This is a genomic window from Burkholderia sp. AU31652 (genome assembly GCF_002223155.1).
Lineage (GTDB): Bacteria > Pseudomonadota > Gammaproteobacteria > Burkholderiales > Burkholderiaceae > Burkholderia.
Window position 1 is genome coordinate 1 of the sequence record NZ_NKFG01000003.1, and the last position, 227018, is coordinate 227018.

The 227018-nt window shown below is 67.4% G+C and carries 203 protein-coding genes, 1 tRNA gene and 1 other RNA gene (1 of these 205 running past the window's edge); 119 read left to right on the forward strand and 86 right to left on the reverse strand.

Going from position 1 to position 227018, the window contains the following annotated elements:
• Positions 1–374: 374 nt before the first annotated feature.
• The gene (locus CFB40_RS02600) at positions 375–1526 is read right to left on the reverse strand and encodes a porin (RefSeq protein WP_089424415.1); all 1152 of its coding nucleotides are present in this window, start codon (positions 1524–1526) and stop codon (positions 375–377) included.
• 276 nt (positions 1527–1802) lie between these two features.
• Here CFB40_RS02600 and coq7 point away from each other — a divergent pair, with 276 nt between their 5' ends.
• The 18 genes from coq7 (at position 1803) to lpxC (ending at position 22181) form a co-directional block, all read left to right on the forward strand.
• Entirely contained in the window at positions 1803–2429 is a 627-nt protein-coding gene (gene coq7, locus CFB40_RS02605) for a 2-polyprenyl-3-methyl-6-methoxy-1,4-benzoquinone monooxygenase (protein ID WP_089424416.1), read from the forward strand.
• 386 nt (positions 2430–2815) lie between these two features.
• The gene (mraZ, locus tag CFB40_RS02610; RefSeq protein WP_006487094.1) at positions 2816–3244 is read left to right on the forward strand and encodes a division/cell wall cluster transcriptional repressor MraZ; all 429 of its coding nucleotides are present in this window, start codon (positions 2816–2818) and stop codon (positions 3242–3244) included.
• Between the two features lie 23 nt (positions 3245–3267).
• Positions 3268–4209, forward strand: a complete 942-nt coding sequence (gene rsmH, locus CFB40_RS02615) for a 16S rRNA (cytosine(1402)-N(4))-methyltransferase RsmH (RefSeq protein WP_011350832.1) — start codon at positions 3268–3270, stop codon at positions 4207–4209.
• Complete coding sequence (gene ftsL, locus CFB40_RS02620; protein WP_009694564.1) at positions 4206–4547, forward strand: cell division protein FtsL; 342 nt, start codon at positions 4206–4208, stop codon at positions 4545–4547. Before rsmH ends, ftsL begins: the two co-directional genes overlap by 4 nt.
• Entirely contained in the window at positions 4544–6391 is a 1848-nt protein-coding gene (locus tag CFB40_RS02625) for a peptidoglycan D,D-transpeptidase FtsI family protein (RefSeq protein WP_089430569.1), read from the forward strand. Before ftsL ends, CFB40_RS02625 begins: the two co-directional genes overlap by 4 nt.
• Positions 6388–7926 (forward strand): UDP-N-acetylmuramoyl-L-alanyl-D-glutamate--2,6-diaminopimelate ligase, encoded by a 1539-nt coding sequence (locus CFB40_RS02630; RefSeq protein WP_089430570.1) that lies wholly within the window; start codon positions 6388–6390, stop codon positions 7924–7926. The genes CFB40_RS02625 and CFB40_RS02630 overlap by 4 nt, the downstream gene beginning before the upstream one ends.
• The gene (locus tag CFB40_RS02635) at positions 7923–9329 is read left to right on the forward strand and encodes a UDP-N-acetylmuramoyl-tripeptide--D-alanyl-D-alanine ligase (protein WP_089430571.1); all 1407 of its coding nucleotides are present in this window, start codon (positions 7923–7925) and stop codon (positions 9327–9329) included. The genes CFB40_RS02630 and CFB40_RS02635 overlap by 4 nt, the downstream gene beginning before the upstream one ends.
• A gap of 16 nt (positions 9330–9345) precedes the next feature.
• Positions 9346–10515, forward strand: coding sequence for a phospho-N-acetylmuramoyl-pentapeptide-transferase (gene mraY / locus CFB40_RS02640; protein ID WP_006477019.1), 1170 nt, complete (start codon positions 9346–9348; stop codon positions 10513–10515).
• Positions 10516–10543: 28 nt separating this feature from the next.
• Positions 10544–12058 carry a UDP-N-acetylmuramoyl-L-alanine--D-glutamate ligase gene (gene murD / locus CFB40_RS02645; RefSeq protein WP_089424421.1) on the forward strand — a complete coding sequence of 505 codons (1515 nt, stop codon included), beginning with the start codon at positions 10544–10546 and terminating at the stop codon, positions 12056–12058.
• The gene (gene ftsW / locus CFB40_RS02650; RefSeq protein ID WP_069247050.1) at positions 12055–13338 is read left to right on the forward strand and encodes a putative lipid II flippase FtsW; all 1284 of its coding nucleotides are present in this window, start codon (positions 12055–12057) and stop codon (positions 13336–13338) included. The genes murD and ftsW overlap by 4 nt, the downstream gene beginning before the upstream one ends.
• 121 nt (positions 13339–13459) lie before the next feature.
• A complete protein-coding gene (gene murG / locus CFB40_RS02655; RefSeq protein WP_089424422.1) occupies positions 13460–14563 on the forward strand; it encodes an undecaprenyldiphospho-muramoylpentapeptide beta-N-acetylglucosaminyltransferase in 1104 nt (367 codons plus the stop codon).
• 79 nt (positions 14564–14642) lie between these two features.
• Positions 14643–16040, forward strand: a complete 1398-nt coding sequence (gene murC / locus CFB40_RS02660; RefSeq protein WP_089424423.1) for a UDP-N-acetylmuramate--L-alanine ligase — start codon at positions 14643–14645, stop codon at positions 16038–16040.
• A gap of 1 nt (position 16041) precedes the next feature.
• On the forward strand, positions 16042–16983 hold the full coding sequence (locus tag CFB40_RS02665; protein WP_089424424.1) for a D-alanine--D-alanine ligase: 942 nt from the start codon (positions 16042–16044) through the stop codon (positions 16981–16983).
• A gap of 19 nt (positions 16984–17002) precedes the next feature.
• On the forward strand, positions 17003–17755 hold the full coding sequence (locus CFB40_RS02670) for a cell division protein FtsQ/DivIB (protein ID WP_011350842.1): 753 nt from the start codon (positions 17003–17005) through the stop codon (positions 17753–17755).
• A gap of 26 nt (positions 17756–17781) precedes the next feature.
• Positions 17782–19014 (forward strand): cell division protein FtsA, encoded by a 1233-nt coding sequence (gene ftsA, locus CFB40_RS02675; protein WP_006487138.1) that lies wholly within the window; start codon positions 17782–17784, stop codon positions 19012–19014.
• A gap of 117 nt (positions 19015–19131) precedes the next feature.
• Positions 19132–20328: a cell division protein FtsZ gene (gene ftsZ, locus CFB40_RS02680; RefSeq protein WP_011350843.1), complete on the forward strand. Its 1197-nt coding sequence runs from the start codon at positions 19132–19134 to the stop codon at positions 20326–20328.
• Between the two features lie 188 nt (positions 20329–20516).
• Positions 20517–21023 (forward strand): peroxiredoxin, encoded by a 507-nt coding sequence (locus tag CFB40_RS02685; protein WP_011350844.1) that lies wholly within the window; start codon positions 20517–20519, stop codon positions 21021–21023.
• 240 nt (positions 21024–21263) lie between these two features.
• Entirely contained in the window at positions 21264–22181 is a 918-nt protein-coding gene (lpxC, locus tag CFB40_RS02690; protein WP_011350845.1) for a UDP-3-O-acyl-N-acetylglucosamine deacetylase, read from the forward strand.
• A 73-nt stretch (positions 22182–22254) separates the two neighbouring features.
• On the opposite strand, the gene CFB40_RS02695 is transcribed toward lpxC, so the two are convergent.
• Positions 22255–22731 carry a DUF721 domain-containing protein gene (locus CFB40_RS02695; protein WP_039353137.1) on the reverse strand — a complete coding sequence of 159 codons (477 nt, stop codon included), beginning with the start codon at positions 22729–22731 and terminating at the stop codon, positions 22255–22257.
• 256 nt (positions 22732–22987) lie between these two features.
• Here CFB40_RS02695 and secA point away from each other — a divergent pair, with 256 nt between their 5' ends.
• From secA to CFB40_RS02720, 4 genes are all read left to right on the forward strand, one after another.
• A complete protein-coding gene (gene secA, locus CFB40_RS02700) occupies positions 22988–25786 on the forward strand; it encodes a preprotein translocase subunit SecA (protein ID WP_089424426.1) in 2799 nt (932 codons plus the stop codon).
• A gap of 144 nt (positions 25787–25930) precedes the next feature.
• Entirely contained in the window at positions 25931–27172 is a 1242-nt protein-coding gene (gene argJ / locus CFB40_RS02710) for a bifunctional glutamate N-acetyltransferase/amino-acid acetyltransferase ArgJ (RefSeq protein ID WP_089424427.1), read from the forward strand.
• 19 nt (positions 27173–27191) lie between these two features.
• Positions 27192–28061, forward strand: a complete 870-nt coding sequence (locus tag CFB40_RS02715) for an ATP-binding protein (protein WP_089430572.1) — start codon at positions 27192–27194, stop codon at positions 28059–28061.
• Positions 28058–28501, forward strand: coding sequence for an NUDIX domain-containing protein (locus tag CFB40_RS02720; protein WP_039353126.1), 444 nt, complete (start codon positions 28058–28060; stop codon positions 28499–28501). Before CFB40_RS02715 ends, CFB40_RS02720 begins: the two co-directional genes overlap by 4 nt.
• A gap of 60 nt (positions 28502–28561) precedes the next feature.
• On the opposite strand, the gene CFB40_RS02725 is transcribed toward CFB40_RS02720, so the two are convergent.
• The 9 genes from CFB40_RS02725 to CFB40_RS02765 all read right to left on the reverse strand — a co-directional run bounded on the left by CFB40_RS02725 (position 28562) and on the right by CFB40_RS02765 (position 36442).
• Positions 28562–28762, reverse strand: a complete 201-nt coding sequence (locus CFB40_RS02725; protein ID WP_027788444.1) for a DNA gyrase inhibitor YacG — start codon at positions 28760–28762, stop codon at positions 28562–28564.
• A gap of 25 nt (positions 28763–28787) precedes the next feature.
• Positions 28788–29543 carry a cell division protein ZapD gene (gene zapD, locus CFB40_RS02730; RefSeq protein ID WP_039353119.1) on the reverse strand — a complete coding sequence of 252 codons (756 nt, stop codon included), beginning with the start codon at positions 29541–29543 and terminating at the stop codon, positions 28788–28790.
• Positions 29544–29652: 109 nt separating this feature from the next.
• Positions 29653–30261 carry a dephospho-CoA kinase gene (gene coaE, locus CFB40_RS02735; RefSeq protein ID WP_089430573.1) on the reverse strand — a complete coding sequence of 203 codons (609 nt, stop codon included), beginning with the start codon at positions 30259–30261 and terminating at the stop codon, positions 29653–29655.
• Position 30262: 1 nt separating this feature from the next.
• Positions 30263–31174 carry a prepilin peptidase gene (locus tag CFB40_RS02740; protein ID WP_089424431.1) on the reverse strand — a complete coding sequence of 304 codons (912 nt, stop codon included), beginning with the start codon at positions 31172–31174 and terminating at the stop codon, positions 30263–30265.
• A gap of 45 nt (positions 31175–31219) precedes the next feature.
• Positions 31220–32431, reverse strand: a complete 1212-nt coding sequence (locus tag CFB40_RS02745; RefSeq protein WP_089430574.1) for a type II secretion system F family protein — start codon at positions 32429–32431, stop codon at positions 31220–31222.
• A complete protein-coding gene (locus CFB40_RS02750; protein ID WP_089430575.1) occupies positions 32428–33702 on the reverse strand; it encodes a GspE/PulE family protein in 1275 nt (424 codons plus the stop codon). The genes CFB40_RS02745 and CFB40_RS02750 overlap by 4 nt, the downstream gene beginning before the upstream one ends.
• An 83-nt stretch (positions 33703–33785) precedes the next feature.
• On the reverse strand, positions 33786–35078 hold the full coding sequence (locus CFB40_RS02755) for an HlyC/CorC family transporter (RefSeq protein ID WP_174976218.1): 1293 nt from the start codon (positions 35076–35078) through the stop codon (positions 33786–33788).
• 142 nt (positions 35079–35220) lie between these two features.
• Positions 35221–35297, reverse strand: a tRNA-Pro gene (locus CFB40_RS02760).
• Positions 35298–35446: 149 nt separating this feature from the next.
• Entirely contained in the window at positions 35447–36442 is a 996-nt protein-coding gene (locus CFB40_RS02765; protein WP_089424435.1) for a polyprenyl synthetase family protein, read from the reverse strand.
• Between the two features lie 210 nt (positions 36443–36652).
• Here CFB40_RS02765 and rplU point away from each other — a divergent pair, with 210 nt between their 5' ends.
• The 4 genes from rplU (at position 36653) to proB (ending at position 39762) form a co-directional block, all read left to right on the forward strand.
• Positions 36653–36964, forward strand: coding sequence for a 50S ribosomal protein L21 (gene rplU / locus CFB40_RS02770; protein WP_006025184.1), 312 nt, complete (start codon positions 36653–36655; stop codon positions 36962–36964).
• Positions 36965–36988: 24 nt separating this feature from the next.
• Positions 36989–37252 (forward strand): 50S ribosomal protein L27, encoded by a 264-nt coding sequence (gene rpmA, locus CFB40_RS02775; protein WP_006476999.1) that lies wholly within the window; start codon positions 36989–36991, stop codon positions 37250–37252.
• A gap of 188 nt (positions 37253–37440) precedes the next feature.
• Positions 37441–38553, forward strand: a complete 1113-nt coding sequence (gene obgE, locus CFB40_RS02780) for a GTPase ObgE (RefSeq protein ID WP_089424436.1) — start codon at positions 37441–37443, stop codon at positions 38551–38553.
• A 90-nt stretch (positions 38554–38643) separates the two neighbouring features.
• Complete coding sequence (gene proB, locus CFB40_RS02785) at positions 38644–39762, forward strand: glutamate 5-kinase (RefSeq protein ID WP_039353092.1); 1119 nt, start codon at positions 38644–38646, stop codon at positions 39760–39762.
• A 95-nt stretch (positions 39763–39857) separates the two neighbouring features.
• Here proB and CFB40_RS02790 read toward each other — a convergent pair whose 3' ends face one another.
• Positions 39858–40466: a CNP1-like family protein gene (locus tag CFB40_RS02790; protein WP_089424437.1), complete on the reverse strand. Its 609-nt coding sequence runs from the start codon at positions 40464–40466 to the stop codon at positions 39858–39860.
• A gap of 13 nt (positions 40467–40479) precedes the next feature.
• Positions 40480–41127, reverse strand: coding sequence for an RNA pyrophosphohydrolase (locus CFB40_RS02795; protein WP_039353086.1), 648 nt, complete (start codon positions 41125–41127; stop codon positions 40480–40482).
• Between the two features lie 218 nt (positions 41128–41345).
• Here CFB40_RS02795 and CFB40_RS02805 point away from each other — a divergent pair, with 218 nt between their 5' ends.
• Both CFB40_RS02805 and CFB40_RS02810 read left to right on the forward strand, forming a co-directional pair.
• On the forward strand, positions 41346–43082 hold the full coding sequence (locus CFB40_RS02805) for a proline--tRNA ligase (RefSeq protein ID WP_089430576.1): 1737 nt from the start codon (positions 41346–41348) through the stop codon (positions 43080–43082).
• 21 nt (positions 43083–43103) lie between these two features.
• Complete coding sequence (locus CFB40_RS02810; protein WP_011350864.1) at positions 43104–43706, forward strand: MarC family protein; 603 nt, start codon at positions 43104–43106, stop codon at positions 43704–43706.
• 92 nt (positions 43707–43798) lie between these two features.
• Here the strand turns inward: CFB40_RS02810 and CFB40_RS02815 are convergent, their stop codons facing one another.
• Together CFB40_RS02815 and ffh are read right to left on the reverse strand one after the other, a co-directional pair.
• Positions 43799–44350, reverse strand: coding sequence for a hypoxanthine-guanine phosphoribosyltransferase (locus CFB40_RS02815; RefSeq protein ID WP_089424439.1), 552 nt, complete (start codon positions 44348–44350; stop codon positions 43799–43801).
• A gap of 94 nt (positions 44351–44444) precedes the next feature.
• On the reverse strand, positions 44445–45812 hold the full coding sequence (gene ffh, locus CFB40_RS02820; RefSeq protein WP_089424440.1) for a signal recognition particle protein: 1368 nt from the start codon (positions 45810–45812) through the stop codon (positions 44445–44447).
• A gap of 89 nt (positions 45813–45901) precedes the next feature.
• Between ffh and CFB40_RS02825 the strand changes: the two genes are divergently transcribed.
• The 7 genes from CFB40_RS02825 to CFB40_RS02865 all read left to right on the forward strand — a co-directional run bounded on the left by CFB40_RS02825 (position 45902) and on the right by CFB40_RS02865 (position 53876).
• Entirely contained in the window at positions 45902–46795 is an 894-nt protein-coding gene (locus CFB40_RS02825; protein WP_085042265.1) for a cytochrome C assembly family protein, read from the forward strand.
• Between the two features lie 13 nt (positions 46796–46808).
• A complete protein-coding gene (locus CFB40_RS02830) occupies positions 46809–47126 on the forward strand; it encodes a PP0621 family protein (protein WP_089430577.1) in 318 nt (105 codons plus the stop codon).
• Positions 47123–47713 carry a 1,6-anhydro-N-acetylmuramyl-L-alanine amidase AmpD gene (ampD, locus tag CFB40_RS02835; RefSeq protein ID WP_089430578.1) on the forward strand — a complete coding sequence of 197 codons (591 nt, stop codon included), beginning with the start codon at positions 47123–47125 and terminating at the stop codon, positions 47711–47713. The genes CFB40_RS02830 and ampD overlap by 4 nt, the downstream gene beginning before the upstream one ends.
• Positions 47714–48175: 462 nt before the next feature.
• Positions 48176–51169, forward strand: a complete 2994-nt coding sequence (locus CFB40_RS02845; RefSeq protein WP_089424443.1) for a ribonucleoside-diphosphate reductase subunit alpha — start codon at positions 48176–48178, stop codon at positions 51167–51169.
• Between the two features lie 365 nt (positions 51170–51534).
• Positions 51535–52746, forward strand: a complete 1212-nt coding sequence (locus tag CFB40_RS02855; RefSeq protein WP_039353057.1) for a ribonucleotide-diphosphate reductase subunit beta — start codon at positions 51535–51537, stop codon at positions 52744–52746.
• 82 nt (positions 52747–52828) lie between these two features.
• Positions 52829–53155: a hypothetical protein gene (locus CFB40_RS02860; RefSeq protein WP_076841698.1), complete on the forward strand. Its 327-nt coding sequence runs from the start codon at positions 52829–52831 to the stop codon at positions 53153–53155.
• A 28-nt stretch (positions 53156–53183) separates the two neighbouring features.
• Entirely contained in the window at positions 53184–53876 is a 693-nt protein-coding gene (locus tag CFB40_RS02865; protein ID WP_089424445.1) for a histone H1-like DNA-binding protein, read from the forward strand.
• Between the two features lie 239 nt (positions 53877–54115).
• Here the strand turns inward: CFB40_RS02865 and CFB40_RS02870 are convergent, their stop codons facing one another.
• From CFB40_RS02870 to CFB40_RS02915, 10 genes are all read right to left on the reverse strand, one after another.
• Positions 54116–54589, reverse strand: coding sequence for a glycine zipper 2TM domain-containing protein (locus CFB40_RS02870; RefSeq protein WP_021161893.1), 474 nt, complete (start codon positions 54587–54589; stop codon positions 54116–54118).
• Positions 54590–54608: 19 nt separating this feature from the next.
• On the reverse strand, positions 54609–55547 hold the full coding sequence (locus CFB40_RS02875; RefSeq protein WP_069247079.1) for a carbohydrate kinase family protein: 939 nt from the start codon (positions 55545–55547) through the stop codon (positions 54609–54611).
• An 85-nt stretch (positions 55548–55632) separates the two neighbouring features.
• Complete coding sequence (tpx, locus tag CFB40_RS02880; protein ID WP_027783488.1) at positions 55633–56136, reverse strand: thiol peroxidase; 504 nt, start codon at positions 56134–56136, stop codon at positions 55633–55635.
• 73 nt (positions 56137–56209) lie between these two features.
• A complete protein-coding gene (locus tag CFB40_RS02885) occupies positions 56210–57547 on the reverse strand; it encodes a zinc-ribbon and DUF3426 domain-containing protein (protein ID WP_089430579.1) in 1338 nt (445 codons plus the stop codon).
• A 45-nt stretch (positions 57548–57592) separates the two neighbouring features.
• Entirely contained in the window at positions 57593–58495 is a 903-nt protein-coding gene (gene prmA / locus CFB40_RS02890; protein WP_089424447.1) for a 50S ribosomal protein L11 methyltransferase, read from the reverse strand.
• A 2-nt stretch (positions 58496–58497) separates the two neighbouring features.
• Positions 58498–59865, reverse strand: a complete 1368-nt coding sequence (gene accC, locus CFB40_RS02895; protein WP_021161890.1) for an acetyl-CoA carboxylase biotin carboxylase subunit — start codon at positions 59863–59865, stop codon at positions 58498–58500.
• Between the two features lie 84 nt (positions 59866–59949).
• Positions 59950–60423, reverse strand: a complete 474-nt coding sequence (gene accB, locus CFB40_RS02900; protein ID WP_046544894.1) for an acetyl-CoA carboxylase biotin carboxyl carrier protein — start codon at positions 60421–60423, stop codon at positions 59950–59952.
• A 66-nt stretch (positions 60424–60489) separates the two neighbouring features.
• A complete protein-coding gene (aroQ, locus tag CFB40_RS02905; protein ID WP_089430580.1) occupies positions 60490–60942 on the reverse strand; it encodes a type II 3-dehydroquinate dehydratase in 453 nt (150 codons plus the stop codon).
• Between the two features lie 194 nt (positions 60943–61136).
• Positions 61137–61688, reverse strand: coding sequence for a TlpA family protein disulfide reductase (locus CFB40_RS02910; RefSeq protein ID WP_089430581.1), 552 nt, complete (start codon positions 61686–61688; stop codon positions 61137–61139).
• Between the two features lie 7 nt (positions 61689–61695).
• Positions 61696–62340, reverse strand: a complete 645-nt coding sequence (locus CFB40_RS02915) for a hypothetical protein (RefSeq protein WP_039353186.1) — start codon at positions 62338–62340, stop codon at positions 61696–61698.
• A 246-nt stretch (positions 62341–62586) separates the two neighbouring features.
• Here CFB40_RS02915 and mpl point away from each other — a divergent pair, with 246 nt between their 5' ends.
• The 18 genes from mpl to CFB40_RS03010 all read left to right on the forward strand — a co-directional run bounded on the left by mpl (position 62587) and on the right by CFB40_RS03010 (position 82469).
• Positions 62587–63972, forward strand: coding sequence for a UDP-N-acetylmuramate:L-alanyl-gamma-D-glutamyl-meso-diaminopimelate ligase (gene mpl, locus CFB40_RS02920; protein ID WP_089430582.1), 1386 nt, complete (start codon positions 62587–62589; stop codon positions 63970–63972).
• Entirely contained in the window at positions 63969–64538 is a 570-nt protein-coding gene (locus tag CFB40_RS02925; RefSeq protein WP_089424450.1) for a YqiA/YcfP family alpha/beta fold hydrolase, read from the forward strand. Before mpl ends, CFB40_RS02925 begins: the two co-directional genes overlap by 4 nt.
• A gap of 80 nt (positions 64539–64618) precedes the next feature.
• Complete coding sequence (locus CFB40_RS02930) at positions 64619–66706, forward strand: ribonuclease catalytic domain-containing protein (RefSeq protein WP_089430583.1); 2088 nt, start codon at positions 64619–64621, stop codon at positions 66704–66706.
• Positions 66703–67569 carry a shikimate dehydrogenase gene (aroE, locus tag CFB40_RS02935; protein WP_089430584.1) on the forward strand — a complete coding sequence of 289 codons (867 nt, stop codon included), beginning with the start codon at positions 66703–66705 and terminating at the stop codon, positions 67567–67569. The genes CFB40_RS02930 and aroE overlap by 4 nt, the downstream gene beginning before the upstream one ends.
• 14 nt (positions 67570–67583) lie before the next feature.
• Complete coding sequence (gene mtgA / locus CFB40_RS02940) at positions 67584–68321, forward strand: monofunctional biosynthetic peptidoglycan transglycosylase (protein ID WP_089430585.1); 738 nt, start codon at positions 67584–67586, stop codon at positions 68319–68321.
• 438 nt (positions 68322–68759) lie between these two features.
• Complete coding sequence (locus CFB40_RS02945) at positions 68760–70370, forward strand: S10 family peptidase (RefSeq protein ID WP_179255247.1); 1611 nt, start codon at positions 68760–68762, stop codon at positions 70368–70370.
• Positions 70371–70450: 80 nt separating this feature from the next.
• Positions 70451–70852 carry an EF-hand domain-containing protein gene (locus tag CFB40_RS02950; protein WP_089424454.1) on the forward strand — a complete coding sequence of 134 codons (402 nt, stop codon included), beginning with the start codon at positions 70451–70453 and terminating at the stop codon, positions 70850–70852.
• Positions 70853–71199: 347 nt separating this feature from the next.
• Complete coding sequence (locus CFB40_RS02960; RefSeq protein ID WP_089424455.1) at positions 71200–72099, forward strand: IclR family transcriptional regulator; 900 nt, start codon at positions 71200–71202, stop codon at positions 72097–72099.
• Entirely contained in the window at positions 72096–73121 is a 1026-nt protein-coding gene (locus tag CFB40_RS02965; RefSeq protein WP_089430586.1) for a 2-dehydro-3-deoxygalactonokinase, read from the forward strand. The genes CFB40_RS02960 and CFB40_RS02965 overlap by 4 nt, the downstream gene beginning before the upstream one ends.
• Positions 73122–73143: 22 nt before the next feature.
• Positions 73144–73821: a 2-dehydro-3-deoxy-6-phosphogalactonate aldolase gene (locus CFB40_RS02970; protein ID WP_089431336.1), complete on the forward strand. Its 678-nt coding sequence runs from the start codon at positions 73144–73146 to the stop codon at positions 73819–73821.
• Positions 73821–74600 carry an SDR family oxidoreductase gene (locus CFB40_RS02975; RefSeq protein WP_089431334.1) on the forward strand — a complete coding sequence of 260 codons (780 nt, stop codon included), beginning with the start codon at positions 73821–73823 and terminating at the stop codon, positions 74598–74600. Before CFB40_RS02970 ends, CFB40_RS02975 begins: the two co-directional genes overlap by 1 nt.
• Before the next feature lie 111 nt (positions 74601–74711).
• Positions 74712–75707, forward strand: a complete 996-nt coding sequence (locus CFB40_RS02980; protein ID WP_069247093.1) for an arabinose ABC transporter substrate-binding protein — start codon at positions 74712–74714, stop codon at positions 75705–75707.
• Between the two features lie 69 nt (positions 75708–75776).
• A complete protein-coding gene (gene araG, locus CFB40_RS02985) occupies positions 75777–77288 on the forward strand; it encodes an L-arabinose ABC transporter ATP-binding protein AraG (RefSeq protein WP_089430587.1) in 1512 nt (503 codons plus the stop codon).
• 70 nt (positions 77289–77358) lie between these two features.
• Positions 77359–78375: an L-arabinose ABC transporter permease AraH gene (araH, locus tag CFB40_RS02990; RefSeq protein ID WP_011350896.1), complete on the forward strand. Its 1017-nt coding sequence runs from the start codon at positions 77359–77361 to the stop codon at positions 78373–78375.
• Between the two features lie 29 nt (positions 78376–78404).
• Entirely contained in the window at positions 78405–79211 is an 807-nt protein-coding gene (locus tag CFB40_RS02995; RefSeq protein WP_089430588.1) for an SDR family NAD(P)-dependent oxidoreductase, read from the forward strand.
• Positions 79212–79260: 49 nt separating this feature from the next.
• Entirely contained in the window at positions 79261–80322 is a 1062-nt protein-coding gene (locus CFB40_RS03000; protein ID WP_089424459.1) for an aldose 1-epimerase, read from the forward strand.
• Between the two features lie 39 nt (positions 80323–80361).
• A complete protein-coding gene (pyrF, locus tag CFB40_RS03005; RefSeq protein ID WP_050013849.1) occupies positions 80362–81189 on the forward strand; it encodes an orotidine-5'-phosphate decarboxylase in 828 nt (275 codons plus the stop codon).
• 221 nt (positions 81190–81410) lie between these two features.
• Entirely contained in the window at positions 81411–82469 is a 1059-nt protein-coding gene (locus CFB40_RS03010; protein WP_089424460.1) for a phosphorylcholine phosphatase, read from the forward strand.
• Between the two features lie 37 nt (positions 82470–82506).
• Here the strand turns inward: CFB40_RS03010 and CFB40_RS03015 are convergent, their stop codons facing one another.
• From CFB40_RS03015 to thiL, 3 genes are read right to left on the reverse strand one after another with little or no spacing between them, the layout of a single operon-like run.
• Entirely contained in the window at positions 82507–83007 is a 501-nt protein-coding gene (locus tag CFB40_RS03015; RefSeq protein WP_034186407.1) for a CinA family protein, read from the reverse strand.
• A 31-nt stretch (positions 83008–83038) separates the two neighbouring features.
• Complete coding sequence (locus CFB40_RS03020) at positions 83039–83590, reverse strand: phosphatidylglycerophosphatase A family protein (protein ID WP_089430589.1); 552 nt, start codon at positions 83588–83590, stop codon at positions 83039–83041.
• Positions 83580–84578 carry a thiamine-phosphate kinase gene (thiL, locus tag CFB40_RS03025; RefSeq protein ID WP_089430590.1) on the reverse strand — a complete coding sequence of 333 codons (999 nt, stop codon included), beginning with the start codon at positions 84576–84578 and terminating at the stop codon, positions 83580–83582. Before thiL ends, CFB40_RS03020 begins: the two co-directional genes overlap by 11 nt.
• 135 nt (positions 84579–84713) lie before the next feature.
• Here thiL and CFB40_RS03030 point away from each other — a divergent pair, with 135 nt between their 5' ends.
• From CFB40_RS03030 to CFB40_RS03050, 5 genes are all read left to right on the forward strand, one after another.
• On the forward strand, positions 84714–87056 hold the full coding sequence (locus CFB40_RS03030; RefSeq protein ID WP_306427335.1) for an NADP-dependent malic enzyme: 2343 nt from the start codon (positions 84714–84716) through the stop codon (positions 87054–87056).
• A 378-nt stretch (positions 87057–87434) separates the two neighbouring features.
• The gene (locus CFB40_RS03035; protein WP_031398890.1) at positions 87435–87866 is read left to right on the forward strand and encodes a ribonuclease domain-containing protein; all 432 of its coding nucleotides are present in this window, start codon (positions 87435–87437) and stop codon (positions 87864–87866) included.
• Positions 87867–87882: 16 nt separating this feature from the next.
• Positions 87883–88446: a barstar family protein gene (locus tag CFB40_RS03040; protein ID WP_089424464.1), complete on the forward strand. Its 564-nt coding sequence runs from the start codon at positions 87883–87885 to the stop codon at positions 88444–88446.
• A gap of 214 nt (positions 88447–88660) precedes the next feature.
• Positions 88661–89404 (forward strand): hypothetical protein, encoded by a 744-nt coding sequence (locus CFB40_RS03045; protein WP_089424465.1) that lies wholly within the window; start codon positions 88661–88663, stop codon positions 89402–89404.
• A 66-nt stretch (positions 89405–89470) separates the two neighbouring features.
• A complete protein-coding gene (locus CFB40_RS03050) occupies positions 89471–90292 on the forward strand; it encodes a hypothetical protein (protein ID WP_089430592.1) in 822 nt (273 codons plus the stop codon).
• Positions 90293–90298: 6 nt separating this feature from the next.
• Here CFB40_RS03050 and CFB40_RS03055 read toward each other — a convergent pair whose 3' ends face one another.
• From CFB40_RS03055 to speE, 3 genes are all read right to left on the reverse strand, one after another.
• Positions 90299–91066 (reverse strand): 16S rRNA (uracil(1498)-N(3))-methyltransferase, encoded by a 768-nt coding sequence (locus CFB40_RS03055; RefSeq protein ID WP_089430593.1) that lies wholly within the window; start codon positions 91064–91066, stop codon positions 90299–90301.
• A gap of 17 nt (positions 91067–91083) precedes the next feature.
• Positions 91084–91500: a VOC family protein gene (locus CFB40_RS03060; RefSeq protein ID WP_089424468.1), complete on the reverse strand. Its 417-nt coding sequence runs from the start codon at positions 91498–91500 to the stop codon at positions 91084–91086.
• Positions 91501–91662: 162 nt separating this feature from the next.
• The gene (gene speE / locus CFB40_RS03065) at positions 91663–92520 is read right to left on the reverse strand and encodes a polyamine aminopropyltransferase (RefSeq protein ID WP_089424469.1); all 858 of its coding nucleotides are present in this window, start codon (positions 92518–92520) and stop codon (positions 91663–91665) included.
• A gap of 216 nt (positions 92521–92736) precedes the next feature.
• Between speE and tkt the strand changes: the two genes are divergently transcribed.
• Together tkt and gap are read left to right on the forward strand one after the other, a co-directional pair.
• The gene (tkt, locus tag CFB40_RS03070; protein WP_089424470.1) at positions 92737–94809 is read left to right on the forward strand and encodes a transketolase; all 2073 of its coding nucleotides are present in this window, start codon (positions 92737–92739) and stop codon (positions 94807–94809) included.
• An 89-nt stretch (positions 94810–94898) separates the two neighbouring features.
• Positions 94899–95909 (forward strand): type I glyceraldehyde-3-phosphate dehydrogenase, encoded by a 1011-nt coding sequence (gap, locus tag CFB40_RS03075; protein ID WP_059500962.1) that lies wholly within the window; start codon positions 94899–94901, stop codon positions 95907–95909.
• 75 nt (positions 95910–95984) lie between these two features.
• Here the strand turns inward: gap and CFB40_RS03080 are convergent, their stop codons facing one another.
• Positions 95985–96887 carry a LysR substrate-binding domain-containing protein gene (locus CFB40_RS03080; RefSeq protein ID WP_089430594.1) on the reverse strand — a complete coding sequence of 301 codons (903 nt, stop codon included), beginning with the start codon at positions 96885–96887 and terminating at the stop codon, positions 95985–95987.
• Between the two features lie 151 nt (positions 96888–97038).
• On the opposite strand from CFB40_RS03080, the gene CFB40_RS03085 reads away from it, so the two are divergent.
• The 4 genes from CFB40_RS03085 (at position 97039) to CFB40_RS03100 (ending at position 101501) form a co-directional block, all read left to right on the forward strand.
• The gene (locus tag CFB40_RS03085) at positions 97039–97812 is read left to right on the forward strand and encodes an SDR family NAD(P)-dependent oxidoreductase (protein WP_089431337.1); all 774 of its coding nucleotides are present in this window, start codon (positions 97039–97041) and stop codon (positions 97810–97812) included.
• 145 nt (positions 97813–97957) lie between these two features.
• Positions 97958–99406 (forward strand): MFS transporter, encoded by a 1449-nt coding sequence (locus CFB40_RS03090; protein ID WP_089430595.1) that lies wholly within the window; start codon positions 97958–97960, stop codon positions 99404–99406.
• A gap of 69 nt (positions 99407–99475) precedes the next feature.
• A complete protein-coding gene (locus tag CFB40_RS03095) occupies positions 99476–100432 on the forward strand; it encodes a 2-hydroxyacid dehydrogenase (RefSeq protein WP_089430596.1) in 957 nt (318 codons plus the stop codon).
• Positions 100433–100442: 10 nt separating this feature from the next.
• On the forward strand, positions 100443–101501 hold the full coding sequence (locus CFB40_RS03100) for an L-idonate 5-dehydrogenase (RefSeq protein ID WP_089424474.1): 1059 nt from the start codon (positions 100443–100445) through the stop codon (positions 101499–101501).
• A 110-nt stretch (positions 101502–101611) separates the two neighbouring features.
• On the opposite strand, the gene CFB40_RS03105 is transcribed toward CFB40_RS03100, so the two are convergent.
• On the reverse strand, positions 101612–102811 hold the full coding sequence (locus CFB40_RS03105; RefSeq protein WP_089430597.1) for an MFS transporter: 1200 nt from the start codon (positions 102809–102811) through the stop codon (positions 101612–101614).
• A 312-nt stretch (positions 102812–103123) separates the two neighbouring features.
• Between CFB40_RS03105 and cynR the strand changes: the two genes are divergently transcribed.
• Entirely contained in the window at positions 103124–104014 is an 891-nt protein-coding gene (gene cynR, locus CFB40_RS03110) for a transcriptional regulator CynR (protein ID WP_089431338.1), read from the forward strand.
• A gap of 45 nt (positions 104015–104059) precedes the next feature.
• Here the strand turns inward: cynR and CFB40_RS03115 are convergent, their stop codons facing one another.
• Positions 104060–104782, reverse strand: a complete 723-nt coding sequence (locus CFB40_RS03115; RefSeq protein WP_089424476.1) for a FadR/GntR family transcriptional regulator — start codon at positions 104780–104782, stop codon at positions 104060–104062.
• A gap of 212 nt (positions 104783–104994) precedes the next feature.
• On the opposite strand from CFB40_RS03115, the gene CFB40_RS03120 reads away from it, so the two are divergent.
• The 3 genes from CFB40_RS03120 to CFB40_RS03130 all read left to right on the forward strand — a co-directional run bounded on the left by CFB40_RS03120 (position 104995) and on the right by CFB40_RS03130 (position 107962).
• Positions 104995–106317, forward strand: a complete 1323-nt coding sequence (locus CFB40_RS03120; RefSeq protein ID WP_046546282.1) for a C4-dicarboxylate transporter DctA — start codon at positions 104995–104997, stop codon at positions 106315–106317.
• A gap of 104 nt (positions 106318–106421) precedes the next feature.
• Positions 106422–107429 (forward strand): allantoicase, encoded by a 1008-nt coding sequence (gene alc / locus CFB40_RS03125; RefSeq protein WP_089430598.1) that lies wholly within the window; start codon positions 106422–106424, stop codon positions 107427–107429.
• 14 nt (positions 107430–107443) lie between these two features.
• Positions 107444–107962 carry an ureidoglycolate lyase gene (locus CFB40_RS03130; protein ID WP_069247118.1) on the forward strand — a complete coding sequence of 173 codons (519 nt, stop codon included), beginning with the start codon at positions 107444–107446 and terminating at the stop codon, positions 107960–107962.
• 178 nt (positions 107963–108140) lie between these two features.
• On the opposite strand, the gene fur is transcribed toward CFB40_RS03130, so the two are convergent.
• On the reverse strand, positions 108141–108569 hold the full coding sequence (fur, locus tag CFB40_RS03135; protein ID WP_011350926.1) for a ferric iron uptake transcriptional regulator: 429 nt from the start codon (positions 108567–108569) through the stop codon (positions 108141–108143).
• 141 nt (positions 108570–108710) lie between these two features.
• Between fur and bamE the strand changes: the two genes are divergently transcribed.
• The 9 genes from bamE to CFB40_RS03180 all read left to right on the forward strand — a co-directional run bounded on the left by bamE (position 108711) and on the right by CFB40_RS03180 (position 118010).
• A complete protein-coding gene (gene bamE / locus CFB40_RS03140; protein ID WP_089424478.1) occupies positions 108711–109529 on the forward strand; it encodes an outer membrane protein assembly factor BamE in 819 nt (272 codons plus the stop codon).
• Positions 109530–109594: 65 nt separating this feature from the next.
• Positions 109595–110392, forward strand: coding sequence for a 4-hydroxy-tetrahydrodipicolinate reductase (gene dapB / locus CFB40_RS03145; protein WP_089424479.1), 798 nt, complete (start codon positions 109595–109597; stop codon positions 110390–110392).
• An 18-nt stretch (positions 110393–110410) separates the two neighbouring features.
• Positions 110411–111079 (forward strand): MotA/TolQ/ExbB proton channel family protein, encoded by a 669-nt coding sequence (locus CFB40_RS03150; RefSeq protein WP_089424480.1) that lies wholly within the window; start codon positions 110411–110413, stop codon positions 111077–111079.
• A gap of 24 nt (positions 111080–111103) precedes the next feature.
• Complete coding sequence (locus tag CFB40_RS03155; RefSeq protein ID WP_069247121.1) at positions 111104–111565, forward strand: ExbD/TolR family protein; 462 nt, start codon at positions 111104–111106, stop codon at positions 111563–111565.
• A 292-nt stretch (positions 111566–111857) separates the two neighbouring features.
• Complete coding sequence (leuS, locus tag CFB40_RS03160) at positions 111858–114452, forward strand: leucine--tRNA ligase (protein ID WP_089430599.1); 2595 nt, start codon at positions 111858–111860, stop codon at positions 114450–114452.
• A gap of 38 nt (positions 114453–114490) precedes the next feature.
• Complete coding sequence (locus CFB40_RS03165) at positions 114491–115045, forward strand: LPS-assembly lipoprotein LptE (protein ID WP_069247123.1); 555 nt, start codon at positions 114491–114493, stop codon at positions 115043–115045.
• 18 nt (positions 115046–115063) lie between these two features.
• A complete protein-coding gene (holA, locus tag CFB40_RS03170) occupies positions 115064–116158 on the forward strand; it encodes a DNA polymerase III subunit delta (RefSeq protein WP_089430600.1) in 1095 nt (364 codons plus the stop codon).
• A 138-nt stretch (positions 116159–116296) separates the two neighbouring features.
• A complete protein-coding gene (locus tag CFB40_RS03175) occupies positions 116297–117568 on the forward strand; it encodes a glutamate-5-semialdehyde dehydrogenase (RefSeq protein WP_089430601.1) in 1272 nt (423 codons plus the stop codon).
• Positions 117569–117587: 19 nt separating this feature from the next.
• Positions 117588–118010, forward strand: a complete 423-nt coding sequence (locus tag CFB40_RS03180) for a CopD family protein (protein ID WP_089424484.1) — start codon at positions 117588–117590, stop codon at positions 118008–118010.
• A gap of 106 nt (positions 118011–118116) precedes the next feature.
• Here CFB40_RS03180 and CFB40_RS03185 read toward each other — a convergent pair whose 3' ends face one another.
• Positions 118117–118965: a MurR/RpiR family transcriptional regulator gene (locus tag CFB40_RS03185; RefSeq protein ID WP_089424485.1), complete on the reverse strand. Its 849-nt coding sequence runs from the start codon at positions 118963–118965 to the stop codon at positions 118117–118119.
• Positions 118966–119247: 282 nt separating this feature from the next.
• On the opposite strand from CFB40_RS03185, the gene edd reads away from it, so the two are divergent.
• From edd to CFB40_RS03210, 4 genes are all read left to right on the forward strand, one after another.
• Positions 119248–121104: a phosphogluconate dehydratase gene (gene edd, locus CFB40_RS03190; RefSeq protein ID WP_089424486.1), complete on the forward strand. Its 1857-nt coding sequence runs from the start codon at positions 119248–119250 to the stop codon at positions 121102–121104.
• A gap of 19 nt (positions 121105–121123) precedes the next feature.
• Positions 121124–121750 (forward strand): bifunctional 4-hydroxy-2-oxoglutarate aldolase/2-dehydro-3-deoxy-phosphogluconate aldolase, encoded by a 627-nt coding sequence (gene eda, locus CFB40_RS03195; protein WP_011350938.1) that lies wholly within the window; start codon positions 121124–121126, stop codon positions 121748–121750.
• Between the two features lie 219 nt (positions 121751–121969).
• Positions 121970–123331, forward strand: a complete 1362-nt coding sequence (locus tag CFB40_RS03205) for a GntP family permease (protein ID WP_089424488.1) — start codon at positions 121970–121972, stop codon at positions 123329–123331.
• Between the two features lie 13 nt (positions 123332–123344).
• Complete coding sequence (locus tag CFB40_RS03210) at positions 123345–123848, forward strand: gluconokinase (protein ID WP_089424489.1); 504 nt, start codon at positions 123345–123347, stop codon at positions 123846–123848.
• Between the two features lie 77 nt (positions 123849–123925).
• Here the strand turns inward: CFB40_RS03210 and CFB40_RS03215 are convergent, their stop codons facing one another.
• Positions 123926–124573 (reverse strand): TetR/AcrR family transcriptional regulator, encoded by a 648-nt coding sequence (locus CFB40_RS03215; protein ID WP_089430602.1) that lies wholly within the window; start codon positions 124571–124573, stop codon positions 123926–123928.
• A gap of 275 nt (positions 124574–124848) precedes the next feature.
• On the opposite strand from CFB40_RS03215, the gene CFB40_RS03220 reads away from it, so the two are divergent.
• The gene (locus CFB40_RS03220) at positions 124849–126270 is read left to right on the forward strand and encodes an NAD(P)/FAD-dependent oxidoreductase (RefSeq protein ID WP_089430603.1); all 1422 of its coding nucleotides are present in this window, start codon (positions 124849–124851) and stop codon (positions 126268–126270) included.
• Positions 126271–126348: 78 nt separating this feature from the next.
• Here the strand turns inward: CFB40_RS03220 and purB are convergent, their stop codons facing one another.
• Positions 126349–127737, reverse strand: a complete 1389-nt coding sequence (gene purB / locus CFB40_RS03225) for an adenylosuccinate lyase (RefSeq protein ID WP_043191242.1) — start codon at positions 127735–127737, stop codon at positions 126349–126351.
• A 231-nt stretch (positions 127738–127968) separates the two neighbouring features.
• Between purB and CFB40_RS03230 the strand changes: the two genes are divergently transcribed.
• From CFB40_RS03230 to CFB40_RS03255, 6 genes are all read left to right on the forward strand, one after another.
• Positions 127969–128922: a LysR substrate-binding domain-containing protein gene (locus CFB40_RS03230; protein WP_089424492.1), complete on the forward strand. Its 954-nt coding sequence runs from the start codon at positions 127969–127971 to the stop codon at positions 128920–128922.
• 264 nt (positions 128923–129186) lie between these two features.
• Complete coding sequence (locus CFB40_RS03235; RefSeq protein WP_011350945.1) at positions 129187–130473, forward strand: Glu/Leu/Phe/Val family dehydrogenase; 1287 nt, start codon at positions 129187–129189, stop codon at positions 130471–130473.
• Between the two features lie 252 nt (positions 130474–130725).
• The gene (locus CFB40_RS03240) at positions 130726–131619 is read left to right on the forward strand and encodes a glutamate/aspartate ABC transporter substrate-binding protein (RefSeq protein ID WP_174973240.1); all 894 of its coding nucleotides are present in this window, start codon (positions 130726–130728) and stop codon (positions 131617–131619) included.
• A gap of 84 nt (positions 131620–131703) precedes the next feature.
• Positions 131704–132444: an amino acid ABC transporter permease gene (locus tag CFB40_RS03245; RefSeq protein WP_089424494.1), complete on the forward strand. Its 741-nt coding sequence runs from the start codon at positions 131704–131706 to the stop codon at positions 132442–132444.
• Positions 132444–133121: a glutamate/aspartate ABC transporter permease GltK gene (gene gltK / locus CFB40_RS03250; RefSeq protein WP_089424495.1), complete on the forward strand. Its 678-nt coding sequence runs from the start codon at positions 132444–132446 to the stop codon at positions 133119–133121. The genes CFB40_RS03245 and gltK overlap by 1 nt, the downstream gene beginning before the upstream one ends.
• Positions 133118–133843, forward strand: coding sequence for an amino acid ABC transporter ATP-binding protein (locus CFB40_RS03255; protein ID WP_046544940.1), 726 nt, complete (start codon positions 133118–133120; stop codon positions 133841–133843). Before gltK ends, CFB40_RS03255 begins: the two co-directional genes overlap by 4 nt.
• A gap of 100 nt (positions 133844–133943) precedes the next feature.
• Here the strand turns inward: CFB40_RS03255 and CFB40_RS03260 are convergent, their stop codons facing one another.
• Together CFB40_RS03260 and CFB40_RS03265 are read right to left on the reverse strand one after the other, a co-directional pair.
• Positions 133944–139202, reverse strand: coding sequence for an autotransporter outer membrane beta-barrel domain-containing protein (locus CFB40_RS03260; RefSeq protein ID WP_089430604.1), 5259 nt, complete (start codon positions 139200–139202; stop codon positions 133944–133946).
• A gap of 635 nt (positions 139203–139837) precedes the next feature.
• Positions 139838–140749 carry a class II glutamine amidotransferase gene (locus tag CFB40_RS03265; RefSeq protein ID WP_089424497.1) on the reverse strand — a complete coding sequence of 304 codons (912 nt, stop codon included), beginning with the start codon at positions 140747–140749 and terminating at the stop codon, positions 139838–139840.
• Between the two features lie 205 nt (positions 140750–140954).
• Here CFB40_RS03265 and pyrC point away from each other — a divergent pair, with 205 nt between their 5' ends.
• Together pyrC and rnpB are read left to right on the forward strand one after the other, a co-directional pair.
• On the forward strand, positions 140955–142019 hold the full coding sequence (pyrC, locus tag CFB40_RS03270) for a dihydroorotase (protein ID WP_011350953.1): 1065 nt from the start codon (positions 140955–140957) through the stop codon (positions 142017–142019).
• A 68-nt stretch (positions 142020–142087) separates the two neighbouring features.
• Positions 142088–142499: RNase P RNA component class A (gene rnpB / locus CFB40_RS03275), an RNA gene on the forward strand.
• A 70-nt stretch (positions 142500–142569) separates the two neighbouring features.
• Here rnpB and CFB40_RS03280 read toward each other — a convergent pair.
• Both CFB40_RS03280 and CFB40_RS03285 read right to left on the reverse strand, forming a co-directional pair.
• Positions 142570–143034, reverse strand: coding sequence for an OsmC family protein (locus CFB40_RS03280; RefSeq protein ID WP_172625585.1), 465 nt, complete (start codon positions 143032–143034; stop codon positions 142570–142572).
• A gap of 417 nt (positions 143035–143451) precedes the next feature.
• Positions 143452–143760, reverse strand: a complete 309-nt coding sequence (locus tag CFB40_RS03285; RefSeq protein ID WP_089424498.1) for a DUF1090 family protein — start codon at positions 143758–143760, stop codon at positions 143452–143454.
• 311 nt (positions 143761–144071) lie between these two features.
• Between CFB40_RS03285 and rplM the strand changes: the two genes are divergently transcribed.
• The 3 genes from rplM to erpA all read left to right on the forward strand — a co-directional run bounded on the left by rplM (position 144072) and on the right by erpA (position 145494).
• Positions 144072–144500, forward strand: a complete 429-nt coding sequence (rplM, locus tag CFB40_RS03290) for a 50S ribosomal protein L13 (protein ID WP_009687896.1) — start codon at positions 144072–144074, stop codon at positions 144498–144500.
• Between the two features lie 11 nt (positions 144501–144511).
• Positions 144512–144904 (forward strand): 30S ribosomal protein S9, encoded by a 393-nt coding sequence (gene rpsI, locus CFB40_RS03295; protein ID WP_011883283.1) that lies wholly within the window; start codon positions 144512–144514, stop codon positions 144902–144904.
• 218 nt (positions 144905–145122) lie between these two features.
• Positions 145123–145494 (forward strand): iron-sulfur cluster insertion protein ErpA, encoded by a 372-nt coding sequence (gene erpA, locus CFB40_RS03300; protein WP_011350956.1) that lies wholly within the window; start codon positions 145123–145125, stop codon positions 145492–145494.
• 113 nt (positions 145495–145607) lie between these two features.
• Here erpA and CFB40_RS03305 read toward each other — a convergent pair whose 3' ends face one another.
• Positions 145608–146756 carry an anhydro-N-acetylmuramic acid kinase gene (locus CFB40_RS03305; protein ID WP_089430605.1) on the reverse strand — a complete coding sequence of 383 codons (1149 nt, stop codon included), beginning with the start codon at positions 146754–146756 and terminating at the stop codon, positions 145608–145610.
• A 142-nt stretch (positions 146757–146898) separates the two neighbouring features.
• On the opposite strand from CFB40_RS03305, the gene tyrS reads away from it, so the two are divergent.
• Genes tyrS through CFB40_RS03320 form a run of 3 tightly spaced genes read left to right on the forward strand, consistent with a single transcriptional unit; the run spans position 146899 to position 149281 of the window.
• Positions 146899–148140 (forward strand): tyrosine--tRNA ligase, encoded by a 1242-nt coding sequence (tyrS, locus tag CFB40_RS03310; protein ID WP_089424500.1) that lies wholly within the window; start codon positions 146899–146901, stop codon positions 148138–148140.
• The gene (gene dtd / locus CFB40_RS03315; protein WP_011350959.1) at positions 148137–148595 is read left to right on the forward strand and encodes a D-aminoacyl-tRNA deacylase; all 459 of its coding nucleotides are present in this window, start codon (positions 148137–148139) and stop codon (positions 148593–148595) included. Before tyrS ends, dtd begins: the two co-directional genes overlap by 4 nt.
• Positions 148596–148618: 23 nt before the next feature.
• Positions 148619–149281, forward strand: coding sequence for a histidine phosphatase family protein (locus CFB40_RS03320; RefSeq protein WP_089424501.1), 663 nt, complete (start codon positions 148619–148621; stop codon positions 149279–149281).
• Between the two features lie 59 nt (positions 149282–149340).
• Here CFB40_RS03320 and CFB40_RS03325 read toward each other — a convergent pair whose 3' ends face one another.
• From CFB40_RS03325 to CFB40_RS03370, 10 genes are all read right to left on the reverse strand, one after another.
• Positions 149341–150477, reverse strand: a complete 1137-nt coding sequence (locus CFB40_RS03325; RefSeq protein ID WP_373452669.1) for a ParB/Srx family N-terminal domain-containing protein — start codon at positions 150475–150477, stop codon at positions 149341–149343.
• A gap of 143 nt (positions 150478–150620) precedes the next feature.
• A complete protein-coding gene (locus CFB40_RS03330) occupies positions 150621–151574 on the reverse strand; it encodes an oxygenase MpaB family protein (RefSeq protein ID WP_089430606.1) in 954 nt (317 codons plus the stop codon).
• 24 nt (positions 151575–151598) lie between these two features.
• A complete protein-coding gene (ruvB, locus tag CFB40_RS03335; protein WP_089430607.1) occupies positions 151599–152669 on the reverse strand; it encodes a Holliday junction branch migration DNA helicase RuvB in 1071 nt (356 codons plus the stop codon).
• Positions 152670–152788: 119 nt separating this feature from the next.
• Positions 152789–153370, reverse strand: a complete 582-nt coding sequence (gene ruvA / locus CFB40_RS03340) for a Holliday junction branch migration protein RuvA (protein WP_014898064.1) — start codon at positions 153368–153370, stop codon at positions 152789–152791.
• Positions 153371–153562: 192 nt separating this feature from the next.
• Positions 153563–154105 (reverse strand): crossover junction endodeoxyribonuclease RuvC, encoded by a 543-nt coding sequence (gene ruvC / locus CFB40_RS03345; protein WP_089424505.1) that lies wholly within the window; start codon positions 154103–154105, stop codon positions 153563–153565.
• 151 nt (positions 154106–154256) lie between these two features.
• Complete coding sequence (purH, locus tag CFB40_RS03350; protein WP_089430608.1) at positions 154257–155822, reverse strand: bifunctional phosphoribosylaminoimidazolecarboxamide formyltransferase/IMP cyclohydrolase; 1566 nt, start codon at positions 155820–155822, stop codon at positions 154257–154259.
• 44 nt (positions 155823–155866) lie between these two features.
• Complete coding sequence (locus tag CFB40_RS03355) at positions 155867–156100, reverse strand: Fis family transcriptional regulator (RefSeq protein ID WP_006476892.1); 234 nt, start codon at positions 156098–156100, stop codon at positions 155867–155869.
• Positions 156097–157164 carry a tRNA dihydrouridine synthase DusB gene (gene dusB, locus CFB40_RS03360; RefSeq protein WP_006497523.1) on the reverse strand — a complete coding sequence of 356 codons (1068 nt, stop codon included), beginning with the start codon at positions 157162–157164 and terminating at the stop codon, positions 156097–156099. Before dusB ends, CFB40_RS03355 begins: the two co-directional genes overlap by 4 nt.
• Positions 157165–157288: 124 nt before the next feature.
• Entirely contained in the window at positions 157289–158476 is a 1188-nt protein-coding gene (locus CFB40_RS03365) for a UbiH/UbiF/VisC/COQ6 family ubiquinone biosynthesis hydroxylase (protein ID WP_089430609.1), read from the reverse strand.
• Between the two features lie 40 nt (positions 158477–158516).
• On the reverse strand, positions 158517–159902 hold the full coding sequence (locus CFB40_RS03370) for an aminopeptidase P N-terminal domain-containing protein (RefSeq protein WP_089430610.1): 1386 nt from the start codon (positions 159900–159902) through the stop codon (positions 158517–158519).
• 184 nt (positions 159903–160086) lie between these two features.
• On the opposite strand from CFB40_RS03370, the gene CFB40_RS03375 reads away from it, so the two are divergent.
• Positions 160087–160701: a glutathione S-transferase family protein gene (locus CFB40_RS03375; protein WP_089430611.1), complete on the forward strand. Its 615-nt coding sequence runs from the start codon at positions 160087–160089 to the stop codon at positions 160699–160701.
• A gap of 122 nt (positions 160702–160823) precedes the next feature.
• On the opposite strand, the gene CFB40_RS03380 is transcribed toward CFB40_RS03375, so the two are convergent.
• Both CFB40_RS03380 and CFB40_RS03385 read right to left on the reverse strand, forming a co-directional pair.
• A complete protein-coding gene (locus CFB40_RS03380; protein ID WP_089424509.1) occupies positions 160824–162443 on the reverse strand; it encodes an FMN-binding glutamate synthase family protein in 1620 nt (539 codons plus the stop codon).
• A gap of 190 nt (positions 162444–162633) precedes the next feature.
• The gene (locus tag CFB40_RS03385; RefSeq protein ID WP_089430612.1) at positions 162634–163404 is read right to left on the reverse strand and encodes an NAD(P)H-dependent oxidoreductase; all 771 of its coding nucleotides are present in this window, start codon (positions 163402–163404) and stop codon (positions 162634–162636) included.
• Between the two features lie 74 nt (positions 163405–163478).
• On the opposite strand from CFB40_RS03385, the gene CFB40_RS03390 reads away from it, so the two are divergent.
• The gene (locus CFB40_RS03390) at positions 163479–163853 is read left to right on the forward strand and encodes a winged helix-turn-helix transcriptional regulator (RefSeq protein WP_089424511.1); all 375 of its coding nucleotides are present in this window, start codon (positions 163479–163481) and stop codon (positions 163851–163853) included.
• Positions 163854–163904: 51 nt separating this feature from the next.
• On the opposite strand, the gene mnmA is transcribed toward CFB40_RS03390, so the two are convergent.
• Both mnmA and CFB40_RS03400 read right to left on the reverse strand, forming a co-directional pair.
• Positions 163905–165053, reverse strand: a complete 1149-nt coding sequence (gene mnmA / locus CFB40_RS03395; RefSeq protein ID WP_089430613.1) for a tRNA 2-thiouridine(34) synthase MnmA — start codon at positions 165051–165053, stop codon at positions 163905–163907.
• A complete protein-coding gene (locus CFB40_RS03400; protein WP_089424513.1) occupies positions 165050–165559 on the reverse strand; it encodes an NUDIX hydrolase in 510 nt (169 codons plus the stop codon). The genes mnmA and CFB40_RS03400 overlap by 4 nt, the downstream gene beginning before the upstream one ends.
• Before the next feature lie 274 nt (positions 165560–165833).
• On the opposite strand from CFB40_RS03400, the gene CFB40_RS03405 reads away from it, so the two are divergent.
• Genes CFB40_RS03405 through CFB40_RS03415 form a run of 3 tightly spaced genes read left to right on the forward strand, consistent with a single transcriptional unit; the run spans position 165834 to position 168768 of the window.
• The gene (locus CFB40_RS03405) at positions 165834–166973 is read left to right on the forward strand and encodes a Re/Si-specific NAD(P)(+) transhydrogenase subunit alpha (RefSeq protein WP_089431340.1); all 1140 of its coding nucleotides are present in this window, start codon (positions 165834–165836) and stop codon (positions 166971–166973) included.
• Positions 166974–166990: 17 nt separating this feature from the next.
• Positions 166991–167317 carry an NAD(P) transhydrogenase subunit alpha gene (locus tag CFB40_RS03410; RefSeq protein ID WP_089424514.1) on the forward strand — a complete coding sequence of 109 codons (327 nt, stop codon included), beginning with the start codon at positions 166991–166993 and terminating at the stop codon, positions 167315–167317.
• Positions 167314–168768 carry an NAD(P)(+) transhydrogenase (Re/Si-specific) subunit beta gene (locus CFB40_RS03415; RefSeq protein ID WP_089430614.1) on the forward strand — a complete coding sequence of 485 codons (1455 nt, stop codon included), beginning with the start codon at positions 167314–167316 and terminating at the stop codon, positions 168766–168768. Before CFB40_RS03410 ends, CFB40_RS03415 begins: the two co-directional genes overlap by 4 nt.
• 88 nt (positions 168769–168856) lie before the next feature.
• Here the strand turns inward: CFB40_RS03415 and CFB40_RS03420 are convergent, their stop codons facing one another.
• Positions 168857–169777: a LysR family transcriptional regulator gene (locus CFB40_RS03420; RefSeq protein WP_089430615.1), complete on the reverse strand. Its 921-nt coding sequence runs from the start codon at positions 169775–169777 to the stop codon at positions 168857–168859.
• Between the two features lie 80 nt (positions 169778–169857).
• On the opposite strand from CFB40_RS03420, the gene CFB40_RS03425 reads away from it, so the two are divergent.
• Positions 169858–170781, forward strand: coding sequence for a carbon-nitrogen hydrolase family protein (locus CFB40_RS03425; protein ID WP_046544957.1), 924 nt, complete (start codon positions 169858–169860; stop codon positions 170779–170781).
• 78 nt (positions 170782–170859) lie between these two features.
• Here the strand turns inward: CFB40_RS03425 and CFB40_RS03430 are convergent, their stop codons facing one another.
• Together CFB40_RS03430 and CFB40_RS03435 are read right to left on the reverse strand one after the other, a co-directional pair.
• The gene (locus tag CFB40_RS03430; RefSeq protein WP_069746174.1) at positions 170860–171546 is read right to left on the reverse strand and encodes a helix-turn-helix transcriptional regulator; all 687 of its coding nucleotides are present in this window, start codon (positions 171544–171546) and stop codon (positions 170860–170862) included.
• A gap of 73 nt (positions 171547–171619) precedes the next feature.
• A complete protein-coding gene (locus CFB40_RS03435) occupies positions 171620–172024 on the reverse strand; it encodes a VOC family protein (protein ID WP_089424518.1) in 405 nt (134 codons plus the stop codon).
• Between the two features lie 173 nt (positions 172025–172197).
• Here CFB40_RS03435 and CFB40_RS03440 point away from each other — a divergent pair, with 173 nt between their 5' ends.
• Positions 172198–172530 (forward strand): ArsR/SmtB family transcription factor, encoded by a 333-nt coding sequence (locus CFB40_RS03440; protein ID WP_089430616.1) that lies wholly within the window; start codon positions 172198–172200, stop codon positions 172528–172530.
• Entirely contained in the window at positions 172523–172987 is a 465-nt protein-coding gene (locus CFB40_RS03445; RefSeq protein ID WP_089430617.1) for an SRPBCC family protein, read from the forward strand. Before CFB40_RS03440 ends, CFB40_RS03445 begins: the two co-directional genes overlap by 8 nt.
• Before the next feature lie 96 nt (positions 172988–173083).
• Here the strand turns inward: CFB40_RS03445 and CFB40_RS03450 are convergent, their stop codons facing one another.
• From CFB40_RS03450 to CFB40_RS03475, 6 genes are all read right to left on the reverse strand, one after another.
• A complete protein-coding gene (locus CFB40_RS03450; RefSeq protein ID WP_039361417.1) occupies positions 173084–174385 on the reverse strand; it encodes a THUMP domain-containing class I SAM-dependent RNA methyltransferase in 1302 nt (433 codons plus the stop codon).
• A 165-nt stretch (positions 174386–174550) separates the two neighbouring features.
• The gene (locus CFB40_RS03455; RefSeq protein WP_089430618.1) at positions 174551–176674 is read right to left on the reverse strand and encodes a site-specific recombinase; all 2124 of its coding nucleotides are present in this window, start codon (positions 176672–176674) and stop codon (positions 174551–174553) included.
• Between the two features lie 473 nt (positions 176675–177147).
• Positions 177148–177876 (reverse strand): PqiC family protein, encoded by a 729-nt coding sequence (locus CFB40_RS03460; protein ID WP_089424524.1) that lies wholly within the window; start codon positions 177874–177876, stop codon positions 177148–177150.
• Positions 177873–179492 carry a PqiB family protein gene (locus CFB40_RS03465; protein WP_089424525.1) on the reverse strand — a complete coding sequence of 540 codons (1620 nt, stop codon included), beginning with the start codon at positions 179490–179492 and terminating at the stop codon, positions 177873–177875. Before CFB40_RS03465 ends, CFB40_RS03460 begins: the two co-directional genes overlap by 4 nt.
• Positions 179485–180114, reverse strand: a complete 630-nt coding sequence (locus tag CFB40_RS03470) for a paraquat-inducible protein A (RefSeq protein ID WP_089424526.1) — start codon at positions 180112–180114, stop codon at positions 179485–179487. Before CFB40_RS03470 ends, CFB40_RS03465 begins: the two co-directional genes overlap by 8 nt.
• Entirely contained in the window at positions 180111–180776 is a 666-nt protein-coding gene (locus CFB40_RS03475; protein ID WP_089424527.1) for a paraquat-inducible protein A, read from the reverse strand. The genes CFB40_RS03470 and CFB40_RS03475 overlap by 4 nt, the downstream gene beginning before the upstream one ends.
• Positions 180777–181034: 258 nt before the next feature.
• Between CFB40_RS03475 and CFB40_RS03480 the strand changes: the two genes are divergently transcribed.
• The 4 genes from CFB40_RS03480 to CFB40_RS03500 all read left to right on the forward strand — a co-directional run bounded on the left by CFB40_RS03480 (position 181035) and on the right by CFB40_RS03500 (position 184274).
• The gene (locus CFB40_RS03480; RefSeq protein ID WP_089424528.1) at positions 181035–181595 is read left to right on the forward strand and encodes a cytochrome b; all 561 of its coding nucleotides are present in this window, start codon (positions 181035–181037) and stop codon (positions 181593–181595) included.
• An 8-nt stretch (positions 181596–181603) separates the two neighbouring features.
• Complete coding sequence (locus CFB40_RS03485; RefSeq protein ID WP_089425844.1) at positions 181604–182164, forward strand: YceI family protein; 561 nt, start codon at positions 181604–181606, stop codon at positions 182162–182164.
• A 65-nt stretch (positions 182165–182229) separates the two neighbouring features.
• A complete protein-coding gene (locus CFB40_RS03490; protein ID WP_089424529.1) occupies positions 182230–182811 on the forward strand; it encodes a YceI family protein in 582 nt (193 codons plus the stop codon).
• A 185-nt stretch (positions 182812–182996) separates the two neighbouring features.
• A complete protein-coding gene (locus tag CFB40_RS03500; protein WP_089424530.1) occupies positions 182997–184274 on the forward strand; it encodes an MFS transporter in 1278 nt (425 codons plus the stop codon).
• Between the two features lie 18 nt (positions 184275–184292).
• Here the strand turns inward: CFB40_RS03500 and CFB40_RS03505 are convergent, their stop codons facing one another.
• The 6 genes from CFB40_RS03505 to queA form a co-directional block, all read right to left on the reverse strand.
• Positions 184293–185849, reverse strand: a complete 1557-nt coding sequence (locus CFB40_RS03505) for a S41 family peptidase (protein ID WP_179255248.1) — start codon at positions 185847–185849, stop codon at positions 184293–184295.
• A 204-nt stretch (positions 185850–186053) separates the two neighbouring features.
• The gene (gene secF, locus CFB40_RS03510; protein WP_089424532.1) at positions 186054–187004 is read right to left on the reverse strand and encodes a protein translocase subunit SecF; all 951 of its coding nucleotides are present in this window, start codon (positions 187002–187004) and stop codon (positions 186054–186056) included.
• 16 nt (positions 187005–187020) lie between these two features.
• Positions 187021–189042 (reverse strand): protein translocase subunit SecD, encoded by a 2022-nt coding sequence (gene secD, locus CFB40_RS03515; RefSeq protein ID WP_089424533.1) that lies wholly within the window; start codon positions 189040–189042, stop codon positions 187021–187023.
• A 106-nt stretch (positions 189043–189148) separates the two neighbouring features.
• Positions 189149–189472 (reverse strand): preprotein translocase subunit YajC, encoded by a 324-nt coding sequence (yajC, locus tag CFB40_RS03520; protein WP_006476868.1) that lies wholly within the window; start codon positions 189470–189472, stop codon positions 189149–189151.
• Positions 189473–189728: 256 nt separating this feature from the next.
• Positions 189729–190928, reverse strand: coding sequence for a tRNA guanosine(34) transglycosylase Tgt (gene tgt, locus CFB40_RS03525; RefSeq protein ID WP_089424534.1), 1200 nt, complete (start codon positions 190926–190928; stop codon positions 189729–189731).
• A 163-nt stretch (positions 190929–191091) separates the two neighbouring features.
• The gene (queA, locus tag CFB40_RS03530; protein WP_089424535.1) at positions 191092–192159 is read right to left on the reverse strand and encodes a tRNA preQ1(34) S-adenosylmethionine ribosyltransferase-isomerase QueA; all 1068 of its coding nucleotides are present in this window, start codon (positions 192157–192159) and stop codon (positions 191092–191094) included.
• Between the two features lie 167 nt (positions 192160–192326).
• Here queA and recG point away from each other — a divergent pair, with 167 nt between their 5' ends.
• The 7 genes from recG to ubiA all read left to right on the forward strand — a co-directional run bounded on the left by recG (position 192327) and on the right by ubiA (position 200526).
• Complete coding sequence (recG, locus tag CFB40_RS03535; protein ID WP_089430619.1) at positions 192327–194657, forward strand: ATP-dependent DNA helicase RecG; 2331 nt, start codon at positions 192327–192329, stop codon at positions 194655–194657.
• Positions 194658–194782: 125 nt separating this feature from the next.
• Positions 194783–195742, forward strand: coding sequence for a hydrogen peroxide-inducible genes activator (locus CFB40_RS03540; protein WP_043189592.1), 960 nt, complete (start codon positions 194783–194785; stop codon positions 195740–195742).
• A gap of 393 nt (positions 195743–196135) precedes the next feature.
• A complete protein-coding gene (locus CFB40_RS38955) occupies positions 196136–196264 on the forward strand; it encodes a hypothetical protein (RefSeq protein WP_256976531.1) in 129 nt (42 codons plus the stop codon).
• Positions 196265–196364: 100 nt separating this feature from the next.
• Complete coding sequence (gene katG, locus CFB40_RS03550; protein WP_089424537.1) at positions 196365–198551, forward strand: catalase/peroxidase HPI; 2187 nt, start codon at positions 196365–196367, stop codon at positions 198549–198551.
• A gap of 102 nt (positions 198552–198653) precedes the next feature.
• Entirely contained in the window at positions 198654–198794 is a 141-nt protein-coding gene (locus CFB40_RS38530; RefSeq protein ID WP_179255249.1) for a hypothetical protein, read from the forward strand.
• Positions 198795–198898: 104 nt separating this feature from the next.
• Positions 198899–199387, forward strand: coding sequence for a non-specific DNA-binding protein DpsA (dpsA, locus tag CFB40_RS03555; RefSeq protein ID WP_089430621.1), 489 nt, complete (start codon positions 198899–198901; stop codon positions 199385–199387).
• 275 nt (positions 199388–199662) lie between these two features.
• Positions 199663–200526, forward strand: a complete 864-nt coding sequence (ubiA, locus tag CFB40_RS03560) for a 4-hydroxybenzoate octaprenyltransferase (protein WP_089424539.1) — start codon at positions 199663–199665, stop codon at positions 200524–200526.
• A 155-nt stretch (positions 200527–200681) separates the two neighbouring features.
• Here the strand turns inward: ubiA and proC are convergent, their stop codons facing one another.
• From proC to CFB40_RS03590, 6 genes are all read right to left on the reverse strand, one after another.
• Positions 200682–201494 (reverse strand): pyrroline-5-carboxylate reductase, encoded by an 813-nt coding sequence (gene proC / locus CFB40_RS03565; RefSeq protein ID WP_089430622.1) that lies wholly within the window; start codon positions 201492–201494, stop codon positions 200682–200684.
• A 51-nt stretch (positions 201495–201545) separates the two neighbouring features.
• A complete protein-coding gene (locus CFB40_RS03570) occupies positions 201546–202244 on the reverse strand; it encodes a YggS family pyridoxal phosphate-dependent enzyme (RefSeq protein WP_089425846.1) in 699 nt (232 codons plus the stop codon).
• A gap of 131 nt (positions 202245–202375) precedes the next feature.
• The gene (gene glcF, locus CFB40_RS03575; RefSeq protein ID WP_089424541.1) at positions 202376–203602 is read right to left on the reverse strand and encodes a glycolate oxidase subunit GlcF; all 1227 of its coding nucleotides are present in this window, start codon (positions 203600–203602) and stop codon (positions 202376–202378) included.
• Between the two features lie 317 nt (positions 203603–203919).
• Positions 203920–205008, reverse strand: coding sequence for a glycolate oxidase subunit GlcE (glcE, locus tag CFB40_RS03580; protein ID WP_089424542.1), 1089 nt, complete (start codon positions 205006–205008; stop codon positions 203920–203922).
• Between the two features lie 172 nt (positions 205009–205180).
• Positions 205181–206674: an FAD-linked oxidase C-terminal domain-containing protein gene (locus CFB40_RS03585; RefSeq protein WP_089424543.1), complete on the reverse strand. Its 1494-nt coding sequence runs from the start codon at positions 206672–206674 to the stop codon at positions 205181–205183.
• Positions 206675–206714: 40 nt separating this feature from the next.
• Positions 206715–208124, reverse strand: a complete 1410-nt coding sequence (locus CFB40_RS03590; RefSeq protein WP_089431344.1) for an FAD-binding oxidoreductase — start codon at positions 208122–208124, stop codon at positions 206715–206717.
• A 173-nt stretch (positions 208125–208297) separates the two neighbouring features.
• Here CFB40_RS03590 and CFB40_RS03595 point away from each other — a divergent pair, with 173 nt between their 5' ends.
• Together CFB40_RS03595 and hmpA are read left to right on the forward strand one after the other, a co-directional pair.
• Entirely contained in the window at positions 208298–208849 is a 552-nt protein-coding gene (locus CFB40_RS03595) for a cob(I)yrinic acid a,c-diamide adenosyltransferase (RefSeq protein ID WP_039361370.1), read from the forward strand.
• A 92-nt stretch (positions 208850–208941) separates the two neighbouring features.
• The gene (gene hmpA, locus CFB40_RS03600; RefSeq protein ID WP_089430623.1) at positions 208942–210150 is read left to right on the forward strand and encodes an NO-inducible flavohemoprotein; all 1209 of its coding nucleotides are present in this window, start codon (positions 208942–208944) and stop codon (positions 210148–210150) included.
• A 74-nt stretch (positions 210151–210224) separates the two neighbouring features.
• On the opposite strand, the gene CFB40_RS03605 is transcribed toward hmpA, so the two are convergent.
• The 6 genes from CFB40_RS03605 to CFB40_RS03635 form a co-directional block, all read right to left on the reverse strand.
• Complete coding sequence (locus tag CFB40_RS03605; RefSeq protein ID WP_089430624.1) at positions 210225–210614, reverse strand: type II toxin-antitoxin system VapC family toxin; 390 nt, start codon at positions 210612–210614, stop codon at positions 210225–210227.
• A complete protein-coding gene (locus CFB40_RS03610) occupies positions 210611–210880 on the reverse strand; it encodes a type II toxin-antitoxin system Phd/YefM family antitoxin (RefSeq protein WP_089430625.1) in 270 nt (89 codons plus the stop codon). The genes CFB40_RS03605 and CFB40_RS03610 overlap by 4 nt, the downstream gene beginning before the upstream one ends.
• A 124-nt stretch (positions 210881–211004) precedes the next feature.
• A complete protein-coding gene (aroG, locus tag CFB40_RS03615; RefSeq protein WP_089424547.1) occupies positions 211005–212078 on the reverse strand; it encodes a 3-deoxy-7-phosphoheptulonate synthase AroG in 1074 nt (357 codons plus the stop codon).
• Positions 212079–212481: 403 nt separating this feature from the next.
• A complete protein-coding gene (tldD, locus tag CFB40_RS03625) occupies positions 212482–213948 on the reverse strand; it encodes a metalloprotease TldD (RefSeq protein WP_039361365.1) in 1467 nt (488 codons plus the stop codon).
• Between the two features lie 85 nt (positions 213949–214033).
• On the reverse strand, positions 214034–214861 hold the full coding sequence (locus tag CFB40_RS03630) for a carbon-nitrogen hydrolase family protein (protein ID WP_089424548.1): 828 nt from the start codon (positions 214859–214861) through the stop codon (positions 214034–214036).
• A 63-nt stretch (positions 214862–214924) separates the two neighbouring features.
• A complete protein-coding gene (locus CFB40_RS03635; RefSeq protein WP_089430626.1) occupies positions 214925–219124 on the reverse strand; it encodes a YhdP family protein in 4200 nt (1399 codons plus the stop codon).
• Between the two features lie 226 nt (positions 219125–219350).
• Here CFB40_RS03635 and glnE point away from each other — a divergent pair, with 226 nt between their 5' ends.
• On the forward strand, positions 219351–222140 hold the full coding sequence (glnE, locus tag CFB40_RS03640) for a bifunctional [glutamate--ammonia ligase]-adenylyl-L-tyrosine phosphorylase/[glutamate--ammonia-ligase] adenylyltransferase (RefSeq protein ID WP_089425847.1): 2790 nt from the start codon (positions 219351–219353) through the stop codon (positions 222138–222140).
• A 137-nt stretch (positions 222141–222277) separates the two neighbouring features.
• Positions 222278–224521 (forward strand): carbohydrate-binding protein, encoded by a 2244-nt coding sequence (locus CFB40_RS03645; protein ID WP_256976534.1) that lies wholly within the window; start codon positions 222278–222280, stop codon positions 224519–224521.
• Positions 224522–224720: 199 nt separating this feature from the next.
• Here the strand turns inward: CFB40_RS03645 and recN are convergent, their stop codons facing one another.
• Together recN and CFB40_RS03655 are read right to left on the reverse strand one after the other, a co-directional pair.
• On the reverse strand, positions 224721–226370 hold the full coding sequence (recN, locus tag CFB40_RS03650) for a DNA repair protein RecN (RefSeq protein ID WP_089424550.1): 1650 nt from the start codon (positions 226368–226370) through the stop codon (positions 224721–224723).
• Positions 226371–226389: 19 nt separating this feature from the next.
• On the reverse strand, positions 226390–227018 hold the 3' portion of the coding sequence (locus tag CFB40_RS03655; protein WP_089424551.1) for an NAD kinase. 274 nt of this gene lie beyond the right edge of the window; 629 of the gene's 903 nt are visible here — the last part of the coding sequence; its start codon lies beyond the right edge, outside the window — the gene reads right to left on this strand; the stop codon is at positions 226390–226392.

Here is a 227018-nt window from a genome sequence, read left to right on the forward strand (position 1 = left end):
AAGCAGTGCTTGCCGAGATCGATTCCGATCAGCGATACCGTGTCCATGATGGCCCTCCAGAAGGACAAAATCCTCACTCAGCGTAGTCCACTGAGTGAGGATCGGGCTGACCATCCTATTAAGCCCGGCTTGTGCCGGGCTTTTTCGTTTGCGGCTTGACCCGGATGAGGCTGTTTCCGCGCGAGGCGGCTTCTGGAGTGGCTCGATGCGGCAGCAATGCGTTACGACGCAGCAAGGACAGGACGGTGCCTTCTCGATGAGCGCATCGGAGTCGATACGGTTCGCCACGCTCCGGCTTCGCGGCTGCACCGACCGGAAAAGAAAAAGGCGCCCGAAGGCGCCTTCAATATGCTGCGGCTTGCCAGGCAAGCTGATTAGAACTTGTGACGGATGCCGACGCGTGCTGCGACCTGGTTGGCCGAGCTCGAACCTGCGAGACCGTTGATCGCTGCCGTCGCCTTCAGGACGTTGCCGTTCGAGTCGAGCACGTTGCCCGATGCGTGCTGGTACACGCCGATTGCGTACACGTCGGTACGCTTCGACAGGAAGTAGTCGACGCCCAGCGAGCCTTGGTGGTACTTGGCTGCCGAGTTGCCGTCGATCTTGCTGCCTTGCGTGTAGTCGTACGCAGCGCCGAGAATCAGCGCCGGGGTCAGCTGATACTTGAAGTTGATTTCGCCGTTGTTGAACGTCGCGGTCTGGTTCACGAACGGGCCTGCCGAGAAGCCCTTGAACTTCGTGTTCGAGTACGTCGCGCCGATCGTCGCTGCGCCGAACGTGTAGGCGCCGCCTGCACCGATGACCTGGTACGTGTTCGCGTTGTTCGCGTACCCGCCGTAGATCGGCGACGAGACCGACGAAGACGCCGAGCCGTTGTTGAACATGCCGCCGAACTGGTTCGGCGTACGTGCGTTCAAGTAGCCGACGCCCAAGACCAGCGGGCCGTTGTTGTAGCCTGCGCCGAGCGACCAGACCTGGTTCTTCGAGAACTGGCCTGCCTGACCGCCGAAGCTGTACAGGCCGCCGAACGAGAAGCCGCCGTAGGTCGGGCTCGTGAACTTGACTGCGTTGTTCACGCGATACGCGTTGTTGAAGTTGTCGAGGTCGCCCGGGTGAGCGGCGATGTAGCCGCCCCACTGGTCGCCTGCCTCGAGCGGGCCGACGAAGTCGACGACGGAGTCGTATTGACGACCCAGCGTGACCGTACCGTACTGGCTCGACAGGCCGACGTAAGCCTGACGACCGAACATCAGGCCGCCCTGACCGAGCTTGCCGCTGTTCACGTCGAAACCGTTTTCGAGGGTGAAGATCGCCTTCAGGCCGCCACCGAGGTCTTCGGTGCCGCGCAGGCCGAAGCGGCTGCCTTGCATCACGCCGCTGGCCATGCTGTACAGATGCTTGCCGCCCGCGTTGTTGTTGAAGAGCAGGCCTTCATCGATGATGCCGTAAAGCGTCACGCTGCTTTGCGCATGGGCAGCGCCAGCGAACGCGCCCAGCGCGACGAGCGCGAGAAGCGACTTTTTCATTAACGGATCTCCAAAATTCACTGAATTTTTCTGGCGGGGCGGATAGTTATGTTCTGTTGACGGGCCCCATCAACTTCGCAAGAAGTCGCACGTAATGTAGCAAAACCGTTTTTTGCCACAAAGCGAAATGCCGAAGCTCAAGGTCGCCATGTTTCCTTTATGCAACAATGGTTAAAATCACGGGTTAACCGCAATTTCCGCTGAATAATCAAGTCGGTTACGCAGCGGACTCGTGCCCTTGCCGCTCGCGGCAGCACCTGCAGCCAGGAGAACAGGATGGTGTTGGATGAACTGATCAGCGAATTCGATCGCGGCCTGCGATCGCTGACCGGCATTAGCCGGATGAGCCGGCCGGTGCCCGCGCCGGCGGAGGCGCCGGCCGTCGAGCTGACGCCTGCGGAGCGTACGCATGCCGCCGGGCTGATGCGCGTGAACCACGTCGGCGAGGTCTGCGCGCAGGCGCTGTACCAGGCGCAGAAACTCACCGCGCGCACGGCGTCGGCGAAGGCGATGTTCGAGGAGGCCGCACGCGAGGAGGAGGATCACCTCGCGTGGACCGCGCATCGCCTGAAAGAGCTCGACTCGCGCCCGAGCCTGCTGAACCCGCTCTGGTATGCGGGTTCGCTCGCAATCGGCGTGGCGGCCGGCGCGCTCGGCGACAAGGTCAGCCTCGGCTTCATGGCCGAGACCGAGCGGCAGGTCGAGAGCCATCTCGAAGGCCACATGTCCGAGTTGCCGGCGGCCGATACCGCGTCGCGCGCGATCGTCGACCAGATGCGGATCGACGAGGTGAAGCACGGCAAGGCCGCGGCCGACGCAGGCGGGATCGAGCTGCCGCTGCCCGCGCGGATGCTGATGCGCGCCGCGTCGAAAGTCATGACGAGCACTGCGTACTATCTGTGAGATTCCCACCGGGGCGATGCGTGACGTCGCCCCGGTTCCCCACCGCTGATACCGCCCGTTTATTCCTCGTTTTCCCGCCCCCGAAAGCCCCGTCCGCACACCCGTCTGGCCCGCCTTTCTCACGTATCACCTTCACAAGTTGCACTAGCTCATTCATTTATAACGGTTTTTAGAATGAGGGGCCGCATGAGCATGTGCGCGTAAGTCCTTGTTCTAACTAACAAAATTCGTCAAAAAAGCGGGCCGCTCCCTTGACCGTGCCACACCCTTCCTCTAAAGTGGGAGACAGTGTGAGAAAGTGTATTTTTGTGTGATTTGGCGGGCTATTCCGGCTAAATTCTCAGCATTGAGCGGGTGCTTCGGTGCCCTGAACGGGAGAGCGGAAAGTGTTCCAAGGGGCGTCGGCGCTGACGCTCGATGCGAAAGGGCGGATGTCGGTGCCGGCTCGCTATCGCGAAGCGCTGCAAGGACAGGCAGAAGGACGGGTGACTGTGACCAAGCACCCGGACGGCTGCCTGTTGCTGTTTCCGCGCCCGGAATGGGAGGTATTCCGCGCCAAGATCGCCGCGCTGCCGATGGACGCGCACTGGTGGCGGCGCATTTTTCTCGGCAATGCGATGGATGTCGATCTCGACAGCGCGGGCCGGATTCTCGTATCGCCCGAGCTGCGCATGGCAGCCGGACTGGAAAAGGAAGTCATGTTGTTGGGAATGGGTAGTCACTTCGAGCTGTGGGATTCGCAGACCTACAACGCGAAGGAGCAGGCAGCGATGGCGCAGGGCATGCCCGACGCGCTGAAGAATTTCACGTTCTGATTGCGGTGACGGAGACGCCCGCGATGGGAAACGAATTGCAGCATCGGACCGTGTTGTTGGACGAAGCGGTCGAATCGCTCGTGACGCGACCGGACGGCATTTATGTCGACGGTACGTTCGGGCGCGGCGGCCATAGCCGTGCGGTGCTCGCGCGGCTGGCGCCGGGCGGGCGGCTGATCGCGTTCGACAAGGATCCGAGGGCGATCGAGACGGCGCAGGGCATCGAGGATGCGCGCTTCTCGATCGTGCATGACAGCTTTGCATCGATGCGCGACGCGCTTGCGGCGCGCGGCGTCGAGAAGGTGTCGGGGGTGTTGCTCGACCTGGGCGTGTCCTCGCCGCAGGTGGACGATCCGGCGCGCGGCTTCAGCTTCCGCGCCGATGGTCCGCTGGACATGCGGATGGATCCGACGCGCGGCGAGTCGGCGGCGGAATGGCTCGCACGGGCTTCGGTGCAGGAATTGACGGAGGTGATACGGGATTATGGGGAAGAACGGTTTGCTTTTCAGATTGCAAAGGCGCTTGTTGCTCGCCGGGCAGAGTCCGACCGTCTTGGGCCTCTCGACACCACGGGCGAGCTTGCCCAAATCGTGGGTCACGTCGTCAAAACCCGTGAGAAGGGCAAGGATCCGGCAACCCGCACCTTTCAGGCTATACGGATTCACGTCAATCAAGAGCTTGCGGACCTGCAAGTCGTACTAGACGCGGCACTGTCGTTGCTGGAGCAAGGGGGGCGGCTGGTGGTCATCAGCTTTCATTCACTCGAGGACCGGATCGTCAAGCGATTCATGCAGGCGCACGCGAGTGCGCCTGCGGTCGATCGTCGCCTGCCGATCCGCGCCGTCGACCTCCCGAGCCCGCCGCTCAAGATCATCAGCCGCCAGTTTCCGAGTGAAGCGGAAGTCGCTGCGAATCCGCGCGCCCGCTCCGCCGTGATGCGCATTGCGGAGCGCGTCACGCCATGAGCCGCTTCAACATCTTCCTGCTGATCATCGTGATGGGTTGCGCGCTGTCGGTCGTCAATTCGACGAACCAGCAGCGTCAGATCTTCATCCAGCTGCAGCGTGCGCAGTCGCAGGAGCGTCAGCTCCAGCAGGACTACGCGCAGCTTCAATATCAGCAGAGCGCGCTGTCGAAGACGTCGCGCATCGAGCAGCTCGCGAACGATTCACTGAAGATGCAGCCGATCACGACCGGCCGCACGCAATACCTGACGCTGCCGCCGGGCGCCGCGAAGGCGATCGATGCGCCGATCCCGGCTTCCGCGGACACGGCCGGCAAGGGCAAGGGAGGCGCGCGATGAAGCCGTCCCACAAGCGCCAGAACGTGAAGTTCTCGTCGAGCCCCGTGCTGGGCGTGCATCTGCCGATGTGGCGCTCGAAGCTCGTCGTGTTCCTGCTGTTCATGGCGTTCGTCGCGCTGGCCGCGCGCGCGTTCTGGATCCAGGGGCCCGGCAACGCGTTCTATCGGAAGCAGGGCGAAAGCCGCTACCAGCGCACGATCGATCTGCCGGCGACGCGCGGCAAGATTCTCGACCGTAACGGGCTCGTGCTCGCGACGAGCCTGCCCGTGCGCGCGATCTGGGCGATTCCCGACGCGGTGCCGGACGATCTCGATGCCGACAAGGTCAACCAGCTCGGCAAGCTCCTCGGCATGACGTCGAAGGAACTGCGCGTGAAGCTGTCGGAAGACAAGGGTTTCGTCTACGTCAAGCGCCAGGTGCCGATCGACGTCGCGGACAAGGTCGCCGCGCTCGACATTCCCGGCATCTATCAGCGCAACGAATACAAGCGCTTCTATCCGGAAGGCGAGATCACCGCTCACCTGATCGGCTTCACGAACGTCGAGGACGAAGGGCAGGAAGGCGTCGAGCTGGGCGACCAGAAGATGCTGTCCGGCACGTCGGGCATGCGTCGCGTGATCAAGGACCGGATGGGGCACATCGTCGAGGACGTCGCCGAGCAGATCCCGCCGCACAACGGCACCGACGTCGACCTGTCGATCGACAGCAAGATCCAGTACATCGCGTACGCGAACCTGAAGGCCGCCGTCGAGAAGTTCAAGGCGAAGGCCGGCGCGGCGATGGTCGTCGACGTGCGCACCGGCGAGGTGCTCGCACTCGTCAACTACCCGACGTACAACCCGAACGACCGCTCGCGCATGACGGGCGAGCAGTTGCGCAACCGGATCATGACCGACGTGTTCGAGCCGGGCTCGATCATGAAGCCGTTTACGGTGTCGCTCGCGCTCGACCTGCACCGCGTGACGCCGAACACGCTCGTCGAGACGGGCAACGGGCATTTCGTGCTCGACGGCGCGCCGATCACCGACGACGCGGGGTTCGGCACGCTGACGGTCGGCGGCGTGATCCAGAAGTCGAGCAACATCGGCGCGACCAAGATCGCGATGACGATGCGGCCCGAGGAAATGTGGAATATGTATACGAGCATCGGCCTCGGCCAGGCGCCGAAGGTCGGGTTCCCGGGCGCGGTGGCCGGCCGCCTGCGTCCGTGGAAGAGCTGGCGCCGCATCGAGCAGGCGACGATGTCGTACGGCTACGGCCTGTCGGTGTCGCTGTTCCAGCTCGCGCGCGCCTACACGGCGATCGCGCATGACGGCGAGCTGATGCCTGTGACCATTTTCAAGACCGACCCCAACCAGCCGGTCGCGGGCACGCAGGTGTTCAACCCGACCACCGCGCGCGAAGTGCGCGCGATGCTCGAGACGGTGGTGGCACCGGGCGGCACGTCGCCGGATGCGGCCGTGCCGGGCTATCGCGTCGGCGGCAAGAGCGGTACCGCGTACAAGCATGAAGGGCACGGCTACACGCGCAAGTACCGCGCGTCGTTCGTCGGGATGGCGCCGATGCCGAATCCGCGCATCGTCGTCGCGGTGTCGGTCGACGAGCCGACCGCCGGCAGCCACTTTGGCGGCCAGGTGTCCGGCCCCGTATTCTCGGCGATCGCCGGCGACACGATGCGTGCGCTGAACGTGCCGCCGAACATGCCGATCAAGCAGCTCGTCGTGTCTGACGATTCGCCGGCAGCACCTTCCGCGACGGGGCCGCAAAAGCTGCCCGCGGGTGGCGGTGCGAAGCATATGATCGTGTCCAGCACGACGCGTAATTCACCAGGAGTTGTTCGATGAGCGCCGCTCGCAGTTCCCATCCGGCGCATCAGCAGATTGCAGCCGCGCTTGCGTGGCTGCGTCAGCATGTGGCCCCCGCAGCGCAACTGCATGCCGACACGCGCAGCCTCGAGGCGGGCGACGTGTTCTTTGCGTATGCGGTCGACGGGGCCGACAACCGCGCATTCATTGCCGAAGCCGTCGCGCGCGGTGCGGCCGCCGTGCTGTATCAGCCGGAAGGGCTGGCGGCTGCGCCGGCCGTTCCTGTCGCGCTTGCCGTGCCGGCGCTCGACCAGCTCGCCGGCGAGATCGCCAGCGGCTGGTATGGCGATCCGAGCGACAGCCTGCTCGCGGTGGGGGTGACCGGAACGAACGGCAAGACCTCGTGCACGCAGTGGATCGCCACCGCGCTGACGGCGCTGCACCAGCCGTGCGCGGTGATCGGCACGCTTGGCACCGGGATGCCCGGCCAGCTCGTGCCGACCGGTTTCACGACCCCCGATGCACCGCAACTGCAGCGCAGCCTCGCGCAATTGCGCGACGCGGGCGCGAAGGCCGTGGCGATGGAGGTGTCGTCACACGCGCTGCACCAGGGGCGCGTAAACGGTACGGCTTTCGACATCGCGGTGTTTACGAACCTCACGCAGGATCACCTCGACTATCACGGCACGTTCGACGCGTACGAAGCCGCGAAGGCGAAGCTGTTCGCATGGCGCGGCCTGCGCGCGGCGGTCGTCAACCGCGACGACGCAGCGGGTCGGCGCCTGCTCGAGAAGCTGGCCGGTCGCGTGCGTACGATCGCGTACGGGATCGGTGATGCACCGGTGCCGGACGCCGATCGCGAACTGGTCGCGCTCGACGTGCGCGCCACCGCGACCGGCACGGCGTTCCGTCTGCGTTCGCCGTGGGGCGACGCGGACGTCGAGGTCGGCACGCTCGGCACGTTCAACGTCAGCAACCTGCTCGCGGTGCTCGGTTCGCTGCTCGCGGCCGACGTGCCGTTCGACGCGGCGCTCGCCGAGATCGCACGGCTCGAGTCCGTCAACGGCCGGATGCAGCGGCTCGGCGGCCGGCTGCAGAACGACGAACCGCTCGTCGTGATCGACTACGCACACACGCCCGACGCGCTCGAAAAGACGCTCGACGCGCTGCGCCCGATCGCTACGGCACGCGGCGGGCGGCTCGTCTGCATGTTCGGCTGCGGCGGCGACCGCGATACGACGAAGCGCCCGCTGATGGGCGCGATCGCGGAGCGGCTCGCCGATGAAACCGTCGTCACGAGCGACAACCCGCGCAGCGAGGATCCGCAGCGCATCATCGACCAGATCGTCGCAGGCATGACCGCGCCCGATCACGCACGCCGTATCGAGGATCGCGCGAGCGCGATCCTGCAGGCCGTGCGCGGCGCGGCACGCGAGGATGTCGTCGTGCTGGCCGGCAAGGGCCACGAGGCCACGCAGGAAATCATGGGCAAGAAGCGCACGTTCTCCGACCAGGATCACGCGCGGCTCGCGCTGGCAGCGCGCGCGACGCACGGCAAGGGAGGCGCCGAATGACGATGCTCAGTCTCGGCGAAGCCGCTCGCCTGATCCCCGGCGCAACTGTTCACGGCGACGCGGGCGTCACGTTCGACCGCGTGTCGACGGATAGCCGCACGGCCGGCCCCGGCGACCTGTTCGTTGCATTGAAAGGCGAGCGCTTCGATGCGCACGACTTCCTCGGCGATGTCGCCGCGCGCGGTGCTGCCGCGGCGCTGGTCGCGCACGTGCCGGCGGGCGTCACGATGCCGGTGATCGAAGGCGGTGAAACGCGTGCCGCGCTCGGCGCGCTTGCGCATGGCTGGCGCCGACGATTCGCGCTGCCGCTCGTCGCGGTGACGGGGAGCAACGGCAAGACGACCGTCAAGGAAATGATCGCGTCGATCTTCGCGGCGGCGGTCGGCGCCGACGCGCGGCTCGCGACGGCCGGCAACCTGAACAACGATGTCGGCCTGCCGCTGACGCTGCTGCGCCTGTCGGCCGCGCATCGTCTCGCGGTGATCGAGATCGGGATGAATCACCCGGGCGAGACGGAAGTCCTTGCGCGCCTCACGGCGCCGACGGTCGCGCTCGTTAACAACGCGCAGCGCGAGCACCAGGAGTTCATGGCGACGGTCGAAGCCGTCGCGCTCGAACACGCGGCCGTGATTCACGCGCTGCCGCCGGACGGCGTCGCGGTGTTCCCGGCCGACGACGCATACGCGGGCATCTGGCGCGTCGCGGCGACCGGCAACCGGATTCTCGATTTCGCGCTGCACGATGCCGAACGGCAACACGACGCGCAGGTCACGGGCCGCCTGCACGGCGGCGAACTCGCGATCGACACGCCCGCGGGCGCCGTCACGGTGCGGCTGCGCGCGCTCGGCGAGCACAACGCGCGCAACGCGCTGGCCGCCACGGCGGCGGCGCTGGGCGCCGGCGTCGCGCTGTCGGCGATCAAGCAGGGTCTCGAATCGTTCGAACCGGTCAAGGGCCGGCTGCAGGTGAAACAGGCGATCGCAGGCAGCCTCGCGGGGGCAACGGTCGTCGACGATACGTACAACGCGAATCCCGATTCGATGCGTGCCGCGATCGACGTGCTCGCCGCGCAACCGGCGCCGCGCGTGCTGGTGATCGGCGACATGGGCGAGGTCGGCGACGAAGGCCCGGCCTTCCATCGCGAGGTCGGTGCCTACGCGCGCGAGCGCGGAATCGACGCGCTGTTCGCGCTCGGCGACGCGTCGCGCGATGCCTGCACCGCGTACGGCGACACGGCCCGCCATTTCGGCGACGTCGGCGCGCTGGTCGGCGCATTGCTCGCGGCGGGTTACGGCGCGCAGGCGACGCTGCTCGTGAAGGGCTCGCGGTACATGAAGATGGAGCGCGTGGTCGACGCGCTGACGAACCAACCCGCGGCGGGCACGACGCCCGCTGCACACTGAGTAGAAGGAAGGAAGCATGCTGCTGGCGCTGGCGCAATGGCTGCAAGGAGACGCAAGCTTTTTGCGCTTGTTCACGTACCTCACGTTCCGTGCGGTGATGGCCACCATCACCGCGCTCGGGATCGGGCTCGTGTGCGGACCGTGGGTGATCCGCAAGCTGACGCAAATGAAGGTCGGTCAGGCCGTGCGCAAGGACGGTCCGCAGACGCACCTGGTCAAGTCCGGCACGCCGACGATGGGCGGCGTGCTGATCCTGATCGGCATCGCGGTCGCGACGCTGCTGTGGGGCGACCTGACGAACCGTTTCATCTGGATCGTGATGCTCGTCACGTTCGGTTTCGGCGTGATCGGCTGGGTCGACGATTACCGCAAGGTCGTCCACAAGGACCCGCGCGGGATGTCGTCGCGCGAGAAGTATTTCTGGCAATCGGTGATCGGGCTGTTCGCGGCCGTCTACCTCGCCTTCAGCGTGTCCGAGGCGAACAACGTGCGCGTGTTCGACCTGTTCATGGCATGGGTGAGGAGCGGCCTGTCGATGGGGCTGCCGGCACGCGCCGACCTGATGCTGCCGTTCCTGAAGTCGATCAGCTACCCGCTCGGCGTATGGGGCTTCATCGTGCTGACGTACTTCGTGATCGTCGGTGCGAGCAACGCGGTGAACCTGACCGACGGCCTCGACGGCCTCGTGATCATGCCGGTCGTGCTGGTCGGTGCGTCGCTGGGTGTGTTCGCGTACGTGATGGGCAGCGCGGTCTATTCAAAATACCTGCTGTTCCCGCACATTCCGGGCGCGGGCGAATTGCTGATCTTCTGTTCCGCGATGGGTGGGGCAGGGCTCGCGTTCCTCTGGTACAACACGCACCCCGCGCAGGTGTTCATGGGTGACGTCGGCGCGCTGGCGCTCGGCGGCGCGCTCGGCACGGTCGCGGTGATCGTGCGCCAGGAAATCGTGCTGTTCATCATGGGCGGCATCTTCGTCGCGGAAACGCTGTCGGTGATGCTGCAGGTTTCGTGGTTTAAGTACACGAAGAAGCGTTACGGCGAAGGGCGGCGCCTGCTGAAGATGGCGCCGCTGCATCACCATTTCGAATTGTCCGGCTGGAAGGAAACGCAGGTGGTCGTGCGTTTCTGGATCATCACGCTGATGCTGTGCCTGTTCGGTCTGACCACCCTCAAGCTGCGGTAAAGGAAAGGTAACAAGGATGTCTGGCGAGATGTTTGGAGATCGGCAACGGCCGATGGTGCTCGTACTGGGGCTCGGGGAATCGGGTCTCGCGATCGCGCGATGGTGCGCGAGGCACGGGTGCCGGCTGCGTATTGCCGATACCCGCGAGGCGCCGCCGAACCTTGCCGCGCTGCAGGCCGAAGGCATCGATGCGGAATTCGTCGGCGGGGCGTTCACGCCTGCATTGCTCGACGGCGGTATCGAGCTCGTCGGGCTGAGCCCGGGGCTGTCGCCGCTCGAACCGGCACTCGCGGCGCTGGTCGCGGCCGCCAACGAGCAGGGCGTCGCGGTGTGGGGCGAGCTGGAATTCTTTGCGCAGGCGCTGCGCGCGCTCGGCACGAGCGGCTACCAGCCGAAGGTGCTCGCGATCACCGGCACCAACGGCAAGACCACGACGACGAGCCTCACCGGCCTGCTGTGCCAGCGCTCGGGGAAGAAGGTCGCGGTCGCGGGCAATATCAGCCCTGCGATGCTCGACCGGCTCGCCAGTGCGATCGACGAAACCGCGCTGCCCGACGTGTGGGTGCTCGAACTGTCGAGCTTCCAGCTCGAGACCGCGCGCACGTTCGCGCCCGATGCGGCCGCGATCCTCAACATCACGCAGGACCACCTCGACTGGCACGGCAGCTTCGACGCGTATGCGCAGGCAAAGGGCCGGATCTTTGGCGCGACGACCACGCGCGTGCTGAACCGCGACGATGCGGCGGTGATGAAGTTCGCCCCGGCAGCCGGCGCGGCCGACGCGCCGCGCACGGTCACGTTCGGCCTGAACGAACCGGTGCAGGACGGCGACTACGGCCTGTCGCGCGATAACGGTATCGCGTGGCTGGTCGAAGCGGTCGATCGCGACGCCCCGGATGAAACCGCGACGACGACCCGTCGGCGCAAGCGCGATGCCGCGCATACGCCCGACATCGCGCAGAAGCGCCTGATGCCGGCCGACGCGCTGCGCATCCGCGGGCTGCACAACGCGGCGAACGCGCTGGCCGCATTCGCGCTCGCACGCGCGATCGACCTGCCTGCCGCGCCGCTGCTGCACGCGCTGCGCGAGTACCGCGGCGAAGCGCATCGCGTCGAAGTGATCGCGACGATCGACGACGTGGACTACGTCGACGACAGCAAGGGCACGAACGTCGGCGCGACGGTTGCCGCGCTCGACGGGCTGGCGCAGAAGATCGTGCTGATCGCGGGCGGCGACGGCAAGGGGCAGGATTTCGCACCGCTGGTCGCGCCGGTCGCGCGCTGGTGCCGCGCGGTGATGCTGATCGGCCGCGACGCACCGGCGATCCGCGACACGCTCGCCGAAACGGGCGTGCCGCTCGCCGACCACACGACGCTCGAAGGGGCCGTGCACGCGGCGGCCGACCTCGCGGAGCCGGGCGACGCGGTGCTGCTGTCGCCTGCATGCGCGAGCCTCGACATGTTCAGGAACTACGCCCATCGCGCGGATGTGTTCCGCGCGGCGGTCGACGAAATCGCCATCGACAAAGGAGCGACGCCATGAGCTGGTCCGATCGCCTCGTCTCCCGTTTCAACGATCGTCGCGACACCGGCGGCAATGCCGCGGGCGGCCGCGTCGCGTCGGCCACGCGCGCCGCGACGGGCGGCCTCGCGAGCGTCGTCAACGGCGTGCGCCCGAGCCGTTCGCGGATGCTCGACTTCGACTACTCGCTGCTGTGGGTCGCGATCGCGCTGCTCGGGCTCGGCGTCGTGATGGTGTATTCGGCGTCGATCGCGATGCCCGATTCGCCGAAATACGCGTCGTATCACGATTACGCGTTCCTGATGCGCCACTGCATCTCGCTCGCCGTCGCGTTCATCGCGGCGGTGATCGCGTTCCGCGTGCCGGTGTCGACGTGGGACAAATACGCGCCGCAACTCTTCCTGATCGCGCTCGTCGGCCTCGTGATCGTGCTGATCCCGCACGTCGGCAAGGGCGTGAACGGTGCGCGCCGCTGGATTCCGCTCGGCATCACGAACATGCAGCCGTCGGAAATCATGAAGCTCGCGGTGACGATCTACGCGGCGAACTACACGGTGCGCAAGCAGGAATACATGCAGAGCTTCGCCAAGGGCTTCCTGCCGATGGCGTTCGCGGTCGGCCTAGTCGGTGCGCTGCTGCTGCTCGAGCCGGACATGGGCGCGTTCATGGTGGTCGCAGCGATCGCGATGGGCGTGCTGTTCCTCGGCGGCGTGAACGGCAAGCTGTTCGGCGGCCTCGTCGCGACCGCGATCGGCACCTTCACGATGCTGGTGTGGCTGTCGCCGTGGCGTCGCGAGCGGATCTTCGCGTATCTCGATCCGTGGGACGAGCGTTACGCGCAGGGCAAGGCGTACCAGCTCACGCACTCGCTGATCGCGTTCGGCCGCGGCGAGTGGTTCGGTGTCGGCCTCGGCGGCAGCGTCGAGAAGCTGAACTACCTGCCGGAAGCGCATACCGACTTCATCCTCGCGGTGATCGGCGAGGAGCTCGGTTTCGTCGGCGTGCTGGTCGTGATCCTGCTGTTCTACTGGATCGTGCGCCGCGCGTTCGAGATCGGCCGCCAGGCGCTCGCACTCGATCGCACGTTCGCGGGCCTGATGGCGAAGGGTATCGGCATCTGGTTCGGCGCGCAGACCTTCATCAACATGGGCGTGAACCTCGGGCTGCTGCCGACCAAGGGCCTGACGCTGCCGCTCGTGAGCTACGGCGGCTCGGGCATTCTGCTGAACTGCGTCGCGCTCGCGGTGCTGCTGCGGGTCGACTACGAAAATCGCGTACTGATGCGGGGAGGGAAGGTATGACCTCCCCGCGTCAGTACGCGATTTCGGTGAAGGCTAACTTCGTGCGCGAAGCGCGCGAAGTTAAGCGAAGCGGCCGTAGCCAAAACATTCGTTCAGTCTTGCCGATGCGGGGAGGGAAGGTATGACCGCGTCGCAACGCACGCTGATGGTGATGGCAGGCGGCACCGGGGGCCACGTGTTCCCGGGGCTCGCGGTCGCGCACCGGATGGAAGCGGCGGGCTGGCGCGTCGTGTGGCTCGGCAATCCGGCCGGGATGGAAGCGACGCTCGTGCCGAAGCACGGCATTCCGATGGAATACGTGCGGTTCGGCGGGCTGCGCGGCAAGGGTTTGAAGACGAAGCTGACGCTGCCGTTCAACCTGCTGCGCGCATGCGGGCAGAGCCTCGCCGCGCTGCGCCGCGTGCGGCCCGACGTCGTGCTCGGGATGGGCGGCTACATCACGTTCCCGGCGGGCGTGATGACCGCGCTGTCGGGCCGTCCGCTCGTGCTGCATGAACAGAATTCGATCGCGGGCCTGACGAACAAGGTGCTCGCGAAATTCGCGAAACGCGTGCTCGTCGCGTTCCCCGGCGCGCTGCCGCACGCGGAATGGACAGGTAACCCGATTCGCGCGGAACTTGCCGGCACGCAAGCGCCCAAAGCACGCTATGCATCGCGCAGCGGCCCGCTGAACGTGCTGGTCGTCGGCGGCAGCCTCGGGGCGGCCGCGCTGAATGAAGTCGTGCCGCGCGCGCTGGCGATGCTGGCGCCGGGCGAACGCCCGCGCATCGTGCACCAGGCCGGCGCGAAGCACATCGAAGCATTGAAGGCGAATTACGAAGCGGCCGGTTTCGCGGCCGGCGAAGACGTGCGGCTCGTGCCGTTCATCGACGACATGGCGGCCGCGTATGCGGCGGCGGATCTCGTGATCTGCCGGTCGGGGGCGATGACGGTGTCGGAGATCGCGGCGGTGGGCGTGGCGGCGCTGTTCGTGCCGTTCCCGTACGCGGTCGACGATCACCAGACGAGCAACGCCGCGTTCCTCGCCGATGCGGGCGCGGCCGTGCTGGTGCAACAACGCGACCTGTCGGCGGAACTGCTTGCCGACTGGCTGCGCGGCCAGTCGCGGGCATCGCTCGCGGACATGGCGGAACGTTCGCGCTCGCTGGCGAAGCCCGAGGCCACCGACGAAGTCGCGCGCGTGTGCGCGAAGGCGGCCGGCGCGAACCTGGAACAACTTAAATGAAACAACCCCCACGCTCACTTCGTTCGCTGCCCCCTGAGGGGGCGGTCAGCCTCCTTGGGGCGGCCCGGCGGAGGCTGACATGAAACACATCGTCAAACACATTCATTTCGTCGGGATCGGCGGCGCGGGCATGAGCGGCATCGCCGAAGTGCTTGTCAACCTCGGTTACGAGGTCAGCGGCTCGGACCTGTCGCGCAACGCGGTGACCGATCGCCTCCAGGCGCTCGGCGCACGGATCGCGATCGGCCACGACGCGGCGAACATCGAGGGCGCGAACGCGGTCGTCGTGTCGACGGCCGTGCGCTCGGACAACCCGGAAGTGCTGGCCGCGCGCGCGCAGCGCGTGCCGATCGTGCAGCGTGCGGTGATGCTGGCGGAGCTGATGCGCCTGAAGCAGGGCATCGCGATCGCCGGCACCCACGGCAAGACCACGACGACGAGCCTCGTCGCGAGCGTGCTCGCGGCGGGCGGGCTCGATCCGACCTTCGTGATCGGCGGGCGCCTGATCAGCGCCGGCGCGAACGCGCGGCTCGGCACGGGCGACTTCATCGTCGCCGAGGCCGACGAGTCGGACGCATCGTTCCTGAACCTGTATCCGGTGATCGAAGTCATCACGAACATCGACGCCGACCACATGGACACCTACGGCCACGATTTCGCGCGGCTCAAGCAGGCGTTTATCGAATTCACGCAGCGCCTGCCGTTCTACGGCAGCGCGGTCGTGTGCGTCGACGATCCGAACGTGCGGCAGATCATCCCGTTCATTTCGAAGCCCGTCGTGCGCTACGGGCTGTCGCCGGACGCGCAGGTGCGCGCCGAAGACATCGATGCACGCGACGGCCGCATGCATTTCACGGTGATCCGCGAAGGGCGCGCGCCGCTCGCGGTCGTGCTGAACATGCCGGGCCTGCACAACGTGCAGAACGCGCTCGCGGCGATCGCGATCGCGACCGATCTCGGCGTGTCGGACGACGCGATCCAGCTGGCGCTCGCGGAATTCAACGGTGTCGGCCGGCGCTTCCAGCGCTACGGCGACGTGCCGACCGCGGACGGCGGCCAGTACACGCTGATCGACGACTACGGCCATCACCCGGTCGAGATGGCCGCGACGATCGCGGCCGCGCGCGGCGCGTTCCCGGGCCGCCGCCTCGTGCTGGCGTTCCAGCCGCACCGCTACACGCGTACCCGCGACTGCTTCGACGATTTCGTCAACGTGCTGTCGACGGTCGACGCGCTGGTGCTGACCGAAGTCTATGCGGCGGGTGAGGCGGCGATCTCGACCGCCAACGGCGACGCGCTGTCGCGTGCGTTGCGCGCGGTGGGGAAGGTTGACCCGGTGTTCGTCGCGACGGTCGACGACGTGCCGGACGCATTGGCGAAGGTCGCGCAGAACGGCGACGTGGTGATCACGATGGGCGCGGGTTCGATCGGCGGCGTGCCGGCGAAGGTTGCGCAGCACACTCAACAGAAGGCATGACATGAGCGGGATTGATCCGAAACGTTTCGGCAAGGTGGCGGTGTTGTTCGGCGGCGAGTCCTCGGAGCGCGAGGTGTCGCTCACGTCGGGCAAGCTCGTGCTGCAGGGCCTGCGCGACGCGGGCATCGACGCGCACCCGTTCGACCCGGCCGAGCGCCCGCTGGCGGCGCTGAAGGATGAAGGGTTCGTGCGCGCGTTCAACGCACTGCACGGCGGTTACGGCGAGAACGGCCAGATCCAGGGCGCGCTCGATTTCTACGGCATTCGCTACACGGGCAGCGGCGTGCTCGGGTCGGCGCTCGGCCTCGACAAGTTCCGCACGAAGCTCGTGTGGCAGCAGACGGGCGTGCCGACGCCGCCGTTCGAGACGGTGCTGCGCGGCGACGACCTCGCGGCGCGCGCGACGGACATCGTCGCGAAGCTCGGCCTGCCGCTGTTCGTGAAGCCGGCGAGCGAGGGCTCGAGCGTGGCGGTGCTGAAGGTGAAGACGGCCGACGCGCTGCCGGCCGCGCTCGCGGAAGCCGCCAAGCATGACCCGATCGTGATCGTCGAGAAGAGCATCGAAGGCGGCGGCGAGTACACCGCCTGCATCGCCGGCGATCTCGACCTGCCGGTGATCAAGATCGTGCCGGCCGGCGAGTTCTACGACTATCACGCGAAGTACGTCGCCGACGACACGCAATACCTGATTCCGTGCGGGCTGCCCGCCGACAAGGAAGCGGAGCTCAAGCGCGTCGCGCGCCGGGCGTTCGACGTGCTCGGCTGCACCGACTGGGGCCGCGCGGACTTCATGCTCGACGCCGACGGGAACGCGTACTTCCTGGAAGTGAACACCGCGCCGGGCATGACCGACCACTCGCTGCCGCCGAAGGCCGCGCGCGCGGTCGGCATCAGCTATTCGGAGCTGGTCGTGAAGGTGCTGTCGCTCACGCTCAACGACTGACGCAGGAACGGAACGACGTATGTGGAACAACGTTCGCCAACTCAACCTTGCCGCCAGCGCGCTGTACGCGCTGCTGCTGCTCGTGTTGGCGGCGGCCGGCTGCTACTGGCTGATCCAGCGCCCGACGTTCGCGCTGCGGGAAATCCGGATCGACGGCGACACCGAGCACATCAATTCACCGACGGTGCGCGCGGGCGTGGTCGGCCGGCTGAAGGGCAATTTCTTCACGGTCGATCTCGACGCCGCGCGCGCCGCGTTCGAGCAGATGCCCTGGGTGCGCCATGCGAGCGTGCGCCGGGTGTGGCCGAATGCGCTGGCTGTCACGCTCGAGGAGTACAAACCGCTCGGGACCTGGGGCAGTGACCAGCTCGTGAGCGTCGATGGCGAGCTGTTCACCGCGAACCAGGGCGAGCTGGAGCAGGAGCTGCCGGCGTTCGACGGCCCGGAGGGCAGTGCGAAGGAAGTCGTCACGCGGTATCGCGACTTCGGGAAATGGTTTGCGCCGCTGAAGGCGGCGCCGGAAGAAGTGACGCTGTCGGCGCGGTACGCGTGGACGGTGAAGCTGTCGAACGGCATGCAGGTCGAGCTGGGCAAGGAACGCAACAGCGAGTCGCTGCATGACCGGAGCCAGCGTCTGGTCGCTGCATGGCCGGCCGTCACGGAACGCTGGGGCAACGACATCGAGTACGCGGACCTGCGCTATCCGAACGGATTCGCGATTCGCGCGGCAGGCATGCGGTTCCTGACCGATACCGACAAGCGCAAGAAGTAACGAGAGATCACACGCAAGAGCACTTTATGAGCAAAGACTACAAGGATCTGCTGGTTTCCCTCGACATCGGCACGTCGAAGGTGGTGGCCATCGTCGCCGAGCTGAAGGGCGAAGGCCACTACGAGGTGATCGGTCTCGGCCAGAGCGAGTCGAAGGGTCTGAAGAAAGGTGTGGTGGTCAACATCGAGGCCACCGTGCAGTCGATCCAGCGCGCGCTCGAGGAAGCCGAGCTGATGGCCGACTGCAAGATCACCAACGTGTTCACGGGGATCGCGGGCAGCCACATCCGCAGCTTCAACTCGAGCGGGATGGTCGCAATCAAGGACAAGGAAGTCACGCAGACCGACGTCGCGCGCGTGATCGAGACCGCGAAGGCGATCAACATCCCGACCGACCAGCAGGTGCTGCACATCCTCACGCAGGAATTCATCATCGACGGCCAGGAAGACGTGCGCGAGCCGATCGGCATGAGCGGCATCCGGCTGGAAGTGAAGGTGCACATCGTGACGGGCGCGGTGAGCGCCGCGCAGAACATCGTCAAGTGCGTGCGCCGCTGCGGGCTCGAAGTGAACGACCTGATCCTGCAGCCGCTCGCGTCGTCGCTGGCCGTGCTGACGGAAGACGAGAAGGATCTCGGCGTGGTGCTGGTCGACATCGGCGGCGGCACGACGGACATCGCGATCTTCGCCGAAGGCGCGATCCGCCACACCGCGGTGATTCCGATCGCCGGCGACCAGATCACGAGCGACATCGCGATGGCGCTGCGCACGCCGACGCCGGACGCGGAAGACATCAAGGTCGGCTACGGGATCGCGAAGCAGGCGCTCGCCGATCCGGACGAAATGGTCGAAGTGCCGGGCCTCGGCGAACGCGGCCCGCGCACGCTGTCGCGCCAGGCGCTGGCAGCGGTGATCGAGCCGCGCGTCGAGGAGCTGTTCTCGCTCGTGCAGCAGGTCGTGCGCGAATCCGGTTACGAAGAACTGCTGAGCTCCGGCGTGGTCATTACCGGCGGGGCATCGATGATGCCCGGCATGGTCGAGCTCGGCGAAGACATTTTCCTGAAACCGGTGCGCATCGGCGCGCCGGAATATGCAGGCGGCCTCTCCGACGTCGTGCGCAATCCGCGCTACTCGACGGCGATGGGGCTGCTCGTCGAAGGCAGTGCCCAGCGCATGCGCGGCCGCAAGGTCGCCGTGCAGTCCGGCAACGCGGGACAGGTGTTCTCGCGGATGAAGGAATGGTTCCTGAGCAACTTCTGACGAATCGAACCGAATCGAAATTCGCGCTGGTGCCGGCGGCTGGCGCGCGACAGGGGGTTGCCCGATCTCCTGCCGAATAACGGCCGAGTAGCAGTCATTCTCTTGACGGAGGCAACAATGGAATTCGAAATGCTGGAAACCGAGACCAACGGCACCATCATCAAGGTGGTCGGCGTTGGCGGCGCTGGCGGCAATGCCGTCCAGCACATGATCAACCGCGGCGTGCAGGGCGTCGACTTCATCGTGATGAACACGGATGCGCAGGCGCTGTCGCGTTCGCGCGCATCGTCGGTGATCCAGCTCGGCAACACGGGCCTGGGCGCTGGCGCGAAGCCGGAAATGGGCCGTGCGGCAGCGGAAGAAGCGCGTGAGCGCATCGCCGACGCACTGCGCGGCGCGCACATGGTGTTCATCACGGCCGGCATGGGTGGTGGCACGGGCACGGGCGCGGCGCCGGTGGTCGCGCAGATCGCGAAGGAGATGGGCATCCTGACGGTGGGTGTCGTCAGCAAGCCGTTCGAGTTCGAAGGCGGCAAGCGCATGCGCGTCGCTGAAGCCGGTTCGCAGCAACTGGAGGATCACGTCGACTCGCTGATCGTCGTGCTGAACGACAAGCTGTTCGACGTGATGGGCGACGACGCCGAGATGGACAAGTGCTTCCAGTGCGCCGACGACGTGTTGAACAACGCGGTCGCAGGCATCGCTGAAATCATCAATGTCGATGGCCTCGTGAACGTCGACTTCGAAGACGTGAAGACGGTGATGGGCGAGCAAGGCAAGGCGATGATGGGCACGGCGACGGTCGCCGGCGTCGATCGCGCACGCCTCGCGGCGGAACAGGCCGTGGCGAGCCCGCTGCTCGAAGGCGTCGATCTGTCGGGCGCGCGCGGCGTGCTGGTCAACATCACGTCGAGCCGTTCGCTGCGTCTGTCGGAAACGCGCGAAGTGATGAACACGATCAAGAGCTACGCGGCGGAAGATGCGACGGTGATCTTCGGTGCGGTGTACGACGACGCAATGGGCGATGCGCTGCGCGTGACGGTCGTGGCGACGGGTCTGGGCCGTGCGGCGAAGAAGCAGCAATCGGCACCGATGACGCTGCTGCGCACGGGTACGGACAACCAGCCGGTCAGCGCGGTGTCGCACGGCTATGCACCGACGCATCACGTCAGCACGGCAGACTACGGCGCGCTCGACACGCCGGCGGTGTGGCGCAATTCGCGCGAAACCGCGGCATCGCACGTGCAGGCGCTGCAGGAGAAGGGTGTCGACACGTACGACATCCCGGCTTTCCTGCGCAAGCAGGCTGACTGACGCAAACACAGGCGAAGCCGCGGCGAATCTGCCGCGGTATCGCCGGCGTGACGGATGCTACGGACCACGACAGGCCGCGTCGGCTGCGACGCCGGGCCGGGAAACGTGCCCTCTCCGCTCAAGCGGGGCGGGATGGACCGTGCTGTCCGCGACACGCTGAAAAACCGTATCGCTATGAGGGACCAGCCATGATTCAAGTGGGCGACGCGCTGCCCGACGCGCAATTGTTCGAGTACATCGACGACGCGCGCGAAGGGTGCACGCTGGGGCCGAACGCCTACAGCGTGCGCGACCAGGTTGCGGGAAAGCGGGTGGTGATCTTCGGATTGCCGGGCGCTTTCACGCCGACCTGCTCGGCGCAGCATGTGCCGGGCTATGTCGAACACGCCGAGCAATTGCGCGCGGCGGGCATCGACGAGATCTGGTGCGTGTCCGTCAACGACGCATTCGTGATGGGCGCATGGGGACGTGATCTGCACACCGCGGGCAAGGTGCGCATGATGGCGGACGGCAGCGCGGCTTTCACTCATGCGCTGGGGCTGACGCAGGATTTGTCCGCGCGTGGCATGGGAATTCGTTCCCTGCGCTACGCGATGGTGATTGACGGCGGTGTGGTCAAGACGCTGGCCGTCGAGGCGCCGGGCAAATTCGAAGTGAGCGATGCGGCGAGTGTTCTCGCGACGTTGACGTCCTGATCGTGCGGTGCGCCGTTGCCTTCCGGCAACGCTGCTCACCGGCCTCAGGGCAGTTGTAACACGGGCCGATGACCGGAAACGCCTCCGTTCCGGGCATCGGCCCGTCCCGTATCGGCGCGGGTAAACAGTCGAAACAGATTGATACGCAGTTTCAAACTACGCTGAATAGGGAATTACGCTATAATCTCCCCTATCGAATATAACTCCTGATTGATATCTTCAATCACGACGAAGAACATCATGCTGAAGCAGCGCACCATCAAATCCATCGTGAAGACCGTGGGTATCGGTGTCCACTCGGGCCGCAAGATCGAGCTGACGCTCCGTCCTGCCGCACCCGGCACGGGCATCGTCTTCTCGCGCGTCGACCTTCCCACGCCCGTCGACATTCCCGCCGCGGCGACGTCGATCGGCGATACGCGGCTCGCGTCGGTGTTGCAGAAGGATGGCGTGCGCGTGTCGACCGTCGAGCACCTGATGTCGGCATGTGCCGGCCTCGGTATCGACAACCTCTATGTCGACGTGACGGCCGAGGAAATCCCGATCATGGACGGCAGCGCGGCGACCTTCGTGTTCCTGATCCAGTCCGCCGGCATCGAGGAGCAGAACGCGCCGAAGCGCTTCGTCAAGGTGAAGAAGACGGTCGAAATCCGTGATGGCGACAAGTTCGCGCGTCTCGATCCGTACTTCGGTTTCAAGCTGAAATTCTCGATCGACTTCCGTCACCCGGCCGTCGACAAGACCGGCCAGGAGCTCGAGGTCGATTTCGCCAATACGTCGTACGTGCGCGAGATTGCCCGTGCACGCACGTTCGGCTTCGCACATGAAGCCGAGATGCTGCGCGAGATGGGTCTCGCCCGTGGCGGCAGCATGGAAAACGCGATCGTGCTCGACGAGTACCGCATCCTGAACAACGACGGGTTGCGCTACGACGACGAGTTCGTGAAGCACAAGATGCTCGACGCGATCGGCGACCTGTACGTGATCGGCCATCCGCTGCTGGCGTCGTACACGGCGTACAAGTCGGGCCACGGGCTGAACAACGCGCTGCTGCGCGAACTGCTCGCGAACGAGGATGCGTACGAGATCGTCACGTTCGACGATCCGCAGGCAGCGCCGAAGGGCTTCGCGTTCGACATGCAGACGGCCTTCGCCTGATCTGCGTTCCGTGCAAGCAATAAAAAAGCAGCCTTCGGGCTGCTTTTTTATTGGCCGGCTGCGGGGCGTGCCGTCAGCGTGGTTTAGCGCCATGCCGGGCCGCCATCCGCGCGAGCGCGTCCTGCAGCGGTGACGGTTCGAGATGATCTGCCAGGTCGCGCAACGCGGCCGCGCCGACCGACGTCATCCGTGCCTGCTTCACGTGGGGCGGCTCCGGCGCATCTTTCGGGCGCACGCGTACGCGTAGCGTCGAGACCGGCCAGCCGCGTTTTTGCAGATCGCCGAGCAACCGCGGTTCGACCTGTCGCAGACGAGCGGCCAACGCGTTGTGTGCAGCAAAGAGGGTCAGGGTGCCGTCCTTGATGAAGCCCGGTTCGACATGATTCGCCAGGTAGTCGGGCAGGAGCGCGGCAAGATCGCGCTGCAGCGACGCGATCTGTTCGACGCCGGCGCGCAACGCCGCGAACGCGTCGGTGCGGCCCAGCACTTCGGACACGGGTTGCGGGCGATACGGGGCGAGCGGGCCGAAACGCTTGGAAAATCGGTTCATCGAGACATTCTTCGGGCGCGCACGCGCGCGGACGTTGACGCCGATTGTACCCGTGCGGGCCCGTGCGCGGGCGGCTTTCGCCCCGATGGCCCGGCGGTCGGCGCGCAGTGTCCGTCCGGCCGAGACACGGGCGCACGCTTCCCCGCGTGCTAAAATTCATCGTTTGAGTCCACTAATTCGCTAAGCCGCCGAGGCTCGGGCGCCGGGGCGCGCAACACGCGCCGGGCGCCGGTGCTGCGACGCAGGATCCGATCCGATGACAACCGGTTTTCTCCAGAAAATTTTTGGCAGCCGCAACCAGCGGCTCGTCAAGCAATACCAAAAGACCGTCACGACGATCAATGCGCTCGAAACGCAGATCGAGAAGCTGACGGACGACCAGTTGCGCGGCAAGACGGACGAATTCCGCCAGCGGGTCGCGGCCGGCGAGTCGCTCGACAAGCTGCTGCCCGAGGCCTTCGCGGTCTGCCGAGAGGCCAGCCGTCGCGTGCTGAAGATGCGGCACTTCGACGTGCAGATGATCGGCGGCATGGTGCTCCACTACGGCAAGATCGCGGAAATGCGCACCGGCGAGGGCAAGACGCTCGTCGCGACGCTGCCCGTGTACCTGAACGCGCTGGCAGGCCGCGGCGTGCACGTGGTGACCGTCAACGATTACCTCGCGCAGCGCGACGCCGAATGGATGGCGCGCCTCTACAACTTCCTCGGTCTGTCGGTCGGCATCAACCTGTCCGGCATGGAGCACGACCAGAAGCAGCAGGCTTACGCGGCGGACATCACGTACGGCACGAACAACGAGTTCGGCTTCGACTACCTGCGCGACAACATGGTCTACGAGACCGACGCGCGCGTTCAGCGGGCACTGAACTTCGCGGTCGTCGACGAAGTGGACTCGATCCTGATCGACGAGGCGCGTACGCCGCTGATCATTTCGGGCCAGGCAGAGGATCACACCGAGCTGTACGTGCGGATGAACGCACTGCCGCCGCTGCTCGAGCGCCAGATCGGCGAAGAGAAGGCCGACGGCACGGGCGTCGAGAAGCCGGGCGACTACACGCTCGACGAGAAGGCGCGCCAGGTGTTCCTGACGGAATCGGGCCACGAGAAGGCCGAGCGCCTGCTCGCCGAATGGGGCCTGATCGGCGAGGGCGAAAGCCTGTACGCACCGCAGAACATCACGCTGATGCACCACGTGTACGCGGCGCTGCGCGCGCACACGCTGTTCCACAAGGATCAGCACTACGTCGTGCAGAACGGCGAAGTGGTCATCGTCGACGAATTCACGGGCCGCCTGATGGCCGGCCGCCGCTGGTCCGACGGCCTGCACCAGGCGGTCGAGGCGAAGGAACACGTGAAGATCCAGAGCGAGAACCAGACGCTCGCGTCGATCACGTTCCAGAACTACTTCCGGATGTACGCGAAGCTGGCCGGCATGACCGGTACCGCCGACACCGAAGCGTACGAATTCAACGAGATCTACGGCCTCGAGACGGTCGTGATCCCGACCAACCGTCCGCCGAAGCGGATCGACAAGCAGGACCAGATCTACAAGACGGCCAAGGAGCGCTATGACGCGGTGATCCGCGACATCCGCGACTGCTACGAACGCGGCCAGCCGGTGCTGGTCGGCACGACGTCGATCGAGAACTCGGAGCTGCTGTCGCACCTGCTGAAGCAGGCCGGGCTGCCGCACGAAGTGCTGAACGCGAAGCAGCACGAGCGTGAAGCCGCGATCGTCGCGGAAGCCGGCCGGCCGAAGCGCATCACGATCGCGACCAACATGGCCGGCCGCGGTACCGACATCGTGCTCGGCGGCAATGCCGAGAAGCAGGCGGCGTTCATCGAGGCCGACGAAGCGATCCCGGCCGACGAAAAGGCGCGCCGCATCCAGAAGCTGCACGACGAGTGGGAAACGCTGCACGAGGAGGTGAAGGCCGCGGGCGGCCTGCACATCATCGGCACCGAGCGCCACGAATCGCGCCGGATCGACAACCAGCTGCGCGGCCGTGCGGGCCGTCAGGGCGATCCGGGTTCGTCGCGCTTCTACCTGTCGCTCGACGATCCGCTGCTGCGCATCTTCGCGGGCGACCGCGTGCGTTCGATCATGGACCGCCTGAAGATGCCGGAAGGCGAGGCGATCGAGGCCGGCATCGTCACGCGCTCGATCGAGTCCGCGCAGCGCAAGGTCGAAGCGCGCAACTTCGACATCCGCAAGCAGCTGCTCGAATACGACGACGTGTCGAACGACCAGCGCAAGGTGATCTACCAGCAGCGTAACGAGCTGCTCGAAGCGCACGACATCACCGAGACGATCACCGCGATGCGTCACGGCGTGATTACCGAAGTCGTCCGCCAGTTCGTGCCGGAAGGCAGCATCGAAGAACAGTGGGACGTGCCCGAACTCGAGGAAGCGCTGCGCAACGACTGGCAGCTCGACCTCGCGATCCAGGAAATGGTGAACGAGTCCTCGTCGATCACGGCCGAGGAAATCCTCGACGCGGTGACGACGGCCGCCGACGAGCAGTACGAGGCGAAGGTCGCGATGGTCGGCCGCGAATCGTTCAGCGCGTTCGAGCGCTCGGTGATGCTGCAGACGGTCGACCGCCTGTGGCGCGAGCACCTCGCGGCGCTCGACCACCTGCGCCAGGGCATCCACCTGCGCGGCTATGCGCAGAAGAATCCGAAGCAGGAATACAAGCGCGAAGCGTTCGAGCTGTTCGCCGCGATGCTCGAGGCGATCAAGCAGGAAGTCACGCGCGTCGTGATGAACGTGCAGATCCAGTCGCCGGAACAGCTCGAGCAGGCCGCCGAGCAGATCGAGGAGCGTGGCGGTCATCTCGAGAACGTCGAGTACCAGCACGCCGATTACGCGGAAGCCGGTGCGCCGGTGGCCAACGTCACGGCTGCCGCGGCGGCTACGGCGACTGCCGACATGGTCGGCAGCGCGATGACGCACAGCGGCCCCGGCGGCGAAATGCCGAAGGTCGGCCGCAACGACCCGTGCCCGTGCGGCAGCGGCAAGAAGTACAAGCAATGTCACGGGAAGCTGTCATGATCGACGGCGGCGCGCATCACGCGTGCCGCTTCGTTCGCAGTTTCGAGTGAGTGAGGTGAGTTGCGGCGGCCCGCGCGTGCGGCCGCTGGTTCTTCCAATCGATGCCGGCGCATGCCGGCATTTTCCATCCGGCAGGTGTGCCCCATGGCTGTCAATTTTCCGTCGATCGATCCCGCCCAACTGCATCCCGTCGCCGGCGTCACGCTCGGCTGGGCGGAAGCGAACATCCGCAAGCCGAATCGCAAGGACGTGCTGGTCATCTCCGTCGACGAAGGCGCGACGGTCGCGGGCGTGTTCACCGAAAACCGTTTCTGCGCAGCGCCGGTCACCGTCTGCCGCGAGCACCTGGCGAAGGTGCGCGCGGGCGGCGCGGGCATTCGCGCGCTCGTCGTGAATACGGGCAATGCGAACGCGGGCACCGGCGAGCCGGGCCTCGTGAACGCACGCGAAACCTGCACGGAACTTGCGCGCCTCGCGGGCATCGAGCCGGCACAGGTGCTGCCGTTCTCGACCGGCGTGATCCTCGAGCCGCTGCCGATCGAGCGCCTGAAGGCCGGCTTGCCGGCCGCGCTCGCGAACCGCAAGGCCGCGAACTGGTTCGACGCCGCGCAAGCGATCATGACGACGGACACGCTGCCGAAGGCCACGTCGCGCCAGGTGACGATCGACGGCCATACGGTCACGCTGACGGGCATCAGCAAGGGCGCGGGCATGATCAAGCCGAACATGGCGACGATGCTCGGCTTCCTTGCGTTCGACGCGAACGTCGCGCAGCCGGTGCTCGACACGCTCGTGAAGGAAGTCGCGGATCGCTCGTTCAACTGCATCACGATCGACGGCGACACGTCGACGAATGACTCGTTCATCCTGATCGCGTCGGGCAAGAGCACGCTGCCGGCGATCACGTCGACCGATTCGCCGGCCTATGCGGCGCTGCGCGATGCGGTGACGGAAGTCGCTCAAGTGCTGTCGCAACTGATCGTGCGCGATGGCGAAGGCGCGACGAAATTCATGACGGTGCAGGTCGAAGGTGGCAAGAATGTCGCGGAATGCCGCCAGATCGCTTACGCGATCGGCCATTCGCCGCTCGTGAAGACGGCGTTCTACGCATCCGACCCCAACCTCGGCCGGATTCTCGCGGCAATCGGCTATGCGGGCGTCGCGGATCTGGACGTCGACAAGATCGACCTCTATCTCGACGACGTGCTCGTCGCGAAGGCGGGCGGCCGCAACCCGGCTTACCAGGAAGAAGACGGCCAGCGCGTGATGAAGCAGAGCGAAATCACGATCCGCGTGCTGCTCGGCCGCGGCGACGCGCAGGCCACCATCTGGACGTGCGACCTGTCGCACGACTACGTGAGCATCAACGCGGATTACCGTTCCTGATCGGGAGCGTTCGAACGACATGGACAAGCTTGAACAGTTTCTGATGCGCGCCGAAGCGCTGCTCGGCCGTCTCGAGGGGATGCTGCCGCCCGCGCCGGCCGCGGTCGACTGGAATGCCGCGCACGCGTTCCGCTGGCGCAAGCGCCAGGGGCGCGGCTATCTGCAGCCGGTGCCGGCCGTGTCGTCGATCACGCTCGACGATCTGCACAACATCGATCGCCAGAAAGGGCTGATCGAACAGAACACGCGGCAGTTCGTGCAGCAGAAGCCGGCCAACAACGTGCTGCTGACCGGCGCGCGTGGTACCGGCAAATCGTCGCTGATCAAGGCGTGCCTGAACGCGTATGCGAACGAGGGCCTGCGCCTGATCGAAGTCGACAAGGACGACCTGCACGATCTCGGCGACATCGTCGACCTGATCTCGCAGCGTCCCGAGCGCTTCATCGTGTTCTGCGACGACCTGTCGTTCGAGGAAGGCGAGTCGGGCTACAAGGCGCTGAAGGTCGCGCTCGACGGCTCGATCGCCGCGCAGTCGGACAACGTGCTGATTTACGCGACGTCGAACCGCCGCCATCTGCTGCCCGAGTACATGAGCGACAACGAGTCGTACAAGCATCTTCCGGATGGCGAGATTCACCCCGGCGAAGTCGTCGAGGAAAAGATCTCGCTGTCGGAGCGCTTCGGCCTGTGGGTCAGCTTCTATCCGTTCAAGCAGGACGACTACCTCGACATCGTCGGGCACTGGCTGCGTCATTTCGGCTGCCCGGATGCGGAGATCGAATCCGCACGCGGCGACGCGCTCGTGTGGGCGCTCGAGCGCGGTTCGCGCTCGGGGCGCGTCGCGTGGCAGTTTGCGCGTGACTGGTCGGGCCGCAAGGAGCGGGCATGAGCGCGGATCTCGCACAAGGCGCGGTGCGCGCGCCCGATGGCCGCAAGGTGACGGAAGTCGCGGTCGGCGTGATGGTGCAGCCGGACGGAAGCTACCTGCTCGCGCAGCGGCTGCAAGGCAAGCCGTATGAAGGCTACTGGGAGTTTCCTGGCGGCAAGCTGGAGGCCGGTGAAAGCGTCGAGGACGCGCTTGCGCGCGAACTGCACGAGGAGCTCGGCATCGAAGTCACGGCCAGCCACCGCTGGCACACGCTCGAGCACGATTATCCGCATGCGTACGTGCGGCTGTATTTCTGCAAGGTGACGGGCTGGACGGGTGAGCCGCACAGCAAGGAAGGGCAGGCGTTCGTGTGGCAGCAACTGCCGGTCGCCGTCGCGCCGCTGTTGCCGGCCGCGCTGCCGGTGCTCGAACTGCTCGAGAAGGAAGCCGCGTCGAACTGACGCCATGATGGCCTGCCGGAAAGGCGGGCCATATCACTAGCAGGCGGTGCTGCGCGCCGCTCAGCTGTCGCGGCGGCCGTCCGTGCCGTCTTCTTCCGACGAGGGGCCCTCGTCGGAGGATCCTCCGATCCGGTACTTTTCCGCGGCCCATGCGCCGAGGTCGAGCTGCTTGCAGCGGGCCGAGCAGAACGGGCGGAACTGATTTTCGGGCGTCCAGCGCACTTCGGCGCCGCACGACGGGCATTTCACAACGGTAGTCATACGAAAGCGATCCGGCCCGCGGCCGTTACAGATTGCACAGTGTCAGATGGAACGGCACGTCGATATCCACCGCGCGCGGACGCACATCGCCGTCCTGCATGGTGAACCGTACCCACAGCATGTATTTGTTCGCGCTCGCTTCGGGAATGACGCGCAACTCCGGCGGCACGCGCACCTGCATCAACTGGTAGGTGCGGCCGGACAGCATCTGCTGGTAGCTGCCCTGCATCGCCATGACCTTCGACGCCTGGCCCGATTCGCGCGCGAGCCGCAGCACGATCGTCACCGCGTCGCGCAGCGGCAGCATCGGCAGGATCCACTTCGCGATGTCCTGGCGCCGCTGCTCGGCGGGCCACTGCTGCCATGCGTAGTACGACGGCAGGTCGAACTTGCACGTACCGCCGGGAATCACCGCGCGGCTGCGGATGCTGGCGAGCCACTCGTTGTCGACGAGGTGCTGCCCGGTCTTGCCCTGCATCTGCGCGAGGTTCGCGAGCGTCTGCTCGATTTCGCCGAGCACGGCTTCGAGCGCGTTCTGCTCGATGCCCGGATTGCCGCGAAAGGGGGCGAGCGTCTGGCGCTGACGTTCGAGCTCCTTCATCAGATCCGATTTCAGGTCCGCGCGGCCCGTTACCTCGGCGATTTCGAACAGCGTCGTCAGCGCGACGTGGTGTTCACGCGGGTCCTCCTGAGCCAAAAAGAACGCGAAGCGCTCGAAGAGATCTTCGAGGCGCAACAACGTGCGAATTCGCTCGTTGAACGGATACTCGTAAAGAATCAAGCGCGCTCGCCTCTTGGGTAGGGATTGAAACAATGCAGGACATTCTAATGCTCACTCTCTACCCTAGCAACGCGCCAATTTCGTACACCATCACGATTGGGCACGCGGTTCAGCGCGCGGCGGCCGCAAACGCGAGATAGCGTTGGTGCAGTGCATCGACCTGTGCGGCGAGCGTGTCGGGTGTCGTCGCGTCGTTGACGATCACGTCGTCGGCCGCCGCGAGACGGGCTTCGCGCGTCGCCTGTTTCGCGATGATCGCTTCGACCTGCTCGCGCGTGAAGCCGTTGCGCCGCATCACGCGTGCGATCTGCGTTTCGACCGCGCAATCGACGACGAGCACGCGATCGCTGCGCGCCTTCCAGTTGCCTGACTCGACGAGCAGCGGCACGACGAACATCACGTACGGGCCCTGCGCTTCGCGGGCCTCGCGATCGGTTTCCGCGCGGATCAGCGGATGCGTGATCGCTTCAAGGCGCCGGAGCGCGGCGTCGTCGCTGAAGATCAGTGCGCGCATCTTCGCACGATCGAGCGAGCCGTCGGCGGCAACGAAGCCGGGGCCGAATGCCTGTTCGATCGCCGGCATCGCGAGACCGCCCGGTGCGGTGATGCGATGGGCGATCAGATCGGTATCGACCAGTGACGCGCCGCGGGCGCCGAACAGGTCGGCGACGGTCGTCTTGCCGCTGCCGATGCCGCCGGTGAGTCCAATTGCGAACATGTCAGCCTCCGAGCGCCGAATAGAACGGGGTGCCGAAAAACAGCGTCGCGGCGCCGCCTGCCGCGAGGAACGGGCCGAACGGAATCGGCTCCTCGAAGCGCATGCGGCCGCGCCAGGTCGCGATGAGCCCGACGATCGCGCCCGTCACGGCGGCGAACAGCACGACCTGCGGCAATGCGGCCCAGCCCATCCATGCGCCGAGCGCGGCGAGCAGCTTCAGGTCACCAAAACCGATGCCCTCGATGCCGCGCAGCCATTTGAACAGCCAGTAGATCGCCCACAGGAACAGGTAGCCGGCCATGGCCCCGATCACCGCCGAGCGCAGCGACGTGAACGTGCCGCCGAGGTTCAGCGCGAGCCCGGCCCAGAGGAGCGGCAGCGTCATCGAGTCGGGCAGGTAGCCCGTCCGGATATCGATCGCGCTCATCGCGAGCAGCGCGGCGCACAGCGCGAATGCGGCAAGGGCGGCGACGGTCGGGCCGAATACCGCGAGCGAGCCGGCGGCGAGCAGCGCGCACGCGAGCTCGACGAGCGGATATACGATGCCGATCGAATGGCCGCAGCGCCGGCAGCGCCCGCGCAGCATCAGAAAGCTGACGAGCGGGATGTTTTCCCATGCGCGCAGCACGTGGCCGCAATGCGGGCAGGCGCTGCGCGGTCGCCACAAATCGTAGCGCGGCGGGTAGCCGTCGTCGGGTGGGGCACTCGCGTTGCCGGTCGCTTCATCGATCTCGGCCTGCCACGCACGCTGCATCATCACGGGCAGCCGGTGGACGACCACGTTCAGGAAGCTGCCGACGCAAAGGCCGACGACGACCGCGAATGCATACTGCAGCGCGGGCGGCAGCATCGCCAGCGCGAGCAGCGTGCTCTCGGGCGAATCGGTAACGGAGTACAGGGGCGCTGGCGTCATGAGGCTCAAGGTTCGGACTAAAAGGCGACAGAATCGGTTGCGATGCTACACCACGTTGCCGAGCTGAAGGATGGGCAGGTACATCGCGATCACGAGGCCGCCGACGAGTGCACCCAGTACGATCACGATCAGCGGTTCGCCGAGCGCGGCGAGTGCATCGAGACGCGCGTCGAGCTGGCGTTCGCACAGCGCCGCGATGTCGGCGAGCATCGCGTCGAGCGCACCCGTCTCCTCGGCGACGGCGATCGGCTGCACGACGTCGTCCGGAAAGCAGCCGGCCGACTGCATGGCGTCCGCGAGGCGTGCGCCGCGCAGCACGCGGGCTGCGATGTGCGCAGTGGCGTGCTCGAACACCGGATGGCCGGCGGTGCGCTCGAGCGTGGCGAAGGCGTCGGCGAGCGGCACACCGGCGCCGAGCAGCGTCGCCAGCGAGCGGCACCAGCGTGCGGCCGCGTACCGGCTGAGCGCGCTACCCGCGAGCGGCGCGTGCAGCAGTTGCCGCGCGACAGCGTGGCGCAGCGGTGCCGACCGCCGCAGCGCGTGATGTGCGGCCAGCCCGGCTGCCGCGGCAATGGCAAGGAGCCCACCGCCCCATGCCGACAGCGCGGAGGACAGCGCGAGCAGCGCGCGGGTTGGCGCCGGCAGTGCGGCGCCGAACCCGTCGAAGATCTGGCGGAACGTCGGTACCACCCACACCATCAACGCGGCCGAGATCGCGAGCCCGAACAGGATGACGGCCGCCGGGTACGCGAGCGCGGCCCGCAGCTTGCGCCACTGCGCTTCGGTGCGCTCGCGGTGTTCCGCGACCCGCGTCAGTACGATCCCAAGCGAGCCGGACGCTTCGCCGACCTCGATCAGTTGGCGATACAGCGTGCCGAACTGGGATGGATAGCGTGCGAGCGCGTCGGCGAAGCGTCGGCCGCCGACGATCTCGCGGGCGAGACCTGCGGCGATGCGCGGCAGGCCGTCGTGTGGCCGCGTACGCGCGAGCATCTCGAGCGACGGCGCGAGCGGCAACCCGGCCTGCAGCAGGCTCGCGAGCTGGCGCGTGAAGCGTGTGACGTCCCGCGCGCTGGCCGTGGGCGGCCGGGCCGGCCCGCGGACATCGAGCGACAGCACGGCGACGGCGTCGCGTGCGAGCGTGGCACGTGCGCTCGCGGCGTCGAATGCAATGACGGTCCCGCGGCGCGATGTGCCGTCGCGACGGCGGCCACGCCATGCGAAGCGGGTTTCGCGCGGCGGCGTGTGCATGCTCATGCGGCAGGTGTCGCGGCGAGGGCTTCCGCGATGCTCGTCGTGCCGTCACGGACGCGCGCGAGCGCTGCGTCGCGCAGACTGCGCACGCCTTCGGTCGCCGCGCATCGCGCGAGTTCGCCAACACTCGCCCGTGCGACGATGCGTTCCGCCAGCCCGGACGACACCGGCATCGTCTGATGCAGGCCGACGCGGCCGCGATAGCCGATGCCGTGACAGGCCGGACAGCCTCGCGCGACGAACGGCCGCCATCCGGTTGCGAGGGCGGCCGGGTCGCAGCCGGCTTCGCGCAGGACGGGCACCGGTGCGTCCGAGTGCACGCGGCAGGCGGTGCACAGCCGCCTGACGAGGCGTTGCGCGGTGACGAGGTGCAGCGCGGCCGCGAGGTTGTACGGCGCGACACCGATGTCGAGCAGCCGCGCGACGGCGGCCGGTGCGTCGTTCGTGTGCAGCGTCGACAGTACGAGATGGCCGGTCTGCGCGGCCTTGATCGCGACGTCGGCCGTCTCCGCATCGCGAATCTCGCCGACCATGATGATGTCCGGATCCTGCCGCAACAGCGCGCGCAGGGCTGTCGCGAACGTGAGCCCGGCCTTTTCGGCGACGCCGACCTGGCTGATGCCGTCGAGCTGGATCTCGGCGGGATCCTCGACCGTGCAGACGTTGTGCGCGTCGCGATCGAGCATCTGCAGCGCGCAATAGAGCGACAGCGTCTTGCCGCTGCCGGTCGGACCCGTGACGAGTACGAGGCCATGCGGGGCGCGTATCGCGGCCTCCATCGCGGCCGCCTGCTGCGCGTCGAAGCCGAGGCGGGCGAGTGTGAGGTCGGTCGGCATGGTTTCGAGCCGCCGCAGCACCAGCTTTTCACCGAACAACGTGGGCAGCGAGCTGACCCGGTAGTCGCCGCGCGTACCGCCGTCGATCACGATGCGCAGCCTGCCGTCCTGCGGGAGCCGCCGCTCGGCGATGTCCATGCGCGCGAGCACCTTGATCCGTGTGACGAGCGCGTCGCGCAGATGAAGGGGCGGCCGTGCATGTTCGTGCAGCACGCCGTCGATGCGCAGGCGGATGCGCCAGCCGGCTTCGAATGGTTCGACGTGGATGTCGGATGCGTCGCGCACGCGCGCCGCATGAAGCGTGTCCGTCAGCAGCCGCACAGCCGGCGCATCGTCGAGCTGGGCCGCGTCGAGCGCGCGCGGTGCGGTGGCGGGCGACGCATCGGCGTGGGCGGGTGGCTGCGTGCGCAGCGGCGCCCCGGGAGGAGGGAAGTGCATGTGAGCCGGCACGCTGGCCGCCTGTTGACCGTGACCAGCAGATGGTCGCGCGTCGCGGGCGGCGCCGGCAGTCAGCCGTTCGGCTAGCGCGTGGTGGCGCGTGCGGTGCGCGAGCCGCGCGGCTTGAAGAGCTTGACGGTGCGCACGGCCTGATCGTCGCTGCGCATCACCTCGAGCATGACGTCGCCGATTTTCAGGCACACGTCGTCTTCCGGAATTTCCTCGAGGATTTCGAGCACCAGGCCGTTCAGCGTCTTCGGCCCGTCAGTCGGCAGCTTCAGGTGCAGCCAGCGATTCAGTTCGCGCAGCGGCATGCTCGCCGAGACGATGCATTCGCCGTTCTCGTCCCAGCCGCCCTTGCGTTCGCTGCGCGGCATCGACGTCGTGAATTCGCCGATCAGCTCCTCGATGATGTCTTCGGGCGTGACGAGCCCTTCGAGCTCGCCGTACTCGTTGACGACGAGCGCGGTCCGCTGCCGGGTTTCCTGGAAAAACTGGAGCTGCTGGACCACCGGTGTGCCGGACGGCACGTAGTACGGCTCGGCGAGCAGCGCGCGCAGCGTCTCGCGGTCGAATTCCTGGTTGTGCAGCGCGGTCAGCGTCTTGCGGACGTGCAACACGCCGAGCACCTTGTCGATGTCGCCTTCGTAGACGACGAGCCGGTTGTGATAGCAGGTTTCGAGCTGGTGCAGGACGTCGTCGAGCGGTGCGTAGAAATTGAGCGACTCGATCTGGCGGCGCGGCACCATCACGTCGTCGACCGTGATGTTCTCGAGGTCGAACAGGTTGAGCAGGATGCTGCGGTGCTTGGTCGGCATGAAACTGCTCGACTCGAGCACGATGGCCCGCAGCTCGTCGGCCGACATTCTCTGGTCGCGACCTTTCTTCGTGTTGATGCGCAGCACCCACAGCACGCCGTTCGCGAGGGCGTTGACGAACCAGACGACGGGCTTGAACACGCGCATCAGCGGCGCGATCACGAGGCTCGCGGGCAGCGCGATGCGTTCGGGGAACGTCGCACCGACGATCTTCGGCGCGATTTCGGCGAACACGATGATCAGGAACGCGACGATGCCGGTCGCGATCGACAGCGCAAGGTTGTTGCGGCCGAACGTATGCAGCGCGAGCGACGTCGTCAGGACTGGGATGATCGTGTTGAACAGGTTGTTGCCGATCAGGATCACGCTGAGCAGCAGGTCAGTGCGCGTGAGCAGGCCTTGCGTGGTTTTCGCGCCGAGTGCGCCCTGGCTGGCGAGATGCTTCAGCCGATGGCGGTTGAGCGCCATCATCGCGGTCTCGGAAATCGAAAAGAAGCTGGAACAGAGGAGAAGCAGGAAGACGGCGCCGATTTGCGCCCATAAGGGAATTTGGTCCACGCGTTGGAAGGGCAGTGAAGGACTGGGATGGAAGGAATATAGCAGAGGCCGGCGACCGCGATGTGTCGTGCGCGACACAAGGGGCCTGCGGCGGCCGGGTAAAAAAAAAACCGTGCACGAGGTGCACGGTTTTTTACAAATCTGGTCGGGGTGAGAGGATTCGAACCTCCGGCCTCTACGTCCCGAACGTAGCGCTCTACCAGGCTAAGCTACACCCCGATTTTTGCTCTTCCGACTTCGCCCTCTTCGTTAAGAAGAGCTGCGTCGTCACAAGCAAGAACGTAACTATAACGATGTTTTTTCTAAAAGGGAATACTTTGATGAAGAAAATTTTCGAGACAAGGCATCGCTTTGCGTTCGCGGCGTGTTTACGATTGCCGCGACGTCGAGTATGAGCACAACCCGAGCAGGCTTTCCTTATAGATCGAGTCCGGGAACGCGGCGATCGCTGCTGCTGCCGCCTGCGCTTCCTGGCGTGCGCATTCGAGCGTGTGATCCAGTGCGCCCGAGCGCGTGATTGCTTCGAAGATCGTGTCGAAGCGATCGGTGCCGCCCTGTTCGATCGCCTCGCGTGCGAGCGCCGACTGTTCGGGCGTGCCGCGTTCGATCAGATAGATGAGCGGCAGCGTCGGCTTGCCTTCGCGCAGGTCGTCGCCGGCATTCTTGCCCATCGCCTCGGCCGTGCCCGCATAGTCGAGCCAGTCGTCCATGATCTGGAACGCGGTGCCGATCCGGCGGCCGTATTCGGCGGCGGCGGCCTCGGTCGGCGCATCGGCGCCGGCGAGCACCGCGCCCAGACGCGCTGAGGCCTCGAACAGCTTGGCCGTCTTGTAACGGATCACCTGCATGTAGCGCGTTTCGTCGACGTCCGCGTCGTGCATGTTGAGGAGCTGCAGCACCTCGCCTTCGGAAATGATCGTCGTCGCTTCCGACAGGATCTCCATCACGCGCATCTTGCCGACGCCGACCATCATCTCGAACGAGCGCGAATAGAGGTAGTCGCCTACCAGCACGCTCGCCGCGTTGCCGAACAGCGCATTGGCGGTCTGGCGGCCGCGGCGCAGCTCGGATTCGTCGACGACGTCGTCATGCAGCAGCGTGGCCGTGTGGATGAACTCGACGACGGCGGCCAGCACGTGCCGCTGGTGCGACGTCTCGCCGAGCGCGCCGGCGACGAGCAGCAGCAATGCCGGGCGCAGCCGCTTGCCGCCCGCGCCGATGATGTACTCGGCGATCTGGTTGATCAGCAGCACATCGGACGCGAGGCTTTGCCGGATAACGCGATTCACCTGCTCCATGTCAGTGGTGATCGGAGCGAGCAGATGGGCGGCGCTGAGGGTGGGGGAGGCGGTGGACGACGACATGATGATGGAATTGGGTGATGCCGCGGATTATAAGTCGAATCCGCGATATGCCGGTCTGTCAGACGTACCAGCGGCGTGATTTTGGCCGTCCGGTAGAGGCCCGCGCGCGGCAATCGTCAATCGGCTTTGACTTGGGTGCTAACCCCATGTATAATCACGTGTTTTCCGCGCGTGGTGTGCGGAAAAATTGGATCCAGAGTGAGGTTCTCAATGTACGCGGTCATAAAAACCGGCGGCAAGCAGTACAAGGTTGCCGTTGGCGAAAAACTCAAAGTAGAACAGATACCGGCTGACATTGACGCTGAAATCACGCTCGACCAGGTTCTCGCAGTGGGCGAAGGCGAATCGATTAAGTTCGGTACGCCGCTGGTCAGTGGGGCTTCCGTCAAGGCCACCGTTGTGTCGCACGGTCGTCATGCCAAGGTCACCATCTTCAAGATGCGTCGCCGGAAGCACTACCAAAAGCACGGCGGCCACCGCCAGAACTACACTGAGCTGCGCATCGACGCGATCAACGCGTAAGCGCCTCGGTAAAGGAGCAATCAGATGGCACACAAAAAGGCAGGCGGCTCTTCCCGGAACGGCCGCGACTCCGAGTCGAAACGTCTCGGCGTGAAAGTGTACGGCGGCCAGGCAATCAATGCCGGCGGCATCATCGTGCGTCAGCGCGGTACGCGCATGCACGCAGGCGAGAACGTCGGCATGGGCAAGGATCACACCCTGTTCGCGCTGGTCGACGGTCACGTCAAGTTCGCGACGAAGGGCGCGGACAAGAAGCATCTGGTCATCGTTGTCCCGGCGGCTGCCTAAGTTCAGGCACCCACGGGCTTCGTAGCCGAAAGGCCCCGCAGTCTTCGCGGGGCCTTTTTTTATTTGGCCGCCGGGCGCGTGTGCGTTCGGGCGGCCATCGCGCAACCGGCGTACGATCGGCCGAACGGCAGATTGTTCAAGCGCGCCGGCGCGCGGCACAATAGCGGAAATACTGGGCGGAGTGACGAATGAAGTTCATTGACGAAGCACGAATCGAAGTCATCGCCGGAGACGGAGGCGATGGCAGTGCGTCGATGCGCCGCGAGAAATTCGTCCCGTTCGGCGGGCCGGACGGCGGCGACGGCGGCCGGGGCGGTAGCGTATACGCGATCGCCGACCGCAACATCAACACGCTGATCGACTACCGTTACGCGAAGAAGCACCTGGCGCGCAACGGCGAAAACGGGCGCGGATCGGATTGCTACGGCAAGGGCGGCGACGATGTCACGCTGCGCATGCCGGTCGGCACGATCATCAGCGACATGGATACCGGCGAGCTGATCGCCGACCTGACCGAGCACGACCAGCAGGTCATGCTTGCGCAGGGCGGCGCCGGCGGCCTCGGCAACCTGCATTTCAAGTCGAGCACGAACCGCGCGCCGCGCCAGAAGACGGACGGCAAGCCCGGCGAGCGTCGCATGCTGAAGCTCGAGCTGAAGGTGCTCGCCGATGTCGGCCTGCTCGGCATGCCGAACGCAGGCAAGTCGACGTTCATCTCGTCGGTGTCGAACGCGCGGCCGAAGATTGCCGACTACCCGTTCACGACGCTTGCGCCGAATCTCGGCGTGGTGCGCGTCGGCCCGAGCAAGAGCTTCGTGATCGCCGACATCCCGGGGCTGATCGAGGGCGCCGCCGAAGGCGCGGGCCTCGGCCATCAGTTCCTGCGCCACCTGCAGCGCACAGGCGTGCTGCTGCATCTGGTCGATCTCGCGCCGTTCGACGAAAGCGTCGATCCGGTGGCGGAAGCGACGGCGATCGTCGGCGAGCTGCGCAAGTACGATGAGGCGCTCTACGAGAAGCCGCGCTGGCTCGTGCTCAACAAGCTCGACATGGTGCCGGAAGACGAGCGCAAGGCACGGGTCGCGGATTTCCTCGAGCGCTTCGAGTGGGACGGCCCCGTGTTCGAGATCTCGGCACTGACCGGTCAGGGTTGTGAAGCGCTGTGCTACGCGATCTACGACTACCTCTCCGAACATTCGGACGCGCATCGCGCCGCGGAGGCGGAAGATCTCGCGGCAGACGTGCGTTTCCGCGACGCACCGCCTGCCAAGGGCGATGCAGCGCCGGGCGACGACGCCTGAGCGATTCCGGAACGCGCCGGGCGTGCCGCCCGGCGCCGGCGTTCAATTGCGCCCGGTCGGAAAGGCAGCAGATACAGGAGACAGTGCAGGATGCGTTCGATCATCGCGGATTCGAAGCGATTGGTGGTGAAGGTGGGCTCCAGCCTCGTGACCAACGACGGCAAGGGGCTCGATCATGCGGCAATCGGCCGTTGGGCGGCCCAGATCGCCGCACTGCGCGCGCAGGGCAAGGAAGTCGTGCTCGTCAGTTCGGGCGCGATTGCCGAAGGGATGCAGCGGCTCGGCTGGAGCAAGCGACCGCGGGAAATCGACGAGTTGCAGGCTGCCGCCGCCGTCGGCCAGATGGGGCTCGCGCAGGTCTATGAAAGCCGCTTCACCGAGCACGACATCCGCACCGCGCAGATCCTGCTGACGCATGCCGACCTGGCGGATCGCGAGCGTTACCTGAATGCGCGTTCGACGATGCTGACGCTGCTGCGGCTTGGCGTCGTGCCGATCATCAACGAGAACGACACGGTCGTCACCGACGAAATCAAGTTCGGCGACAACGATACGCTCGGCGCGCTCGTTGCAAACCTGATCGAAGGCGATGCGCTGATCATCCTGACCGACCAGTCGGGGCTGTTCACGGCCGATCCGCGCAAGGACCCGAACGCGACGCTCGTTGCGGAAGCCAATGCAGGCGCGCCGGAACTCGAGGCGATGGCCGGCGGCGCGGGCTCCAGCCTTGGCCGCGGCGGGATGCTGACGAAGATCCTCGCGGCGAAGCGCGCGGCGCACAGCGGCGCGAACACCGTGATCGCGAGCGGCCGGGAGGCCGACGTGCTCGTGCGTCTGGCGGCCGGTGAGGCGATCGGCACGCAACTGATCGCACGTACCGCGCGGATGGCGGCGCGCAAGCAGTGGATGGCCGACCATCTTCAGGTGCGCGGCCATGTCGTGATCGACGCAGGCGCGGTCGAGAAGCTGACGGCCGGCGGCAAGAGCCTGCTGCCGATCGGCGTGATCGACGTGCAGGGCGCGTTCGCGCGCGGTGAAGTCATCGCGTGTGTCGGCCCCGACGGGCGCGAGGTGGCGCGTGGGCTCACGAACTACAGCAGTGCGGAGACGAAACTGATTCACCGCAAGCCGAGCGGCGAGATCGAATCCGTGCTCGGCTACATGCTGGAGCCCGAATTGATCCATCGCGACAACCTGGTGCTGGTGTGACCATTCGAGCAGGTTCCGGCCGCCAAACGAAAAAGCCCGCGTGATGCGGGCTTTTTTCTTGCGGCGAACAGGGGCGCGGCGGGCGCCGCACGCCGTCAGCGCAACTGGCTCATCGCGGTGCGGTGAAACCGGATGTTCTCCAGGATCTGCTGGGTCGAGCCCTGCGGCATCTTGTTCGCGCAGAAGTAGTCCTGATAGAGCGCCGAATGGTAGGCATTCAGTTCGCCGTTCTCGATGCGCCGCCAGTCGTTTTCGACGGTGCGATCCCAGCCGTCGTGTTCCGAATTCAGGCCGGCATACTGGCGCCATTCGTAGGTGTCGCAGCGGATGCCTTCGTAGTTCACGTTGCGCGCGCCGGCCGGGCTCGTGATGACGACCGCGTAGCGCACGACGCCATCGGTGCCGACCGCCAGCGACTTCGCATCGACGAAGAACTTGAGCGGCGTGTTCTGCGATACGTTGAACGGCAGCAGGTCGCCCGTCTGCGGCAGCGGCGGCAGCGAGTCGACCGTGTTTTCCTTCCACGTGCCCTGGCGGTCCAGCAGATACACGAACTCGCTGTCATCCTTGTTGGTGGGCGTCTTCGAATTCGCGCAACCTGCCAGCGTGGCCACCGCGGCAATCGATGCGAGCGCGAGAGCAATCGCTTTCAATATGCATTCCTCGTAAAAAAAGGGCGCGACACCAAGGTCGCGCCCGGTCATGCAGTTCGATTCGTCATTTGCCGACGATCACGTGGGGCGGCATCTCGTCGAGCGTGCCCGCTTCCACTTCGATCTCCGAACAGACTACCGATGTGTCGACAATCGTCAGCGTCTGCTGGGCCTCTACGCCAATGACGCGCGGATAGCGCGACAGACGCGGCCCACGCGGCTTCTCGGCTCGCTGCGCCGGGCGGCGCAGGAAGCGCGACAGTTCCGTCAGCGCCAACTGATAGACATCCCGCTTGAACTCGATCACCGCATCGAGCGGCACCCAGTACTCGTTCCAGCGCCACGCATCGAACTCCGGGTGGTCGGTCGCGCGCAAGCAAATGTCGCAATCGCGTCCAACCATCCGCAGCAGGAACCAGATCTGCTTCTGGCCGCGGTAATGACCGCGTACTTCGCGTTTAATGAACTTGTCAGGCACCTCATAACGCAACCAGTCGCGTGTGCGGCCGATTATCTTGACGTGTTCCGGGTGCAGGCCCGTTTCCTCGTGCAGTTCCCGGTACATCGCCTGCATGGGGGTCTCGCCGTACTTGATCCCACCTTGAGGAAACTGCCAGGAATGCTCGCGGAGCCGCTTGCCCCAAAACACCTCGTTGCGCGCGTTCAAGAGGATGATGCCGACGTTCGGGCGAAAGCCTTCACGATCCAGCATACAACCACCTTCGAATCCTTTAAAATTGCTTTGATTATAAACAGATAACGGGCGCTGCGCACCGTGACGGAGCGAATCCGCGCGGGGCACACCGGCTGAATTGTCCCTGATTAGTCTGCTACGTCATCTGCGCCATCGCCGTTCGTCGCGCGCAGCTTTTTCACCTTGAAACTTTTTCGGGCGCCCCGCCTGGGGGCGCCGTTTTTGGAACCGTCCGCATGAAAGCTTCCCGTTTCTTTATCGGCACCCTGAAAGAAGCACCCGCCGACGCAGAGATCGTCAGCCACAAGCTGATGGTGCGCGCCGGCATGATCCGTCGCGTCGCCGGCGGCATCTATAACTACCTGCCGGTCGGCTTGCGTTCGATTCGCAAGGTCGAGGCAATCGTGCGCGAGGAAATGAACCGGGCGGGCGCCATCGAGCTGCTGATGCCGGCCGTGCAACCCGCCGAACTGTGGCAGGAATCGGGCCGCTGGGAGCAGTACGGTCCCGAGCTGCTGCGCTTCAAGGACCGCAAGGACAACGACTTCGTGATCGGGCCGACGCACGAGGAAGTCATCACCGACATCGCGCGCAACCAGATCAAGAGCTACCGGCAGATGCCGGTGAACTTCTACCAGATCCAGACGAAGTTCCGCGACGAGATCCGTCCGCGCTTCGGCGTGATGCGCGGCCGCGAATTCATCATGAAGGACGCATACTCGTTCGACAAGGACGCGGCCGGCCTGAACGAGTCGTATCGCAAGATGTACGACGCGTACGTGCGCATCTTCACGCGTCTCGGCCTCGAGTTCCGTGCGGTCGCGGCCGACAGCGGCTCGATCGGCGGTAACTTCTCGCACGAATTCCACGTGATTGCCGACACCGGTGAAGACGCGATCGCGTACTGCCCGACGTCCGAGTTCGCGGCGAACATCGAGGCGGCCGAAGCGTTGCCGCTGATCGCCGAACGCGCGGCGCCGGCCGAAGCGATGGAGAAGGTCGCGACGCCCGGCAAGGCGAAGTGCGAAGCCGTCGCCGAGCTGCTGGCCATCCCGCTCGAGCGCACGATCAAGTCGATCGTGCTCGCGACCGACAACGAAGGCGCCGAGCCGACCATCTGGCTCGTGATGCTGCGCGGCGATCACGACCTGAACGAGATCAAGGTGTCGAAGCTGTCGGGCCTGAAGAACCACCGCTTCGCGACCGAGCAGGAAATCGTCGAGTGGTTCGGCACGCCGCCGGGCTATCTCGGCCCGGTCGGCACGAAGAAACCCGTGAAGGTGATCGCGGACCGCACGGTCGCGAACATGAGCGACTTCGTCGTCGGCGCGAACGAGGTCGACTACCACATCGCTGGCGTGAACTGGGGCCGCGACCTGCCCGAGCCGGACGTCGCCGACGTGCGTAACGTGAAGAAGGGCGACCCGTCGCCGGACGGCAAGGGTGTGATCGACATCTGCCGCGGCATCGAGGTCGGCCACGTGTTCCAGCTCGGCACCAAGTATTCGGAAGCGATGGGTGCGACGTTCCTCGACGAGTCGGGCAAGCCGCAGCCGATGCTGATGGGCTGCTACGGCGTCGGCGTCACGCGCATTCTCGGCGCGGCGATCGAACAGAACTTCGACGACCGCGGCATCATCTGGCCCGAGTCGATTGCACCGTTCGAAGTCGTGCTGTGCCCGATGGGCTATGACCGCAGCGACATGGTGCGCGAGACCGCCGACAAGCTGTACGCGGAACTCGTCGCAGCCGGCATCGACGTGATCCTCGACGATCGCGGCGAGCGCCCGGGCGTGATGTTCGCCGACTGGGAGCTGGTCGGCGTGCCGCATCGCCTCGTGATTGGCGAGCGCGGCCTGAAGGAAGGCAAGATCGAGTATCAGGGCCGCCGCGACGCCGAAGCGACGCTGCTGCCGGCCGACACGGCTGCGGCGACGGTCGCGGAGAAGATCCGCGCCGCGCTCGCGCGCTAAGCGCACCGACCGGGGAACGCGGTGGAATACACCTTCCTGTCGGCCACCGTGCTCCTGGTGCTGATCACCGATCCGCTCGGCAACATCCCGCTGTTCATTTCGGCGATGCGGGATGTGCCGCGCGAGCGGCGCGTGAAGCTGATCCTGCGTGAAGTGGGGATCGCGTTCGTGATCCTGCTGTTCTTCATGCTGGTCGGTGATCGTTTCCTGCGGATGATGAGCCTCACCGACCTGTCGCTGCGGCTCGGCGGCGGGATCGTGCTGTTCCTGATCGCGCTGCGGATGATCTTCCCGCATCCGGACGGCGCGCTCGGCAACGATCCGCGTGCGGGCGGCGAGCCGTTCATCGTGCCGCTCGCGATTCCGGCGCTCGCCGGGCCGTCCGCGCTCGCGACGGTGATGCTGCTGACGTCGCAGGGACCCGGCAAGATGCTCGAGTGGGTCGGCGCGCTGACGGTCACGATGATCGTCTGCGCGGTGACGCTGGTGCTGGCCGAGCGGATCCAGCAATGGATCGGCGAGCGGACCGTCGCGGCGTTCGAGCGCCTGATGGGCCTCGTGCTCGTCGCGATTTCGGTCGAGATGATGCTGGGCGGCGTCCGCGCGTTCGTGCACCAGCTGTAGGGCGGGGCGGGGCACACCCAAGACGCCAAAAAAAGCGGCGCGCCGGGAAACCGGAGCGCCGCTTTCTATTTATATAGTGCGGAGCGGGGCGCTCAGACGTTCGTGGTCAGCGCACGGATCGTCGGCAGGTTGCGCCAGTAGCCCTTCGCATCCATCCCGCAGCCGAACACGTAGCGGTCCGGTACCGCGAAGCCGCAGAAGTCGGGGTGCAGCGGCTTCGCCTTCGCGAGCGTCTTCTCGCACAGCACGGCCGACATGAAGCGCTTGGCGCCCATGTCGAGAATGCGGTCGCGGATCGCGGCCATCGTCTCGCCTTCGTCGAGGATGTCATCGAGCACGAGCACGATCCGGTCTTTCACCGATTCGCGCGGCGCGACGCGCCAGTGCATTTCCGGGCTGCCCTGCGTCGTGTTGCGGTAGCGGGTCAGGTGGATGTAGTCGAATTCCAGCGGGAAATCGAGATGCGGCAGCAGCATCCCGGTAAACACCGCGGCGCCGCCCATCACCGAGAGAACGAGCGGGAACGCGTCGCCGATCTCGGCGCGGATCGCGTCGGCCATCTTGGAGATCGACGCGTTGACGGCGTCCGCCGAGACGATCTCTTCGGAGTGGTTGAAAATGTGGAGGGCTTCTTCGCGGTTCATGTGTTCTGGCGGGCAGTCGGTATACAAATAAGAATGAAGCAGAACGGCCGCCGCGCGCTACAGCAAAAACCCGCGCGCCGGCCGATGGGCGGAATCAGCGCATGCCGGGCATCATGCCCTTCAGGCCGCGCATCATCTTCTGCATGTTGCCGCCCTTCAGCTTCTTCATCATCGTACGCATCTGGTCGTACTGGTTCAGCATCCGGTTGACTTCCTGCACCGGCACGCCCGCGCCGGCAGCAATGCGGCGCTTGCGCGTCGCCTTGATGATCTCGGGTTTCGCGCGCTCGGCCGGCGTCATCGAGCTGATGATGCCTTCCATCCGGCGGATCGACTTCTCGGCCTGGCCCATGTCGGCGCCGGCGGCCGCCTGCTGGAACTGCGCAGGGAGTTTATCCATCAGCGACGACAGGCCGCCCATGTTCTTCATCTGCGAGATCTGCGCGCGGAAATCGTTCAGGTCGAAGTCGCCGCCTTTCTTGACCTTGTCGGCGAGCTTCTGCGCGGCCTGCACGTCGACGCCGCGCTGCGCCTCCTCGACGAGCGCGAGGATGTCGCCCATGCCGAGGATCCGGTTCGCCATCCGGTCGGGGTGGAACACCTCGAGGCCGTCGAGCTTCTCCGCGACACCGACGAACTTGATCGGCTTGCCCGTGACGTGACGCACCGACAGCGCGGCGCCGCCGCGCGAGTCGCCGTCGAGCTTGGTCAGCACGACGCCGGTGAGCGGCAGCGTGTCGTTGAACGCCTTCGCGGTGTTGACCGCGTCCTGGCCGAGCATCGCGTCGACGACGAACAGTGTTTCGGCCGGCTTCAGCGTGCCGTGCAGCGCGGCGATTTCCTGCATCATCGCCTCGTCGATGCCGAGGCGGCCGGCCGTGTCGACGATCAGCACGTCATGGTAGTGGCGCTTTGCCCAATCGACGGCCGCAATCGCGATGTCGACGGGCTTCTGGTCCGGCGTGGACGGGAAGAAGTCGGCGCCGACCTGTTCGCTCACCGTTTTCAGCTGCATGATTGCGGCCGGGCGATACACGTCGCACGACACGGTCAGCACCTTCTTCTTGTACTTCTCGCGCAGCAGCTTCGCGAGCTTGCCGGCGGTCGTGGTCTTGCCCGCGCCTTGCAGGCCGGCCATCAGGATCACGGCGGGCGGCGTGACCGCGAGGTTCAGCTCGGCGGCCTTGCCTTCGTAGTCGCCGCCGATCACGGCGGTCAGTTCCTTCTGGACCACGCCGACCAGCGCCTGACCCGGCGACAGGCTGCTGATCACTTCTTCGCCGAGCGCCTTTTCCTTGACCTTGGCGATGAATTCGCGGACGACCGGCAGCGAAACGTCGGCCTCCAGCAGGGCGAGACGCACCTCGCGGAGCATCTCCTGCGTGTTCGCCTCGGTAAGCCGGGCCTCGCCGCGCAGCGTCTTGACGACGCGCGCCATCCGTTGAGTGAGATTGTCGAGCATGGGGAGCGATGGACAGTGGGGCCCGAAGGCGCGGCGGAACCGAACAAAGGGAGCCGTCGCGGGAAGGGGGCCTAGTGTAAACTTCGAACATGGATATTGTACTGTATGCCCTCACCGCATTCCTGTACGGCGGCCTCGCCGTCGCAGGCTGGCGCACGCACCGCCAGGGCGCGACGCCGCTCGTCGCGAGCGTGCCGGCCGTGCCGGTTCCCGCGTCCGCTGCGTCCGGGATGAGCGGGGCCGGCCGCGCGCTGCTGTTCGCCGCGCTGGTCGCGCACGGCGTGCTGCTCCATATGACGATCTTTCCGAACGACGCAATGGTGTTCGGCTTCGCGTTCGCGCTGTCCGCGATGTTCTGGCTCGGCGCCGGCATCTACTGGATCGAGAGCTTCTTCTTCCCGCTCGACAGCCTGCGCCTGCTGGTACTGCCGCTCGCGTGTGGCGCGTCGCTGCTGCCGCTCGTGTTCGGTGGCGTGCGGGTGCTTCCTTATGCCGCAGCGCCGTTGTTCAAGCTGCATTTCCTGATCGCGAACATCGCATACGGCCTGTTCGCGATCGCGGCGCTGCACGCGATCCTGATGCTGATGGTCGAGCGGCGCCTGCAGTCGCTGCGGAGTGGCGGGCGCGACGGCTCGACGGGCTGGATCGCGAGCTGGCTCGAGACGCTGCCGCCGCTGCTCACGCTCGAGAAGCTGCTGTTCCGCCTGATCGGCGCCGGCTTCGTGCTGCTCACGCTGACGCTCGCGTCGGGCATCCTGTTCAGCGAGCAGGTCGACGCGCGCGCGCTGCGGCTCGACCACAAGACGGTATTCGCGATCCTGTCGTGGCTGATGTTCGGCGGCCTGCTGGTCGCCCGCAAGACGTCGGGCTGGCGTGGCCGTGGTGCCGCGCGCTGGGTGCTCGTGTCGTTCGCCGCGCTGCTGCTCGCGTATGTCGGCAGCCGGTTCGTTTTCGAGGTGCTGCTGCACCGTTCCGTGGTTTGAACGCAGGTTTCCGATGCGACAGATTCTTCTCCTGATTCTTCTCTTCTTCGCGGGTTCGTGGATCGCGCGCAAGCTGCGCCAGGCCCAGGAGCACGCGCAGGCGCGCACCGGCCGCGGCGCCGGTTACGACGGCATGCCCGGCGCCGGCGGCGCGGGTTCGGGGCGCCCGAACGGCGATGCGCGGGCGCTGCCCGAGCCGATGGTGCGCTGCGCCGAATGCGGCGTGCATGCGCCGAAGGGCGACGCCGTCGCCGCGGGCGGTGAATACTTCTGCAGCGCCGAGCACGCGCAGCGCCACGCCGCGCGGTCGAGCGGTCGCGACGCACGATGAGCGACGCGCGGTTGCTGTCGGTCGACGCGCACGGCTGGGTGCGCGAAGCGCGCCATGCGCCGTCGCCGAACTTCGAGGTGCGGCCCGCGGGCGCGGTGCCGACGCTCGTGGTCGTCCACAACATCAGCCTGCCGCCCGGCGAATTCGGCGGTGACGCGATCGAGGCGCTGTTCCTGAATCGTCTCGACTGCGATGCGCACCCCTATTACCAGAGCCACCTGCGCGACGTGCGCGTGTCCGCGCACTTCCTGATCCGCCGCAACGGCGAACTCGTGCAGTTCGTGTCGTGCGACGAGCGTGCGTGGCATGCGGGCTCGTCCGAGTTCTTCGGCCGGGCGCGCTGCAATGACTTCTCGATCGGCATCGAGCTCGAGGGCGCGGACGACGTGCCGTTCGACGACGCGCAGTATGCGATGCTCGCCGCGCTCTCCCGCGCGCTCGCGGCACGCTACCCGGTCGACGCATTCGCGGGGCACTCGGACGTCGCGCCGGGCCGCAAGACCGACCCGGGCCCACATTTCGATTGGCAACGCTTTGCGAGCGATGCCGGTTTTTCCGCCGAATACTTTCCTTTCCGTCAGCACTGATCGCAGGGTTTTTGAGGGCGCGAAATTTTTTTTTCCGACCAATGCCTTGTCGCGTCTGAGCCTGCGCGGGGTGGGGGTGATGTCAATACCTCCATCGCAAATTATCCATTTTGACGTCCTCCGAATGTCCACTATACTTGGTGCCAGTTGAGCAGTTCTGCACTAGATATAGTGTGTGTCGCAGGGGAAACCCGAGCGGCACCGGCCGGCGGGCAACGCCGGCGGACAGGGTTCTCAGGGCGGCGCGTCAGGCCGGGCGGTCCGGGCGTCGCGATCAGCGCAGCGAACATCGACGGGGCAGGGTACACATGACGAAGCACACGACCGGATCGGTTGTCGCGCATCGACCGAACCGGCTTCCCCGGCGCATCGCTCGCCTCTTACCGCTCGCGCACCGCGTTGCGCAGCGTTCGTTTTAATCCGCGGTTCTCTCCGCACCATCCAACACCAGGAGCTTTGCACATGCAAACCACCGACAACGCGACGTCCCAGTACGAGAGCGCCTCGAGCCGTCCGCTCGGCGGGACCGAACAGGGCGCGAAGGCGCTCGCGCCGCAGGCCACGTTCGCCGACTACAAGGTGATCCGCCGCAACGGCAGCGTCGTCTCGTTCGAACCTTCGAAGATCGCGATTGCGGTGACCAAGGCTTTCCTGGCCGTCAATGGCGGGCAGGGTGCGGCATCGGCGCGCGTACGCGAGCAGGTCGAGCAACTGACGCACAACGTCGTGCGCGCGCTCGTGCGCAGCCGCCCGAACGGCGGGACGTTCCATATCGAAGACATCCAGGACCAGGTCGAACTCGCGCTGATGCGCGGCGGCGAGCACAACGTCGCGCGTGCGTACGTGCTGTATCGCGAGAAGCGTCACCTCGAGCGCCAGCATGCGGGCGAGGAAGCAGCGGCCGCCGGCGGCGAGGCGAGCACCGGCATCAACGTCGTCGACAACGGCGTCACGCGCCCGCTCGACCTGAACGCGCTGCGCGCGCTGATCGTGTCGGCATGCGACGGCCTCGGCGCTGCGGTTAACCCTGACCCGATCGTCGCCGAGACGGTGAAGAACCTGTACGACGGCGTGCCGATGAGCCAGGTCTACGACTCGGCGATCCTGGCTGCGCGCACGATGATCGAGAAGGATCCGGCATACAGCCAGGTTACGTCGCGCATCCTGCTGCACACGATCCGCCGCGAGATCCTCGGTGAGGAAGTGGTGCAGGCCGAGATGTCGACCCGTTACGCGGAATACTTCCCGCAGTTCCTGAAGCGCGGCGTCGACGCCGGCCTGCTCGACGACAAGCTGCTGCAGTTCGACCTGAAGCGCCTCGGCGAAGCACTCGACGCGAACCGCGACCTGCAGTTCGGCTACCTCGGCCTGCAGACGCTGTACGACCGCTACTTCCTGCACGTCGAAGGCACCCGCATCGAAATGCCGCAGGCATTCTTCATGCGCGTCGCGATGGGCCTGTCGCTGAACGAGATCGACCGCGAAACGCGCGCGATCGAGTTCTACAACGTGCTGTCCAGCTTCGACTTCATGAGCTCGACGCCGACGCTGTTCAACTCGGGCACGCACCGCTCGCAGCTGTCGTCGTGCTACCTGACGACCGTCGCGGACGATCTCGACGGCATCTATGAAGCGCTGAAGGAAAACGCGCTGCTGTCGAAGTTCGCCGGCGGCCTGGGCAACGACTGGACGCGCGTGCGCGCACTCGGCTCGCATATCAAGGGCACGAACGGCAAGTCGCAAGGCGTGGTCCCGTTCCTGAAGGTCGTCAACGACACGGCCGTCGCGGTCAACCAGGGCGGCAAGCGCAAGGGCGCGGTCTGCGCGTACCTCGAATCGTGGCACCTCGACATCGAGGAGTTCCTCGAGCTGCGCAAGAACACGGGCGACGATCGCCGCCGGACGCACGACATGAACACGGCGAACTGGATTCCCGACCTGTTCATGAAGCGCGTGATGGAAGGTGCGGACTGGACGCTGTTCTCGCCGTCGACCTGCCCGGACCTGCACGACAAGTTCGGCGCGGAATTCGAGAAGGCTTACACGGCTTACGAAGACAAGGTCGCGCGCGGCGAGATCAAGCTGTTCAAGAAGATCCCGGCGCAGCAACTCTGGCGCAAGATGCTCGGCATGCTGTTCGAGACGGGCCACCCGTGGATCACGTTCAAGGATCCGTGCAATGTGCGCTCGCCGCAGCAGCACGTCGGCGTCGTCCACTCGTCGAACCTGTGCACGGAAATCACGCTGAACACGAGCGACACCGAAATCGCGGTGTGCAACCTCGGCTCGGTGAACCTCGTCGCCCACCTGGTGAAGCAGGCCGACGGCAGCTACGCGCTCGACCACGACAAGCTGAAGCGCACGATCAGCGTCGCGATGCGCATGCTCGACAACGTGATCGACATCAACTACTACGCGGTGCCGAAGGCGCGTAACTCGAACCTGAAGCACCGTCCGGTCGGCATGGGCATCATGGGCTTCCAGGACTGCCTGCACCTGCTGCGCACGCCGTACGCGTCGGAAGCGGCGGTCGAGTTCGCCGATCGTTCGATGGAAGCGGTCTGCTACTACGCGTACTACGCGTCGACCGAGCTGGCCGAAGAGCGCGGCCGCTACTCGAGCTACCGCGGCTCGCTGTGGGATCGCGGCATCCTCCCGCAGGACACGCTGAAGCTGCTGACGGAAGCACGCGGCGGCTACGTCGAAGTCGATACCTCCGAATCGCTCGACTGGACGTCGCTGCGTTCGCGGATCGCCTCGCACGGCATGCGCAACTCGAACTGCGTCGCGATCGCGCCGACGGCGACGATCTCGAACATCATCGGCGTGTCGGCCTGTATCGAGCCGACCTTCCAGAACCTGTACGTGAAGTCGAACCTGTCGGGCGAATTCACGGTGGTGAACGAGTACCTGGTGCGCGACCTGAAGGAACGCGGCCTGTGGGACGAAGTGATGGTCGCCGACCTGAAGTACTTCGACGGCATGCTGTCGCGCATCGACCGCATCCCGGCCGACCTCCGCGCGATCTACGCGACCGCCTTCGAAGTCGACCCGACGTGGCTGGTCGAAGCGGCATCGCGTCGCCAGAAGTGGATCGACCAGGCGCAGTCGCTGAACATCTACATGGGCGGCGCGTCGGGCAAGAAGCTCGACGAGGTCTACAAGCTCGCATGGCTGCGTGGCCTGAAGACGACCTACTACCTCCGCACGATGGCGGCGACGCACGTCGAGAAGTCGACGGTCGCACACGGCGCGCTGAACGCCGTGCCGACGGGCGGCGGTTCGAGCAGCGGCGGCGCGCAAGGCGCGGCTGGCGGCTTCGGTGCGGCAGGCGGCGATGCGTCGTCGGGCGCGGTCAACGCGGCACCGGCACTCGCACCGGTCGAGGCAGATGGTCCGGTGTGCACGATGCGTCCGGGCGATCCTGGCTTCGACGAATGCGAAGCGTGCCAGTAACGCAGTGCGCCTGACCTGAGAAGCAGGTCAGCGCGGCGCACACGACGACCGATCGAGGTTGAAGTGTGCGCCGCTCTCAACTAAAAAAATGATAAGGAATCTGTAACGCGGCACCTGCGTTGCAGGCAGTGACAAGCGATCGAAACATCCCCGACGACGTCGCGTTTCGATCAGCGTTCGATGCGTCGAGCGCACCTCGCGATACACGCGCGACGCACATCGCGCGCTGCATGAACGACGATGCGTTGCTCAAAGTGTTGTATCGAGGTCGCAACGCGAATCGAAAAAAGGATTTTTCGTGAGCGAACCCTTTTATCGCTCAGGAAAAGATGGTACAAACCGTTCTAAATTGATGGTGAGAATTTATGCTCAACTGGGATGAAGAGAAGACTGCCGTAACTCCCGCGAGCGGAGCGCAGCAAAACGCGATGCGCACCTCCGCAGGAACGGCTGTCGGACTGCAGGCTGCAACGCCTGCCGCCCATCAGGTTCGCGACATTTTCGAAGGCGATCTTGCGGTGCCCCCGCAAGCATCGGCTGTTCCCGCCGGCGGTTCGGAAGCGCGGGTCAATGTCGCCGACAAGCGCATCATCAACGGCCAGACTGACGTCAATCAGCTGGTGCCGTTCAAGTACAAGTGGGCGTGGGAAAAGTATCTGGCCGGTTGCGCGAACCACTGGATGCCGCAGGAAATCAACATGTCCCGCGACATCGCTCTGTGGAAGGACCCGAACGGTCTGACCGAGGACGAGCGCCGTATCGTGAAGCGCAACCTCGGCTTCTTCGTGACGGCCGATTCGCTCGCGGCGAACAACATCGTGCTCGGCACGTACCGCCACATCACGGCGCCCGAGTGCCGGCAGTTCCTGCTGCGCCAGGCGTTCGAAGAGGCGATCCACACGCACGCGTACCAATACATTGTCGAATCGCTCGGTCTCGACGAAGGCGAGATCTTCAACGCGTACCACGAGGTCACGTCGATCCGCGCGAAGGACGAATTCCTGATCCCGTTCATCCACACGCTGACGGATCCGGCCTTCAAGACCGGCACGCTCGAAGCGGATCAGAAGCTGCTGAAGTCGCTGATCGTGTTCGCCTGCATCATGGAAGGCCTGTTCTTCTATGTCGGGTTTACGCAGATCCTCGCGCTCGGCCGCCAGAACAAGATGACGGGTGCTGCAGAGCAATATCAGTACATCCTGCGCGACGAGTCGATGCACTGCAACTTCGGCATCGACCTGATCAACCAGATCAAGCTCGAGAATCCGCATCTCTGGACCGCCGAATTCCGCGCCGAGATCCGCGAGCTGTTCAAGCAGGCTGTCGAACTCGAATACCGCTACGCCGAGGACACGATGCCGCGCGGCGTGCTGGGTTTGAACGCGTCGATGTTCAAGAGCTATCTGCGCTTCATCAGCAACCGTCGTTGCCAGCAGATCGGCCTCGATCCGCTGTACCCGAACGAGGAAAATCCGTTCCCGTGGATGAGCGAGATGATCGACCTGAAGAAGGAACGCAACTTCTTCGAGACGCGTGTGATCGAGTATCAGACGGGCGGCGCGCTGTCCTGGGAATAACCCGCAGCAGCGAACCCGTCACATGATGGAACAGCCGGCGGCCTCTCGGCCCCGGCTCAAGGTTTAGGAGCAAGAACGCCTGATGCAAAGCATGCCCGGTGCCTTAACGGCACGACGACACGACAGGCACTTTGCGAACCCTTCAGTGGGATGGGCAAACTTCCCTCCGGAAAAAGCGGACGGCCGTGTGGCGGTCCGCTTGATCAAGCGATTAGGGGTAGCGGCGCGAGGTGCGCCGGCTACCGACTTGATTTGGCGCGCGAGGCCGGGTGGTCACGCGCGCCATACCGTATTCATTAGCGTAAGCGCGTGGTATCCGCGTACGCCGATGAATAGCCCGCTTCGAAGCGCACGTCCTGAACAGCGTCCGCGGGAAGCGGGTTTTGACGAAGGGTGTAGTTTGAACTGACTCTCATCTGAACCTGAAGGAGAACAACATGGCACTTGCCAAGAAGAAACCGGCTGCAAAGAAGGCCGCAGTGAAGAAGGTCGCTGCGAAGAAGGCTGCTGCTCCGGCGAAGAAGGCCGTTGCAGTGAAGAAGGTTGCTGCGAAGAAGGTCGCGGTGAAGAAGGTTGCCGCGAAGAAGGCAGCACCGGCGAAGAAGGCAGCAGTGAAGAAGGTTGCTGCGAAGAAGGTCGCAACGAAGAAGGTTGCCGCCAAGAAGGTCGCAGTGAAGAAGGTTGCCGCCAAGAAGGCAGCACCGGCGAAGAAGGCCGCAGCGAAGAAGGTTGCCGCCAAGAAAGTCGCAGTGAAGAAGGTTGCTGCGAAGAAGGCCGCACCGGCTAAGAAGGCTGCTGCGAAGAAGGCCGCGCCGGCGAAGAAGGCTGCTGCGAAGAAGGCTGCGCCTGCGAAGAAGGCTGCCGCGAAGAAGGCTGCGCCTGCCAAGAAGGCTGCCCCTGCGAAGAAGGCCGCTGCTCCGGCGAAGAAGGCTGCCGCTGCTGCCCCGGCTGCGGCTCCGGCGAAGAAGGCTGCCGCTCCGAAGAAGGCTGCTGCTCCGAAGAAGGCCGTCGTGAAGAAGGCTGCGCCGGCAACGACCGCGTCGACCGCATCGGTTGCGCCGGCATCGGGCGTGAAGACCGCGCTCAACCCGGCAGCGGCATGGCCGTTCCCGACCGGCAGCCGTCCGTAATCGAGGCTGACCTGCACCACCCGGACACTCACGTGGTGTCCGTGGGTTGAGTAGCGCTACTCAATCAGTCCCGCCATCTGGCTCAGGTGGCGGGATTTTTTTCGTCCGTCCTTGCCGATGGATGTGCCCGCATACCGGACGCCCGTACGCCGGCTGCGGCGAGTACGGACGAAAAAAAACGCATGTGCAGCTTCGCACATGCGTTCGACCGCGGCTTGCGCCGCGTGCTGAGGTACCTGTTAGTGCGTGACGCGCGTGACGCCGCCGCTCGACAGCAGTCGCACGCGTTCGCCGGCGCGGAACGCTTCGCCGCTTGCAGCCTGCGTGATCGAGCGCAGATCGCCGTTGTCGAGGCGCACGGTGATTTCGACACCGTTCGCCGTGCTGAGGTTTTCGCCGACCGCGTTGCCCGCGACCGCGCCGACGAGGCCGCCGGCGATCGCGGTCAGGATCGACCCCTTGCCGCCGCCGATCGCGCTGCCTGCCACCGCGCCGAGCGCGCCGCCGCCGAGCGTGCCGATCGCGCTGCCGCCGCCGTCGGACTGGATGCGCACCGCGCGGACGCTTTCGACCGTGCCCATGCGGACCGTCTGTTCGCGCTGCGCCTGGCCGACGCTATAGACATCCGCCGAACCGGGTGCGGTGAAGCAGCCGGTGAGCGTCAGCGAGGCCGTCAGCATGGCCGCGAGCGTGAGGGTCTTTTTCGTCAACATCTTTGCTCTCCCACAAAATTCATTTGAGACTGTAACCGAATGCAGTCTCGAAGCGCGCGTCGATTTCGGCGCGCGTCAGTACGTAAGTCTGGGGCCCTTGGTGGGCGATCTTGATCGAGCCCATCAGGCTCGCGAGGCGGCCCGTGGTTGCCCAGTCGAGGCCATGCTCGATGCCGTACAGCAAGCCACCCCGGAAGGCATCGCCGCAGCCGGTCGGATCGGAGATCCGCTCGGCCGGCACGACAGGAATCTGCTCCGTGCCCTGCTTGTGGCGGATGGTCGCGCCGTGCTCGCCACGCGTGATGACGAGGGCGTCGACCCGGCTGGCGATTTCATCTTCGGACCATCCCGTCTTGTCGCTCACCAGCTTGGCCTCGTAGTCGTTGACCGCTACATAGGTCGCAAGTTCAATGCTGCGGCGCAGCGTCGCACCGTCGAACAGCGGCAGGCCCTGGCCAGGATCGAACACGAACGGCACGCCGGCCTTGGCGAGCTCTTCCACGTGCTGCACCATCCCGTCGAAGCCGTCGGGGCCGACGATCGCGAGCTTGATGCCCGGCGCGTCGCCCGCATGGTTCAGGTGCGACTGCATCATCGCGCCCGGGTGGAACGCCGTGATCTGGTTGTTGTCGAGATCGGTCGTGATCATCGCCTGCGCGGTATACGTGTCGGGCAGCACGCGAACGTGGTCGCGGCGCAGGCCGAGCTGGTCGAGCCGGTCGAGATACGGCTGCGCGTCGAGTGCGCCGATCGTCCCCATGATGCGCGCATCGCCGCCGAGCAGGTGCAGCGCGTACGCGATGTTGCCCGCGCAGCCGCCGAATTCGCGGCGCATCGTCGGCACCAGGAAGCTCAGGTTGATGAGGTGCACCTGGTCGGGCAGGATGTGCTCGCGGAACCGCCCTTCGAAGGTCATGATGGAATCGTAGGCGATCGAACCGCAAATCAACGTAGCCAAGGTGTGCGTTCCTGTAGAAATGAGGGACCCTGCGCGACAACGCCGCGCGAAAGGCGCGGCGCGGCAGGGGAAAGCGAAAGAAAGCTTACTTCAGCGCGGCGAGCGCTGCATCGTAGTTCGGCTCGTCCTTGATTTCGCCGACGAGTTCCGCGTGGATCACCTTGTCCTGCGCGTCGAGCACGACGACCGCACGCGCGGTCAGGCCGTTCAGCGGGCCGCTCGTCACGTCGACACCGTACGCGTTCGCGAATGCGCGGCCGGTGCGGAACGTCGAAGCCGTCACGACATTCTCGAGGCCTTCGGTCGTGCAAAAGCGCGTCGCAGCGAACGGCAGGTCGGCGGACACGACGACGACAACCGTGTTGTCGAGCGACGATGCGGCTTCGTTGAACTTGCGGGTCGACGTCGCGCAGGTCGGCGTGTCGAGGCTCGGGACGATGTTCAGCACCTTGCGCTTGCCGGCGAAGCTGGCGAGCGACAGGTCGGCGAGGTCCTTGCCGACCAGCTTGAAATCGGCGGCTTGTGCGCCGACGGCCGGGAACGTGCCGGCGAGATCGATCGGGTTGCCACCCAGCGTAACTTTGCTCATGTTCGTGCTCCGAAATAGCGCGCCGCTCGGGCGCGCGGGTTGAGACGGGCGCGCAGGCGCGCGCCGCGGCGCGTCACGGATAGAAAATCTGGACGCGGAAATTCGAGGCGGGCGCACCGTTCGTGTCGACGCGGACGACCATCGTCTGCGTCGTGCCGGGCGGCAGCCCGGCGTCGATCGGCGTGCCCGGGCGCACGTAGTCGCGCGGCGCGAGTACGCGGCGCACGGTCACGTGGTTGGTGTCGTCGAGCAGCGTCAGCTCGAGCGACGGGTAGGCGAGTGCGACGCGGTAGCGGTTCGTCAGCGGCACCTTCAGCTCGAGCTCGCGCGGGCCGTCGAGCTGGCGCAGGTCGGTCGCGTCGAGCCGCAGGCCGTCGATCGCGCGCGGCGGCGCAACCGTGCAGCCGAGCGGCGCGCAGGCCTGCCGGAACCAGCCCTGCGTGACGGGCCAGTAGATCATCAGCGTTTCGCGCTGCCACCATGCGAGTTGCCCGACGAGCAGCACGGCGAGCACGGCAGCGACGAGGCCGCCGAAAAAGCCGCCGAGCATGCCGCGCCGCTGCGGCGCGCGCGTTTCGCGCGTGACGGTGAAATGCGGACGATCGTCGTCGGTCAGCGCAGCGGGGAAGGGGGCGGCCGGCGCGTGGGTCGTTGCGGCGGGCGTCTCGTCGTGCCGGGTGGTGCCGGAGTCAGGCTCGGGCCCGGCTTCGGTGACGGCTGGCGCCGGCGTGAACGCAAAGCGCGGTTCGCGCGGCGCGCGTTCGTCGTCCGGCACGGCGAAGTGCGCGGTACCGACGGGTTCGGCGGCGTCGCGAGCGGTCTCTGCGTCCGACGGACGGTGCGCGACGAAGCGGGGCTCACGCAGGTCGTGTTCGACGGGCGCGGCCGATGGTTCGGTATCCTGCGGCGTTTGCGTCTGCAGCGATTCGGCCGGCTGTTCGACGGCAGCGGACGGGGGCAGCTCGGCCGGCGAGGGCGCGAACGGTGCGGGCGTACCCGACAGGTGAACGACGCCGGCTTCGATGGACGGAAGGGCAAGCGGGATCAGCGGCTCGGTGCGCAAGGTCTGCACGCTGTGCTGCAGCGACGGGTCGACGCCGGCATCGAGCCACGGCGCCCACATGTCCCAGCCTTCGGGCTTGTAATCGGTGTCGGAAGGTGACCCGGCCGGCGCTTCGGCAGCGAACAGCCGAGGCGGGGCCGGATGATGCGCATCACCGTCATCCTGCGCGGCAGCCGGTTCGGTCAGGACCGGCCCGGTCTGCTGCGCGTGCTCGGGAACGAGCGACTCGGATGCGTTGAAAACTTCGTGGCAATGCCCGCAGCGCACGAGCCCTTGATGCAGCGAGAGCTGTTCCTGCTGCAGCCGGAAGACGGTTTCGCAATGAGGGCAGCGCGTCGCAAGAAGCATGTCGAGCCGGGCGGCCTGCTGGCCAGAGTGAAGGACAGCGCTATTCTAATGGCTTTCGCGTCGGGTTCCGGCGAGGCATACCCAACCTTCGTGCTCACGCCAGACCGAGATGTCGACGTAGCGTGCGTAGACGGCCGCCACTTCGTCCGCCTGGCGCGCGAGCACGCCCGACAGCGCGATGCGCCCGCCCGGCTTGACCTTCGAGGCGAGCATCGACGCCATCAGCTTCAGCGGATTCGACAGGATGTTCGCGACGACGATGTCGAATTCACCGTCCGGGCATGCATCGGGCAGCCCGTACGTGACTTCCGCACGGTTGCGTTCGCTGTTCTGCCGCGCCGATTCGACTGCCTGCGGATCGATGTCGATGCCGATGACGGGGTTCGCCCCGCATTTCTTCGCGAGGATCGCGAGAATGCCCGAGCCGCAGCCGTAGTCGAGCACCGACTGGCCGGGCGTCACCGACTGCTCGAGCCATTCCATGCACAGGCGCGTGGTCGGGTGGCTGCCGGTGCCGAAGGCGAGGCCCGGATCGAGTTCGAGGATGAGCGCGTCGGGGTCGGGCGCATCGTGCCACGACGGCACGACCCAGATCCGCTCGCCGATCGGGATCGGCTCGAACTGCGATTGCGTGAGACGCACCCAGTCCTGCTCTTCGACTTCGCGGACGGTGAACGCCGGCGTCTCGGCGACGCCGATCTCGTTCGCGGCCGCCGCGAGCAGCACGGCCGGCTCATGGTCGGCCGCGAGCAGCGCGACCACGCGCGAGTGCTGCCACGCGGTGCGGTCGGGCACGAGGCCCGGCTCGCCGAAGAGCGGCTGTTCGTCGGGCGTGTCGGCGTCGGCATCCTCGACGGACACCGACAGCGCGCCGAGTTCGAGCAGCGCGTCGGACAGCGCCTCCGCATGCTCACGGGCCAGTTCGACGACGAGTTCGCGATAGCTCATGCTTACGCTTCTTCCGGTGCGACCTGCTGCTTCTGGGCGAGCCGGTTTTCGAGGTAGTGGATGCTGGTGCCGCCTTCGACGAACTTCGAATCGATCATCAGCTCGCGGTGCAGCGGGATGTTGGTCTGGATGCCTTCGACGACCATTTCCGACAGCGCGATGCGCATCCGGCTGATCGCCTGCTCGCGCGTCGCGCCGTAGGTGATCAGCTTGCCGATCATCGAATCATAGTTCGGCGGCACGAAATAGCCATTGTAGGCGTGCGAATCGACGCGCACGCCGGGGCCGCCCGGCGTATGCCACGACGTGATCCGGCCCGGCGACGGCGTGAACTTGAACGGATCTTCCGCGTTGATCCGGCATTCGATCGCATGTCCGCGGAACTGGATGTCGCGCTGGCGCAGCGTGAGCTTCTCGCCGGCCGCGATGCGGATCTGTTCCTGCACGATGTCGACGCCCGTGATCAGCTCCGATACCGGGTGCTCGACCTGCACGCGCGTGTTCATCTCGATGAAGTAGAACTCGCCGTTTTCGTACAGGAATTCGAACGTGCCCGCACCGAGGTAGCCCATCTTCTTGCAGGCGTCCGCGCAGCGGTCGCCGATGCGGTCGATCAGGCGGCGCGGAATGCCGGGTGCCGGCGCTTCCTCGATCACCTTCTGGTGGCGGCGCTGCATCGAGCAATCGCGCTCGCCGAGCCAGATCGCGTTCTTGTACGCGTCGGACAGCACCTGGATTTCGATGTGGCGCGGGTTCTCGAGGAACTTCTCCATGTACACCTGCGGGTTGCCGAACGCACGGCCGGCTTCCTCGCGGGTCATGTTGACCGCGTTGACGAGCGCGGCCTCGGTGTGCACGACGCGCATCCCGCGTCCGCCACCGCCGCCTGCCGCCTTGATGATGACCGGATAGCCGATCGCGCGCGCAATCTTGACGATCTCCTTCGGATCGTCCGGCAACGCGCCTTCCGAGCCCGGCACGCACGGCACGCCGGTCTTGATCATCGTCTGCTTCGCGGTGACCTTGTCACCCATCATGCGGATCGTTTCCGGGCGCGGGCCGATGAACGTGAAGCCCGACTGCTCGACGCGTTCCGCGAAATCGGCGTTCTCCGACAGGAAGCCGTAGCCGGGGTGGATCGCCTCGGCATCGGTGACTTCCGCGGCGCTGATCAGCGCCGGCATGTTCAGGTAGCTCAGGTTCGACGGGGCCGGGCCGATACAGACGGCTTCGTCCGCGAGGCGCACGTACTTGGCTTCCTTGTCGGCTTCCGAGTAGACGACCACCGTCTTGACGCCGAGCTCACGGCACGCACGCTGGATGCGCAGCGCGATTTCACCGCGGTTGGCAATGAGGATTTTTTCAAACATAGCGAGTATTCGTCTCTTCGAGGGGCGCGCGAACGGCGCCTGGCGGGCATCGGCGGCGCGCGGCCCGCAGGCCGCGCGGCGGACTTAGCCGATCACGAAAAGCGGCTGGCCGTATTCGACGGCCTGGCCGTTCTCGACGAGGATTTCCTTGATCACGCCGGCCTTGTCCGACTCGATCTCGTTGAGCAGCTTCATCGCTTCGATGATGCAGATGGTCTGGCCTTCCTTGACCGTATCGCCCACCTGGACGAACGGGTCCGCGCCCGGCGACGGTGCGCGATAGAACGTGCCGACCATCGGCGACGTCACGACGTGGCCCTGCGGGACCGCCGGAGCGGCTGCGCCGCCTGCGGCCGGCGCGGCAGCGCCTTCGGTCGGCAGCGCGGCCGACGGGGCCGGCGCGCTGACTTGCGGGGCATACCCAGCCGTCGGCTGCACGTAGACCGGCGGCGCGTTCTTGACGATGCGCACCTTGCCTTCGCCTTCCGTCACTTCCAGCTCGGAGATGCCGGATTCGGAAACGAGGTCGATCAGAGTTTTCAGCTTACGAAGATCCATCGGGAATTCCCCTTTCAATACGTGAAAGCGCCGGTTAGGGGCCGGCGCTGAATCTAGATCGCGAAATCAGCCGCGCGACGTGCCTTGCAGCTTGTCCAGCGCGTACTCGAGCGCGTACAGATAACCTTTCCAGCCGAGCCCGCAGATCACGCCTTCGGCCTGGTCGGAAAAGTAGGAGTGGTGCCTGAACACTTCGCGGCGATGCACGTTCGACAAGTGAACCTCGACGAACGGGATGCCAACGCCGGCGATCGCGTCCCGGATCGCGACACTCGTGTGCGTGTACGCGGCCGGATTGATCAGGATGAAATCGGTCTGTTCCTCCCGCGCGGCCTGGATGCGGTCGACCAGCGCACCCTCATGGTTGCTCTGGAACGACGACAGTTCGGCGCCGGCTTCCCGGGCACGCGCGGCAAGCGCCTGATCGATCTGGGCGAGCGTGACGCGGCCGTACACCTCCGGTTCCCGGGTGCCGAGAAGGTTCAGGTTGGGGCCGTGCAGCACCAGCAATCGTGTCATGGTCGCTTCTATTTCTGCGGAATTGCGCGAACTTTAGCGCTATTTAGAGAAATTTGTCTAGTTTTGCCGAACGGCCGGGCGCACGCGATCTGCAAAAATTACCGGTGCGCATCCAAAGTGTCGGCGAATTCACGCGAAATTGCGGTGATCGACGGGCAAATTGCCGCCAACGTGCGGGCCGCCGTTCGGGCAGGTTACAGCGCGTCGAGCGTCTTTTTCAGCTCGGCCGGCTGGATTTGCCCCAATTTTGTCTCGCGGATCTTGCCGGTTTCGTCGATGACGACCGTAAACGGCAGCGCGCCGGCCGTATTTCCGAAATTACGGGCCAGATCGGCGCCCGCATACCCGCTGACGAATACCGGGTAATCGACCTTCACCTTCTGCAGAAAGTTCTTCACGTTCTGTTCGGAATCGACGCCGATCCCGATGAAACGGATGCCCTTCTGCTTGTATTGGTGCGATAGCGCGACGAGCTCCGGCATCTCCTCGACGCAGGGGCCGCACCATGACGCCCAGAAATTGACGACGACCTTCTGGCCCTTGAACGCGGACAACGTGGCCGGCTTGCCGTCGGTGCCCGTCAGCGACGCCGCCCATAACTGTTCGACCGGGCTGCCCTGCGCAGCGGGCGCGGCGACGGCGACACCGTCGTCGGCCGGCCCGCGGAACCAATGGCCGGCGGTGAGTCCGCCGGCAACGGCGGCGGCCGCGACCACCGCGAGCGCCAACATGCGTTTCATCATCATCGTTGAATCATTCCGGTTCGGAAGGGGTCTTGCCTGCTTCGACGAGCGCGCGCAGCGCGGCGGCATCCGCACGGGCGACCCGGCCGCGCGCGTCGGCCTTGACCGCGCCGCGCAGGTCGTCGCTCGCATAGAGCGCGAGGTGGATGCCGATTGCGTCGACGTCGCGTCGCGGGCGCCACAGGAAACTGAGCGTCTCGACGTCGGCGCGGCCCGCGAAGTGCCGCGTCTCGGACACGTCGTACTGGACGTTCTGGTTCAGCAGGTAGATCGCGACGTCCTTCGGGTTGTCGGTGAATGCCTGCAAATGAATATCCGAATGCGCGTTCGCGGTGCCGTTCAGCACGGCGCCCGTCACATAAGGATGGAACTCGGCGAGCCGGCGCATCCAGTCGAGCGCGATTTCGCGCAGGCGGCGTAGTTCGTCCGGCTGCGTGTCGCTCTGGAACAGGGCGAGGTACTCGCGCAGTTCTTCCTCGATCTGGTCATTATCCGGCAGCCATTCGCCGGCAACGCGCGTATCACCCAGCAACTGGCGCGCGGCCTTGCGCTTTGCGCCGGCATAGTCCAGGCCGTCTTCCGCGATCAGGCGCGCGGCGGACTGGGCAATTTCCTCGCGGACGCGCCGCGGGTCGAGAAGGGTTTTACGAGACATGATCCGGCAATCATACTCGATCGCCGCAGGGCCCGAGCGCGGGTGCGGCGGCCTGCCGCCCGGCGTGCCGGCGCCGTTCGCGCGCAGCGTTCGGGCCGCCGGGCACGGCAGGCCGTCAGTTACAATACTGTTCTTTGTGTCGCGGCAACAGCCGTTGGCCGGGCGTCGACCGCACGGCCTGTCCGCCGCGCCGCACACGCATCCTTTCCGAATCGACGGCGCCCGGCGGCGCGAAAGCATTCATCTATGCACATCCACATTCTTGGCATCTGCGGCACCTTCATGGGCGGTCTCGCCGTACTCGCGCGCGAGGCGGGCCACACGGTGACGGGTTGCGACGCGGGCGTCTATCCGCCGATGAGCACGCAGCTCGAGGCGCAGGGCATCACGCTGATCGAGGGCTACGGCGCCGAGCAGATCGACCTGAAACCGGACCTGTTCGTGATCGGCAACGTCGTCACGCGCGGCAATCCGCTGATGGAGGCGATCCTGGATCGCGGCCTGCCGTACGTGTCGGGCCCGCAGTGGCTCGGCGAGCACGTGCTGGCCGGCAAATGGGTGCTCGCGGTAGCGGGCACGCACGGCAAGACGACCACGTCGTCGATGCTCGCGTGGCTGCTGGAAGACGCGGGCCTGAATCCGGGCTTCCTGATCGGCGGCGTGCCGCTGAACTTCGGCGTGTCGGCGCGGCTCACCGATTCGAGCTTCTTCGTGATCGAGGCCGACGAATACGACACGGCGTTCTTCGACAAGCGCTCGAAGTTCGTCCACTACCGGCCGCGCACCGCGGTGCTGAACAACCTCGAATTCGATCATGCCGACATCTTCCCGGATCTCGCCGCGATCGAGACGCAATTCCACCATCTCGTGCGGACCGTGCCCGGTGTCGGCCGGATCGTCACGAACGGCCGCTCGGACGCGCTCGAGCGCGTGCTGGCGCGCGGCTGCTGGAGCGAGGTCGAGCGCTTCGGCGTCGACGGCGGATGGCAGGCGCTGCCGGCCGAGGACGGCGTGCCGGTCGACGAGCGCTTCGCGGTGTATTCGCACGCGGAACGCGTCGGCGAAGTCGCGTGGCAGGTGCAGGGCGATCACAACCGGATGAACGCGCTCGCGGCGATCGCGGCCGCGCGCCACGTCGGCGTGCCGCCCGCGCAGGCGGCCGAATCCCTCGCGTCGTTCCGCAACGTGAAGCGCCGGATGGAAGTGCGCGGCAGCGTGGACGGCGTGACCGTCTACGACGACTTCGCGCACCATCCGACCGCGATCGACACCACGATCGCCGGCCTTCGTGCCCGCATCGGCCGTCAGAATGCCCGCATCCTCGCGGTGCTCGAGCCGCGCTCGAACACGATGAAGCTCGGCGTGATGAAGTCGCAATTGCCGGCGAGCCTGGCCGACGCCGATCTCGTGTTCGGTTACGGCGCGCCGACCGGGCGGGACGCGCTCGGCTGGAATCTGGCCGAAGCGCTGGCGCCGCTCGGCGAGAAGGCCCACGCATTCGACGATCTGCACCTGCTGGTGAAGTCCGTCGTCGCCGCGGCCCGTCCGGGCGATCACGTGCTCGTGATGAGCAACGGCGGCTTCGGCGGCGTGCACCAGAAGCTGCTCGATGCGCTCGGGAGCCGCACGTGATCCTGTACCTGCACGGCTTCCGGTCGTCGCCGGAATCGCAGAAGTCACGGCAACTCGCCGCGCGCATGGCCGAACTCGGCCGGATTGACGAGTGGCGGTGCCCGTCGCTGTCGGTGTCGCCGCTCGAAGCGATCGCCGTCGCGGAAGCCGAGGTGGCCGGTGCGCGCGACGTGACCGTCATCGGCAGCTCGCTCGGCGGCTATTACGCGACGTGGCTCGCCGAAAAGCACGGCTGGAAGGCCGTGCTGCTGAATCCGGCCATCGTGCCGCAGCGCGATCTCGAGCAGCATCTCGGCGAGCAGCCGCTGTATCACGGCGGCGGCACGATCGTCGTCGAGCGCCGTCACCTGCATGAGCTCGATGCGCTGCGCGTGCCGGCGATCACGCGTGCCGAACGCTACTATCTGTTCGCGGCGACCGGCGACGAAGTGCTCGATTACCGCGAGATGCTCGCGCATTACCCGGGCGCGAAGACGCGCGTGATCGAAGGCAGCGATCACGGGATCAGCGAATTTGCCGACTACGTCGACGACGTTCTCGCCTTTTGCGACGGAAAGACGTCTTAAACCGGCCATGTGCCGATCGAATTCCCATCATCATGCGGCGCCGCCGACGCGGCGCCCGGCAGTCTGAACGAGAGTACTGAGTGAACGTTTTCTTCGAGGAATCGGGCAGTTTCAAGGCGGGCAGCGTGCTGTCGCGCCAGGGCGACGCGTTTCAGGTCGAGTTGCCCGGCGGGCGGCGGGCGAAGGTGCGCGCGAAAGACGTGCTGATCGAATTCGACAAGCCGGCCGCAAGCGAACTGATGCAGGAAGCCGACACGGCCGCGCAGCAGATCGATCTGGATTTCCTGTGGGAATGCGCGCCGGCCGACGAGTTTGCCTATACGGCGCTGGCCGCGGAATACTTCGGCGCGTCGTACGGCCCGGTCGAGCGCGCGGCGCTCGTGTTGCGCCTGCACGGCTCGCCCGTCTACTTCCGCCGCAAGGGGCGCGGCCAGTACCAGCGCGCGCCGGAAGAGCAGCTCAAGATGGCGCTCGCGTCGCTCGAGCGCAAGCGCCAGCAAGCGCTCGTCCAGGTGCAGTATGAAGAGGAACTCAAGGCCGGCAAGCTGCCGGAGGCGTTCGCGGGCAAGGTGCTCGGGCTGCTGACGCGGCCGGACAAGAACTCGATCGAATACAAGGCGATGGAAGCGGCGGCCGGTGCGCGCGGCGTGTCGCCGGCGCGGCTGATGCTCGACTGCGGCGGCATCGCGTCGCCGCGTGCACTGCACGAGGCGCGCTTCCTCGCGGAATTCTTCCCGCACGGCACGGGCTTCCCGGCCGTCACGGTCGGCCCGCTGCCGGACGACCTGCCGCGTGCGGACGTCCAGGCGTTCTCGATCGACGACATCACGACGACCGAAATCGACGATGCGTTCTCGGTCGAGCACCTGGCCGACGGCCGCGTGCGGATCGGCGTGCACATCGCGGCGCCAGCGCTCGGCATCGTGCGCGGCGACCCGGTCGACGCGATCGCGCGCACGCGCCTGTCGACCGTCTACATGCCGGGCGACAAGATCACGATGCTGCCGGACGACGTCGTCGACGTGTTCACGCTGAAGGAAGGCGATTACCGTCCGGCACTGTCGCTGTACATCATCGTCAATCGCGAAACCCAGGAGATCGTCGCGAACGAGACGCGCGCCGAGCTCGTGTTCGTGAAGAGCAACCTGCGGCACAACCACCTCGACGAGCTCGTCAACGAAGAGACGCTCGCGGCCGGCACCGGCGAGTATCCGCACAAGGACGACATCGCCGTGCTGTGGCCGCTCGCGCAGGCGCTGTTCGAGAAGCGCCAGGTCGCGCGCGCGGGCTACGGCCTGAAGCGCGAGGTGCAGCGCAACACCGATTACAACTTCTACGTCGACGGCGAGCACGTGTCGATCACGCCGCGCCGCCGCGGGTCGCCGCTCGACCTGATCGTGTCGGAGCTTGCGATCCTCGCGAACTCGACCTGGGGCGCCTTCCTGCACGACCACACGGTGCCGGGCATCTACCGCTCGCAGCGCGGCTTCGGCGCGCCGGGCCCGAAGCGCACGCGGATGCAGACGACGGCCGCGCCGCACGAAGGCCTCGGCGTCGCGCAGTACGCGTGGAGCACGTCGCCGCTGCGCCGCTACGTCGACCTCGTGAACCAGTGGCAGCTGCTCGCGTGCGTGCAGCATGGCGTCACCGCGAAGCTCGCCGCGCCGTTCAAGCCGAAGGACGCCGATCTGTACGCGGTCGTGCAGGGCTTCGACGACACCTACACGGCCTACGCCGACTACCAGCGCCGGATGGAGTATTTCTGGTGCCTGCGCTGGCTCGCGCAGGAGCAGAAGAAGCAGGTCGTCGCGAGCGTCGTGAAGGGCGACCTCGTGCGCCTCGAGGAAATTCCGCTGCTGCTGCACGTGCCGGGGCTCGGCGTGCATGCGCGCGGTACGCGCGTGTTGCTCGACGTGATGGCGCTCGACGAGCTGACGATCGAGGCGTCGGTGCGGTTGCTGAACGTGCTCGACGCGCCGACCGTGACGAGCGGCGACGCGGCCGAGGAAGAGGATGACGCCGAAGGCGGCGACGACACGCTGATCGACACCGAAGACGCAACAGCCGAAACCGAAGCCGAAGCACTGGCGGAAGCGGATGGCGCGGCGGCCGGTGAAGGCGGCGAAGCCGCGAACGGCAACGCCGGCGAAGAGGGGCGCGCATCATGACCGCGATTGCGTCGATGCGCGGCGCCGACCGCTATGTCGTATTCGGCAACCCGGTGGCGCACAGCAAGTCGCCGTTCATCCACGCGCAATTCGCCGCGCAAACGGGCGAACCGGTCGAATACACGCACCGGCTCGCGCCGGTCGACGGGTTCGACGCGGCCGTGCGCGCGTTCGTCGCCGAAGGCGGTCGCGGTGCGAACGTGACGGTGCCGTTCAAGCTCGAAGCGCATGCGCTCGCCGACACGTTGTCGCCGCGCGCGGCGGCGGCGGGTGCCGTGAACACGCTGCGCATCGACGCCGACGGCCGCATCCATGGCGACAACACCGACGGTGTCGGCCTCGTGCGCGATATCGAAGCGAATCTCGGCGTGTCGCTGACGGGCGCACGCATCCTGCTGCTCGGCGCGGGCGGCGCGGCGCGCGGGGTCGTGTTGCCGCTGCTCGACCGCGCGCCGCTGTCGATCGGAATCGTGAACCGCACCGCGAGCAAGGCCGAAGCGCTCGTCGGCCAGTTCATGCAGGCCGCGCACGATGCGGGCTGCACGCTCGCGGGCGGTGGCCCCGACGTCGTGCGCGCGGAGCCGTACGACGTGGTGATCAACGCGACGGCCGGCAGCCTCGATGCCGCGCTGCCGGAGTGTGATGCGGCCGCGTTCGGCGCGGGCACGCTTGCGTACGACATGATGTACGGCGCACAGCCGACGGTGTTCATGCAGCATGCGGCGTCGCTCGGCGCGCGCACGGCCGACGGGCTCGGCATGCTCGTCGAGCAGGCGGCCGAATCGTTCTTCATCTGGCGCGGTGTGCGGCCGGACGGCGCACCGGTGCTGGCCGCGCTGCGCCAGGCGCTCGCGGCGAGCTGAGCGGAGCGCGGCACGTGGTGGCGGTGAGCGGCACGCAGCCCACGCGGACGGTGAGCCCGACCCGCTGGATCGTCTATGCGGGATCGGTGTTCGCGGGTGCGTGGCTCGCGACGCAACTGTTCTATCTCGCGCAGATCGCACTGTGGTCGTTCGTGAACCCGGGCTCGACCGCGTTCATGCGCACCGACGCGTGGTGGCTGTCGCGCGACAAGCCGCCCGCGCAGATCCAGCATCAATGGGTGCCGTACGACCAGATCTCGCGCAACCTGAAGCGCGCGCTGATCGCGTCGGAAGATTCGACTTTCGCGACCAACAACGGCTACGACGTCGACGCGATCCTGCAGGCGTGGGAGAAGAACAAGGCGCGCGGCAAGATCGTCGCGGGCGGCTCGACGATCACGCAGCAGCTCGCGCGCAACCTGTTCCTGTCGCGCGAGAAGAGCTACATCCGCAAGGGGCAGGAGCTCATCATCACGTGGATGCTCGAAACGGTGCTCGACAAGGAGCGGATCTTCGAGATCTACCTGAATTCCGTCGAGTGGGGGCGCGGCGTGTACGGCGCCGAAGCGGCCGCCCGCTATTACTACAGGATTCCCGCGAGCCGGCTCGGCGCGTGGCAATCGGCGCGTCTCGCGGTGATGCTGCCGAAGCCGCGCTGGTTCGACGCGCATCGCGGCTCGGCGTACCAGGCGCAGCGCGCGGCGGTCATTGCTCGCCGGATGGGTGCGGCCGCACTGCCGCAATCGGAGTGAACGGCGCGCTCGCGCCGTCGCATTGACCGTTTCGTCGCCCGTGCGCCCGTCACGGGCCGTTTGTGCGCTGCAGCGCATTCATGTCGCGATCATTTCGGGCCACATCCTTTAGACGAATCCGTCTATTTCGTTTTGCTGAGCAATACCGGGCGCCGTGTGCTTTTGTTGGCCGATATGGCACGAAATTCGGGGATTTTTTAGTCTCCCCGGATAAACACGAAAGTCCGTGAAAGGTATGTGAAATGCAATGTTTCGCAAACCGAAGCATTCCTGAAAGGTGTGCGCCGCACCGGCCGCCAGCCAAATATTTCAAAATTTTTCAAAGCTGACGGCCTCGCGTATATTGGCCAGCGCCTCGGCTTATCGGCCGCAATCGAGGCGGGGGGTGGCTTATCCGGCTGCTCGACACAAAAAACATCCGAGAGAAGGAAAGCAACGATGCCAGCAAGCAAAGCGAAGCTGTTGTTGGGAGTGGTGTTTTCTTCGCTGATCCTGACGGGCTGCAACGACGACGTGACATCGTCTTCTGCTGCCAGCGCCGACAATTCAGCCGATCCCGCCAGTCAGGTGGACAGGGCGTACAACGATCCGAACAGTTATTCGTCGAGCGCGAACGCGTCGCTCGACGCCTCCGCCGCGGTCGAAAAGGCCGCCGTCACGCATCACCAGATCACCCTCAACGGCAAGACGATCCGCTACACGGCCACGGCCGGCCACCTCGTCGCGCGCAATCCGCAGACCGGCGCGCCCGAAGCATCGTTCTTCTATGTCGCGTATACGGCCGACAACCAGCCCGCGGCAAAGCGGCCCGTCACGTTCCTGTACAACGGCGGCCCCGGCTCGGCATCGGTGTGGCTGCACCTCGGCTCGTTCGGCCCGCGCCGGATCCAGACGGGCGACCCGAACGCGAACACGTCGACGTTCCCGTTCGTCGACAACCAGGAAAGCCTGCTCGACACGACCGACCTCGTGTTCGTCGACGCAATCGGCACCGGCTTCTCCGAAGCGGTCGCGCCGAACACGAACCAGACGTTCTGGGGCGTCGACCAGGATGGCGGCGCGTTCCGCGATTTCGTGACGCGCTACCTCACCGTGAACCAGCGCAACGATTCGCCGAAATACCTGTTCGGCGAGTCGTACGGCACGCCGCGCACCGACGTGCTCGCGAACCTGCTCGAGACGGCCGGCGTGAAGCTCGACGGCATCGTGCTGCAGTCGTCGATCCTGAACTACAACGTGAACTGCGACATGGCGAGCGACTACATCGGCAACTCGAACAACGGGTCGAGCCCGGTGAGTTGCGCGGGTTTCGTGCCGTCGTACGGCACGGTCGGCGCGTACTACCAGCTCGACAACCCGAACCCGTCGAGCCTGCCGCAGTATGCGGACCAGATGCGCCTGCTGACGGCCGGCAGCTACGCGCCGGCCGTGAACGCGTACCTGGCGAGCCATACGCCGCCGCCGCCGACCCTCGTCACGACGATGGTGAATTCGACCGGCGTGAAGCAGTCGCTGTGGAATGCGAACTTCAACGTGGTCCCGACTTTCTTCGACAACAGCTTCCAGCTGTCGCTGATCCCGGGCACGCTGATCGGCCGCTACGACGCGCGCGTGAACGTGCCGGTGTCGAGCCCGCTGGCGGCCGACGGCGATCCGTCGAGCTCGTTCATCACGAAGCCGTTCACCGACACGATCGGCAAGTACCTGCCGAACGAGCTGAAATACACCGCGCAGTCGGCCTACTCGGTGAGCAGCAATGCGATCAACACGTGGGACTGGACGCACGACGGCCTCGCGATGCCGGACACGATTCCCGATCTCGCCGCGGCGCTGTCGCTGAATCCGCAGCTGAAGGTGCTGTCGCTGAACGGGTATCACGACATCGCGACGCCGTTCTACCAGACCGAGCTCGACCTCGCGCGGCTCGGGACGCAACCGAACCTGACGATCAAGGACTATCAGGGCGGACACATGGTCTATCTCGACGATACGTCGCGTCCGCAGGAGAAAGCCGACCTCGTGACCTTCTACAACGCGGCCGCGCACTGATGCTGCGCCAGGCAGGCGACGCGCGCCCGCGGTGGCGCCACGCCTGCCGTCGACGACCTCATTCCAGACTGGAGCCTGATATGAAGAATCGTTTCATCGTCGTTGCCGCGGCGCTCGCCTGTGTCGGCGCCGCAGCATCCGTATCCGCGTTCGCGCAGGCGAGCGACGCCGCCGCCCCGGTGCGTGCGCGCCAGGCGCAGCTCGGCGATCCGTATGTACCGCCGGCCGCGCGCAAGCCGACCGCCGGCACGCAGACGACGGGCGCCGCGCTGCATGCGCAGGTGGTGCGCAAGCTCGCGCGGCAGTTCAGCGCGGCCGACGCGCAGAACACGGGTTCGATCACCGAGTCGCAGGCACGCGCGGCCGGCCTCGGCTATGTCGCGAACCACTTCCGGCAGATCGACTCGTCCGGCAACGGCCGCGTGTCGTTCGCGGACGTCCAGCGCTACATGCAGGCACGCAGCACGAGCAGCCAGCAGTAAGCGCGGCGCGCGGTGAACAAACGGGGGCGGAACCTGCTGCAAGGCGGGTTCCGCCCCCGTGCACATGAAGCCGCCGTTACGTCGAAGACGACCGGATTCACGTCGAATTCTCATTATCTGGGCAACGCACTCAAATATTGGAGACGGGTGCGTGCGCTCCTACAATCCGAAGCACATCACAGCTTCGGACCCACGCATCGCGCGGCGCCCGACGCACACGGAGACACCTTCCATGAAGTTCGCCGGGCGCTTTATTCGGTGCATCGACCGCCGCTTCGTCGCGACGCCGGACGCCATGCCGGCATCGTGCGAACGGCTTCACCGGTTCCGTTGAAGAAGCCCGCCCCATGAACAAGATGCCCGACACCCTTGCCCTCGACGCCCGGCGTGCGACGCCGGACGATGCGTCGCTGACCGACAGCATCGGCGCGACCAGCACGCCGCTCGATCTCGCCGCGCAGCAGGCCGGTACGCAGACGCTGCTGCGCGGCCTTGCGATCCTCGAGGCGATCGCGAACGGCGCGCGCGACATGCGCGCGATCGGCGCGGCGCTCGGCACGACGCGCAGCACCACGCATCGCCTCGTCAGCAGCCTCGTGCAGGCGCGCTACCTGCGCCAGGTGCAGGGCGGCTACCTGCTCGGCCCGAAGCTGATCGAGCTCGGCACGATCGCGCTCGAGCAGATGCCGCTCACCGCGGTGGCGCGCCCGCACCTCGAAGCGCTCGCGGAAGCGACGCTCGACACGATCCATCTCGGCGTGCGCGACGGCGACGACGTGCTGTACATCGACAAGATTCCCGGCACGCGCGGCCTCGAGATGCGCTCGCGCGTCGGCCACCGGATGCCGCTCGCGTCGACCGGCATCGGCAAGGCGATGATGCTCGACACCGATCCCGACACGTGGCGCTCGCTGTTCGAGGCCGCCCGGCGGGCGCTTGCCGGCGTCAATTTCAAGCCGGACAACCGGCCCGAGACGAGCGCGTTCCTGCAGCGCATGGCGCATTACGCGGCCGGCGGCTATACGTTCGATCTCGAGGAGAACGAGGCGTCGATCCGCTGCGTGGCCGCGCCGATCCGCGACGCATCGGGCGCGATCGTCGCGGCCGTGTCGGTCGCGAGCACGATTCCGTACATGCCGCACGACCGGATGGACGAACTGATTCCGCTCGTGCAGCGCGAAGCGCGAGCCATTTCCGCGGAACTGGGCTGGAGCCCGCCGCAGGGTACCCGCAGGATCAAACGATGACGACTTCGACCCGGCCCGTTCCGGATGCCAGCTCCGCCACCCCGTCGCTGATCGCGCTCGACTGGGGCACGACGTCGCTGCGCGCTTACCTGTACGACGCGCACGGCGCGCTCATCGACACGCGCAGCCGTGCGGCGGGCGTGATGCATGTGCCGGGCGGCGGCGCGCGCGCGTTCGACGCGGTGTTCGAGGACGCGTGCGGCGACTGGCTCGACCGCACGCCGGGCCTGCCGGTGCTCGCCGCCGGGATGGTCGGCAGCGCGCAGGGCTGGCGCGAGGCGCCGTACGTCGCGGTGCCGGCCGGGGCCGACGCGCTCGTCGCGGGCCTGATCACGGTGACGACCGCGCGCGGCACGATGATCTCGATCGTGCCGGGCGTGATCGCCACGGGCGAACTGCCCGACGTGATGCGCGGTGAAGAAACGCAGATATTCGGTGCACTCGCGAGCGATCCCACGCTTGGCACCGATCGTTCAGGGGTACTGATCGGCCTGCCGGGCACCCATGCGAAATGGGCGTGGGTGAGGGACGGGCTGATCGAGCGCTTCCAGACCTTCATGACGGGCGAGCTGTTCGCGGTGCTGCGCGACCACACGATCCTCGGCCGCACGATGCGCGCGGGCGCGTCGCCCGATCGCGCGGCGTTCGTGCGCGGCGTCTCGGTCGCGCGCGGCGCGCAGCGCACGGGGCTGCTCGCGACGATCTTCAGCACGCGCACGCTCGGCCTGACCGACCGGCTCGCGCCCGATGCGCAGGGCGACTACCTGTCCGGGCTGCTGATCGGCCATGAGCTCAATGCGCTCGACGCGATGCTCGCGGAGCGCGGCATCGCGCTTGCGGACCAGCCGCTGCTGCTGATTGGTGATGACGGCCTGTGTGCGCGCTACGTCGACGCGCTCCAGGAATTCGGCCACCCGCACGCTCGCGTCGTCGCGCATGCGACCGACCGCGGCCTGTGGCGGATCGCGTCGCGCGCCGGGCTCGTGCGTGCGGATGGCGAGCCCGTCTGCGCCGACCAATGAACTGTTTGCCGAGGATTTTTCGATGCCGTCCGACCTGACCTTGCCCGCACCCTACGCGCCCCACGCCGCGCTGATGCGTGCGTTCGACGCGTGCCCGCTGATCGCGATCATGCGCGGGATCACGCCTGCCGAAGCGGCCGACCACGGCCGTGCGCTCCATGAAGCCGGCTTCCGGATCATCGAGGTGCCGCTCAATTCGCCCGATCCGTTCGACAGCATCGCCGCGCTGCGGCGTGCGCTGCCCGACGACGCGATCGTCGGCGCGGGGACCGTGCTGCGCGCCGAGTATGTCGACCGCGTGCAGGACGCGGGCGGCGCGCTGATCGTGATGCCGCACAGCGACGCGGCCGTGATCCGCCGCGCGCGCGAGCGCGGCCTCGCGAGCGCACCGGGCGTGGCGACGCCGACCGAAGCCTTTGCGGCACTCGCGAACGGCGCCGACGTGCTGAAGATGTTCCCGGCCGAGCAGCTCGGCGTGCCGGTCGTGAAGGCGTGGCGCGCGGTGATCGACCGCGCGGTGCCGCTGATCCCGGTCGGCGGCATCTCGCCCGACAACATGGCGCCGTTCCTCAGCGCCGGCGCGAACGGTTTCGGGCTCGGCTCGGCGCTGTACCGCCCCGGCCAGTCGGCCGACGCGACCGCGGCGAATGCGCACGCGTTCCAGGCCGGCTTGCGCGCGGCGCGCGGCGGAGTCGCATGATGGGCCGCCTCGCGGACAAGGTCGCGATGGTGACGGGCGCGGGCCGGGGCATCGGCGCCGCGATCGCCCGCGCGTTCGTTCGCGAGGGCGCGGCGGTCGCGCTCGTCGATCTCGACTTCCCGCAGGCGCAGCGCACGGCCGCCGCGATTGCGCACGAGATCGCCGATGCGCGCGTGTTGCCGCTGCAGGCGGATGTCGCGCGGCAGGACGCGGTGCGTGCTGCAGTGACGCAGACCGAGGCGGCGTTCGGCCCGCTCGACGTGCTCGTGAACAACGCGGGCATCAACGTGTTCGCCGATCCGCTGACGATGACCGAAGACGACTGGCGCCGCTGCTTCGCGGTCGACCTCGACGGCGTGTGGCACGGCTGCCGAGCGGCGCTGGAGGGGATGGTCGAACGCGGCCGCGGCAGCATCGTGAACATCGCGTCGACGCACGCGTTCAGGATCATCCCGGGCTGCTTTCCGTACCCGGTCGCGAAGCATGGCGTGCTGGGCCTCACACGCGCGCTCGGCATCGAATACGCGGCGCGCAACGTGCGCGTGAACGCGATCGCGCCGGGCTACATCGAGACGCAGCTCACGCGCGACTGGTGGGACGCGCAACCCGACCCTGCTGCCGCGCGCGCCGAAACGCTCGCGCTGCAGCCGATGAAGCGGATCGGCCGGCCGGAGGAGGTCGCGATGACGGCCGTGTTCCTCGCGTCCGACGAGGCGCCGTTCATCAATGCCGCGTGCATCACCGTCGATGGCGGGCGCGCGGCGCTGTATCACGACTGACACGATTGACGTAACGATTCGAAAGACCGCACGTGCGACGGCCGCGCGCACGCTGCGTCGAAACCAACAAGCGGCTGCATCCTGTTCGATGAAGACAAGGAGACACTGGAGATGAAACGCAGAACGTTCGTAACGCTGGCGGCCGCGGCCGCGGTGGTGATCGGGAGCCCCGTCGTGCACGCGGCCGATCCGGTCAAGATCGGCTTCCTCGTGAAGCAGCCGGAAGAGCCGTGGTTCCAGGACGAGTGGAAGTTCGCCGAAATCGCGGCGAAGCAGAAGGGCTTCACGCTCGTGAAGATCGGCGCGCCGTCCGGTGAAAAGGTGATGAGCGCGATCGACAACCTGTCCGCGCAGAAGGCGCAGGGCTTCATCATCTGCACGCCCGACGTGAAGCTCGGGCCGGGCATCGTCGCGAAGGCGAAGTCGCACAACCTGAAGATGATGACGGTGGACGACCGCCTCGTCGACGGCGCGGGCAAGCCGATCGAGGCGGTCCCGCACATGGGGATCTCCGCGTACAACATCGGCAAGCAGGTCGGCGACGGCATCGCGGCCGAGATCAAGAAGCGCGGCTGGGACATGAAGGACGTCGGCGCGATCGACATCACCTACGAGCAGCTGCCGACCGCGCATGACCGCACCAGCGGCGCGACCGACGCACTGGTGGCCGCCGGCTTCCCGAAGGCGAACGTGATCGCGGCGCCGCAGGCGAAGACCGACACCGAGAACGCCTTCAACGCGGCGAACATCGCACTCACGAAGAATCCGCAGTTCAAGCACTGGGTGGCGTACGGCCTGAACGACGAAGCGGTGCTCGGTGCGGTGCGCGCGGCGGAAGGGCGCGGCTTCAAGGCGGACAACATGATCGGCATCGGCATCGGCGGCTCCGATTCGGCGCTGAACGAGTTCAAGAAGCCGCAGCCGACGGGCTTCTACGGCACCGTGATCATCAGCCCGAAGCGCCACGGCGAGGAAACCTCGGACCTGATGTACACGTGGATCACGCAGGGCAAGGCACCGCCGGCGCTGACGCTGACGACCGGCATGCTCGCGACGCGCGACAACGTGTCGAAGGTGCGCGACGAGATGGGGCTCGCGTCGAAGTAAGCGGCTTGCCGGCTGCGGCGGCCACGCGGCAGCCGGCGATCGATGGATCTGCAAGAGTAGGGGGACGACGTGTCAGCGGCACTGCGTTTTGACAATATCGGCAAGGTCTTTCCCGGCGTGCGCGCACTCGACGGCATCTCGTTCGACGTGCATGCGGGCGAGGTGCATGGCCTGATGGGCGAGAACGGCGCGGGCAAGTCGACGCTGCTGAAGATTCTCGGCGGCGAATATCAGCCCGATGCGGGCAGCGTGCTGGTCGACGGCCAGCCCGTGCAGTTCGCGAGTGCGGCCGCGTCGATCGCGGCCGGCATCGCGGTGATTCACCAGGAGCTACAGTACGTGCCCGACCTGACGGTCGCGGAAAACCTGCTGCTCGGCCGCCTGCCGAATGCGTTCGGCTGGGTGAGGAAGCGCGAGGCGAAGCGCTACGTGCGCGAGCGGCTCGCCGCGATGGGCGTCGATCTCGATCCCGATGCGCGGCTCGGGCGGCTGTCGATCGCGCAGCGGCAGATGGTCGAGATCTGCAAGGCGCTGATGCGCAATGCGCGCGTGATCGCGCTCGACGAACCGACCAGCTCGCTGTCGCATCGCGAGACCGAAGTGCTGTTCAAGCTCGTCGCCGACCTGCGTGCGCAGGGCCGCGCGCTGATCTACATCTCGCACCGGATGGACGAGATCTACCGCCTGTGCGACGCCTGCACGATCTTCCGCGACGGGCGCAAGATCGCGTCGCACGAATCGCTAGGCGACGTGCCGCGCGAACGGCTCGTCGCCGAGATGGTCGGGCGCGAGATTTCGGATATCTATCATTACGCGCCGCGTGCGCTCGGCGACGTGCGCTTCGCGGCCGAAGGCATCGACGGCCCGGCACTGCGCGAACCCGCGAGCTTCTCGGTGCGCGCGGGCGAGATCGTCGGTTTCTTCGGGCTCGTCGGCGCGGGCCGCAGCGAGCTGATGCGGCTCGTGTACGGCGCGGATCACCGGCGCGCGGGCGTGCTGACGCTCGACGGCGCGCGCATCGACGTGAAGCGCACCGGCGATGCGATCCGCCACGGCATCGTGCTGTGCCCCGAGGACCGCAAGGAAGAGGGGATCATCGCGATCGCGTCGGTCGCGGAGAACATCAACATCAGCTGCCGCCGCCATTCGCTGCGCGCGGGGCTCTTCATCAACCGCAAGGCCGAAAGCGAAACGGCCGACCGTTTCATCCAGCGGCTCAAGATCAAGACGCCGAACCGGCGGCAGAAGATCCGCTTCCTGTCCGGCGGCAACCAGCAGAAGGCGATCCTGTCGCGCTGGCTCGCGGAGCCCGACCTGAAGGTCGTGATCCTCGACGAACCGACGCGCGGGATCGACGTCGGCGCGAAGCACGAGATCTACGACGTGATCTACCGGCTCGCGGAACGCGGCTGCGCGATCGTGATGGTGTCGTCGGAGCTGCCGGAAGTGCTCGGCGTGTCCGACCGCATCGTCGTGATGCGCGAGGGCCGGATCGCGGGCGAGCTGCCGCGCGAACAGGCGAACGAGCACGCGGTGCTGAGCCTGGCGCTGCCGCAGACGAGCGCCGTCGAGGCGGCCTGACGCAGCACACGACAATCGAATCGGACATGCGCGGCGCGGGCCGTGCGATGCAGGAGCAGGAGACTCAATCATGCAAGTCAACGAAAACCTTGGCAGCGCCGCCGTGAAGCCGTCGGCCGACGCGCTGGTGCCGCAGCAGAGCGACCGCCAGAAGTGGTGGCAGCATCTGACCGAATACAGCCTGATCGCGATCTTCGCGGTGATGTTCATCACGATGTCGCTGACCGTCGATCACTTCTTCTCGATCGACAACATGCTCGGCCTCGCGCTGTCGATCTCGCAGATCGGCATGGTCGCGTGCACGATGATGTTCTGCCTCGCGTCGCGCGACTTCGACCTGTCGATCGGCTCGACCGTCGCGTTCTCCGGCGTGCTGTGCGCGATGGTGCTGAACGCGACCGACAACACGTTCGTCGCGATCATCGCGGCGGTCGCGGCCGGCGCCGCGATCGGCTTCGTGAACGGCGCGGTGATCGCGTACCTGCGCATCAACGCGTTGATCACGACGCTCGCGACGATGGAGATCGTGCGCGGGCTCGGCTTCATCGTGTCGAAGGGGCAGGCGGTCGGTGTGTCGTCGGATACGTTCATCGCGCTCGGCGGGCTGTCGCTCTTCGGCGTGTCGCTGCCGATCTGGGTCACGCTGCTGTGCTTCATCGCGTTCGGCGTGCTGCTGAACCAGACGGTCTACGGCCGCAACACGCTCGCGATCGGCGGCAACCCGGAAGCCTCGCGGCTCGCGGGGATCAACGTCGAACGCACGCGCGTGTACATCTTCCTGATCCAGGGTGCGGTGACGGCGCTCGCGGGCGTGATCCTCGCATCGCGCATCACGTCGGGCCAGCCGAACGCCGCGCAGGGCTTCGAGCTGAACGTGATCTCCGCGTGCGTGCTCGGCGGCGTGTCGCTGATGGGCGGCCGCGCGACGATCTCGGGCGTCGTGATCGGCGTGCTGATCATGGGCACCGTCGAGAACGTGATGAACCTGCTGAACATCGATGCGTTCTACCAGTACCTCGTGCGCGGCGCGATCCTGCTCGCGGCCGTGCTGCTCGACCAGCTGAAGAACCGCGGCGTCCGCGACTGACCCGATCCGCTTTTACGGAGACGAACCGCATGACCATCGACACTTCCGCGCACGACCCGCACACCGCGAGCCACGCGCGCTATGCACGCTACCCGAGCCTCGAGGATCGCGCGGTGCTGATCACGGGCGGCGCGACCGGCATCGGCGCGGCGTTCGTCGAACACTTCGCCGAGCAGGGCGCGCGCGTCGCGTTCGTCGACCTCGACGCGGCGGCCGGTGCCGCGCTCGCGGAACGCCTCGCGCACGTACGCCATGCGCCGCTGTTCCTCCAGTGCGACCTGACCGACATCGACGCGCTGCGCCATGCGATCGACGCGATCCGCGCGCGTATCGGTGCGATCGCGGTGCTCGTGAACAACGCGGCGAACGACACGCGCCACGCGATCGGCGACGTGACGCCCGAATCGTTCGACGCGGGCATCGCGGTGAACCTGCGTCACCAGTTCTTCGCCGCGCAGGCGGTGATCGACGACATGAAGCGGCAGGGCGGCGGCGCGATCGTCAATCTCGGCTCGATCAGCTGGATGCTGAAGAACGGCGGCTATCCCGTCTACGTGATGGCGAAGGCGGCCGTGCAGGGGCTGACGCGCGGCCTCGCGCGCGACCTCGGCCCGTTCGGCATCCGCGTGAATTCGCTGGTGCCCGGCTGGGTGATGACCAACAAGCAGCGCCGGCTGTGGCTCGACGACGCGGGCCGCGCGGCGATCAAGGCCGGCCAGTGCCTCGATGCCGAACTGCTGCCCGCCGATCTCGCGCGGATGGCGCTGTTCCTCGCGGCCGACGACAGCCGGATGATCACCGCGCAGGACGTGATCGTCGACGGCGGCTGGGCCTGACCGTTCGCACGACCCGCATCGATTCTTCGACGAAGGAAAGGAGTTCACCATGACCGCCACGTCCTCGAGCGCATCGTCGTCCACCAGCCAGTCGCGCCGCGCGCGCCTGGCCGCCGCCGCGCAGCCGGTCAGCCCCGGCCCGCAGACAGCAGCCTTCGCGCAGGGCGTCGGCGCCGCGCATGCGGCGGCCGTCACGCTGTCGAATGCGTTGCTGCGGCTCGACGTGCTGCCGCATCTCGGCGGCGGCATCGCGCGCTTCGACTGGCGTGGCGACAACGGCGCGCTGATGCCGGTGTTCCGCCGCTGCGAGCACCCGGAGACGGCGACGGACCCGAACGAGCTCGCGTGCTATCCGCTGCTGCCTTACTCGAACCGGATCGGCGACGGGCGGTTCGAGTGCGACGGGCGCAAGGTCGCGGTGCCGCGCAATCGCCGCGACGAGCCGCTGCCGATCCACGGCGACGGCTGGCTCGCGCGGTGGCAGGTGGACGATGCGACCGGCACGTCGCTGCAACTGTCGCTCGATCGCACCGCCGGCGCGCCGTATGCGTTCCGCGCGATCCAGTCGTTCGAGCTCGATGACGCGACGCTGTCGATCGCGCTGACGATCGAGAACGCGGGGCGTGCGCGGCTGCCGTTCGGGCTCGGCGTGCATCCGTTCCTCGTGCGCGATACCGCGACCGAACTGGCCGCGGCTGCCGGCGGGCTGTGGCTGTCGGGCGCGGATTTCCTGCCGGTGCGGCACGTGAGCGTGCCGCCGGCCTGGCAGTTCGGCGTCGCGTATCCGCTGCCGGCCGCGCTCGTCAATCATGCGTTCACCGGCTGGGGCGGCCACGCGACGGTGAGCTGGCCGCGCCGCGGGCTGTCGCTGACGGTGGCGGCCGACGCCGACGCGTACGTGCTCTATACGCCGCCCGGCGAGGATTTCTTCTGCTTCGAGCCGGTCGATCATCCGATCAATGCGGTGAACCTGCCGGGCGGCGCGACCGCGCACGGGATGACGCTGCTCGCGCCCGGCGAGCGGCTCACGCGGCGTTTCGCGTTCACCGTCGAGCGCGCCGATGCGCGCGGCAATGCGGCTTCGCGCGAGGCGCGCCGGCGACGCGGGTAAAATACGCGGTCTACCAACGGTTTGCCGCGAGTACCCGCCATGTCTTCCCCGCTTACTTTCATCGAATCGCTGCGCGCCGCGTGGCAGCGCACCAATTCGCTGCTGTGCGTCGGCCTCGATCCCGAGCCGTCGCGCTTTCCCGTGCAGTTCGACGGCCAGCCCGATGCGATCTTCGAATTCTGCCGGCAGATCGTCGACGCAACCGCGCAATACGCGAGCGCGTTCAAGCCGCAGATCGCCTACTTCGCCGCGCATCGCGCGGAAGACCAGCTCGAGCGGCTGATCGCGCACATCCACCTCCAGCATCCGGGCCTGCCGGTGATCCTCGACGCGAAGCGCGGCGACATCGGCAGCACGGCCGAGCAGTACGCGCGCGAAGCGTTCGAGCGCTACCGCGCGGATGCCGTCACAGTGAACCCGTACATGGGCTACGACTCGGTCGAGCCGTACTTCGAGCACGAAGGCAAGGGCGTGATCGTGCTGTGCCGCACGTCGAACCCGGGCGGCTCCGACCTGCAGTTCCTCGACACCAACGGCCGGCCGCTGTACCAGGTCGTCGCCGACCTCGCGGCGAACAAGTGGAACGCGAGGAACGGCCAGCTCGGCCTCGTGGTCGGCGCGACGTTCCCGAAGGAAATCGAGATCGTGCGCGGGATCGTCGGCGACATGCCGCTGCTGATTCCCGGCATCGGCGCGCAGGGCGGCGACGTGCAGGCGACCGTCAACGCGGGCCGCACGGCCGACGGCACCGGCATGATGATCAACTCGTCGCGCGCGATCCTGTACGCGAGCAAGGGCGAGGATTTCGCCGAAGCCGCGGCGCTCGCCGCGCAGAAGACGCGCGACACGATCAACGCGCATCGTTGATCGGTTGCACCGGTTGCCTGTCCGGGCAGCCGGTTCCGGCGGGCTCCCACGCGCGAGCCCGGCGCTCTTCTCCCGTTTTTCCGCTCCTCCGCCCGTCCGGCCCGCACTGGCGCACGCGGACAACTTCCCGTCGCTTCCGCACCGCATCCCCGCGCGCCAATCGCGCGATGCTCCCGCTTGTCATCGATCCGTCACGAAAATGTCAAGAAAGGAGCGACGCCATGCCCAAGCTGTCCCGACGTCTTCTGAGCGCGCTTGCCGCGTCGTTGTGCATGAGCTTCGCCCATGCGGCGGATCTCTCGCACTGGCCGGCCGATAGCGCGAAGGCGCTGAACGCGATGATCGCCGCGCACGCGCACCGCGGCGACTACGCGGTGTTCGACGCCGACAACACGACCTACCGCTACGACCTCGAGGAGTCGCTGCTGCCGTACCTCGAGAACCGCGGCGTGCTGACGCGCGACACGCTCGACCCGTCGCTGAAGCTGATCCCGTTCAAGGATTCCGCCGACTACCGGGAATCGCTGACGAGCTATTACTACCGGCTGTGCGAGATCGACGACCTGGTCTGCTACCCGTGGATCGCGCAGGCGTTCGCCGGGCTGTCGCTGGCCGACCTGAAGCGCCACGTCGACGCGATGCTCGCCGACGGCAAGCCGATCCCGATCCGCTACTGGCAGGGCGACAAGGTGGTCGACGGCACGGTGAACCCGCCGCGTTTCTTCCGCGGGATGCAGGAGCTGTACAACGCGCTGCGCGAGAACGGGATCGAGGTCTACGTGATGACGGCCGCCCATGAGGAGCTCGCGCGGCTCGTGCTGTCCGACCCGAAGTACGGCTACAACGTGAAGCCGCAGAACGTGATCGGCGTGACGACGCTGCTGCGCAACCCGGCGACCGGCGCGCTGACCACCTCGCGACTGCAGATCAAGGCCGGCAAGTATGACGAGGCCGCGAACCGCAGCCTGGTGATCACGCCGTTCCTGATGAACCCGATGACGTGGTACGAAGGCAAGCTCGGCTCGATCGTCGGCTGGATCGACCAGTGGAAGAAGCCGGTGCTCGTCGCGGGCGACACGCCGACGTCCGACGGCTACATGCTGCTGAACGCGACCGACGTCGCGCGCGGCGGCGTGCGCGTGTGGGTGAACAAGAAGGACAAGCAGATGGCGCAGATCCGCGCGTGGTCGGACGAATCGGCCGCGCGGCAGAAGTCGCTCGGCCTGCCGGTGACGGCGGACAAGAACTGGATCGTCGTGAAGCCCGACGCGATCCAGTAAGCGGGCAGTCGGGGGCGCGGCGCGCGCCCCCCGGCGATCAGCCCTCGCGCTCGTCGAGCAGCTTCAGCAGCCCGCGCAGCGCATGCGCGGCCGCCTGCGTGCGGATCTGTTCGCGGTCGCCCTTGAACACGAGCGTCTCGACGTCGGTATGCAGCCGGTTGCTCCAGCCGAACGACACGGTGCCGACCGGCTTCTTCTCGCTGCCGCCGGCGGGGCCCGCGATGCCGGTGACGGACAGCGCGACCTGCGCGCGGCTGTTGCGCAGCGCGCCTTCGGCCATCGCGCGCGCGACGGGCTCGCTGACGGCGCCGTGCTTGTCGATCAGGTCGGGCGGCACGCCGATCATCTCGATCTTGGCCTGGTTCGAGTACGTGACGAAGCCGCGCTCGAACCACTGGCTGCTGCCGGAGATATCGGTGATCGCCGCGGCGATCATGCCGCCGGTGCAGGATTCGGCGGTGGCGAGCGTCAGGTGCTCGTCACGCAGCTTGTTGCCTGCGCGGATCGCAAGCTGATGGACGACGGAATCGGTTGGCATGCGCGTCGGGAAACGGGAGTCGGAAAGTCGGTCAGCCGACGACGGAGCGCCACAGGGCGATCACGAGCAGCGTCATGAACGCGGCGACCAGATCGTCGACCATGATGCCGAGCCCGCCTTTCAGGCGGCGCTCGACATAGCGGATCGGCGGCGGCTTGAGCATGTCGAAGAAGCGGAACGCGACGAACGCCCACAGCTGGCCGACGAAGGTCGCGGGCGTGACGAACAGCATCACGAGCCAGATCGCGACGATCTCGTCCCAGACGACGGCGCCCGGATCGGCCGAACCCATCTTCGTCGCGGTGAAACCGGTGAGCCATGTGCCGGCCACGAAGCCGGCCGCGATCAGCGCCCACCATTCGGGCACCGTCAGGTAGCGGTTGAGCACGACGAACGTCAGCCAGCCGAACAGCGAGCCGAACGTGCCGGGCATGATCGGCGCGAGCCCGCTGCCGAAGCCGAGCGACACGATGTGCGCCGGGTGCGACAGCATGAAGCGCGCGGTCGCGCGCCGCGGCGCGTTGCCGCCGGATGCGGCGCCGGGCTCGGCCGCGGTGTGCGCGGGCGTCGGGTCAGTCTGCATGGAAGTGGTCGAAGCCGTGCAACGTGAGAGCGAGAGGCGCGCCGGCGGCGTCGCGCCACGCGATCGCGGGCTGCTCCGACGGCGCGGACAACGCGCGTATTGTACCGATTCGGGTGACCGCCACGCCGGCCGTTACGCCGGCCGCCTCGACCGCCGCGCGGGCTGCCGCCGGCGCGGTGAAGCACAGTTCGTAGTCGTCGCCGCCGGCCAGCGTGCAGCGGCGCTGCACGTCGGGCGGCAGCGTCGCGAGCGCGGCCGAGCGCGGCACCGCGTCGGCATCGATCTCGGCGCGCACGTTCGAGCGGGCCAGGATGTGCTGCAGGTCGCCGGCGAGGCCGTCCGAGAGATCGAGCGCCGCGTGCGCGACGCCCGCGAGCGCGAGGCCGAGCGCGATGCGCGGTTCGGGGTACTCAAGCGCGCGCCGGAACGCGGCCGCTTCGTTCGCGCCGGCCGTCCATTCGCCGCGCGCGACGCCGAGGCCGGCGCGCGCATCGCCTAGCGTGCCGGACACCCAGACATCGTCGCCGTCGCGCGCGGCGTCACGCCGCAGCGCCGCGTCGGGCGCGACTTCGCCGAACACGGTCACGCACAGGTTCAGCGGGCCGCTCGTCGTGTCGCCGCCGATCAGCTCGCAGCGGTAGCGCTCGGCGAGCGCGAACAGCCCGTTGCTGAACGCTTCCAGCCACGCGGCGTCGGCACGCGGCAGCGCGCACGCGAGCGTGAACGCGCGCGGCTCGGCGCCCATCGCCGCGAGGTCGGACAGGTTGACCGCGAGCGTCTTGTGGCCGAGCGCGTCGGGCGCGACGTCGGGGAAGAAGTGGCGGCCTTCCACCAGCATGTCCGTCGAAATGGCCAGCAATTTCCCGGATCGGGGCGTGATCAACGCGCAGTCGTCGCCGATGCCGAGCGTCGACGCACGGGCGCCCTGCGCGGCGCGGCGCGTGAAGAAGCGTTCGATCAGCGAAAACTCGGAGAGGGCGGCTAGCACGGCGGATGGATCCGAAACGATGGAAGGAACGGCATTGTACGAGGCGAGCGGCGGCGTTCCTGCACCGTTCAGTACAATTTTGTCGCGGCTGTTGCACCCGAATCGCCGGTCTGGCGGCCGATGATTGGCGCTACAATGCCGTCGAAGAGTCATTCTAATCCGCCCGCCAAGAGACACATGTCTACCCAAGCCTCCTCCAAAGCCAAACTCCGCGAAGCCGCGCTCGACTATCACGAATTCCCGACCCCCGGGAAAATCGCGATCGCCCCGACCAAGCAGATGATCAACCAGCGCGATCTCGCGCTCGCGTACTCGCCGGGTGTGGCGTACGCGTGCGAGGAGATCGTCGAGAATCCGCTCAACGCGGCGCGCTTCACCGCGCGCAGCAACCTGGTGGGCGTCGTCACGAACGGTACGGCGGTGCTCGGTCTCGGCAACATCGGCCCGCTCGCGTCGAAGCCGGTGATGGAAGGCAAGGCGGTGCTGTTCAAGAAGTTCGCGGGCATCGACGTGTTCGACATCGAGCTGAACGAGTCGGACCCGCACAAGCTGGTGGACGTGATCGCCGCGCTGGAGCCGACCTTCGGCGGGATCAACCTGGAAGACATCAAGGCGCCGGACTGCTTCATCGTCGAGCGCGAAGCGCGCAAGCGGATGAAGATCCCGGTGTTCCACGACGACCAGCACGGCACCGCGATCGTGGTGGCCGCGGCCGTCACGAACGGGCTGAAGGTCGTCAACAAGGACATCAAGAAGGTCAAGCTCGTCGCGTCCGGCGCGGGTGCGGCCGCGCTCGCGTGTCTCGACCTGCTGGTCGACATCGGCCTGCCGCTCGAGAACATCATCGTGACCGACCTGGCGGGCGTGGTCTACAAGGGCCGTACCGAGCTGATGGATCCGGACAAGGAGCGTTTCGCCCGCGAAACGGAAGCCCGGACGCTGGCCGAAGTGATCGAGGGCGCGGACATCTTCCTCGGCCTGTCGGCTGCCGGCGTGCTGAAGCAGGAGATGGTGAAGGGCATGGCCGAGCGCCCGCTGATCCTCGCGCTCGCGAACCCGACGCCGGAAATCCTGCCGGAACTCGCACTCGAAGTGCGGCCGGACGCGGTGCTGGCCACGGGCCGCACCGATTACCCGAACCAGGTCAACAACGTCCTGTGCTTCCCGTTCATCTTCCGCGGCGCGCTCGACGTCGGCGCGACGACGATCACGCGTGAAATGGAGATCGCGGCCGTCAACGCGATCGCCGAGCTTGCGCAGCACGAGCAGAGCGACATCGTCGCGACCGCGTACGGCATCCAGGACCTGTCGTTCGGGCCCGAATACCTGATTCCGAAGCCGTTCGATCCGCGCCTGATCGTGAAGATCGCGCCGGCCGTCGCGCAGGCCGCGATGGACGGCGGCGTCGCGACGCGCCCGATCGAGGACATGGACGCGTACAAGCAGCACCTGCAACAGTTCGTGTATCACAGCGGCACGACGATGAAGCCGATCTTCCAGATCGCGCGCGCCGCGCCGGAAGAGAAGAAGCGCGTCGTGTTCGCGGAAGGCGAGGAAGAGCGCGTGTTGCGCGCCGTTCAGATCATCGTCGACGAAAAACTCGCGAAGCCGATCCTGATCGGCCGCCCGTCGGTGATCGAGCACCGTATCCAGCGCTACGGCCTGCGCCTGACGCCGGGCACCGACTTCACGGTCGTCAACACCGAGCACGACGAGCGCTACCGCGATTTCTGGCAGACGTACTACAAGATGATGGCGCGCAAGGGCATCAGCGAGCAGCTCGCGCGCGTCGAGATGCGCCGCCGCACGACACTGATCGGCTCGATGCTGGTGAAGAAGGGCGAAGCGGACGGGATGATCTGCGGCACGATCAGCACCACGCACCGCCACCTGCACTTCATCGACCAGGTGATCGGCAAGCGCCCGGGCTGCAGCGTGTACGCGGCAATGAACGGCCTCGTGCTGCCGGGCCGCCAGATTTTCCTCGTCGACACGCACGTGAACGTCGATCCGACCCCGGAAGAGCTGGCCGAGATCACGATCATGGCGGCGGAAGAAGTGCGCCGCTTCGGCATCGAGCCGAAGGTCGCGCTGCTGTCGCACTCGAATTTCGGCACGAGCAATGCCCCTTCTGCGAAGAAGATGCGCGATACGCTCGCGATCCTGCAGGAACGTGCGTCGGAGCTGAAGGTGGACGGCGAGATGCACGGCGACGTCGCGCTCGACGCGGCGCTGCGCAAGGAAATCCTGCCGGAATCGACGCTGGAAGGCGAAGCGAACCTGCTGATCCTGCCGAACATCGACTCCGCGAACATCGCGTACAACCTGCTGAAGACGGCCGCGGGCAACAACATCGCGATCGGGCCGATCCTGCTGGGCGCCGCGCAGCCGGTGCACGTGCTGACCGAATCGGCGACCGTTCGCCGCATCGTCAACATGGCGGCGCTGCTGGTCGCCGACGTGAACGCCACGCGCTGAGCCAAAACGAACGCGCCAGGCCGGTCGAACCGGCGTGGCGCGTCGGGCGAAATTGTAAACAAAAGCAAAAAGAGGCGTGCCCGCAATGGGCACGCCGCGGGCAGGGCGCAAACGCGCTTCCCTCAAGCAACATCAGCATCTCTCTCCACTCAGCGTAGCCGGCGTGGCAAGGAGGCAGAGTCTTGCCATGCCAGAGATGCTGCCCGCATTTTATCCTATGTAAGATAAATGTAGTGTGATTTAGGTAAAAAATGCGCAATTCCGGGTATCACTGGCCTTTCGATTCCCAAACGGACATTGATTCGCGCGGCCAATAACGCTACGCTAACGCCTTTGTTGGTCGTCAACTACTTGATTTAACAGCGGGAACCCTGGTTCATGGCACGCAAGTGGCTCCGCAACGGCGCGCTCGCGTCCGTCTTCGCGATGTTCGCGATGGGTATCGTCGGCACGCCGACGGGCAGTCTGGTTTCCGCCGCTTACGCACGGGAGGCCGTTCCGGCCGACGTGGCGGCGAGCGGGCTCGATACGATTCCGACCGCCCGTCTTCCGCGCGAGGCCGTGACCACGCTGGGCCTGATCGGCGCCGGCGGTCCGTATCCGTACGAGAAAGACGGCGTCGTGTTTGGCAACCGCGAGCGGATCCTGCCAAAAGCGAAGCGCGGCTACTACCATGAATACACGGTGCCGACGCCGCGTGCCCGCAATCGCGGGGCGCGCCGGATCGTCTGCGGCGGGCCATTGCGCCGGATCGACAACTGTTATTACACGGGCGACCACTACAACAGTTTTAAACGTATTGTTGAATGACTTCGGGACGAATGGCATGAGCGACTCCATCTACGCGCACGAAACGGCGGCGGCGGAACTGTTCGCGGCCGGCGACGGCAATCTGTTTCAGCGCGTGATTCAACTGCACGCGGCGGCGCAGGCTGGCAGCACGCCGGAGCAACAGGAAGCCGAGCCCGGGCTTTCATCGAACGAGGAGCCTATGAGCCTTTTCACGACCGTGCGACCCAATCTCGTGCAGTCGATCCGCGCGTTCCGCGTGCAGGATCTTGCCGACGAAGCCGGCCGGCTCGGCCAGCATTTCCTGTATGCGTTTTGCGGCGCCGCGCAGTCGAAGCAGGAAGTGATGGAAACGATCGCGACGTCGTTCCTGTTCCCGAAGCATTTCGGGAAGAACTACGACGCGCTGTACGACTCCCTGACCGACCTCGTCGCGAAGGCCGGCGCGCAGCCCGGTTTCGTGATCGTCCTCGAAGGGCTGCCGATCGCGCAGAAGTTCGACAAGGAAGGGCGCGAGACGCTGCTCGACGTGTTCCGCGAGGCGGCCGAATTCTGGGCCGAGCGCAAGGTCGCGTTCCGCGTGTTCTACTCGTTCGCGTAAGCGCACGTCGGCCAGCGGCCGATTCGGCGAATCACCCTTCGGAAGCCCGCTTCGAGCGGGCTTTTTTGCGCCTGCGCAGGTTGCATGCGCTTGGCCCGATCCGACACGGACCTTTCATCGCCCACTTTTTTTCGCGACAATCGCTCAGCCCGGGCGCCGCCGCCGCGCCGGGCGCATCACACCAGACCAACATTCGAGAGAGGGCCGTTTCCCCATGACCGCTACCCGATCAGCGGCGCGCACCCGTGCGTGCCATCCGCTCGTGTGCGCGCTGACCGCGTGTGCACTGTCGCTTGGCCTCCCGCCAGCCGCCCAGGCCGCGGTGCTGACCCCGGAGCAGACGACCGATCTGTATCTCGGCGCGTTCGTCAATGGCGACGCGTCGAAGGCCGAGCAGTTCAACGACGCAACGCGCACGCACTTCGACGGCGAGGGTGTGCTCGACGTGGCGGCCGTTGCGAAGCTCGCGGACAAATTGAGCGGGACGATCGTCGCCTCCATCCTGAACAAGGTGCCGGCGACGGTACGCACAACGGTGAACGGGCCGGTCACTGCGGCGATCGGGTCATTTCAGCATGCGCTCGCGCGTTCCGAGTGCAAGGCCACCGGTTCGACCCGGAAGCCGAACGAATCCGTGAAAGGCGAATCGATCGCGACGGTCGAATTCGCGTGCCGCGTCGCCGAGGTGGAACCTGGCTTGAGGGCGCTGCGGGAGACGGTCGACGAGCCGCGCTCGGAAGACGACAACGCGCGCGCGGCATATCTCGCGGCGTTCCTGAACGGCGTGGTACCCGTGTTCGACCACGCGCCGACGAGCCGGCCGATCACGGGCCGGATCGACCTGCATGGCACGGACGACAAGGGCTGGATCGCGGATTCCCCCGCCCAGGTGCTGCGGCCCGTCGTCAACGCGCTGATGAGCCAGATGCGTGACGCGAACGGCGACGCCGCCAATTAACCGGCAGCATTCGGGCCGCCGTGCATGTTGCCGGCGTGCCGGACATTCGAACGAGGGGAGTCGGCAATGAACCTTTTCACACGGGGGCTGCTGGTGGCCGCAGCCGTCGCTTCGATCGGGGGCGCGTCGGCAGCGGATGCCGCCGCGGTCGAACCGGCACTGACGCCGGCGGCGCAGGCCGCGTATCCGGCGGTCGAGCGGCTGCTTGGCGAGTTGCGCACGCGCTCGACACCGGACCAGTATGCGGCGGTGGCCCGTGCGATTCACGCGTCGCCGGCACTGGCCGGCCAACTGAACGAACTGGTCGATGCAGGGTTGCTGACGCGCATCGCGGTCGACAGCGGCGAACCCGCGCTCGGCCGGACGTCCGGTGCGTTGCGCACCGGCAGCGTCTGGATCCTGACGCCCGCCTTCGTCGAGAGCCAGGCGCTGCGACGCCTGTCCCACGTCGTGCATGACGGCGACATCCTGCCGGACAACATGGTCTTCGCGCTGGGCTACATGGCGTGGCGTGCGAAGCACGATGCCGACGTGAGCCGCGAGGCCGCCGCGTTGCGCGCATCGGACGACAGCGCGGACGAGAAAAAGCGGCGCTGGATCGAGCTGAACACGCGGATCGATGCCGGCGGCTTCATCCAGGGCTGGAATGACACGGTCGATGCCGCCGCAGTGCAGCACGACGGCCGGCCGGTGGGAATCACGCAGATCGTGCCGATGCTGATGAACCTGCGCTATCGCGGTCCGTTGATCAAGGCGATCCAGGCGACGCCGCCGTTGCGCGTCACCGCGACGACCTTCCCGTTCGATGATGCGAGCCTCGACGCGCTGGCATTGGCGCTCAAGGGTTCCAGCGTCATCGACATCGAGCCGTTGAGCGCCGCGCGCTGATGCGCGTCACCACCCGCCCCAGCGCGCCGCGAGCGCCGCGAGCACGGCCGCGCCGGCCGTCTCGGTACGCAGCACGCGGGGCCCGAGCGACAGCGCGGTGAACCCGCGTGCGCGGGCCGCATTTTCCTCGTCGGGCGACAGCCCGCCTTCCGGCCCGATCAGCAGCGTGACGGTTGCAGCGGGCGGCGTGTCGGGCAGCGACGCGAACGGGATGCTCGCGCGCGGCGACAGCAGCAGCCGCAGTTCGCCGTCGACCGGTGCCGCCGGCAGCGTATCGAGCCAGGTGTTGAAGCCGGCGACCGGCGCGACGTCGGGCACGCGGTTGCGCCCGCATTGCTCGCACGACGCGCGCACGACGCCACGCCAATGCGCGACGCGCTTGTCCGCGCGCTCGCCGGCGAGCTTCACGACGCCGCGCACGGTCGACAGCGGCACGACTGCCGTTACGCCGAGTTCGACGGCCTTCTCGATCACCCAGTCCATCTTGTCGCCGCCGGCGATGCCTTGCGCGAGCGTCACGCGATAGGGCGGCTCGGCCTCGGCCGGTTCGAACGTGTCGATCTGCGCGAGCGCGCTGCGCTTGTCGATCTCGACGAGCCGCGCGCGGTACTGGCCGCCGGTGCCGTCGAACAGCGCGAGCACGTCGCCGGGCTGCAGGCGCAGCACCTGTGCGTGGCGCGCGACCTCGGCCGGCAATGCGAGCGTGGCGTCGGCGCGCAGGGACGCGTCGACGAAAAAACGCGGCACGGCCGCGGTGGTGGTGGCTTCGTTCATGCGTGTAACGGGTGGGGTCATGCGTCGAGACGGCGCCCGAGCGCCCATCGGTAGCCGTCGAGATCCTCGATCTGCGCGAACCGGTCGCCCCAGAACTGATCCTGCGGCGCGCTCAGCGATTTCGCGCCCGCGTCGAGCGCGCGCTGCCAGGTGGCGTCGACGTCGTCGACATACAGGTAGAACGATTGCGGCGCGGTGGCGTTCGCACTTTTCGGCGTGCGCGCGGGCGAGCCGAACGCGCCTTCGGGCGCGAACATCACGATCAGCTGGCCGCGATAGGCCATCTCGACGTGCATGATCGCGCCGTCTTCGTCGTGCACGTCGCGTACCGTGAAGCCGAATGCGGCCTTGAAGAACTCGATGGCCGCGCGCGCGTTGCGTACGACCAGGTAGGGTGTCAACCAAGGCACGTTGGCCGGACGTGGATCGGTCATGAAAATCTCCTGTGGGGGCGCCTGGGCACGTGTTCTGATTCCATGCCCGGGCGTTCGTTCAGGGGGCGGCACGGCGTCCAGGACGTTCCGCCCCGGTGCCATGCATCGCGAATCCTGCAGGGACGCGATGGAAAAACGGAAGCGAGGCGGCCGCGCGGACGCTCAGCGGCGAACGCCCAGTGTATCGCGCAGCGCGCGTGGCAGGGCAAAGAGGGACGCATGCAGCCGCGCGTCGTAGTAGCGCAAGCCCTGGACGCGGCGGGCCGCGAGCCGTTCGTCGACGTCGTGTGCGAACAGCGCGGCCGCGTCGAGCGTGTCGCTCGCGATCGCCATCAGCCACTGCGAGCCGTACAGCGGCACGTGCGCGGACAGCGGGTCGACGACCGCGAAGCTCGCGCGCAGGTCGTCGAGCAGCGCGGCGATGCGCGCCGCGTGGAACACCGGCGAGCCGAGGTGCATCGAGATCGCGCCGCACGGCGTCAGGATCCGCTTGAGCCGCGCATAGAACGCGCGGGTATAGAGGCCGGCCGCCGGCGAATCGGGCGGCGTGAGGTCGAACACGACGAGATCGAAATGCTCGACGGTCGACTCGACGAAATGCGCGGCGTCGCCGATCACGACCTCGACGCGCGGGTCGTCGAGCGCACCCTGGTGCACGTCGTCGAGATACCGGCGCGCCATCCCGACCACCTCGTCGTCGAGTTCCGCGATCACGATCCGCGCGATGCATGCATGCTTGAGCAGCTGGCGCGCCGCACCGCCGTCGCCGCCGCCGAGCACGAGCGCCTTGCGCGGCGACGGATGCGCGAGCGCGGCCGGGTGCGTCATGCACTCGTGATAGACGTACTCGTCGCCGACCGACGTCATCGGTCGGCCGTCCAGCGTGAACAGGCGGCCGAGCTGCGGGGTTTCCCAGACCTCGATCTGCTGGTGCGGCGACGCGACGTGCGCGAGCCGCCGGGCGTTCGGGAAGCCGTAGGCGGAGTCGGGCGTAGGGTGGAAAAGTAGAGTCGTGCTCACGGGCGGGCCACTCGGGGCTGGCAGTTCCGACGTCTGAATTATAGGAGGCGGGCGGTTTGACGGAAAACCGTGCCGGAACACTACTCGCCGACAAGGGAAATGTCAGCCCATCTGTTAAAATGACGAGCTTTGCAGCCCCGTCCGTAGGCTCCGTCCGCTTCGCGTCCGTCAGGCGCCGCACCGCGCGCCGGGAACGATTGACGCTCGAGCTTCCGGATGCCGCCGTGCCCCCGTTTCCTCGACTCGTTCTCCGGACTCGACATGACGACTTCGTCTCCCGCCTCCACCACCCTGATGGCCAACGCGATCCGTGCGCTCGCAATGGACGCCGTCCAGCAAGCGAACTCCGGCCACCCCGGCATGCCGATGGGCATGGCCGAAATCGGCGTCGCGCTCTGGTCGCGCCATCTGAAGCACAACCCGACGAACCCGCACTGGGCAGACCGCGACCGCTTCGTGCTGTCGAACGGCCATGGCTCGATGCTGCTGTACTCGCTGCTGCACCTGACCGGCTACGACCTGCCGATCGAAGAGCTGAAGAACTTCCGCCAGCTGCACTCGAAGACGCCGGGCCACCCGGAATACGGCATCACGCCGGGCGTCGAGACGACCACCGGCCCGCTCGGCCAGGGTCTCGCGAACGCGGTCGGCATGGCGCTCGGCGAAGCGCTGATGGCCGACGAGTTCAACCGTGACGGCGCGAAGATCGTCGATCACCACACGTACGTGTTCCTCGGCGACGGCTGCCTGATGGAAGGCATCTCGCACGAAGCCTGCTCGCTCGCCGGCACGCTGAAGCTGAACAAGCTGATCGCGCTGTACGACGACAACGGCATCTCGATCGACGGCGACGTCGTGAACTGGTTCCACGACGACACCCCGAAGCGTTTCGAAGCCTACGGCTGGAACGTGATCCCGAACGTGAACGGCCATGACGTCGACGCGGTCGACGCAGCCATCGCGAAGGCAAAGCTGTCGGACAAGCCGACGCTGATCTGCTGCAAGACGGTGATCGGCCAGGGCGCGGCGACCAAGGCCGGTGGCCACGACGTGCACGGCGCGGCGCTCGGCGCGGAGGAAATCGCGAAGACGCGCGCGGCACTCGGCTGGACCTGGGAGCCGTTCGTGATTCCGCAGGAAGTCTATGCGGCATGGGACGCGAAGGAAGCCGGCAAGCGCGCCGAGTCCGAATGGGACGCGACGTTCGCGGCCTATCGCGCGAAATTCCCGGCAGAAGCCGCCGAATTCGAGCGCCGGATGGCCAACCAGCTGCCGGCCGACTGGGCCGAAAAGGCTGCGGCGATCATCGCCGGCGCGAACGAGCGCGGCGAGACGGTGGCGACCCGCAAGGCGTCGCAGCAGGCGATCGAAGGCCTGGCTGCCGCCCTGCCCGAACTGCTCGGCGGCTCGGCCGACCTGACCGGCTCGAACCTGACCAACTGGAAGGCATCGAAGGCCGTCCGTGCGAATCCGGAAGGCCCGGGCGTCAAGCTGGGCAACCACATCAACTACGGCGTGCGCGAATTCGGCATGAGCGCCGCGATCAACGGCCTCGCGCTGCACGGCGGCCACAAGCCGTTCGGCGGCACGTTCCTGACGTTCTCCGACTACAGCCGCAACGCGCTGCGCGTGGCCGCGCTGATGAAGGTGCCGTCGATCTTCGTGTTCACGCACGACTCGATCGGCCTCGGCGAAGACGGCCCGACGCACCAGTCGATCGAGCACGTGTCGAGCCTGCGCCTGATCCCGAACCACGACGTATGGCGTCCGGCCGACACGGTCGAGACGGCCGTCGCATGGACCCACGCGGTCGCCGCCGACCGTCCGTCGAGCCTGATCTTCAGCCGCCAGAACCTGGCGTTCAACCCGCGTACCGATGCGCAGATCGCGAACATCGAGAAGGGCGGCTACGTGCTGAAGGACTGGGACGAAGAGATCGTCGCGCGCAAGATCATCCTGATCGCGACGGGCTCGGAAGTCGAACTCGCGATGAAGGCCGTCGAGCCGCTCGCGCAGCAAGGCATCGCGGCACGCGTCGTGTCGATGCCGTCGACCAACGTGTTCGACCGCCAGGACGCCGAATACCGTGAGCGCGTGCTGCCGCACGGCGTGCGCCGCGTCGCGATCGAAGCGGGCGTGACGAGCTTCTGGCACAAGTACGTCGGCCTCGAAGGCGGCGTCGTCGGGATCGACACGTTCGGCGAATCGGCGCCGGCCGGCGTGCTGTTCAAGTACTTCGGCTTCACCGTCGAGCACGTCGTCGAGACCGCCAAGGCCGTGCTGGCCTAAAGAGACAGACGCGACGCGCGCCACCCCTCGCGCGCGTCGCACCGTGAAGCTGCACGAAACGAATTTTTTCAGCCATCAGGAGATAGACCATGACGATTCGCGTCGCAATCAACGGCTACGGCCGCATCGGCCGCAACACGCTGCGCGCGTTCTACGAGAACGGCAAGAAGCACGACATCGAGATCGTCGCGATCAACGATCTGGGCGATGCGAAGACCAACGCGCACCTGACCCAGTACGACACCGCGCACGGCAAGTTCCCGGGTGAAGTGTCGGTCGACGGCGACTACCTCGTCGTGAACGGCGACAAGATCCGCGTGCTGGCGAACCGCAACCCGGCCGAACTGCCGTGGGGCGAGCTGGGCGTCGACGTCGTGATGGAATGCACGGGCTTCTTCACGACGAAGGAAAAGGCGAGCGCGCACCTGAAGGGCGGCGCGAAGAAGGTGATCATCTCGGCACCGGGCGGCAAGGATGTCGACGCAACGATCGTCTACGGCGTGAACCATGACGTGCTGAAGGCCGAGCACACCGTCATCTCGAACGCATCGTGCACGACGAACTGCCTCGCGCCGCTCGTCAAGCCGCTGAACGACAAGATCGGCCTCGAAACCGGCCTGATGACGACGATCCACGCGTACACGAACGACCAGGTGTTGACGGACGTCTATCACGAAGACCTGCGCCGCGCGCGTTCGGCCACGCACAGCCAGATCCCGACGAAGACGGGCGCTGCTTCGGCCGTCGGCCTCGTGCTGCCGGAACTGAACGGCAAGCTCGACGGTTACGCGATCCGCGTCCCGACGATCAACGTGTCGATCGTCGACCTGTCGTTCATCGCGAAGCGCGACACGACGGTCGAGGAAGTCAACGCGATCATGAAGGAAGCTTCGGAAGGCGCGCTGAAGGGCATCCTCGGCTACAACGACGCACCGCTGGTGTCGATCGACTTCAACCACAACCCGGCTTCGTCGACGTTCGACGCGACGCTGACCAAGGTGTCGGGCCGCCTCGTGAAGGTGTCGAGCTGGTACGACAACGAGTGGGGTTTCTCGAACCGCATGCTGGATACGGCTGTCGCGTTTGCGAACGCGAAGTAATCCCGCACGTTGCGCGGCCGCTGCGAGGCGGCCTGCGTAGCGAACGAGCCCGGCCCGGTTTTCCGGCCGGGCTTTTTATTGCCCGCCGCTATGGCTCGATATTGCCGTCACCTGCTCGAGCGCCGCGACGAACGCGCGCTTCAGCGGGCTGTCGAGGTCGGTCCACGCAAGGCCGATGCCGGTGCGATGCCCGGCCAGGTCGAGCGGCCGCGCGAGCACGTTCGGCGGCAACGCGCTGGCGGCCTCCGCCGGAATCAGCCCGATCCCCATCCCCGCCGCGACGAGCGCGAGCATCGTCGTGAATTCCCCGAACTCCTGCGCGATCTCGAGCGTCGTGCCCGCGCGGCTCAGCGCGAGCAGCATGTCGTCGTGAAAGCCCGGCGCGTAGCGGCGCGCGAGCACGAACGCGGGCTGGCCGCGCAGCGCGGCCGGCGCGATCGCATCGTGCGCGGCGAGCGGATGGTCGAGCGGCAGCGCGACGACGAAACCTTCCTCCAGCACCACGCGCGTGTCGATGCCCGCATACGCGGCCGGCAGCCGGATCATCCCGAAATCGATCCGCCGGTCGCGCAGCGCGGCGATCTGGTCGGGGGTCGGCAGGTCCTTCAGTTCGAGCGTGATCAGCGGATAGCGCTCGCGCATCGTGCGCAGCACGGCCGGCAGCAGCGCGGGCAGCACCGACGACACGAACGCGATCCGCAGCGTGCCGATCTCGCCGCGGCTCGACAGCCGCGCCATCTGTTCCGCGCGCGCGGCCTGCTGCAGCGTGGCGCGCGCCTCGGGCAGGAACACGCGCCCCGTATCGCTCAGTTCGACCTTGTGCCGGTCGCGCTCGAACAGGCGCGCGCCGAGTTCTTCCTCGAGCGCCTTGATCTGCATGCTCAGCGCGGGCTGCACGATGAACAGGCGCTGCGCGGCGCGCCCGAAATGCAGCTCTTCCGCGAGCGTGACGAAGGCGCGCAATTGCTTGAGTTCCATGGGCGGCGGGCAGGCGAGGGCGGTGATCAAGTTTCATGATAACCGGATCAAAAAAGACCATTGGCGCGGCGCCCGGCCGACAGCCGAAGATACCGTCAACGCGAGACCGGCCGCGATGGGCCGCCGGCTCGACTGGCACGAGGAGACACGCATGACCCGAGCGCTTGAACGGTTCCGCCTCGACGGCCGCCGCGCACTGATTACCGGTTCCGGACGCGGAATCGGGCTGACGCTCGCCCGCGGGCTGGCCGAAGCGGGGGCGGCGATCGTCATCAACGATCGCAATGAGGAGAAGGCCGCGACGCTCGTGCGGCATCTGCGCGAGGAAGGCTTCACGGCCGACTACGCGGTATTCGACGTCGCCGAGCACGCGCAGGTGCGCGCGGCGATCGACGATTTCGAGGCGCGCGTCGGCGCGATCGACATCCTCGTGAACAACGCGGGCATCCAGCGCCGCGCACCGCTCGACGCGTTCGAACCCGACGACTGGCATGCGCTGATGCGCGTGAACCTCGACGGCGTGTTCAACGTCGCGCAGGCCGTCGCGCGGCACATGATCGCGCGCGGCCGCGGCAAGATCATCAACATCTGCTCGGTGCAGAGCGAGCTCGCACGGCCGACGATCGCGCCGTACGCGGCGACCAAGGGCGCGGTGCGGATGCTGACGAAGGGGATGTGCGCCGACTGGGCGCGCCACGGCATCCAGGCGAACGGCCTCGCGCCCGGCTATTTCGAAACCGAACTCAACCGCGCGCTGGTCGACGACGCAGCGTTCTCGGACTGGCTGTGCAAGCGCACGCCGGCCGGCCGCTGGGGGCGCGTCGACGAGCTGTGCGGCGCGGCGATCTTCCTCGCGTCGGCCGCATCCGATTTCGTGAACGGCCAGACGCTGTTCGTCGACGGCGGCTTGACCAGCGCCGTCTGAGCGGCGGCGCGCCCGCGGCGTGCCGTTGCGCCGGCTGCGCCGGCATCCGAATTCCCAGAAGAGCCCGCCGCACGAGCGGGCCGATGTCCGGCCGCGCGATACGCGGCCGGGTTCCGGAACGGAAGGCAGGAGACAGGAGACAACGATGGATCGCATTTCCCCGCCGCCCGCGCGGCACGATGCAGGGTCCGCTGCGCCGGGCGAGACCGTCGAGCGCCGCGGCGTCGACACGAAGCAGCTCAACCGCGCGGCATGGACCTGCTCGCTCGGCAGCGCGCTCGAATACTACGATTTCGCGTTGTACACGCTCGCATCGGCCCTCGTGTTCGGGCCGTTGTTCTTCCCCGCGCAGACCGCCGAGATGCGGCTGATCGCGAGCTTCGGCACCTACTTCGTCGGCTTCGCGGTGCGCCCGCTCGGCGGCGTCGTGTTCGGTGTGCTCGGCGACCGGATCGGCCGCAAGTTCGTGCTGACCGCGACGGTGCTGCTGATGGGTGTCGCGAGCACGCTGATCGGCGTGCTGCCGACTTTCGCGACGGCCGGTTACTGGGCGCCCGCGCTGCTGATCCTGCTGCGCATCCTGCAGGGCCTCGGTGCCGGCGCGGAGCAGGCCGGCGCCGCGGTGCTGATGACCGAGTATGCGCCGCCGGGCAAGCGCGGCTTCTATGCGTCGCTGCCGTTTCTCGGCATCCAGCTCGGCACGGTGCTGGCGGCGGCCGTCTATTTCCTGCTGCTCGCGAACCTCGACCGCGTGACCGACGGCTGGGGCTGGCGCGTGCCGTTCCTGTTCAGCGCGGTGATCGTCGCAGTCGGGATCTACATGCGTGTGCGGCTGCACGAGTCGCCGACCTTCGTGCGGCTCGAGAAGCGTGCGCAGGTCCTGGCGAATCCGCTGAAGAGCGCCGTGCAGCATTCGAAGCGCTCGCTGCTGATCGGCATCGGCCTGCGGATGGCCGAGAACGGCGGCTCGTCGATCTACCAGGCGCTCGCGGTCAGCTATCTCGCCGGCGTGATCGGGATGAAGGGGCCGATCGGTGCGCTCGCGCTGGTGTGCGCGGCGACCGTCGGCGCATGCACGGTGCCGCTGGCCGGCTGGCTCAGCGACCGTTTCGGCCGCGTGCGCGTGTATCGCACGTTCGCGTGGCTGCAGCTCGCGCTCGCATTCCCGGTGTGGTGGATCTTCAGCCACGGCAACGTGGTCGCGAGCGTGATCGCAATCTCGGTCGCGCAGGGCTTCGCGAACTGGGGGATGCTCGGCGCGCAGGCCGCGCTGCTGCCCGAACTGTTCGGCGCGCGCCATCGCTACATGGGCGTGTCGTTCTCGCGTGAAGTGTCGGCGGTGCTCGCGGGCGGGATCGCGCCGCTCGTCGGCGCGACGATCATCGCGACCGTGATCGCGCTGCACGGCGGCGACCATGCGGCCGGCGTGCGCGCGTGGATGCCGATCGCCGCGTACCTGGCGCTGCTGACGCTGATCACGCTGTTCACGACGTCGCGGATGCCGGAAACCTTGAACCGCGATCTCGACGATCCGCTCGACGCGGCGCAGGCGGCGCCGGCACCGGACGCCGATCCGCTCGCGCGGCACGCATGAACGGGCCGGGCGGCTGACGCGGCCCGGCACGCTTTCGCATTCCACTTATCTCGACAGGAGCAAGCGCAGATGGCGCACGAATCGACCCAGCGGCCCGAGCTGCTGATGACGGGCCCTTACCAGCCGTGGGACGACGCATGGCTGTCGGCAGGCTATGACGTCCACCGGCTGTGGGAGGCCGCCGATCGCACGGCGTTTCTCGCCGAACACGGCGCCGGCGTGCGCGCGATCGCGACGCGCGGCGATCTCGGTGCGAATGCCGCACTGATCGCCGCGTTGCCGAAGCTCGAGATCATCTCCTGCTACGGCGTCGGCACCGATGCGATCGATCTCGCCGCCGCGCGTGAGCGCGGCATTCGCGTGACCAACACGCCCGACGTGCTGACCGGCGACGTGGCCGATCTCGGCGTCGGGCTCGCGCTCGCGATGATGCGCCGCATCGGCGCGGGCGACGCGTATGTGCGTTCCGGCGCGTGGCGCGACGGCGACATGCCGCTCGTCACGCGGCTGTATGGCAAGCGCGTCGGCGTGGTCGGCTTCGGCCGGATCGGCACGACGATTGCGCGCCGGCTGTCGGGCTTCGACGTCGAGCTCGGCTACTTCGACGTCGCGCCGCGCGCGGACAGTCCGCACCGCTTCTTCGGCGACCTCGCCGAGCTGGCCGGCTGGTGCGACCTGCTGATCGTCACGCTCGCGGGCGGACCGACGACGCGCCACCTCGTCGATGCGGCCGTGCTCGACGCGCTCGGGCCGCACGGCTATCTGGTGAACGTGTCGCGCGGCACGACCGTCGACGAACCGGCGCTGCTCGACGCGCTCGAGCGCAACGCGATCGCCGGCGCGGCGCTCGACGTGTTCTGGAACGAGCCGCGCATCGACCCGCGTTTCCTCGCGTTGCCGAACGTGCTGCTGCAGCCGCACCATGCGAGCGGCACGATCGAGACGCGCCAGGCGATGGGCTGGCTCGTGCGCGACAACCTTGCCGCGCACTTCGCCGGCGAGCCGCTGGTCACGCCGGTCGTCTGAGGAGGCTGTCATGCGTATGCGTTGCATGTGTGTCGTGATCCACGGGCCGAACGACCTGCGGGTCGAAGAGCAGGACGCGGGCGAGATCGGCCCGGGCCAGGTGCGCGTCGATGTCGCGATGGGCGGCATCTGCGGCTCCGATCTCCATTACTTCCGGCACGGCGGCTTCGGCGCGATTCGGCTGCAGCAGCCGATGGTGCTTGGCCACGAGGTGGCCGGCACGGTCGCGGAAGTCGCGCCGGACGTGACGTCGGTGAAGGTCGGCGATCGCGTCGCGGTCAATCCGAGCCGGCCGTGCGGCGCGTGCCGCTATTGCCTCGAAGGGCTGCCGAACCAGTGTCTCGACATGCGCTTCTACGGCAGCGCGATGCGGATGCCGCACGTGCAGGGCGCGTTCCGCAATGCGCTCGTGTGCGACGCGGTGCAGTGCGTGAAGGTCGCCGATCACGTGCCGCTGTCGCTCGCGGCGCTCGCCGAACCGTTCGCGGTCGGGCTGCATGCGGTGTCGCGTGCGGGCCCGCTGATCGGCAAGCGCGTGCTGGTGTCGGGCTGCGGGCCGATCGGCGTGCTGGCGGTGGCGGCGGCGCGCGTGCACGGCGCGGCGGAGATCGTCGCGACCGACGTCGTCGAGGCGCCGCTGGCCGTGGCGAGCGCGCTCGGCGCCGACCGCACGATCAATGCGGTGGTCGATGCCGGCTGGGTCGAGCGCTACGGCGCCGACAAGGGCACGTTCGACGTGATGATCGAGTGTTCGGGCAATGCACGCGCGCTGCGTGACGGGCTGGACGTGATGCGTCCACGTGGGGTCGTCGTGCAGCTCGGGCTCGGCGGCGATGTCAGCCTGCCGCAGAACGTCGTGGTCGCGAAGGAGCTGTCGATCTGCGGGTCGTTCCGTTTTCATGCGGAATTCGCGCTCGCGGTGCAGTTGATCAACGCGGGGCGCGTCGACCTGCGGCCGGCCGTCACGCGCGTGTTCCCGATGCGCGACGCGAACCTCGCGTTCGAACTGGCCGGCGACCGGCAGCGCGCGATGAAGGTGCTGATCGACTTCGCGGACGAGGCCGCGTGACGATCACGCGCTAGTGCGCGACGGACGCTATCGACGTCGTCAAAAGAAGGCACGCCCGCGATTTGCGCGGCGTGCCTTTTTTCGTCGTGCTGCGGAAACGCGCTACTGCATTACTGCGTGACCTGCCGCACGCCGACGCGCTGCGATGCGAGCCACAGCGCGATCAGCACGCCGGCAAGCGCCGCGCCCGCGATGCACACGCCGCGCCAGCCGTCGATGCCGTACGCGACGCTCGCCGCGAACGACCCGAATGCGCCGCCGATGAAGTAGCTCGTCAGGTAGATCGTCGTCACGCGGCTGCGCGCGTTGCCGGCCAGCGCATAGATCACGCTCTGGTTCGAGATGTGCATGCCCTGCACGCCGACGTCGAGCAGCAGGATGCCTGCGATCAGCGCCGCGAGCGAGTGCGCGCCGGCAGCGATCAGTGCGAACGACGCGAGCACGGCCGCCGCGAACAGCCCCGTTGCCGCGTTGCCGTGCCCGCGATCGACGAGCCGGCCGGCTGACGTCGCCGCGAGCGCACCGACTGCGCCGACGATGCCGAACAGGCCGATCTGCCCTTCGGAATAGCTGTACGGCGGCTGGCTGAGCAGGAACGTGAGGCCTGTCCACAGCAGGCTGAAGCACGCGAACACGAGCGCGCCGTAGGTCGAGCGCAGCGCGATCAGCGGTTGTGCGCGCACCAGCGCGACGAGCGACTTCATCAGCGCCGCATAGTCGAGGCGCGCATTGCGGCGATCCTTCGGCAGCTTCACGGCGAGCACGACGGTCAGCGCCGCCACCATCACCGCCGCGATGCCGTACACCGCACGCCAGCCGAACCCGTCGGCGATCGCTCCGGCCGCGACGCGCGCGAGCAGGATGCCGAGCAGCAGCCCGCTCATCACGGTGCCGACCGCGCGGCCGCGCGAGCGCGCATCGGCAAGCGATGCGGCGAACGGCACGAGCAGCTGCGTCGAACAGGTGACGAAGCCGACCGCGACGTTCGCGACGACGAACATCGTGAAGTTCGTGCTGAACGTGACCGCGACCAGCGCGACGACGTTGAGCATCAGCAGCCGCACGATCAGCGTATGACGGTTGACTGCGTCGCCGAGCGGGACGATCAGCAGCAGGCTCGCCGCATAGCCGAGCTGGGTCAGCGTGACGAGATAGCCGAGCTCGGTCGGCGCGCGCCCGAAGCTGCGCGCGATCGCGGCGAGCAGCGGCTGCGCGTAATAGATGTTGCCGATGACGATGCCGCACGCGCAGGCGAACAGCAGCGTCATGGCGCGGGTCAGGGGAGGATGGGTGTCGTGATGCGGTTCCATGGTCGCGAAAAACAGCGGCGCCGGCCGGCGGCACGGAGCCGTCGGATGCGCGGGGTGACGGAAATCGGGGCCGGCGTCGACGGATCGGCGGTGAGCCGATGCGCGCCGGGCGGATCGCGGCCGGGCCCGGATCGGGCGGGCGGCGGTTCGTCGTGCGGCGGGCGGAGGCAGGGCGGGCCCGGGCGAGCCGTTCCGGTGCGCTGGCAGCGGTCATGCACGGGAACGGATGTGCGTATGATGCGGGAATCGAGCCATAGCGTCCAAGACTGGATCGTTATGCGCATCATTGGCAAAACCAATACCTCGGCCGCCATGCTCCTCCGCCACATCCGCTATTTCCTGGCCGTCGCCGAGCAGCGCAGTTTCACGCGCGCGGCCGACGCGCTGCACGTGTCGCAGCCGACGCTGTCGCAGCAGGTGCGCCAGCTCGAGGACACGCTCGGCGTGCCGTTGTTCGACCGCTCGGGCCGCACGGTGCAGCTCACCGAGTTCGGCGAAGTCTATGCGCGCCATGCGCGCGCCGCGCTGCACGAGCTCGATGCGGGTCAGCGCGCGCTGCACGACGTCGCCGATCTCGGCAGCGGGTCGCTGCGGCTCGCGATGATGCCGACCTTCGCGGCCTACCTGAGCGGCTCGCTGATCGACGCGTTCCATGCCGACTATCCGAACGTCGCGCTGACGATCGATGCGATGCCGCAGGCGCGCATCGAGGCGCTGCTCGCCGACGACCGGCTCGACGCGGGCTTCGCGTTCATGCCGCCGAGTGCGCCGGACATCGACGCGCTGCCGCTGTGGGACGAGCCGCTCGCGCTCGTGACGGGCCGCACGCATCGTCTCGCGCGGCGCCGTCGCGCGCTGACGCCGGCCGAGCTCGGCGGCGAGCCGCTGGTGCTGCTGAGCCGCGCGTTCGCGACGCGCGAGCGCATCGACCGGTATTTCATCGAACACGGCGCGCAGCCGAAGATCGCGATCGAGACGAATACGGTCAGCGCGGTGCTGGAGCTCGTGCGGTGCGGCCGGCTCGCGACGGTGCTGCCCGACGCGGTCGCGCGCGAGAGCGCCGACCTGTGCGCGCTGGAGATCGATCCGCCGCTGCCCGCGCGCACGGCCGCGCTGCTCACGCGCAAGGGCGCGTACCGCAGCGTTGCGGCGCGTGCGTTCATCGAGCGTGCGCTCGCGTATCGGGATCCGTCGGGAGGTTGACCGGCAAGACCGGGCGGCGCGCGCGACGGGCGGCCGCCCGGGCCGTCACGTGCGGGGTGTCGGGAAGAAGATGCCCGCGCGCTGCGCGGCGTTCGCGATGTGCGTTTCGATCGCAATGCCGGCGGTGCCCGCATCGCGCGCGATCAGCGCGTCGACGATCGCGCGGTGCTCCTGCCACGTCGACAGCAGCAGCTCGCGCCGGTAGAACGGCATGCGCTGGCTTTCCTTCATGATGTCCGCGCTGCTGCGCAGCACCGATTCGATCGCCGCGTTGCCGGCGAGATGGATGATCCGCATGTGGAAATCGAAGTCGAGTTGCGACGCGTCGTCGAGCGCGTTTTCGGTGAGCGCGACGTGCAGGTCGGCGAGGTTGTCCTCGAACCACGCGATGTCGTCGTCACTGACGACGTGCGCGGCCATCCGCGCGGCGAACCCTTCGAGCGCATAGCGCATCTGGTACGTGTCGGGCGGCGACGACTGCTCGGCGAAGCGCCATGCATGCGCGGCCGTGGCCTGCGCGCTTTCGACGTACACGCCCTTGCCGGCGCGAATGCGCAGCATCCCGAGCGCCTCGAGCGTCGACAGCGCCTCGCGCAGCGACGCGCGGCTGATCTCCAGCTCCTCGGAGAGCTGGCGCTGGGCCGGCAGCAGGCTGCCGACCGGATAAACGCCTGCCTCGATCCGGTCGCGGATCGTCGCGATGGCGGCGTCGGTCACGGTATGCGGAACGTTTTTCATGATGTGAACTTGGGCCGGTCTGACCGGCATTGTAATCCGCACGCAGGCGGTGCATGGCCGGCCTACGGGAAAGCCACGATCCGCCCCTCACGGTGCATCGAAACCAGGGCAGGCAGGGGCGGGAAATCCCTATTTTGTCCGTCCTTGACGCGACTATATCGGCTTCCTACTATCCACCATAACATCACTGGTCTTACCAGTATGAACAGACGAAACTGCAACCGTTGGATCGGGAGAGCGCCGTGTCGAAATTCCTCAATTCGCTGTTTGGCCGAGTAGTCGTCGCATTGATTCTAGGGATCGCGCTCGGCGCGTTCTTCCCGCATTTCGCCGAGTCGCTGCGACCGCTCGGCGACGGCTTCCTGAAGCTCATCAAGATGGTGATCGGGCCGATCGTGTTCTGCGTCGTGGTCAGCGGGATGGCCAATGCGGGCGACCTGAAGAAGGTCGGCCGGGTCGGCCTGAAGGCCGTCATCTACTTCGAGATCATGACGACGCTCGCGCTCGGCATCGGCCTCGTGCTCGCGTGGCTCACGCGCCCGGGTGTCGGGATGAACATCGACCTGCGCTCGCTCGACGCGTCGTCGCTCGCGTCGTACGCGAAGAACGCCGAAAGCCTGAAGGACACGGCCGGCTACCTGATGAAGATCATCCCCGAGACCGCGATCGACGCGTTCGCGAAGGGCGACATCCTGCAGATTCTCGTGTTCGCGGTGCTGTTCGGCTCCGCGCTGTCGCTGCTCGGCGACAAGGCGCAGCGCGTCAACTCGCTGATCGAGGAACTGTCGCACGTGTTCTTCCGGATCATCGGCTTCATCATCAAGCTCGCGCCGCTCGGCGTGCTCGGCGCGATCGCGTTCACGACCGGCAAGTACGGCGTCGCGTCGCTCAAGCAGCTCGGCTACCTGGTCGCGGTGTTCTACCTGAGCTGCTTCGTGTTCGTCACGGTCGTGCTCGGCGCGGTGATGCGGCTCGCGGGCTTCTCGGTGTTCAAGCTGATCCGCTACCTGCGCGAGGAACTGTCGATCGTGCTCGGCACGGCGTCGTCGGACGCGGTGCTGCCGCAGGTGATGCGCAAGCTCGAATACATGGGCGTGAAGGATTCGACGGTCGGCCTCGTGATCCCGACCGGCTATTCGTTCAACCTCGACGGCTTCTCGATCTACCTGACGCTCGCGGTGCTGTTCATCGCGCAGGCCACCAACACGCCGCTGTCGACGCATGACCTGATCGTCGTGCTGCTCGTGTCGCTCGTCACGTCGAAGGGCGCGCACGGGATCCCGGGCTCGGCGATCGTGATCCTCGCGGCGACGCTGTCGGCGATCCCGGCGATTCCGGTGCTCGGCCTCGTGCTGATCCTGCCGGTCGACTGGTTCGTCGGCATCGCCCGCGCGCTGACCAACCTGATCGGCAACTGCGTCGCGACGGTGGTCGTCGCGGTGTGGGAGAACGACATCGATCGTGCCCGCGCGACCCGCGTGCTGAATCGCGAGCTGCGCTACGTGCCGGCCGAAGAGGAAGGCCGCGCGGCGCCGGTCGCCGGCGACCAGGCTCACGCGCTCTGAGCGCACCCCCGCGCGGGGCGGCTTCCCCTGGTCGTCCCGCGCACCCGAATTCATGCGGCCGGCGCCTCGATGCGCCGGCACGCCATCCAACATCAGGAGACGACATGGCAGCCCCCATCCTCGATCCGAATGCGCCGGCCTTCACGCGGCGTTACATGAACCTCGCCGACCCGCGTCTCGGGGCGCAGGCGCTCTTTGCCAGCGACGAATTCTTCGCGCCGAAGGAGCGCATGCTGAATCCCGAGCCTGCCGTGTTCATCCCCGGCAAGTACGACGACCACGGCAAGTGGATGGACGGCTGGGAAACGCGCCGCAAGCGCACGACCGGCCACGACTTCTGCGTGGTGCGGCTCGCGCGGCCGGGCGTGATCCACGGCGTCGACCTCGATACGAGCCACTTCACCGGCAACTTCCCGCCGGCCGCGTCGATCGACGCGTGCGTCGCCGAAGGCGACACGCCGCCTGATGACGCCGAATGGCACCCGATCGTCCCGGCGACGACGCTGCAGGGCAATTCGCATCACTACGTGAGTGTCGACGATGCGCAGCCCTATACGCACCTGCGCGTGAACCTGTACCCGGACGGCGGCCTCGCGCGGCTGCGCGTGTACGGCCAGCCGCAGCGCGACTGGCGCCAGGTGCCGGCCGGCGAGCTCGTCGATCTCGCGGCGATCGAGAACGGCGGCTACCTGGTGGCCGCGAACAACCAGCACTTCGGCCCGGCGTCGCAGATGCTGATGCCGGGGCGCGGCGTGAACATGGGCGACGGCTGGGAAACGCGGCGGCGCCGCGAGCCCGGCAACGACTGGGCGATCGTCGCGCTCGCGCGGCCGGGCATCATCCGGCGCGTCGAGGTCGATACCGCGTTCTTCAAGGGCAATTTCCCCGACCGCTGCTCGCTGCAGGCCGCGCGGGTCGCGGGCGGCACCGACGATTCGCTCGTCACGCAGGCGATGTTCTGGGCCGAACTGCTCGTCGAGCAGAAGCTGCAGATGGACCACGTCCACACGTTCGACCAGCTTGCCGCGCTCGGCCCCGTCACGCACGTGCGTTTCAACATCTTCCCGGACGGCGGCGTGTCGCGCCTGCGTCTGTGGGGCGAGCCGGCTTGAAGGAGGGCAACGGCATGAGCGAATCCCGGATCCTGCGCGTCGAGCGCCTGACGCGCGAAGCGTTCGCGCCGTTCGGCGACGTGATCGCGCTCGAAGGCGCGCGGCATTTTCCGATCAACGGCGGCACGACCGAGCGCTTCCACGATCTCGCGACGATCGACGTGTGCGCGGACGGCGGCCGCCCGCTCGTCAGCGTGTTCCGCGCGCAGCCGCGCGCGCTGCCGGTCGCGGTCACGCTGATGGAGCGCCATCCGCACGGCAGCCAGGCATTCATCCCGCTCGCGGCCGTGTCGCGCTACGCGATCGTCGTCGCGCCCGCGGGCGAATTCCGGCCGGACGCGATGCGCGCGTTCCTCGCGGAAGGGTGGCAGGGCGTGAATTATGCGAAGGGCGTCTGGCACCATCCGCTGCTCGCGCTCGACGCGGTCAGCGATTTCGTGATCGTCGATCGCGGCGGGCCGCAGCCGAACTGCGACGAAATCCCGCTCGAGCGTGCGTGGGCGCTCGAGTTCGAGCCGGCCTGCGCAGCCTGACGCAAGGGCAACGCCCGGCTCCGGCTGCCTGACGGCCGCCCGGGCGGGCGTGTCGAAGGGTTGCCGAAAGCCTGGGGCACACGACCCACGCGGCGGCGCGTCGCCGTTATCCCGAAAAGAACACGGCCCGGGCGGCAAGATGCCGGCCGGGCCGTGCTGCGTGCGGGAGGCGCGCGAATCAGTGCTTGCGGTGCGGGCAGTTCTCGGTCGTGCACGAACCGTACATCGCGAGCGAGTGCTCCTGGAGCCGGAAGCCGCGCTCCTTCGCGATCGCCTGCTGGCGGCCTTCGATCTCGGCGTCGAAGAATTCCTCGACACGGCCGCAATCGAGGCACACGAGGTGATCGTGGTGCGAGCCTTCGTTCAGTTCGAACACGGCCTTGCCGGATTCGAAGTTGCTGCGCGTGAGCAGGCCGGCCTGCTCGAACTGCGTCAGCACGCGATAGACGGTGGCCAGCCCGATGTCGAGCTGCTCGTTGAGCAGGTTCCGGTAGACGTCTTCTGCCGTCAGGTGGCGCACCGGGCTTTGCTGGAAGATCTCGAGAATCTTGAGGCGCGGTAGGGTGGCCTTTAGCCCGATATTCTTGAGATCCGTCGGATTGGTCATGGCTAGGCATCCCTAGAGTACAATGCAGGGCTTCAATGTTACCGGCTTTTCGCCGTTCCAGAAACACGCGCGGCCTGCACACGGGCCTGCACGGTGAGGGAAATGATTCCAGAATCTCTTTCGCACTTTCAGAGGAGCCGCATGCGGAGTGTCATCATCGCTGCCGCCGCCGTTGCCGCGCTGGCTGGTTGTTCGTCGTACGACAGCGTGACGCAGCGCATCGCGCAGAGCATCACCCCCTACCGGATCACCGTCGTGCAAGGCAACTTCGTGTCGCAGGAGAAGGCCGCGCAGCTGCAGGTCGGCATGTCGCGCGAGCAGGTGCGCGCGTTGCTCGGCACCCCGTTGCTGGCCGACATGTTCCACGCCGACCGTTGGGACTACCTCTTTTACTTCAAGCGCGGCTCGACGGCAGTCGTCCAGCAGCGCGATCTCGTCGTGACGTTCTCGGGCGATCGCCTGGCGAGCTGGACGGGGGCGGACAACCTGCCTTCGGAACTCGACCTGCTGGCCGATATCGACGGCGACCGCGGTGGCAAGAAGGCGAAGGCGGCCGCAGCGGCGAAGAAGGCCGCCGAGGCTGCCGCCGCCGCGAGCGCCGCGCAAGCGGCCGCGAGCGCGCCGGCGCCGGACGCTGTCGCCAGCCCGTCCACCGTGCCGGCGTCCGCTGCGGTGGTCGACCAGGATGCGAACGCGCAGGCCGCCCGCGCGGCGAACCGCGCGACCAACCAGGTGTCGGGGCAGGGTTCGGGTTCGCGCCGGTTCACGCCGGCCGCGAAAGCCTCGGCCGGCGCGCCGGTGCCGGGCGGCCAGCCGCCGGGCGCCGCGCCGGCGATCCAGCCGCAGTTCCAGTTCCATCGGCCGCCGCAGCCGAACGCGTCGAACGAGGCTGCACCGCCGGTCGGCCCGCAAGGCTCGGACAACCTGCAGAACCAGCCGCTCACCGCGCCGGCGCAGTAAGCAGCCGGCGTGCGGAAACAGGGCGGCATGCGCCGCCCGCTTTTATACCTGTCGTGTAGAAAGCCATGAAGATTGCGATTGCCGGGGCATCGGGCCGAATGGGCCGGATGCTGATCGAAGCCGTTCTCAACGATGCCGACGCGCAGCTCGTCGGCGCGCTCGACCGCGCCGATTCGCCGTTCCTCGGCCAGGACGCCGGCGCGTTCCTCGGCAAGGAAACCGGGGTCAAGCTCACCGCCGACCTCGACGCCGTGTTCGCGCAGGCCGACACCCTGATCGATTTCACGCGTCCGGAAGGCACGATGGCCCATATCGAGGCCGCGCTGCGCCACGACGTGAAGCTCGTGATCGGCACGACCGGCTTCACCGCCGAGCAGAAGGCCGAGTTGCAAGCGGCGGCGGGCAAGATCGGCATCGTGTTCGCGGCGAACATGAGCGTCGGCGTGAACGTCACGCTGAAGCTGCTCGAATTCGCGGCGAAGCATTTCTCGCATGGCTACGACATCGAGATCATCGAGGCGCATCACCGCCACAAGGTCGACGCGCCGTCGGGCACCGCGCTGATGATGGGCGAAGCCGTCGCCGGCGCGCTCGGGCGCTCGCTCGATGATTGCGCGGTGTACGGCCGCCACGGCGTGACGGGCGAGCGCGATCCGTCGTCGATCGGCTTTGCCGCGGTGCGCGGCGGCGACATCGTCGGCGATCACACCGTGCTGTTCGCCGGGATCGGCGAGCGCATCGAGATCACGCACAAGTCGTCGAGCCGCGTGTCGTACGCGCAGGGCGCGCTGCGCGCGGTCCACTTCCTGTCGGCGCGCGGCGCCGGCCTGTTCGACATGCAGGACGTGCTCGGCCTGCGCTGACACCACGGGGAAACTCCGATGGCGATACCCACCGGCGTTGTCCACTACCTCGAAAGCGGCGATGCGATCACGCATGCCGTCGCCTATGTGCTGCTGGCGATGTCCGTCGCCAGCTGGTGCTTCCTCCTCATGAAAGCCTGGCTCCTGGTTCGCGCGAAGCGGCAGGGGCCGCGCGCGCTCGCCGCGTTCTGGCGCGCGCCGTCGCTCGACGCGGGCATCGCCGCGCTCGCCGGCGCCGATCGCGAGCGCGTGTTCGTGCCGCTCGCCGAAGCCGCGCGCGATGCGGCTGACGACCACGACCCGGCTGCCCTGGCCGCGCGCGTCGAGCGCGGCGAACGCGTGCTGCGCGCGTTGCGGCACGCGATGCTGCGCTCGCAGCGGCGCCTCGAATTCGGCCAGGTGCTGCTCGCGTCGATCGGCAGCACCGCACCGTTCGTCGGGCTGCTCGGCACCGTGTGGGGCATCTATCACGCGCTCGGCAGCATCGCCGCGAGCGGGCAGGCGCAGATCGAGAACGTCGCAGGGCCGGTCGGCGAGGCGCTGATCATGACCGCGTTCGGGCTCGTCGTCGCGATTCCCGCGGTGCTGGCCTACAACATCCTCGGGCGGCTCGTGCGGCAGCTCGCCGAGGAACTCGACGGCTTCGCGCGCGACCTGCACGTGTTCGTGTGCGCGCAGGAAGCCTGACGCGCCCATTCCGGAGGAGCGACCATGGCATTCGGCGGACTCGAGCACCACAAGACGTCCGCGCCGATGGCGGAGATCAACATGACTCCGCTGATCGACGTGATGCTGGTGCTGCTCGTCATCTTCATCATCACCGCGCCGCTGATGACGCACGCGATCCGGCTCGACTTGCCGAAAGTCGCGGCCAGCGTCGCACGCGACACGCCGCAATCCGTCACCTTGTCGATCGACGACGCGGGCAAGCTGTACTGGGACGACTCACCGGTCGCGCTCGATGCGCTGCCCGCGCGCTTCCGGGCCGCCGCCGCGGGCGGCGCGCCGCCCGAGTTGCGGCTGCGCGCGTCGCGTGCGACCCGCTACGACGTGATCGCGCAGGTGATGGGCGCCGCGCAGGCCGCCGGCCTCACGCGGATCGGCTTCGTGACCGACGTGCCGCCGCAGGCGGGCGGTTCCGCGGCGGCGCCCGCCGTGCCGGCCAACCGCTGAGCGGAGCCGGCGGGCCTGTCCCGGCCACGGGATCGGGCCGCACGCCGCAAGACCGGTCGAATGGGCCGGCGCGGACGGTATAATCAACGTTTTTCCCGGTTGGCAGGCTTTTTTCAGGTAACCCGGAATTTTCCAGGCTACCCGGGCATGCTGCGGGTTACCCGGAAAATGCCCGGCAACCGCGAACAGGTCCGGCTACAGCGAACCTGCAGGTCCGCCGGGCAAGCACGATTTTCGATCCACTCCTGCGCGCGCGCCGTCGCGTCGCTTAAAGCCTAGTCCGAACCACACCATGCACGAGAGATACGTACCCGCCGACGTCGAAGCCGCCGCCCAGGGCGACTGGCGCGCAGCCGACGCCTACAAGACGAAGGAAGATTCGCAGAAGCCGAAGTTCTACTGCGTGTCGATGCTGCCGTACCCGTCTGGCAAGCTGCACATGGGTCACGTGCGCAACTACACGATCAACGACGTGATGTACCGCTATCTGCGGATGAACGGCTACAACACGCTGATGCCGATGGGCTGGGACGCGTTCGGGATGCCGGCCGAGAACGCCGCGATGGCGAACGGCGTGCCGCCCGCGAAGTGGACCTACGACAACATCGACTACATGAAGGGCCAGATGCAGTCGATGGGCCTCGCGATCGACTGGTCGCGCGAAATCGCGACGTGCAAGCCCGACTACTACAAGTGGAACCAGTGGCTGTTCCTGAAGATGCTCGAAAAGGGCATCGCGTACAAGAAGACGGGCACCGTGAACTGGGACCCGGTCGACCAGACCGTGCTCGCGAACGAGCAGGTGATCGACGGCCGCGGCTGGCGGTCGGGCGCGCTCGTCGAGAAGCGCGAGATCCCGATGTACTACCTGCGCATCACGCAGTACGCGGATGAGCTGCTGAACGACCTCGACGGCCTCGGCTGGCCCGAGCGCGTGAAGATCATGCAGCAGAACTGGATCGGCAAGAGCTTCGGCGTGAACTTCGGCTTCCCGTACGAACTCGACGGCGAGAAGAAGCTGCTGCGCGTGTTCACGACGCGTGCCGACACGATCATGGGCGTCACGTTCTGCGCGATCGCGGCCGAGCATCCGCTCGCCACGCGCCTCGCGCAGGACAAGCCCGAGCTGCTCGCGTTCATCGACGAATGCAAGCGCGGCGGCGTCGCCGAGGCTGACGTCGCGACGATGGAGAAGAAGGGCGTCGCGACGGGCTTCTCGGTCACGCATCCGCTGACCGGCGAGCCGGTCGAGGTGTGGATCGGCAACTACGTGCTGATGAGCTATGGCGAAGGCGCGGTGATGGGCGTGCCGGGCCACGACGAGCGCGATTTCGCGTTCGCGAAGAAATACGACCTGCCGATCAAGCAGGTGATCTCGGCCGAAGGCCAGCAGTACTCGCTCGACGCCTGGCAGGAGTGGTACGGCGACAAGGAAACCGCGGTCTGCGTGAACAGCGGCAAGTACGACGGCCTGCACTATGCGGAAGCCGTCGACGCGGTCGCGGCCGACCTGAACGCCGGCGGCTTCGGCGACAAGCAGGTCACGTGGCGCCTGCGAGACTGGGGCGTATCGCGCCAGCGCTACTGGGGCACGCCGATCCCGATCATCCACTGCCCGTCGTGCGGCGACGTGCCGGTGCCCGAGCAGGATCTCCCCGTCGTGCTGCCGGAAGACCTCGTGCCGGACGGCTCGGGCAACCCGCTCGCGAAGTCGGAAGCGTTCCTGAACTGCACGTGCCCGAAGTGCGGCGCGGCGGCCAAGCGCGAAACCGACACGATGGACACCTTCGTCGATTCGTCGTGGTACTTCTCGCGCTACACGGCGCCGGACGCCGAGACGATGGTCGACGCGCGCACCGACTACTGGATGCCGATGGACCAGTACATCGGCGGCATCGAGCACGCGATCCTGCACCTGTTGTATTCGCGCTTCTGGACCAAGGTGATGCGCGACCTCGGCCTCGTGAAGTTCGGCGAGCCGGCGAAGAACCTGCTCACGCAGGGCATGGTGCTGAACGAGACGTACTACCGCGAGGACGCATCGGGCAAGAAGACCTGGTACAACCCGCTCGACGTGACGGTCACGCACGACGACAAGGGCCGCCCGGTCGGCGCGACGCTGAACGCGGACGGCCAGCCGGTCGTGCTCGGCGGCATCGAGAAGATGTCGAAGTCGAAGAACAACGGTGTCGATCCGCAGCTGTTGATCGACCAGTACGGCGCGGATACCGCGCGCCTGTTCACGATGTTCGCCGCGCCGCCCGAGCAGCAGCTCGAGTGGTCGGGTGCGGGCGTCGAGGGCGCGAGCCGCTTCCTGCGCCGCGTATGGAGCTTCGGCGCGACGAACCGCGAAGCGCTCGCCGCGCGCGCGGGCTTCGATGCGGCCGCGCTCGGCGAAGCCGACAAGGCGCTGCGCCGCGAGATCTACAGCGTGCTGAAGCAGGCCGATTTCGACTACCAGCGCCTGCAGTACAACACGGTCGTGTCGGCCGCGATGAAGATGCTGAACGCGATCGACGGTGCGAAGGGCGCGACGCCCGGCGTGCTGCGTGAAACGTACGGCGTGCTGCTGCGCGTGCTGTACCCGGTCGTGCCGCACGTCACGTTCGAGCTGTGGAAGGCGCTCGGCTACGCGGACGAATTCGGCCCGCTGCTCGACGCACCGTGGCCGAAGGTCGACGAGGCCGCGCTCGAGCAGGCCGAGATCGAACTCGTGCTGCAGGTGAACGGCAAGGTGCGCGGCGCGCTGAAGGTGGCGAAGGACGCGAGCCGCGAGGCGATCGAAGCCGCGGCAGTGGCCGACGACGCGTTCGCGAAGTTCAGCGACGGCAAGCCGGCGAAGAAGATCGTCGTCGTGCCGGGCCGCCTCGTGAACATCGTCGTCTGACGGCCGCTGGCCATCGGACGTACCCAGAAGGAGCGAAGGTGATCCGCAGATCGTTTTTGATGCTCGCTGTCGGCAGCGCGGTTGCGCTGTCGGCATGCGGCTTCCAGTTGCGCGGCCAGCAGGACTACGCGTTCAAGCACCTGCTGATCGCCGGCGCGCCGGCGCCGGTCGAGGCGCGTCTCGTGCGCCTCGTCGAGGCCGGCAGCGACACGAAGATCGTCAAGTCGGCGGACGACGCCGACGCCGTGCTGACCATGTGGGAATCGCGTGGCCAGAACACGCTGACGCTCAACAAGTACGGTTCGGCGCAGGAATACGCGCTCTTCTATACGTTGCGTTATCAGTTGACGAGCAAGGACGGCACCGTGCTGATCCCGCCGAGCGCGATCGCGCTGAACCGCGCGATGACGTACAGCGATCAGTACACGAACGCGAAGGCGCAGGAAGCGGACCTCCTGTACGCCGACATGCAGAGCGACGCGGTCGACCAGCTGATGCGGCGTCTCGCGATCGTCCATTCGCTGACGCCGGCGCCGGAAGACGTGGTGCCGGGCGTCGCACCGCGCGCGCCGCTGCCGCCGCCGCCGCTCTGATCGACGGCGCACGTATCGATGCAACTGCGACTTGATGCGCTGGAGCCGCACCTCGCGAAGGGGTTGGCCGGGCTCTATACCGTCTACGGCGACGAGCCGCTGCTCGCGCAGGAAGCGTGCGACCGCATTCGTGCGGCCGCGCGCGCGGGCGGCTTCACCGAGCGTTCGGTGCATACGGTCGAGCGCGGCTTCGACTGGAGCGTGCTGCTCGGCGCGACCCAGGCGATGTCGCTGTTCGGCGAGCGCCAGCTGATCGAGCTGCGCATTCCGTCGGGCAAGCCCGGCAAGGAAGGCGCCGATGCGCTGAAGACGCTCGCGGCCACGCCGAACCCCGACGCGCTGATGCTCGTCACGCTGCCGCGTCTCGACGCGGCCACGCAGAAATCCGCGTGGTTCACCGCGCTGCAGAACGGCGGCGTCGCGCTGAAGATCGATCCGGTCGACCGCGCGCAGCTGCCGAACTGGATCGGCCAGCGCCTCGCGCTGCAGGGCCAGCGCGCCGCGCCCGGCGAGGACGGGCGGCGCGCGCTGCAGTTCATCGCCGAGCGCGTCGAAGGCAACCTGCTCGCCGCACACCAGGAAATCCAGAAGCTCGGGCTGCTGTATCCGCAGGGTGCGCTGTCGTTCGAGCAGGTGCACGACGCGGTGCTGAACGTCGCGCGTTACGACGTCTTCAAGCTGAACGAAGCCATGCTCGCCGGCGACGCCGCGCGGCTCGCGCGGATGATCGACGGGCTGAAGGGCGAGGGCGAGGCGATCGTGCTCGTGATGTGGGCCGTCGTCGAGGAATTGCGCACGCTGCTGCGGATCAAGCGCGGCACGACGGCCGGCAAGCCGCTGGCAACGCTGCTGCGCGAGAACCGCGTGTGGGGGCCGCGCGAGCGGCTGATCGGTCCCGCGCTGAATCGCGTGTCCGAAGCCGTGCTCGAGAAGGCGCTCGCATTTGCCGCGAAGCTCGACCGTCAGGTCAAGGGGCTCACGGCCGTCCCGCCGGGCCGCCGCACGCAGGACGAACCGCCGCCCGATCCGTGGGACGGGCTGTTCCAGCTCGCGATGACGGTGGCCGGTGCCCGCGGCGAGCGACCGCCGACCGCGGGGCGCGTGCGACGCTAAGTCCCGTTCGGGCCTTCAGCGCGCGCTGCGCAACCCGCTTACAATGTTTCGATGGCTGGCGCGGCCTTCCGGCCGCCGCCGCTCACGCTTCCCCACGAATTCATGCCGCCCCGCGCGGCGCGCTTCTCGAGTCACACGATGGATATCGATCAGTACATGACCGACCTGGGCCGTCGCGCCCGGCACGCTTCCCGCGCGATGGCGCGCGCCAGCACGGCGGCGAAGAACGCGGCGCTCGACGCCGTGGCGCGCGCGATCGAACGCGACGCACAGGTGCTGAAGGACGCGAATGCGCGCGATGTCGCCCGTGCCCGTGAAAAGGGGATGGATGCCGCGTTCGTCGATCGCCTGACGCTGTCGGACAAGGCGCTGAAGACGATGGTCGAGGGCTTGCGCCAGGTGGCGTCGCTGGCCGATCCGATCGGCGAGATCAGCAACCTCAAGTACCGCCCGAGCGGCATCCAGGTCGGCCAGATGCGCGTGCCGCTCGGCGTGATCGGCATCATCTACGAATCGCGCCCGAACGTGACGATCGACGCGGCGGCGCTGTGCCTGAAGTCGGGCAACGCGACGATCCTGCGCGGCGGCTCCGAGGCGCTCGAATCGAACGCGGCGCTCGCGAAGCTGATCGGCGAAGGGCTCGAGGCAGCCGGCCTGCCGCAGGACGCGGTGCAGGTCGTCGCGACGGCCGATCGCGCGGCGGTCGGCAAGCTGATCACGATGACCGAGTACGTCGACGTGATCGTGCCGCGCGGCGGCAAGAGCCTGATCGAGCGCCTGATCAACGAGGCGCGCGTGCCGATGATCAAGCACCTCGACGGCATCTGCCACGTGTACGTCGACGATCGCGCCGATCTCGCCAAGGCGCTGACCGTCTGCGACAACGCGAAGACGCACCGCTACGGCACCTGCAACACGATGGAGACGCTGCTCGTCGCGAGCGGCGTCGCGGCGACGCTGCTGCCGCCGCTCGGCAAGCTGTATCGCGACAAGCAGGTCGAACTGCGCGTCGACGCGGCCGCGCGCGCGGTGCTCGCCGATGCGGGCGTCGGCCCGCTCGTCGATGCCACCGAGGAAGACTGGCACACCGAGTATCTCGCGCCGGTGCTCGCGATCAAGGTCGTCGACGGCCTCGACGCCGCGATCGAGCACATCAATCACTACGGCTCGCACCACACGGACGCGATCGTCACCGAGGATCACGACCGCGCGATGCGGTTCCTGCGCGAGGTCGACTCGGCGAGCGTGATGGTCAACGCATCGACGCGCTTCGCGGACGGCTTCGAATTCGGCCTCGGCGCGGAAATCGGCATCTCGAACGACAAGCTGCACGCGCGCGGCCCCGTCGGCCTGGAAGGCTTGACGTCGCTGAAGTACGTCGTGCTCGGACACGGCGAAGGCCGCCAATAAACAGCGAGGCGCACAATCGATGGCGATGCTCTGGGTCAAGACGTTCCATATCGTTCTGATCGCCGCGTGGTTTGCAGGGTTGTTCTACCTGCCGCGCATCTACGTGAACCTGGCCATGGAAACCGATCCGGCCGCCGTGCGTCGCCTGCTGCTGATGGCGCGCAAGCTGTTCCGCTTCATGACGATGATCGCGGTGCCGGCGCTGGCCTGCGGGCTGTGGCTCTGGCTGTCGATCGGCATCGGGCAGGGGCAGGGCTGGATTCACGCGAAGGTGACGGTCGTGCTGCTGCTGATCGTCTATCACGCGTATTGCGGGTATCTGCTGCGGGTGTTCGAGCGCGGCGAGAACCGCCGCACCGACAAGTGGTATCGCGTGTTCAACGAGCTGCCGGTGCTCGGCATGCTCGCGGCGGTCGCGCTGGTCGTGATCAAGCCGTTCTGAGCGGCATCGCCGGCGCAGTTGCCGGCGCGGCCTGATAGGCAAACGGCGCCCTGCGGGGCGCCGTTTGTCGTTTACGGTTTCTGCGCGCAGTCGGCGCAGCGTCTGCTCAATCCTTCGTGCCGTCGTCGATCCGGCGGCGCGTGATCGCCTCCTTCGCACGGCCGACCCGCTCCATCAGTGCGGGGCCGCGCGACAGCGCGACGCCGACTGCGAGGATGTCGCCGATTGCGAGATGCGACATCCGCGACGTCATCGGCGAGAACACGTCCGTTTCCTCCGCCACGTTCGACGCGAGACTCACCGTCGCGAGCTTCGCGAGCGGCGAATGGCTCTGCGTGATCGCGACGACCTTCGCGCCGCACGCGAGTGCGGAGCGCGCGGCGTCGACGATGTCGCGCGTGCGGCCGGTGTTCGAGATCGCGACGACGACATCGTGCGGGCCGAGCAGCGCCGACGACATCGAGAACGTGTGCGGATCCGAATACGCGACGCTCGGCACGCCGAGCCGGAAGAACTTGTGCTGGATGTCCTGCGCGGCGATGCCCGAGCCGCCGGCGCCGTAGAACTCGATCCGCGACGCGTTCGACAGCAGCCCGATCGCCTCGGCGACGCTGCCGGCGGACAGGCTGTTGCGCACCTCGATCAGTGCACCGATCGTGCGGTCGAACACCTTGCCGATGATGCCGGGCGCCGGTTCGTCGGGCTCGACGTCGCGATAGACCGACGACACGCCCGGCGCGACGCTCTGCGCGAGCCGGATCTTGAATTCGCGAAAGCCGCTACAGCCGAGCGCCTGGCAGAAGCGGGCGATCGTCGGCTGGCTGACGCCCGCGCGCGTCGACAGCTCGGTCATCGCGAGGTCGAGCACCTCGCGCGGCGCGGCGAGGATGTAGTCGGCGAGCTTGCGCTCGGACGGGCGCAACTCGGCGCGGATCGCTTCAATGCGGGGCAGCATGGGACGGCAGGCAGAAATCGGGTTCGGATGAGCGAGTGTATCGCAATCGAATTGTAGAAAATCTACAAGAAAATACTAGCGTGGGCGCAGTACTTTCAGTGAGGTGGGTTAGGGTTTTCACTAGGTTGCGCCTTACTGGTAGCGGGAATGGGGGTTGCGGGTCGACGAATCCGCATTGCATGCTTGTAGTTTTTCTACTAGACTGGCTTCGTTCTGTCGACGCATTCGACCGTCCCCACGATTCCAACCGCCGGTGTCGGCCGGCATACAGGAGCGCCCAGCATGACGTCGCTGCACCCCACTCTGGCGAAGGTCACCGAACGCGTGATCGCCCGCAGCCAATCGACCCGTTCCGCCTATCTGCAGCGCATCGACGGCGCGCAGGGCAAGTTCCCGGCACGCGGCGCGCTATCGTGCGCGAACCTCGCGCACGGCTTCGCCGGCCTCGAGGGTAACGACAAGTTCTCGATCAAGGCGATCCGCGAGCCGAACATCGGCATCGTGTCCTCGTACAACGAGATGCTGTCCGCGCATGCGCCGTACAAGGAGTTCCCCGAGATCATCAAGGCGGCCGCGCGCGAGAACGGCGGGGTCGCGCAGTTCGCGGGCGGCGTGCCGGCGATGTGCGACGGCGTCACGCAGGGCAACCCGGGGATGGAGCTGTCGCTGTTCTCGCGCGAGGCGATCGCGATGGGCACGGCGATCGCGCTCACGCACAACATGTTCGACGCGGCGCTCTGCCTCGGCATCTGCGACAAGATCGTGCCGGGTTTGCTGATCGGCGCGCTGCAGTTCGGCCACCTGCCGACGATCTTCGTGCCGGCCGGCCCGATGACGAGCGGCCTGTCGAACGACGACAAGGCGAAGATCCGCCAGCAGTTCGCGACCGGCCAGGTCGGCCGCGACGCGCTGCTCGAAGCCGAATCCGCCGCCTATCACGGCCACGGCACCTGCACGTTCTACGGCACCGCGAACAGCAACCAGATGCTGATGGAGCTGATGGGGCTGCACCTGCCGGGCTCGGCATTCGTCCACCCGCACACGCCGCTGCGCACCGCGCTCACCGCCGAGGCTGCGCGCCGCGTGCTCGACCTGACCGTCGAGCGCGGCCACTACACGCCGATCGGCCACGTGATCGACGAGAAGGCGATCGTCAACGGGATCGTCGCGCTGCTCGCGACGGGCGGCTCGACCAACCACACGCTGCACCTCGTCGCGATCGCGCGCGCGGCCGGCATCCTGATCGACTGGAACGATTTCGACGAACTGTCGGCCGTCGTGCCGCTGCTCGCGAAGATCTACCCGAACGGCAAGGCCGACGTGAACCATTTCCACGCGGCGGGCGGCGTGGCCTTCCTGGTACGCAACCTGCTCGAAGGCGGGCTGCTGCACGAGGACGTGACGACGGTCGCCGGCAAGGGTCTCGCGCACTACACGAAGGAGCCGAAGCTGATCGACGGCAAGCTGACGTGGGTCGACGGCGCGGCCGAGAGCCACGACACGAAGGTGCTGCGCGGCATCCGCGACCCGTTCCAGCCGGACGGTGGCCTGCGCCTGATGCAGGGCCGGCTCGGCCGCGGCGTGATCAAGATTTCGGCGGTCGCGCCCGAGCACCGCAAGGTGACGGCGCCTGCGATCGTGTTCGATTCGCAGGAAGCCGTGCAGGAAGCATTCGATCGCGGCGAGCTGAAGCGCGATTTCGTCGCGGTGGTGCGCTTCCAGGGCGCGCGTGCGAACGGGATGCCCGAACTGCACCGTTTGACGCCGCTGCTCGGCGTGCTGCAGGATCAGGGCTTCCACGTCGCGCTGGTCACCGACGGCCGCATGTCGGGCGCGTCGGGCAAGGTGCCGGCCGTGATCCACGTATCGCCGGAAGCGCTGCTGGCCGGCCCGCTCGGCAAGGTGAAGACGGGCGATACGCTCGTGATCGACGCGGAAGCCGGCGTGCTCGACATCGAGGTCGACGCCGCCGAGTGGCAGGCACGCCCGGTCGCGCAGCCGCTGCACCAGGCCGAGAACGAGGTCGGTTTCGGGCGTGAACTGTTCGGCGTGTTCCGCGCGGCCGCCGCGCCGGCCGAGCAGGGCGCATCGGTTTTCGGCGCGCTGGTCGGCGAAACGGCCGCCCACGTCGCCGCATGAATTTCAAGGAGCCAATTCAATGAAGACGATTGCTGAAATCGTGAAGCTGGGCCCGGTCATCCCGGTGCTCGCATTCGACTCGGTCGAGCAGGGCGAACACGTGTCGCGTGCGCTGCACGCAGGCGGCGTGAAGGTGCTCGAGATCACGCTGCGCACGCCGGCCGGCCTGGAAGCGATCCAGCGCGCCAGCCAGCTCGCGGACGACATCGTCGTCGGCGTCGGCACGATCACGAAGCCCGAGCATTGCGAGCAGGCCAAGCGCGCGGGCGCGAAGTTCGGCGTGTCGCCGGGCCTGACGAAGGAGCTGCACCTCGCGTCGCTCGACGCGGGCCTGCCGCTGCTGCCGGGCGTGATGACGCCGAGCGACATCATCCAGGCGCTCGAATTCGGCTACGAGATCGTGAAGTTCTTCCCCGCGCAGCAAGCGGGCGGCGTGCCGATGCTGCAGGCGTTCCACGGCCCGTTCCCGGCGCTGAAGTTCTGCCCGACCGGCGGCATCACCGTCGAAACCGCGCCGAATTTCCTGAAACTGCCGAACGTCGTGTGCGTCGGCGGTTCGTGGCTCACGCCGAAAGCCGCGCTCGCCGCGCAGGACTGGGCCGAAGTCACGCGCCTCGCGCAAGCCGCGAGCCAGCTTCCCCGATAAGACTTGTACGAGATGACGGTTTGACCCTCGGAAAGCGAGCCTTAGTGCTTGTTTTACCGAGGGTTTTTGCTGATGGAACCGGTTCTATCCGTGGACCGTAAAGATAAGTAAAATTCAGCGTCCTGACGGGGTGGGTACCCCCCGTGTTTCGGAGACCTGCATAGCCGGGCATACTCGCAACAACTCGCCCGGTTCGAACAATTCTAGGAGGAGTGCCACATGGGGGCTGTCCAAGGCAGCATGCTGCTCGTATTCACGCTGATCGCGATTGCCGCGCTGATCCTGATGATCGCGCGCTACAAGATCTACCCGTTCCTGGTGCTGATCATCGTGTCGCTCGGCTTGGGCCTGGCCGTCGGCATGCCGATGGACAAGATCGTCAAGTCGTTCGAGACGGGCACCGGCGGTACGCTCGGCCACATCGCGATCGTCGTCGGCCTCGGCACGATGCTCGGCAAGATGATGGCCGAATCGGGCGGCGCCGAACGGATCGCGACCACGCTGATCGACTGGTTCGGTGAAAAGAACATCCACTGGGCGATGATGTTCGTCGCGATCATCGTCGGCCTGCCGGTGTTCTTCGAAGTCGGCTTCGTGCTGCTGATCCCGATCGCGTTCAACGTCGCGAAGCGCACCGGCAAGTCGCTGCTCGTCGTCGGCCTGCCGATGGTGGCCGGCCTGTCCGTCGTGCACGGCCTGATCCCGCCGCACCCGGCCGCGCTGCTGGCCGTTCAGCAATACGGCGCCGATATCGGCAAGACGATCGCGTTCGGCCTGATCGTCGGCGTGCCGACCGCGATCATCGCGGGCCCGCTGTTCGCGCTGACGATCTCGAAGTTCGTGAAGCTGCCTGAGAACAACCCGCTCGCCGCGCAGTTCGTCGACTCGCGCGCGAACGGTGAAAAGCGCGAACTGCCGAGCTTCGGCATCACGCTGTTCACGATCCTGCTGCCCGTCGTGCTGATGCTCGTCGGCAGCTGGGCCGACCTGGTGTTCACGCCGAAGTCGCTGCCGAACAACCTGCTGCGCTTTGCCGGCAACTCGGACGTCGCGCTGCTGATCGCCGTGCTCGTGAGCTTCTTCACGTTCGGCAAGCTGCAGGGCTTCAACCGCGACCAGATCCAGAAGTTCTGCGGCGAATGCCTGGCACCGATCGCGGGCATCACGCTGATCGTCGGCGCGGGCGGCGGCTTCGGCGGCGTCCTGCGCGACAGCGGGATTTCGCAGCAGATCGTCGAGACGGCGAAGCACGCGCACCTGTCGCCGCTGCTGCTCGGCTGGTTCGTCGCCGCGCTGATGCGTCTCGCGACGGGTTCGGCGACGGTCGCGATGACGACGGCCTGCGGCATCGTCGCGCCGATCGCGGCGGCGTCCGGCGCGGCGGTCAGCCCGGAACTGCTGGTGCTCGCCACCGGCTCGGGCTCGCTGATCTTCTCGCACGTGAACGACGGCGGCTTCTGGCTGATCAAGGAATACTTCGGGATGACGGTCGGTCAGACGTTCAAGACCTGGTCGTTGCTCGAAACGATCATCTCGGTGCTCGGCCTCGGCTTTACACTGCTGCTGAGCATGGTTCTGTAACAAGGGGTAGTCAATGATTCTGATCGCAATGGGCGTGTCGGGCGCCGGCAAGTCGCTGATCGGCGAAATGCTGGCGGAACGCCTGTCGTGCAGCTATACCGATGGCGACGCGTTTCACAGCGCGGCGAACAAGGAAAAGATGCACCACGGCATTCCGCTGACCGACGACGACCGCTGGCCGTGGCTGCGCACGATCCGCGCGGCCATCGAGGAAAAGCAGCGTGCCGGTGAGACGGCCGTGTTCACGTGCTCGTCGCTGAAGCGGTCGTACCGCGACGTGCTGCGCGGCACCGACACCGACGTGCGGTTCGTGTATCTGAAGGGTTCGTTCGAGGTGTTGCACGAGCGCCTGAAGAGCCGCACCGGCCATTTCTTCGATCCGTCGCTGCTGAAGAGCCAGCTGGACACGCTCGAGGAGCCGGGCCCGGACGAAGCGATCGAGGTCAGCATCGAGCTGACGCCCGAGCAGATCGTCGATCAGGTCATGCTGAAGATCGGCATCGCGCAGCAGCACTGAGCGCGGTTCGCGGCAATCGTCATGGAAAAGGCGCCTTCGGGCGCCTTTTTCGTTGGCGGCTCGTCTTCGCGGGCCGGTCAGGCCGCGTGCGCCTGCTTCGCGATGCCGTCGAGCAGCACGTCGAGCATCGTGTCGTGCACGGCGGCCGGATCGAGCTGCGCATAGAGCGGGGCGCCCGCCTTGACGAGCGGATGCGCGGCGTCGGACAGCGCTGCCATTTCCGCGAGCTCGACGTCGTTCGCGGCGCGCGTGAGACCGCCGGCTTCGGCCGCGGCCAGCCCGATCACGCTCGCATACCAGCCGACGCACACCGACGGCAGCGCCGCGCGCGGGATGCCGGCGTCGGCCAGCGCGCGATGCACGGCCTCGATGTGCGCGAGATCGGCCGGCCCGGTGCTCATGTGCCGCTGCAGCAGCGCGAACGCCGCCGGGTAGCGCAGCGCGAGCGCGCGGTACTGGCGAGCGAGGTCGCGCAGCCGTTCGCGCCACGGCAGTGCGGCGTCGACCGGCACGAGCGAGCGCGACAGCGCGTTCGCGATCGCACGGCTCAGGCCTTCCTTCGACTTGAAGTGGTACAGCACGCTCATCGGGTCGCAGCCGACCGACTGCGCGAGCTTGCGCACGCTGAACGCGGCTTCGCCGACGTCTTCGAGCAGCGCGAGCGCGGCCGCGACGATCGCATCCTTGTCGAGGCCGCGCGGGCCCTGGGCGGGTTTGTCTTTCATCGATGCGGGCTGGCGAGCCGGTGCGGCACCGGCTGTAAACTTGACGAAAGCTTATTCTACACTGTAGAATTATTTCTGCGGTGTAGAAATTGGGTGTCCCGGCACCTTTCAATACGTGCTTTCGCACAGTCCGGGATCCAGGCGGCACGAGCGTGCCGCCGTCAACACGGGCCATCACGCCCCTTTTCTCGTTGACACCCATGTGGAACCGGCTGCCCCACCCGCGAAGCCAGAAGGCTCTTCGACAGGCGGTCCAAGACCATGCAAGTGCAATCATGACTTTCAACCATCCACCCCTGATCCAGGGCGAATCGCGTTTCGAGCAAACGCAACTGAACATCGAAAAAGACAACTGGAACTGGTGCGACCCGGCCCGCTACGACGGCGAGCGCCCGGCCAACTGGTACGAAGCGTCGCTGTCGCGCCACGCGAACAGCGCGCCGCTCGCGCACGACGTGGTGTGCGACGTGCTCGTGATCGGCGCGGGCCTGCTCGGCGCATCGGCCGCGCTGCATCTCGCTGAGGCGGGCGTCGATACCATCCTCGTCGACAAGCACCACGTCGGCTCGGCCGCATCGGGCCGCAACGGCGGGCAGCTCACGCCCGGCCTCGCGCGCTGGGAAGCCGCCGACATGATCGACCACCTGTCGCACGACGACGCGAAGCGCCTGTGGCGCTTTGCTTCGGCCGAATCGATGGACCTGATCGATGCGATCGGCGCACGCTACGCGCTCGAGCTCGACCGCAAGCGCGGCCACGTGACGGCCGCGGTCCACCCGGGTCACATGAGCGCGCTGCTCGACGGCGCGGATGCGCGCCGCCATCTCGGCGACGCAGGCGTGACGCTGGTCGGCCGCCATCAGCTGCATGACGAATACGTGCGTTCGGGGCTGTACCACGGCGCGGCGATCGACGCGATCGGCGGACAGATCCATCCGCTCGCGCTGGTGCGCGGCCTCGTGCACGGCTTCCGGCTGAACGGCGGCGCGCTGTTCGAGGGCACCGAGGTGCTCGAACTCGACGAGACGCCGGAGGGCGTCGTCGCGACGACGCCGGGCGGCACGATCACCGCGCGCAAGGGCGTCGTGCTCGCGCTGCACAACACGACGTTCCGGCTGCTCGACGACGGCGCCGCGACGACCGTGCCGTTCTTTACCTACGTGAGCGTGACGGCGCCGCTCGACGTCGACGTCGCGACCTTGATGCCGGCCGGCATCCCCGTGTACGACACGCAGTTCCAGATCGACTATTACCGGCCGGTCCGCGGCAACCGCCTGCTGTTCGGCGGGCAGGGCACCGGCACGTGCTGGGCGCAGCCCGACGTGAACGCGTACCTGCTGACGCGGCTGAACACGGTGTTCCCGCAGCACGACGGCCGTTTCGCGCTCGACTACTGCTGGAGCGGCGTCAGCGACTTCACGCTGAACGGCGCGACCGACAGCCGCAAGACCGACGGCCGTGTGCCGATGTACATGGTGCAAGGCTGGAGCGGCCACGGCGTCGCGCAGACGGTGCGGATCGGCAAGGCGATCTGCGACGATTTCGTCGGCCGTAACGACGATTTCTCGATGCTGACCGGCATCGACCATCGCGCGATTCCGCTCGGCCGCCAGTTGTCGCCGATCGCGATTCCCGCCGCGAAGGCCGCGATGAGCGTGATGAGCGCGCTCAACCCGGGGCGGATGATCTCGTTCTGATGCTGCCGCGGCAGGCAACGAAAAAAGCCCGATGCGATTGCTCGCATCGGGCTTTTTTACGTGCGCAGACGGCGGCGCTTACGCGATCCGCTTCGCGAGTTCGACGGCCTTGCCGATGTACGACGCCGGCGTCATCGCGAGCAGGAGATCCTTCGCGTCTTGCGGGATCGCGAGCGTGCCGACGAATTCCTGCAGCGCTTCGCGCGTGATGCCCTTGCCGCGCGTCAGTTCCTTCAGCTGCTCGTACGGGTTCTCGATGCCGTAGCGGCGCATCACCGTCTGCACCGGCTCGGCGAGCACTTCCCAGCAGTTGTCGAGGTCTTCGTTCAGGCGCTGCGGATTCACTTCGAGCTTGTCGAGGCCGCGGATCAGCGAGTCGTACGCGAGCAGCGAGTAGCCGAGCGCGACGCCCATGTTGCGCAGCACCGTCGAGTCGGTCAGGTCGCGCTGCCAGCGCGACACCGGCAGCTTGTCGGCGAGGTGGCGCAGCGTCGCGTTCGCGAGGCCGAGGTTGCCTTCCGAGTTCTCGAAGTCGATCGGGTTGACCTTGTGCGGCATCGTCGACGAGCCGATTTCACCGGCCTTCGTCTTCTGCTTGAAGTAGCCGACCGAGATGTAGCCCCACACGTCGCGGTCGAGGTCGAGCAGGATCGTGTTCGCGCGCGCCACGGCGTCGAACAGCTCGGCCATGTAGTCGTGCGGCTCGATCTGGATCGTGTACGGGTTGAACGTGAGCTTCAAGCGGTTCTCGATCACGTCGCGCGAGAACGCTTCCCAGTCGAATTCCGGATACGCCGACAGATGCGCGTTGAAGTTGCCGACCGCGCCGTTCATCTTGCCGAGGATCTCGACCTTCTCGATGCGCGTGATCGCACGGGCGAGGCGGGCCGCGACGTTCGCGAGTTCCTTGCCGAGCGTCGTCGGGCTGGCCGGCTGGCCGTGCGTGCGCGACAGCATCGGCTGCTCGGCGTGCGCGTGCGCGAGTGCGACGAGGCGCTGGTAGACCGTGCGCAGGGCCGGCAGGATCACGTGCTCGCGCGCACCGGCGAGCATCATGCCGTGCGACGTGTTGTTGATGTCTTCCGACGTGCACGCGAAGTGGATGAATTCGCTGGCCTTTTCGAGTTCTTCCTGGCCCTTCACCGATTCCTTCAGCCAGTATTCGACGGCCTTCACGTCGTGGTTCGTCACGCGCTCGATGTCCTTGATGCGGGCGGCGTCGTGCGCGGTGAAGCGCTCGGCGAGCTGCAGCAGGAACTGTTCGGACGCATCGGAGAAGCGCGGGACTTCCGCGAAGCCGGCGCGCGACAGCGCGATCAGCCAGTGCACCTCGACGGTGACGCGGTGGCGCATGAAGGCGGCTTCGGAGAGCCAGTCGCGCAGCGCTTCGGTCTTGCTGGCGTAGCGGCCGTCGATGGGCGAAAGCGCGGTGAGGGCGAAAAGCGTATCGGGACGAGTGTCGGACATGATCGGGCGGGCCTTGGGGCCGGGTCGAGCGAGGGGAGGGAGAATCCGGCATTTTACCATTGGCGCGGGACGATCCCGGCCGCGCGCGGCCGGCGGGCGCCGCCGCGCGCGGATACCGCGCCGGCGCGCGTGCGCGGCAGGGCGCCGGGCCGCTCGCCGCGCCGCCGGCGGGGCCCGCCCGCCGGTAGAATGCAGGCTTCTTCCCGACTGTCGCCCGCCGCGCCCGCCTGCATGGAACTGAAATGGCTCGAAGACTTCGTTTCGCTCGCGGAAACGCGCAGCTTTAGCCGGTCCGCCGAGCTGCGGCACGTGTCGCAGCCGGCGTTTTCGCGGCGCATCCAGGCGCTCGAGGCGTGGCTCGCGACCGAACTGATCGATCGTTCGGTTTATCCGACGCGGCTCACGCAGGCCGGGCAGATCTTCTACGAACAGGCGCTGACGATGCTGTCGCAGGCGCACGAGGCGCGCACGCTGCTGCGCGGCCACGTCGGCGCGCCGGTGCCGACGATCGAGTTCGCGGTGCCGCACACGCTGTCGCTCACGTATTTCCCGCGCTGGCTGCAGCGGATCGAGGCGAAGATGGGCCAGGTCCACACGCGGCTGCGCGCGCTGAACGTGCACGACGCGGTGCTGTCGCTCGTCGAGGGCGGCTGCGATCTCGTGATGGGCTACCACCACCCGAGCCATCCGGTCGCGCTCGACCCGGCGCGCTACGACATGCTGATCCTCGGCAGCGAGCCGATCAGCCCGTTCTCGGCGCCGGGCCGCGCGGGGCGGCCGCGCTATACGCTGCCCGGCACGGCCGACGCGCGCGTGCCGTACCTGTCCTATACGCCGAACGCGTATCTCGGCCGGATGACGGAAGTCATCGTCGCGAATGCGACGACACCGCTGTTCCTCGATCGCGTCTACGAGACCGACATGGCCGAAGGGCTGAAGGCGATGGCGCTCGCGGGCCACGGGGTCGCGTTCCTGCCGCACAGCGCGGTCGAGGATGCGGTCGCGGGCGGCCGCCTGATCCGGCTCGACCGGTCGGTGCGCGGCGGCGCGCACCCGTTCACGCTGACGATGGAGATCCGGCTGTACTGCGACAAGCTCGCGCTGCAGGGCGACGATCCCCGCCAGAAGCTCGTGCGTGCGCTGTGGGACGTCGTGCGCGACGAATTGCGCGAAACCGCGGGTTAACCGCGGGCGGTTAACCGCCGGCCTGCTGTCGTCGAGCTTGCGAAGCCTGTCGGACGGCTGTCCGGCGGCCGTCCCGCCGCCAGGAAACACGATTTTTCACGTACGCGATGCACGATCGATCGCGGGCGTTCTTGCGCAAATCGACCGCGGATTTGCGAAAAATCGCGATCATGCAAGAAACGCATAATCGAATAAGCAAACGGCATTGGATAAAAAAAACGGGTTTTTCGACAATGTGCGCACCTGTTGACCGTTGGAGCATCCATGTCTTCGCAATTGCAGTCCATCCCGTCCTACCTGCACGCCGACGATCTCGGCCCGTGGGGCAACTACCTTCAGCAAGTCGATCGCGTCGCGCCGTATCTCGGCTCGCTGTCGCGCTGGCTCGAAACGCTGAAGCGCCCGAAGCGCATCCTGATCGTCGACTGCCCCATCGAGCTCGATAACGGGACCGTCGCGCACTTCGAAGGCTATCGCGTGCAGCACAACGTGTCGCGCGGCCCGGGCAAGGGCGGCGTGCGCTACCACCAGGACGTGACGCTGTCGGAAGTGATGGCACTGTCCGCATGGATGTCGGTCAAGAACGCGGCCGTGAACGTGCCGTACGGCGGCGCGAAGGGCGGTATCCGCGTCGACCCGCGCAAGCTGTCGCGTGGTGAGCTCGAGCGCGTGACGCGCCGCTACACCAGCGAAATCGGCATCATCATCGGCCCGAACACCGACATTCCGGCGCCGGACGTCAACACCAACGAACAGGTGATGGCGTGGATGATGGACACGTACTCGATGAACCAGGGCCAGACGTCGACCGGCGTCGTGACCGGCAAGCCGATCGCGCTCGGCGGTTCGCTCGGCCGCAAGGAAGCAACGGGCCGCGGCGTGTTCGTCGTCGGCAGCGAAGCGGCGAAGAAGAAGGGCCTCGAGATCGAAGGCGCACGCATCGCGGTGCAGGGCTTCGGCAACGTCGGCGGCATCGCGGCGAAGCTGTTCCAGGAAGCGGGTGCGAAGGTGATCGCGGTGCAGGATCACACGGGCACGATCTACCAGCCGGCCGGTCTGGATTCGAACAAGCTGCTCGACCACGTCGCACGCACGGGCGGCGTCGCGGGCTTCGAAGGCGCGGAGCCGATGCCGAATGACGAGTTCTGGACGGTCGAAACCGACATCCTGATCCCGGCGGCACTGGAAAACCAGATCACCGAGAAGAACGCAGGGAAGATCCGCACGAAGATCATCGTCGAAGGCGCGAACGGCCCGACGACGACGGCGGCGGACGACATCCTGACCGCGAACGGCGTGCTGGTGATTCCGGACGTGATCGCGAACGCGGGTGGCGTGACCGTGTCGTACTTCGAATGGGTGCAGGATTTCTCGAGCTTCTTCTGGACGGAAGACGAGATCAACCACCGTCTCGAACGCGTGATGCGCGAAGCGTTCTCCGGCGTGTGGGCGGTCGCGGAAGAGCACAAGGTGTCGGTGCGTACCGCAGCGTTCATCGTTGCGTGCAAGCGCATCCTGATGGCGCGCGAAATGCGCGGCCTGTACCCCTGATCGGCAGTTGCCGATTTCAGATCGGTTGACTACGATCAATCCATGACGCAATCCATCCGGTTGCGTGCATGAACCCTCGCGGGCGGTGCCGAATCCGGCATCGCCCGCGCGCGCATTCAGGCGCCGGAAGGGGCGCCCGAAGCCGGGAGGAAGGCTTCGCGCGGCGCGATTCGTAGTGCGGTAAACAACCAGTACTTTCAAAAATATTACTTTGATACACTGGCGCGGGTTTTAGCCAAGGAGATGACCAAAATGAAATACCAAAAGGCAGTCCTGATGTTCGCGGCGCTTTGCGCGTTCGCAAGCGGCGCGCATGCTCAGGAGACGGGCACGCTGAAGAAGATCAAGGACACGGGCGTGATCGCGCTGGGGCACCGCGAATCGTCGATTCCGTTCTCCTACTACGACCAGAACCAGCAGGTGGTCGGCTATTCGCGCGAATTCCAGCTGAAGGTGGTGGACGCGGTGAAGAAGAAGCTGAACCTGCCGAACCTGCAGGTGAAGAACATTCCGGTCACGTCGCAGAACCGCATCCCGCTCGTGCAGAACGGCACGGTCGACATCGAGTGCGGCTCGACCACCAACAACGCGGAACGCCAGCAGCAGGCCTCGTTCTCCGACACGATCTTCGTGATCGGCACGCGCCTGATGACGAAGAAGGATTCGGGCGTCAAGGATTTCGCCGACCTGAAGGGCAAGACGGTCGTGACCACCGCCGGCACGACGTCGGAGCGCCTGCTGCGCAAGATGAACAACGACAAGCAGCTCGGCATGAACATCATCAGCGCGAAGGATCACGGCGATTCGTTCAATACGCTGGAATCGGGCCGCGCGGTCGCGTTCATGATGGATGACGCGCTGCTCGCGGGCGAACGCGCGAAGGCGAAGCAGCCGGGCGAGTGGGTGATCGTCGGCACGCCGCAATCGGAAGAGGCGTACGGCTGCATGATGCGCAAGGGCGATGCGGACTTCAAGAAGGTCGTCGACGACGCGATCTCGCAAGTCGAGAAGTCGGGCGAAGCCGCGAAGATCTACGCGAAGTGGTTCGAGAACCCGATCCCGCCGAAGGGGCTGAACCTCAACTTCCCGCTGTCCGATTCGATGAAGAAGCTGTACGCGAACCCGAACGACAAGGCGCTCGACTGACCGCACGGCCGTTGATGCAGAAATGACGCTAATGAGACGGAAGAGGCCCCGCTTCTTCCGTCTCTTTTTGCTGGAGTCTTGCCCATGTCTTACCACTGGAACTGGGGCATCTTCCTGAGCCCCGTATCGACCGGCGAGCCGACGACTTATTTCGGATGGCTGATGTCCGGCTTCTGGGTGACCATCGAAGTGTCGCTCGTCGCCTGGGTCATCGCGCTGATCGTCGGTTCGCTGTTCGGCGTGCTGCGCACCGTGCCGAACAAATGGCTGTCCGCGATCGGCACCCTGTACGTGTCGATCTTCCGGAACATTCCGCTGATCGTGCAGTTCTTCATCTGGTATCTCGTGATACCGGAGCTGCTGCCCGCGTCGATCGGCACCTGGATCAAGCAGTTGCCGCCCGCCACGCAGTTCTTTACCGCGTCGATCATCTGTCTCGGCCTGTTCACGGGCGCGCGCGTGTGCGAACAGGTGCGCTCGGGGATCAACGCGCTGCCGAAGGGCCAGCGCGCCGCCGGTCTCGCGATGGGCTTCACGCAATGGCAGACGTACCGCTACGTGCTGCTGCCCGTTGCGTACCGGATCATCGTGCCGCCGCTCACGTCGGAATTCCTGAACATCTTCAAGAACTCCGCCGTCGCGTCGACGATCGGCCTGCTCGACCTGTCCGCGCAGGCGCGCCAGCTCGTCGACTACACCGCGCAGACGTATGAATCGTTCATCGCGGTGACGCTCGCCTACGTGATCATCAACCTCGTCGTGATGGCGTTCATGCGCTGGATCGAAGGCCGTACGCGGCTGCCCGGCTATATCGGAGGCAAGTGATGCATCAGTTCGACTGGAGTAGTATTCCCGGCGCGCTGCCGACGCTGTGGACGGGGGCGGTCGTCACGTTCCAGATCACGCTGATCGCGATCGTGGTCGGGATCGTCTGGGGCACGCTGCTCGCGCTGCTGCGGCTGTCCGGCGTGACGCCGCTCGCATGGTTCGCGAAAGCGTACGTGACGGTGTTCCGTTCGATCCCGCTCGTGATGGTGCTGCTGTGGTTCTTCCTGATCGTGCCGCAGCTGCTGCAGGGCGTGCTCGGGTTGTCGCCGACGATCGACATCCGTCTCGCCTCGGCGATGGTCGCGTTCTCGCTGTTCGAAGCCGCGTATTATTCCGAGATCATCCGCGCCGGCATCCAGGCGGTGCCGCGCGGGCAGGTGAATGCCGCGTTCGCGCTCGGCATGAACTACGCGCAGGCGATGCGCCTCGTGATCCTGCCGCAGGCGTTCCGCGCGATGGTGCCGCTGCTGCTCACGCAGGCGATCGTCCTGTTCCAGGATACGTCGCTCGTGTACGTGATCAGTCTCGCGGACTTCTTCCGCACGGCGGCCAACATCGGCGATCGCGACGGCACGACCGTCGAGATGGTCCTGTTCGCCGGCGCATGCTATTTCGTGATTTGCTCGTTGGCGTCTGCACTCGTCAAGGGTCTCCAGAAAAAGGTCACAAGATGATTTCCATCAAGAACGTTTCGAAGTGGTACGGCCAGTTTCAGGTTCTCACCGACTGCACGACCGAGGTCAAGAAAGGCGAAGTGGTCGTCGTGTGCGGCCCGTCGGGCTCGGGTAAATCCACGCTGATCAAGACCGTGAACGGCCTCGAGCCGTTCCAGCAGGGCGAGATCCTCGTGAACGGCCAGTCGGTCGGCGACAAGAAGACGAACCTGTCGAAGCTGCGCTCGAAGGTCGGGATGGTGTTCCAGCATTTCGAGCTGTTCCCGCACCTGTCGATTACCGAGAACCTGACGCTCGCGCAGATCAAGGTGCTCGGCCGCGGCAAGGACGAGGCGAACGAGAAGGGCATGAAGCTGCTCGACCGCGTCGGCCTGAAGGCGCATGCGCACAAGTTCCCGGGCCAGCTGTCGGGCGGCCAGCAGCAGCGTGTCGCGATCGCGCGCGCGCTGTCGATGGATCCGATCGCGATGCTGTTCGACGAGCCGACGTCCGCGCTCGACCCCGAGATGATCAACGAAGTGCTCGACGTGATGGTCGAACTCGCGCAGGAAGGGATGACGATGATGGTCGTCACGCACGAGATGGGCTTCGCGAAGAAGGTCGCGCACCGCGTGATCTTCATGGACAAGGGCGCGATCGTCGAGGACGACCGCAAGGACGATTTCTTCTCGAATCCGAAATCGGAACGCGCGAAGGACTTCCTCGCGAAGATCCTGCACTGAGCGTTCGCGCGCGTCGGCGCTGCCGATGCGCCGATACGAAAACCGCCCGGCCGAGCGCCGGGCGGTTTTTTTTCGTCCGCCGTTACGCGAGTGCGCGCCGTTACCAGCTGTAGCGGTAGCCGACCTGCCCGACGATGCCGCGCCGGTAGTCGCCGCCGATGTTGCGCGCGATCTTCGCGTTCGCGTACAGCTCGCCCGACTTGCCGAAGCCCGCGGTCACGCCGACGCCGAGTTCGTACCACGTGCGGCCGAGATGCGTCGCGAACGGCGTGCCGCCGACGACGGTCTGGCCCGGCGATACGAAGTCGTGCAGCACGTCGGCCGTGAAGTACGGCGTGGCGGCGCCGCCGCCCGAATCCGACTGGAGGTTCGGCCGGAAGATGCGCACGCCGACGCGGCCGCGCAGCGCGTTCGTCGTCGTACCCGATACCGCCGAGACGTTGTCGTTGAACCCGTTCAGCTTCAAGTACTGGTACATGAGCTGCGCCTGCGGCTCGACCGCGACCGGCAGCGCGCCGATCGCGAACGGCTTGCCGACTTCCTGCGACAGTGCGATGCCGAAGCCGTTCTGCGACGCCTCGTTGCCATAGCTGTCGCGATAGCGGTTGCCGTAGTGCGTGACCTGACCGACGCTGTCGAAGTACGTGCCGTCGGACAGGTACTTCGTCCAGTAGCCGCCGATGCTCTGTGCGTGCATCTCGACCGAGCCCGTCGACGTCGACAGGTTGGCCGTATCGGCGCGCGCCATGTCGCTGAAGCTCGCGTTCGACACGCCGATGCTGGCCGTCACGCCCGCATGCGTGCTGCCGCCGCCGTTCGGTGCCTGGTCGAGCGTCCAGTCCTTGCCGAATTGCGCGAAGAACGTGCGCTCGTCTGCCGAGAAGCGCCCCGCGTTTGCGTCGAGGCTCTGGCCGCCGATGCGCCCCCACACGCCGTCGCGATTGCCCGGCTGCTGCTTTTCGAGGTTGTAGACGTCGCCGACGCGCTCGTGCAGCTTGCCGAGTGTGGAGAAGCCGTAGTCGGCGTTGAGCAGCGGCGTGAGGGCATAGCCCGAGACCCCGGGGCGATACGCGAGCGTGCCGCCGTTGCCATTCCCGTTGTTGCCGCGGTCACCGCCGCCGGACGGGTGGATCGGGTCGCCGGGGTCCGACGGATCGAGTTGCGACCGCAGGTACCAGCCGTTCGCGTCACCTTGTCCGCCGCGATAGAGCCGGTATTCGTATGCGCCTGCCTGCACGGGGCCCGCGAGCTGGAATGCCGACGCGGTGGTCGTACCGCCGTTGGCCGTGACGACCACCGGAATCCCGTCGCCCCTCGTCTGCGCGCCGGTGCCGGCCGTGTTGGCGATCTTCAGGCCCGTCGTGCCGCTCGCGGTGCCGCCGTTCACGATCACCCGATCGGTCGGCGAGGCATCGGCGCCGAGGAACGTGTTGAGCGCGATCGTGCCGCCGTTGCCGACGTAGCTGCCGGTCGTCAGCGTCTTGTAGCTGCCCGCGAGCGTCGGCGAACCGGTCGGTGCGGCGAATGCGACGAGGCCCGCGTTGTTCAGGCTGCTCAGGATCGAGCTGCCCGTCATGCGCCACGTGCTGGTGTTGTCGACGGACAGTGCGACCGGGTCGATCTTGCCGGTCAGCGTCGTGCCGTTCGCGAGGAACACGTTGCCGGTGCTCGACGCGTCGGAGACGATGTCGCCGGCCAGGTTCACGGCCGATGCGGTGAAGGTGGCGCGGCTGCCGTTCGACAGGTCGAGCAGCGTGCCGTTGCCAGCCGTCACGACCGTGCCGTTGCGCACGGCGATGTCGGCCGTGCCGCCGCGCACGGCGAAAGCCGGCCCGGTGACGGACGTGACGCTGCCGCCGTCGACGAGCACGGAGTTCGTTGCGCCGTTTGCGAGCGTATCGGACGTCAGCACGCCGGCCGTCGCACCCTTGAGCGCCGTGCCGGTCAGCGCGAGCACGCCGCCGCTGTCGGCGGTGGCGCCGTTGCCGGCGGCGCTGGCGATCGTCGAGCCCGTATCGCCGATGCGGCCGCCGTTTTGCGCGACGAGGCCGTCGGACGTCGCGCCCGACGTGGTGATCTTCGCGCCCGACAGCAGCGCGGTCGCGCCGCCGGTCGTCACGATCGCGGCCGAACCCGCGCCGGTCGTCGCGACGGTCGTGCCGTTGGCCGCCAGCGTCGAATCCGCCCCCGACACGAAGAAGCCGCGTGCGTTGTCGCCGCTGGTGCGGACGACGGTCGCCGCATCGGCCGCGATGCGCGCGCCGGCTCCCGTCGACGACAGGCCGTCGGCGCCACGGCCGGTCGTGCCGATCTGCGTGCCGGCCAGCGCGATCGTCGCGTTCGTCCCCTGGTTGTCGATCCCCTTGCCCGAGCCGCCGACCGCGATCGATGTCGCGCCGGCTGCCAGCCCGCCGCCCGTCACGGTCGAGTCGATCAGCACGCCGTCGGCGCTGCCGTTCGCGATCACGGTGCCGGCGCCCGACAGCTCGACCGATGCGCCGGCGCCCGTCAGGTGGACGCCCGCGATGCCGTCGTCGGCTTCGATCGAACCGGCGTTGTCGAGCGTTGCCGACGCCCCCTGGACGAGCGCGCCGGTGCCGTCGGATACGCGGATCGTCGACGCGTTGTTCACCGTGCCGAGCGTGCCGATCACGACGCCGGTCGAGCCGGCGCCCGTCAGCAGCACCGTGTCGCGGTTCTCGAGCGTGCCGAGGTTCTGCGCGACGAAGCCGGTGACACCGGCCGTCGATGACGTGACCGCGGCGTGGTTGGTGAGCGTCGTGGCGACCGGTGCGCCGGCATTGGCGCCGGCGAGGTCGTGCGCCTGGCCGTCGACGACGCCGGCGATCGCACCGGCCGCGTTCAGGTTGATCGTCGCGCCCGCGTCGATCGTGCCTTGTGCGCCGCCTTCGACCGCGATCGCGATGCCGTTCGCGCCGTTGACGTTGTAGGTCGCGTTGCCGGTCGACAGCACGGTGCCGGCGTCGGTCGCGAGCACGCCGTGCGCGCGCTGGCCGTTGACGTCGGTCGTCAGCGCGCCGGCCGTCGACGTGCCCGTGTAGGCCGCGCCGCCCGCGACGCGGAACAGCGTCGAATCGTCGGTGTCGACGCTCAGGTGCTGCGCGGCGACGTTGATCTTCGAGCCCGCGCCATACGCGTAGAAGCCGATCTGGTTGGCGCCCGACATGAAGGCCGGCACGGCATTGGCGCCGACGTTGATCGTCGCGCCCGAGCGTGCATGCACGCCGATCGCGCCGGTGCCCGTCAGGTTGAGCGCGCCGTCGAGCGTGGCCGTGGCGCGCGGCCCTTCGGCCCACACGCCGTAGTTACGCGTGCTCGAGGCCGGATCGAGGCCGCCGGCGACGTTGATCGTGCCGCTCGACAGCGCGGACGTTGCCTGCGCACCGGTGCCGACGACCATGATGCCGATGCCGTTGACGCCATTCAGCGTGATGGTGCCGGTGTTGGTCACGGTCGCGGCCGTGTTGGCCGCGAGCATGCCGACGTTGGCGAGCGGCGTGCCGGACGCCGCGCCGTTGACGACGATCGCGCCCGCGTTGGTCAGCGTGCCGGACGCCGAGCCGATGCTCGCCAGCGCGGCGCCGTTCTGCGTCTGCGAGCCGATCACGATCGTGCCGAGGTTGCTCGCGGTGCCGGAATTGCCGAGCAGGATGCCGTATGTGTGCGCGGCGAGTGCGACGTCGCTTGCCGTTCCGCCGGGCGCGTACTGCGCCGAGCGGCCGAGGGTGATCGTGCCGCCCGCTTCGTTCGTGAAGCTGCCGCCGGCGACGAGGCCGCCGATCACCTGGCTGTCGAGCGTCGTCGCATTGACGCCGACATTGATCGTGCCGGCGTTCGACGCGGTCGCGCCGCCTGTCACGGCGACCGCGTAGTTCTGCAGGTCCGGCTGGTTGCCGTCGAGCGTCCACGCGCCGACGTTCATCACGCCGTGGTTGACGAACGACGTGCCCGCGCCATTCGCAAACACGCCGTTGCCTTCGGTGTACGCGTGGTAGCCGAAGTTGTTCGGCGGCGCGCTGCCGCTCGTGTCGAAGTCGTCGCCGGACGCGTACCCGGACGAGATCACGCCGTTGTTGACGCCGCTTGCGCCGCTCAGCAGGCGCACCAGCGTGAAGTCGCCCGACAGGCGCCCGTCGTTGATGAAGTGCGCGCCGTTTTCCGCGAGGACGGCCGAGCTCGAGTCGATCGTGTTGACGCCGCGGAAGTCGATCTGGCCGTCCTTGCCGATCTGCAGTGTCGCGTTCGCGCCCGTGCCGTGCATCGCCGACAGGAAACCGATCGGCAGCGTGTTCTTGTCGCCCGGGGACACGTTGTTCTGATACTGGAAGGATTGCTGCGAGAACGTGACGGCCTGGCCGAGCGCGCTGTCGTAGGCGGCCTGCGAGCCGAGCGCGCCGCTTTGCACCGAGCGCACGAGAAAGTCGTTGTACGCGGCGAGCGATGCGGCGTCGGTGACCTTCCACGTGCTGCCGTCGAATGCGGTGAAGGTGCCCGCGTAGGCCGGCACGTCGAGCTGGCGGCTGCCGACGGCGCCGCCGTCCGCAAGATAGTCGCCGGTGGTGAACCGGACCTGGTTGCGCGAGTTCCAGGTGACGGTGCTTTTCGCGGCGCCCGTGCCGTCCGCGAAGGTCAGGTCGGTCTGCTTCGCCGCCATCTCGATCGCGTTGCCGGCCGCATCGGGCGCGTTCGCCGCATTGCCGATCGACACGTTGAGCGTGCCGCCGGTGGCGGCGACCGTGCCGATGCGCGTGTTCACGTACTGATCGCCGTTCACGTCGTGGTAGACGGGTACCGGGGGCGTGCCGGCCGTCGACGCGGAGAACGCGGACGAATCGTAGGTCGCGACCGACGTGCGGGTGCCGGTGATCGAGTCGGGTGTGCTGACGCTGTGCGTCTTGCCGCCGAGCGACAGCAGCGGCTGGTTCGGGTTGCCCGACACGATGGTCGTGCTGCCGATCGGCGTGAGCGTGTAGCCCGGGTCGCCGCCGGCGCCGGCCCACGCGCCCGACACGCCGATGGTGTCGCCGCCCGAGACGGTGGCGGAGCCTGCCAGGTTGTCGTTGACGGTCGGGCTGAAACTGCCGGGTGCGCAGGTGCCGCCGTTCGCGACGGCCGTGCCGCCGCAGGTCGAGGCATGCGCGGCGCCGGCCGACAGCGCGGCCAGCGCAACGCCGGCTACCGCGATGCGAAGCGAGGTCCGGCATGTTGCCGCGTGTGCGGCGCGGCGGCTCGCGCAGGAAGCGCTGCGCGAACGCTTGCCGCGCGCCCGTGTCGTTTCCGCAACCGCGACCCAGCAGCCGGTGGTCTCGCTCCATATCGATCGAAATGAATGATTCACGACAAGCCCCTCTCTCTTCTTTTGATGTGGTTTTCACCGCGGCGCAGTGAAATCGCAATCCGCGGTGGAGAATGGCGTGAATGGGTGTGCGGCGGCCGTGGCCGTTTCTCCGCGAATCGCAATTCGTTACACCGAGGATGGGCGGAGTCTATTGATCGGGCGCGTGATCGATTGTCGGGAAGCTAACAAATGCGGCAATCTTGTCGATTGCATCCGCTATTTTTGTATTGTGTGATGAATCGAACTGAAGGCCTTGTTGTACAAGGCTTTGGTGGATTTGAGCGATGCGAATCGGCGATTGCCGGCTCGGTGAGGTGGCGCACGGTGTGCGCCGGATTGGTGCGTTAAAATGCGGTTGCCGGATTATCTGAAGTCCGGTGCCGTATTTTATTTTTTTATATCTGAATTGATTTTATTGAAAATAAATTAAATCTGAATGAAGTGTTGCGCGGCGTCGCTTCGAAATGCCGGATTGTGATCCGGATGAAACGCAGTCGGCGCTGGCGTGGGCGATCTGTTCCGACGGTGAGCAACATCAACTGAATCGTGGGCGCGTGAAGCCGCCGCCGCGATCGGGCACGGCGGGCCGTCGACGTGCCGAGGTGAAAGGAGGAGGGCGCTTGCGCGCCGGACGCTCAGAAGTCGATCGCGTCGTCGGAATCGACTTCGGCGGCGGTGGCGAGCACCTCGCGCGTATCGCGCGGCGCCGATGCCGACGCGTCGAGCGCCGGATTGCGCAGCTTCTCGAGCACGCGTTCCGGCACCGGGATCCGCATCCGCGCGGCGACGTCGCCGCACTGGAACATGATCAGCTCGCCCGGCTCGAACGCGGTCCAGACTTCGTTGTCGGTGAGCGGCTGCGTCGCGATCACCGCGACGCGATCCTCGGGCGTCGTGTATTTCGCGAAGTCGATCGACAGGTCTTCGTCGACGAGGTGCGCGGTCGAGAACGGCCAGCGCCGCACGAGGTAGTGCAGCCGCGTCGAGCAATGCGCGAACAGCGCCTGGCCGTTCGACATCAGGAAGTTGAACACGCCGTGATCGGTGATGCCGCGCGTCAGCTCGCCGACGCGCTCGAACAGTTCGGGCAACGGCGGCTGCGCGCCGGGGAACGCTTCACGCAGCCCCTGCATCAGCACGCAGAACGCCTGTTCGCTGTCGGTCGTGCCGACCGGATGGTAGACGCTGCCGTCCATGTCCGGGGCGTAGTCCTGCAGGTCGCCGTTGTGCGCGAAGATCCAGTGCCGGCCCCACAGCTCGCGCATGAACGGATGGCTGTTCTCCAGCAGGATGTGGCCTTGCGTCGCCTTGCGGATGTGCGCGATCGTGTTCTTGGACTTGATCGGGTAGCGCTTCACCATTTCGGCGATCGGCGACGTGGCCGAGGCCTGGTGATCGATGAACAGGCGGCAGGCCTTATCTTCGAAGAACGCGATGCCCCAGCCGTCGGCATGGTGATCGGTGAGCCCGCCCCGGGCCGCGAAACCTGTGAAGGAGAATGTGACGTCCGTCGGCGCGGCGCAGTTCATTCCTAAGAGTTGGCACATTTTACTTGGGGCAGCAGGCTGAGGCGGGGGGTAACGAACCGGGCGAACCCCGGTACAATGCGGCTTCTAGCATATCACCGAGCCCTGAGCGGTAAAAAGCGGATTCCGCCGGCCGAAGGCCCCGTGTTGCGGTTTGCCGTCAGTCGGCCCGCGCACGCGCGTTCCGGCCCCGCCGATGGCCAGCCCGTTCCTCACGACGCCTCCTATGACTGCCTCGAACGCTTCCTCCCCGGCGACGCTCTCGCTCGCCCGTCCCGACGACTGGCACCTTCACCTGCGCGACGGCGACATGCTGGCCGCCGTGCTGCCGCACACCGCGCGCCAGTTCGGCCGCGCGATCGTCATGCCGAACCTGAAGCCGCCGGTGACGACCACCGCGCAGGCGCAGGCCTATCGCGAGCGCATCCTGGCCGCGCTGCCGGCCGGAATGACGTTCGAACCGCTGATGACGCTGTACCTGACCGACAACACGCCGCCCGACGAGATCCGCCGCGCGCGCGAAAGCGGCTTCGTGCACGGCGTGAAGCTGTATCCGGCGGGCGCGACGACGAATTCCGACCATGGCGTCACCGATCTCGCGAAATGCGCGAAGACGCTCGAGGCGATGCAGGAAACCGGCATGCCGCTGCTCGTGCACGGCGAGGTGACCGATGCGTCGATCGACCTGTTCGACCGCGAGAAGGTCTTCATCGACCGCGTGATGACGCCGCTGCGCCGCGATTTCCCGGGCCTGAAGGTCGTGTTCGAGCACATCACGACGAAGGACGCGGCCGACTACGTGCGCGACGCCGACGCGGCGCCCGGCCTGCTCGGCGCGACGATCACCGCGCATCACCTGCTGTACAACCGCAACGCGTTGTTCGTCGGCGGGATTCGCCCGCATTACTACTGCCTGCCGGTGCTGAAGCGCGAGACGCATCGCGTCGCGCTGGTCGAGGCCGCGACGTCGGGCAACCCGCGCTTCTTCCTGGGCACCGACAGCGCACCGCACGCGCGCGACGCGAAGGAAACCGCGTGCGGCTGCGCGGGCTGCTACACGGCGCTGCACGCGCTCGAACTGTATGCGGAAGCGTTCGACACTGCCGGCGCGCTCGACAAGCTGGAAGGCTTCGCGAGCTTCTTCGGCGCCGATTTCTACGGGCTGCCGCGCAGCGCCGAGACCGTCACGCTGCGTCGCGAGGCATGGGAACTGCCGCGCGAGATCTTCGCGGGCGATACACCCGTCGTGCCGCTGCGCGGCGGCGAGACGATCGGCTGGAAGCTGGCGTAAGCCACCGCGCCGTCGCACGAACCCGGCCCCATGCGGCCTGCGGCGCGCAGTGCTAGAATGCGCGTCGCAAAGCAGGCCAGGCAGTCGCGGCCTCGCCGCCTTCGGGCGCGCGGGGGCGAGGAAAGTCCGGACTCCACAGGGCAGGGTGATGGCTAACGGCCATCCGTGGCGACACGCGGAACAGGGCAACAGAAAGCAAACCGCCGATGGCCCGGCGCAAGCCGGGATCAGGTAAGGGTGAAACGGTGCGGTAAGAGCGCACCGCGGCGACGGCGACGTTCGCCGGCACGGTAACCTCCACCCGGAGCAATTCCAAGTAGGCAGGCGCGCATTTTCGGATGCAGGACGGGGCCCCCGTCTCGTCTGCGGGTAGGAAGCTTGAGCGCGTCAGCAATGGCGCGCCTAGAGGAATGGCTGCCACGCGTTGCGTGCTTTGGCGCGCAGTGTGCACAGAATCCGGCTTATCGGCCTGCTTTGCGGTTCGAATGCGAAAGGGCCGGCGTCTCCCCGCGGAGCGCCGGCCCTTTTTTCATGCGCGCTCGCCGTGCGTTCAGCCGGCGACGATGTCGAACGAATGCGTGAGTTCGGCCGTCTTCGCGATCATGATCGACGCGGAGCAATACTTGTCGTGCGACAGGTTGATCGCGCGTTCGACCGTGGACGGGTTCAGGTTGCGCCCGGTGACGGTGAAGTGGAAGTGCACCTTCGTGAACACCTTCGGATCTTCGCTCGCGCGCTCGGCCTTCAGCGTGACCGAGCAGCCGCTGACTTCCTGGCGGCTCTTCTTCAGGATCAGCACGACGTCATAGGCCGTGCAGCCGCCGGTGCCGAGCAGCACCATTTCCATCGGGCGCGGCGCGAGGTTGTGGCCGCCGCCTTCGGGCGCGCCATCCATCGTGACGAGGTGGCCGCTGCCGGTCTCGGCGGAAAACGCCATGCCGTCCTGGCCCATCCAGCTTACTTTGCATTCCATGCTTGCACTCCAGCGTTGCCTGATTCGGATTCGATCCGGCATTGTAGCCCGCTGCGCAACGGACGGCTGATGCGCTGCACGACGCGCAATGCCGGCGCCGCACGAGCGACGCGCCGGACGGCCATTTCCCCCTCGGATTTAGGGGCTTTGCTCTAGAAGCGGGGCGTTTTCGAGCCTGCCCGACGGGATCAGGTGATTGATTTCAAAGGGAAAATTATTTTTTCAAACGAGATGCGAAATATTCCGCATTATGGTGTTTGATTTCGCAATGCAAATTTTCTTGTGAAGTCGGCGACGCATTCGTATAATGAGCCTCATTGGTTGTCGCGCTGCGGCAACCTCCGAATGTCTCCTCCACCCTCCTCCTATGGTGGATTAAGCCCGAACCAGCCGTTCGGGCTTTTTTTCGTCCCATGCAAACATCGGCGCGCGGCTTGCGCGCCTCGCATCCCGGCATCGTTATGCCGGTTGCTTTGCGTCCGACTGTGACGTCGCGCCGCCGGGCGCCGTGCCGGGCGTGCGTGTGTCAGGTGCAGGAACGTGGACGGCCGACGCATGACCATGGCCGCGCGCGCAGAAGTGCCGGACGCGCTCGCGCACCGCGCGCAGGCGGGCGACGCGATCCTCGGCATGGGCGGCGCGGGCTTCGGTAATGCGGGTATCGAGTGCGTCGAGCTTGGCTTCGCAGTCGGTGCGGGCGGCGACGGCAGGCGCCGCGGCGGCCAGCAGCGCGGCCGCAAGGAAGGGCGTAAGTCGTTGATTCATCATGCTTGTTTGTTGTTTTCCAGATTCGGCCGGTCTGGCGCGGGATGGTCATGTGCCGCGCGTCGATGGGTGCCTCCCCGGGCGCTCGGTTCGCCTGGCTTGTCGGGGCACGAACGGATTTTGGCCCATTTCGGCCGCCGTGGACACGGGAAGTGGATTCCCTTTGACCGCGTTGCCGTATTTCCTTTATAATTCAGGGCTTTTCCGCATTCATGCCCACGGAAAAAGAACAGGGAGAGCCTGCACCGCGCCTCGAAGCGCACACAGACAAGCAGGAAGAACACACCGGGCTAAGCAATTTTTTTGGATCGATCATGAAGACGTTTTCCGCAAAAGCCCATGAGGTGACGCGCGAATGGTACGTGATTGACGCGACGGATAAGGTTCTCGGCCGTGTTGCCAGCGAAGTGGCACGCCGTCTGCGCGGCAAGCACAAGCCTGAGTTCACCCCGCACGTCGACACTGGTGATTTCATCATCATCATCAACGCAAGCAAGTTGAAGGTCACGGGCAACAAGACTCTGGACAAGAAGTACTACCGTCACTCGGGCTACCCGGGCGGTATCTATGAAACGACGTTCGGCAAGATGCAAGAACGCTTCCCGGGCCGCGCGCTCGAGAAAGCGGTCAAGGGCATGCTGCCGAAGGGCCCGCTCGGCTACGCGATGATCAAGAAGCTGAAGGTCTACGCTGAAGCTACGCATCCGCATTCGGCGCAACAGCCGAAGGCGCTCGAGATCTAAGGGGAGCCCACATGATCGGTAACTGGAACTACGGTACGGGCCGCCGCAAGAGCGCAGTCGCACGTGTCTTCATCAAGGCTGGCAAGGGCGACATCATCGTCAACGGCAAGCCCATCGCTGACTACTTCTCGCGCGAAACGTCGCTGATGATCGTGCGTCAACCGCTGGAACTCACGAACCACGGCCAGACGTTCGACATCAAGGTCAACGTCAACGGCGGCGGCGAAACGGGTCAGGCAGGTGCAGTGCGCCACGGCATCACCCGTGCACTGATCGACTACGATGCGACGCTGAAGCCGTCGCTGTCGAACGCAGGCTTCGTCACGCGCGATGCACGTGAAGTCGAGCGTAAGAAGGTTGGTCTGCGCAAGGCACGTCGCGCAAAGCAGTTCTCGAAGCGTTAATTCCGCTTCATGGCCTCGCCGCTCCCGGGCGGCGTCCGCCGGAAAAACCGCCAGCGTTCGCGCTGGCGGTTTTTTTATGTCCGCTTCCAGGCGCGTGCTGCCGCGGCCCGCGCGGGCGAGTTTGACGAAATCGACAAGAACCTATTGATTTCATGGACTTCAGCACGATCTTCTGATCGGCCCTACAATAGCGGCTAAAGCTTTTTGGAGAGTTCGCAATGAACGCTGTTACCGAATCCGCAGCAACGACGGCCGAAATGCCGGTTCCGTTCGTCTTCACCGACGCCGCAGCCGACAAGGTCAAGCAACTGATCGACGAAGAGGGCAATCCCGACCTGAAGCTGCGCGTGTTCGTGCAGGGCGGCGGCTGCTCCGGCTTCCAGTATGGCTTCACGTTCGACGAGGAAGTCAACGAGGACGACACCGTGATGAACAAGAACGGCGTCCAGCTCCTGATCGACTCGATGAGCTACCAGTACCTGGTCGGCGCTGAGATCGACTACAAGGACGACCTCAACGGCGCCCAGTTCGTGATCAAGAACCCGAACGCGAGCACCACCTGCGGGTGCGGCTCGTCGTTCTCGGTCTGAGCACACGGCAGATCCGATCCGGTTCGCCGGAATGAAAAACGGGGCTTCATGCCCCGTTTTTTTATGCCCGTTCGCTTTGGCGATGCGGCGCCCGCCGTGCGGCAGGCGCCGCGTCAGCGCGGATAGAGCGCGCCCAGCACGCGATTGCCGGCTGCGCCCGTGACCGTCGCGAGATTGCCGGGCTGGCGCGCGGTGAAGCGGTACGCGAGCCACGCGAAGGCGAGCGCCTCGACCTGCTGCGGCGGCACGCCGAGCGCGGCCGTCGTATCGACCGTGGCCGGCACGCCGGCCTCGCGCAGTGCGTTCCGGAGCGCGTCGAGCAGCACCGGATTGCGTGCGCCGCCGCCGCAGACGAACACGGCCTTGCAGCCCGCTGCGTGCTGCGCGATCTCGCGTGCGACCGACACGGCCGTGAGCGCGGTAAGGGTCGCCTGCACGTCCTCCGGCGTGACCTGCGCGAACGCGGTGAGCTTCGCATCGAGCCATGCGGGATTGAACAGGTCGCGCCCGGTGCTTTTCGGCGGCGGTGCGGCGAAATACGGCTCGTCGAGCAGCGCGTCGAGCAGCGGCGCGTGGACGGTGCCGCGCGCGGCGAACTTGCCGCCGTCGTCGTACGGCTTGCCGAGATGGCGGGTCGCCCATTCGTCGAGCAGCGCGTTCGCGGGGCCGCAGTCGAAGCCGCGCACGTCGCCGCCTTCGCCGGGCAGGATCGTGATGTTGCTGATCCCGCCGAGATTGCAGACGACGCGCGTTTCGCCCGGCGCGCCGAACACCGTCGCATGGAAGGCCGGCGCGAGCGGCGCGCCATGGCCGCCCGCGGCGACGTCGCGGCTGCGGAAATCGGCGATCACGTCGAGCTGGGTCAGCTCGGCGAGCAGCGCCGGGTTGTTGATCTGCCGCGTATAGCCGCGCTCGGGGCGATGGCGCACGGTCTGGCCGTGCACGCCGATCGCGCGGATTTCGTCGCGCGACAGCCCGGCGGTGCGCTGCAATTCGTGGCAGCACACCGCATAGCGCGCGACCAGCGCGTTCGCCGCGAGCGATTCGCGGTCGATTTCATCGTCGCCGGGCTGCTGCAGCGCGAACAGCGCGTCGCGCAGCGATTGCGCGAAGCCGACGAACGCTTCCGCGAGCACGACCGGTGCCTTGCCGGCCTCGAAACGCACGGCGACGCCATCGACGCCGTCCATGCTGGTTCCCGACATCAGCCCGAAGTAGATGCCGTCGGCCGGATGGGCATGTTGCGGCTGTCGTTGCGGCACGTTGGGTTCTCCTGGATCGTGCGACGCGGGCCGGTGCCACGCGCCTTGCGCCCGATTATCCGCGCAACGTGACGCGCCGTTAAGCGATGGGCGCGCAAGTTATGGGAAAATCCCTGTTTTTGCGACATTCTTCCTGGCACCGATGAGCACCGAACCCAGTTCCAAGCCTGTTTTCCCGATCACCGACGAAGTCCGGCATGCGCTCGCCGTCACGAAGCGCGGCGTCGACGAGCTGCTGGTCGAGGAAGAGTTCGCGCAGAAGCTCGCGCGCAGCGCGGCGACGGGCACGCCGCTTCGCATCAAGCTCGGCCTCGACCCGACCGCGCCTGACATCCACATCGGCCACACGGTCGTGCTGAACAAGATGCGTCAGCTGCAGGACCTCGGCCACACGGTCATCTTCCTGATCGGCGATTTCACGTCGCTGATCGGCGACCCGTCGGGCCGCAACGCGACGCGCCCGCCGCTCACGCGCGAACAGATCGAATCGAACGCGAAGACCTACTTCGAGCAGGCCGCGCTCGTGCTCGACCGCGACAAGACCGAAATCCGCTACAACAGCGAATGGTCGATGCCGCTCGGCGCGGACGGGATGATCAAGCTCGCGTCGCGCTACACGGTCGCGCGGATCCTCGAGCGCGAGGATTTCACGAAGCGCTTCCAGGGCGGCGTGCCGATCTCGATCCACGAATTCCTGTACCCGCTGATGCAGGGCTACGACTCGGTCGCGCTGAACGCCGACCTCGAGCTCGGCGGCACCGACCAGAAATTCAACCTGCTGGTCGGCCGCGAACTGCAGAAGCAGTATGGCCAGGAACAGCAGTGCATTCTCACGATGCCGCTGCTCGAAGGCCTCGACGGCGTCGAGAAGATGTCGAAGTCGAAGGGCAACTACGTCGGCATCAGCGAGCAGCCGAACGACATGTTCGGCAAGCTGATGAGCATCTCGGACACGCTGATGTGGCGTTACTTCGAGCTGCTGTCGTTCCGTCCGATGGACGAGATCGACGGCTTCAAGCGCGAGATCGAAGGCGGCCGCAACCCGCGCGACTTCAAGGTGCTGCTCGCGCAGGAAATCGTCGCGCGCTTCCACTCGCAGGCCGACGCCGAGCGTGCGCTCGAGGACTTCAACCACCGCGCGAAGGGCGGCGTGCCGGACGACATTCCGTCGGTCACGCTCGCGGGCGCGCCGCTCGCGATCGGCCAGCTGCTGAAGCAGGCCGGCCTCGTGCCGTCGACGAGCGAGGCACTGCGCAACATCGAGCAGGGCGGCGTGAAGATCGATGGCGCGACCGTGTCGGACAAGGGCCTGAAGGTCGACGCCGGCGAGTTCGTCGTGCAGGTCGGCAAGCGCCGCTTCGCACGCGTCACGCTGACCGCATGATCGCGCTGATCCAGCGCGTGAAGCGCGCCGACGTGCGCGTCGGCGATCGCACGACGGGCGAGATCGGCGCGGGCCTGCTCGCGCTGGTCTGCGCGGAGCGCGGCGACACCGACGCAGCGGCCGACAAGCTGCTCGCGAAGATGCTCGGCTACCGCGTGTTCAGCGACGCCGCCGGCAAGATGAACCTGCCGGTGTCGAATATCGACGGCGAGGGCCGCGCAGGTGGCCTGCTGCTCGTGTCGCAGTTCACGCTGGCGGCCGATACCAACAGCGGGCTGCGTCCGAGCTTCACGCCGGCCGCGCCGCCCGACGAAGGCGCGCGGCTGTTCGACTATTTCGTGGCGGCCGCGCGGGCGCGCCATCCGGTCGTCGAGACGGGCGAGTTCGGCGCCGACATGCAGGTGTCGCTCGTCAACGACGGCCCTGTGACCTTCTGGCTGCAAGTGCGGCCCTGATTCTTCCCCGGAGACGCGCCGCGATGGCCACCACGCAGATTCTTTTCATCCGCCATGGCGAGACGGCCTGGAATCGCATCAAGCGCATCCAGGGTCATATCGACATCCCGCTGGCCGAAACGGGCCTCGAGCAGGCACAAAAGCTGGCCGCACGGCTCGCGCGCGACGCGCGTGACGGTGCACGGCTCGACGCGATCTATTCGAGCGACCTGATGCGTGCGCAGCAGACCGCGCAGCCGTTCGCCGACGCGCTCGGGCTTGCGCCGCGGCTGCGGGAAGGGCTGCGCGAACGCTCGTACGGCCAGTTTCAGGGGCACGACAGCGCCGAGATCGAGACGCTGTTCCCCGACGCGTACGCGGCCTGGCAGACGCGCGACCCCGGCTTCGCGCCGGAGGGCGGCGAGTCGCAGCGCGAGTTCTACCACCGCGTGCTGCATGCGCTCGAACCGATCGTCGCCGAGCATCCGGGAGGCCGGATCGCGTGCGTCGCGCATGGCGGCGTGCTCGACTGCGTCTATCGTTTCGCGAACGGCATCGAGCTGTCGGCGCCGCGCAATTATCAGCTGCTCAACACGAGCATCAACGTCGTCGATTACGTCGACGGCCGCGCGCAGGTCGTGCAGTGGGCCGACGTGTCGCACCTGGACGCCGCGAGCGACGACGACGGGTACCGCAAGGTGCTCTGAGCCTGCAGGCCCGTCCGGCATCGCCGGCCGGGACTTCCTTCCTGCGTGGTGCCGGCTGCTTACTGCGGCAGCGCGTGGCGCGTCTTGTAGTCGAGCGCGTACGCGATCTTGCCGGGCTTGTCCGCCGTGATCGGCTGGCGCAGCTTGTCGAATTCCCCCTTGTTGTATTTCTTGCCGCCGTTGATCGTGTCCGCGCGCCCGAGGTCGGCGCCCGTCTTGCCGTCGATCACCGGGTCCGTGGCCGCGACCATGCGCGTCGACGCATTCCAGACCGCGTTCAGGTAGCCGGTGTCGGCCTTTGCCGGATCCGGGTCAGTTGTGCCGGCGCGCGTCAGGTCATAGCCGGCGAGCGAGAACGTGCCCGGTTGCGCGCGCAGCCAGTCGGCCCAGTAGAACTCGAGATAGTCGGTGGCTTGTGCGGGCTTGCTGTAGCCGATGTCGCGCGTGAAATAGACGAGCGAGCGGTAGCGGTCATTCGTCATCCCGAGTTTCAGGCCGAGCCCGGTCGGCAGTTGCGCGGTCGTGATCGCCTTGCCGTCGCCATTCTTGAGGCGCAGATAGCCGCGGCTCTGCATCTGCTGCCAGAACGCGTCGCCCGAGTAGTCGCTGAGGTTGTCCTTGACGACGACGTGCACATGCAGCGCCGGGCCGCCGTCGGGCGTCTCGAAGTAGGTCGACAGGCCGTGGTGGCCGTCGGTCAGGTACAGCGCATCGCCGTTCGGGCCGATCACGACCGGGTTCAGCACCGAGCGGTCGCGGGCGTTCGCGTCGGTCGTCGTGCACGTGTAGCTCGCGGGCTCGCGCAGCGTCGACCTGGCTGTGTAGCCGCTCGACGCGACGCCGCCGAGGCCCTCGTCCGCGCAGAAGTCGTCGAATTTCTTGTCGGGCTGCAGTTCGTAGCGGCCGAGCTTGTAATAGATCTGGTCGTAGCCGATCGCGCCTTGCGTCGGATGGAGGTCGCCGAGCGTCACGTCGATCAGGTCGCCCGCGCGCGCGGTCTTCCACTTGCCCGGTTGCGGCGTGACGGTGGCGGGCGGCGTAGGGGCAGGCGTGGTCGGGGTGCCGCCGGACGGCGTTTGCGCGTCCGAACGCGCGACGGCAGTGACATCGTCGCCCCCGCAGGCGGTGAGGGCGAAGACGGTGGACAGGCTGGCGGCAAGGGCGAAACGGATCGGCAGGCGTGGCATCGCGGGCATCGGGTGTCGGTCGGGTGGGCGGGACACCGCGCGGGTCACGGACAGGCGGGACGTGCGGCACGTGCGACCGTGCGCGGGTGCAAGCCCGTCAGCTTGTCACAGGTATTTGACAGTGAATTGAAATGATAAGAAGAAGCGAATCGTCAGGCAGGCGGGGTGCCGTCGGGCGGCGTCGCTGTGGCGCGGCGGCGCGCACGTTTTGACGCGCCGTTCACGAGCGCCCAGCGCAGCACGGGTGCGACGACCCGGATGCCCGGCCGGACCACCGCGCGGCGCAGCGGCGCGAACGCCGACACGCCGAGCATGCGCTGCGCCCACGGCGGCAGCAGGTCGATGCCCGCATGCATCACCAGCGACGCGGCCGGCCGCAGCGCGGGCTTCGCGACCGGCACGTTCAGCAGGATGGACATCACGTCGAACGTGCGCGGCCCGGCCTCGAGCTCGGGCTGCATGCGCGCGAGATAGGCGGCCACCTCGGCACGCGAACGGGGCACCTCGTGTGCGCCGAGCAGCTCGGCGACCAATGCCGTTTCAGCGTAGTAGCGGTCCTGCAACTCGCCCGGCAGCGCGGGATTCACATAGCGCAGGTGCGCGGCGAGGAAACTCGACACTTCCGCGACATGCACCCAGGTCAGCAACGCCGGATCGTCGGCGCGGTACGGGCGGCCGTCCGGCGCGGTGCCCGAGATGTGCGCGTGGATCGATTTCACGCGCTCGATCAGCGCGAGGGCGTCCGCGCGACTGCCGAACGTCGTACCGGTGATGAACGTGGCGGTGCGTCGCAAGCGGCCGAGGATGTCGGTGCGGAACGACGAGTGATCCCAGACGCCCGCGAGCGCGAGCGGGTGGAGCGCCTGCAGCAGCAGCGCCGCGATGCCGCCCGTCATCATCGACGTGAAGTCGGCATGCACACGCCAGCAGACGGCCTCGGGACCGAACAGCCCCGGGTCTCCCGGCGGTGAAGAGAGGTCGAGTGACGGGCCGCCGCCACCCACGGTCAGGTGCGTGACGCCGGCCACGAGCCGCTTGCGGATCGGCTCGGCCCAGCGCGGGCCCGGTGCGGGTGCGGCGGGGCGGGAGCTGGGTGGCGTCGTCATGGCGGGTGCGGCTCGGGCGACGGGTTACTTCCCGTCGGGGGTATCCCACTCGCCGCGTTCGGTGCGGCCGGTGTCGGGCACGGAAAGCCCGAAGTGGCGATACGTGAGCAGCGTCGCGACGCGCCCGCGCGGCGTGCGCTGCAGGAAGCCCTGCTGGATCAGGTACGGCTCGAGTACGTCCTCGATCGTGTCGCGCTCTTCGCCGATCGCCGCCGCGAGGTTGTCGATGCCGACCGGGCCGCCGTCGAACTTGTACAGAATCGCCTCGAGCAGCTTGCGGTCCATCAGGTCGAAGCCGACCGGATCGACGTCGAGCATCGCGAGCGCGGCATCGGCGACGGCCGCGGTGATCTGGCCGTCGGCCTTCACTTCCGCGAAGTCGCGCACGCGGCGCAGCAGCCGGTTCGCGATCCGCGGCGTGCCGCGCGAACGCTTCGCGATTTCGAGCGCGCCATTCGGATCGATCTGCGCGTTCAGCAGCGACGCCGAGCGCCGCACGATGCGCGACAGTTGATCGGCATCGTAGAACTCGAGGCGTGCGACGATCCCGAAACGATCGCGCAGCGGGTTGGTCAGCATCCCGGCGCGGGTGGTGGCGCCGACCAGCGTGAACGGCTGCAGGTCGAGCTTCACGCTGCGCGCGGCCGGGCCTTCGCCGATCATGATGTCGATCTGGTAATCCTCGAGTGCCGGATACAGGATTTCCTCGACGACCGGCGACAGCCGGTGGATCTCGTCGATGAACAGCACGTCGTTCGCTTCGAGGTTCGTCAGCAGCGCGGCGAGATCGCCCGCGCGCTCGAGCACGGGGCCCGACGTCTGGCGCAGGTTCACGCCCATCTCCCGCGCGATGATGTGTGCGAGCGTCGTCTTGCCGAGGCCCGGCGGCCCGAACAGCAGCACGTGGTCGAGCGGCTCGGAGCGGCGCTTGGCGGCTTCGATGAAGATCTCGAGCTGGCCGCGCACCTTTTCCTGGCCGACGTAGTCGTCGAGCTGGCGCGGCCGCAGCGCACGTTCGAACACCTCCTCGTGCGACGAGGCGGGCGTGGCGGCGATGATCCGCTGCTCGGTGGCGAGTTTGTCGGTTTCAATCATGCGGCCATTGTACCGCGCGCCGCAGTCCCGCCCACCTGGCCGAACGGCCGACTGGCGAGCGTTGCGCGGCTGCGCGACACTGGCTTCAACGCACCGCTCGGCAGCGCGTCACGCGGGCGTTAGACCTTCGACAGCGCCTTCAACGCGAGCTTGATGCCTTCGGATACGCCGGTGCCGGCCGGCACGTTCTTGATCGCGGCGAGGCCTTCCTTTTCGGAATAGCCGAGCGCGAGCAGCGCGTTGAGGATGTCGGTCGCGTGGTCGGACGGCGAGGCGGCGCCGGCGAGCGCGCCGAGATCGGCGCCGAGCTTGCCCTTCAGTTCGAGCAGCAGGCGTTCGGCCGTCTTCTTGCCGATGCCGGGCAGGCGCGTGAGGCGCGCGGCGTCCTGCATCGTCACGGCCTGCGCGAGTTCCTGCACGCTCATGCCGGACAGCACGGCGAGCGCCATGCGCGCGCCGATGCCGGTGATCTTCAGCAGCTCGCGGAAGGTCGTGCGCTCCTGCGGCGTCAGGAAGCCGTACAGCAGGTGCGCGTCCTCGCGGACGATCTGCTGCGTGAGCAGCACGACGCGCTCGCCGGTTTGCGGCAGGTTGTAGAAGGTGCTCATCGGCACGTCGATCTCGTAGCCGACGCCGTTGCAGTCGACGAGCAGGTGGGGCGGGTTCTTTTCGAGCAGGATGCCGGCGATGCGACCGATCATGGATGGCTTGATGCGAGGAAGAAAGCGCGAGTGTAGCGCACGTGCGGCGCGATGCCGATGGGCGCGGCCGTCAGGCCGAAGCGGCGCATGTCGCGGGCGTGCCGCGTGCGGGTAAAACGGTCAAGGTGGCCGGCGCAGCCAAAGGGGGCAACGCAGTCGAGCCGACGTGCCGGGCCGCGATGCGCGCCGCCGTCAGCCGACCAGCCGACCGCGCCGCACGCGCAGCCCTTTCTTCGCGAGCGCCGGCGCGAGGCCGCCGAGCGTGTTGAGCGTATCGCCGCCGTGCGCGTGGCAGATCGCCATGCCGAGCGCGTCGGCCGCGTCGGAACCCGGTTGGCCGGAGAGGTTGAGCAGCCGCGTGACCATTTCCTGCATCTGCGTCTTGGTCGCGCGGCCGTAGCCGACCACGGCCTGCTTGAGCTGCAGCGCCGTGTATTCGGCGACGGGCAGGCCGCCCGCGACGAGGCCGCAGATCGCGGCGCCGCGCGCCTGGCCGAGCAGCAGCGTCGACTGCGGGTTCACGTTGACGAACACCTTTTCGATCGCGGCCTGGTCGGGGGCGTGCTCGCGCACGATGGTCGAGACGCCCTGGAAGATCGTGCCGAGCCGGGTGGCCAGGTCGGCCGTCGGCGTGCGGATTACGCCGCTCGTGACATACGCGAGCCGGTGGCCGCTGACGTCGATGACGCCGAAGCCGGTGACGCGCAGGCCGGGGTCGATGCCGAGAATTCGCATGAGTGAGGAGAATGGCGTGATGCAGCGATACTACAACGATTGGTGCGGCAAGCCGGTCGCCCGGTCGTGCGCGAAGGCGCCGTGCAATAAAAAACCCGGCGGGTGCGATGCCGCCGGGTCGTCGTGCGGCGGCCGCGCGGGCCGCATGCGATCAGTGACGGAAGTGGCGCACGCCCGTCAGGACCATCGCGATGCCGTGCTCGTCGGCCGCCGCGATCACTTCGTCGTCGCGCATCGAGCCGCCCGGCTGGATCACGCAGGTCGCGCCGGCTGCCACGACGACGTCGAGGCCGTCGCGGAACGGGAAGAACGCATCCGATGCGACTGCCGAACCGGCCAGCGTCAGGCCGGCGTTCTGCGCCTTGATGCTCGCGATGCGCGCGGAATCGACGCGGCTCATCTGGCCTGCGCCGACGCCGAGCGTCATGCCGTTGCCGCAGAACACGATCGCGTTCGACTTCACGTACTTCGCGACGCGCCATGCGAACAGCAGGTCGTCCATTTCCTTCGCGGTGGGCTGGCGCTTCGTGACGACGCGCAGCTCGCTCGGTTGCACGTTGCGCGAATCGAGCGACTGCACGAGCAGGCCGCCGCCCACGCGCTTCAGGTCGAATGCGTTATGGCCTTCGCCGAGTGCGATCTCGAGCAGGCGCACGTTCTGCTTAGCGGCGAACACCTGCTTCGCGGCGTCGGAGAACGACGGTGCGATCAGCACTTCGACGAACTGCTTCGCGACGGCCTGGGCAGCCGCTTCGTCGACTTCGCGGTTGAACGCGATGATGCCGCCGAATGCCGACGTCGGGTCGGTCTGGAATGCCTTCGCGTATGCGTCGGCCGAATCGTTGCCGACTGCGACGCCGCACGGGTTCGCGTGCTTGATGATCACGCAGGCCGGCGCGTCGAACGTCTTCACGCATTCCCACGCCGCGTCGGAGTCGGCGATGTTGTTGTACGACAGTTCCTTGCCCTGCAGCTGGCGGTAGTTCGCCAGCGCGCCGGCCGGCGTCGCGAGGTCGCGGTAGAACGCGGCACTCTGGTGCGGGTTCTCGCCGTAGCGCAGGTCCTGCACCTTGTCGAACGCCAGGTTCAGCGTGGCCGGGTACGCGTTGCGCGACGCGTGCTTCAGCTCGTCGGTCAGGCTCGTCAGGTAGTTCGTGATCGCGCCGTCGTATTGCGCGGTGTGCGCGAACACCTTCGTCGCAAGGCGGAAGTTGGTCGCGTAGCCGACCGCGTTGCCGTTCGCCTTCATTTCATCGAGCACGACCGCGTAGTCGGCCGGATCGACGACGACCGTCACGTCGCGGTGGTTCTTCGCGGCCGAGCGCAGCATCGTCGGGCCGCCGATGTCGATGTTCTCGATCGCGTCGGCGAGCGTGCAGTCGTCCTTCGCGATCGTCGCGACGAACGGGTACAGGTTCACGACGAGCAGGTCGATCGTCGGGATGCCGTGCTGTTCCAGCGCCTGCATGTGCTCGGGCAGGTCGCGGCGGGCGAGGATGCCGCCGTGCACCTTCGGGTGGAGCGTCTTTACGCGCCCATCGAGCATTTCCGGGAAGCCCGTGTAATCAGCCACTTCGGTCACGGGCAGGCCGGCGTCGGCGAGGAGTTTCGCGGTGCCGCCCGTCGACAGCAGCTTGACGCCGAGGTCGGACAGCGACTTCGCGAAGTCGACGATGCCGGTCTTGTCGGAAACGGAAATGAGCGCTTGCTTGATCATGATGGAACCACCAATAGCCAGGGAAACGGGGACGGGACGGCCGCCTACAGCAGGCCGTGCTGCTGCAGCTTCTTGCGCAGCGTATTGCGATTGATGCCGAGGTACTCCGCGGCGAGCGACTGGTTGCCGCCGGCCTGTACGAGCACGACCTCGAGCATCGGCTTTTCGACGCAGGACATCACCATTTCATAGACGTCGTGCGGATTGGAGCCGTCTAGATCCCGGAAATACACGTCCAGGCTCTCGCGGACACATTGTTCGATGTTGTGCTTGCTCATGCTGCTAACTGGTTATGGTCGTCCGACTCGCCCTGGCCGTTTTCCTCTTCGTCATCGACGTAGACGAGGTGGTCCGACAGCGCCTTTTGCGCCTCGAAGAATGCATTGACGGCGGCGAGCTGCTCGCGGGTGGAATCGAGCGTGTTCATCCTGTGCCGGAACCCGTTGGCACCGGAAAGGCCGCGAGTGTACCAGCCGATGTGCTTGCGCGCAGTACGGACTCCCGTGAATTCACCATAGAAAGCGTAGTGGTCTTCCAGGTGTTCGTTCATCACGTGCTGGATCTCGTCGATCCGCGGCGGGGGCAGCAGCTCGCCGGTTTGCAGGAAATGATCGATTTCGCGGAACAGCCACGGCCGACCTTGCGCGGCACGACCGATCATCAGGGCGTCGGCGCCGGTGGCGTCGAGCACGGCCTTCGCCTTCGCGGGCGACGTGATGTCGCCGTTCGCGACCACCGGAATCCGCACGGCCGCCTTCACGGCGGCGATGGTGTCGTATTCGGCGTCGCCGCGGTACAGGTCGGCGCGCGTGCGGCCGTGCACGGTGAGCATCGAGATGCCGGCGGCTTCGGCCAGGCGCGCAACCGTGATCGCGTTCTTGTGCTCGCGATCCCAGCCGGTGCGGATCTTCAGCGTGACGGGCACCGCGTCGGGCCCCGTGCCGACCGCCGCGACGACGGCCTCGACGATGCGCTGCACGAGCGGCTCGTTCTGCAGCAGCGCGGAGCCGGCCGCGACGTTGCAGACCTTCTTCGCCGGGCAGCCCATGTTGATGTCGATGATCTGCGCGCCGTTGTCGACGTTGTAGCGGGCCGCTTCGGCCATCATCGCCGGATCGGCGCCGGCGATCTGGACCGCAATCGGTTCCACCTCGCCTTCGTGGTTCGCGCGCCGCATCGTCTTCGCGCTTTTCCACAGCTGCGCGTTGGACGCGACCATCTCGGACACGGCGTAACCGGCTCCCAGCCGCTTGCAGAGCTGGCGGAACGGACGATCCGTCACGCCGGCCATCGGGGCGACGAACAGGTTGTTACGCAATACGTGAGGGCCGATAACGGGCATCGCAATGGCGCCGCCCGCGGCGGGCGCGGGCAGGGGAAGGGCAGACGGAAACGCGCATTTTACCGTATTCCCATGCCCCGCCGATTTGACCCGGTTTGAGCGGCGCGACTGTGCGCGCCGCGGGTCAGTTGCGCTGGCCGAACATCATCTGTCGCGCGATCACCTTCTTGAGCGGCGGCACGAACTCGAGCGCGGTGAGTGCCGCGCCGCGCAGCAGCGGGAGCGGGCCCGAGTCGATCGTGAACAGGCGTGCCAGCGTGTCGGTCGCGCCGATCGTGAAGCGCCGGTCGAGTGCGCGGCGCGCGTTGAAGGTGGCGAGCGCGGTGGCCTCGAAGCCTTGCGCGGACAGCGTATCGACGAGCGTATGCGCATCGCGCAGCCCGAGGTTGAGCCCCTGGCCTGCGACGGGGTGCAGGGTCTGCGCGGCATTGCCGACGATCGCCACGCGGCCGTTGACGAGCGTCTGCGCGGCGGTCAGGCCGAGCGGGAACGATGCGCGCCCCGCGATCGCGACGAAGTCGCCCATGCGTTCGCCGAATGCGCGGCCGAGCTCGCGCAGGAACGCATCGTCGGGCAGCGCGGCGCGCCGCGCCGCTTCGTCGGGCGTGCAGCACCAGACGAGCGCGTACTCGGCCTGGCGCGGCCCGCCGAGCGGCAGCAGCGCGAGCGGGCCTTCGTGCGTGAAGCGTTCCCACGCGACGTTCGGGCGCGGCGCCGATACCGTGACCGTGCCGACGATCGCGGTCTGCCCGTAGTCGCGGCGATGTTTGCCGGCGTCGGCCTGCTGTTCGTGGAACAGCCCGCCTTCGGCATTGATGACGACGCGTGCGCGCAGCGTGCGCTCGCCCTGCGGGCCGTCGAGCGTCAGCGTGACGCCGTCGGCATCCTGCTGCGGCGCGCGCGCGGTGGTCGACGTGAGCCAGTCGACGCGCGTGCCGCGCACGGCGCCCGCGAGCGCCTGCACGAGCGAGCCGTAGCGCACGACATAGCCGAGCGCGGCGACGTCGTGCTCGTCGCGGTCGATCAGCGTGCGGCCGAAATGGCCGCGCTGCGACACGTGGATATGTTCGATCGGCGTCGCGTCGGCGGGCCACGCGAGCGTGTCGAGCAGCACGCGGCTGCCGTGCGACACGGCGATCGCGCGCGGATCGTTCGCGCTGGCGGCCGGTTCGCGTGCATCGATCAGTGCGATCGATGCGTGCTGCGTGGCGCTGCGGCGCGCGAGCCAGCCGGCGAGCGCGAGCCCGACGGGGCCCGCGCCGACGATGGCGAGATCGTAGTCCGGCGTGGCCGGGGAGGAGGCGGTCGTCATCTTGATTCGTGAAACGGAGGTAACGGTCGGCGGCGGCCGGTCATGCGCCCGCGCGCATCAGTGCTTCGATCTCGTCCGCCGCGACGGGCACGCCGCGCGTGATCAGCTCGCAGCCGTGCTCGCGCACGATCGCGTCGTCCTCGATGCGGATGCCGATGTTCCAGTACTCGGGCGGCACGTCGTCGGCGGCGCGCACGTACAGGCCGGGCTCGATCGTCAGCGTCATGCCGGCTTTCAGCGTGCGCCACGGCAGCGCGCCGTTGCCGTCACGCTCGGCGAGCCGCTCGCGGTAGTCGCCGCAATCGTGCACGTCCATGCCGATCCAGTGGCCGGTGCGATGCATGTAGAAGCGTGCGTAGGCGCGCTCGGCGATCACGTCGTCGACGTTCGAGAAGCGCGTTTTCGGGATGATGCCGGTGTCGAGCAGCCCCTGCGCGAGCACGCGCACGGCGGCGTCGTGCGGCGCCTCGAACGGCACGCCGGCGCGCGTCGCGTCGATCGCGGCCTGTTGCGCGGCGAGCACGATGTCGTACAGCGTGCGTTGCGCGGGCGAGAAGCGCCCGTTGGCCGGGAACGTGCGCGTGATGTCCGACGCGTAGCCGTCGAGTTCGCACGCGGCGTCGATCAGGATCAGGTCGCCATCTTGCGCGACCGTGTTGCCGGCCGGGTAGTGCAGCACGCACGCGTTCGCGCCGGCCGCGACGATCGAGCCGTACGCGGGCGACTGCGCGCCGTGCTTGCGGAACACATACAGCAGCTCGGCCTCGAGTTCGTATTCGCGGATGCCGGGGCGGCACGCCTGCATCGCGCGGCGGTGCGCAAGGGCGGAGATGTGCGCGGCGCGCATCATGATCGCGAGTTCGTGCTCGTCCTTCACGAGCCGCATGTCGTCGAGCAGCGGCGTGAGGTCGAGCATCGCGTCCGGCGCGGCGACACCCGTGCGCGCCAGCGCGCGCACCGCGTCGACCCAGCCCGCGAGCCGGCGCTCGAAGTCGGCCGATGCACCGAACCGGTAGTGCACGGTGCCCGCGTCGGCGAGCAGGCGCGGCATCTCGGTATCGATCACGTCGACCGCGAACGCCGCGTCGAAGCCGAACGCATCGCGCGCGGCTTCGGGCCCGTAATGGAAGCCTTCCCAGATTTCGCGGTCGGCGTTCTTGGCGCGGCAGAACAGGATCGACTCCGGCGCGCCGTGCGGCGCGGCCGCGTTCAGCACGAGCACGGCATCCGGCTCGCTGAAGCCTGTCAGGTAGTGGAAGTAGCTGTCGAACCGGTACGGATAGTCCGTATCGCGATTGCGCGGCACTTCGGGCGCGGTGGGGACGATGGCGACGCCGCCGCCGGCGGCACGCAGTGCGGCAAGCACGCGTTCACGGCGCTGGCGGTAGACGTCGACGGCGATGGCGGTATCGAGGGGCGCGTTCATTCGTGCGATTGTAGCGCCGCGGGACGCCGTGCGTGAGAGAGGGGGCGGGAAGCCGCCCTGGAAGGCCCGCGCGGCGGTTGTTGCAAACCATCCACAGGCCGTCCGGGCGATTTTCTGTCGCGCGACGCTGGCCGGTTATGATCGGCGACAACGTATACTCTCGGCGGTTCCCTTAAAAAGGCAGATGATGAAATTAATCGGTTCGCTCAGCAGCCCGTACGTCCGCAAGGCGCGGATCGTGCTGGCTGAAAAGAAGATCGACTACAAGCTGGAGCTCGAGAACGTGTGGGCGCCGGAGACGGATATTCATGCCTCGAATCCGCTCGGCAAGGTCCCGTGCCTCGTGATGGAGGATGGTGCCGCGGTGTTTGATTCCCGCGTGATCTGCGAATATGTCGATACGTTGTCGCCGGTCGGCAAGCTGATTCCGCCGTCGGGCCGCGAGCGCCTCGAGGTGCGGTGCTGGGAAGCGCTGGGCGACGGCGTGATCGACGCGGCGGTCGCGATTCGCGTCGAACATACGATGCGCGACGAGGCGCAGCGCAGCGCGAGCTGGATCGCGCGCCAGCAACGCAAGATCGACGACGGCCTCGTCGCGATGTCGCAGGGCCTCGGCGGCAAGACGTGGTGCGTCGGTAATCATTACACGCTCGCCGACATCGCACTCGGCTGCGCGCTCGGCTATCTCGACTTCCGGATGCCCGAGCTCAACTGGCGCGATCGCCACCCGAACCTCGACAAGCACTTCGCGAAGCTGCTGCAGCGGCCGTCGTTCGCCGACACGCTGCCGCAGAGCTGAGCCGCACGCGACGCATTCACGCGCTTCACGCGTTTCACGCCATTCGGCAGACAAAAGAAAAGCGCCCCGCGGGGCGCTTTTCTTTTTGCCGGGCCGCCCCGCGGCGGGGGCGGTCGCCCGCGTCATTCGATCGATGCGTACACGGCTTCGCCGAGCGTGAACGAATCGCTGCGCGCAATCGGCCACCACTTGTCGTACAGCGTAAAGCCGCAGGTGTTGCCGTCGAGCAGCGCACCGGGTTTCAGGTACTTCAGCAACTGCGACATCAGCCGCACTTCATGCGGCGCGACCCGCTGCACGATGTGATGTGCGCGCAGCTCGGACGGGTGCGCGAGGCCGGCCGCCTGCACGAGTTCCTGCAACGCATGCAGCGTATTGCGGTGGAAGTTGTACACGCGCTCGGCCTTGTCGGGCACGACGAGCGCGCGCTGGCGCACCGGGTCCTGGGTCGCGACGCCGGTCGGGCAGCGATCGGTGTGGCAGTGCTGCGCCTGGATACAGCCGACCGCGAACATGAAGCCGCGCGCCGAGTTCACCCAGTCCGCGCCGATCGCGAGCGTACGCGCGATGTCGAACGCGGTGATGATCTTGCCGCTCGCGCCGAGCTTCACGCGATCGCGCACGCCGATCCCGACGAGCGTGTTGTGCACGAGCAGCAGCCCTTCCTGCAGCGGCACGCCGACGTGGTCGGTGAATTCGAGCGGCGCCGCGCCCGTGCCGCCTTCCGCGCCGTCGACGACGATGAAGTCCGGCACGATGCCGGTCTCGAGCATCGCCTTCGCGATCCCGAAGAATTCCCACGGATGGCCGATGCACAGCTTGAAGCCGGTCGGCTTGCCGCCCGACAGCGTGCGCAGCCGGTCGACGAATTCGAGCAGCCCGCGCGGCGTCGAGAACTCCGAGTGCGTCGCCGGCGAGATGCAGTCCTTGCCCATCGGCACGCCGCGCGTCTCGGCGATTTCCGGCGTGATCTTCGCGGCCGGCAGCACGCCGCCGTGGCCGGGCTTCGCACCCTGCGACAGCTTCACCTCGATCATCTTGACCTGCGGATCGGCGGCCTGCTTCGCGAACTTGTCGGGGTTGAAGGTGCCGTCGTCGTTGCGGCAGCCGAAGTAGCCGGACGCGATTTCCCAGATGATGTCGCCGCCGTTTTCGCGGTGGTACTTCGACAGCGAGCCTTCGCCCGTGTCGTGCGCGAAACCGCCTTTCTTCGCACCGAGGTTCAGCGAGCGGATCGCGTTCGCGGACAGCGAGCCGAAGCTCATCGCCGAGATGTTGAAGATCGAAATGTCATACGGTTGCGCGCGGTTCGCGCCGACGCGGATGCGGAAATCGTGGTTCGGCAGCTTCGTCGGCGCGAGCGAATGGCTGATCCATTCGTGCGCGACGGCCTTCACGTTCAGCTCGGTGCCGTACGGGCGGTTGTCGGCGACGTTCTTCGCGCGCTGGTAGACGAGGCTGCGCTGCGCACGCGAGAACGGCTTTTCGTCGGTGTCGTCCTCGACGAAATACTGGCGGATTTCAGGTCGGATGAATTCGAACAGGAAGCGGAAGTGGCCCCAGAGCGGGTAGTTGCGCAGGATCGCGTGGCGGTCCTGCTTCAGGTCGTACAGGCCGAGCGCGACGAGCGCGGCCGGGATCACGAGCCACAGCCACGCGATCGTGTGCCGGGCGGCGAGCGCCGCGACGGCCACGAACAGCAGGACCGCGCACCACATCGCGATATAGCGTCGGGAAAACATGGGGACTCCATCGTAATTGTCTGGATGGCCGTCACGTCGCCAGGATCGCGCGGCGGCCGGCAGGTCGGCGCCCGAGGCATCGCGCAGGCCCGGCGGGCATGCTGCCCGTGCCGTACCCGCCGCCGCCGGCGCCCACGATGGTCGAGAGTCTACTACGGGTGTCGTGAAGCTCGCGTTGCCGAGCCGGCGGCTACCGGCCGGCCTCGGTCGGGCGAATGAAGGGGCTGTACGCCAGGGTGCCGGGTTTCAGCCTGGCGTCGTCGTCGAAGTCCTCGTCGCGGTTGAACGGCACGCGCGGCCATGCGGGCCAGTCGCGCAGCCGCGTGCGGTAGTCGACGAGGCAGCGTGCGAGGCGCGCGTCCTGTCGTCGCGCGGCGTCGCCTGCCAGGCCGCCGCGGACGTCGTGGACCAGGTGCGGTTCGAGCACGTCGAAGCCGACGTAGCGCAGCGCGTACATGATCGGCCACAGCAGCAGGCGGGTATCGCCTTCACGGCCATTGGGCGCGCAGGCGGCGGCCGACGAGCCGGTCGTGACGCTCAGCAGCGCGCGCCGCCCATGCAGCACGCCGCGATCGTGGCGCTGCCGGCTGCTGTAGAGGCCGCCGTAGACGAACACGCGATCCATCCAGCCCTTCAGGATCGCGGGCGCGCCGAACCACCACAGCGGGAACTGCAGGATCAGCGCATCGGCTTGCTTCAGCAGGCCGACATGATGCGCGATCTCGGGCGCGAGCGTGCCGCGTTCCCAGTGATGGCGCTGCTCGCGCTGCGCGTCGAAGCAGGTGGGATCGAGCCGATCCGCGTAATGGCGCGGTGCCTCGCACGGGTCGAATGTCTCGCCATACAGGTTCGCGACCGTCACGGCATGGCCGCCCGCGCGCCAGGCGTCGGCCGCCGTGCCGGCGAGGGTGGCGTTGAACGACTGCGGTTCGGGATGGGCAACGACGATCAGCGCATGCATGGCGGGCTCCGGGAGTGTGCGACGATGATGGCCGGCGGCGGTGGGGCCGCGCAATCACGCACCCGGAGGTAACCATGGCATTTCCCGGCGACGTCTACGCGGCGGACTGCTCAGCGCGCGATGCGCTCGCGCTGGTCGCCGGCAAGTGGTCGCTGCTGATCCTGCCGGCGTTGGCCGAGCGGCCGCTGCGCAATGGCGAGCTGCTCAAGCGTATCGGCGGGATTTCCCAGAAGGTGTTGACGCAGACGCTGCGCGAGCTGGAGCGCAACGGGCTGATCGAACGCATCGCGGTGGCGGCGCGACGCGCACACGTCGAGTACCGGTTGACGGCGGTGGCGGGGTCGCTCGTGGAGACGCTCGTGGCGCTCGACCGCTGGGCCGAGCGCCATTTTCCCGAGCTGGACGCGGCGCGCGAGCGCTACGACGCGTCGGTGCGGAACATGCGGTGAGTGGCGGGGCCGCGTCCGGCCGGCGCCCGCTTGCGCGGCGCCGGCGGCGCGTCAGCGGGCGAGCGCGAGGGCCGGTGCTGCGTTCGCCTGCGTGTTGCCGGACAGCGCGGATTCGATGATCCCGCCGCCGAGGCAGATCTCGCCGTCGTACAGCACGGCCGACTGGCCGGGCGTGACGGCCCACTGCGCGTCGTCGAACGCGAGCGAGAAGCGCGCCTCGCCTGCCGGGCCGGACGTGGCGGCGCCGAATGCGCACGCCGCGTCGGCCTGCCGGTAGCGCGTCTTCGCCCCGCACGCGAAACCTTCGGCCGGCGGTTCGCCGGCGACCCAGCTCACGTTGCCCGCGACCAGCTCGCGCGCCAGCAGCCACGGATGATCGTGGCCCTGCACGACGTACAGCGTGTTCGACGCGATGTCCTTCGCGGCGACGAACCACGGATCGCCGTTGCCGGTCTTGCTGCCGCCGAGGCCGATGCCCTTGCGCTGGCCGAACGTGTAGAACGCGAGACCGATGTGCTCGCCGACGACCTTGCCGTCCGGCGTCTTCATCGGGCCGGGTTGGGTCGGCAGATAGCGGTTCAGGAAATCGCGGAACGGCCGTTCGCCGATGAAGCAGATGCCGGTCGAATCCTTCTTCTTCGCGTTCGGCAGCCCGATCTGCGCGGCGATCTCGCGCACCTTCGTCTTCGGGATCTCACCGAGCGGGAACATCGTCTTCGACAACTGCGCCTGGTTCAGCCGGTGCAGGAAGTACGACTGGTCTTTCGTATGATCGAAGGCCTTCAGCAGTTCGAAACGCCCGTCACGCTCGCGCACGCGCGCATAGTGGCCGGTCGCGATCATTTCCGCGTCGAGCGACATCGCGTGATCGAGGAACGCCTTGAACTTGATCTCGGCGTTGCACAGCACGTCGGGGTTCGGCGTGCGGCCGGCCGAATATTCGCGCAGGAATTCGGCGAACACGCGGTCCTTGTATTCGGCCGCGAAGTTGACGGCTTCCACGTCGATGCCGATCAGATCGGCCACCGACACGACGTCGATCCAGTCCTGGCGCGTCGAGCAGTATTCGCCGTCGTCGTCGTCTTCCCAGTTCTTCATGAACAGGCCGACCACGTCGTAACCCTGCTCCTTCAGCAGCCAAGCGGTCACCGACGAATCGACGCCGCCCGACATGCCCACCACTACACGGCGCTTGCTCATTTGTTGACCGCCTGACGTTCGAATGCTTCGGGGCGCGGCGCGACCGAATGCGTGTGCACGAAATCGAGCGGAATGCGCCGCCCGGCGAGGTAATCGTCGACGCAGCGCATCACCGCGGGCGAGCGATGGCGCTCGCCGCACGCGCGCAGCTCGTCGGCGGTCATCCACAGCGTGCGGACGATGCCGTCGTCGAGCGCGTGGCCCGCGATCGGCTCGCTGGCCGTGCCGCAGAACGTGAAGCGCAGGTAGGTCGCGCCGGCGGTGCCGGGGCGGTCGTAGTGCGCGAGATAGACGCCGACGAGCGCGTCGGGCGTGAACGGGTGCGCGGTTTCCTCGAGCGTTTCTCGGATCACGGCGTCGGCCAGCGTTTCGCCGGCTTCGAGATGGCCTGCCGGCTGGTTGATGCGCAGGCCCGACGAGGTTTCTTCCTCGATCATGAGAAAGCGGCCGGCGTGCTCGACGAGCGCGGCGACCGTCACATGCGGGGTCCAGATTTCGGGTTTCATGGTTCGGCATTTTACCGGTTGCGCCCGAACGCTGCCGGTCACCTCGCTAAACGAATCCGACCCTTGCAATTCGTCTGTCCTGCCGATGCGCGGCGACGCCGGCCGGGCTGGCGCGCCATCAGGCGCGCCCGTGTGGAGCTGCTGGTACGGCCCTCGCTTTCGCCTAAAGTGGAAGGTGAGTGTCGTCGCTCGTGAGCCGGTAGTCAGCCTGCCGGCTCGTTGCGCAGTAGAAAACGCAGGAAACGAAACACTGACGATGACGGAGGGACCGACGATGCATATTGGCGTGCCTGCCGAAACGCGGGCGAACGAGGCGCGGGTGGCCGCGACGCCGGAAACCGTGAAGAAATACGCGGCGGCCGGGCATCGGGTCAGCGTCGCGAGAGGGGCCGGCGTCGCCGCGAGTTATCCCGACGGCGCCTATGCGGCCGCCGGTGCCGAACTGACCGGCCAGTCGGCCGCGTTCGACGTCGACATCGTGCTGAAGGTTCAGGCGCCCACCGACGCCGAACTGCCGTTGCTCAAGCGCGGCTCGGTGCTGGTCGGCATGCTCGAGCCGTTCGACCGCGAGCAGGCGGCGAAGCTGGCCGCGGCCGGCGTGACGGCCTTCGCGCTCGAAGCCGCGCCGCGCACGACGCGCGCGCAGAGCCTCGACGTGCTGTCGTCGCAGGCGAACATCGCGGGCTACAAGGCCGTGCTGGTGGCTGCGGCGCTGTATCCGCGCTTCTTTCCGATGCTGATGACGGCCGCGGGCACCGTGAAGGCCGCGCGCGTGCTGATTCTCGGCGCGGGCGTCGCGGGCCTGCAGGCGATCGCGACCGCGAAGCGCCTCGGCGCGGTGATCGAGGCGTCCGACGTGCGGCCGGCCGTGAAGGAGCAGATCGAGTCGCTCGGCGCGAAATTCCTCGACGTCCCGTACGACACCGACGAAGAGCGCGACGCGGCGCAGGGCGTGGGCGGCTACGCGCGCCCGATGCCGCCGTCGTGGCTCGGCCGCCAGGCCGCGCTGGTGCACGAGCGGGCGAAGCAGGCCGACATCGTGATCACCACCGCGCTGATTCCCGGGCGCCCGGCGCCGACCTTGATCTCCGTCGAAACCGTGCAGTCGATGAAGCCGGGCTCGGTGCTCGTCGATCTCGCGGCCGGCCGCGGCCCGGAATTCGACGGCCGCAAGAGCGGCAACTGTCCGCTGACGGTCGCCGACCAGGTGATCGTGCACGACGGCGTGACGATCGCGGGCTACACGAATCTCGCGTCGATGGTCGCGGCGGACGCGTCGGCGCTGTATGCGCGCAACCTGCTCGACTTCATGAAGCTGATCGTCACGAAGGACGGCACGCTGAACATCGACCTGACCGACGACATCGTCGCCGCGACGCTCCTGTGCCGCGACAGCGAAGTCGCGCGCAAGTAACCGGGGAGAAGGCGACCATGGAAGTCATCAATCACACGGTGATCAACGTGATCATCTTCGTGCTGGCCGTGTATGTCGGCTACCACGTGGTGTGGAACGTCACGCCGGCGCTGCATACGCCGCTGATGGCCGTGACCAACGCGATCTCGGCGATCGTGATCGTCGGCGCGATGCTGGCGGCGGCGCTGACCGTCGGCACGACCGGCAAGGTGTTCGGCACGCTCGCGGTCGCGCTCGCGGCCGTCAACGTGTTCGGCGGTTTCCTCGTGACGAGGCGCATGCTCGAGATGTTCCGCAAGAAGGCGCCGAAGCCGGCCGACGGCGGCAAGGAGGGCGCGCGATGAGCATGAACGTCGTCACGCTGCTGTATCTCGTCGCGTCGGTGTGCTTCATCCAGGCGCTGAAGGGCCTGTCGAACCCGAAGAGCGCGCGGCGCGGCAACCTGTTCGGAATGGCCGGGATGGCCATCGCGATCCTCACGACGATCGCGCTGATCGTCAAGCAGGCCGAGTGGCTCGGCGCGAACCTGCCGCTCGGCATCGCGCTCGTGCTCGGTGCGCTGATCGTCGGCGGTGGCGTGGGGGCGTTCGTCGCCGCGCGCGTCGAGATGACGAAGATGCCGGAGCTCGTCGCGGCGATGCATTCGCTGATCGGTCTCGCGGCCGTGTGCATCGCGTACGCGGTGGTGTCGGAGCCGGAAGCGTTCGGGCTCGTGCCGCAGGACGCGGTGTCGTCGAACTTCATCCCGTACGGCAACCGCGTCGAGCTGTTCATCGGCACGTTCGTCGGCGCGATCACGTTCTCCGGTTCGGTGATCGCGTTCGGCAAGCTGTCGGGCAAATACAGGTTCCGGCTGTTCCAGGGCGCGCCGGTCGTGTACGCGGGCCAGCACCTGCTCAACCTGATGCTCGCGCTCGCGATGCTCGGCTTCGGCATCCTGTTCTTCATCACGCAGTCGTGGCTGCCGTTCATCATCATGACGGCGATCGCGTTCGCGCTCGGCGTGCTGATCATCATCCCGATCGGCGGCGCGGACATGCCGGTGGTCGTGTCGATGCTGAACTCGTATTCGGGGTGGGCCGCGGCCGGCATCGGCTTCTCGCTGAACAACGCGATGCTGATCATCGCAGGCTCCCTCGTCGGCTCGTCGGGCGCGATCCTGTCGTACATCATGTGCCACGCGATGAACCGCTCGTTCTTCAACGTGCTCCTCGGCGGCTTCGGTGGCGACGCGGCGGCGGGTGGCGCGGCGGGCGCGAAGGAGCAGCGGCCGGTGAAGGCGGGCTCGGCCGAAGACGCGTCGTTCATGCTCGGCAACGCGGAGACGGTCGTGATCGTGCCGGGCTACGGGCTGGCCGTGGCCCGTGCGCAGCACGCGCTGAAGGAGCTGACCGACAAGCTGGTCGACAAGGGCATCGACGTGAAGTACGCGATCCATCCGGTCGCGGGGCGGATGCCCGGGCACATGAACGTGCTGCTCGCGGAAGCGGAAGTGCCGTACGAGATCGTGCACGAGATGGAGGACATCAACGGCGAATTCGGCCAGGTCGACGTCGTGCTGGTGCTCGGCGCGAACGACGTCGTGAACCCGGCCGCGAAGAACGATCCGGCGTCGCCGATCGCGGGGATGCCGATCATCGAGGCGTACAAGGCGCGCACGGTGATCGTCAACAAGCGCTCGATGGCGGCCGGCTACGCGGGCCTCGACAACGACCTGTTCTACATGGACAAGACGATGATGGTGTTCGGCGATGCGAAGAAGGTCATCGAGGACATGGTGAAGTCGGTCGAATGACGCACGTGCGAGTGACGTGGCTGTGTGCTTCGAATCATGGGCAGCGTGACCGGGCAGGCCCGACTGGCACCAGTCAGTCGGGCCTTTTTCATGGTGCGACGAGATGGGCGACGCACGCGGCGATCGTGTCGCGTACGCGCACGATCGCCGGGTCGCGCTGCGTGCTCGTGCGCCAGCCGATTTCGACCGGGTAGTGCGGCAAGTCGACCGGGCACGCGAGCGCACGCAGCGGGGTGGATTGCGCGATCGCGCGCGCCGCGTGCGCGGGAATCGTCGCGACCGCGTCGGAGCCGGCGAGCAGGTACGGCAGCGCGGCGAAATGCGTGGTCGACGCCGCGACGCGCCGCTTGTGGCCGAGCGTGGCCAGCGCCTCGTCGACGATCCCGATCACGCCGCCCGACGACACGAGCAGGTGGTCGCGCCGCAGGAAATCGGCGAGCGTGAGTGTGCGCGGCGGCTTCGGGCCGGCGGCCGGGTCGATCAGGCACGCGTAGCCGCCCGTCGCGACCGCGCGCCGGCTGAGCCCGTTCGCCGAGAAGCCGCCCGACGCGATCGCGAGGTCGACGCCGTGTCGCAGCAGCGCGTCGCCGGCGATGCCGCTGTGCGTCTGGCGGAAGATCAGCCGGATCCCGGCGGCTTCCCGCGCGACGGCGTCGATCAGTGCGCGGCCGAGCGCGATCTCGAAGTCGTCCGACAGCCCGATCGAGATCGTGCGGCCGATGCGCTCGCCGCCGTCGGCAGCGATCGCGAGGCTTTCGCGACAGCGGTCGAGCGCGTCGGACAGGATCGGCTTCAGCTCGTCCGCGCGCGGCGTCGGCGCGAGCCCGCGGCCGGTGCGCACGAACAGCGGATCGGCATAGATCACGCGCAGCCGCGCGAGCGCCGCGCTCACCGCCGACTGCGTGAGGCCGAGCCGCAGCGCCGCGCGGCTCGCGCCGCCTTCCTCGTACAGCGCCTCGAACACTTTCAGCAGGTTCAGGTCGAGGCCGGCGATATCATCAGCATTCATGACACTTATCGTTCTATCGATTTGATCGATGACATCTTATCGATAAAGATGGCGTTACCCCATTCACCGGAGACGCCTTCATGTCCACGTCAGTCATCGCCGCGCTGCAGATCGGCGCATCGCCCGCCGGCACGCGTGCCACGCTCGACACGATCCTCGGCTACGAAACCGCGATCCGCGACAGCGGCGCGTCGCTCGTCGTGTTGCCCGAGGCCGTGCTCGGCGGCTATCCGAAAGGCGAGATCTTCGGCACGCGGCTCGGCTACCGGCTGCCCGAAGGCCGCGACGCGTATGCGCGCTATGCCGCGCAGGCGATCGACGTGCCGGGGCCGGAAACCGACGAACTGGCCGCGCTGTCGCAGCGCACGGGCGCGAGCCTCGTGGTCGGCGTGATCGAGCGCGGCGGCAGCACGCTGTACTGCACGGCGCTGTTCTTCGATCCGCGCGACGGGCTCGTCGCGAAGCACCGCAAGCTGATGCCGACCGGCACCGAGCGGCTGATCTGGGGGCAGGGCGACGGCTCGACGCTGCCCGTGGTCGACACGGCCGCGGGCCGCGCGGGCGCCGCGATCTGCTGGGAGAACCACATGCCGCTGCTGCGCTGCGCGATGTACGCGAAGGGCGTGCAGATCTGGTGCGCGCCGACCGTCGACGAGCGCGACGTCTGGCAGAGCTCGATGCGGCACATCGCGCACGAAGGGCGCTGCTTCGTCGTCAGCGCGTGCCAGGTGCAGCCGTCGCCGCGTGCGCTCGGCATCGACGTGCCGGGCTGGGATCCGGAGCGGCCGCTGATCCGTGGCGGTAGCGTGATCGTCGGGCCGCTCGGCGACCTGCTGACGGAGCCGCTGATCGGCGAAGCCGGGCTCGTGACCGCGCGCATCGATACCGATGAACTCGTGCGGGCGCGCTACGACTTCGACGTGGTCGGGCATTACGCGCGGCCCGACGTGTTCTCGCTGCACGTCGACGAGCGGCCGAAGCGGACGGTGGTGTTCGGCGGGTAGGGCGGGGCGGCTAGGCGCCGCACGGCGGCCCGGAAGATGAACGGCGGCGGCGCGCATCGCACCCGCCGTCGTGCCGCGTCAGCGCATCGGCGCTTCCGCGATCCGCATGTAGTCGGCGATCCGCCGCCCTTCCATGTCCGGAAACTGCTCGTGCACGGTGATGTCGCCCATCCGCGCGATGTCGAAGGTACGGAAATCGTCGCGCAGCTCGCACCACGCGCCGATCGTCCAGCGCCCGCCCCAGTAGACGAGCCCGAGCGGCCACACGCGGCGTTGCGAATGCGCGCCGAGCCGGTCGCGGTAGCCGAAGCTGACGACGTGGCGCGTGTCGATGGCCTGGTGGATCGCGTCGACTTTCGCGCAAAACGTCTCGTCGATGTGGAACGACGGCGCGAACACGGGCAGGCGGTCGAGCGCCGTGCGCTTGTCGGCCGGCATCGCCGACGCGATCTTCGCGAGCGCCGAGCGCGCGCCGCTCGCGAAGCGCGCACCGCCCCAGGTTTCGAGCATGCGTGCGCCGGTGGCGAGCGCCGCCAGCTCCTCGGCCGTGAACGTGAGCGGCGGCAGGCTCGCGTTGCGGTTCAGCCGGTAGCCGATGCCGGCTTCGCCTTCGATCGGCACCCCTGACAGTTGCAGGTCGCGCACGTCGCGGTAGACGGTGCGCGGCGACACCGACAGCCAGTCGGCCAGTTGCTGCGCGGTCGTGAGACGACGGCCGCGCAGCAGCTCGGCGATCTGGAACAGGCGGTCGGCACGGCGCGTCATGACGGCACCTCGATTCCAACGGCAGTGGGGACTTCGCGATGATAGCGCCGCGCGGGCCCGACGGCCGCTGCGCTCAGTGGCATTTCGGCGCGTGCAGGCCGACGCGGTTGCCTTCCGTGTCGATCAGGTAGCCGACGTAGCCGTAGTTGTTCGGCAGCTCGACGACCGAGCCCTGCACGACGCCGCCCGCGCGCTTCGCGCGTTCGAGCGCCGCGACGACCGATTCGCCGGCGTTCAGGTAGACGAGCACGCCGTTCGCGCTCGGCTTCAGCTGCTGCGGATCGAACACGATGCTGCCGCCCGTGCTCGATGCGTCGCGGTCGAACGTGGCCATCGGCACGCCGCCGATGACTGCGCGCTGCAGCGTCGTCTGCAGCACGGTTTCGTAAAAGCGGATCGCCCGGTCGAAATCGAGGGACGGAATGTCGAACCACGCGATCGCGCGTTCCACGGTGGCGGTGGCAGTTGCGGACGTCATGACGAGCTCCTTGTTGCGTTGTTTGTTGTTCGGATTCGGTGCGGAAACCGGTCTTGCATTGCGCCGGGATTGCAGTGTGATCGCGGCCTGCTGACACCGTATTGTCAGTAGAGTTGTCACCCTTGACATGCAACTGATTGGTTGCATAATAAGGCCATTGACCCGGGAGTGGCATGGATCTCGTTTTCAAGGCGCTGGCCGACGCCACGCGCCGCCAGTTGCTTGATTTGCTGCACGCGAAAAGCGGGCAAACCCTGTCCGAGCTGTGCGACGGGCTCGCGATGAGCCGGCAGGCGGTGAGCAAGCATCTCGCGGTGCTCGAGGCCGCGAATCTCGTCGCGACGACGTGGCGCGGCCGGGAGAAGCTGCATTACCTGAATCCGGTGCCGATCCACGACATCGCGGAACGCTGGATCGGCAAGTTCGAGCGTCAGCGGCTGCAGGCGCTGGCGGACCTCAAGCGCGGGCTGGAAGCGGCCGGCGAATCGGGAGACAACGATGAGTAATCCGGCCTTTGTGTACGTGACGTTCATTGCATCGACGCCCGAGCGTGTGTTCGATGCGCTCACCAACGCCGAGCTGACGAAGGACTACTGGGTGCGGCACCGCAACGCGTCGCCCGACTGGCGACCGGGCTCGCGCTGGGAACATCAGGACTACGACGATCCGTCGCGGGTCGACATCGTCGGCGAAGTGGTCGAGAACGATCCGCCGCACCGGCTGGTCGTCACGTGGCGTACGCCGTCAGGGGAGGGGGAGGCGTCGCGCGTGACCTATCTCGTCGAGCCGCACGAGGGCGTCGTGAAGCTGACGGTCACGCACGACGGGCTGGTGCCGGGTTCGGAGATGGATCGCGGGATTCGCGGCGGCTGGCCGGTCGTGCTGTCGAGCCTGAAGACGCTGCTCGAGACGGGGCAGGCGCTGCCGTTCACGATGGGGCGCTGGGCGTGCTCGAAGCACTGAAACGCAACGCCGCCGTTGCCGCGGGTGCGGTAACGGCGGCGTTCCGGTTGTCGTAGCGGAGCCGCAGCGGCGGCCCCGTGGCGATCATGATGCCGGTTACGCGTCGCCTTCCGGCGTGGCCGGGCGCGCCTTCACGCTGCCGGCGATCAGGTCGAAGCGGAACAGCCGGCATTCGAGCGCGCCGTTGAACAGCGGCGTCTTCGCCGATTCGCGCAGCCGCAGCTGGCCCGGCAGCGAACGGTCGGACGTCAGCAGGAACGCCTGCCAGCCCGTGAAGCGCTGCTTCAGCGCATCGCCGAGCGCGTTGAAGAACTCGCTGTCGGGTGCGTCGGTGTGGGTGCGGCGGAAGGCGTCGTCGTTGCCGCGGTTGCGGCCCGTCTCGCGCACCTCGCCGCGCGCGCTGCGGCCGCGCACCTCGATCCGCTCGCCGTACGGCGGGTTCGCGAGGATGATGCCCGGGCCGTCGCACGGCGGCGTCATCCCGCGCGCGTCGACCTGCTTGAGCCATACCGACGGCACGCCTGCACGCTCGAGGTTCGCGCGCGCCTTCTCGAGCATGTCGCCGGAGATGTCGCTGCCGTACACGCCGAGCGCTTCGCCGCGTTTGCCGCGCGCCGCGCGCTTCGCGTCCAGCGCGGGGACCTTCAGCCCCTGCCACGCGGTGATGTCGTACTGCTTGAGCTTCTCGAAGCCGAACCGGCGCTCGACGCCCGGCGCCACGCCGAGCGCGATCTGCGCGGCTTCCGCGAGGAACGTGCCGCTGCCGCACATCGGGTCGTACAGCGCCGTGCCGGGCGTCCAGCCCGTCAGGCGCAGGATGCCGGCCGCGAGGTTCTCGCGCAGCGGCGCCGCGCCCTTGTCGAGACGCCAGCCGCGCTTGAACAGCGGCTCGCCCGACGTGTCGAGGTACAGCGTGCACTCGCCCGCGGTCAGGAAGGCGAACACGCGCACGTCCGGCGCACCCGTGTCGATGCTGGGGCGCGCGCCGGTCTTGTCGCGCATCCGGTCGCAGATCGCGTCCTTCACGCGCAACGTCGCGAATTCGAGGCTCTTCAGCGGGGACTTGATCGCGGTGATGTCGACGCGCAGCGTCTGCGTCGCCGCGAACCAGCGCTCCCACGGCTGCTCGAGCGCGAGCGCGTAGACGTCCTGCTCGTTGCGGTACGCGCGGTGCGCGATCTTCAGCAGGACCCGGCTCGCGATCCGCGAATGGAGGTTCGCGGCCATGCCGGCGGCCCAGCCGCCGCTGAAGTGGACGCCGCCCGGCACCTGCGCGCCCGCGGTGAACGGCGCGCCGTTCAGGTGGCGGCCGGCGATTTCGGCCAGCTCGGCGGCAAGCGCCGCTTCGAGGCCGCGCGGGCAGGGGGCAAAGAATTCGTACAGGGTGGGCGAGGACATAAGGCGGGTGAGGACGTGCAAAAGTCCACTATTGTACGCGGCGCGGGCGGCCGGGGCCGGCGTTGCGTCGCCTTTCGGTGCCGCGGCGCGGGCCGGGGCGCCCCACACGCGTGCCGGCAGGCCGTGCGGCTGCGCCCGGGCGGGCACCGCCATGCCGCCGCGGGCTCAGTGCGAGCCCGGCTGGCCGGCGCGCGCGGCTGGGCTGCTGCCCGGCCAGAACAGCGCGAGCGGATTGGACAGCACCGTGCGGACGATCGCGGCGACGAGCGCGCGCACCTTGGTCCGGCGCAGGCTGCGCGAGCGCACGGCCATCGTGAACGCGAGCGCGAAGCTCACGAGCACGTTGAGGATCGCCATGCTGAGCACGCCGGCGCCGGCCCACCACAGCTCGGGCGTGCCGAGCGTATCCTTGCCCAGCACGCCGAGCGCGATGCCGATCGAGCCGGCCGACAGCGTCACGTGCCGCACCTCGAACGGGAACATGAACACGGTGACGATCGCCGGAACGAGGCCGAGCATCAGGCCGAGCCCGACGTTCGCGACCACGCCGGCCACGTTCGACCGGCAGAAGTGCGCGAGCTTCGCGGCACCGGCCTGACCGAGCGTGAGGCGCAGCCGGCGGTTGTACGTGAGCGCGTCGCCGACCCGGTGCAGCACGAACCAGTTGTCGGCCCAGCCCGCGAGCAGGCTCGACGCCCACAGCAGCACGCCGGTCAGCGCCGCGTAGAGCGGCGTCGGGCCGAGCAGCGAGAACGAGTGCAGGGTCGCGTGCGCCTTCTCCGGCGAGATCAGGTTCGCGTGCATCACGTGGCCCGCGAACAGCTGCACCAGCAGGCACACGGGCAGCACGACGAGCACGTTGCCGGAAATGGCAGCGGCCTGCGTGCGGATCAGCGCGATCACCGACGCGACGAACGCCTTCACGCCTTCCTCGTGGCCGGTGTCGTCGAGCTCGCGCGCGAGGGTCGGCGCGGTCATCGCGGGCTGCTTGGTCGCGAGCGTGAAGTGCAGGAAGTGCATCAGCATGAAGCTGGCCGCGTAGTTGACGCCCGCGAGCAGCCCTTCGAGCATCGACTGCAGGTGCGCGCCCGTGATCGCGAACTTCACGCACACGGTCACGACCGTGACGAGGCCGCCGCCCGCGGCCATCCGCAGCATCTTCAGGTACTCGGCGCGACCACGCGAGATGTAGTGCTCGCCGGTGTCCGCATTGGTCTCGACGAGCTTGCGCGCGAACAGCGAGAAGTTGCTGCGCACGAGGTGCGACACGCTCTGGCTGTTGTGGTTCGCGTCGATGAGCTCGGCCGTCAGGTGCGCCATGCCGTGCAGGTCGTCGCGCGCCATCCACGCGTTCAGCAGCATCTCGGCGCGCACGATGCGCATGCGCATCCGTTCGACCTGGAACACGATGTCGACCGACACGCCGTTGCGGTACAGGTGCGAGAACACGTCGTCGACGGCGATCCGGCATTCGTCGAGCAGCACGCGCAGGTAGTTCACCTCGTGCAGCAATTTGCTCGGGTCGCCGCCGTCCTCGACGGCCGCGTGCGCGGTCTCGACCGCGAGCATCGCGCGCGTGAGGCGGTAGAACGGCTGGGTTTCGAGCGGCTTGCGTGCGTCGTCGTCGGAGAGCCGGCTGCGCACCGTCTGCGACAGGCCGGTCGAGCTGATCTGGCAGGTCAGGTTGTGCAGCGCGGCCAGCAGGTCGCGCGAGAACGAGCCCGGCTCGTGGCGCTCTTCGTCGGTGACGTCGAACGAGATCAGCTCGGCGAGGCGCGTGAGGAGATCGTCGGGCAGCGCGTCGATCCATTGCGCGTCTTCCGGCGTCGGGAACATCAGCGTGAACAGCGCGGACAGCTCGCGGCGGTTCGGCGCGGGCGGGATCAGCGACGCGTCGATCCGCTCGAACAGCGCGCCGAAGAAGCCCGAGTGCACGGGCATGCCGGCGTCGCACAGGAGCGAGATGCCGTCGCACTCGCGCAGGATGCCGCGCAGGATGCGCGCGGCGTGGGTTTTCCACGCGGGATTGCGATCGAGCACGTGGAACAGGTAGCGCAACCGCGCATGGGCCGGATACGCGCGCGCATCGGCGTCGCGATCGGCCGGCGCGTCGGGTGCGGCCTGCATCGTGCCGGTGCGGCGCAGCCAGTGCGCGAGCTCGATCAGCCATTCGCTGCGCTCGGCGTACGACGCATCGGCGTCGGCGTGCGCGAGCAGCGCATCGAGCTGGTGACCGGCATTGCGCGACGCGCGCCACTTCTTGATCAGGGTCGTCAGGGAACGAAACATAAACGGAATAACGAAAGCCCTCGGCGGGCGGGTTCGGATTGCCGGCCGGGGAAACGGCGCGGCGCCGGGGAGAACGGGTGAGACGGGGCCGGTTGCCGGACGATGCGCGGCGACCCGCGATGCGGCTGCCCCGCTGCGGTGCACGCCGATCGCGTGCAGGCGCCGGGAGGCACGGCGGTCGGGCCGAACGCGGCCCGGCGCCGCTGGCTGGCGCGCACGACGAACGGCGCGAGCCGGAAAGTGCGTAGGATCGTCAATCGGGCCGGAAAACGCAAGCCGACCGTGTCGCATGGCGCCGGTTCCGGCCGACTTTGACAAACAATGTAAAGAGGCCGTTTGGCCGATGAGCGTGACGGGAGGCGGGCGGCGCCGCAACGCCGACGGCGGCCAGCGCGTCGTCGACGATCCCGGTCACGCCGCCCGAAACCGCGCGGGCGAGCACGCCGTCGAGCGCTCGCCTGCGCGCCGCCCGCTTACGCGCCGGACTTGCCCGTCGCGCCGGCGTCGCCGCCGGAGGTCGGGTTGGCCGGGCACGGCACGACCGGCGCGGCGGCCGTCTTGCTGCCGGCAGCGGGCGCCGTGGCAGTCGCCGTGCCGCGGCGCGCGGCCATCGCGCGCACGCCGGCCGCGGCTTGCGTGGCAATCACGTCGAGCGCGCGCCGGTGGCCGGCGACGAGCGCGTCGTAGCCGTCGGCGACCGGTTCCGCGACGCTCGTGCGGCAGGTCATCACGGCCTGCGTGGCGAGCGAGCGCACGCTCCACACGGCGTCGACCGCCGCGCGTTTGCCGGGCCACGACTCGAAGCGCTGCACGTTCACGCTGATCCGGTACACCGGCACGCCGGGCGGGGTCGCGGAGTTCGCGACGTCGATCGTGCCGAGCTGCGCGGCGAGATCGTCCGACAGCGCGCGACGGATCTCGTCGGCGGGCGGCGACGCCCAGCGTTCCTGCTCGAGCACGTCGACCTGCGCGGCGTTCTTCTGCACGACCAGCTGGTTCTTCGCGACCTGCTCGGGCACGCCGACGGACGGCACCTCGATCAGGAACGCCGGGTTGGCCGGCGCGGTGCGCAGCGGTGCCGCGGCATCGGCCGGGCTGAGCGTGTAGAACCGCGCGGGCGGCGAGCTGCACGCGGCGAGCGCGAGGGCGGCGACAGCTGCCGCCGCGCCGCTCGCGAAACCGTTCACGCGTGTCGTCGTCATTGTTTATCTCCTGGCTTGCCCTTGAGCAGCGATTCGGGGTGGCGCTCCAGATAGTCGGCGAGCGCGTTCAGCGATTGCAGCGTGCGCGTGAGCTCCTTCAGCGCACCGCGCACGTCGGACTGCAGCGGCGAATCCTGCTGCAGCGTCGCTTCGGCGGTCGAGAAGGTCTGCTTCGCGGCCGACAGCGTGTCGCGCGCTTCCGGCGCGACCTGCGTGTCGAGCTGCTTGAACAGCTTGTCGGCGTTCGACAGCGCGCTGTTCAGGTTCGCGCCGATCTGGTCGAACGGCACCTTGTCGAGCTTCTTCGCGATGTCGGCGACCTGCAGCTGCAGCTCGTCGAGCGTGTTCGGCACGGTCGGCAGCTCGAGCGGCTGGCGCGCCGTGTCGATCTTCACGGCCGGCGCCTTCGGGAAGAAGTCGAGCGCGACGTACAGCTGGCTCGTCAGCAGGTTGCCGGTGCGCAGCTGGCCGCGCAGCCCGTGCTGGACGAGCCGCTCGACGATCTCGCGGCGGGCCGGTTCGCCCTTGCTCTCGATCGTTTCGCGGAAGCGGCGGCCGAGGCGTTCCGGATACACGTTCATCGTCACCGGCATCAGGAAGTTCTTCGTCTTCGGATCGAAGTCGATGCCGATGTTCGTCACTTCGCCGAGCACGATGCCGCGGAAGTCGACCGTCGCGCCGACCGCGAGCCCGCGCAGCGACTGGTTGAAGTTCATCACGACCTGCAGTGGCTGGCCGTCCGGGTCGCGCATCGCGTCGCCCTCGTCGGACGCGAGGCGGAACGTCGTGTTGTTCGGCGCGGTCGCGCCGGAGCCCTGGTTCGGCGGCGTCTGGAACGCGATGCCGCCGAGGATCACCGTCGCGAGCGACTGCGTGTTCAGCTTCAGGCCGCTCGAGTCGAGCCGCAGGTCCACGCCGCTTGCCTGCCACCAGCGCGAATTCACGCCGACGTACTGGTTGTACGGCGCGTTGACGAACACGTTGAACGTGACGCCGGTGCCGTCCTTGTCGAGCGAGAAGCCGACCACCTGGCCGACCTGCACGCGGCGGTAGTAGACCGGCGAGCCGATGTCGACCGAGCCGAGCGAATCGCCGCGCAGCACGTACTGCGTGCCTTTCTGGTCGCCCGTGACGGCGGGCGGTGACTCGAGTCCCGTGAAGTCGGTCAGCGTATCCTCCGAGCGCCCGGCGTCGACGCCGATGTACGCGCCCGACAGCAGCGTGCCGAGCCCCGACACGCCGGTCGCGCCGACGCGCGGCCGCACGATCCAGAAGCGCGAGCCCTTGACCGCGAAATCCTCCGCTTCCTTCTTGAGCTGCACCTGGACGAGCACGCGCGACAGGTCTTTCGACAGCTTGATCGTCTTGACCATGCCGATCTCGACGTCCTTGTACTTGACCTGGGTCTTGCCCGGCTCGAGCCCTTCGGCGCTGTGGAAGCTGATCGTGATTTCCGGGCCGCGCTCGCGTACGGACTTGATCACGAGGCCGATGCCGATCAGCGCGGCGATCAGCGGCACGAGCCAGACGAGCGACGGCAGCCAGCCGCTTTTCGTCGAGATCGTCGGATCGGGCGGCCGGGGCGCGTCGTGCTGCGGGCCTTGTGGACTATTCATGGTGATTCCCTGAGGTTTCGACTGGATCCCAGATCAGGCGGGGATCGAACTGCATCGATGCGAGCATCGTCAGGATCACGACGGAACCGAACGCGAGCGCGCCGGGGCCGGCCGTGATGACGGCGAGCGAACGAAAATGGACGAGCGCGACGGTCAGCGTCACGACGAAGATGTCGAGCATCGACCAGCGGCCGATGCGTTCGACGATCCGGTAGAGGCGCGTGCGCTGCAGCGGCCGCCAGGCGGCGCGGCGCTGCGCGCTGATCACGAGGATCAGCAGCACGCCGAGCTTGAGCATCGGCACGAGGATGCTGGCGACGAACACGACGACGGCGAGCGGCCAGTCGCCGGACGTCCAGAAATAGATGACGCCGCTCATGATCGTGTCTTCCTGGGAGCCGACGATCGACGACGTGCGCATGATCGGCAGCAGGTTCGCCGGGATATACAGGATCGCGGCCGCGAGCAGCAGCGCCCACGTGCGCATGATGCTGTTCGGCGTGCGCACGTGCAGCGCGCTGCCGCAGCGCGCGCAATGCGCGTGCGGTTGGTCGAGCGTCTGCACGAGCCCGCACGCGTGGCAGCTGACGTAGCCCTCGCGGGCGGCGGTCGGCGTCGTCATCGGCGGGGCGCTTCCGGCAGCGCCGCCGCGGTGTCGGGCCCCGCGGGCGAGCGGCCGGCGCGCAGGTCGTCGGCGATGTCCCACACCGTGCGCGGGTCGAACATCAGCACGACGGCGATCATCAGCGTGAGCGCGCCGAACGCGAACAGCGCCGCGTCGGGCACGACGCGCGCGAGGCTCACCATCTTCACGATCGTGACCACGATGCCGAGCATGAACACCTCGATCATCCCCCACGGCCGCACGAGCTGGATCGTGCGCAGCACGAGGTTCAGGCCCGGCGGCACGACGCCGCGGCGGATCGGCAGCAGCACGTAAAGCAGCGCGGCCATCTCGACGAGCGGGAACAGCACGGTCGAGCAGAACACCATCACGCCGACGACCGCCATGTCCTGATGCCACAGCGTGTCGATCGCGCCGATCAGCGTCGTCTGCACGCGCGTGCCGTTCAGGTCCATTTCGAGGATCGGGAACGTCTGCGCGATGATGAACGTGACGAGCGCCGCGACCGCGAGCGCGGTGATGCGCTCGATCTGCGTGGTGCTGTTGCGATAGAGCAGCGCGTCGCAGCGCGGACAGCGCGCGATCTCGCGGCCGCTCAGGCGCGGTTTATGCAACAGTGCGTCGCATTCGTGGCAGGCAATCAGGTCGTATCGTTGCATGGAAAAGGCAGTGGTGCGACGGCTGGGGAGACGCGTCGACGGGGCCGGAACCCGCGCCAATCTTACCAAAAGGCCTTTTTCGGTGTGTCAACGATCGCCAGTTCGGTGACTGATCGGTAACATGACAGGAAGCTGTCAGCCGGCTGGCGGGCCTGTCTTCAGAGTCCGCGCGCGTCAAAAGGTTGCGGTAGCATGGCGCCCTTGACGAGCGTCGGACGTATGGCCGGCGCGGCCGTTCGCTGAACTGAGGAATCCAAGATGGCATCGAAATCGCTGCCGGCCAGGCCGGTACGCTATACGCAGACGGCGATCGCGCTGCACTGGCTGATCGCGCTGCTGATCGTCTGCGCGTTCGCGCTGGGCTGGGTGATGACCGACATCCCCGGCTTCACGCCGACCAAGCTGAAGTACTTCTCGTGGCACAAGTGGATCGGCGTGACGGTATTCGCGCTGGCCGTCGCGCGCGTGCTGTGGCGTGCGACCCACGTGCCGCCGGCGCTGCCGGGCGGCACGCCCGCGTGGCAGCGTGCGGCGTCGCACGGCGTGCACATCCTGCTGTACCTGCTGATGATCGTGATTCCGGTGACGGGCTACCTGTACAGCTCGGCGTCGAACATCCCGGTCGTCTATCTCGGCATCGTGCCGCTGCCGCGGCTGATCGACCCCGATCCGGTGCTGAAGGAAACCTTCAAGACGCTTCACGTGTCATTGAATTACATTCTGCTTGCGCTCGTTTCGCTGCACGTGGTCGCGGCGCTCAAGCACCAGTTGTTGGACCGCGACGGCCTGCTGTCGCGGATGCTTCCCTTTGCCAAATGAAGGATCCCATGAAAGTGTCTTTCTCCCGCTCCATGCTGACCGCGTTCGCCGCGGCGTCACTTGTCGCGTCGGGCGCGGCGCTCGCCGATGTCGATCTCGCGAAGAGCAAGGTGTCCGCCGTGTCGAAGCAGATGAACGTGCCGACCGAAGGCGCGTTCAAGAAGTTTTCCGCGCAGGTGAAGTTCGACCCGGCGAAAGCCGCGCAGGGCAGCGCCCAGATGACGATCGACGTCGCCAGCTATGACCTCGGCGACAAGATGTACAACGACCAGGTCGCCGGCAAGGACTGGTTCGACGCGAAGGCGTATCCGCAGGCCACGTTCGTGTCGTCGGCGATCGCGCCGGCGGGCGGCAACAAGTACAACGTGACCGGCAAGCTGACGATCAAGGGCAAGTCCGAGAACGTCACGGTGCCCGTCACGGTCACGCAGAGCGGCGCGACGCAGACCTTCGACGGCGTGCTGCCGATCAAGCGCTCGGCGTTCAACGTCGGCACCGGCGAGTGGAAGGACACGTCGGTCGTCGCGGACGAAGTGCAGATCAAGTTCCATCTCGTCGCCACCAAGTAAGCGGCGCACTGTCGCCTCACCCGAATGCCGCGCGAGGGCGCGGCGCTGTTCCAAGGAGAAAAGGTTTGAAAAAGCAACTGATCATCGCCGCAGGCGCGCTGGCAGCGTCGCTGTCGTTCTCGGCATTCGCCGAAAGCGTCACGTACCAGTTCGACCCGAGCCACACGTACCCGAGCTTCGAGGCTGACCACATGGGCGGCCTGTCGGTCTGGCGCGGCAAGTTCGACAAGTCGAGCGGCTCCGTGACGCTCGACCGCGCGGCGAAGACGGGGACGGTCGACGTGACGACCGACATCGCGTCGATCCACACCGGCAGCACGAAGCTCGACGAGCATCTGCAGACGGCCGAGTTCTTCGACGTCGCCAAGTTCCCGCAGGCGAACTACAAGGGCGCGATCAAGTTCGACGGCGACAAGCCGGTATCGGTGGTCGGCAACCTGACGCTGCATGGCGTCACGAAGCCGGTCACGCTGAAGATCGACTCGTTCAAGTGCATGCCGCACCCGATGCTCAAGCGTGAAGTGTGCGGCGTCGACGCGGTCGGCGAATTCGACCGCAGCGATTTCGGCCTCGACTACGGCAAGCAGTACGGCTTCAAGATGAAGACGAAGCTGCTGATCACGGCCGAAGCGCTCAAGCAGCAGTAAGCCCGCCGGTCCGGCCGGCCTTCGCGCCGGCCCGTCGCGAGCCCGCCGCCGCGTTCCCGTCAGGGGGCGCGGCGGTTTTTATTTGCGCGCCTATAATCGCCCGAGCGCCGTACCCGGCGCCGGGCAGGCCGACGGCGCGCGAGCGGCCGCCTCGAACAGAACGTACAACGACAAGGAGATCGCCGATGCATGCCGTCACGCAGTCCCGTTCCATTGCCTCGTCGCCGCGCGTGTGGCGCGCGGTGGTCGCCGCGTCGATCGGCAATGCGCTCGAGTGGTTCGATCTCGTCGTCTACGGCTTCTTCGCGGTGACGATCTCGAAGCTGTTCTTCCCGGCCGGCAACGACACCGTGTCGCTGCTGCTCACGCTCGGCACGTTCGGCGTGTCGTTCTTCATGCGCCCGCTCGGCGCGATCGTGCTCGGCGCGTATGCCGACCGCGCCGGCCGCAAGGCCGCGCTCACGCTGTCCATCCTGCTGATGATGGGCGGCACGCTGATCATCGCGGTGCTGCCGACCTACGAGACGATCGGCGTCGCGGCGCCGGTGATCCTCGTCGCCGCGCGGCTGATGCAGGGTTTCTCGGCCGGCGGCGAGTTCGGCAGCGCGACCGCGTTCCTCGCCGAGCACGTGCCGGGCCGGCGCGGCTTCTTCGCGAGCTGGCAGGTCGCGAGCCAGGGGCTCACGACGCTGCTCGCCGCCGGCTTCGGCACCGTGCTGAACGCGCAGCTCACGGCCGCGCAGATGGCGTCGTGGGGCTGGCGCGTGCCGTTCTTCTTCGGCCTGCTGCTCGGGCCGGTCGCGTACTACATCCGCACGAAGGTCGACGAGACCCCCGAATTCCTCGCGGCGGAAGGCACCGCGAACCCGCTGCGCGACACGTTCGCTTCGCACAAGGCGCGCCTCGTCGCCGCGATGGGCGTGGTCGTGCTCGGCACGGTCGCGACTTATCTCGTGCTGTTCATGCCGACCTACGGCGTGAAGCAGCTCGGCCTCGCGCCGTCGGCCGCGTTCGCGGCGATCCTGGTGGTCGGTGTGATCCAGATGGCGTTCGCGCCGCTCGTCGGCCACTGGTCGGACACCTACGGCCGCGTGCGCGTGATGATCGCGCCGGCCATCGGCATCCTCGTGCTGATCTATCCGGCGTTCGCGTACCTGGTCGCGCATCCGGGCTTCGGCACGCTGATCGCGCTGCAGGTGCTGCTCGCGTTCCTGATGACGGGCTACTTCGCGGCGCTGCCGGGTTTGCTGTCGGAAGTGTTTCCGGTGCAGACGCGCACGACCGGGATGTCGCTCGCGTATAACGTCGCGGTGACGATCTTCGGCGGCTTCGGGCCGTTCATCATCGCGTGGCTGATCAAGGCGACCGGAATGAAGACCGCGCCGAGCTTCTACCTGATGTTCGCGGCCGTGCTGAGCCTCGTGGCGCTGGTCGTGCTGCGCAAGCGGTTCGGGTTCCGGTAACGGGACGGGCGGCGCGCGTCAGTTGCCGGCGCGCTCGCACACGGGTTGGGCGGGCATCAACTGCGGCCTGGCTTCGACGGTTCGCACCGGGCGCCCGGCGAGCGCCGCCAGCGCCTGACCGAGCTGCCAGTCGGTGGCCGTGCCGAACTCGCGCTGCGGCAGCGCCGCGCTCTTCGCGGTATCGATCTTCGCGAGCGCTCGCTGCTCGCGCCGCTTCTGCCGTTCCTTGCGCACCTTCGCGAACGGATCGGGCGCCAGCCGGTCCGCATACGGCGCGCGGGCGAGATCGGCTTCCCGGTACCACAGCAGCACGCCGTCGACGTCCGAGTCGCGGCGCGGCGGCACGAGCCAGTCCGGCACGACGCCATAGCCGTCCATCGGGCAGCCGTTCGGCCGCAGGTTGCGCGCGTACGTGAAATTCAGGCGCGTGCCGTCGATCAGGGCGACGCCCGTCTGCGCAAGCCCCTTCCCGTAGGTCGGCATGCCGAGCAGCTTCGCGCGGCCGAGATCCTTCAGCGCCGCCGCGGTCGCTTCGGCCGCCGACGCGCTTTGTCCGTCGACGAGCACGACGAGCGGCACGGTGCGCCACCAGTCGTCCGCCTGCAGCGGCGCGAGCGGATCCTGGCCGTGCATGACCGGCAATGCATAGTCGGGCCAGTTGGTCGTGTAGCGGCGGCGGTTGGCGTCGCCGCGCTCGACCGTCACCATCGCGGTGCGGTCGCGGCCGGCGAACAGCGCGGTGATGCCGATCGCCGCATTGAGCGCGCCGCCGCCGTTGATGCGCAGGTCGAGGATCACGCCTTTCACCGGCGGCCCCGTGCGGCGCGCGGCCTGCACCGCGTCGACGTAGTCGCCGACTGCCGGTTCGGGGAAGCTCGACAGCCGCGTGTACAGGATGTCGCCGTCGAGCCGCTTCGCGGTCGCCGGATGGGGCTTGAGGATCGTCCGCACGGGCGCGAAGCTCAGCACCGCGTGCGACGGGCCGCGCTGGACCGTGAGCTTCAGCGGCACGCCCGCGTCGCCCTTGGCGAGTCTGGTCAGGTCGGCGGGGTCGATGCCGACGACGCTCGTATCGTTCATCGCGACGACGAGATCGTCGGGGCGCACGCCGGCCTGTTCCGCGGGCGCGTCGGGAATCACGTCGACGATGTGCAGCCCGTCGGGCCGCGTCTCGAACACGATGCCGATGCCGGGCGTGCCGTCGCGCGCGCGCCGTTCGTCGTCGCGCCGCTCCTGCTCCTCCTTCGCGTCGAAGAAACGCGCGTACGGCAGCGTCTTGATCCCCGCGTGGGTCGTTGCGTCGAGCAGTGCGCCGATGTCGACGTCGGTCAGGTGCTGCCGCTTCAGGACTTCCACCGCCGCCTTGAGCTCGCAGATCTGCGGCTCCCAGTCGGGCGGGCAGGGCGAGGGCGGTTGGGTGGGGGCGGGCGAAGCGGCTGCGGGCGCCGAAGCGGCAGAAGCGGGCGGGGCGGACGCCGGCTGTTGCGCACCGACGGATGACGCGCACGGCAGGAGCGCGGCCGTGACGGCGGCGCAAACGGCAAGGCGAAGCACGACACGCGTGGGAGGCATCATCGGGACCGCACGTTTGAACGGAGGGCGAAGGCGCTGTCCCGTTGACGCACGGCCGGCGGGTGGCGCGGCGGGACGGTCACGATTGTAGCCGACGTGCGTGACGGGGCAGGGCGAGCGGGCGGCGCGATGCGCGGCGGTGGCGCGGGCATGAAAAAGCCGGCCCAACCGGGCCGGCTTTTCGTCTGTGCCGAAGCAGCGTGGCGCTTAAACCTGCGCGCCTGCGTTCGGATCGTCCGGATCGTGCGCGGACTTCTTTTCCTTGATCAGGTCTTCGCGCTTGATGCCGAGCCACATCGCGAGCGAGCCCGCGACGAACACCGACGAGTAGATGCCGAACATGATGCCGACCGTCAGCGCGAGTGCGAAGTAGTGCAGCGTCGGGCCGCCGAAGAAGAACATCGACAGCACCATCATTTCGGTCGACGTGTGCGTGATGATCGTACGCGACATCGTGGTCGTGATCGCGTGGTTGATCACTTCCTGCACGCTCATCTTGCGTTCGCGGCGGAACGTTTCGCGGATCCGGTCGAAGATGACGACCGACTCGTTGACCGAGTAGCCGAGCACCGCGAGGATCGCCGCGAGCACCGCCAGCGAGAACTCCCACTGGAAGAACGCGAAGAAGCCGAGAATGATCACGATGTCGTGCAGGTTGGCGATGATGCCGGCCACCGCGTACTTCCACTCGAAGCGGAACGACAGGTAGATCACGATGCCGATCACGACGCACGCGAGCGCGAGCAGGCCGTCGGTCGCGAGCTCCCGGCCGACCTGCGGGCCGACGAACTCGACGCGCTGCAGCGTGACGTCCGGGTTCTGCGCCTTCAGCGCGCCCATCACCTGGTCGCTCTGCTGCGCGGACGTGAGGCCTTCCTTCAGCTGCAGGCGGATCAGCACGTTGCGCGACGTGCCGAAGTTCTGCACCTGCGCGTCGGCGTAGCCGAGCTTGCCGAGCGTCGCGCGCACCGGCTCGAGTTCAGCGGCCTGCTGGTACTGCACCTCGATCACCGTCCCGCCGGTGAATTCGACGGACAGGTGCAGCCCGCGGTGGAACAGGAAGAACACGGCGGCGAGGAACGTGACCAGCGAGATCACGTTGAACACCAGCGCGTGCCGCATGAACGGAATGTCTTTACGGATGCGGAAAAATTCCATGGTCTTCTCCGGGGCCTTATTGGGTCGAGCCCGGTTTCTTCGGCGACACGCCCTGCTGCGCGCGGTTGCGCAGCTGCGGCTTGCCGGCGCGCGGCGCGTTGCCCTTCGCGGGGGCGGCGAGCTTCGCGGCGCGTGCGGTGTCGGTCGATTCGTCGGCGTCGGTGAACGACGCGGCGGCAGCGGCGCCTTCCGGCTTCCACACCTGGCCGATCGCGAGCGACTTCAGCTTCTTGCGGCCGCCGTACCAGAGGTTGACGATCCCGCGCGAGAAGAACACCGCGGAGAACATCGACGTCAGGATACCGAGGCAGTGCACGATCGCGAACGCGCGAACCGGGCCCGAGCCGAACGCGAGCAGCGCGAGGCCGGCGATCAGCGTCGTGACGTTCGAGTCGAGAATCGTCGCCCACGCATGCGCGTAGCCGGCCTGGATCGCGGTCTGCGGCGGCTGGCCGGCGCGCAGTTCTTCACGCACGCGCTCGTTGATCAGCACGTTCGCGTCGATCGCCATACCGAGCGCGAGCGCGATGGCGGCGATACCGGGCAGCGTCAGCGTCGCCTGCATCAGCGACAGCACGGCGACGAGCAGCAGCAGGTTCACCGACAGGCCGATCACCGAGATCACGCCGAACAGCATGTAGTACGCGATCATGAACACGGCGATCGCGCAGAAGCCCCAGATCACCGAGTGGATGCCCATCTTGATGTTGTCGGCGCCGAGGCTCGGGCCGATCGTGCGTTCCTCGATGATGTCCATCGGCGCGGCGAGCGAACCGGCGCGCAGCAGCAGCGCGAGGTCGGCCGCGGCTTGCGGCGTCGGCTGGCCGGTGATCTGGAAGCGGTCGCCGAGTTCCGACTGGATCGTCGCGACCGTCAGCACTTCGCCCTTGCCCTTCTCGAACAGCACCATCGCCATCGGCTTGCCGATGTTCTCGCGCGAGACCGCGCGCACCGAGCGGCCACCCGCCGAATCGAGGCGGATGTTGACCGACGGACGCTGGTGATCGTCGAAGCCGGCCGATGCATCGATGATGCGGTCGCCCGTGAAGATCACGTCCTTCTTCAGCAGCACCGGCGCCTGGTTGCCCTGCGTGAACAGCTCTTCACCCGGCGGCACCGGGTCGTTCGGGTTCGGGTGCGTGTTGATCGGGTCGGCGAGGCGCGCCTCGAGCGTCGCGGTGCGGCCGATGATGTCCTTCGCCTTCGCGGTGTCCTGCACGCCCGGCAGCTCGACGACGATGCGGTCGCTACCTTGCTGCTGCAGGATCGGCTCGGACACGCCGAGTTCGTTCACGCGGTTGTGGAGCGTCGTCAGGTTCTGCTTGAGCGCGGCGTCCTCGACGGACTTCTGCACGGCCGGCGTGAACGTGCCGACGACCTGCGTGCCGCCGCCGCCGGGCTGGGTCGCCCATTGCAGTTCGGTGATCGACAGCGCGAGCAGCTTGCGGGCGTCTTCCGCCGTCTGCGCATCGCTGAAGTTGACGACCACGGACTGGTCGACGCGGCTCACGCCGCCGTCGCGGATGTTCTTGTCGCGCAGCAGCGTGCGCGCGTCGGACGCGTCGGAATCGAGCTTCTTCGTGAGCGCGCCCGTCATGTCGACCTGGAGCAGGAAGTGGACGCCGCCACGCAGGTCGAGGCCGAGATACATCGGCAGCGCGTGCAGGGAGGTCAGCCAGCGCGGCGACGCGCTCTGCAGGTTCAGGGCGACGACGTACTGCGGATCGTTCGGGTCGGTGTTCAGCGACTTCTGCAGCAGGTCCTTGACGCGCAGCTGCGTATCGGTGTCCTTCAGGCGCACGCGGATGTTCGCGTTGGTCGCCGTGTTCTCGAAGGTGACGTCGTCCGGCGTGATCTGCGCGGAGGCGAGCGCCGATTCGACCTGGGTCAGCGTGGTCGAGTCGAGCTTGACCGTGGCCTTGCCGCTCGACACCTGCACCGCCGGCGATTCGCCGAAGAAGTTGGGCAATGTGTACAGAAGGCCGATGGCGAGCGCCACGACCATCACGACATATTTCCAGAGTGGATAACGATTCATGAGGGAGCCGAACGGGTGGTTGGCGTGAAAGCGTCGCGTCCGGCGCCGCGGCGGCCCGCTCTCTCAGGCGGGCACGGCGCGGGGAGCCGGACGCTCGGTGAAGGGCTTACAGCGACTTGATCGTGCCCTTCGGCAGAATGGTCGTGACCGCGGCCTTCTGCACGGTGATTTCGGTGCCTTCGGCGATTTCGACGCCGATGTAGCCTTCGGTGACCTTCGTCACCTTGCCCACGAGGCCGCCGCTCGTGACGACTTCGTCGCCCTTGGCCATGGCCGCGAGCATGTTGCGGTGCTCCTTCTGACGCTTCATCTGCGGACGGATCATGATGAAGTAGAGCACGGCAAACATCAGGATGAGCGGCAGGAAGCTCATCAGGCTCGATTCGGCGCCACCGGCACCTTGGGCGAACGCGTTGGAAATGAACGGCACGTTGGTCTCTCCGTAGGGGAAGATCGAAAAATAAGCCGGTTATTCTACCACCGGCCCCATGCGCAAACGGATCGGCAAATGCGCTTTCGGATCAAGCTGTTAAAGCGTGAACCGGTACCGTTGCGACTTGTATGGAAAGGCAATTGTAATGTTTGTCGGTTCCGAGCGGCAGTTGGGACGCGCTTGTTTAGGACGAGTCCCAAAAGATTTTCGATCCGTTTAGTGCTTGTCTTATCAAGGGCGGCGCGACCGTCCGTCAGTCGACCCCTCTGGCGCGATCCTCCGCGAAGCGCTGGCGGAACGCGTCGAACGTGTGGGTCTCGATCGCTTCGCGGATCTCGCTCATCAGCTGCAGGTAGTAGTGCAGGTTGTGGATCGTGTTGAGCTGGGCGCCGAGGATCTCGCCCACGCGGTGCAGGTGATGCAGGTAGCCGCGCGAGAAGTTCTGGCACGTGTAGCACGTGCAGCTCGCATCGAGCGGCTTCAGCGAGTTCTTGTGCGTCGCGTTGCGGATCTTCACGTCGCCGAAGCGCGTGAACAGCCAGCCGTTGCGCGCGTTGCGGGTCGGCATCACGCAGTCGAACATGTCGACGCCGTTGGCGACGCCCTCGACCAGGTCCTCCGGCGTGCCCACGCCCATCAGGTAGTGCGGCTTGTTGGCCGGCAGCTTCGGGCCGACGTGGCGCAGCACGCGCATCATGTCTTCCTTCGGCTCGCCGACCGACAGCCCGCCGATCGCGAGGCCGTGGAAGCCGAGTTCCGCGAGGCCCGCGAGCGATTCGTCGCGCAGGTCCTCGAACATCCCGCCCTGGACGATCCCGAACAGCGCGTTCGGGTTGCCGAGCCGGTTGAACTCGTCGAGCGAGCGCTTCGCCCAGCGCAGCGACATGCGCATCGAGTCGGCCGCTTCCTTGTGTGTGGTCGGCACGCCGTTGGTCGCATACGGCGTGCACTCGTCGAACTGCATCACGACGTCGGAGTTCAGCACCTTCTGGATCTGCATCGACACTTCCGGCGACAGGAACAGCTTGTCGCCGTTGATCGGCGACGCGAACGTCACGCCGTCCTCGGTGATCTTGCGCAGGTCGCCGAGCGAGAACACCTGGAAGCCGCCCGAGTCGGTCAGGATCGGCTTGTTCCAGCCCATGAAGGCGTGCAGGCCGCCGTGCGCGTCGATCGTGTCGAGGCCCGGGCGCAGCCACAGGTGGAACGTGTTGCCGAGGATGATCTGGGCCTTGATCTCGTGCAGCTCGCGCGGCTGGATCGCCTTCACGGTGCCGTACGTGCCGACCGGCATGAAGATCGGCGTCTCGACCACGCCGTGGTTGAGCTTCACGCGGCCGCGGCGCGCATGGCCGTCGGTCGTCAGCAGTTCGAATTCGAGCCCGTTCGCCGGGCGGTCCTGCACGGGGGCGTGCGTATCAGCGTGCGTATCGTGGGATGAACCTTCGGTCATCGTAGGGTGCTCCTTGCTACCGGAAAACAGTCCGGCGCATGTTGGAAACGCCGCCGGAAGCCGGCGGCGGGGAAGAAAACAGGTGCGCGCCATCGTAGCGCGCGCGTCGGGAAAACGGGGGCGCGACGGCCGCGCGGTGCGAGGGCCGTCGCGCATGCCGTGCTTACGCGCTCGGCGCCTCCGGCGTGTCGCGCCGCGTGAGCAGCATCGCGTCGCCGTAGCTGAAGAAGCGGTAGCGCTCGTCGATCGCGTGCCGGTACGCGGCGCGGATCGTCTCCACGCCCGCGAACGCGGACACCAGCATCAGCAGCGTCGACTTCGGCAGGTGGAAGTTCGTGACGAGCCGGTCGACCACGCGGAAACGATAGCCGGGCGTGATGAAGATGTCGGTCTCGGCCTGCGTGGCCGCGAGCGGGCGGCCCGCTTCGTCGGCCGCGCGCGCCGCGGCTTCGAGCGCGCGCATCGACGTCGTGCCGACCGCGATCACGTTGCCGCCGCGCGCACGGGTCGCGGCGATCTTGTCGACGAGCGACTGCGGCAGGTCGTACCACTCGCTGTGCATCTTGTGCTCGGCGATGTTGTCGACGCGCACCGGCTGGAACGTGCCGGCGCCGACGTGCAGCGTCAGCGTCGCGCGCTCGACGCCCATCGCGTCGAGCCGGTCGAGCATCGGCTGGTCGAAGTGCAGCCCGGCCGTAGGAGCTGCGACCGCGCCCGGGTTGCTCGCGTAGACGGTCTGGTAGCGCGTCTCGTCGGTCGCGTCCGGATCGTGTTCGATATAGGGCGGCAGCGGCAGGCGGCCGTACTGCTCGATCAGGTCGAGGCACGGCGCAGGGAAGTTCAGCGTGAAGAACGGGTCGACGCGCTCGCCCACCGTCACGTCGAACGCATCGGCGAGCCGCAGCGTCGTGCCGGCGCCCGGCGACTTGCTCGCGCGGATCTGCGCGAGCGCCGTGTGCGTGCCGGTCACGCGCTCGATCAGCACCTCGATCTTGCCGCCGCTGGCCTTCTGGCCGAAGAAACGCGCCTTCAGCACCTTGGTATCGTTGAAGACGAGCAGGTCGCCGGCCGCGATGCACGACGGCAGCGCGGTGAAATGGCGGTCGACCAGGCGTGCGGGCGCGACGGTGCCGTCGACCTCGAGCAGGCGGCTCGCGGTGCGATCGGGCAGCGCGGTTTGTGCAATCAGCTCGGGAGGCAGATTGAAATCGAAATCGGAAAGCGTGAACATGCGGGCTGGTTCGAAGCGGCCGGCGGGCGTCGCCGGCGGGGCGGAAACGCGTAAATCGGGCGCGCGAGCCGCTATGATGGCGGGATGCGCGGCCTGGCCGGCGTCGTTCGTTCGGACGACGTGAAAGCCGCTATTGTACTTGCCTTGCGAAGCACCCAGACGATCCGATGCCTGTGTCACCACGCCGTTCCCCCGCTGCCGTTGCCGATTCCGCCGATCCGTTCGACGCGGACGATGTCGCGCCGCCCGCGCAACGCGCGGGCGAGCGTGATTCCGCCGAGCGCGCCGCCCCGCGCCGCGCCGGACCGAAGCGCGGCGCCGACGGCAGGCTCGCGCAGCCGGCCGCCGCCGCGCCCGATGCCGATGGCGCGGCTGAAAGCGACGCGGCAGGCGCGGCCGGCGCGAAGCGCAAGAAGAAGGCCGCCGCCGATAAACCCGTGAAGACGGTCGACAAGCTCGCGAAGCTCGGCCTCACGCGCTCGATCGATCTCGTGCTGCATCTGCCGATGCGCTACGAGGACGAAACCACGCTCACGCCGATCGGCGAGCTGCTGCCGGGCGGCATCGCGCAGACCGAAGGCGTCGTGTTCGACAACGAGGTCGCATACCGGCCGCGCCGCCAGCTGGTCGTGAAGATCCAGGACGACGACGGCGAGCATCTCGTGCTGCGCTTCCTGAATTTCTACGGCTCGCAGGTCAAGCAGATGGCCGTCGGCCAGCGGCTGCGCGTGCGCGGCGACGTGCGCGGCGGTTTCTTCGGGATGGAGATGGTGCATCCGGCGGTGCGCGTGGTCGAAGCGGATGCACCGCTGCCGCAGGTGCTCACGCCCGTCTATCCGAGCACGGCCGGCGTGTCGCAGGCCTATCTGCGCAAGGCGATCGAGAACGCGGTCGAGCGCACGCCGCTGCCCGAGCTGCTGCCGCCCGAGATCCAGCGCGACTATCTGAAGCCGCTCGACGTGCCGACGCTCGAGCAGGCGGTGCGCATCCTGCACCACCCGCGCGTCGATTCCGACGAAGCCGCGCTGATGGACGGCTCGCATCCGGCGTGGACGCGCATCAAGTTCGAGGAGCTGCTCGCGCAGCAGTTGTCGCTCAAGCGGGCGCACGAGGAGCGCCGCACGCGTGCGGCGCCCGCGATGCCGCGCCGCGCCGCGAGCGATGCCGAGGCACTGACGACCCGGCTCTACGCCGCGCTGCCGTTCACGCTGACGGGCGCGCAGGCGCGCGTCGTCGACGAAATCGCGAACGATCTTACCCTTGCGCACCCGATGCAGCGCCTGCTGCAAGGCGACGTCGGCAGCGGCAAGACGGTCGTCGCGGCGCTGGCCGCCACGCAGGCGATCGACGCCGGCTACCAGGCCGCGCTGATGGCGCCCACCGAAATCCTCGCGGAGCAGCACGCGCGCAAGCTGCGCGCGTGGCTCGAGCCGCTGGGCGTCACGGTCGCGTGGCTCGCGGGCAGCCTGAAGGCGAAGGAGAAGCGCGCGGCGATCGAGGCGGCCGCGCTCGGCACCGCGCAGCTCGTGATCGGCACGCACGCGATCATCCAGGACACGGTCGAATTCGCGCGGCTCGGCCTCGTGATCGTCGACGAACAGCACCGCTTCGGCGTCGAGCAGCGGCTCGCGCTGCGTGCGAAGGCCGCGAACGCGGCCAACGGCGCGCGCGACTTCCAGCCGCACCAGCTGATGATGTCGGCCACGCCGATTCCGCGCACGCTCGCGATGACGTATTACGCCGATCTCGAAGTCTCGACGATCGACGAGCTGCCGCCGGGCCGCACGCCGGTGCTGACGCGCCTCGTCGGCGATGCGCGGCGCGAGGAGGTGATCGCCCGCGTGCGCGAGGCCGCGCTGACCGGGCGCCAGGTGTACTGGGTGTGCCCGCTGATCGAGGAGAGCGAGACGCTGCAGCTGCAGACGGCCGTCGAGACATACGAGACGCTGGCCGCCGCGCTCCCGGAGCTGAAGGTCGGGCTCGTGCACGGCCGGCTGTCGCCGGCCGACAAGGCGGCCGTGATGGAAGCGTTCACGCGCAACGACGTGCAACTGCTCGTCGCGACGACCGTGATCGAGGTCGGCGTCGACGTGCCGAACGCGTCGCTGATGGTGATCGAGCACGCCGAGCGTTTCGGCCTTGCGCAGCTGCACCAGCTGCGCGGCCGGGTCGGGCGCGGCACCGCGGCGTCGGTGTGCGTGTTGCTGTACACGGGGCCGCTGTCGCTGACGGGCCGCGAGCGGCTGAAGACGATGCGCGAGACGACCGACGGCTTCGAGATCGCGCGGCGCGACCTCGAGATCCGCGGCCCCGGCGAATTCCTCGGCGCACGCCAGTCGGGCGCGGCGATGCTGCGCTTCGCGAACCTCGAGACCGACGGCTGGTTGATCGAGCCGGCCCGCGAAGCCGCGTCGCGGCTGATTGCCGCGTATCCGGAGGTCGTCACGCAGCATCTCGCGCGCTGGCTCGGTGCGCGGGAGCAGTATCTGAAGGCCTGATCCGCGGGTCCGGGCCGGATTTAAAACCGCCGTTTGAAGCATTCCGATGCTGAGAAACTTGGCGAACCGGTGTCACAGGGTGTATAAATTAAACCTATCGCTTGTATATCTCTGATTGACCCACAATGACGCTGACTGAATTGAAATACATCGTCGCGGTCGCGCGCGAACGGCATTTCGGCCGCGCGGCCGAAGCATGCTTCGTGAGCCAGCCGACGCTGTCGGTGGCGATCAAGAAGCTCGAAGACGAGCTCAACGTGCAGATTTTCGAACGCGGCGCGAGCGAAGTGAGCGTCACGCCGATCGGTGACCAGATCGTCACGCAGGCGCAGCGCGTGCTCGAGCAGACTTTCGCGATCAAGGAGATCGCGAAGCAGGGCAAGGATCCGCTGGTCGGCCCGTTCCGCCTCGGTGTGATCTACACGATCGGGCCCTATCTGCTGCCGACGCTCGTCAAGCAGATGATCCAGCGTGTCCCGCAGATGCCGCTGATGCTGCAGGAAAACTACACGCTGAAGCTGCTCGAACTGCTCAAGCAGGGCGAGATCGACGCCGCGATCATGGCGCTGCCGTTCCCGGAAACCGGCCTGATGGTGCGCCCGCTGTACGACGAACCGTTCGTCGTCGCGCTGCCCGCCGGCCATCCGTGGGAGAAGCGCGAGGAAATCGACGCCGAGGATCTCAAGCAGGAAACCATGCTGCTGCTCGGCAACGGCCACTGCTTCCGCGATCACGTGCTCGGCGTGTGCCCGGAACTGATGCGCTTCTCGCAGACGGCCGACGGCATCCAGAAGACCTTCGAGGGCTCGTCGCTCGAGACGATCCGCCACATGGTCGCAAGCGGTGTCGGCATCACCGTGCTGCCGCGGATGTCGGTCGCCGAGGTCGGCCCGCGCGCGAATGGCCCCGATGCCGAACTGCTGTCATACGTGCCGTTCAACGAGCCGGTGCCCGACCGCCGCGTGGTGCTCGTGTGGCGCAAGAGCTTCACGCGGATGCCCGCGATCGACGCGATCAGCGACGCGATTTCCGCGTGTGAGCTGCCGGGTGTCGCGAAGCTCGACATGCCGGCGACGATGAACTGAGCACGCTCCTGCATGCGCGTGTGGCAGCACGATGAACGGGGTCTTGCGACCCCGTTTATTTTTCTCTATCGAATAGATGAAATTTATCAAATTCAATTAATCGATAGATGTAGATAGAATCTTCTCCATGGATCGGCGTGATGTCGACGACCGATCAGCACGTTGGATGCAAGCGTCAAAGGAGGATGTCATGATGCGGTCGGTATTGCAGCACGCGCAGCGGAACATCCCGTCGCGCGACGCGGTCGTACATCGCGCCAGGGCGGCGGTTCGCAGCCTGCGTCCGATTGCGTTCGCGTACCTGGCGGACCGTGTGTATGGCGGATGAGTGCCGCCGCACACCGGTCCTGTGTTCCCCCGACTAACTGCCGCCGAGCCATGAGGGAGCATTGCATGTCCGATACCCGAAAAGCCGCCCGCCTCGCCGGCACGACGACTGCCGGCAGCCGCTTTCCCGAGCGCCCCGCCTGCGGCGCGTCGCAGCGGGAAAGCGGGTCGCAGGCCGCGCACGACGTCCCGTAGTACGACAGGAGGAACCGCCTGTTCCGTTTCATCCCCCCGCAATGCTCCACGAACCGCGCCTGGCACGTGGGGGCCTACGAGCAAGACAAGGAGAAAAAGCATGTCGAACGAAACGAAGTGCCCGTTCAACCACACCGCTGGTGGCGGCACGACGAACAAGGACTGGTGGCCGAATCAGCTGAACCTGAACATCCTGCATCGGCATTCGGCGCTGTCCGATCCGATGGACAAGGATTTCGACTACGCCGAAGCGTTCAAGAAGCTGGACCTCGAGGCGGTGAAGCAGGACCTGCACGCACTGATGACGGCGTCGCAGGACTGGTGGCCGGCCGACTTCGGCCACTATGGCGGCCTGTTCGTCCGCATGGCCTGGCACAGCGCCGGCACGTACCGCACGGCCGACGGCCGCGGCGGCGCGGGCGGCGGGCAGCAGCGCTTCGCGCCGCTCAACAGCTGGCCGGACAACGTCAGCCTCGACAAGGCGCGCCGCCTGCTGTGGCCGATCAAGCAGAAGTACGGCCGCAACATCTCGTGGGCCGACCTGCTGATCCTGACCGGCAACGTCGCGCTCGAATCGATGGGCTTCAAGACTTTCGGCTACGCCGGCGGCCGCGTCGATACGTGGGAACCGGACGACGTGTACTGGGGTTCGGAAAAGATCTGGCTGGAACTGAGCGGCGGCCCGAACAGCCGCTACTCGGGCAAGCGCGAGCTCGAAAGCCCGCTCGCCGCGGTGCAGATGGGCCTGATCTACGTGAACCCGGAAGGTCCGGACGGCAACCCCGACCCGGTCGCCGCCGCGCATGACATCCGCGAGACGTTCGCGCGCATGGCGATGAACGACGAAGAGACGGTCGCGCTGATCGCGGGCGGCCATACGTTCGGCAAGACGCACGGCGCCGGTCCGGCGTCGAACGTCGGCCCCGAGCCGGAAGCCGCGGGCCTCGAGCAGCAGGGGCTCGGCTGGAAGAGCACGTTCGGCACGGGCAAGGGCAAGGATGCCATCACGAGCGGCCTCGAAGTCACGTGGACGTCGACGCCGACGCAGTGGAGCAACGACTTCTTCAAGCACCTGTTCAGCTACGAGTGGGAGCTCACGAAGAGCCCGGCCGGCGCGCACCAGTGGGTCGCGAAGGACGCGGGCGAGGTGATTCCGGATGCATTCGACGCGTCGAAGAAGCATCGCCCGACGATGCTGACGACCGACCTGTCGCTGCGGTTCGATCCGGCCTACGAGAAGATTTCGCGCCGTTTCTACGAGAACCCGGCCGAGTTCGCCGACGCGTTCGCGCGCGCATGGTTCAAGCTTACGCACCGCGACATGGGCCCGCGTTCCCGCTATCTCGGCCCGGACGTGCCGGCGGAACATCTGCTGTGGCAGGACCCGATCCCGGCGGTCGATCACCCGCTGATCGACGCCGCCGACGTCGCCGAGCTGAAGGCGAAGGTGCTGGCCACGGGCCTGTCGGTGTCGCAGCTCGTGTCGACCGCATGGGCGTCGGCTGCGACGTTCCGCGGGTCGGACAAGCGCGGCGGCGCGAACGGTGCGCGTATCCGCCTGGCGCCGCAGAAGGACTGGGAAGTGAACCGTCCGGCTGAACTCGCGACGGTGCTCGAGACGCTCGAAGGCGTGCAGAAGGCGTTCAACGATGCGCAGACGGGCGGCAAGAAGGTGTCGCTCGCCGACCTGATCGTGCTGGCCGGTGCGGCCGGTGTCGAGCAGGCTGCGAAGAACGCGGGCGTCGCGGTGACGGTGCCGTTCGCACCGGGCCGTGCGGATGCGTCGCAGGAAGAGACCGATATCGAAGCAATGGCCGTGCTCGAGCCGGTCGCGGACGGTTTCCGCAACTACTTGAAGAGCGCATACAAGACGCCGGCCGAGGCGCTGCTGGTCGACAAGGCGCAACTGCTGACGCTGACCGCGCCCGAGATGACGGTGCTCGTCGGTGGCCTGCGCGTGCTGGGTGCGAACGCCGGCGATGCGAAGCTGGGCGTGTTCACCGATCGTCCGGAAGCGCTGACGAACGACTTCTTCGTGAACCTGCTCGACATGGGCACGGAATGGAAGCCGGTGTCGGCCGCGAACGACGTGTTCGAAGGGCGCGATCGGGCGACGGGCCAGGTCAAGTGGACGGGCTCGCGCGTCGACCTGATCTTCGGCTCGCATGCGCAACTGCGTGCACTGGCCGAGGTGTACGGCAGCGCGGATGCGAAGGAGAAGTTCGCGCACGACTTCGTCGCGGCCTGGAACAAGGTGATGAACCTGGACCGCTTCGACCTCGCGTAAGCGTCGCTGCGCGGTAGTGCGGTGAGGCAGTAACGGGAAACGGCCGGTCGTCCGACCGGCCGTTTCTTCCTGACCCTGAGTGTTGTTGAAGGAGTGACGATCATGACGCAAATGATGTTGAGAACGCGCGCTGTACTGGCGTCGCCGGCAGAGGTCGCGCGATACGTCGTCGGATCCGCCATCGTCATCGGCGGGGCGGCCGAACTGGTGTCGCAGGCGCTGCACGCGATCGCGGCCGCCTGAGCGCGGCGTTTCGCGCGCCACGCGCGTGCGGCTGGTGTGGTATCAATAGGCAGGTAGTCCGATTCACTTTCATTGCCCTGCTTCATTGAATAAGGAGTCCGAACATGGCCAGGAAAACTCAAGCTGCCCAGATCAACATCGGCATCAGCGACAAGGACCGCAAGAAGATCGCGGAAGGCCTGTCGCGCCTGCTTGCCGATACGTTCACGCTGTACCTGAAGACCCACAATTTCCACTGGAACGTCACGGGCCCGATGTTCAACACGCTGCACCTGATGTTCGAGGAGCAGTACAACGAATTGTGGCTCGCGGTCGATTCAGTCGCCGAACGCATTCGCACGCTCGGCGTCGTCGCGCCGGGCACCTTCGGTGATTTCGCGAAACTGTCGTCGGTGCCGGAAGCGAACGGTGTGCCCGCTGCCGAAGACATGATCCGCCGGCTCGTCGAAGGGCACGAGGCCGTCGTGCGTACCGCGCGTGCGATCTTTCCGCTTGCCGATGCGGCGAGCGACGAGCCGACCGCCGACCTGCTGACGCAGCGCCTGCAAATTCATGAAAAAACCGCGTGGATGCTGCGGTCGTTGCTCGCGTAGGCGTGCAACGCGCGGCAGGCTGGCCGAAGCCTGCGCATCGTGACTCCGGCCCTGATTGATTCACCGTCGTCGGGCCGAACCCAGTCCGGCGCGCTGCGCGGATCCGTGCGTGCGCCGGCTCTGTCCCTTGATTGATGCGCGTTGCCGCTCGGCCATGTGCAGCGGGCGCGGGCAGCGCGCCGGCGTCCGGCCGCGAGCGCCCGCGGGCCTTGCCGACATGACGCGAAGCGCCGCTCGGCTCTAAAATGCCGGGGTTATCTTCCCGGTGCTTCGCCATGCTTGCCCGCTTTCCCCTGTATCTGCGGCTCGTCCGGATGGACAAGCCGATCGGCAGCCTGCTGCTGCTGTGGCCGACGCTCAACGCGCTGTGGATCGCGTCCGACGGCCATCCGCGCTGGCCGCTGCTCGTGATCTTCTCGCTCGGCACGCTGCTGATGCGCTCGGCCGGCTGCGCGATGAACGATTACGCCGACCGCGACTTCGACCGCCATGTAAAGCGCACGGCCGACCGGCCGCTGACGTCGGGCAAGATCCGCGCATGGGAGGCCATCGCGATCGCGGTCGGGCTCGCGTTCATCTCGTTCCTGCTGATCCTGCCGCTCAACACGCTGACGAAGCAGCTGTCCGTCGTCGCGCTGTTCGTCGCGGGCTCGTATCCGTTCATGAAGCGCTTCTTTGCGATTCCGCAGGCCTATCTGGGCATCGCGTTCGGCTTCGGCATCCCGATGGCGTTCGCGGCCGTGCAGGACACGGTGCCGACGATCGCGTGGGTGATGTTGGTCGCGAACATCTTCTGGTCGGTCGCGTACGATACGGAATACGCGATGGTCGATCGCGACGACGACATCAAGATCGGCATCCGCACGTCCGCGCTGACGTTCGGCCGCTTCGACGTCGCGGCCGTGATGCTGTGCTACGCGGTGACGCTCGGCATCTACGTGTGGATCGGCGTGACGCTCGGCTTCGGCCTCGCATACTGGGCCGGCTGGGCGGCGGCGGTCGGCTGCGCGCTGTATCACTACACGCTGATCAAGGATCGCGAGCGGATGCCGTGCTTCGCGGCGTTCCGGCACAACAACTGGCTCGGCGGCGTGCTGTTCGCCGGGATCGCCGTGCATTACCTGCTGGCGGGCAGCTGAATTTCGCGATCGCACCGCAGGCGGTATGCGATGCTAGACGCGGTACCAACAAAAAAGCGGCCTCGGCCGCTTTTTTGTTGTTCGTGCAAATCAGCATAACGGGGCGGGGCGCCCAACGCGTACAGTGAGCGCCGGGCCGGCCACCGCAGGCGCGCTCACGCGCGGCCGAGCTCGTCGCCCATTTCCTTCGCACGCGCTTCGGCCGCGAGCGCACCGCGCACGATCGCATCCTTCACGCCTTGCGCGTCGAACGACGCGAGCGCGGCGGCCGTCGTGCCGCCCTTCGACGTCACGCGCTCGCGCAGCACGCTCGCCGGCTCACCGGATTGCGCGGCCAGTTGCGCGGCACCCGTGAACGTCGCGACCGCGAGCGCACGGCCTTGTTCGTCGTTCATGCCGAGCTGGCGCGCGGCTTCCTGCAGCGCTTCGATGAAATAGAACACGTACGCGGGGCCGCTGCCCGAAATGGCCGTGACGGCGTCGAGCTTCGACTCGTCGTCGAACCAGACGATTTCACCGACTGCACCCAGCACGTTCGACGCGAGTTCGCGGCCCGCCGCGTCGACGCCCGGCAGTGCGGCGAGGCCCGTCACGCCCATGCCGACGAGTGCGGGCGTGTTCGGCATCGTGCGCACGACGCGTGCGTAATCGCCGAGCCAGCGTGCGAGATCGCTGCCGCGGATGCCGGCCGCGATGCTGATCACGAGTTGCGTCTTCAGGTGCGGTGCGAGCGCCTGCGCGACGTCCTTCAGCACCTGCGGCTTCACCGCGAGCACGACCGCGTCGTAGTCGGCGAGCGTCGCGTCGATGGCCGCGCCGGTGCGCACGCCGAACTGCTGGGCGGCGCGCGCGCGTACCTCTTCGTTGACGTCGATGGCATACAGGCCGTCAGCGGCAACGCCGCGCTTGATCAGGCCGCCGATCAGGGCCGCGGCCATGTTGCCGCCGCCGATGAATGCGATTTTCATGATGTCCGATTGAGCGAGTGAGTGAACGGTAGGGCAGAAAGGGCGTGGCGTTCAGTGCGAATAATCGCGCGCGCCGAAGATCGCGGTGCCGACGCGCACGATCGTCGCGCCTTCGAGCACGGCCGCATCGAGATCGGCGGACATGCCCATCGACAACGTGTCGAGCGGCAGGCCGTCGGCACGCAACGTGTCGAACAGCGCGCGCAGCGCACGATGCGGCGCGCGTTGCGCGTCGGTGTCGCCGGCCGGTTCGGGAATCGCCATCAGCCCGCGCAACCGCAGCGACGGCAGCGCGGCGACCGCGCGCGCAACCTCGGCCACGTCGGCCGGCGCAACGCCGCTCTTCGACGCCTCGCCGCTGATGTTCACCTGCACGCAGATGTTGAGCGGCGGCAGGTGCGCGGGGCGCTGTTCCGACAGGCGCTGCGCGATCTTCAGCCGGTCGACCGAATGGACCCAGTCGAAGCGTTCGGCAACCGGGCGCGTCTTGTTCGATTGCAGCGGCCCGATGAAATGCCATTCGAGGTCCGCACGCAGGTCGGCGAGCGCGTCGATCTTGTCGATCGACTCCTGCACGTAGTTTTCGCCGAAGGCACGCTGCCCGGCCGCATGCGCGGCGCGCACGTCGTCGGCGGGAAAGGTTTTGGACACGGCGAGCAGCGACACGGTGGCGGGATCGCGGCCGGCCGCGCGGGCGGCGTCGGCGATGCGGCGATGAACGGAGGCGAGACGGGCGGCGAGATCGGACATGACGGGCACGAAAGCAGGCACGGAAGCGGGCATGGTGCGGATGCGCCGCGGCACGCGACGCATCGATTCGCCCATTATACGGACGCCGTGCGCGAGGCCCAGCGTCCACCCGTCATTCGGATGAGCACGCGCTAGCCGTACAGCAGATGCTCGACGAGCTGGATCCAGTGGGTGACCGGAATCTGCGTGCCGCTTTGCAGGTGCGCGATGCAGCCGATGTTGCCGGAGACGATCATCTGCGGTTCGAGCGCCTGCAGCTTCAGCAGCTTCTGCTTGCGCAACCGGTACGACAGCGACGGCTGCGTCAGCGAATAGGTGCCGGCCGACCCGCAGCACAGATGGCTGTCGGCCGGCAGCCGCACGTCGATGCCGAGCGTCTCGAGCAGGCGTTCGACCTTGCCGCGGGACTGCTGGCCGTGCTGCAGCGTGCACGGCGGGTGGTACGCGACCGTATGGATCGCGCGGCGCCGCGCGAGCGTCGCGAGCTCGGCCTCGAACGCGAGCAGCACGTCGGAGATGTCGCGCGTGAGCGACACGATGCGCTGCGCTTTCTCCGCGTAGGCCGGGTCGTCGCGCAGCAGGTGCGCGTATTCGAGCACCGTCGCGCCGCAGCCCGACGCATTCATCACGATCGCCTCGACACCCTGTTCGACATGGGGCCACCACGCGTCGATGTTGCGGCGCGCGTCGTCGAGCGCTTCGTCGTGATAGTTCAGGTGCAGGCGGATCGCGCCGCAGCAGCCCGCGTCGGGCGAGACGACCGTCTCGATGCCGAGCGCGTCCAGCACGCGCGCGGTCGCGATGTTGATGTTCGGCAGCATCGACGGCTGCACGCAGCCGCCGAGCATCAGCATCTTGCGCGTATGCGTGAGGTGCGGCCATTCGAGCAGCCGCGTGCGCGGCGGCACCTTGTCGCGCAGCCGCTTCGGCAGCAGCGGCCGCACGTGCTGGCCGAGCCGCATCACCGGCGAGAACAGCGCCTCGTTCGGCACCAGGCTCGCGAGCAGGCGGCGCACGAGACGCTGCTGCGCCGGGCGCTGCACCTGCGCCTCGACGTGCTTGCGGCCGATCTCGACGAGCCGGCCGTACTGGACGCCGGACGGGCAGGTCGTCTCGCAGCTGCGGCAGGTGAGGCAGCGGTCGAGGTGCTGCTGAGTGCTGCGCGTGACAGGTGCGCCTTCGACCATCTGCTTGATCAGGTAGATCCGGCCGCGCGGGCCGTCGAGTTCGTCGCCGAGCAACTGGTAGGTCGGGCAGGTCGCGGTGCAGAACCCGCAATGCACGCACTTGCGCAATATCGCGTCGGCTTCGTCGCCGTCGGGCGTATTGCGGATGAAATCGGCGAGGTTCGTTTGCATCGAGCTTAGGGTCTGTTTACCGATGGAACGCACATGCGTTGCCCCGAGAACGGCCGCTCGCGAGGCGCGCGACGCCGCGAATACTGACGTATCGCCAAGGAGCGCAACGCGGCGAGCGGCCGTTCTCGGGGCAACCCCAAATTAAAAAAAACATGTCACGGGAATGCCCGAAATCGCCCGTATGGCGGCGTCGCTGGTCGCTTGTCCCCCAAGGGGACTTCCTTCGGGGCGTTTGGCAAGGCCGAACGGCGCTCCTCACTTCTTGCCCTACGGGCGATTTCGGGCATTCGCATGTGCGTTCCATCGGTAAACAGACCCTAAAGATCGGGGTAGAGCCGGCCGCGGTTGAAGATGCGCGCGGGGTCGAACGCGGCCTTCAGCCCGCGGTGGATTTTCATCATCGGGGCGGGGAGCGGCGTGAACACGCCCGCGCTGCGATCGTACGCGTCGCCCGCGCGGAACAACGTCGCGTGGCCGCCGGCCTGCTTCGCGCTCATTCGCACGGTCTGCGCGTCGGCGTCGGTGATCCACCAGCGCTGCGCGCCGCCCCATTCCATCAGCTGGGTGCCGGGCAGGTGCATCGGTTCGGTGATCGACGGCAGCGCGAGGCGCCACAGCGCATAGCCGGGCGGGATGCCGTTGAAGAACGGGTCGGTATGCTCGCGCAGGCCGGCCCAGAAGCGTTCGGCCTCGACCGCGTCGACGACTTCGCCGCCGAGCAGCGTCTTCGCGGATTTCACGGCCGCTTCGGCGCCCGACAGGCGCAGCACGAGCGTGCCGTTGCGCCAGCCGCTCGCGCTGACGGGCAGCGGATGGCCGCCCCATTCGTTGAGCTTGCGCACCGCGTCGGTCGCGGTCATCTCGAACTTCAGCGTGACTTCGGCGACGGGCATCGGCAGCACCTTGAGCGACAGGTCGAGCATCAGCCCGAGCGTGCCGAGCGCGCCGGCCATCAGCCGCGACACGTCGTAGCCGGCGACGTTCTTCACGACCTGACCGCCGAAACGCAGCATTTCGCCGCGGCCGTTCATCAGCGTGACGCCGAGCACGAAATCGCGCGGCGCGCCGCAGGTGGCGCGCCGCGGGCCCGCCAGGCCGGCCGCGACGCAGCCGCCGACGGTGGCCGAGCGGCCGAAGTGCGGCGGCTCGAACGGCAGCATCTGGCCGCACTCGGCGAGGACGGTTTCAAGCTGCGCGAGCGGCGTGCCCGCGCGGACCGTGACGACGAGTTCGGCCGGGTCGTACGACACGACGCCCTGAAACGCGCGCGTGTCGAGTATCTCGCCCTCGAGCGCCTGGCCGTACCAGTCCTTGGTGCCGCCGCCGCGAATCCGCAGCGGCCGGCCGTCGGCACTGGCGGCGCGGATACGCTCGGCCCATCCGGCGACGATGTCGTCCTCTTCCATGTTCTGTTGCTGCCTCGACTTGTTGTTCGGTCGATTGTACCGGGGTGGCGCGAATCCACATCGCGACTATCCCTAAGCCCCGTATTGCAGGCCGCATGCTTGCGCCGTCGCTCGAACGGGCCGCGCGGGCGCGGCGCGCCCGCCGGCACGGGCCGCGTACCGGGTGAGAGGCTCAGAAGCGCGGCAGGTCGGGGTGCGGCAGCAGCCCGCCGCGCACGTGCTGGCGGCCGTACTCGGCGCAGCGCGCGCGGGTCGGGATGCCCTTGTCCGGGTTCAGCAGCCCCGCCGGATCGAACGCGCGCTTGACCGCGAAGAACGCATCGCGCTCCTGCGGCGAGAACTGTACGCACATCGAATTGAGCTTCTCGATGCCGACGCCGTGCTCGCCCGTCACGCTTCCGCCGAATTCCACGCAGCATTCGAGGATTTCCGCGCCGAACTGCTCGGCACGGTGCAGTTCGTCCGGATCGTTCGCGTTGTACAGGATCAGCGGATGCATGTTGCCGTCGCCCGCATGGAACACGTTGATGCAGCGCAGCCCGTAGCGCGTTTCGAGCTGCTCGATGCGCGCGAGCAGCGGGCCGATCGCGCGGCGCGGCACGGTGCCGTCCATGCAGTAATAGTCGGGCGAAATACGGCCGGCGGCCGGGAACGCGTTCTTGCGGCCCGACCAGTAGCGCAGCCGCTCGCTCTCGTTGCGCGATACCTGGATGCGTGTCGCGCCATGCTCGCGCAGCACGGCCGTCATCCGCACGATCTCTTCCGCGACTTCCTCCGGCGTGCCGTCCGATTCGCACAGCAGGATCGCCTTCGCGTCGAGGTCGTAGCCCGCATGCGTGAAGGACTCGACGGCCTGCGTGGCCGGCTTGTCCATCATTTCGAGCCCGGCCGGGATGATCCCCGACGCGATGATCGCCGCGACGGCCTCGCCGCCCTTGACGACGTCGTCGAAGCTCGCCATCACGAGCTGGGCCGTTTGCGGCTTCGGGATCAGTTTCACCGTGACCTCGGTGACGATCGCGAACATCCCTTCGCTGCCGATCATCACGGCGAGCAGGTCGAGGCCCGGCATGTCGAGCGCGAGCGAGCCGAATTCGACGATCTCGCCGTCGATCGTCACGGCACGCACGCGCATCACGTTGTGCACCGTCAGCCCGTATTTCAGGCAGTGGACGCCGCCGGAATTCTCCGCGACGTTGCCGCCGATCGTGCACGCGATCTGCGACGACGGATCGGGCGCGTAATACAGGCCGTACGGCGCGGCGGCTTCCGAGATCGCAAGGTTGCGCACGCCGGGCTGCACGGTTGCCGTGCGGGCGTAAGGATCGACTTCGACGATGCGCGTGAAGCGCGCCAGCGACAGCACGACGCCGAGCGCCATCGGCAGCGCGCCGCCCGACAGGCTCGTGCCCGCGCCGCGCGGCACGATTGGCACCTCCATGCGGCGGCAGATCTGCACGATCCGCTGTACCTGCGATTCCGTTTCGGGCAGCGCGACCGCGAGCGGCAGGCGGCGGTACGCGGACAGGCCGTCGCATTCGTACGGCGCCGTGTCTTCGTCGCGGTACAGCAGGCAGTGTGTCGGCAGCACGGCCATCAGCGCCTGCACGACTTCACGCTGGCGCTGCGCGCGTGCCGCGCTCGACAATTCGACGGGAGCGTTCATGGGGTCTCCTGCAGCAGGCGGCGCGGTGTCGCGCACCGTGTCAGCACGTGAAAATCTTGCCCGGATTCATCAGGTTGCGCGGATCGAGCGCGAGCTTGATCGCCCGCATCGTGTCGATCGCGTTGTCGCCGTGCTCCTTCGGCAGGAAGCGCATCTTGTGCAGCCCGACGCCATGCTCGCCCGTGCAGGTGCCGCCGAGGCGCAGCGCGCGTTCGACGATCCGGTCGTTGATGTGCTCGGCTTCGGCGATTTCCTCGGGCTTGTCGGGGTCGATCAGGATCGCGACGTGGAAATTGCCGTCGCCGACGTGGCCGACGATCGGGCAGGGCAGCGACGACGCGCGCAGGTCGACCTCGGTTTCCTCGACGCACGCGGCGAGCTGCGAGATCGGCACGCACACGTCGGTCGTCACCGCGCGGCAGCCGGGTTTCAACTGCAGCATCGCGAAATACGCGTTGTGGCGGGCGGCCCAGAGCCGGCTGCGGTCCTCGGGGCGGGTGGCCCATTCGAAGCCCTGGCCGTTGTTCTGGCCGGCGAGCGCCTGCACGAGCTCGGCCTGTTCCTTCACGCCGGCCTCGGTGCCGTGGAATTCGAAGAACAGCGTCGGCGCTTCGGCGAGCGTCAGGTTCGAATGGCGGTTGATCGAGCGCACGGCGAGCGCATCGACGAATTCGACGCGCGCGATCGGCACGCCGATCTGGATCGTCTCGATCACGGCGCGCACCGCGTCGCCCATCGACGGGAACGTGCAGATCGCGGCGGATACGGCTTCGGGCAGCGGATGCAGGCGCAGCGTGATCTCGGTGATCACGCCGAGCGTGCCTTCGGAGCCGACGAACAGGCGCGTGAGGTCGTAGCCGGCCGACGACTTGCGGGCGCGCGAGCCGGTTTTCACCACGCGGCCGTCGGCGAGCACGGCGGTCAGGCCGAGCACGTTCTCGCGCATCGTGCCGTAGCGCACGGCGTTGGTGCCCGACGCGCGTGTGGCGGTCATCCCGCCGATGCTCGCGTCGGCGCCCGGGTCGATCGGGAAGAACAGGCCGGTGTCGCGCAGCGCTTCGTTGAGCGCCTTGCGCGTGATGCCCGGCTCGACCGTCACGGTCAGGTCTTCGGCGTTGATCGACAGCACGCGGTTCATTTCCGACAGGTCGAGCGAGACGCCGCCGCGCACCGCGAGCAGATGGCCCTCGAGCGACGAGCCGGCGCCGTACGGGATCAGCGGGACGCTGTACAGCGAGCACAGCGACACGACTTCGCGCACGTCGTCCGCGCTGTGCGCGAACACGACGGCGTCGGGTAGCTGCGGGTCGAACGGTGATTCGTCGCGGCCGTGGTGGGCGCGGACGGCGTCGGCGGTCGACACGCGCTCGCCGAAGGCGGCGCGCAGCGCATCGAGCATGGCAGGGGGAAGGGGGCGGCGCGTGGCGGCCGGCTGGGCAGGGTGATTCACGTACGTCTCCTTGTCGATCCGGGTGAGCGCGTTGGCACCGGCCCGGCTCCCGTGCTGCAGGGTTTCGGCCCATTCTACGCTGTAACGCCCGCTGCGCCCGCCTCCGCGGGCTGCGATAATCGCGTTCGAACGCAACCGGGCCGCGTCGCGGCCACGCACGAGAGGACATTCGCATGGGCAACCGCTTGAGCAAGATCGCCACGCGCACGGGCGACGATGGCACCACCGGGCTCGGCGACGGCCGGCGCATCGGCAAGGACGACACGCGGATCGCCGCGATCGGCGACGTCGACGAACTGAACTCGAACCTCGGCGTGCTGCTCGCCGAAACGCTGCCGGACGAGATCCGCACGGCGCTCGTGACGATCCAGCACGACCTGTTCGATCTCGGCGGCGAACTGTGCATACCCGGCCATACCGTGCTCGACGACACGCATCTCGCGCGTCTCGACCGCTGGCTCGCCGACTACAACGCGACGCTGCCGCCGCTGAAGGAATTCATCCTGCCGGCCGGCTCGCGCGCGGCGTCGCTCGCGCACGTGTGCCGAACCGTATGCCGCCGCGCGGAGCGCTCGATCGTCGCGCTCGGGCGCACCGAGACGCTCAATGATGCGCCGCGGCGCTACGTGAACCGGCTGTCGGACCTGCTGTTCGTGCTGGCGCGTGTGCTGAACCGCACCGACGGCGGATCGGACGTGCTGTGGGAGCGCGGTCGCGTCCGCTGACCGTTTGCCCCTTTGACGCACTGCGACAATTTGCCCGAGGGGCGTCCATTTTTAAAGATGTATTGTGTGTGCATGTTTAACGGAGAACGAACATGACCCACATCACCGCTGACCAGATGGCTCGCGTGAAGGCCACTGCCCCTGTCCTCGCCGTGCACGGCGCGACGATCACGAAGCACTTCTACCAGCGCATGTTCGCGCGCCATCCGGAACTGAAGAACCTGTTCAACCAGACGCACCAGAAGACGGGCAGCCAGCCTGAAACGCTCGCGAAGGCCGTCTACGCGTATGCGGCGAACATCGACAACCTCGGCGCGCTGGGCGGCGCCGTGACCAAGATTGCGCACAAGCACGCGAGCCTGAACATCCGCCCCGAGCATTACCCGATCGTCGGCGAGAACCTCCTCGCGTCGATCGTCGAAGTGCTGGGCGACGCGGTCGATGCCGAGACGCTCGAGGCATGGCGCGTCGCGTACGGCCAGCTCGCGCAGATCCTGATCGGCGTCGAGGCCGACCTGTACGCGGGCGCCGCGTGGAGCGGGTTCCGCCCGTTCAAGGTCGAGCGCAAGGTGCGCGAAAGCGACGAGATCACGTCGTTCTACCTGACGCCGGCCGACGGCGGCGCGGCGCCGACGTTCGAGCCGGGCCAGTACATCACCGTGAAGCGCTTCGTCGGCGACCTCGGCGTCGACCAGCCGCGCCAGTACAGCCTGTCCGACGCGCCGCACGGCAAGTGGCTGCGCATTTCGGTGAAGCGTGAAGCCGGCAAGCCGGAAGTCATTCCGGCCGGCAAGGTGTCGACGCTGATGCACGACGGCGTCGAAGAGGGCGCGATCGTCGAAGGGACCGCGCCGATGGGCGACTTCTCGCTGAAGCGTGGCGTCGAGACGCCGGTGGTGCTGATCTCCGGCGGCGTCGGCATCACGCCGATGATGTCGATGGCGTCGACGCTGATCGCCGAGGGCAGCCGGCGCGAAGTGCGGTTCGTCCATGCCTGTCGCTCGGGCGCGGTGCACGCGTTCCGCGACTGGCTGAACGATACGGTGCGCGACCATGCGAACGTCAAGCGCACGGTGGTGTACGAGCTGGTCGGCCCGAACGATCGCGCCGGCATCGACCACGACCTGGAAGGGCGCCTCACGCCGGAACGCGTGCAGCAATACGCGCGGGTGACGGACGCCGACTACTACATCTGCGGCCCGATCGGGTTCATGAAGGCGCAGCGTGACGCGCTCGTCGCGCTGGGCGTCGCGCCGGAACGCGTGAACACCGAGATCTTCGGTTCGGGCGCGCTCGAGTGATGCGCGGGCGGATCGCCTCCCGCCAATGAAAATGCCCGGCGGGAGCCGGGCATTTTTGTCGCGCGCATAGGGCGTCAGGCGCGCAGCATCAGCGTCGCGTGATAACGCCACACTTTCGGATCAGCACTGACGAGCGGCATGCCTTCATGGAGCGCCTGCGCGACCATCACGCGGTCCAACGGATCGGCGTGATCTGGAAAATCGGGCAACGCGGCGACACCTTCGACGTGATCGCTGCTGATCGGTAACTCCGCAAAACCGGCGAGCCGAAATGCCGAGCGTGCATCACGTGGGTGAACGGGCAGATTGCCTTTGCGGTATTTGATCGCGATTTCCCAGATGGACGCAGCGCTGACGTACAGCGTGTTCTCGGGATGCTCGATCAACGCGGCTGCGGTCGCCGAAAGTTGAGGTGCGCCTTCAGCCGCCCATAGTGCGATGTGCGTATCGAGCAGCAGCTTCACGGCGCGAGCCCTTGTTCCGAGCTGGCATCGAAGTCAGCCGCGATCGATGCGTCACCGGCATTGAATGCCTCGACGGTTGTCGGGATGTTCAGCCCCGCAAGCAATTGACGAGCGGCGCCGATTCGCTTCGGCGCCGCGTAAGGAACGATCCGCGCAACCGGATGACCATTGCGGGCAATCACGACTTCGGACTCGCGCCCCAATTCAAGCGCTTCGACGAGGCTTGAGAGCCGCGACTTGGCATCGTGCATGTTGACAGTCGGCATCGTCGCCCCCCTTGGTTAGCTAGATAGCGTTAGCTAGTCTAGCAGAGTGAAATGACGACCGCACGCTGGCCGCATGGCCAGCCCGCCGGCAGGCGGGGTCATGCGGCCAGCCTGTTTGCGTCCGTCAGTTCCCGCTGCCGCGCGTGACGCGACGCGCCTTCACCGATTCCGCGAGACCTTCGAGCACCTTCACGCTGTCGTCCCATGCGATGCACGCATCGGTGATGCTCTGGCCGTAGGTCAGCTCGCAGCCTTCCTTCAGGTCCTGGCGCCCCTCGACGAGATGCGACTCGATCATCACGCCGACGATGCGGGCGTCGCCGGCCGCGATCTGGCGGCCGATGTCGGCACAGACGGGGATCTGGTTCTCGTGCTTCTTCGAGCTGTTCGCGTGGCTCGCGTCGATCATCAGGCGCGCGGCGAGCCCGGCCTTGCCGATGTCCGCGCACGCGGCGTTCACGCTGTCCGCGTCGTAGTTCGGCGCCTTGCCGCCGCGCAGGATCACGTGGCAGTCCTCGTTGCCCGCCGTCGACACGATCGCCGAATGGCCGCCCTTCGTCACCGACAGGAAATGGTGCGGCTGCGAGGCGGCCTTGATCGCATCGACCGCGATCTTCACGTTGCCGTCGGTGCCGTTCTTGAAGCCGACCGGGCACGACAGCCCCGACGCGAGCTCGCGGTGCACCTGCGATTCCGTCGTGCGCGCGCCGATCGCACCCCACGAGATCAGGTCGGCGATGTACTGCGGGCTGATCATGTCGAGGTATTCGGTCGCGGCCGGCAGCCCCATCTCGTTGATCTGCAGCAGCAGCTCGCGCGCGGTGCGCAGCCCTTCGTTGATCTTGAAGCTGTTGTCGAGGTGCGGATCGTTGATGAGGCCCTTCCAGCCGACCGTCGTGCGCGGCTTCTCGAAGTACACGCGCATCACGATTTCCAGTTCGCCCTTGAAGCGCTCGCGCTCCTTCACCAGCCGGCCCGCGTATTCGATCGCCGCCTTCGTATCATGGATCGAGCACGGCCCGATGACGACGATCAGCCGGTCGTCCATCCCGTGCAGGATGCGGTGCATCGACTGGCGCGAGTTGTAGATCAGCTCGGACGCGGCTTCGGAGCACGCGAATTCGCGGATCAGGTGGGCGGGCGGCGTCAGTTCCTTGAGTTCGCGAATGCGGACGTCGTCGGTGTTGTGCGGGGGCATGCTGTTTCTCCTTGGTTCCGGGCGCGGTTCGGTCAGTGCGAGTGCGCGTGCGGCAGATTCATCAATTCAAGCGATTCAGTGGTGTCGGTCGGGGCCGCGGGACCGCTGCGGCGGCGACCGGGTGGCGAAGGGCGAAAAAAAAACCGCCGGGTTCGCCGGCGGTTTTTTCGGGAATTTCGGTTGCGCTTTACGCGCCATCAACCCTCTCGATCCGCCAGCGGTCTGAGATACCAAAAAAAGTAAAAATAAAACTTGGCGGACATGACGGAGATTCGGTTCGTCAAAAAAGTTGATTCGGAATTTATACCCCGTCGCCGGGCGGCTGGCAACCGGGAAACGTCAAAAATGCGGACATTCCGCGCGTTTTCTTCAAAATGCGCGGAATGTCTGCGCCGCGATGCGGTTATGCCGTACCGCCGACCGTCATCCTGTCGATCCGCAGGGTCGGCTGGCCGACGCCGACCGGCACGCTCTGGCCTTCCTTGCCGCACACGCCCACACCCGAGTCGAGCGACATGTCGTTGCCGATCATGCTCACGTCCTTCAGCGATTCCGGGCCGCTGCCGATCAGCGTCGCACCCTTCACCGGGTAGGTGATCTTGCCGTTCTCGATCATGTACGCCTCGGACGCCGAGAACACGAACTTGCCGTTCGTGATGTCGACCTGGCCGCCGCCGAAGTTCACCGCGTACAGGCCGTTCTTCACCGATGCGATGATTTCCTGCGGATCCTTGTCGCCGTTCAGCATGTACGTGTTGGTCATGCGCGGCATCGGCAGCGCCGCGTACGACTCGCGGCGCGCGTTGCCGGTAACCGGCATCTTCATCAGGCGCGCGTTCAGCGTGTCCTGGATGTAGCCCTTCAGGATGCCGTCCTCGATCAGCGTCGTGCACTGCGTCGGGTTGCCTTCGTCGTCGATGTTCAGCGAGCCGCGGCGGTTCGGCAGCGTGCCGTCGTCGACGACGGTCACGCCCTTCGCGGCGACCCGCTCGCCGATCCGGCCCGCGAATGCCGACGAGCCCTTGCGGTTGAAGTCGCCCTCGAGGCCGTGGCCGATCGCCTCGTGCAGCAGCACGCCGGGCCAGCCCGGCCCGAGCACGACCGTCATCGCGCCGGCCGGCGCGGGGCGCGCATCGAGGTTCACGAGCGCCGCATGCACGGCGTCGTCGACGTAGCGCGACAGCACGTCGTCGGTGAAGTAGCCGTAGTCGAAGCGGCCGCCGCCGCCGCCGGAGCCGATCTCGCGGCGGCCGTTCTGCTCGGCGATCACCGTGACCGACACGCGCACGAGCGGGCGGATGTCGGCCGCGAGCGCGCCGTCGCTGCGGGCGACCAGCACGACGTCGTATTCGCCGGCGAGGCCCGCCATCACCTGCGTGATGCGCGGGTCGCGGCCGCGTGCCATCTGCTCGATGCGCTCAAGCAGCTTGACCTTGGCCGTCGCGTCGAGCGACGCGAGCGGATCGGACGGCAGGTACAGGTCGCGGCCCGAGATGCCCTTCAGCGACGATGCCGCCTTGATCTTCTGGCGGCCGCCGCCGGCCGCCGCGATCGCCTTGGTGGCGGCAGCGGCTTGCGCGATCGCTTCCGGCGACAGGTCGTCGGAATACGCGAACGCGGTGCGGTCGCCCGCGACCGCGCGCACGCCGACGCCCTGGTCGATGCTGAAGCTGCCCGATTTGACGATGCCTTCCTCGAGGCTCCACGCTTCGCTGCGGGTGGCCTGGAAGTACAGGTCCGCGTAGTCGACGCGATGCGTGAAGATGTCGGCGATCGTGCGCGTGAGCAGGCTTTCGTCGAGGCCGTACGGCGTGAGCAGGATGTCCTTCGCCAGCGCGAGGTTGCGGATGCCGGGTTCGATGATGTTCATGCGGATATCGGGGTTTCTCAAAAAGTTGTCGGGTGCTTCTGGGCAGATGGGTTGGCCGCGCGGCGTTTCAAGCGGCGCGGCGGATTCAGGTCAGCACGCGGTGCCGCCACGCGGGCAGGCTCTGGCGCACGTCGGCGATGCGTTGCGGATCGATCGCGCCGAGCACGACGCTGGCGCCCACGTCGCGGACCGCGACGATCTCGCCCCACGGGTCGATCAGCATGCTGTGGCCCCAGGTGCGCCGGCCGTTCTCGTGCTTGCCGCCTTGCGCGGCCGCGAGCACGTAGCACTGGTTCTCGACGGCCCGTGCGCGCAGCAGCGTTTCCCAGTGCGCGCGGCCCGTCGTATACGTAAACGCCGACGGGACGACGATCAGCGTGCAGTCGCCCATCCTGCGATACAGCTCCGGAAAGCGGAGATCGTAACAGACCGACAGGCCGACCCGCCCGAACGGCGCGTCGAACGCGACGACCGTATCGCCCGCGCGGATCGTGCGCGCCTCGTCGAACGACTCGTCGCCTTTCTCGAAGTTGAACAGGTGGATCTTGTCGTAGCGTGCGGCTTCGTTGCCGGACGGATCGAACACGAGCGTCGTGTTGAGCACGCGATCGGGTTCCGGCGCCTTCAGCGGCAGCGTGCCGCCGATCACCCAGACGCCGTGGCGACGCGCGGCGTCCGCGAGGAAGCGCTGGATCGGGCCGTCCTGGTAGGGTTCGGCGAGCGCGAGCTTGTCGGTGTCGCGGTGGCCCATGAAGCAGAAATACTCGGGCAGCAGCACGAGCTGCGCGCCTTCGCCGGCGGCTTCCGCGATCAGGCGGCGGGCTTCGGCGAGATTGCGCGCGACGTCCGGCGTGCTCACCATCTGCAGCGCGGCGACCTGGAAGGGCGTGGCGGAACGGGTGTGGTCGGTCATCGCAGGATCGGTTGCGTCATAAATGGGGTGCGGCCCGGCACCGTGCGCGATTCGACGCGCGGCTCAATGATTCGCCGCATCGGCCGGACCGTGATTCATCTTACCCTGATCGCCCCGCACCCGCTCGATGTGCGGGTGCGCCCACGAGCCGGTGATCGCGTAGTCGAGCGCGAACGCGCGCGACAGCGTTTCCGACAGCGCGTAGTTCGCGGCCAGCACGCCGACGCCGAGCAGCGGGTTGATGATGGCCGCGCCGATCGCGGCGGCGCCCGCGCTGATCTTCGGTGCGACGTGCGCGTGCAGGTCCTGCGTCTCGGCGCCGAGATCGACCGCGCCGCGCACGGAGACGTTCGCGGGCCCCGTCATCATCGAGAAGTCGTCGGTGCGGGCGATCCCGTTCGAGATCTGGCCGGTGCCGGTGATCTTGTCGAACGGCAGCCCCTTGCCGATCACGTCGCGGAAATTCAGCGTCAGGAAGCGCGCGAGGCTCTGCAGGCTCAGCACGCCGAGCAGCTTCGCGGCGCCCGGGTCGACCTTCAGGATCTGGCCGTGTTCGAGATCGATCGCGATCTGGCCGCCGAGCGACGGGAAGTCGAGCGCGGTCGGGCCGCCGCGCCAGCCGACCTTGCCGGTCACCGAGCCATGGCCGTCCGCGAGCGTGCGCGGCAGGCCGACGCGGTCGAGCAGCGCGCCCGCGTTGCCGATGTCGAGCTTGAAGTCGAACACGGTGCGGCGCGGTGCGTCGCTCTCGTCGGCGCCGCGGGCGAGTGCGCGGCGCGACGTGCGCCAGTTGCCGGTCGCCGTCAGCTTCGCGTCCGGGTTCGACAGTTCCAGCTTGTCGAGCTGCCAGACCGGCGTGCCGGCTTCGTCGATGTTGCGCGCGTTGACGACGAGGCGGCCGATGTCGTGGTTGCGCGCGACGACCTGGTCGACGATCAGGTCGATGGACGGCATCGGGCGGTCGGTCGGCGTCGGCAGGTTCATCGCGCGGCCGACGAGATCGTGCTGTGCGCTGTCCGGGATCACGAGCTTCGCGAGCCGCGCGTTCAACACGCCCGCGCCGTTGTGGCCGCCGCCCGGCGCCCACGACAGGTAGCCCGACACCTGGTTCGACGCGATGTTCGCCTGCCACAGCTCGTCGACGTGAGACGCGCCGATGATCACGTTTTCCCAGTTGCGCTTGAGCAGCTTCAGCGTGCCGAAGTGGAGCGCGAAACGCTTCGGCGCGAAGCTTGCGAAATCGACGCGCGGCGCGGCCTGCGGCTCCGGCGCGCGCGGCGTGTCGGACTTCAGCGTATGGGCCAGCGCAAGCCACGCGTCGGCGTCCAGTTCATTGACGTCGACGGCCGCGCTCACGCCGTCCTGCGGCATGTCGGGCATCCGGTGAATGCCCATCGCGCCGCGCACCGCTCGCAGCGGCTGGCCGCGCGTCGCGTCGAGCAGGTAGGTCGCGGATACGGGGCCGAGCGTCAGGTCGGCGTGCTCGAGACGCTTGCCGTCCGCCTGCGGCGCCGGCTGCAGCGTGAAGCTGAACGGCATCGGCGTGCCGGCCGCCTTCGCGAACGGCGCGGGGAAATTCAGCGCGACGCCGGTCAGGTCGGAACGCGCGCTGATGTCGGGCAGGCGGCCCGGCGCGCCGCGCACGGCGACCTTGTACGGCGCGTCGCCGACCACGTGCTCGAGCAGCGCGGCGGCCGGGCCGTGCAGGTTCAGGCCGCGCGCGGCGTCGAGTGCGAGCCGGCCGTCGACGTCCACCGTGTACGGCCCGTGCGACTGGAAGTTGCCGTTCGCGCGCACCGGGCCGCCGAGGAAGCGCCCCGACAGTTCGTGCAGCGACGCGCCGGCCTCGGTGAACCGGACACTGCCGCGCAGCGCGGACAGCGGCGGCACGCCGCTGGTCGTCAGCGTGTTGCCGCCGAATGCGAGCGCGCCTTCGACGTGCGTGTGCGGATGCGCGACGTGCTGCGGAATCGTGATCTTGAGCCCGAGCGACGCGGGGCCCTGCGCATCGATCCGCTGGCCGATATGTCCGCTCATCGTGCCGAGTGAGCTGTTGTCCGCGTAGTCGATCAGGTCGGCGAGCGGGCCCTGCGCATGGCCGTCGATGATGAGCGGCGAGTGGGTCGGATTGCCGAGATCGTCGATGCGGCCGGCGACCTTCGTCAGCGCGACGCGCTTGTAGTGTGCGCGGTGGATGTCGAAGCGCAGCTTGTTCTGCGCGAGTTCGAATACGCCGTCGATCCCGTCGAGCGCCGGCCAGACGCTCGGCGTGCCGTTCGCGAGCTTGCGCGGCGGGTACGGCGTCGGTTCGAACCGGCCGCCGGTGAACGGCGCGACGATGTGGAACACGCCGGCGTCCGGCTCGTGTTCGAACGGGAATTTCTCGAGCGGCCCACGGGCGACGATCGACGCGCCCTTGGTCACCTGGCCGTCCTGCAGCGCGTGGCCGAGATAGTCGCGCAGGTGTTCGGACATCCCGGTCGGCAGGTAGCGCGGGATGCGCGCCACCGACGCGCGGGCGAAATCGGCGCGCAGGTCGAGCGTTCCGCGGCCGTGGCCGGGGTTCGCGTACGAGCCCGACACCGCGATTTCGGCATCGGGGTTCGAGACGAGCAGGTCGGGCAGCGAAACGTCGACGCGCGCGTGCTTCTCGCCGGGCGCGGGCGTGATCGTCCATTTCGCATTGCCGCGCAGCCGGTCGAACGTCAGGCGCGGCTCGTCGAATTCGCCGGGCACCGTGACGGCCGCGTTGACCGTGTCGAAATGCGCGGAGCCGCCCGTCTCGTTCGCGTCGACGCGGCCCCACAGGTTCTCGACACCCGGCCAGCCGGCGCGCGGGTGGCCGCGCGGCGAGAGCCCGGGCGGAGGCTCCTGCGCGGCGAAGCTGATGCCCTGGAGATCGCCGAGGAAGCGGTAGCGCACGATCGGCGCGGCGCCCGTGCGCCGCTCCTCGTCGGCGAGGTCGGCATGCGCGGGTTTCGCGCGCTCGACCTCGATGTGATAGTTCGACACCATCCCGCGCGGGTCAAGCTTGATCAGCTCGTTGCGCAGGCGTGCCGGCAGCGGCAGCCCGCGGATGAATTCGCTGAGGATGCCGAGATCGACGCGGTCGCCGACGACGCTCAACAACTGCCCCTGGTTCGCGGTCGGCACGCGGTAGCGGGCCGTCAGCGTCGACAGCGCGAGCGAGCGGGCGAGCGGCGTGCCGTCCGGCAGCGGCGGCTGGCCGAGCTCCGCGTTGAAGCGCGTCAGGTGCAGCGTGTAGTCGTGGCCGGCGTCGAGCTGCATGTCCCAGCCGAAGCCGACCGTCGGCACGTCGAGCCGCGGCTGCGTCGGGCGCACGCGCAGCGCGACGTCCGCGCCTTGCAGGTCGCCGCCCGCCGAATGCAGGTGGCCGTCGCCGAAGGTGGCCCAGATCGCGTTGTCGATCCGGCCCGCGTGGATCGTGAGCGGCATGTCGAGGTAGCGCGCCAGCGTCTGCAGGTCGACCGGGCCCGTCGACAGGTACGCGTCGCCCGTCCAGTTCGCCGGCTTGCCGACCGGCGCGAGCGGCTTGTGCTTGAAGCGCGCACGGAAGTCGAGCGGGCCGAGCAGCAGCGTGCCGTTCGCGGGCGCCTGCAGCGCAGCCTTGTGCACGCGGCCGGCATTGAGCACCGCGAGCCGGATGCCCGACAGCACGAGCTCCGGCGCGTCATGCTGCGCGTCGCGCCAGCGCAGCGTGCCGCCGCGCAGCACGATCGCTTCCTGTTTCAGCAGCCACGTGCCGAACGTGTCGTTGCCGCCGTGGGTGGTCGCCACGCCGACGCCCGCGATGCTCAGCGAGCCGTCGGCCGCCCGCGCGACGACCAGGTCGGGCTGGTCGACGATCAGGCTCGACAGCGCGGGCGACAGCCTCAGCAGCGACATCCACGATAGCGCGGCCGTCGCATGCGGCACCGACAGCGCGACCTTGCCGTCATGGCCGCGGATCGTCAGGTTCGTGAGTTCGACGCCCGGCTGCATGCCGGACCAGTTCGGGGAAAGCTTGCCGATTGAAAGCTGCGCGTGGAGCTTGTCGGACACCGCGCGTTCGATGCGCGGACGGAATTCGTCGATGCGGGGCAGCAGGACGTAGCGCAGCCCGAGGAAGGTGCCGGACGCGATGAAGTAGGTGCCGATCCCGACTGCCAGCGTCACCCTGAACACGCGACGCAAGACCGGATGATCGTGCTTCGGAGGTCCCGCTTCGGGCGCAGCTACGGCGGATTCCTGACGGTCGGACATGCGGCGGACGGGCGGCGATATGGTAGTTTTGCAGACTGACGTTGAAATGTATCACACGGGTTCGTGCCGGCGGCCGATGCGGCAGCGCGGCACGGGCTTTCCGGCGCGCGGTTTCGCGACGGGCGTACCCGCCCCGCGATGCCGCGCCGAGTCCATGGAGCCGGTCGGGAGTGGGGCGCGCATGCGTTCCCGTGCCGGCCGGCCGTTCCGCCAGGCCCGCTTCTCGATGACCGACGCTTCCGCCCTGATCAGCACGTCCTATTCCCGTTACCTGGCCCGCGCGGCCGCCGCGCGACCCGCGCTCGTCGACCAGGTCGCCGCGTGGGCGGCCGCGCCGCTCGGTCGCGCGCAGCTCGACGCGCGCCTCACCGAACTGCTGGCAACGCCGGCCGGCGCCGCCGCGCCGACCGAGGAGCACCTGAAGCGCGCGCTGCGGCAACTGCGCGCCGAGGCATTCGGCGCGGTGGCGGAGCGCGACCTGCGCGGGCTGGCGGACGTCGCCGAGGTGACGGGCGCGATGACCGATCTCGCGGAAGTGGCCGTGCAGCGCTCGCTCGCGCTGCTGTCGGCCGAGCTCGAGGCGCTGTACGGCGAGCCGCGCGGCGCCGACGGCCAGCGCGTCGTGCTCGGCGTGGTCGGGATGGGCAAGCTCGGCGGCCGCGAGCTGAACGTGTCGTCGGACATCGACCTGATCTTCGTCTACGAGGACGACGGCGAGACGACCGGCGGCGCGCGTTCGCCGCTGTCCACGCAGGAATACTTCACGCGGCTCGGCCGGCGGCTGATCGGCGTGTTGTCGGAAGTCACGGCCGACGGCTACGTGTTTCGCGTCGACATGCGGCTGCGTCCGAACGGCGATTCGGGGCCGCTCGTCTGCAGCCTCGGCATGCTCGAGGAGTATTTCTACGTACAGGGGCGCGAGTGGGAGCGCTATGCGTGGATCAAGGGGCGGCTCGTGTCGGAAGGCGACAGCGACGCGGCGCAACGGCTGGCGTCGCAACTCGAGTCGCTCGTCAAGCCGTTCGTGTACCGCCGCTACCTCGACTTCGGCGTGATCGGCGCGATCCGCTCGCTGCACCAGCAGATCCGGCAGGAAGCCGCGCGCCGCGCGTCGATGCGGCCCGACAAGGCCGACGACATCAAGCTCGGGCGCGGCGGGATCCGCGAGATCGAATTCAGTGCCCAGGTGTTCCAGCTGATCCGCGGCGGCCAGGATGCGGAATTCCGCGTGCGGCCGACGCTTGCGGTGCTGCGCCATGCGCAGGCGCGCGGGCTGATCGGCGAGGATGTGCGTGCGCGCCTGACCGAGGCCTACAACTTCCTGCGCACGCTCGAGCACCGTCTGCAGTACCGCAACGACGCGCAGACGCACGCGATGCCGGTCGAGCCGGACGAGCGCGCGGCGCTGGCCGCGTCGCTGGGCTTCGCCGACTATGCGGCGCTGATGACGGTGCTGGACGGCCACCGCACGTTCGTCGAAGCGCAGTTCGACCAGATTTTTGCCGACAAGGCGAGCGGCGCGCCCTGCGGGGCCGGCGACGACACGGCCGCCGCGTGGATCTGGAGCGGCGCGCTGGCCGACGACGGCGAGGACGACGCGCTGGTCGCGCGTCTCGACGGCCTCGGTTTTACGGATCCGGCCACCGTGCTCGCCCGGCTGCGCGCGATCTGGCAGTCGTCGCGCTACACGGGCCTACCGGAAAAGAGCCGGCAGCGCTTCGACAGCGTCGCGCAGCGGGCGCTCGACGCCGCGCCGAACATCGACGCCGCGCGCCGCGACGACACGATCGTGCGCCTGTTCGACCTGCTCGAGACGGTCAGCCGGCGCGGTGTCTATCTCGCGCTGCTGACCGAATATCCGGCCGCGCTCGACCGCGTGCTGTCGGTGCTCGGTGCGACGCGCTGGGGCGGCGGCTACCTGATCCGCCATCCGCAACTGCTCGACGAACTGCTCGACGACGAGGCGATCGCGAGCCCGTTCGACTGGCCCGCGTTCAAGGACGCGCTGCGCGCGCGCCTCGCCGCGGCCGACGGCCCCGAGCAACAGATGGACCTGCTGCGGCACGCGCAGCACGCGGAGGTGTTCCGGATCCTGCTGATCGACCTGGCCGGGCAACTGTCGGTCGAGCACGTGAGCGACCGGCTGTCCGAGCTGGCCGACGCGGTGCTCGACGTGACGATCGAAGTCGTCTGGTCGCAGCTCGCGAAGCGCCATCGCGACGTGCCGAAGTTCGCGGTGATCGCGTACGGCAAGCTGGGCGGCAAGGAGCTCGGCTACGCATCGGATCTCGACCTGATCTTCCTGTACGACGACGCCGACGAGCGTTCGGCGGACGTCTACACGACCTTCACGCGGCGCCTGATCACGTGGCTCACCACGGCGACCGGGGCGGGCGCGCTGTTCGACATCGACCTGCGGCTGCGGCCGAACGGCGAGGCCGGGCTGCTCGTCACCGATCTCGACGCGTTCCGCCGCTACCAGCTGCGCGAGGGCGACGCCGCGAATACCGCGTGGGTCTGGGAGCATCAGGCGCTCACGCGGGCCCGCTACAGCGCGGGCGACGCGCAGATCGGCGCGGACTTCGAGGCGATTCGCCAGCAGGTGCTGACGACGCCGCGCGACGGCGGCGTGCTCGCGAAGGAAATCGTCGACATGCGCGGCAAGGTGTTCGCCGGCCACCCGAACCAGACCGAGCTGTTCGACCTGAAGCACGATCGCGGCGGGATGGTCGACATCGAGTTCATCGTCCAGTACTGGGTGCTGCTGCACGCGTCGAGCGATGCCGAGCTGATCCGCAACACGGGCAACATCGCGCTGCTGCGCGAGGTCGCGCGCTTCGGGCTGATGGGTGAGGACGAGGCCGAGCGCGTCGGCGCGGCGTACCGCAAGTACCGGAAGCTGCAGCACAAGCTGCGGCTCGACGGGATGGAGAAGGCGCGGGTCGATCCGGCCGTGGTGGCCGACGAGCGGGCGGCCGTGACGGCGCTGTGGGAGCGCGTGTTCGGCGGAATCTGACCGCGGCACGCCGGGCGCGCGGCAGCGGCCGGCATTGAGATTCGTTTGAGATTGTTTGAGCGGAAGGGCGGGTATCGGAAGAATCCGGCTTTCCGTTCAACCGGTGCCGTGTGCGCCACCAGCGATCTCGACTCATCTTGAAACCTATCCGCTACTCTCTTGCCACGACGGCGCTGTCCGCGGCCGTCGCTGGACTGTTCTCCGTTTCCGCTGGTGCAGCGGAAACGGCTTCCACCCCGCTGAAGAACCTGTCGCGTGGCGATGGCCAGTGCCTGGCCTGGCAGCCGGCCGACAACGCGGCCGTGTTCGCGGCATGCGACGGCAGCGCCGCGCAGGACTGGACCTTCGAGCCGCGCGACGGCTTCCAGCGCATCATCAACGCCGGCGCGAGCGCGGCGCGCGGCACGAAGATGTGCCTGCATTCGGCCACCGGCGACAACGGCATGGGGCGCGTGTCGGTCGGCGTCTGCAGCGAGGGCGACCAGACGATGCGCGACTGGCGAGCGGACATCGGCATCGACGGCCGCGTGTCGTTCGGCAACCGGTACCGGGTCAACACCGGCCGATCCAACGAAGTGCTGGCGCCGCGGGAAGGGAGCGCCGGCGTCGCGATGCAGAACCTGCGCGGCCAGCCGGCGTCGGTCTGGCGGTCGTCCGCATCGATCGCGCCGTCGCAGCGCCCGCTGCTCGGCGACAAGTCGGCGTTGCTGATGGTGACGCACTTCAACGACTCGCAACCGTCCGATAGCGAAGTGGTGCGCAAGGCGGTGTTCGGCGACGGCGACGACTATTCGTCGCTGCGGCGTTATGTCGAGGTCGCGTCGCACGGCAAGCTGACGTTGCACGGTCAGACGCTCGACAGCGTCAACCTGGGCGACCGTCCGGCCAGTTGCGATTCCGGCGCGATTCGCGCGGCGGCGCGCAGCGCGGCGTTCGCCCGCGGCGTGAACCCGGACAAGTTCGACTACCTGTTCGTCGAACTGCCGAAAATGAGCAGCTGCAACTGGGCCGGCCTGGCGGCGGTTCCCGGCAACTGGATCCTGTCGAACGCGAGCGGCCAGGGTTACTGGATGTGGTCCCACGAATTCGGTCACAGCCTCGGCGCGCGGCATCCGGGCTCGCTCGTCAACTGCCCGACGCCGGGCGGCACGGTCGAAGTAGGCAGCGCGTGTCGCGCGGGCGGGGTCGACGATCCGTCCGACACGATGGGCGGCGGTGGACGGCGTTTGTATCCGGCGAGCTACCAGTTGCTCAGAGGCTGGCTGACCGAAGCCGACGTACCCGAGATCAGGGGCGAGGGCACGTACCAACTCGCGCCGCTGTGGGGCAAAGCGTCGGGTGCGAAGGCGTACCGTCTGGCGCGCGCCGACGGCTCGACGCTGTGGCTCGAGTTTCGCCAGCCGCAGCCCGGCTTCGACAACTGGAAGTCCGACGACCCGTTCGTCAATGGCGTGATCGTGCGAACCGTCGCACACGCCGGCAATGTGCTGACCAATACGCTGGTCGATGCGACGCCGGGCAGCGCGCAGGGCATGAAGGACGCGCCGCTGATGCCGGGTCATGCGTTGCACGACACGCTGTCGGGCAAGATCGTCACCGTCAAGTCGGTCGGGCCGAACGGCGCGGTGGTCGAGGTGAAGAACGACGGGGTGCTGCTGCCGCAGGCGGCCGTCATCGGCCCGCAACAGGCGAACGCGGGCGCGACGGTTGTGTTGTCGGGCGCATCGTCGGTCGGCGAGCAGTTGCGCCATGCGTGGACGGCCCCGGCCGGCATCGATGCGAAACCGAACGGCGCGGAACTGAAGTTCGTTGCGCCCGCGTTCGAACGGGACCGCGATTACGCCTTCGATCTGACCGTGACCAACGACAAGGGCTACACGGCGCAGGCGTCGCATGTCGTCAAGGTGAAGGCGCAGGAAATCGTCCCGCCGCCGCGGGCCGCGATCAGCGGGCCGGCGACGGTCGACGGTGGCGCGACCGTCGCGTTGTCCGGCGCGGCGTCGACCGGCAAGGGGCTGAAGTATGCGTGGACCGCGCCGGCAGGACTCGCGATCGACCAGCAGGGTGCGAATGCATCGTTCGTTGCGCCGAAGGCGACGCAGGCGCAGCGCTACGACGTGAAGCTGACCGTGACCGATGCGCAGAACCGCAGTGCGGTGGCGACGCATGGCGTCATGGTGCGTGCCGACGTGGCCACGGGCGCGCCTGCCTGGGACAAGAAGAAGACCTACGCGACGCCGTGCCACGAGGTCAGCCACGCCGGCAAGACCTGGCTCAACGGCTGGTGGGTGCTCGGCGATGTGCCGGGGACGGGCGGTGAGTGGGGCGCGTGGCGCGAGAAGGGTGTCGCGAACATGCACGCGACGTGCAAGGGCAAGTAGGCACGGCGAGGCGCCGGCGCGGGCGACCGCGCTGGCGCGTGCCCCGCGCCGTTCGATCGGGTGCCACCCGGTAAGTTCGTCGTGCCGCGAAGCGCGTCGGATACGTCGGAACCCGTCAAAAGGCCGCTCCGGTATTACCCGGAACGGCCTTTTTTACGTTTTCACGTTGGCTAAGCGTGCATTCCCGCGTATCCGTGCCTTATGCGGCGAGCATTTCCTTCGCGTGCTTGCGCGTGGTCGCCGTGATCTCGAGCCCGCCGAGCATCCGCGCGACTTCCTCGATGCGGTTGGCGCGGTCGAGCGCGACGACGGTCGACACCGTGCCGCCACGGTCGTCGGCGCCTTTTGCGACCTGGTAGTGGTGATCACCGCGCGCGGCGACCTGCGGCAAGTGCGTCACGCACAGCACCTGGCGATCGCGCCCGAGCTGGTGCAGCAGGCGGCCGACCACTTCGGCGACGCCGCCGCCGATCCCCGTATCGACTTCGTCGAAGATCAGCGTCGGCGTCGGGCTTGCCGCGCTGGCGATCACCGCGAGCGCGAGGCTGATCCGCGCGAGCTCGCCGCCCGACGCCACCTTCGCGAGCGGCCGCAGCGGCACGCCGGGGTGCCCGGCGACCCGGAATTCGACCTGCTCGAGCCCGTGCGGGCCGCCGTCGGCGAGCGGCACGAGCGCGACTTCGAAGCTCCCGCCCGCCATCGACAGTTCCTGCATGCCGGCCGTGACGGCCGTGCCGAGCGCCTTGGCGGCCTGTGCGCGTGCCTTGGACAGGTGTTTGGCGTCGGCGAGATAGGCTTCCCGCGCCTTGGCCTGCGCCGCCACGAGCGCGCCGAGATCGGCCGCCGCATCGAGTGCGGCGAGCTGTGCGCGGCGTGCCGCGTGTTCTTCGTGCAGCGTGTCGGGCGGCAAGCGGAACTTGCGGGCGGTCGAGTGCAGCGCATCGAGACGCGTTTCGACCTGCGCGAGCCGTTCGGGATCGAGATCGACGCGCTGCGCATAGTGCTGCAGCGAATAGACGGCCTCCTGCAACTGGATCTCGGCCGGTTCGAGCGACGCGAGCGCGTCGCCGAGCGAGGTGTCGTAGTCGGCGAGGCTGCGCAGCTTCGACACGATCGCGCCGAGCTGCGCGAGCATCGCGTCGTCGGACTCGGACAGCGCGTTGAGCGCACCGCGCACGCCTTCGATCAGGTTCGCCGAATGCGACAGGCGCTTGTGCTCGTTGCTGACTTCGTCCCATTCGCCGGGCTGCGGCGCGAGCTTGTCGAGTTCGGCTAGCTGCCAGGCGAGCTTTTCGCGCTCGAGCTGCAGCTCGCGCTCGTGCGCTTTTGCAGCGTCGATCGCCTGCGTCGCGTCGCGCCACACGCGCCATGCGCGCGCGACGTTCGCGGCATCGGCGACGAGCCCCGCGTGCGTATCGAACAGCTCGCGCTGCGCATCCGGCCGCATCAGCAGCTGGTGCGCATGCTGGCCGTGGATGTCGACGAGCATCTCGCCGAGCTCGCGCAGCTGCGCGAGCGTCGCGCTGGTGCCGTTGATGAACGCGCGCGACCGGCCGTTCGCGTCGATCACGCGGCGCAGCATCACGGTGTCCTCGGTGTCGAACGCGTGTTCGTCGAGCCAGCGCGCGACGCGGTCGTGCGGCGTGAATTCGGCGGTGATGTCGGCGCGGCTGCAGCCGGTGCGCACGACGCTCGCGTCGGCACGTTCGCCGAGCGCGAGGGCAAGGGCGTCGATCAGGATCGATTTCCCGGCACCGGTTTCACCGGAAAACACGGAAAAGCCGCTGTCGAATTCGAGATCGAGCGCGGCGACGATGACGAAGTCGCGGATCGAGAGGTGGCGGAGCATGGTGTCGGGCAGAGCGGCGTCAGGACGCCTTGTCGTCTTCGTTCGAGGCGTGTTCGTTCCAGTGCAGCTTCTTGCGCAGCGTCGCGTAGTAGCTGTAGCCGATCGGGTGCAGGAACGGCACCGTGTGCTTCGAGCGGCGCACCTCGATCGTGTCGTTCAGTTCGAGCGCGGTGAACGACTGCATGTCGAAGTTCACGTTGACGTCGCGCCCGCCGACGATCTGGATCGCGATTTTCGAATCGTCGGGCAGCACGATCGGCCGGTTCGACAGCGCGTGCGGCGCGATCGGCACGAGCACGATGCCCGCCAGCTGCGGATGGAGGATCGGGCCGGCCGACGACAGCGCGTAAGCGGTCGAGCCGGTCGGCGTGGCGACGATCAGGCCGTCCGAGCGCTGGTTGTACATGTACCGGCCGTCGACCGATGCGCGCAGCTCGACCATCCCGGAGAAGCCGCTGCGGTTCACGACGACGTCGTTGAAGGCGAGCGCGTGGTAGATCGGTTCGCCGTCGCGCATGATCCGGGCCTCGAGCAGCGCGCGCTCCTCGCGTTCGAACTTGCCCGACAGGATCACCGGGACGAGCGCCTGCATGTCGGCCGCCGCGATATCGGTGATGAAGCCGAGCCGCCCGTGGTTGATCCCGATCA

Excerpts from the sequence above, each read along its gene's own strand:
- CFB40_RS03040 (WP_089424464.1), top strand. The coding sequence starts at position 87,883 with ATGAGCGACTCCATCTACGCGCACGAAACGGCGGCGGCGGAACTGTTC.
- CFB40_RS03330 (WP_089430606.1), bottom strand. The coding sequence starts at position 151,574 with ATGACGACGCCACCCAGCTCCCGCCCCGCCGCACCCGCACCGGGCCCG.
- mraY (WP_006477019.1), top strand. The coding sequence starts at position 9,346 with ATGCTGCTGGCGCTGGCGCAATGGCTGCAAGGAGACGCAAGCTTTTTG.
- CFB40_RS02665 (WP_089424424.1), top strand. The coding sequence starts at position 16,042 with ATGAGCGGGATTGATCCGAAACGTTTCGGCAAGGTGGCGGTGTTGTTC.
- CFB40_RS03440 (WP_089430616.1), top strand. The coding sequence starts at position 172,198 with ATGGATCTCGTTTTCAAGGCGCTGGCCGACGCCACGCGCCGCCAGTTG.
- ftsW (WP_069247050.1), top strand. The coding sequence starts at position 12,055 with ATGAGCTGGTCCGATCGCCTCGTCTCCCGTTTCAACGATCGTCGCGAC.
- CFB40_RS03045 (WP_089424465.1), top strand. The coding sequence starts at position 88,661 with ATGACCGCTACCCGATCAGCGGCGCGCACCCGTGCGTGCCATCCGCTC.
- purB (WP_043191242.1), bottom strand. The coding sequence starts at position 127,737 with ATGTCCGACACTCGTCCCGATACGCTTTTCGCCCTCACCGCGCTTTCG.
- CFB40_RS02685 (WP_011350844.1), top strand. The coding sequence starts at position 20,517 with ATGATTCAAGTGGGCGACGCGCTGCCCGACGCGCAATTGTTCGAGTAC.
- CFB40_RS03205 (WP_089424488.1), top strand. The coding sequence starts at position 121,970 with ATGGGGGCTGTCCAAGGCAGCATGCTGCTCGTATTCACGCTGATCGCG.
- CFB40_RS03475 (WP_089424527.1), bottom strand. The coding sequence starts at position 180,776 with ATGCAACGATACGACCTGATTGCCTGCCACGAATGCGACGCACTGTTG.
- glcE (WP_089424542.1), bottom strand. The coding sequence starts at position 205,008 with ATGGAAGAGGACGACATCGTCGCCGGATGGGCCGAGCGTATCCGCGCC.
- CFB40_RS03055 (WP_089430593.1), bottom strand. The coding sequence starts at position 91,066 with ATGAACGAAGCCACCACCACCGCGGCCGTGCCGCGTTTTTTCGTCGAC.
- CFB40_RS02960 (WP_089424455.1), top strand. The coding sequence starts at position 71,200 with ATGAACAAGATGCCCGACACCCTTGCCCTCGACGCCCGGCGTGCGACG.
- CFB40_RS02945 (WP_179255247.1), top strand. The coding sequence starts at position 68,760 with ATGCCAGCAAGCAAAGCGAAGCTGTTGTTGGGAGTGGTGTTTTCTTCG.
- pyrF (WP_050013849.1), top strand. The coding sequence starts at position 80,362 with ATGTCTTCCCCGCTTACTTTCATCGAATCGCTGCGCGCCGCGTGGCAG.
- CFB40_RS03230 (WP_089424492.1), top strand. The coding sequence starts at position 127,969 with ATGGAACTGAAATGGCTCGAAGACTTCGTTTCGCTCGCGGAAACGCGC.
- ftsA (WP_006487138.1), top strand. The coding sequence starts at position 17,782 with ATGAGCAAAGACTACAAGGATCTGCTGGTTTCCCTCGACATCGGCACG.
- lpxC (WP_011350845.1), top strand. The coding sequence starts at position 21,264 with ATGCTGAAGCAGCGCACCATCAAATCCATCGTGAAGACCGTGGGTATC.
- CFB40_RS02805 (WP_089430576.1), top strand. The coding sequence starts at position 41,346 with ATGAAAGCTTCCCGTTTCTTTATCGGCACCCTGAAAGAAGCACCCGCC.
- rpmA (WP_006476999.1), top strand. The coding sequence starts at position 36,989 with ATGGCACACAAAAAGGCAGGCGGCTCTTCCCGGAACGGCCGCGACTCC.
- CFB40_RS02870 (WP_021161893.1), bottom strand. The coding sequence starts at position 54,589 with ATGTTGACGAAAAAGACCCTCACGCTCGCGGCCATGCTGACGGCCTCG.
- CFB40_RS02750 (WP_089430575.1), bottom strand. The coding sequence starts at position 33,702 with ATGCACTTCCCTCCTCCCGGGGCGCCGCTGCGCACGCAGCCACCCGCC.
- erpA (WP_011350956.1), top strand. The coding sequence starts at position 145,123 with ATGAACGCTGTTACCGAATCCGCAGCAACGACGGCCGAAATGCCGGTT.
- CFB40_RS38955 (WP_256976531.1), top strand. The coding sequence starts at position 196,136 with ATGTCCGATACCCGAAAAGCCGCCCGCCTCGCCGGCACGACGACTGCC.
- CFB40_RS03365 (WP_089430609.1), bottom strand. The coding sequence starts at position 158,476 with ATGACGACCGCCTCCTCCCCGGCCACGCCGGACTACGATCTCGCCATC.
- edd (WP_089424486.1), top strand. The coding sequence starts at position 119,248 with ATGACGTCGCTGCACCCCACTCTGGCGAAGGTCACCGAACGCGTGATC.
- CFB40_RS03285 (WP_089424498.1), bottom strand. The coding sequence starts at position 143,760 with ATGATGAATCAACGACTTACGCCCTTCCTTGCGGCCGCGCTGCTGGCC.
- murG (WP_089424422.1), top strand. The coding sequence starts at position 13,460 with ATGACCGCGTCGCAACGCACGCTGATGGTGATGGCAGGCGGCACCGGG.
- CFB40_RS02845 (WP_089424443.1), top strand. The coding sequence starts at position 48,176 with ATGCAAACCACCGACAACGCGACGTCCCAGTACGAGAGCGCCTCGAGC.
- proB (WP_039353092.1), top strand. The coding sequence starts at position 38,644 with ATGCGTTCGATCATCGCGGATTCGAAGCGATTGGTGGTGAAGGTGGGC.
- CFB40_RS02915 (WP_039353186.1), bottom strand. The coding sequence starts at position 62,340 with ATGTCTCGTAAAACCCTTCTCGACCCGCGGCGCGTCCGCGAGGAAATT.
- coq7 (WP_089424416.1), top strand. The coding sequence starts at position 1,803 with ATGGTGTTGGATGAACTGATCAGCGAATTCGATCGCGGCCTGCGATCG.
- CFB40_RS03235 (WP_011350945.1), top strand. The coding sequence starts at position 129,187 with ATGTCTTCGCAATTGCAGTCCATCCCGTCCTACCTGCACGCCGACGAT.
- gap (WP_059500962.1), top strand. The coding sequence starts at position 94,899 with ATGACGATTCGCGTCGCAATCAACGGCTACGGCCGCATCGGCCGCAAC.
- accC (WP_021161890.1), bottom strand. The coding sequence starts at position 59,865 with ATGTTTGAAAAAATCCTCATTGCCAACCGCGGTGAAATCGCGCTGCGC.
- CFB40_RS03570 (WP_089425846.1), bottom strand. The coding sequence starts at position 202,244 with ATGTCCGATCTCGCCGCCCGTCTCGCCTCCGTTCATCGCCGCATCGCC.
- CFB40_RS02635 (WP_089430571.1), top strand. The coding sequence starts at position 7,923 with ATGACGATGCTCAGTCTCGGCGAAGCCGCTCGCCTGATCCCCGGCGCA.
- CFB40_RS03630 (WP_089424548.1), bottom strand. The coding sequence starts at position 214,861 with ATGACCGACCACACCCGTTCCGCCACGCCCTTCCAGGTCGCCGCGCTG.
- hmpA (WP_089430623.1), top strand. The coding sequence starts at position 208,942 with ATGACCCACATCACCGCTGACCAGATGGCTCGCGTGAAGGCCACTGCC.
- CFB40_RS02950 (WP_089424454.1), top strand. The coding sequence starts at position 70,451 with ATGAAGAATCGTTTCATCGTCGTTGCCGCGGCGCTCGCCTGTGTCGGC.
- holA (WP_089430600.1), top strand. The coding sequence starts at position 115,064 with ATGCAACTGCGACTTGATGCGCTGGAGCCGCACCTCGCGAAGGGGTTG.
- CFB40_RS02740 (WP_089424431.1), bottom strand. The coding sequence starts at position 31,174 with ATGACGCCAGCGCCCCTGTACTCCGTTACCGATTCGCCCGAGAGCACG.
- CFB40_RS03480 (WP_089424528.1), top strand. The coding sequence starts at position 181,035 with ATGGCATCGAAATCGCTGCCGGCCAGGCCGGTACGCTATACGCAGACG.
- pyrC (WP_011350953.1), top strand. The coding sequence starts at position 140,955 with ATGACTGCCTCGAACGCTTCCTCCCCGGCGACGCTCTCGCTCGCCCGT.
- CFB40_RS03385 (WP_089430612.1), bottom strand. The coding sequence starts at position 163,404 with ATGCATGCGCTGATCGTCGTTGCCCATCCCGAACCGCAGTCGTTCAAC.
- recG (WP_089430619.1), top strand. The coding sequence starts at position 192,327 with ATGCCTGTGTCACCACGCCGTTCCCCCGCTGCCGTTGCCGATTCCGCC.
- ampD (WP_089430578.1), top strand. The coding sequence starts at position 47,123 with ATGAGCGACGCGCGGTTGCTGTCGGTCGACGCGCACGGCTGGGTGCGC.
- cynR (WP_089431338.1), top strand. The coding sequence starts at position 103,124 with ATGCTCCTCCGCCACATCCGCTATTTCCTGGCCGTCGCCGAGCAGCGC.
- alc (WP_089430598.1), top strand. The coding sequence starts at position 106,422 with ATGGCAGCCCCCATCCTCGATCCGAATGCGCCGGCCTTCACGCGGCGT.
- eda (WP_011350938.1), top strand. The coding sequence starts at position 121,124 with ATGAAGACGATTGCTGAAATCGTGAAGCTGGGCCCGGTCATCCCGGTG.
- CFB40_RS03425 (WP_046544957.1), top strand. The coding sequence starts at position 169,858 with ATGTCCACGTCAGTCATCGCCGCGCTGCAGATCGGCGCATCGCCCGCC.
- CFB40_RS03245 (WP_089424494.1), top strand. The coding sequence starts at position 131,704 with ATGTCTTACCACTGGAACTGGGGCATCTTCCTGAGCCCCGTATCGACC.
- CFB40_RS02995 (WP_089430588.1), top strand. The coding sequence starts at position 78,405 with ATGACCATCGACACTTCCGCGCACGACCCGCACACCGCGAGCCACGCG.
- CFB40_RS03375 (WP_089430611.1), top strand. The coding sequence starts at position 160,087 with ATGATGAAATTAATCGGTTCGCTCAGCAGCCCGTACGTCCGCAAGGCG.
- dtd (WP_011350959.1), top strand. The coding sequence starts at position 148,137 with ATGATCGCGCTGATCCAGCGCGTGAAGCGCGCCGACGTGCGCGTCGGC.
- CFB40_RS02975 (WP_089431334.1), top strand. The coding sequence starts at position 73,821 with ATGGGCCGCCTCGCGGACAAGGTCGCGATGGTGACGGGCGCGGGCCGG.
- CFB40_RS03115 (WP_089424476.1), bottom strand. The coding sequence starts at position 104,782 with ATGCCGGTCAGACCGGCCCAAGTTCACATCATGAAAAACGTTCCGCAT.
- CFB40_RS03610 (WP_089430625.1), bottom strand. The coding sequence starts at position 210,880 with ATGCCGACTGTCAACATGCACGATGCCAAGTCGCGGCTCTCAAGCCTC.
- CFB40_RS03390 (WP_089424511.1), top strand. The coding sequence starts at position 163,479 with ATGGCATTTCCCGGCGACGTCTACGCGGCGGACTGCTCAGCGCGCGAT.
- fur (WP_011350926.1), bottom strand. The coding sequence starts at position 108,569 with ATGACCAATCCGACGGATCTCAAGAATATCGGGCTAAAGGCCACCCTA.
- mpl (WP_089430582.1), top strand. The coding sequence starts at position 62,587 with ATGCACATCCACATTCTTGGCATCTGCGGCACCTTCATGGGCGGTCTC.
- CFB40_RS02745 (WP_089430574.1), bottom strand. The coding sequence starts at position 32,431 with ATGAGCATGCACACGCCGCCGCGCGAAACCCGCTTCGCATGGCGTGGC.
- rsmH (WP_011350832.1), top strand. The coding sequence starts at position 3,268 with ATGGGAAACGAATTGCAGCATCGGACCGTGTTGTTGGACGAAGCGGTC.
- CFB40_RS03455 (WP_089430618.1), bottom strand. The coding sequence starts at position 176,674 with ATGTTTCGTTCCCTGACGACCCTGATCAAGAAGTGGCGCGCGTCGCGC.
- CFB40_RS02670 (WP_011350842.1), top strand. The coding sequence starts at position 17,003 with ATGTGGAACAACGTTCGCCAACTCAACCTTGCCGCCAGCGCGCTGTAC.
- CFB40_RS02725 (WP_027788444.1), bottom strand. The coding sequence starts at position 28,762 with ATGACTACCGTTGTGAAATGCCCGTCGTGCGGCGCCGAAGTGCGCTGG.
- CFB40_RS03585 (WP_089424543.1), bottom strand. The coding sequence starts at position 206,674 with ATGAACGCTCCCGTCGAATTGTCGAGCGCGGCACGCGCGCAGCGCCAG.
- tgt (WP_089424534.1), bottom strand. The coding sequence starts at position 190,928 with ATGACCGAAGGTTCATCCCACGATACGCACGCTGATACGCACGCCCCC.
- CFB40_RS03540 (WP_043189592.1), top strand. The coding sequence starts at position 194,783 with ATGACGCTGACTGAATTGAAATACATCGTCGCGGTCGCGCGCGAACGG.
- accB (WP_046544894.1), bottom strand. The coding sequence starts at position 60,423 with ATGGATCTTCGTAAGCTGAAAACTCTGATCGACCTCGTTTCCGAATCC.
- CFB40_RS02720 (WP_039353126.1), top strand. The coding sequence starts at position 28,058 with ATGAGCGCGGATCTCGCACAAGGCGCGGTGCGCGCGCCCGATGGCCGC.
- CFB40_RS03185 (WP_089424485.1), bottom strand. The coding sequence starts at position 118,965 with ATGCTGCCCCGCATTGAAGCGATCCGCGCCGAGTTGCGCCCGTCCGAG.
- CFB40_RS03355 (WP_006476892.1), bottom strand. The coding sequence starts at position 156,100 with ATGAGCAAGCACAACATCGAACAATGTGTCCGCGAGAGCCTGGACGTG.
- CFB40_RS02830 (WP_089430577.1), top strand. The coding sequence starts at position 46,809 with ATGCGACAGATTCTTCTCCTGATTCTTCTCTTCTTCGCGGGTTCGTGG.
- CFB40_RS03035 (WP_031398890.1), top strand. The coding sequence starts at position 87,435 with ATGGCACGCAAGTGGCTCCGCAACGGCGCGCTCGCGTCCGTCTTCGCG.
- CFB40_RS03050 (WP_089430592.1), top strand. The coding sequence starts at position 89,471 with ATGAACCTTTTCACACGGGGGCTGCTGGTGGCCGCAGCCGTCGCTTCG.
- CFB40_RS03635 (WP_089430626.1), bottom strand. The coding sequence starts at position 219,124 with ATGTCCGACCGTCAGGAATCCGCCGTAGCTGCGCCCGAAGCGGGACCT.
- CFB40_RS03210 (WP_089424489.1), top strand. The coding sequence starts at position 123,345 with ATGATTCTGATCGCAATGGGCGTGTCGGGCGCCGGCAAGTCGCTGATC.
- CFB40_RS02790 (WP_089424437.1), bottom strand. The coding sequence starts at position 40,466 with ATGACCGGGCGCGACCTTGGTGTCGCGCCCTTTTTTTACGAGGAATGC.
- CFB40_RS03105 (WP_089430597.1), bottom strand. The coding sequence starts at position 102,811 with ATGGAACCGCATCACGACACCCATCCTCCCCTGACCCGCGCCATGACG.
- CFB40_RS03470 (WP_089424526.1), bottom strand. The coding sequence starts at position 180,114 with ATGACGACGCCGACCGCCGCCCGCGAGGGCTACGTCAGCTGCCACGCG.
- katG (WP_089424537.1), top strand. The coding sequence starts at position 196,365 with ATGTCGAACGAAACGAAGTGCCCGTTCAACCACACCGCTGGTGGCGGC.
- mnmA (WP_089430613.1), bottom strand. The coding sequence starts at position 165,053 with ATGAGCAAGCGCCGTGTAGTGGTGGGCATGTCGGGCGGCGTCGATTCG.
- rplU (WP_006025184.1), top strand. The coding sequence starts at position 36,653 with ATGTACGCGGTCATAAAAACCGGCGGCAAGCAGTACAAGGTTGCCGTT.
- secF (WP_089424532.1), bottom strand. The coding sequence starts at position 187,004 with ATGGAATTTTTCCGCATCCGTAAAGACATTCCGTTCATGCGGCACGCG.
- CFB40_RS02885 (WP_089430579.1), bottom strand. The coding sequence starts at position 57,547 with ATGCTTCTTGCGACGCGCTGCCCTCATTGCGAAACCGTCTTCCGGCTG.
- secD (WP_089424533.1), bottom strand. The coding sequence starts at position 189,042 with ATGAATCGTTATCCACTCTGGAAATATGTCGTGATGGTCGTGGCGCTC.
- CFB40_RS03450 (WP_039361417.1), bottom strand. The coding sequence starts at position 174,385 with ATGTCCTCGCCCACCCTGTACGAATTCTTTGCCCCCTGCCCGCGCGGC.
- CFB40_RS03405 (WP_089431340.1), top strand. The coding sequence starts at position 165,834 with ATGCATATTGGCGTGCCTGCCGAAACGCGGGCGAACGAGGCGCGGGTG.
- araH (WP_011350896.1), top strand. The coding sequence starts at position 77,359 with ATGCAAGTCAACGAAAACCTTGGCAGCGCCGCCGTGAAGCCGTCGGCC.
- CFB40_RS03175 (WP_089430601.1), top strand. The coding sequence starts at position 116,297 with ATGGATATCGATCAGTACATGACCGACCTGGGCCGTCGCGCCCGGCAC.
- CFB40_RS03240 (WP_174973240.1), top strand. The coding sequence starts at position 130,726 with ATGAAATACCAAAAGGCAGTCCTGATGTTCGCGGCGCTTTGCGCGTTC.
- CFB40_RS02695 (WP_039353137.1), bottom strand. The coding sequence starts at position 22,731 with ATGAACCGATTTTCCAAGCGTTTCGGCCCGCTCGCCCCGTATCGCCCG.
- CFB40_RS03150 (WP_089424480.1), top strand. The coding sequence starts at position 110,411 with ATGGCGATACCCACCGGCGTTGTCCACTACCTCGAAAGCGGCGATGCG.
- CFB40_RS03095 (WP_089430596.1), top strand. The coding sequence starts at position 99,476 with ATGGCGCACGAATCGACCCAGCGGCCCGAGCTGCTGATGACGGGCCCT.
- CFB40_RS03090 (WP_089430595.1), top strand. The coding sequence starts at position 97,958 with ATGGATCGCATTTCCCCGCCGCCCGCGCGGCACGATGCAGGGTCCGCT.
- CFB40_RS03410 (WP_089424514.1), top strand. The coding sequence starts at position 166,991 with ATGGAAGTCATCAATCACACGGTGATCAACGTGATCATCTTCGTGCTG.
- CFB40_RS03460 (WP_089424524.1), bottom strand. The coding sequence starts at position 177,876 with ATGACGACGACACGCGTGAACGGTTTCGCGAGCGGCGCGGCGGCAGCT.
- CFB40_RS02630 (WP_089430570.1), top strand. The coding sequence starts at position 6,388 with ATGAGCGCCGCTCGCAGTTCCCATCCGGCGCATCAGCAGATTGCAGCC.
- ftsZ (WP_011350843.1), top strand. The coding sequence starts at position 19,132 with ATGGAATTCGAAATGCTGGAAACCGAGACCAACGGCACCATCATCAAG.
- ruvC (WP_089424505.1), bottom strand. The coding sequence starts at position 154,105 with ATGCGAATTCTCGGCATCGACCCCGGCCTGCGCGTCACCGGCTTCGGC.
- murD (WP_089424421.1), top strand. The coding sequence starts at position 10,544 with ATGTTTGGAGATCGGCAACGGCCGATGGTGCTCGTACTGGGGCTCGGG.
- CFB40_RS02980 (WP_069247093.1), top strand. The coding sequence starts at position 74,712 with ATGAAACGCAGAACGTTCGTAACGCTGGCGGCCGCGGCCGCGGTGGTG.
- purH (WP_089430608.1), bottom strand. The coding sequence starts at position 155,822 with ATGATCAAGCAAGCGCTCATTTCCGTTTCCGACAAGACCGGCATCGTC.
- CFB40_RS03370 (WP_089430610.1), bottom strand. The coding sequence starts at position 159,902 with ATGAACGCGCCCCTCGATACCGCCATCGCCGTCGACGTCTACCGCCAG.
- CFB40_RS02765 (WP_089424435.1), bottom strand. The coding sequence starts at position 36,442 with ATGTCGTCGTCCACCGCCTCCCCCACCCTCAGCGCCGCCCATCTGCTC.
- prmA (WP_089424447.1), bottom strand. The coding sequence starts at position 58,495 with ATGAGCTATCGCGAACTCGTCGTCGAACTGGCCCGTGAGCATGCGGAG.
- tldD (WP_039361365.1), bottom strand. The coding sequence starts at position 213,948 with ATGAACATCATCGAACCCGGCATCCGCAACCTCGCGCTGGCGAAGGAC.
- CFB40_RS03380 (WP_089424509.1), bottom strand. The coding sequence starts at position 162,443 with ATGTTTTCCCGACGCTATATCGCGATGTGGTGCGCGGTCCTGCTGTTC.
- murC (WP_089424423.1), top strand. The coding sequence starts at position 14,643 with ATGAAACACATCGTCAAACACATTCATTTCGTCGGGATCGGCGGCGCG.
- CFB40_RS02865 (WP_089424445.1), top strand. The coding sequence starts at position 53,184 with ATGGCACTTGCCAAGAAGAAACCGGCTGCAAAGAAGGCCGCAGTGAAG.
- rplM (WP_009687896.1), top strand. The coding sequence starts at position 144,072 with ATGAAGACGTTTTCCGCAAAAGCCCATGAGGTGACGCGCGAATGGTAC.
- CFB40_RS02965 (WP_089430586.1), top strand. The coding sequence starts at position 72,096 with ATGACGACTTCGACCCGGCCCGTTCCGGATGCCAGCTCCGCCACCCCG.
- proC (WP_089430622.1), bottom strand. The coding sequence starts at position 201,494 with ATGAAAATCGCATTCATCGGCGGCGGCAACATGGCCGCGGCCCTGATC.
- CFB40_RS02795 (WP_039353086.1), bottom strand. The coding sequence starts at position 41,127 with ATGCTGGATCGTGAAGGCTTTCGCCCGAACGTCGGCATCATCCTCTTG.
- CFB40_RS03505 (WP_179255248.1), bottom strand. The coding sequence starts at position 185,849 with ATGATGCCTCCCACGCGTGTCGTGCTTCGCCTTGCCGTTTGCGCCGCC.
- CFB40_RS03280 (WP_172625585.1), bottom strand. The coding sequence starts at position 143,034 with ATGCCGGATCGAATCCGAATCAGGCAACGCTGGAGTGCAAGCATGGAA.
- CFB40_RS02625 (WP_089430569.1), top strand. The coding sequence starts at position 4,544 with ATGAAGCCGTCCCACAAGCGCCAGAACGTGAAGTTCTCGTCGAGCCCC.
- dpsA (WP_089430621.1), top strand. The coding sequence starts at position 198,899 with ATGGCCAGGAAAACTCAAGCTGCCCAGATCAACATCGGCATCAGCGAC.
- gltK (WP_089424495.1), top strand. The coding sequence starts at position 132,444 with ATGCATCAGTTCGACTGGAGTAGTATTCCCGGCGCGCTGCCGACGCTG.
- recN (WP_089424550.1), bottom strand. The coding sequence starts at position 226,370 with ATGCTCCGCCACCTCTCGATCCGCGACTTCGTCATCGTCGCCGCGCTC.
- CFB40_RS03085 (WP_089431337.1), top strand. The coding sequence starts at position 97,039 with ATGACCCGAGCGCTTGAACGGTTCCGCCTCGACGGCCGCCGCGCACTG.
- CFB40_RS02715 (WP_089430572.1), top strand. The coding sequence starts at position 27,192 with ATGGACAAGCTTGAACAGTTTCTGATGCGCGCCGAAGCGCTGCTCGGC.
- argJ (WP_089424427.1), top strand. The coding sequence starts at position 25,931 with ATGGCTGTCAATTTTCCGTCGATCGATCCCGCCCAACTGCATCCCGTC.
- CFB40_RS03100 (WP_089424474.1), top strand. The coding sequence starts at position 100,443 with ATGCGTATGCGTTGCATGTGTGTCGTGATCCACGGGCCGAACGACCTG.
- rpsI (WP_011883283.1), top strand. The coding sequence starts at position 144,512 with ATGATCGGTAACTGGAACTACGGTACGGGCCGCCGCAAGAGCGCAGTC.
- queA (WP_089424535.1), bottom strand. The coding sequence starts at position 192,159 with ATGTTCACGCTTTCCGATTTCGATTTCAATCTGCCTCCCGAGCTGATT.
- dusB (WP_006497523.1), bottom strand. The coding sequence starts at position 157,164 with ATGCCCGTTATCGGCCCTCACGTATTGCGTAACAACCTGTTCGTCGCC.
- aroG (WP_089424547.1), bottom strand. The coding sequence starts at position 212,078 with ATGCCCCCGCACAACACCGACGACGTCCGCATTCGCGAACTCAAGGAA.
- glnE (WP_089425847.1), top strand. The coding sequence starts at position 219,351 with ATGACCGACGCTTCCGCCCTGATCAGCACGTCCTATTCCCGTTACCTG.
- glcF (WP_089424541.1), bottom strand. The coding sequence starts at position 203,602 with ATGCAAACGAACCTCGCCGATTTCATCCGCAATACGCCCGACGGCGAC.
- CFB40_RS02600 (WP_089424415.1), bottom strand. The coding sequence starts at position 1,526 with ATGAAAAAGTCGCTTCTCGCGCTCGTCGCGCTGGGCGCGTTCGCTGGC.
- ruvA (WP_014898064.1), bottom strand. The coding sequence starts at position 153,370 with ATGATCGGTCGCATCGCCGGCATCCTGCTCGAAAAGAACCCGCCCCAC.
- CFB40_RS38530 (WP_179255249.1), top strand. The coding sequence starts at position 198,654 with ATGACGCAAATGATGTTGAGAACGCGCGCTGTACTGGCGTCGCCGGCA.
- leuS (WP_089430599.1), top strand. The coding sequence starts at position 111,858 with ATGCACGAGAGATACGTACCCGCCGACGTCGAAGCCGCCGCCCAGGGC.
- obgE (WP_089424436.1), top strand. The coding sequence starts at position 37,441 with ATGAAGTTCATTGACGAAGCACGAATCGAAGTCATCGCCGGAGACGGA.
- CFB40_RS03420 (WP_089430615.1), bottom strand. The coding sequence starts at position 169,777 with ATGAATGCTGATGATATCGCCGGCCTCGACCTGAACCTGCTGAAAGTG.
- aroE (WP_089430584.1), top strand. The coding sequence starts at position 66,703 with ATGACCGCGATTGCGTCGATGCGCGGCGCCGACCGCTATGTCGTATTC.
- CFB40_RS03030 (WP_306427335.1), top strand. The coding sequence starts at position 84,714 with ATGCCGTCGAAGAGTCATTCTAATCCGCCCGCCAAGAGACACATGTCT.
- CFB40_RS03400 (WP_089424513.1), bottom strand. The coding sequence starts at position 165,559 with ATGAAACCCGAAATCTGGACCCCGCATGTGACGGTCGCCGCGCTCGTC.
- CFB40_RS03080 (WP_089430594.1), bottom strand. The coding sequence starts at position 96,887 with ATGGAACTCAAGCAATTGCGCGCCTTCGTCACGCTCGCGGAAGAGCTG.
- CFB40_RS03215 (WP_089430602.1), bottom strand. The coding sequence starts at position 124,573 with ATGAAAGACAAACCCGCCCAGGGCCCGCGCGGCCTCGACAAGGATGCG.
- CFB40_RS02855 (WP_039353057.1), top strand. The coding sequence starts at position 51,535 with ATGCTCAACTGGGATGAAGAGAAGACTGCCGTAACTCCCGCGAGCGGA.
- CFB40_RS03060 (WP_089424468.1), bottom strand. The coding sequence starts at position 91,500 with ATGACCGATCCACGTCCGGCCAACGTGCCTTGGTTGACACCCTACCTG.
- secA (WP_089424426.1), top strand. The coding sequence starts at position 22,988 with ATGACAACCGGTTTTCTCCAGAAAATTTTTGGCAGCCGCAACCAGCGG.
- CFB40_RS03015 (WP_034186407.1), bottom strand. The coding sequence starts at position 83,007 with ATGCCAACCGATTCCGTCGTCCATCAGCTTGCGATCCGCGCAGGCAAC.
- ffh (WP_089424440.1), bottom strand. The coding sequence starts at position 45,812 with ATGCTCGACAATCTCACTCAACGGATGGCGCGCGTCGTCAAGACGCTG.
- CFB40_RS03500 (WP_089424530.1), top strand. The coding sequence starts at position 182,997 with ATGCATGCCGTCACGCAGTCCCGTTCCATTGCCTCGTCGCCGCGCGTG.
- CFB40_RS02910 (WP_089430581.1), bottom strand. The coding sequence starts at position 61,688 with ATGATGATGAAACGCATGTTGGCGCTCGCGGTGGTCGCGGCCGCCGCC.
- aroQ (WP_089430580.1), bottom strand. The coding sequence starts at position 60,942 with ATGACACGATTGCTGGTGCTGCACGGCCCCAACCTGAACCTTCTCGGC.
- ftsL (WP_009694564.1), top strand. The coding sequence starts at position 4,206 with ATGAGCCGCTTCAACATCTTCCTGCTGATCATCGTGATGGGTTGCGCG.
- CFB40_RS03445 (WP_089430617.1), top strand. The coding sequence starts at position 172,523 with ATGAGTAATCCGGCCTTTGTGTACGTGACGTTCATTGCATCGACGCCC.
- CFB40_RS03320 (WP_089424501.1), top strand. The coding sequence starts at position 148,619 with ATGGCCACCACGCAGATTCTTTTCATCCGCCATGGCGAGACGGCCTGG.
- coaE (WP_089430573.1), bottom strand. The coding sequence starts at position 30,261 with ATGTTCGCAATTGGACTCACCGGCGGCATCGGCAGCGGCAAGACGACC.
- CFB40_RS03220 (WP_089430603.1), top strand. The coding sequence starts at position 124,849 with ATGACTTTCAACCATCCACCCCTGATCCAGGGCGAATCGCGTTTCGAG.
- CFB40_RS03435 (WP_089424518.1), bottom strand. The coding sequence starts at position 172,024 with ATGACGTCCGCAACTGCCACCGCCACCGTGGAACGCGCGATCGCGTGG.
- bamE (WP_089424478.1), top strand. The coding sequence starts at position 108,711 with ATGCGGAGTGTCATCATCGCTGCCGCCGCCGTTGCCGCGCTGGCTGGT.
- CFB40_RS03010 (WP_089424460.1), top strand. The coding sequence starts at position 81,411 with ATGCCCAAGCTGTCCCGACGTCTTCTGAGCGCGCTTGCCGCGTCGTTG.
- CFB40_RS03020 (WP_089430589.1), bottom strand. The coding sequence starts at position 83,590 with ATGCAGACTGACCCGACGCCCGCGCACACCGCGGCCGAGCCCGGCGCC.
- CFB40_RS03465 (WP_089424525.1), bottom strand. The coding sequence starts at position 179,492 with ATGAATAGTCCACAAGGCCCGCAGCACGACGCGCCCCGGCCGCCCGAT.
- CFB40_RS03255 (WP_046544940.1), top strand. The coding sequence starts at position 133,118 with ATGATTTCCATCAAGAACGTTTCGAAGTGGTACGGCCAGTTTCAGGTT.
- CFB40_RS02815 (WP_089424439.1), bottom strand. The coding sequence starts at position 44,350 with ATGAACCGCGAAGAAGCCCTCCACATTTTCAACCACTCCGAAGAGATC.
- CFB40_RS03180 (WP_089424484.1), top strand. The coding sequence starts at position 117,588 with ATGGCGATGCTCTGGGTCAAGACGTTCCATATCGTTCTGATCGCCGCG.
- dapB (WP_089424479.1), top strand. The coding sequence starts at position 109,595 with ATGAAGATTGCGATTGCCGGGGCATCGGGCCGAATGGGCCGGATGCTG.
- ubiA (WP_089424539.1), top strand. The coding sequence starts at position 199,663 with ATGCTTGCCCGCTTTCCCCTGTATCTGCGGCTCGTCCGGATGGACAAG.
- CFB40_RS03595 (WP_039361370.1), top strand. The coding sequence starts at position 208,298 with ATGGGCAACCGCTTGAGCAAGATCGCCACGCGCACGGGCGACGATGGC.
- CFB40_RS03415 (WP_089430614.1), top strand. The coding sequence starts at position 167,314 with ATGAGCATGAACGTCGTCACGCTGCTGTATCTCGTCGCGTCGGTGTGC.
- CFB40_RS03155 (WP_069247121.1), top strand. The coding sequence starts at position 111,104 with ATGGCATTCGGCGGACTCGAGCACCACAAGACGTCCGCGCCGATGGCG.
- tkt (WP_089424470.1), top strand. The coding sequence starts at position 92,737 with ATGCCGCCGTGCCCCCGTTTCCTCGACTCGTTCTCCGGACTCGACATG.
- CFB40_RS03265 (WP_089424497.1), bottom strand. The coding sequence starts at position 140,749 with ATGTGCCAACTCTTAGGAATGAACTGCGCCGCGCCGACGGACGTCACA.
- CFB40_RS03430 (WP_069746174.1), bottom strand. The coding sequence starts at position 171,546 with ATGACGCGCCGTGCCGACCGCCTGTTCCAGATCGCCGAGCTGCTGCGC.
- CFB40_RS02825 (WP_085042265.1), top strand. The coding sequence starts at position 45,902 with ATGGATATTGTACTGTATGCCCTCACCGCATTCCTGTACGGCGGCCTC.
- ruvB (WP_089430607.1), bottom strand. The coding sequence starts at position 152,669 with ATGATTGAAACCGACAAACTCGCCACCGAGCAGCGGATCATCGCCGCC.
- CFB40_RS02970 (WP_089431336.1), top strand. The coding sequence starts at position 73,144 with ATGCCGTCCGACCTGACCTTGCCCGCACCCTACGCGCCCCACGCCGCG.
- tpx (WP_027783488.1), bottom strand. The coding sequence starts at position 56,136 with ATGAGCAAAGTTACGCTGGGTGGCAACCCGATCGATCTCGCCGGCACG.
- CFB40_RS03000 (WP_089424459.1), top strand. The coding sequence starts at position 79,261 with ATGACCGCCACGTCCTCGAGCGCATCGTCGTCCACCAGCCAGTCGCGC.
- CFB40_RS03485 (WP_089425844.1), top strand. The coding sequence starts at position 181,604 with ATGAAAGTGTCTTTCTCCCGCTCCATGCTGACCGCGTTCGCCGCGGCG.
- CFB40_RS03325 (WP_373452669.1), bottom strand. The coding sequence starts at position 150,477 with ATGCCCGCGATGCCACGCCTGCCGATCCGTTTCGCCCTTGCCGCCAGC.
- CFB40_RS03130 (WP_069247118.1), top strand. The coding sequence starts at position 107,444 with ATGAGCGAATCCCGGATCCTGCGCGTCGAGCGCCTGACGCGCGAAGCG.
- tyrS (WP_089424500.1), top strand. The coding sequence starts at position 146,899 with ATGAGCACCGAACCCAGTTCCAAGCCTGTTTTCCCGATCACCGACGAA.
- CFB40_RS02860 (WP_076841698.1), top strand. The coding sequence starts at position 52,829 with ATGCAAAGCATGCCCGGTGCCTTAACGGCACGACGACACGACAGGCAC.